The organism is Amycolatopsis sp. NPDC050768, from assembly GCF_040654155.1.
Lineage (GTDB): Bacteria > Actinomycetota > Actinomycetes > Mycobacteriales > Pseudonocardiaceae > Amycolatopsis.
In genome coordinates this window covers 112812-285397 of sequence record NZ_JBFAHL010000014.1, presented here as the reverse complement: position 1 = coordinate 285397, position 172586 = coordinate 112812, and the positions used below count along the sequence as shown (strand labels likewise).

Annotated in this window: 163 protein-coding genes, 2 tRNA genes and 6 pseudogenes (1 of these 171 only partly in view); 75 read left to right on the top strand and 96 right to left on the bottom strand. The window is 69.7% G+C overall.

Going from position 1 to position 172586, the window contains the following annotated elements:
* Window positions 1–246, top strand: a pseudogene (locus AB0H62_RS35310) (MFS transporter); the annotation flags it as partial.
* Window positions 247–296: 50 nt separating this feature from the next.
* Here AB0H62_RS35310 and AB0H62_RS35305 read toward each other — a convergent pair.
* The 3 genes from AB0H62_RS35305 to AB0H62_RS35295 are packed head-to-tail and all read right to left on the bottom strand — an operon-like array spanning window position 297 to window position 3580.
* On the bottom strand, window positions 297–653 hold the full coding sequence (locus AB0H62_RS35305) for an antibiotic biosynthesis monooxygenase family protein (protein WP_360590909.1): 357 nt from the start codon (window positions 651–653) through the stop codon (window positions 297–299).
* A complete protein-coding gene (locus tag AB0H62_RS35300; RefSeq protein WP_220243864.1) occupies window positions 654–1622 on the bottom strand; it encodes an LLM class flavin-dependent oxidoreductase in 969 nt (322 codons plus the stop codon). It abuts the gene before it with no gap.
* Entirely contained in the window at window positions 1619–3580 is a 1962-nt protein-coding gene (locus AB0H62_RS35295) for an acetoacetate--CoA ligase (protein WP_360590906.1), read from the bottom strand. The genes AB0H62_RS35300 and AB0H62_RS35295 overlap by 4 nt, the downstream gene beginning before the upstream one ends.
* Window positions 3581–3756: 176 nt before the next feature.
* On the opposite strand from AB0H62_RS35295, the gene AB0H62_RS35290 reads away from it, so the two are divergent.
* The 3 genes from AB0H62_RS35290 to AB0H62_RS35280 all read left to right on the top strand — a co-directional run bounded on the left by AB0H62_RS35290 (window position 3757) and on the right by AB0H62_RS35280 (window position 6664).
* Window positions 3757–5550 carry an FAD-dependent monooxygenase gene (locus tag AB0H62_RS35290; RefSeq protein WP_360590904.1) on the top strand — a complete coding sequence of 598 codons (1794 nt, stop codon included), beginning with the start codon at window positions 3757–3759 and terminating at the stop codon, window positions 5548–5550.
* Window positions 5547–5951: a nuclear transport factor 2 family protein gene (locus AB0H62_RS35285; RefSeq protein WP_220243868.1), complete on the top strand. Its 405-nt coding sequence runs from the start codon at window positions 5547–5549 to the stop codon at window positions 5949–5951. Before AB0H62_RS35290 ends, AB0H62_RS35285 begins: the two co-directional genes overlap by 4 nt.
* A 131-nt stretch (window positions 5952–6082) precedes the next feature.
* Window positions 6083–6664 (top strand): NAD-dependent epimerase/dehydratase family protein, encoded by a 582-nt coding sequence (locus AB0H62_RS35280; RefSeq protein ID WP_255638416.1) that lies wholly within the window; start codon window positions 6083–6085, stop codon window positions 6662–6664.
* Between the two features lie 49 nt (window positions 6665–6713).
* Here the strand turns inward: AB0H62_RS35280 and AB0H62_RS35275 are convergent, their stop codons facing one another.
* The 5 genes from AB0H62_RS35275 to AB0H62_RS35255 form a co-directional block, all read right to left on the bottom strand.
* Window positions 6714–7400 (bottom strand): GntR family transcriptional regulator, encoded by a 687-nt coding sequence (locus tag AB0H62_RS35275; protein WP_220243870.1) that lies wholly within the window; start codon window positions 7398–7400, stop codon window positions 6714–6716.
* An 82-nt stretch (window positions 7401–7482) separates the two neighbouring features.
* Window positions 7483–8325 (bottom strand): fumarylacetoacetate hydrolase family protein, encoded by an 843-nt coding sequence (locus tag AB0H62_RS35270; protein ID WP_360590901.1) that lies wholly within the window; start codon window positions 8323–8325, stop codon window positions 7483–7485.
* A 25-nt stretch (window positions 8326–8350) separates the two neighbouring features.
* Window positions 8351–9283 carry a VOC family protein gene (locus AB0H62_RS35265; RefSeq protein WP_360590899.1) on the bottom strand — a complete coding sequence of 311 codons (933 nt, stop codon included), beginning with the start codon at window positions 9281–9283 and terminating at the stop codon, window positions 8351–8353.
* Between the two features lie 128 nt (window positions 9284–9411).
* Window positions 9412–11187 (bottom strand): ATP-binding protein, encoded by a 1776-nt coding sequence (locus AB0H62_RS35260; RefSeq protein ID WP_360590897.1) that lies wholly within the window; start codon window positions 11185–11187, stop codon window positions 9412–9414.
* On the bottom strand, window positions 11177–11863 hold the full coding sequence (locus tag AB0H62_RS35255; protein ID WP_360590895.1) for a response regulator transcription factor: 687 nt from the start codon (window positions 11861–11863) through the stop codon (window positions 11177–11179). The genes AB0H62_RS35260 and AB0H62_RS35255 overlap by 11 nt, the downstream gene beginning before the upstream one ends.
* Before the next feature lie 130 nt (window positions 11864–11993).
* Here AB0H62_RS35255 and AB0H62_RS35250 point away from each other — a divergent pair, with 130 nt between their 5' ends.
* The 4 genes from AB0H62_RS35250 to AB0H62_RS35235 are packed head-to-tail and all read left to right on the top strand — an operon-like array spanning window position 11994 to window position 15571.
* Window positions 11994–12530: a hypothetical protein gene (locus AB0H62_RS35250; protein WP_360590893.1), complete on the top strand. Its 537-nt coding sequence runs from the start codon at window positions 11994–11996 to the stop codon at window positions 12528–12530.
* A complete protein-coding gene (locus AB0H62_RS35245) occupies window positions 12520–13692 on the top strand; it encodes a peptidoglycan-binding protein (protein WP_360590891.1) in 1173 nt (390 codons plus the stop codon). Before AB0H62_RS35250 ends, AB0H62_RS35245 begins: the two co-directional genes overlap by 11 nt.
* The gene (locus tag AB0H62_RS35240) at window positions 13689–14375 is read left to right on the top strand and encodes an ABC transporter ATP-binding protein (protein WP_360590889.1); all 687 of its coding nucleotides are present in this window, start codon (window positions 13689–13691) and stop codon (window positions 14373–14375) included. Before AB0H62_RS35245 ends, AB0H62_RS35240 begins: the two co-directional genes overlap by 4 nt.
* Window positions 14372–15571: an ABC transporter permease gene (locus AB0H62_RS35235; protein WP_360590887.1), complete on the top strand. Its 1200-nt coding sequence runs from the start codon at window positions 14372–14374 to the stop codon at window positions 15569–15571. The genes AB0H62_RS35240 and AB0H62_RS35235 overlap by 4 nt, the downstream gene beginning before the upstream one ends.
* A 7-nt stretch (window positions 15572–15578) precedes the next feature.
* Here AB0H62_RS35235 and AB0H62_RS35230 read toward each other — a convergent pair whose 3' ends face one another.
* Genes AB0H62_RS35230 through nthB form a run of 3 tightly spaced genes read right to left on the bottom strand, consistent with a single transcriptional unit; the run spans window position 15579 to window position 17175 of the window.
* Window positions 15579–15920 carry a nitrile hydratase accessory protein gene (locus AB0H62_RS35230; protein WP_220243879.1) on the bottom strand — a complete coding sequence of 114 codons (342 nt, stop codon included), beginning with the start codon at window positions 15918–15920 and terminating at the stop codon, window positions 15579–15581.
* Window positions 15917–16513 carry a nitrile hydratase subunit alpha gene (nthA, locus tag AB0H62_RS35225; RefSeq protein WP_360590885.1) on the bottom strand — a complete coding sequence of 199 codons (597 nt, stop codon included), beginning with the start codon at window positions 16511–16513 and terminating at the stop codon, window positions 15917–15919. Before nthA ends, AB0H62_RS35230 begins: the two co-directional genes overlap by 4 nt.
* Window positions 16510–17175 carry a nitrile hydratase subunit beta gene (gene nthB, locus AB0H62_RS35220; protein WP_360590883.1) on the bottom strand — a complete coding sequence of 222 codons (666 nt, stop codon included), beginning with the start codon at window positions 17173–17175 and terminating at the stop codon, window positions 16510–16512. Before nthB ends, nthA begins: the two co-directional genes overlap by 4 nt.
* A 79-nt stretch (window positions 17176–17254) precedes the next feature.
* Between nthB and AB0H62_RS35215 the strand changes: the two genes are divergently transcribed.
* Window positions 17255–17692, top strand: coding sequence for a helix-turn-helix domain-containing protein (locus AB0H62_RS35215; RefSeq protein ID WP_220243882.1), 438 nt, complete (start codon window positions 17255–17257; stop codon window positions 17690–17692).
* Between the two features lie 20 nt (window positions 17693–17712).
* On the opposite strand, the gene AB0H62_RS35210 is transcribed toward AB0H62_RS35215, so the two are convergent.
* Entirely contained in the window at window positions 17713–18033 is a 321-nt protein-coding gene (locus AB0H62_RS35210) for a transcriptional regulator (RefSeq protein ID WP_255638418.1), read from the bottom strand.
* Between the two features lie 120 nt (window positions 18034–18153).
* Here AB0H62_RS35210 and AB0H62_RS35205 point away from each other — a divergent pair, with 120 nt between their 5' ends.
* Window positions 18154–19341 carry an MFS transporter gene (locus AB0H62_RS35205; protein WP_360590881.1) on the top strand — a complete coding sequence of 396 codons (1188 nt, stop codon included), beginning with the start codon at window positions 18154–18156 and terminating at the stop codon, window positions 19339–19341.
* Window positions 19342–19372: 31 nt separating this feature from the next.
* Here the strand turns inward: AB0H62_RS35205 and AB0H62_RS35200 are convergent, their stop codons facing one another.
* Window positions 19373–19807 (bottom strand): helix-turn-helix domain-containing protein, encoded by a 435-nt coding sequence (locus AB0H62_RS35200; RefSeq protein ID WP_255638419.1) that lies wholly within the window; start codon window positions 19805–19807, stop codon window positions 19373–19375.
* A gap of 110 nt (window positions 19808–19917) precedes the next feature.
* Here AB0H62_RS35200 and AB0H62_RS35195 point away from each other — a divergent pair, with 110 nt between their 5' ends.
* From AB0H62_RS35195 to AB0H62_RS35165, 7 genes and pseudogenes are all read left to right on the top strand, one after another.
* Window positions 19918–20610: a DsbA family protein gene (locus AB0H62_RS35195; protein ID WP_220243884.1), complete on the top strand. Its 693-nt coding sequence runs from the start codon at window positions 19918–19920 to the stop codon at window positions 20608–20610.
* A 21-nt stretch (window positions 20611–20631) separates the two neighbouring features.
* Window positions 20632–21282: an NAD(P)H-dependent oxidoreductase gene (locus AB0H62_RS35190; RefSeq protein ID WP_360590879.1), complete on the top strand. Its 651-nt coding sequence runs from the start codon at window positions 20632–20634 to the stop codon at window positions 21280–21282.
* A gap of 172 nt (window positions 21283–21454) precedes the next feature.
* Window positions 21455–22408, top strand: a complete 954-nt coding sequence (locus AB0H62_RS35185) for a VOC family protein (RefSeq protein WP_220243886.1) — start codon at window positions 21455–21457, stop codon at window positions 22406–22408.
* Between the two features lie 224 nt (window positions 22409–22632).
* Window positions 22633–22818: a hypothetical protein gene (locus AB0H62_RS35180; protein WP_255638420.1), complete on the top strand. Its 186-nt coding sequence runs from the start codon at window positions 22633–22635 to the stop codon at window positions 22816–22818.
* Window positions 22815–22931: pseudogene (locus AB0H62_RS35175) on the top strand (maleylacetate reductase); the annotation flags it as partial. The gene AB0H62_RS35180 and the pseudogene AB0H62_RS35175, both read left to right, overlap by 4 nt.
* A 228-nt stretch (window positions 22932–23159) precedes the next feature.
* Window positions 23160–23231 (top strand) — tRNA-Val (locus AB0H62_RS35170).
* Window positions 23232–23257: 26 nt separating this feature from the next.
* Window positions 23258–23332 (top strand) — tRNA-Val (locus AB0H62_RS35165).
* 16 nt (window positions 23333–23348) lie between these two features.
* On the opposite strand, the gene AB0H62_RS35160 is transcribed toward AB0H62_RS35165, so the two are convergent.
* Complete coding sequence (locus AB0H62_RS35160) at window positions 23349–24779, bottom strand: FAD-binding oxidoreductase (RefSeq protein WP_360590876.1); 1431 nt, start codon at window positions 24777–24779, stop codon at window positions 23349–23351.
* Window positions 24780–24882: 103 nt separating this feature from the next.
* Window positions 24883–25359: a VOC family protein gene (locus AB0H62_RS35155; RefSeq protein WP_360590874.1), complete on the bottom strand. Its 477-nt coding sequence runs from the start codon at window positions 25357–25359 to the stop codon at window positions 24883–24885.
* A 111-nt stretch (window positions 25360–25470) separates the two neighbouring features.
* On the opposite strand from AB0H62_RS35155, the gene AB0H62_RS35150 reads away from it, so the two are divergent.
* A complete protein-coding gene (locus AB0H62_RS35150) occupies window positions 25471–25932 on the top strand; it encodes a MarR family transcriptional regulator (RefSeq protein WP_220243889.1) in 462 nt (153 codons plus the stop codon).
* A 4-nt stretch (window positions 25933–25936) separates the two neighbouring features.
* On the opposite strand, the gene AB0H62_RS35145 is transcribed toward AB0H62_RS35150, so the two are convergent.
* Window positions 25937–26968, bottom strand: coding sequence for a cupin domain-containing protein (locus AB0H62_RS35145; RefSeq protein ID WP_360590872.1), 1032 nt, complete (start codon window positions 26966–26968; stop codon window positions 25937–25939).
* Window positions 26965–28182, bottom strand: a complete 1218-nt coding sequence (locus tag AB0H62_RS35140; protein ID WP_360590870.1) for an FAD-dependent monooxygenase — start codon at window positions 28180–28182, stop codon at window positions 26965–26967. The genes AB0H62_RS35145 and AB0H62_RS35140 overlap by 4 nt, the downstream gene beginning before the upstream one ends.
* Before the next feature lie 135 nt (window positions 28183–28317).
* Here AB0H62_RS35140 and AB0H62_RS35135 point away from each other — a divergent pair, with 135 nt between their 5' ends.
* Window positions 28318–29178 (top strand): fumarylacetoacetate hydrolase family protein, encoded by an 861-nt coding sequence (locus tag AB0H62_RS35135; protein WP_360590868.1) that lies wholly within the window; start codon window positions 28318–28320, stop codon window positions 29176–29178.
* A 1-nt stretch (window position 29179) separates the two neighbouring features.
* Window positions 29180–30259, top strand: coding sequence for a mandelate racemase/muconate lactonizing enzyme family protein (locus AB0H62_RS35130; protein WP_360590866.1), 1080 nt, complete (start codon window positions 29180–29182; stop codon window positions 30257–30259).
* A gap of 7 nt (window positions 30260–30266) precedes the next feature.
* Here the strand turns inward: AB0H62_RS35130 and AB0H62_RS35125 are convergent, their stop codons facing one another.
* The 4 genes from AB0H62_RS35125 to AB0H62_RS35110 all read right to left on the bottom strand — a co-directional run bounded on the left by AB0H62_RS35125 (window position 30267) and on the right by AB0H62_RS35110 (window position 33926).
* Window positions 30267–30896 carry a DUF4232 domain-containing protein gene (locus tag AB0H62_RS35125; RefSeq protein WP_220243893.1) on the bottom strand — a complete coding sequence of 210 codons (630 nt, stop codon included), beginning with the start codon at window positions 30894–30896 and terminating at the stop codon, window positions 30267–30269.
* Window positions 30897–30971: 75 nt separating this feature from the next.
* Window positions 30972–31532: a TetR family transcriptional regulator gene (locus AB0H62_RS35120; protein WP_220243894.1), complete on the bottom strand. Its 561-nt coding sequence runs from the start codon at window positions 31530–31532 to the stop codon at window positions 30972–30974.
* A complete protein-coding gene (locus tag AB0H62_RS35115; protein WP_360590864.1) occupies window positions 31529–32887 on the bottom strand; it encodes an MFS transporter in 1359 nt (452 codons plus the stop codon). Before AB0H62_RS35115 ends, AB0H62_RS35120 begins: the two co-directional genes overlap by 4 nt.
* A gap of 529 nt (window positions 32888–33416) precedes the next feature.
* Window positions 33417–33926, bottom strand: coding sequence for an isochorismatase family protein (locus AB0H62_RS35110; RefSeq protein WP_360590862.1), 510 nt, complete (start codon window positions 33924–33926; stop codon window positions 33417–33419).
* 402 nt (window positions 33927–34328) lie between these two features.
* On the opposite strand from AB0H62_RS35110, the gene AB0H62_RS35105 reads away from it, so the two are divergent.
* Complete coding sequence (locus AB0H62_RS35105; protein WP_360590860.1) at window positions 34329–35786, top strand: alpha/beta fold hydrolase; 1458 nt, start codon at window positions 34329–34331, stop codon at window positions 35784–35786.
* A gap of 409 nt (window positions 35787–36195) precedes the next feature.
* Here the strand turns inward: AB0H62_RS35105 and AB0H62_RS35100 are convergent, their stop codons facing one another.
* Both AB0H62_RS35100 and AB0H62_RS35095 read right to left on the bottom strand, forming a co-directional pair.
* Window positions 36196–36747 (bottom strand): hypothetical protein, encoded by a 552-nt coding sequence (locus tag AB0H62_RS35100; RefSeq protein WP_360590859.1) that lies wholly within the window; start codon window positions 36745–36747, stop codon window positions 36196–36198.
* Window positions 36748–36848: 101 nt separating this feature from the next.
* Window positions 36849–37790 (bottom strand): hypothetical protein, encoded by a 942-nt coding sequence (locus AB0H62_RS35095; protein ID WP_220243899.1) that lies wholly within the window; start codon window positions 37788–37790, stop codon window positions 36849–36851.
* 200 nt (window positions 37791–37990) lie between these two features.
* On the opposite strand from AB0H62_RS35095, the gene AB0H62_RS35090 reads away from it, so the two are divergent.
* The 3 genes and pseudogenes from AB0H62_RS35090 (at window position 37991) to AB0H62_RS35080 (ending at window position 39701) form a co-directional block, all read left to right on the top strand.
* On the top strand, window positions 37991–38485 hold the full coding sequence (locus tag AB0H62_RS35090; RefSeq protein ID WP_220243900.1) for an ArsR family transcriptional regulator: 495 nt from the start codon (window positions 37991–37993) through the stop codon (window positions 38483–38485).
* Window positions 38482–39075, top strand: a pseudogene (locus tag AB0H62_RS35085) (MFS transporter); the annotation flags it as partial. The gene AB0H62_RS35090 and the pseudogene AB0H62_RS35085, both read left to right, overlap by 4 nt.
* 104 nt (window positions 39076–39179) lie before the next feature.
* Window positions 39180–39701 (top strand): MFS transporter, encoded by a 522-nt coding sequence (locus tag AB0H62_RS35080; RefSeq protein ID WP_360590857.1) that lies wholly within the window; start codon window positions 39180–39182, stop codon window positions 39699–39701.
* On the opposite strand, the gene AB0H62_RS35075 is transcribed toward AB0H62_RS35080, so the two are convergent.
* Window positions 39698–40768 (bottom strand): glycoside hydrolase family 3 N-terminal domain-containing protein, encoded by a 1071-nt coding sequence (locus tag AB0H62_RS35075; protein WP_360590855.1) that lies wholly within the window; start codon window positions 40766–40768, stop codon window positions 39698–39700. The two genes, AB0H62_RS35080 and AB0H62_RS35075, sit on opposite strands and share 4 nt — an antisense overlap.
* Before the next feature lie 299 nt (window positions 40769–41067).
* Here AB0H62_RS35075 and AB0H62_RS35070 point away from each other — a divergent pair, with 299 nt between their 5' ends.
* A complete protein-coding gene (locus tag AB0H62_RS35070; RefSeq protein WP_360590853.1) occupies window positions 41068–42420 on the top strand; it encodes a fatty acid--CoA ligase family protein in 1353 nt (450 codons plus the stop codon).
* Between the two features lie 77 nt (window positions 42421–42497).
* On the opposite strand, the gene AB0H62_RS35065 is transcribed toward AB0H62_RS35070, so the two are convergent.
* From AB0H62_RS35065 to AB0H62_RS35035, 7 genes are all read right to left on the bottom strand, one after another.
* On the bottom strand, window positions 42498–43940 hold the full coding sequence (locus tag AB0H62_RS35065) for a hypothetical protein (RefSeq protein ID WP_220243904.1): 1443 nt from the start codon (window positions 43938–43940) through the stop codon (window positions 42498–42500).
* 207 nt (window positions 43941–44147) lie between these two features.
* Complete coding sequence (locus AB0H62_RS35060; protein ID WP_220243905.1) at window positions 44148–44858, bottom strand: zf-HC2 domain-containing protein; 711 nt, start codon at window positions 44856–44858, stop codon at window positions 44148–44150.
* On the bottom strand, window positions 44858–45403 hold the full coding sequence (locus AB0H62_RS35055) for a sigma-70 family RNA polymerase sigma factor (RefSeq protein ID WP_220243906.1): 546 nt from the start codon (window positions 45401–45403) through the stop codon (window positions 44858–44860). The genes AB0H62_RS35060 and AB0H62_RS35055 overlap by 1 nt, the downstream gene beginning before the upstream one ends.
* A gap of 130 nt (window positions 45404–45533) precedes the next feature.
* Window positions 45534–46517 (bottom strand): DUF1996 domain-containing protein, encoded by a 984-nt coding sequence (locus tag AB0H62_RS35050; protein ID WP_220243907.1) that lies wholly within the window; start codon window positions 46515–46517, stop codon window positions 45534–45536.
* Window positions 46518–46562: 45 nt separating this feature from the next.
* On the bottom strand, window positions 46563–48104 hold the full coding sequence (locus AB0H62_RS35045; RefSeq protein WP_220243908.1) for a chloride channel protein: 1542 nt from the start codon (window positions 48102–48104) through the stop codon (window positions 46563–46565).
* A 50-nt stretch (window positions 48105–48154) separates the two neighbouring features.
* Window positions 48155–48613, bottom strand: coding sequence for a MarR family transcriptional regulator (locus tag AB0H62_RS35040; RefSeq protein WP_220243909.1), 459 nt, complete (start codon window positions 48611–48613; stop codon window positions 48155–48157).
* Between the two features lie 59 nt (window positions 48614–48672).
* On the bottom strand, window positions 48673–49182 hold the full coding sequence (locus AB0H62_RS35035; protein ID WP_360590850.1) for a GNAT family N-acetyltransferase: 510 nt from the start codon (window positions 49180–49182) through the stop codon (window positions 48673–48675).
* A gap of 403 nt (window positions 49183–49585) precedes the next feature.
* Between AB0H62_RS35035 and AB0H62_RS35030 the strand changes: the two genes are divergently transcribed.
* Together AB0H62_RS35030 and AB0H62_RS35025 are read left to right on the top strand one after the other, a co-directional pair.
* The gene (locus tag AB0H62_RS35030) at window positions 49586–50695 is read left to right on the top strand and encodes a reverse transcriptase family protein (RefSeq protein ID WP_360590848.1); all 1110 of its coding nucleotides are present in this window, start codon (window positions 49586–49588) and stop codon (window positions 50693–50695) included.
* Window positions 50696–50697: 2 nt separating this feature from the next.
* Complete coding sequence (locus tag AB0H62_RS35025; protein WP_220243912.1) at window positions 50698–51114, top strand: cupin domain-containing protein; 417 nt, start codon at window positions 50698–50700, stop codon at window positions 51112–51114.
* A gap of 7 nt (window positions 51115–51121) precedes the next feature.
* Here AB0H62_RS35025 and AB0H62_RS35020 read toward each other — a convergent pair whose 3' ends face one another.
* Window positions 51122–51595 (bottom strand): hypothetical protein, encoded by a 474-nt coding sequence (locus AB0H62_RS35020; RefSeq protein ID WP_255638422.1) that lies wholly within the window; start codon window positions 51593–51595, stop codon window positions 51122–51124.
* A gap of 381 nt (window positions 51596–51976) precedes the next feature.
* On the opposite strand from AB0H62_RS35020, the gene AB0H62_RS35015 reads away from it, so the two are divergent.
* Together AB0H62_RS35015 and AB0H62_RS35010 are read left to right on the top strand one after the other, a co-directional pair.
* Complete coding sequence (locus AB0H62_RS35015) at window positions 51977–53626, top strand: amidohydrolase (protein WP_360590845.1); 1650 nt, start codon at window positions 51977–51979, stop codon at window positions 53624–53626.
* Between the two features lie 135 nt (window positions 53627–53761).
* A complete protein-coding gene (locus AB0H62_RS35010) occupies window positions 53762–53959 on the top strand; it encodes a hypothetical protein (RefSeq protein ID WP_220243914.1) in 198 nt (65 codons plus the stop codon).
* Window positions 53960–53961: 2 nt separating this feature from the next.
* Here the strand turns inward: AB0H62_RS35010 and AB0H62_RS35005 are convergent, their stop codons facing one another.
* Window positions 53962–54156, bottom strand: coding sequence for a hypothetical protein (locus AB0H62_RS35005; protein ID WP_220243915.1), 195 nt, complete (start codon window positions 54154–54156; stop codon window positions 53962–53964).
* A 71-nt stretch (window positions 54157–54227) separates the two neighbouring features.
* A complete protein-coding gene (locus AB0H62_RS35000; protein ID WP_354878008.1) occupies window positions 54228–55199 on the bottom strand; it encodes a magnesium transporter CorA family protein in 972 nt (323 codons plus the stop codon).
* Window positions 55200–55335: 136 nt separating this feature from the next.
* Here AB0H62_RS35000 and AB0H62_RS34995 point away from each other — a divergent pair, with 136 nt between their 5' ends.
* On the top strand, window positions 55336–56325 hold the full coding sequence (locus AB0H62_RS34995) for an MCE family protein (RefSeq protein ID WP_360590842.1): 990 nt from the start codon (window positions 55336–55338) through the stop codon (window positions 56323–56325).
* A gap of 111 nt (window positions 56326–56436) precedes the next feature.
* On the opposite strand, the gene AB0H62_RS34990 is transcribed toward AB0H62_RS34995, so the two are convergent.
* Entirely contained in the window at window positions 56437–57318 is an 882-nt protein-coding gene (locus AB0H62_RS34990; protein ID WP_360590841.1) for a class I SAM-dependent methyltransferase, read from the bottom strand.
* A gap of 304 nt (window positions 57319–57622) precedes the next feature.
* Window positions 57623–58543: a PAC2 family protein gene (locus tag AB0H62_RS34985; protein ID WP_220243919.1), complete on the bottom strand. Its 921-nt coding sequence runs from the start codon at window positions 58541–58543 to the stop codon at window positions 57623–57625.
* 280 nt (window positions 58544–58823) lie between these two features.
* Here AB0H62_RS34985 and AB0H62_RS34980 point away from each other — a divergent pair, with 280 nt between their 5' ends.
* The 6 genes from AB0H62_RS34980 (at window position 58824) to AB0H62_RS34955 (ending at window position 63003) form a co-directional block, all read left to right on the top strand.
* On the top strand, window positions 58824–59327 hold the full coding sequence (locus tag AB0H62_RS34980; protein ID WP_220243920.1) for a PH domain-containing protein: 504 nt from the start codon (window positions 58824–58826) through the stop codon (window positions 59325–59327).
* A gap of 74 nt (window positions 59328–59401) precedes the next feature.
* Complete coding sequence (locus AB0H62_RS34975) at window positions 59402–60856, top strand: PH domain-containing protein (RefSeq protein ID WP_360590937.1); 1455 nt, start codon at window positions 59402–59404, stop codon at window positions 60854–60856.
* 186 nt (window positions 60857–61042) lie between these two features.
* A complete protein-coding gene (locus AB0H62_RS34970) occupies window positions 61043–61738 on the top strand; it encodes an IclR family transcriptional regulator C-terminal domain-containing protein (protein ID WP_255638423.1) in 696 nt (231 codons plus the stop codon).
* A gap of 16 nt (window positions 61739–61754) precedes the next feature.
* Window positions 61755–62249, top strand: coding sequence for a GNAT family N-acetyltransferase (locus AB0H62_RS34965; RefSeq protein WP_360590838.1), 495 nt, complete (start codon window positions 61755–61757; stop codon window positions 62247–62249).
* A 152-nt stretch (window positions 62250–62401) separates the two neighbouring features.
* Window positions 62402–62599, top strand: coding sequence for a hypothetical protein (locus AB0H62_RS34960; protein ID WP_220243923.1), 198 nt, complete (start codon window positions 62402–62404; stop codon window positions 62597–62599).
* Window positions 62578–63003, top strand: a complete 426-nt coding sequence (locus tag AB0H62_RS34955; RefSeq protein ID WP_360590836.1) for a VOC family protein — start codon at window positions 62578–62580, stop codon at window positions 63001–63003. The genes AB0H62_RS34960 and AB0H62_RS34955 overlap by 22 nt, the downstream gene beginning before the upstream one ends.
* Before the next feature lie 721 nt (window positions 63004–63724).
* Here AB0H62_RS34955 and AB0H62_RS34950 read toward each other — a convergent pair.
* Window positions 63725–64246, bottom strand: coding sequence for a hypothetical protein (locus tag AB0H62_RS34950; RefSeq protein ID WP_360590834.1), 522 nt, complete (start codon window positions 64244–64246; stop codon window positions 63725–63727).
* Window positions 64243–65895, bottom strand: coding sequence for an alpha/beta hydrolase (locus AB0H62_RS34945; RefSeq protein WP_360590832.1), 1653 nt, complete (start codon window positions 65893–65895; stop codon window positions 64243–64245). The genes AB0H62_RS34950 and AB0H62_RS34945 overlap by 4 nt, the downstream gene beginning before the upstream one ends.
* A 1021-nt stretch (window positions 65896–66916) precedes the next feature.
* Between AB0H62_RS34945 and AB0H62_RS34940 the strand changes: the two genes are divergently transcribed.
* A complete protein-coding gene (locus AB0H62_RS34940) occupies window positions 66917–67999 on the top strand; it encodes a DUF2891 domain-containing protein (protein ID WP_220243927.1) in 1083 nt (360 codons plus the stop codon).
* Here the strand turns inward: AB0H62_RS34940 and AB0H62_RS34935 are convergent.
* Together AB0H62_RS34935 and AB0H62_RS34930 are read right to left on the bottom strand one after the other, a co-directional pair.
* A complete protein-coding gene (locus AB0H62_RS34935; protein ID WP_255638424.1) occupies window positions 67996–69252 on the bottom strand; it encodes an aminotransferase class III-fold pyridoxal phosphate-dependent enzyme in 1257 nt (418 codons plus the stop codon). The two genes, AB0H62_RS34940 and AB0H62_RS34935, sit on opposite strands and share 4 nt — an antisense overlap.
* 15 nt (window positions 69253–69267) lie before the next feature.
* Window positions 69268–70449: a CoA transferase gene (locus tag AB0H62_RS34930; RefSeq protein ID WP_220243928.1), complete on the bottom strand. Its 1182-nt coding sequence runs from the start codon at window positions 70447–70449 to the stop codon at window positions 69268–69270.
* Window positions 70450–70614: 165 nt separating this feature from the next.
* Here AB0H62_RS34930 and AB0H62_RS34925 point away from each other — a divergent pair, with 165 nt between their 5' ends.
* Both AB0H62_RS34925 and AB0H62_RS34920 read left to right on the top strand, forming a co-directional pair.
* The gene (locus tag AB0H62_RS34925) at window positions 70615–72588 is read left to right on the top strand and encodes an NPCBM/NEW2 domain-containing protein (protein WP_220243929.1); all 1974 of its coding nucleotides are present in this window, start codon (window positions 70615–70617) and stop codon (window positions 72586–72588) included.
* Window positions 72589–72637: 49 nt separating this feature from the next.
* Window positions 72638–73129: a DUF4231 domain-containing protein gene (locus tag AB0H62_RS34920; protein WP_220243930.1), complete on the top strand. Its 492-nt coding sequence runs from the start codon at window positions 72638–72640 to the stop codon at window positions 73127–73129.
* Window positions 73130–73310: 181 nt separating this feature from the next.
* Here AB0H62_RS34920 and AB0H62_RS34915 read toward each other — a convergent pair whose 3' ends face one another.
* The 5 genes from AB0H62_RS34915 to AB0H62_RS34895 form a co-directional block, all read right to left on the bottom strand.
* A complete protein-coding gene (locus AB0H62_RS34915; RefSeq protein ID WP_220243931.1) occupies window positions 73311–73880 on the bottom strand; it encodes an ATP-binding protein in 570 nt (189 codons plus the stop codon).
* 403 nt (window positions 73881–74283) lie between these two features.
* Entirely contained in the window at window positions 74284–75069 is a 786-nt protein-coding gene (locus AB0H62_RS34910) for an SDR family oxidoreductase (protein WP_360590828.1), read from the bottom strand.
* Between the two features lie 3 nt (window positions 75070–75072).
* The gene (locus AB0H62_RS34905; protein WP_360590935.1) at window positions 75073–76758 is read right to left on the bottom strand and encodes a hydantoinase B/oxoprolinase family protein; all 1686 of its coding nucleotides are present in this window, start codon (window positions 76756–76758) and stop codon (window positions 75073–75075) included.
* Window positions 76752–78809, bottom strand: a complete 2058-nt coding sequence (locus tag AB0H62_RS34900; protein WP_360590933.1) for a hydantoinase/oxoprolinase family protein — start codon at window positions 78807–78809, stop codon at window positions 76752–76754. Before AB0H62_RS34900 ends, AB0H62_RS34905 begins: the two co-directional genes overlap by 7 nt.
* On the bottom strand, window positions 78809–80440 hold the full coding sequence (locus tag AB0H62_RS34895) for a thiamine pyrophosphate-binding protein (protein WP_360590827.1): 1632 nt from the start codon (window positions 80438–80440) through the stop codon (window positions 78809–78811). Before AB0H62_RS34895 ends, AB0H62_RS34900 begins: the two co-directional genes overlap by 1 nt.
* A 162-nt stretch (window positions 80441–80602) precedes the next feature.
* Between AB0H62_RS34895 and AB0H62_RS34890 the strand changes: the two genes are divergently transcribed.
* Window positions 80603–81973 carry a wax ester/triacylglycerol synthase family O-acyltransferase gene (locus AB0H62_RS34890; RefSeq protein ID WP_360590825.1) on the top strand — a complete coding sequence of 457 codons (1371 nt, stop codon included), beginning with the start codon at window positions 80603–80605 and terminating at the stop codon, window positions 81971–81973.
* 3 nt (window positions 81974–81976) lie between these two features.
* On the opposite strand, the gene AB0H62_RS34885 is transcribed toward AB0H62_RS34890, so the two are convergent.
* A complete protein-coding gene (locus AB0H62_RS34885; RefSeq protein WP_360590823.1) occupies window positions 81977–82951 on the bottom strand; it encodes an aldo/keto reductase in 975 nt (324 codons plus the stop codon).
* A 91-nt stretch (window positions 82952–83042) separates the two neighbouring features.
* On the opposite strand from AB0H62_RS34885, the gene AB0H62_RS34880 reads away from it, so the two are divergent.
* Window positions 83043–84296 carry an MFS transporter gene (locus AB0H62_RS34880; protein ID WP_220243936.1) on the top strand — a complete coding sequence of 418 codons (1254 nt, stop codon included), beginning with the start codon at window positions 83043–83045 and terminating at the stop codon, window positions 84294–84296.
* Between the two features lie 16 nt (window positions 84297–84312).
* Here the strand turns inward: AB0H62_RS34880 and AB0H62_RS34875 are convergent, their stop codons facing one another.
* Entirely contained in the window at window positions 84313–84783 is a 471-nt protein-coding gene (locus tag AB0H62_RS34875) for a MaoC family dehydratase (protein ID WP_220243937.1), read from the bottom strand.
* Between the two features lie 65 nt (window positions 84784–84848).
* On the opposite strand from AB0H62_RS34875, the gene AB0H62_RS34870 reads away from it, so the two are divergent.
* The gene (locus AB0H62_RS34870; RefSeq protein WP_220243938.1) at window positions 84849–85523 is read left to right on the top strand and encodes a helix-turn-helix transcriptional regulator; all 675 of its coding nucleotides are present in this window, start codon (window positions 84849–84851) and stop codon (window positions 85521–85523) included.
* 48 nt (window positions 85524–85571) lie between these two features.
* Here AB0H62_RS34870 and AB0H62_RS34865 read toward each other — a convergent pair whose 3' ends face one another.
* From AB0H62_RS34865 to AB0H62_RS34855, 3 genes are all read right to left on the bottom strand, one after another.
* Complete coding sequence (locus AB0H62_RS34865) at window positions 85572–85832, bottom strand: hypothetical protein (protein WP_220243939.1); 261 nt, start codon at window positions 85830–85832, stop codon at window positions 85572–85574.
* A 62-nt stretch (window positions 85833–85894) separates the two neighbouring features.
* The gene (locus tag AB0H62_RS34860) at window positions 85895–87277 is read right to left on the bottom strand and encodes an amidase (protein ID WP_220243940.1); all 1383 of its coding nucleotides are present in this window, start codon (window positions 87275–87277) and stop codon (window positions 85895–85897) included.
* Window positions 87274–88266 carry a D-2-hydroxyacid dehydrogenase gene (locus AB0H62_RS34855; protein WP_360590819.1) on the bottom strand — a complete coding sequence of 331 codons (993 nt, stop codon included), beginning with the start codon at window positions 88264–88266 and terminating at the stop codon, window positions 87274–87276. The genes AB0H62_RS34860 and AB0H62_RS34855 overlap by 4 nt, the downstream gene beginning before the upstream one ends.
* A 102-nt stretch (window positions 88267–88368) precedes the next feature.
* Between AB0H62_RS34855 and AB0H62_RS34850 the strand changes: the two genes are divergently transcribed.
* Genes AB0H62_RS34850 through AB0H62_RS34840 form a run of 3 tightly spaced genes read left to right on the top strand, consistent with a single transcriptional unit; the run spans window position 88369 to window position 90589 of the window.
* Window positions 88369–89109 carry an Asp/Glu/hydantoin racemase gene (locus tag AB0H62_RS34850; protein WP_220243942.1) on the top strand — a complete coding sequence of 247 codons (741 nt, stop codon included), beginning with the start codon at window positions 88369–88371 and terminating at the stop codon, window positions 89107–89109.
* 46 nt (window positions 89110–89155) lie between these two features.
* Entirely contained in the window at window positions 89156–89890 is a 735-nt protein-coding gene (locus tag AB0H62_RS34845) for a maleate cis-trans isomerase (RefSeq protein WP_360590817.1), read from the top strand.
* A gap of 3 nt (window positions 89891–89893) precedes the next feature.
* Window positions 89894–90589: a GntR family transcriptional regulator gene (locus AB0H62_RS34840; RefSeq protein ID WP_220243944.1), complete on the top strand. Its 696-nt coding sequence runs from the start codon at window positions 89894–89896 to the stop codon at window positions 90587–90589.
* 70 nt (window positions 90590–90659) lie between these two features.
* Here AB0H62_RS34840 and AB0H62_RS34835 read toward each other — a convergent pair whose 3' ends face one another.
* The 3 genes from AB0H62_RS34835 to AB0H62_RS34825 all read right to left on the bottom strand — a co-directional run bounded on the left by AB0H62_RS34835 (window position 90660) and on the right by AB0H62_RS34825 (window position 93742).
* On the bottom strand, window positions 90660–91139 hold the full coding sequence (locus tag AB0H62_RS34835; RefSeq protein ID WP_360590815.1) for a DUF4262 domain-containing protein: 480 nt from the start codon (window positions 91137–91139) through the stop codon (window positions 90660–90662).
* Between the two features lie 84 nt (window positions 91140–91223).
* Window positions 91224–92282, bottom strand: coding sequence for a tartrate dehydrogenase (locus AB0H62_RS34830; protein ID WP_220243946.1), 1059 nt, complete (start codon window positions 92280–92282; stop codon window positions 91224–91226).
* Window positions 92279–93742 carry an NAD-dependent succinate-semialdehyde dehydrogenase gene (locus AB0H62_RS34825; protein WP_220243947.1) on the bottom strand — a complete coding sequence of 488 codons (1464 nt, stop codon included), beginning with the start codon at window positions 93740–93742 and terminating at the stop codon, window positions 92279–92281. The genes AB0H62_RS34830 and AB0H62_RS34825 overlap by 4 nt, the downstream gene beginning before the upstream one ends.
* Before the next feature lie 111 nt (window positions 93743–93853).
* Here AB0H62_RS34825 and AB0H62_RS34820 point away from each other — a divergent pair, with 111 nt between their 5' ends.
* Window positions 93854–95113, top strand: a complete 1260-nt coding sequence (locus tag AB0H62_RS34820; RefSeq protein WP_220243948.1) for an aminotransferase class III-fold pyridoxal phosphate-dependent enzyme — start codon at window positions 93854–93856, stop codon at window positions 95111–95113.
* 3 nt (window positions 95114–95116) lie between these two features.
* Window positions 95117–95617, top strand: coding sequence for a DUF3830 family protein (locus tag AB0H62_RS34815; RefSeq protein ID WP_220243949.1), 501 nt, complete (start codon window positions 95117–95119; stop codon window positions 95615–95617).
* Between the two features lie 75 nt (window positions 95618–95692).
* Here AB0H62_RS34815 and AB0H62_RS34810 read toward each other — a convergent pair whose 3' ends face one another.
* Complete coding sequence (locus tag AB0H62_RS34810) at window positions 95693–95998, bottom strand: winged helix-turn-helix transcriptional regulator (protein ID WP_220243950.1); 306 nt, start codon at window positions 95996–95998, stop codon at window positions 95693–95695.
* An 868-nt stretch (window positions 95999–96866) separates the two neighbouring features.
* On the opposite strand from AB0H62_RS34810, the gene AB0H62_RS34805 reads away from it, so the two are divergent.
* Together AB0H62_RS34805 and AB0H62_RS34800 are read left to right on the top strand one after the other, a co-directional pair.
* Window positions 96867–98240 carry an FAD-binding oxidoreductase gene (locus tag AB0H62_RS34805; RefSeq protein WP_360590811.1) on the top strand — a complete coding sequence of 458 codons (1374 nt, stop codon included), beginning with the start codon at window positions 96867–96869 and terminating at the stop codon, window positions 98238–98240.
* A gap of 30 nt (window positions 98241–98270) precedes the next feature.
* Window positions 98271–99824, top strand: a complete 1554-nt coding sequence (locus AB0H62_RS34800; RefSeq protein WP_360590809.1) for an acetolactate synthase large subunit — start codon at window positions 98271–98273, stop codon at window positions 99822–99824.
* A 5-nt stretch (window positions 99825–99829) separates the two neighbouring features.
* Here AB0H62_RS34800 and AB0H62_RS34795 read toward each other — a convergent pair whose 3' ends face one another.
* Complete coding sequence (locus AB0H62_RS34795) at window positions 99830–101239, bottom strand: MFS transporter (RefSeq protein WP_360590807.1); 1410 nt, start codon at window positions 101237–101239, stop codon at window positions 99830–99832.
* A 227-nt stretch (window positions 101240–101466) separates the two neighbouring features.
* Between AB0H62_RS34795 and AB0H62_RS34790 the strand changes: the two genes are divergently transcribed.
* Window positions 101467–102645 (top strand): SPFH domain-containing protein, encoded by a 1179-nt coding sequence (locus AB0H62_RS34790; protein ID WP_360590805.1) that lies wholly within the window; start codon window positions 101467–101469, stop codon window positions 102643–102645.
* Between the two features lie 238 nt (window positions 102646–102883).
* Window positions 102884–104104: a hypothetical protein gene (locus AB0H62_RS34785; RefSeq protein ID WP_255638425.1), complete on the top strand. Its 1221-nt coding sequence runs from the start codon at window positions 102884–102886 to the stop codon at window positions 104102–104104.
* Window positions 104105–104135: 31 nt separating this feature from the next.
* Here AB0H62_RS34785 and AB0H62_RS34780 read toward each other — a convergent pair whose 3' ends face one another.
* The gene (locus AB0H62_RS34780; protein WP_360590803.1) at window positions 104136–104621 is read right to left on the bottom strand and encodes a DUF3761 domain-containing protein; all 486 of its coding nucleotides are present in this window, start codon (window positions 104619–104621) and stop codon (window positions 104136–104138) included.
* Between the two features lie 173 nt (window positions 104622–104794).
* Here AB0H62_RS34780 and AB0H62_RS34775 point away from each other — a divergent pair, with 173 nt between their 5' ends.
* From AB0H62_RS34775 to AB0H62_RS34765, 3 genes and pseudogenes are all read left to right on the top strand, one after another.
* Window positions 104795–105889 (top strand): FAD-dependent monooxygenase, encoded by a 1095-nt coding sequence (locus AB0H62_RS34775; protein ID WP_360590801.1) that lies wholly within the window; start codon window positions 104795–104797, stop codon window positions 105887–105889.
* A gap of 55 nt (window positions 105890–105944) precedes the next feature.
* Complete coding sequence (locus AB0H62_RS34770) at window positions 105945–106490, top strand: dihydrofolate reductase family protein (protein WP_360590799.1); 546 nt, start codon at window positions 105945–105947, stop codon at window positions 106488–106490.
* Window positions 106451–106633: pseudogene (locus AB0H62_RS34765) on the top strand (NADP-dependent oxidoreductase); the annotation flags it as partial. The gene AB0H62_RS34770 and the pseudogene AB0H62_RS34765, both read left to right, overlap by 40 nt.
* Before the next feature lie 128 nt (window positions 106634–106761).
* On the opposite strand, the gene AB0H62_RS34760 reads toward AB0H62_RS34765, so the two are convergent.
* Both AB0H62_RS34760 and AB0H62_RS34755 read right to left on the bottom strand, forming a co-directional pair.
* Window positions 106762–109563: a hypothetical protein gene (locus AB0H62_RS34760; RefSeq protein WP_360590797.1), complete on the bottom strand. Its 2802-nt coding sequence runs from the start codon at window positions 109561–109563 to the stop codon at window positions 106762–106764.
* Window positions 109564–109629: 66 nt separating this feature from the next.
* Window positions 109630–110394 carry a GntR family transcriptional regulator gene (locus tag AB0H62_RS34755; protein ID WP_360590795.1) on the bottom strand — a complete coding sequence of 255 codons (765 nt, stop codon included), beginning with the start codon at window positions 110392–110394 and terminating at the stop codon, window positions 109630–109632.
* 96 nt (window positions 110395–110490) lie between these two features.
* Between AB0H62_RS34755 and AB0H62_RS34750 the strand changes: the two genes are divergently transcribed.
* A complete protein-coding gene (locus AB0H62_RS34750; protein WP_220243959.1) occupies window positions 110491–111090 on the top strand; it encodes a helix-turn-helix transcriptional regulator in 600 nt (199 codons plus the stop codon).
* Between the two features lie 9 nt (window positions 111091–111099).
* On the opposite strand, the gene AB0H62_RS34745 is transcribed toward AB0H62_RS34750, so the two are convergent.
* Entirely contained in the window at window positions 111100–113271 is a 2172-nt protein-coding gene (locus AB0H62_RS34745; RefSeq protein WP_360590793.1) for a 3-hydroxyacyl-CoA dehydrogenase NAD-binding domain-containing protein, read from the bottom strand.
* A gap of 9 nt (window positions 113272–113280) precedes the next feature.
* Window positions 113281–114492 (bottom strand): acetyl-CoA C-acetyltransferase, encoded by a 1212-nt coding sequence (locus tag AB0H62_RS34740; RefSeq protein ID WP_220243961.1) that lies wholly within the window; start codon window positions 114490–114492, stop codon window positions 113281–113283.
* A gap of 159 nt (window positions 114493–114651) precedes the next feature.
* On the opposite strand from AB0H62_RS34740, the gene AB0H62_RS34735 reads away from it, so the two are divergent.
* Window positions 114652–115815, top strand: coding sequence for a TetR/AcrR family transcriptional regulator (locus tag AB0H62_RS34735; protein ID WP_360590791.1), 1164 nt, complete (start codon window positions 114652–114654; stop codon window positions 115813–115815).
* 55 nt (window positions 115816–115870) lie between these two features.
* Complete coding sequence (locus AB0H62_RS34730; protein WP_220243963.1) at window positions 115871–117073, top strand: low temperature requirement protein A; 1203 nt, start codon at window positions 115871–115873, stop codon at window positions 117071–117073.
* Window positions 117074–117083: 10 nt separating this feature from the next.
* On the opposite strand, the gene AB0H62_RS34725 is transcribed toward AB0H62_RS34730, so the two are convergent.
* Entirely contained in the window at window positions 117084–117605 is a 522-nt protein-coding gene (locus tag AB0H62_RS34725) for an EF-hand domain-containing protein (protein WP_220243964.1), read from the bottom strand.
* 254 nt (window positions 117606–117859) lie between these two features.
* On the opposite strand from AB0H62_RS34725, the gene AB0H62_RS34720 reads away from it, so the two are divergent.
* Entirely contained in the window at window positions 117860–119158 is a 1299-nt protein-coding gene (locus AB0H62_RS34720) for an acyl-CoA dehydrogenase family protein (RefSeq protein ID WP_360590931.1), read from the top strand.
* A gap of 11 nt (window positions 119159–119169) precedes the next feature.
* Entirely contained in the window at window positions 119170–120372 is a 1203-nt protein-coding gene (locus AB0H62_RS34715) for an acyl-CoA dehydrogenase family protein (protein WP_360590788.1), read from the top strand.
* Window positions 120373–120464: 92 nt separating this feature from the next.
* Here the strand turns inward: AB0H62_RS34715 and AB0H62_RS34710 are convergent, their stop codons facing one another.
* From AB0H62_RS34710 to AB0H62_RS34670, 9 genes and pseudogenes are all read right to left on the bottom strand, one after another.
* Entirely contained in the window at window positions 120465–121715 is a 1251-nt protein-coding gene (locus AB0H62_RS34710) for a site-specific integrase (protein WP_360590929.1), read from the bottom strand.
* Window positions 121715–121903, bottom strand: a complete 189-nt coding sequence (locus AB0H62_RS34705; RefSeq protein ID WP_360590786.1) for a helix-turn-helix domain-containing protein — start codon at window positions 121901–121903, stop codon at window positions 121715–121717. The genes AB0H62_RS34710 and AB0H62_RS34705 overlap by 1 nt, the downstream gene beginning before the upstream one ends.
* A gap of 15 nt (window positions 121904–121918) precedes the next feature.
* Window positions 121919–123513, bottom strand: a pseudogene (locus AB0H62_RS34700) (replication initiator).
* Window positions 123513–123899 (bottom strand): hypothetical protein, encoded by a 387-nt coding sequence (locus AB0H62_RS34695; protein WP_360590784.1) that lies wholly within the window; start codon window positions 123897–123899, stop codon window positions 123513–123515. The pseudogene AB0H62_RS34700 and the gene AB0H62_RS34695 overlap by 1 nt, the downstream one beginning before the upstream one ends.
* Window positions 123896–125449, bottom strand: coding sequence for an FtsK/SpoIIIE domain-containing protein (locus tag AB0H62_RS34690; RefSeq protein WP_360590782.1), 1554 nt, complete (start codon window positions 125447–125449; stop codon window positions 123896–123898). The genes AB0H62_RS34695 and AB0H62_RS34690 overlap by 4 nt, the downstream gene beginning before the upstream one ends.
* 334 nt (window positions 125450–125783) lie before the next feature.
* Window positions 125784–126035, bottom strand: coding sequence for an AMED_5909 family protein (locus AB0H62_RS34685; protein WP_360590780.1), 252 nt, complete (start codon window positions 126033–126035; stop codon window positions 125784–125786).
* Window positions 126016–126282, bottom strand: a complete 267-nt coding sequence (locus AB0H62_RS34680; RefSeq protein WP_360590778.1) for a hypothetical protein — start codon at window positions 126280–126282, stop codon at window positions 126016–126018. The genes AB0H62_RS34685 and AB0H62_RS34680 overlap by 20 nt, the downstream gene beginning before the upstream one ends.
* Window positions 126283–126528: 246 nt before the next feature.
* Window positions 126529–126981, bottom strand: coding sequence for a hypothetical protein (locus AB0H62_RS34675; protein ID WP_360590776.1), 453 nt, complete (start codon window positions 126979–126981; stop codon window positions 126529–126531).
* 22 nt (window positions 126982–127003) lie between these two features.
* A complete protein-coding gene (locus tag AB0H62_RS34670; protein WP_360590774.1) occupies window positions 127004–127228 on the bottom strand; it encodes a hypothetical protein in 225 nt (74 codons plus the stop codon).
* Between the two features lie 236 nt (window positions 127229–127464).
* On the opposite strand from AB0H62_RS34670, the gene AB0H62_RS34665 reads away from it, so the two are divergent.
* Together AB0H62_RS34665 and AB0H62_RS34660 are read left to right on the top strand one after the other, a co-directional pair.
* Window positions 127465–128208, top strand: a complete 744-nt coding sequence (locus tag AB0H62_RS34665; protein ID WP_360590772.1) for a DUF5919 domain-containing protein — start codon at window positions 127465–127467, stop codon at window positions 128206–128208.
* An 8-nt stretch (window positions 128209–128216) separates the two neighbouring features.
* The gene (locus AB0H62_RS34660) at window positions 128217–128684 is read left to right on the top strand and encodes an NUDIX domain-containing protein (protein WP_360590770.1); all 468 of its coding nucleotides are present in this window, start codon (window positions 128217–128219) and stop codon (window positions 128682–128684) included.
* A gap of 103 nt (window positions 128685–128787) precedes the next feature.
* Here the strand turns inward: AB0H62_RS34660 and AB0H62_RS34655 are convergent, their stop codons facing one another.
* On the bottom strand, window positions 128788–130266 hold the full coding sequence (locus tag AB0H62_RS34655; RefSeq protein WP_360590927.1) for an IS1634 family transposase: 1479 nt from the start codon (window positions 130264–130266) through the stop codon (window positions 128788–128790).
* 173 nt (window positions 130267–130439) lie between these two features.
* On the opposite strand from AB0H62_RS34655, the gene AB0H62_RS34650 reads away from it, so the two are divergent.
* Window positions 130440–130796, top strand: a complete 357-nt coding sequence (locus AB0H62_RS34650; protein ID WP_284742606.1) for a VOC family protein — start codon at window positions 130440–130442, stop codon at window positions 130794–130796.
* 3 nt (window positions 130797–130799) lie between these two features.
* On the opposite strand, the gene AB0H62_RS34645 is transcribed toward AB0H62_RS34650, so the two are convergent.
* Window positions 130800–131603, bottom strand: a complete 804-nt coding sequence (locus AB0H62_RS34645) for an alpha/beta hydrolase (RefSeq protein WP_284742605.1) — start codon at window positions 131601–131603, stop codon at window positions 130800–130802.
* Between the two features lie 140 nt (window positions 131604–131743).
* Window positions 131744–132499: a hypothetical protein gene (locus tag AB0H62_RS34640; protein WP_360590768.1), complete on the bottom strand. Its 756-nt coding sequence runs from the start codon at window positions 132497–132499 to the stop codon at window positions 131744–131746.
* 1115 nt (window positions 132500–133614) lie between these two features.
* Between AB0H62_RS34640 and AB0H62_RS34635 the strand changes: the two genes are divergently transcribed.
* Together AB0H62_RS34635 and AB0H62_RS34630 are read left to right on the top strand one after the other, a co-directional pair.
* Window positions 133615–134445, top strand: coding sequence for an ABC transporter substrate-binding protein (locus AB0H62_RS34635; protein WP_360590766.1), 831 nt, complete (start codon window positions 133615–133617; stop codon window positions 134443–134445).
* Between the two features lie 100 nt (window positions 134446–134545).
* Window positions 134546–134956: a hypothetical protein gene (locus AB0H62_RS34630; protein WP_220243967.1), complete on the top strand. Its 411-nt coding sequence runs from the start codon at window positions 134546–134548 to the stop codon at window positions 134954–134956.
* Window positions 134957–135004: 48 nt separating this feature from the next.
* Here the strand turns inward: AB0H62_RS34630 and AB0H62_RS34625 are convergent, their stop codons facing one another.
* The 4 genes from AB0H62_RS34625 to map (AB0H62_RS34610) form a co-directional block, all read right to left on the bottom strand.
* The gene (locus tag AB0H62_RS34625; protein WP_220243968.1) at window positions 135005–136057 is read right to left on the bottom strand and encodes an alpha/beta fold hydrolase; all 1053 of its coding nucleotides are present in this window, start codon (window positions 136055–136057) and stop codon (window positions 135005–135007) included.
* 127 nt (window positions 136058–136184) lie between these two features.
* On the bottom strand, window positions 136185–137048 hold the full coding sequence (locus AB0H62_RS34620; RefSeq protein ID WP_360590763.1) for an SDR family oxidoreductase: 864 nt from the start codon (window positions 137046–137048) through the stop codon (window positions 136185–136187).
* Between the two features lie 87 nt (window positions 137049–137135).
* Window positions 137136–137645: a GNAT family N-acetyltransferase gene (locus tag AB0H62_RS34615; protein ID WP_360590761.1), complete on the bottom strand. Its 510-nt coding sequence runs from the start codon at window positions 137643–137645 to the stop codon at window positions 137136–137138.
* Between the two features lie 16 nt (window positions 137646–137661).
* Window positions 137662–138429 carry a type I methionyl aminopeptidase gene (map, locus tag AB0H62_RS34610; RefSeq protein WP_360590759.1) on the bottom strand — a complete coding sequence of 256 codons (768 nt, stop codon included), beginning with the start codon at window positions 138427–138429 and terminating at the stop codon, window positions 137662–137664.
* Between the two features lie 47 nt (window positions 138430–138476).
* On the opposite strand from map (AB0H62_RS34610), the gene AB0H62_RS34605 reads away from it, so the two are divergent.
* A complete protein-coding gene (locus tag AB0H62_RS34605; protein ID WP_360590757.1) occupies window positions 138477–138956 on the top strand; it encodes a RidA family protein in 480 nt (159 codons plus the stop codon).
* Here AB0H62_RS34605 and AB0H62_RS34600 read toward each other — a convergent pair.
* Window positions 138953–139741, bottom strand: coding sequence for an FAD-dependent monooxygenase (locus AB0H62_RS34600; RefSeq protein WP_360590925.1), 789 nt, complete (start codon window positions 139739–139741; stop codon window positions 138953–138955). The genes AB0H62_RS34605 and AB0H62_RS34600 overlap by 4 nt on opposite strands.
* Window positions 139742–139782: 41 nt before the next feature.
* Here AB0H62_RS34600 and AB0H62_RS34595 point away from each other — a divergent pair, with 41 nt between their 5' ends.
* Complete coding sequence (locus tag AB0H62_RS34595) at window positions 139783–140043, top strand: hypothetical protein (RefSeq protein ID WP_255638888.1); 261 nt, start codon at window positions 139783–139785, stop codon at window positions 140041–140043.
* On the opposite strand, the gene AB0H62_RS34590 is transcribed toward AB0H62_RS34595, so the two are convergent.
* Window positions 140030–140911 carry an alpha/beta hydrolase gene (locus AB0H62_RS34590; protein WP_220243973.1) on the bottom strand — a complete coding sequence of 294 codons (882 nt, stop codon included), beginning with the start codon at window positions 140909–140911 and terminating at the stop codon, window positions 140030–140032. The genes AB0H62_RS34595 and AB0H62_RS34590 overlap by 14 nt on opposite strands.
* A 128-nt stretch (window positions 140912–141039) precedes the next feature.
* Here AB0H62_RS34590 and AB0H62_RS34585 point away from each other — a divergent pair, with 128 nt between their 5' ends.
* Window positions 141040–141768, top strand: a complete 729-nt coding sequence (locus AB0H62_RS34585) for a class I SAM-dependent methyltransferase (protein WP_220243974.1) — start codon at window positions 141040–141042, stop codon at window positions 141766–141768.
* A gap of 4 nt (window positions 141769–141772) precedes the next feature.
* Here the strand turns inward: AB0H62_RS34585 and AB0H62_RS34580 are convergent, their stop codons facing one another.
* From AB0H62_RS34580 to AB0H62_RS34550, 7 genes are all read right to left on the bottom strand, one after another.
* Window positions 141773–142930, bottom strand: coding sequence for an acyl-CoA dehydrogenase family protein (locus AB0H62_RS34580; RefSeq protein WP_360590754.1), 1158 nt, complete (start codon window positions 142928–142930; stop codon window positions 141773–141775).
* The gene (locus tag AB0H62_RS34575) at window positions 142927–144912 is read right to left on the bottom strand and encodes an acetyl-CoA carboxylase biotin carboxylase subunit (protein WP_360590923.1); all 1986 of its coding nucleotides are present in this window, start codon (window positions 144910–144912) and stop codon (window positions 142927–142929) included. The genes AB0H62_RS34580 and AB0H62_RS34575 overlap by 4 nt, the downstream gene beginning before the upstream one ends.
* A 20-nt stretch (window positions 144913–144932) precedes the next feature.
* Window positions 144933–146546, bottom strand: a complete 1614-nt coding sequence (locus AB0H62_RS34570; protein ID WP_360590752.1) for a carboxyl transferase domain-containing protein — start codon at window positions 146544–146546, stop codon at window positions 144933–144935.
* A gap of 129 nt (window positions 146547–146675) precedes the next feature.
* Window positions 146676–147572 (bottom strand): oxidoreductase, encoded by an 897-nt coding sequence (locus tag AB0H62_RS34565; protein WP_360590750.1) that lies wholly within the window; start codon window positions 147570–147572, stop codon window positions 146676–146678.
* A 32-nt stretch (window positions 147573–147604) separates the two neighbouring features.
* Window positions 147605–147958, bottom strand: coding sequence for a VOC family protein (locus AB0H62_RS34560; RefSeq protein ID WP_360590748.1), 354 nt, complete (start codon window positions 147956–147958; stop codon window positions 147605–147607).
* A gap of 47 nt (window positions 147959–148005) precedes the next feature.
* Entirely contained in the window at window positions 148006–148503 is a 498-nt protein-coding gene (locus AB0H62_RS34555; protein WP_354864654.1) for a hypothetical protein, read from the bottom strand.
* Window positions 148504–148557: 54 nt separating this feature from the next.
* Window positions 148558–149148: a TetR/AcrR family transcriptional regulator gene (locus tag AB0H62_RS34550; protein WP_220243980.1), complete on the bottom strand. Its 591-nt coding sequence runs from the start codon at window positions 149146–149148 to the stop codon at window positions 148558–148560.
* 195 nt (window positions 149149–149343) lie between these two features.
* On the opposite strand from AB0H62_RS34550, the gene AB0H62_RS34545 reads away from it, so the two are divergent.
* Window positions 149344–150111: an SGNH/GDSL hydrolase family protein gene (locus AB0H62_RS34545; RefSeq protein ID WP_220243981.1), complete on the top strand. Its 768-nt coding sequence runs from the start codon at window positions 149344–149346 to the stop codon at window positions 150109–150111.
* 699 nt (window positions 150112–150810) lie between these two features.
* Here the strand turns inward: AB0H62_RS34545 and AB0H62_RS34540 are convergent.
* The 4 genes from AB0H62_RS34540 to AB0H62_RS34525 all read right to left on the bottom strand — a co-directional run bounded on the left by AB0H62_RS34540 (window position 150811) and on the right by AB0H62_RS34525 (window position 154323).
* Window positions 150811–151290, bottom strand: coding sequence for a hypothetical protein (locus tag AB0H62_RS34540; RefSeq protein ID WP_360590745.1), 480 nt, complete (start codon window positions 151288–151290; stop codon window positions 150811–150813).
* Between the two features lie 37 nt (window positions 151291–151327).
* Window positions 151328–152461, bottom strand: a complete 1134-nt coding sequence (locus tag AB0H62_RS34535; RefSeq protein ID WP_360590743.1) for a homoserine O-acetyltransferase — start codon at window positions 152459–152461, stop codon at window positions 151328–151330.
* A complete protein-coding gene (locus tag AB0H62_RS34530) occupies window positions 152458–153765 on the bottom strand; it encodes a bifunctional o-acetylhomoserine/o-acetylserine sulfhydrylase (protein ID WP_220243984.1) in 1308 nt (435 codons plus the stop codon). The genes AB0H62_RS34535 and AB0H62_RS34530 overlap by 4 nt, the downstream gene beginning before the upstream one ends.
* A 171-nt stretch (window positions 153766–153936) precedes the next feature.
* Window positions 153937–154323, bottom strand: coding sequence for a VOC family protein (locus AB0H62_RS34525; protein ID WP_360590741.1), 387 nt, complete (start codon window positions 154321–154323; stop codon window positions 153937–153939).
* Between the two features lie 85 nt (window positions 154324–154408).
* On the opposite strand from AB0H62_RS34525, the gene AB0H62_RS34520 reads away from it, so the two are divergent.
* Complete coding sequence (locus AB0H62_RS34520) at window positions 154409–155968, top strand: helix-turn-helix domain-containing protein (protein WP_360590921.1); 1560 nt, start codon at window positions 154409–154411, stop codon at window positions 155966–155968.
* A gap of 424 nt (window positions 155969–156392) precedes the next feature.
* On the opposite strand, the gene AB0H62_RS34515 is transcribed toward AB0H62_RS34520, so the two are convergent.
* Window positions 156393–156839 (bottom strand): pyridoxamine 5'-phosphate oxidase family protein, encoded by a 447-nt coding sequence (locus AB0H62_RS34515; RefSeq protein WP_360590739.1) that lies wholly within the window; start codon window positions 156837–156839, stop codon window positions 156393–156395.
* Window positions 156836–157777, bottom strand: coding sequence for a zinc-binding dehydrogenase (locus AB0H62_RS34510; protein WP_360590737.1), 942 nt, complete (start codon window positions 157775–157777; stop codon window positions 156836–156838). Before AB0H62_RS34510 ends, AB0H62_RS34515 begins: the two co-directional genes overlap by 4 nt.
* Window positions 157778–157962: 185 nt before the next feature.
* Between AB0H62_RS34510 and ald the strand changes: the two genes are divergently transcribed.
* From ald to AB0H62_RS34495, 3 genes are all read left to right on the top strand, one after another.
* On the top strand, window positions 157963–159078 hold the full coding sequence (gene ald / locus AB0H62_RS34505) for an alanine dehydrogenase (RefSeq protein WP_360590919.1): 1116 nt from the start codon (window positions 157963–157965) through the stop codon (window positions 159076–159078).
* A gap of 593 nt (window positions 159079–159671) precedes the next feature.
* Window positions 159672–163433: an ABC transporter ATP-binding protein gene (locus AB0H62_RS34500; RefSeq protein ID WP_220243989.1), complete on the top strand. Its 3762-nt coding sequence runs from the start codon at window positions 159672–159674 to the stop codon at window positions 163431–163433.
* A 54-nt stretch (window positions 163434–163487) separates the two neighbouring features.
* Window positions 163488–164135, top strand: coding sequence for a DUF4291 domain-containing protein (locus tag AB0H62_RS34495; RefSeq protein ID WP_220243990.1), 648 nt, complete (start codon window positions 163488–163490; stop codon window positions 164133–164135).
* On the opposite strand, the gene AB0H62_RS34490 is transcribed toward AB0H62_RS34495, so the two are convergent.
* The gene (locus AB0H62_RS34490) at window positions 164132–164404 is read right to left on the bottom strand and encodes a hypothetical protein (protein ID WP_220243991.1); all 273 of its coding nucleotides are present in this window, start codon (window positions 164402–164404) and stop codon (window positions 164132–164134) included. The two genes, AB0H62_RS34495 and AB0H62_RS34490, sit on opposite strands and share 4 nt — an antisense overlap.
* 322 nt (window positions 164405–164726) lie before the next feature.
* Between AB0H62_RS34490 and AB0H62_RS34485 the strand changes: the two genes are divergently transcribed.
* Together AB0H62_RS34485 and map (AB0H62_RS34480) are read left to right on the top strand one after the other, a co-directional pair.
* On the top strand, window positions 164727–168458 hold the full coding sequence (locus tag AB0H62_RS34485) for a multifunctional oxoglutarate decarboxylase/oxoglutarate dehydrogenase thiamine pyrophosphate-binding subunit/dihydrolipoyllysine-residue succinyltransferase subunit (RefSeq protein WP_220243992.1): 3732 nt from the start codon (window positions 164727–164729) through the stop codon (window positions 168456–168458).
* 126 nt (window positions 168459–168584) lie between these two features.
* Window positions 168585–169382 carry a type I methionyl aminopeptidase gene (map, locus tag AB0H62_RS34480; protein ID WP_354864627.1) on the top strand — a complete coding sequence of 266 codons (798 nt, stop codon included), beginning with the start codon at window positions 168585–168587 and terminating at the stop codon, window positions 169380–169382.
* Between the two features lie 32 nt (window positions 169383–169414).
* Here the strand turns inward: map (AB0H62_RS34480) and AB0H62_RS34475 are convergent.
* A pseudogene (locus AB0H62_RS34475) lies at window positions 169415–170617 on the bottom strand (S8 family peptidase); the annotation flags it as partial.
* Between the two features lie 176 nt (window positions 170618–170793).
* Between AB0H62_RS34475 and AB0H62_RS34470 the strand changes: the two are divergent.
* Window positions 170794–171312 (top strand): N-acetyltransferase, encoded by a 519-nt coding sequence (locus AB0H62_RS34470; protein ID WP_220243995.1) that lies wholly within the window; start codon window positions 170794–170796, stop codon window positions 171310–171312.
* Window positions 171313–171660: 348 nt separating this feature from the next.
* Here AB0H62_RS34470 and AB0H62_RS34465 read toward each other — a convergent pair whose 3' ends face one another.
* Together AB0H62_RS34465 and AB0H62_RS34460 are read right to left on the bottom strand one after the other, a co-directional pair.
* Window positions 171661–172551: an ABC transporter substrate-binding protein gene (locus tag AB0H62_RS34465; RefSeq protein ID WP_360590733.1), complete on the bottom strand. Its 891-nt coding sequence runs from the start codon at window positions 172549–172551 to the stop codon at window positions 171661–171663.
* Window positions 172548–172586 carry the final stretch of an ABC transporter permease gene (locus AB0H62_RS34460; RefSeq protein WP_360590731.1) on the bottom strand. The gene runs 660 nt beyond the window's last position, so 39 of the gene's 699 nt are visible here — the last part of the coding sequence; its start codon lies beyond the right edge, outside the window; it ends in the stop codon at window positions 172548–172550. Before AB0H62_RS34460 ends, AB0H62_RS34465 begins: the two co-directional genes overlap by 4 nt.

The following is a 172586-nucleotide window of genomic DNA, read 5'->3' as shown; positions in this document are numbered from 1 at the left end:
ACCAACCAGCACCTCATCGTGGGCCTCGACCCGAACGCGAGCAGCCGCCTCATCGGCAGCAACATGGCGTACTACTCCGTAGGCTTCGGCGGCGGCGCCGTCGCGGCCACCACCGCCTACAGCGCGTGGGGCTGGACCGCGGTCTGCGTCCTCGGCGCCGGGTTCAGCCTGGTGGCCCTGCTGGTGTGGGGCGCGGACCGCCTCTCGGTGGCGCGCTCGGCGCGCCTCACTCCGGCGGCCGCCTGAGTGTCCGCTGTGGACGGACGGGCCCGGGGAACACTTCCCCGGGCCCGGTTTCACGCGATCCCTCCGGGCGGCGCCGAGCTGCCGTGCGCGGCGACCTCGTAACGCTGGCCCTGGTGGTCCAGGATCCGCACGCTTCTGCGCACGGCGTCAAGCGCCGCGCGGAACGGCTCGGACGCGTGGAAGCGGTCCACGGCCTCCTGGTCCACCCAGCCTTCCGACAGGTGGATCGTTGCCGGGTCCAGCAGGTCCGCCGCGAAGACGTAGAACAGGCAGCCGGGCGATTCGGCGGCGAAGCTCAGGTGCGGCACGACCGCGTCGACGAACTTCTGGCGGTCGTCCGGGTGCACCCGGTAGTAGGCGTTGAACACGATCTTGGTGGGCGTGTCGCGGCTCGGCGCGGTGGTCATTCAGTCCTCCGGGTTCAGGGTCGACGCCGCGGCTTCCAGCGCCGGGGCGAAGTCGGTGCGCCAGGCGGCGGTGAGGATGACCTCGGTGGCGCCGGCGTCGAGGTGGTGGCGCAGGGACTCCCGCACGGTTTCGGCGTCGCCGAGGGCGCAGAGTTCGTGGATGAAGCCTTCGCCGATGGCGAGTTTCTGAGCTTCGACGTCGGTGGCCTTGTCGTACGCGGCGAGGTCGGCCGCGTAGCCGGCGGCGGCGAACATCGTGCGGTAGAAGGGCAGGCCGAAGTAGCGGTGGAGCTCGCTGCGGACGCCGTCGAGGGCACCGTCGCCGAGGGCCGTGGGGACGGCAGTGGCGATCGTGAAGCCCGTGAGGTCCTTGCCGGCCCGGGCGCGGCCCGCCCGCACCTCGGGCACGACCACGTCACGGACGTAGCTCGCCGGGCACGCCCACAGCACCACGCCGTCGGCGATCTCGCCGGCCAGCCGCAGCATGGCGGGCGACAGGCCCGCGAGCACGAGCTCGATGCCAGGCCTCGGCGTGAACCCCGTGAACGCGAACGTCGAGTTCCAGCGCTCGCCCGGCGGCGGCTGCTCGCCCGCGAGAACGGCGCGGACGACGCCCGCGTACTCCCGCATTTCCGCGACCGGGCGGCCGATCTCCTGGCCGTGCCAGCCACCCATCGTCGAGCGGTGGCCGACGCCGAGCCCCAGACGGAACCGGCCGCCGGACAGGTCGTCGACGGTCGCGGCGGTCTGGGCCATCGACGCGGGCGAGCGGTGGTAGATCGGCGCGACGGCCGTGCCCAGCGTCACCGAGGTGGTCTTCATCGCGAGCGCGGCCAGCAGCGTGAACGAGTCGCGCGCCGCGATGTGCGAGCAGTTGATCGAGCCGAAGCCCAGGTCGTCGGCGAGGCGGGCCAGCCGGACCGCCTCGCCGAACGGCGCGAACGCCGGGATCTGGCAGCTGATCGTCATGCGTTCTGTTCCTTCTCGGTCCGGGTGCGCCGGTAGTGCTCGAAGACCGCGAGCAGGCCGGCGTCGTCCACCGAGCCCGGGTCGGCCACCTCGGCGGCCGGCGCGCCCTGCAGGACGCGTTTCACCGGCACCTCGAGCTTCTTGCCGGTACGGGTGTGCGGGAGCGCGGGGACGGCGACGATGTCGTCGGGAACGTGCCGCGGGGACAGCAACCGCTTGATCTCCGAACGGATCTTCTCGCGCAGCGCGTCGTAGAGCACGCCGTCGGCGGTTTTCACGAACAGCGGCATCCAGTAGCCGCCATCGGGACGTTCGGCGCCGATCACCAGTGCCTCGTCCACTTCGGACAGTCCTTCCACGACCTGGTGGATGTCGGCACTGCCCATGCGGATGCCGTTGCGGTTGAGGGTCGCGTCGGAACGCCCGTGCACCACGACGGAGCCGCGCTCGGTGATGGTGATCCAGTCGCCGTGGCGCCACACACCGGGGTAGGTCGAGAAGTACGCCTCGCGGTAGCGGCTTCCGTCGGCGTCGTCCCAGAACCGCAGCGGCATCGACGGCATCGGCTTCGTGACGACCAGCTCGCCCTGCTCTCCGACCACCGCGTGGCCCTCGGCGTCCCACGCCTCCAGCGCCACGCCGAGGCACGGCCCGGAAAGCTCACCCGGCCACACCGGAAGGTTCGGCGCGCCGCCGGCGAACGCGCTGACGACGTCCGTGCCGCCGCTCGTCGAGACGACCTGCACGTGCGGGCCGACGTGCTCGGCGACCCAGTGGTACGCGTCGGCGGGCAGCAGCGAACCCGACGAGCCGATGGCCCGCAGCGCACTCAGGTCGTGGTCCCGCGCCGGCTCGAGGCCCGCCCGCGCGCCGGCGGCGAGCAGACCGGGGCTGGTGCCCAGGAACGTCACGCCGTGCTCGGCGGCCAGTGCCCACTGCAGATCGGGTCCGGGGTGGGTCGGGCTGCCGTCGTAGCAGACGACCGTCGCGCCGACCAGCAGCACGGAGACGAGGTAGTTCCAGACCATCCAGGACGGGCTGGTGTACCAGAAGAACACGTCGCCGGGACCGAGGTCGCTGTGCAGGCGCAGCACTTTCAGGTGCTCCAGCAGGACGCCGCCGTGGCCGTGCACGATGCCCTTCGGTCGGCCGGTGGTGCCCGACGAGAACAGCACCCACAACGGGTGGTCGAAGTCGACGGGCGCGGGATGGACGTGATGATCGCCCGCGACCGCACCGGCCCAGTCGACGACACCGTCCATAGTGGACTTCTGCGCAAGCCGGTTCACCACCACCGTGTGCTTCACGCTCGGCAACAGCTCGCGCAGCTGGGCGACCTCGGCGGACCGGCTGCGCTCACGGCCACCGAAGCGATAACCGTCGGCGGCGACGAGCACCACCGGTTCGAGCTGACCGAAGCGTTCCGCCGCCGCGTGAGGCGAGTAGTCCTGACCGCACGCGGCCCACACCGCGCCGATGCTCGCAGTGCCGAGGAAGGCGATCACGCTCTCCGCCGTGTTCGGCAGGTACCCGGCCACGCGGTCGCCGGCCTGCACGCCGAAGCCCCGCAGCGTCCCCGCGAACGCGGCCACGTCACGGGCGAGATCGGCCCACGTGAGCTCGCGGCGCAGGCCGCTCTCCGTGACGTCGATCAGGGCCACGCCGTCGCCCGGCCGGTCGCGGAAGACGTGCCACACGTAGTTGACCGTCGTGCCGGGGAACCAGCGCACGCCGGGCATCTCGTCGCCGACCAGCACCGGACCGTCGCCGACCACGCCGAAGTACTCGCCGACAGCGCCCCAGAACTCGGCCAGCTCGTCGACGGACCAGCGCCACAGCGCTTGGTAGTCGCCCGTGATGGCGGCCGGCGCGCCGCGGTTGGTGACGCACCAACGCGCGAAGTCGGCGAGGGTCGTGTCCTCGTCCGTCGGCGTCCAGATCGGCACACGCTCGCTCACGAATTCTCCCTCACGCCTCGGTCAGCCGAGTATCGGCCACTCGCGATCGTCAAGGCAATACTTTATCGAAATTATCGAGTTCTATCGCTCGAACGTTGACCTCACGACTTTTTCTTGCTTCAGTGAGAGGGCCCGGGCACCGCCGCCCGGAACCCTCGGGGACGAAGGAGAAACCCATGCCGACGATGCCGCGAGAGGTCCCCGTGCTCGTGGTCGGCGCCGGTCCGGCCGGGCTGACGACGGCGCTCGCGCTGAGCCGCTACGGCGTCGGCCACCTCGTCGCCGAGCGGCACGCCGGCACCGCGCACACGCCGCGGGCGCACATCGTGAACCAGCGGACCGTCGAGATCCTGCGCCACCTCGGCGTCGAGGACCGCCTCCACGCGGTCGCGACCTCACACGAGCTGATGCGCGACAACCTGTGGGTCACGAGCCTCGCCGGGCGCGAGGTCGCGCGCTCGGAAGCCTGGGGCACCGGCCTCGCGCGCGCCGGCGAGTACGCCGTGGCGAGCCCGGCGCCGATGGCCAACTGCCCGCAGACGGTGTTCGAACCCCTGCTGCTCGACGCCGCTCGCGAGGCGGGCAGCGACATCCGGTTCGAGCTGGAGTTCGAGTCGGCCACCGTCGACGAAGACGGTGTCACCAGCACGCTCGTGGACCGCACCACCGGCGAGCAGCACGTGGTGCGCTCGCGCTACCTGCTCGGCGCCGACGGCGCGCGCAGCAAGGTCCTCGCCACCGCCGGCCTCCGCGTGGAGGGCCCGGCGGGGCTGGCGCACGCGGTGAACGTGTGGTTCAAGGCCGACCTCACCCGCTATCTGGCGCACCGGCCGGGGGTGCTGATCTGGAACGTGATGCCCGGCCCGCTGCCCCCGTTGCGGCTGGGCGGGCTGATCTGCCACAAACCGTTCGAGGAGTTCGTGTTGTGCTTCATGCACGACCCCGCGCAGCGCTCGCTCGAGGAGTGGAGCGAGGACGAGCTCGTGGCGCGGGTGCGGGCAGCCGTCGGCGACCCGGCGCTGGACGTCGAGGTGAAGGGCGTGGCCGGCTGGCAGGTCAACGCGCAGGTCGCCACCGCGTACTCCGCCGGCCGGCTGCTGTGCCTCGGCGACGCGGTGCACCGCCACCCGCCGACCAACGGGCTCGGCCTGAACATGTCCGTGGCCGACGCGTTCAACCTGGCGTGGAAGCTCGCCCTCGTGCTGGCGGGCCACGCGGGACCGGAGTTGCTCGACACCTACTCGCAGGAACGGCAGCCCGTCGGCGACGCGGGCGTCCGGCGCGCCATCACCAGTCTCGGGGAGCTCGCCGCCGTCGACGAGGCGCTCGGCTTCACGCCCGGCCAGTCCACTGAGGACGGCTGGGCCGCGCTGGAGCTGCTCGACGCGCCGGGCCCCGAGGGCGACGCCCGCCGCCTGGCCCTCAAGGAGGCCGTGGCCCTGACCGACCGCCAGTTCAACGCCCACGGCATCGAGCTCGGCTATCGGTACACCACGGGCGCGCTGGTCGCCGACCACCTGCCGCCCGTTCCGGAACCGCCGGACCCCGTGCTCCAGTACGTGCCGACCACCGCACCCGGCGCCCGCGTTCCCCACGCCCGCCTGGAACAAGACGGCCATGCACTGTCCACCTTGGACCTCGTCGAAGGGCTGGGGTTCGCGCTGCTGACGGGCGTCGGCGGCGAGGCGTGGCACACCGTGGCCGACGACCTCACCACCCGCACCGGCGTGCGCGTCGACGTGCACGTGATCGGCGGGCACCGGCCCGGCGACCTCGCGGACCCGCTCGGCGAATGGGCGGACCGGCGCGAGGTCGGCACGAGCGGTGCCGTCCTCGTGCGACCCGACCGGCACGTCGCCTGGCGTGCACCCGAGTGGTCCGCGCCCGCGGCCGCGAACCTGTGCGCCGATTTCGACCGGATCTTGGCCGTGAGTCCACTGCATCCCCATCAGACAGGAGACCGATCGTGACCCCACCGACCCGGACGACCGTCGAGAAGTTCTACGAGCGCGTGGGCGCCGGGGACATCGCCGGCGTCGTCGCCCTGCTCGCCGACGACTTCCACTGGGACATCCCGGGCGACACCGAGACCGTTCCTTGGCTGGGCAAGCGAAACACGCCCGAAGCGGTGCAGGAGTTCTTCGCGCACATGGGGAACCACGTCGACCGCAAGTCGTTCGACATCGACCGCATCGTGGTCGAGGGCGAGGACGCCGTGGCGCTCGGCCGGGCGTCGGTGCTCGTGCGCGCCACCGGCAAGCTGATGGACACGCTCTTCGCCGTGCACGTCGTGGTCGGCGAGGACGGGCGCATCCGCCGGTTCGTGATGTTCGAGGACTCCTGGCACGTCTCGGCCGCCATGCGGCCTTGACCGAGGATGACGGCCGAAGGCGAGTATTGCCCGATTGGCCCACGGTTCTGGGGCAGTAATGGACCACGAACACGTGCCACATGACACGTAGCGTGGTTGCTGTCAGACAGTTCGCAGAACCAGGAGAAGTGATGAAGGTATTCCTCGCCGGCGCCTCCGGAGTGCTCGGGCAGCGGCTGATCCCGCGGCTGGTCGAGGCCGGGCACGAGGTCGGCGCCATGACGCGGTCGGCCGCCAAGATGGAACCGTTGATCGGCCTCGGCGCCGTCGCGATCCTGTGCGACGTCTTCGACCGCGACGCGCTCGTGCAGACCGTCCGCGACTTCAAGCCGGACGTCGTGCTCAACGAGCTCACCGACCTGCCCGACGACGTCACCAAGATCGGCGAGCACGCCGAGCGCAACGCCCGCATCCGCACCGAGGGCAACCACAACCTGATCGAGGCCGCGCGGGCGGCCGGCGCGCCGAAGATCCTCGCGCAGAGCGTGGCGTGGCAGCTGCCCGACGGCCCCGACGCCGTCGCGGTGAAGGACCTCGAGCAGTCGGTGCTGGCCGAAGGCGGCGTGGTGCTGAGCTACGGCCAGTTCTACGGCCCCGGCACCTACAACGAAGGTGCCTTGCCCGCCGAGCCCCGCGTGCACATCGACCGTGCGGCCGAGCTCACGGTCGAAGCGCTCGACGCGCCGACGGGTGTCGTGACGATCGTCGATTGATCCGGGAAGCGCCGGCCGGGTCAGCCCGGCCGGCGTCATCCATGGAAAGTCACGCGAACGACGAGTCCAAGCCGTTTTCCTGCGCGTAGGCGATCAACGCCTGCGGCGCGCGTTCGATGTGCGCCCCGAGGAGTGCCACGGCCTGGTCGGTGTCGCGGTCCAGCGCGAAGTCCTTGAGGCGGCGGTGTTCGCCGGCGATGTCGCGCTGGTGGTCGTCGGTCAGCGCCCAGTACCAGCGCCGGTAGAGCTCGGCGCTGTCACGCAACGACGTGGCGATCGCCTCGAGCCGCGGGCTGCCGCAGCCGGCCAGCAGCGCGCGGTGGAAGTCGCGGTGGGCCAGCGTCCAGCCTTCGTTGTACGAACCGTCTTCGAGGATCACCGGCGTGCGTTCCAGCGCGTGGTGCGTGCCGAGCACCGACGTCTCCCAGCTGATGTCGCCCAGCTCGAACGACTGCCGCAGAGCCAAGGACTCGATCTGCACGCGAACCTTCGTGAGGTCGGCCAGATCGTCGACGGACAGCGGGCGCACGGTGAACCCGCGTTGCGGCGTGGAAACCAGAAGTCCCTGCTCCGCCAGCCGCGTCAGCGCTTCGCGCACCACGGACATGCTCACCCCGAAGCGCGTGCTCAGCTCCTGGGACTTCATGCGCTGCCCCGGCTCGTAGCGCCCGCCGAGGAGGTCGGCCCGGAGCGTCTCGAAGACTTCCTCGGTCCGGCTGGCAGTAGGTTTCGTCACCACCCGAACATTCTACTATAAAATCGATATTTCACGACCATAACGGCGGTCCCGGCCGGGTGAGCCGGGACCGCGGCCGGCCTCAGTCGGCGACCAGGTCGTTGCGCAGCCGTCCGATGCCCTCGATCTCGCTGACCAGCGTGGTGCCGGGAACCAAGTAGCGCTGGGGGTCCCGGCCCATCCCCACGCCCGCCGGCGTGCCGGTGAAGATCACGTCACCCGGCAGCAACGGCAGGATCGACGACAGGTACGAAACCAGCGCCGGCACGGAGAAGATGAGGTCGCGCGTGCGCCCGTCCTGCAACACCTCGTCGCCGACGGAGCAGCTCAGCGCGAGGTCGTCGCGGTCGGCGAGCTCGTCGGGCGTCACGATCGCGGGGCCGATCGGGCTGAAGCCGGGGTAGGACTTGCCGAGCGAGAACTGCGGCACCGGGCCGGCGAGCTGAACGTCGCGTTCGGACAGATCCTGCCCGATCGTCAGGCCCGCGACGTGGTCCCAGCCCTGTTCCTTGGTCACGTCCTCGGCTCGCTTGCCGATCACGACCACGAGCTCCACCTCCCAGTCGACCGACGCGCTGGGCAGCCGCACCGCGTCGTACGGACCGGTGATGCTGGTGACGAACTTCGTGAACACCGCGGGCCGGGTGACCGACGCCTCCAGGCCCGCTTCGGCCGCGTGCGCGTCGTAGTTCAGGCCGATGCCGAAGATCTGAGCGGGGCGCAGCACCGGCGGGCCGACCTCGACGTCGGTGAACGGCACCGCGTCCTCGAAGGACTGCCCGCGCGCCCACGCGGCGAACTCGGCCCAGTTCTCGAAGACGCCGTCGGGGTCCGGGCCGAACAAGCCGTCGCTGGCCTTCTCGACGTCGAGGGCGAGGTCGCCGGAGATCAGGGCGGCCCGGCCGTTGATGTTTCCGTAGCGCATGGTTTTTCCTTGTCTGCGAAGAAGGTCAGCGAGGGCTGTGCGTGCCGGTCATGAGCGCGGCGAGGTCTTCGGGCTTGATGAACGAGGGCGGCAGCGGCGGGCCCCAGTTGTAGATGCCGCGGGTGCCGTCGACGACCGAGGGCTTCCACAGTGCGTCGTCGACGATGCAGTCGAGATCGCTGTAGTACTCGGAGAAGTTGCCGGCGGGATCCTTGAGGTACCAGAAGAAGTTGGACCCGATGTGGTGGCGGCCCAGGCCCCAGACGTGACGCTCGGGGTTGCCTTCGAGCATCTCTGTGGCGCCGCGGCCGACCTCGTCGACGTCGTCCACCTCCCACGCGGTGTGGTGCAGGAAGTCGACGGGCGCCTTCTGGATCAGCAGGTTGTGGTGGTCGGTCGAGCAGCGCAGGAAGCTCGCGAGGCTCGGAACGTGGTCGCTGGCCTTGAACCCGATGCCCTCGGTGAAGAACCTCTGCGACGCGTCCTGGTCCTTCGACCCGATCACGACGTGGCCCAGCTTCTTCGGCCGTACTTTGTTCGTGCGCTCCACGCCGGGCGTGCGGCCGTTGGGCCGCGAGGGCCGGCCGGGCCCGTTGTAGAGCACCTGCTCCACCGGCGCCTGCACGAGATGCGGCGCGATCTCCAGCACCACCAGCGTGTTCGAGTTCGGGTCGAGCACCCGCAGCGACGTTTCGTCGCGCTTCCCGGCCACGTCGAGCTTCGCGAGGCTCGCCTCGATCCGGTCGAGGTCGTCCGGGTCGTCGACCCCCACGCCCAGCTCCACCAGCCGGCGCAGCGGCGAGTGCGTGATCTTCAGCTGCTCGCCCCCTTCGGCGGTGGCGAACCGGTTCTCCGCCTTCTCGCCCACCGGCGTCAAGCCGAAGTCCTCGTAGTACCCAGCGGTCGCGTCCACATTGGGCACACCCAGCGTGATCGACGTCAAACGATGCAGCGGCATCGGCTTGCCTTCCTCTGTCCGGGACGACTCGACGGCTCCATCGCTAGACTAGCAAAATATCGATACTTTGCTAGTCTGTCGCTGAACCCAGTGACCGACGGCACCCTCGTTCGCGAGGCAGGTCCTCGTCAGCCGGCGGGCAGCGAAACCGTGACGGTCGTGCCCGCGCCCGGCGTGCTGGCGACGGTGACGATGCCGCCGTGGGCTTCGGTGAGGTGCTTGACGATCGCGAGCCCGAGGCCGCTGCCGCCGGTGCTGCGCGAGCGTGACTTGTCCGCGCGCCAGAAGCGGTCGAACACGTGGGGCAGGTCCTCGGCGGCGATGCCGGCGCCGCGGTCGACCACGGAGAGCTCGACGCGGGCGCCGGCGCGGGCGCCGCGCAGCACCACGTGCTCCCCCGGCGGCGAGTGGCGCAGGGCGTTGGTGACGAGGTTGCCGATCAGCTGCCGAAGCCGCACGCGATCGGCCCGCACCGGCAGCGCGCCGGACACCTCGGCGACCAGCACGTCGGGGCGCGCGGCCGCGATCTGGCGCAGCACCTCCCCGGCGTCGACGTCTTCGAGGGACATCCGCAGCTCACCCGCGTCGGCGTGGGCGAGGTCCTGCAGGTCGTCGACGAGGTGGCGCAGCACCTCCGTCTCCTCCAGCAGCGACTCGATCAGCGCCGGATCGGGCTTCGCGAGGCCGTCCTGCGTCGCGATCAGCCAGCCGCGCAGGGTGCCGAGCGGGGTGCGCAGCTCGTGCGAGACGTCGCTGACCAGCTCGGTGCGCTGCCGCTCGGTGCGTTCGACGTGTTCGGCCATGTCGTTGAACGCCTGGGCCACGTCGGCGATCTCCCATTTCGCGGCGACGTCGGCGCGGGCCGTGCGATCGCCGCTCCGCATGCGCCGCGCCGCGTCGGCGAGCGTGCCCAACGGCCGCAGCACCCGGTTGGCGAGGAAGAAGCCGACCAGCAAGGTAAGGGCGAGCACGCCGACGGCCGCGGCGACGATCCGGAGCGCGCCCGCGGCGGGCAAGCCGACCACGGTCGGGCCCGGAGTGCCGGGAGCGGAGACGTAGAGCAACGCCGCGGGAGCCACGTAGGGGGCGAGCTGCCGGTGCCGCGCCTGGGTGAGGCAGATAGCGAAGCCGGCCGAATCGGAAATCGTCGCCGCGGGCACGAGCTTGCCCGCCGCGGAAAGCACGGCTTTCACCTGGTCCCGCTGTCCTTCGATGCACGGAATCAGCAGCCGGTTGAGCTCGCCCAGCGCCGCGGTTTCGGTGGGGGTGGGGTCCTGCAGCACGTCGTCTTCGGCCGGGCCGCCGATCACCGCGAGACCCAGCTGGTCGCAGATCCGGCGGGTCTTCGGATCTGCTTCGACGAATACGCGTCCGCCGGACGTCTCGACGATCTTCGCGGCGGCGGGCAGCTTCCCCGCGCACACCACTTCGTCGTCGGCGCGCTTGCGCACCACCTCCCGTTCCGCGGCGGGCAGGGTGAACGGCCCGATCACGCGCGCGTCGATCCGGTCGCCGGGGGCGTCCGGCTGCAAGGCCGGGTCGACGGCGAGCGGGTCGACGACCGTGGCGAGCTTGCGTTCGTCCACCGGCACGCCGTCGCCGCTGGCCGCGATCCGGGCGCCGGACGTCGTGGCCAGCTCGAGGTCGAGGCCGGTCGTGCGGTGCAGACCCTGCAATGTGTCAGCGACACCGGTCCACGTCGCGTGGCCGGCGGCGTAACCGAGCAATGCGTTGTAGCTCAACGCGGTGCTCGCTGCCGTCTCGCCCTGTTCCTGCCGGATCGCGCCGGTGGTGGTGCTCGCCGCGAGCCACGCGGTGGCGGCGATCGCGCACACGGCGACGAGCACCCCGCCGGCGAGGAAACGCAGCCGAATGCTGTGCTGCCAGGAGGATTCAGCGGCCATCGCGGACCTTGTACCCGACGCCGAACACCGTGAGCAGGTACTCGGGGTTGCGCGTATCCACCTCGATCTTCTTGCGCAGGTTCTTGATGTGCACGTCGATCGTGCGCTCGGTGATGAACGCGTCGATCCCGTACACCCGCTCCACGAGCTGCGCCCGGCTGAACACCCGGCCCGGCGCCGAAGCCAGCGCCGTCAGGATGCGGAACTCGGCGGCCGTGCACTCCACCGGACGGTCGCCGACGCGCACCTCGAACCGCGCCGGGTCGAGCACGAGGTCGCCGACGCGCACCGGCGGCTCGCCCTGGTCGTCCGGATCCGCGCGGCGCAACAGAACCCGGGCCCGCGCGACGAGCTCGCGCGGGTCGTACGGCTTCACGAGATAGTCGTCGGCGCCCAGGTCGAACCCGCGGAGCCGATCGTTCACAGTGGACTTCGCCGTGACCATCAGGATCGGCACGGCCGACTCGCGCCGCACCTGCGTGCACACGTCCAGACCGCTCACCGAAGGCAGCATGAGGTCGAGCACGAGCAGATCGGGGCGACGGCGGCGAACCTCGTCGAGCGCGGCCTGCCCGTCGGTCACCAGCTGCACCGAATGGCCATCGTGGCGCAGGTAGAGCCGCACGAGTTCGGCCTGCTTCACATCGTCCTCGGCGACCAGGACGTAGGCGCACACCCGGTTTCTCCTCACCCCCGCGTCCACTTGGGAATCGCAGGCACCCATCGTATCCCGGCCCCGCGTGGTTGTCCCGGCGTCGATCACGGCCACCACATCCTCTTCACATCTGTCGGTCATCCTCGCCGCCATGACCCTTCGACCCCTCCTGGCCGGGACCGCGCTGGCGGCCGCGGCCCTGGTCCTCGCCGGCTGCGGCGGCGCACCGAGCGCCGGCTCCGCGCCGTCGGTGGCCGCGCTCCCGAGCAGCGCCTCGGCGGCCAGTCCGTCCGCGACGACGTCCGTCGACGACGCGCGGCCGCTGATCCGGCCCGACACCGACCCGGCGGAACGCGACCGGCTCACCCGGCTGTGGATCCAGTGCCTGACCGACCACGGCATCCCCGACTACAAACGCGACCACGACAACCCGAACCCGAAGTTCGCGGGCGCCCGCGAGGCCTGCGCTCCGAAGCAGCCGGAGGACCTCAAGGACCGCTTGGCGCGCAAGGACCCCGCGGCCTACCAGGACGGCATGCGCGACCTCGCCAACTGCATGCGCTCCCACGGCATCGAGGTCGAGATCGACGCCACCGGCTACACCTACGACCCGAACGGATCCGTGCCGATCGCGGACGCGATGGTCATCTCCGCCGACTGCGAGAAGGTGGCGTTCGGTGCGCGGTAGTCGTCGGCTGGTGCTCGCGGCGGTGTGCGTCGCCGTGGTCGCCGTCGGCGTGGTGGTGCTCCTGCAATCGCACGGCGACGGTCCCGCTCCGGCGAACGCGACCCCGGCCGCCGCGACCGCCGAGGTGACCAGAACCGACCTCACGTCCACGGTCACCCTGCAGGGAACCCTCGGCTATGCCGACGAAATCCCCGTCAAAGGCCACAGCGGAGGCCACGTGACGTGGTTGCCGACGGTCGGCACCACCGTGTCTCGCGGCGCGACGCTCATGCGCGTGGACGACCGCGCGGTGGCGGTGTTCTACGGCAGCACACCGTTGTTCCGCGCCCTGGACACCCCTGGGCTGGTCGGCCGCGACGTCCGGGTGGTCGCCGACAACCTCGCCGCGCTCGGCTACCGCATCGGCAGCCAGCCCAAGGCGGGCACCGTCGTCGACCTGCCGGCCGGCACTCCCGCACCACCTGCGTCTTCGGCCGCACCACCAACTTCCGACGCCCCGGCCAGTCCCGCGCCTCGCTACACCGTGAGCAAGGACGACGCGGTGCTCACCCCGGCCTTGACCGCCGCGATCCGCCGCTGGCAGCAGGACACCGGTCGCCCGCGCACCGGCGAGCTCGGCGCCGACGACGCCGTGGTGCTCGCCGGTGAAGCCCGCGTCACGGCCACCAGCGCACAGCTCGGCGACGACGCCGGCAACGGCGTGCTGTCGGTCGCGTCGACGACGAAGGTCGTGCACGTGCCGCTGCAACCCGGTGACGCGCAACAGATCCAGAAATCCGGCCAGGTCACCGTGGTCCTGCCCGACGGCGCCACCGCGGACGCGACCATCGGCTCGATCAGCACCACGACACCCGCGCGCAGTGCCGGCAACCCGGCGGACGGCCAGCCGGCGCAGCAGACCGTGACCGTCGTGCCCACCGACGCCGCCGCGGTGCAGCACGTCGACCCGGCGCCGGTGCAGGTGAACTTCACTGGAGAGACGCGCAAAGGCGTGCTGGCCGTGCCGATCGGGGCGCTGCTGGCGCTCAGCGGCGGCGGGTACGGGCTGCAAAAGCCGGACGGCACACTGCTCGCGGTGACCACCGGCCTGTTCACGAAAGGCATGGTCGAGGTCACCGGCACCGGCGTCGCGGCGGGCCTGAATGTGGTGACCACGTCGTGACGCCCGTGCTCGCCGTCCGCCACGCGGTGCTCGCCTATCCCGGTGGCGTGCGGGCGCTCGACGACGTCTCCCTGACTGTCGACGAAGGTGATTTCGTCGGCGTGGTCGGGCCGTCCGGATCGGGGAAATCGAGCCTCCTCAACATCATGGGCACCCTCGACCGCCCCACCGCAGGCACCGTGGAGCTGTCCGGGCACGACGTCACGACACTGTCGGACCGCCGCCTGTCGGCGTTGCGCAGCCGGCAACTGGGGTTCGTCTTCCAGCAGTTCCACCTGTCCGACGGCCTCAGCGCGGCCGAGAACGTGGCCACCGGCTTGCTGTATGTCGGAGTTCCGCGCCGCCGGCGCCGGCCGTTGGCCCTCGAGGCGCTCGCCCAGGTCGGCCTGGCCCACCGCGTCGACCACCGGCCCACCGAGCTTTCCGGTGGCGAACGGCAGCGCGTCGCCATCGCGCGGGCGCTGGTCAACAACCCGGCCGTGGTGCTCGCCGACGAACCGACCGGAGCGCTGGACACCGCGACCGGCCAGGCGATCCTGGAGCTGTTCACCACGCTCCACCGCGCCGGCGCCACCATCGTGATCATCACGCACGACCGCGACATCGCCGCGCGGCTGCCACGCCGGATCGAAATCCTCGACGGGCGCGTCACCGCCGACACCCGGATCGGAGCCCGGCGATGACGCGCGCGCAACCGATCCCCGTCGTCCGGCTCGCTCCCGGTGACCTGCTCCGCCTCGGTCTCGTCGGGCTTCGTACGCGCCCCGGCCGCGCCGTGCTCTCGGCGCTCGGGATCGCGATCGGCATCGCCACGATGATCCTCGTGACGGCGATCCCCGCGTCGAGCGAACAGGCGCTACTGGAACAGCTCACGCGGCTCGGCACCAACATCCTGCAGGTGACGCCCGTCGTGTCGGACCCTCCGGTGAAGCTGCGGCCCGAATCCGTCGCCATGGCGCAGCGGATCGGTCCGGTGACCGTCGCCAGCGCGGTCGCGAACACGAACACGCCGGTCGGGCGCAACGACCTCGACGACGACTACTCCGGCCTCACCGTGCTGGCCGCCAAACCGAACCTGCCGGAGGCGATCAACGCCCACGTCGGCTCGGGCCAGTTCCTCAACGCTGCCAACGAACGCTTCCCCACCGTCGTCCTCGGCTCGGTCGCGGCGAGCCGGCTCGGCTTCACGCGCATCGACGCCGCCCGGCCCCAGCAGGTGTACGTCGGGCGGTCGTGGTTCACCGTCGTCGGGATCCTCGACAAAACTCCGCTGTCGCCGGACATCGACCGCTCCGTGCTCGTCGGCTGGGCAGCGGCGCAGTCCGAACTGCACTTCGACGGCAGCCCGACGGTGATCTACGTGAAGGCCGACGAGGCCCAGGTCGAGGCCGTGCGCAAGGTCCTGCCGGCCACTGTGGACCCGGAGCTGCCGGGCCTGGTCCAGGTGAGCCTGCCGTCTGACGGCCTGCTGGCCAAGCGGGCCACGCAGGCGACACTGTCCACTTTGTTCCTCGGACTCGCCGGTGTCGCGTTGCTCGTCGGCGGCATCGGTGTCGCGAACACGATGGTCATCTCTGTGCTGGAACGCCGCCGTGAGATCGGACTGCGCCGCGCGCTCGGCGCGAACCGCGGTCAGATCCGCGTGCAGTTCCTCACCGAGGCCGTCACGTTGTCGGCGATCGGCGGGCTCGCCGGGGTTGCGGTCGGGGCCTTGGCAACGCTCGCGTACGCGACTTACCAGCACTGGCCGGTCGTGATCCCGCCGGCCGCGGTCGTCGGGGCGTTGGTGGGCGCGGTCGTGATCGGCGTGGTCGCGGGCGTCTACCCGTCGGTCCGCGCCTCGCGGCTCACACCGACCGCGGCGCTGGCGACGACGTGACCACCGGTCACGGGTGTGGGTGCGGGTGGTCGTGCCCGGCCGGGCGCAGGGCGAGTGCCTCGGCGCGCGAGGCGACCTCGCCGCCGGGCACCGCGCCGGTGTCGACGAGCACGTCCTCCAGCGCGGCGAGCCAGTGGTGGTAGTAGCTCCAGTCGCCGACGCGGTCCGCGTCCCACGCACCGATGCGCGCGATCAGCGCGGCCTGGAACCGCGGCCAGTCGAACGCGCCGGCTTCGTAGAGCGACACCGCCAACCCGAACGCGCGGCTCTCCCACGGCGCCGCGAAGAGCAGCTCACCGTTGGCGCGCGGCGGTGCGGCGATCCCGTCAACGCTCAGTGGCGCGCTCACGGGGCCGCCACCTTCGCGACGCCCACCATCGCGTCGCGCGTGACGAGCTCGACGAGTTCGTCTTCGGAAAGGCTTTCCGTGCCGGCCGGGCGCTCCGGCAGCACCAGCCAGCGCACCTCACTGCTGGAATCGCGGACGGTGATGCGCACGTCCGCGTCGAGGTCCAATCCCATCTCCGACAGCACCGTGCGCGGCTCACGGACCACGCGCGCACGGTAAGCCGGGTCCTTGTACCAGCTCGGCGGCAGGCCCAGCAGCGGCCACGGGTAGCAGGAGCACAGCGTGCACACCACCACGTTGTGCTCCTTCGCGGAGTTCTCGACCACCACGATGTGCTCGCCCTGCGGCCCGCCGAAACCGAGTTCCTTCGTGGCCGCCGTGCCGTCGGCCAGGAGGCGTTCGCGGTACGCCGGATCAGTCCACGCCTTCGCGACGACTTTGGCTCCGTTGAGCGGACCGATGTTCGTCTCGTACGTCGTGATAAGCCGGTCGACCACCGCCGGGTCGATCAGGCCGCGTTCGACGAGCAGTTGTTCGAGCGCCTCAGTGCGCAGCGCGGCCGACGGCCGTCCGGCGGTTTCCTCAGCAGTCACGCGATTTTCTCCAGGTACGATTCGAACAGGTCCACGGTGACGTCGAAGGGCTCGCTGTCCGCGCCCCAGAGTTCGCGCGAGGCGAAGCGCACCGTGTAGACGTACTGCGGGTTCTCCGCGACGAAGTGGGCGTTGGTGTCGGGCAGCACCGAGGCCGGCTGCACGGCCTCGACGACGCCGACGTGTCCGCGCACGTACTTGGCCAGCCGCGTGTGCCCGGGCGGCGCCATCGTTTTGGTGCGCACGTGGTCGCCGGCCGCCAACGCGGGCGGAACATCGAGGACCCGCAAGGAACCTTCGGCCGTGGGCGCGTAGCCCGGTTTGTGCGGCTCGGGAATCGGGGGCTCTTCGGCGGCGTCACCGGCGAGGCGGCGAGCGCGCGCGTCGACGGCTCCGGGCGCGAGCAGTGCGCTGTCGAGCAGCACGAGCTCACCGGCGTTGAGCCAGCGGCCCCAGTAACCCTCGCCGAGATACGCGTCCCGGTCCTGGCGTTCGAGGCCGTGGCGGAAAGCGTCGAGGTTGGCGCCGGCCGCGCGCCAGGCCAGCGCGCCCAGCGCGAAAGCCCGGGCGTTCCAGCGTTCGGGGAACACCGGCTCGTCACGCCGCGTCGGATGCACCGGGCCCCAGCCTTCGGTGCCGCCCAGGTCGGCGATCCCTTCCAAGACACCACCTCTCCAACCAGTAGTAAACTGCAACCAGACTAGCCAGAGTGGTTTCAAACAGCAACCGGAGGTGGATGCGGTGAGCGAGCGCACGTGGACGAGCCCGCGGTGCCCCGTGGCGCGGACGGTGGACCTCGTCGGCGACAAGTGGTCGCTGCTGATCATCCGCGACGCGTTCGACGGGATCCGCCGCTTCGGGCAGTTCCAGCGCAACCTCGGGGTGGCCAAGAACATCCTCACCGACCGGCTGCGCAGCCTCGTCGACGCCGGCGTGCTGTCCGTCGAACCGGCCTCGGACGGCAGCGCCTACCGTGAGTACGTGCTGACGAAGCGCGGCGAGGACCTGTTCGACCTGGTGGTGAGCCTGCGGCAGTGGGGCCAGGATCACACCTACGGACCCGGTGAAGACCACGTGCTGCTCGTGGACCGCGAGACGGAAGAGCCGATCCCGCGGCTCACCTACGTCACACCCGACGGCACGCCGATCCACGCCGACGACACGCGCGTCCTCAAGTAGCACCGTCCGCTTCGGACGGATCAGTACACCTCGGCCAACCCGGCGAGCACGGCGTCGAGGAATCCCGGGAACCGCGCGTCGAGATCCTCGCGGCGCAGGCACACGAAGTAGTTGCGGCCTTCGAGCTTCGTCCGCGTCAGCCCGGCCTCGCGCAGCACCTTCTTGTGGTGCGACAACGTCGACTTGTGCAGCGCGGCCAGCAGACCTTCCGGCCCGCACGGGTGGAACTCGCCGTCGGCGAGGGTGACCAGCACACGCATGCGCGCGTCGTCCGCGATCGCGTTGAGCACGTCGTCGAACCGGATGTCGGCGACAGCCGGTTCCTCCAGGTAGCGAGCCACAGCACCTCCTCGGCGACCTCAGTCACAATGGTACCAGATTCATCAAACCGTCCTTGACGCGAGCGGTTTCACCTTCTTATGGTTTGACGTACATCAAACCTTCCTCGAAGGGATTCTCCCGTGTACCGACGCCTGCTCGTTCTCGCTCTGGGGACGTTCGCCGTGGGAACGGACGGCTTCGTGATCGCGGGCATCCTGCCCGAGATCTCGCGCTCGTTGCACACGAACGCGGCCGCGACCGGCCTCCTGGTGACGATGTTCGCCTTCACCTACGCGGTGTCGTCGCCGATCATCGCCGCCACCACCGCGCACTGGCCGCGCAAGCGGCTGCTGATCGCCGGGCTGTTGATCTTGGCGGTCGGCAACGTCCTCACCGCCACCCTCCCGCTCTACGGGCTGGTGCTCGCCAGCCGCGTGATCGCGGGCCTCGGCGCCGGGATGTTCACCCCGACCGCCAGCGCGACGGCGGCGTCCCTCGTCGAGCCCCACCAACGCGGGCGCGCGCTCGCCGTCGTCATGGCCGGCCTCAGCTCCGCGACCGCGCTGGGCGCGCCGATCGGCACCGTGATCGGTTCGCAGACCAACTGGCAGACGACCTTGTGGTTCGTCGCCGCGCTCGCCGCGCTGGGTGCCGTGGGCGTCGCCGTGCTCCTGCCCGCGATCCCCGCCGCTCACGTCGCCGGGCTGCGCGAGCGACTGGCGACCATGAAGGACGCGCGCATCGGCTTCACGCTGCTCACGACGTTGCTGGTGTTCACTGGCCTGTTCACCGACTACACCTTCGTCGGCGAGTCGTTCAACCGGGCCACCGGCGGCAACGGCATCGCGCTCGCCATCCTGCTGTTCCTCTGGGGCGCGGGCGCCACCGTCGGCAGCGTGACGGCCGGGCACCTCACCGACCGCATCTCCGGTCAGCGCATCATCGCCGTGGCGGTCGTGGTCGTCGGCATCGACTTCGCGCTGCTCCCCTTCAGCAGCCGCACCTTCGCGACGGCGGCCGTCGCACTGTTCGTCTGGGGTGTCTGCGGCTGGGCGACGCTGGTGCCGCTGCAGCACCGGCTGATCGAGGTTTCGCCCGAACACGCGCCGGTGAGCATCGGCCTCAACGCCTCCGCCACCTACCTCGCGACGGCCGCTTCGGGCCTCACCGGCGCAGCGGGGATTGCCGCGTTCGGCGCCTACAGCCTCGGCCCGTTCGGTTTGATCTTCCTCGTGCTGGGCCTGGTCGCGTCGATCGTGTCGGCCCGGTTCGTCCACACTCGCCGGCCGGCCCCGGCAGGTCCGGTTCCCGCGGCGGCCGAGCGCTGAGACGTCCGAGTGACCCCGCGACCATCCGGGGTCACTCGGGCTTCTCGGCCTCCTGCGACTCCACCGCGTCGAACGCCGCCTGGTTCCCGCGGATCCGCGCCTGGTGCTCGGTCGACCACGTGCCCAGCGCCAGCACCGCCGACAGCAGCGACGAACCCAGCTCCGTGAGGGTGTACTCCACGCGCGGGGGCACCTCCGGGTGCGAGGTCCGTTCGACGAACCCGGCACGCTGCAGCTGTTTCAACGTCAAGGTCAGCATTCGCTGTGAAATGGCCGGCACGGCCGCGATCAGGTCCGAGTAGCGCAGCGGGCCTCCCGCGAGCGTGCCGAGCAGCAGCACGCTCCACTTGTCACCGACGAGGTCGAGCACCTCGCGCACGAAGTCCGCGTCGCGGTTCGCCCAGTGCACACAGGGCTCGGGCACTTGCGCGACCCTCAGCCGCACGTCGGTTCCCACAGTTCTCACCCCTCCAGAGTAGCTCGCCGTCCGGCCTGGTCACGCACATTGATGTGCCTTTTGTAAGCCCTTCGAATCTGTTGCACCATCGGTGGAAAGCGGATCTCGAAGGGACCACAGTGGACGTCGAATTCTGGTCGGACGTCGTCTGCCCGTATTGCGGGCTGATGGACCACCGGCTGCACACCGCGCTCGAGCGGTTCGAGCACGGCGCCGAGGTGCGCCTGGTGCACCGTTCGTTCCAGCTGCACCCGGACCTGCCCCGCGAAGGCGTGACCCAGCGGCAGCTCCTCGTCGAGCACGGCGTTCCGCAGGTCGAGCACGACGTCCTGCGGCCGCTGGAACTCCTCGCGCAGGCCGAGGGCCTCACGCCGTACCACGTCCTCGACCGCACGCTCGGGCCGACGGACCTGGCGCACGAGCTGCTTGCCTTCGCCACCGAGCAGGGCCGCGGTGCCGAGATCTGGACCGCGATGTTCCGGGCGCACTTCGGCCACGCCCGCAAGCTGTGGACGCGCGCGGAGGTCCTGGACTTCGCCGCCGAGGCCGGTCTGGACGTCGACGCCGCGGCGGACGCGCTGGACAGCCACCGATACCGCGCCCGCGTGCTGGCCGACCAGGAGATGGCCCAGCGGCTCGGCGCGCGCGGCACGCCCTTCCTCGTCCTCGGCGGCACCCACGCGCTCGCCGGCGCCGTCTCCACCGACGACCTCGTGTCGGCCCTGCGAACCGCCTGGGACGCCCGCCGGACCACGCCACTGGGTGTGGGCGACGTGTGCACGCCCGACGGCTGCGCCGCTCCGTCCGCCTGACACCCCACCTCTGGAGAGACCATGTCGTACCTCTTGCGCGTCAACGCCTCCGCCACCCCGGACACGTCGTTTTCCCGGCGCGTGGCCGACACCTTCATCGAGACCTGGACCGGCGACGTCGTGACCCGCGACCTCGCCCACAGCCCGGTCGCCCACCTCGACGCCGCCGGCATCACGGCGCGCGCCACCGCGCCCGCCGACCGCACCACCGAACAGGCCACCGCGGCGGCACTGCAGGACGAGCTCGTCGAGGAGTTCCTCGGCGCGAGCACCTACCTGTTCGCGGTGCCGATGTACAACTACTCGATCCCGTCGGTGTTCAAGGCCTGGCTGGACCACGTCATGGTTCCCGGCCGCACCATCGGGCTCGGCCCGGGCGCCGCACCCACGGCCGGGCGCACCGCGATCGTCGTCTCCGCCCGCGGCGGCGGCTACGGCCCGGGCGCGCCCCAGCACGGCAAGGACTACCTCGTGCCCGCCTTGCGGACCATCCTCAGCGACACCGTCCTCTTCGGACTCGACGTGCACTTCATCACTCCGGAGCTGACCTTCGCCCCCACCGTCGACCAGCTGCGTCCCTTGCTGCACCTGCACAAGGAGTCCCTCGCCGCATCCCACGACCTCGCCCGCCGGCACGCCGAGAAGCTCAACCAACCGGTCCGTCACGGGTAGCCTGTTCGTCGGCTGCACCGAGAATTTCAGCGACAGCACGAACGGATTCTGCGCCTCGTATGGCATCGGCCCACCGGGTGGGTCCTGGTCCGCCCCGAACGGAGTGGTCGCGTGGCGCGCTTCGGGCGACACTCAGGACGCACCCGGCGCCCACCCTCCGGAGAGGAATCCCATGACCCACATCGAAGGCAGCCACCACGTCACGCTGTCCGTCGGCACCGCGCAGGAAGACGTCGACTTCCACGTGAAGACGCTCGGGATGCGCTTCATCAAGCGGACCGTGCTGTTCGACGGCTCGACGCCGATCTACCACCTCTACTACTCCAACGCGGCCGGCGATCCGTCGTCTGTGGTGACGTCGTTCCCATGGGCCCAGGCCGGACTGTTCGGGAAGCGCGGCACCAACCAGGCGCGGGAGGTCCAGCTGTCGGTGCCCTCGACGTCGCTGTCCTACTGGCACCAGCGGCTCACCGAGCACAAGGTCGAGGTGCACGACGCCGAGGTGTTCGGCGACCGCCGCCTGCTCTTCCGCCACCCGTGCGGCATCGAGTACGTGCTGGTCGGCAACGACGGCGACCCGCGCGTGGGCCACCCGGGCAACGGCGTGCCGCCCGAGCACGCGATCCACGGCATCCACGGCGTCGGCGTGCACGTGGCCACGCCGGACCGGATGGTCGAGTTCAGCCAGGAGACGTTCTTCGGCGACAGCGCGCTGACTGAAGAAGGCGACCGCGTGGCGCTGCGCATCGGCGGCGAGAAGATCGGCAACAACGTCGAGCTGATCGTCAACAACACCGACGAGCAGGGCACCTGGCGCTACGGCGCCGGCACGATCCACCACTTCGCGTGGAACCTCGGCACACTGGCCAACCAGGACGAGGTGAAGTTCCAGGTCGAAGGCGCCGGCTACACCGACATCAGCGAGCTCAAGGACCGCAAGTACTTCAAGTCGGTCTACGTCCGCACCCCCGGCGGCGCGCTGTTCGAGCTCGCCGTGACCCACGCCGAAGGCGGCTGGACCTGCGACGAGTCGCCGCAGGAACTGGGCACCGCGTTCCAGCTGCCCGAGCAGTTCGAGTCCCGCCGCGCGGAGATCTTCGAAAAGCTCGAGCACATCGAGGTCTGACGCGCCGACCCTCCGGCGAGACCTCCGCCGGAGGGCCGGCGCGGTCTTCAGAGGTGCACTTCGGGGCGAGAGGAACGAACGGTGTGTTCGACGACAAGCACCTGACCCACGCGCTCGCGGCCGTGCGGGCCACGCTCGCCGCCATCGAGGCCGACGGCTTCGACCGGCGGCGGATCGTGCTGTGAGGCTTCTCGCCGGGCGCCTGCCTGCTCGCGCAGTTCGCCGTGCACGCCCACCCTCGGGTGGGCGGCCTGGTCCTGTTCACCGGCGGCTATCTGAGCCCGGTCGAGGTCGACGGGCCGGTCACGGTCGGCGGCGGCTCGACGACCGGGACAGGCAAAGCCGTCGCCCTCACCACCGGGCTTCCGCTGGTCTGCGTGCCGACGACGTACGAGGGCCGTCGGAGGTGACGCCGGTCTGGGGCACGACGAGCGCGGCCCGGAAACAGACAGGGCGCGACGACCGCGTGCTCCCCCGCGCCGTCGGCTACGACCCGGACCTCACGGCCACGCTGCCGCGCCCGGTCGCGGTGTCCTGGGCGCTCAGCGCACTGGCGCACTGCGTCGAGGCGTTCTGGGCCGCCCGGCCGGCGGTTTTCGCCCCGCGCCGGCCAGCCCGTCCGGGCCCTGGCCGGTGTCGCCACCCGAACCCCTTCGGGCCCCGCACGGGGTCCGCCGGACCGCGGCGCGGCGGGAGGGTGGCCCCCGTGACGGGGCCCGGAAGGGGTTCGCTAAGCTGGTTTCCCGACAGCGCGCGATTAGCTCAGCGGGAGAGCGCTTCCCTGACACGGAAGAGGTCACTGGTTCAATCCCAGTATCGCGCACGTAGTCCGATGTGGACTCACCTGGAGGGCGATTAGCTCAGGGGGAGAGCGCTTCGTTCACACCGAAGAGGTCACTGGTTCGATCCCAGTATCGCCCACCACCACGATGGCCCCGGATCACTCGATCCGGGGCCATCGTGCTGTCCAGGGCCGTGCTGTCCAGGGCACCGGCGGGCTGGCCGCCGGCGCGATGTTGTGGTTGACGCGGAACAGGTTCTGCGGGTCGTGGCGCCGCTTGAGCTGCGCGAGCCGCTCGTAGCGCGCGGAACCGTACGCGGCGCGCACCTCGGCGGGAGTCGTGGCGTCGCCGGCGGCCAGCAGGTTGGCGTTCCGCTCGTCCTGCGACCACGGGGCGAGCGCCTCCACGAGCGAGTCCAGCCGAGTCCCGGCCTCCTGCCCACCGGACGCGACGAGGGCCCACGGCGCACCGCGGCCGGCGACGGCGTTCGGCACGGCGGGCTCGTCGGCCAGCGCCCCGCCCAGCGCCCGCAGCTCCACGAAACCCGGCTCGGTGCCGGAATCCGGGCCGGCCACGGCGAGCAGCGCGTCGGCCGCCTCGGCCGGGAACGACCGCAGCGCTGCCGAGCGCTCCAGCCAACCCACCGGCGCCGACGGGTCCAGGTGCAGGCGGTGGCCGTCGCGGTACGCGGTCTCGGCGACGGTGTCGCGCACGGCCGGGGCGAGCGCCCGCAGCGGCGCGAGCGCGGCTTCCGCCTCGGCGGGCGAACCGAGCGCCGAGAACCGCACGTGGACCGCGAACTCCGCCGGCCGAGAGCGATGCCGGAAGGCGATCGACGACGACATCTCCCGTGGCAGCGCCGTCACCCACTCCCGCCAAGTGTGCAGGACCGTCGAGGCGTGCTCGCCCGCGAAGAACAAGCCGCCGCCGTAGAAGGACTTCACGGCGAACAGTGCGAACTCCATCGACGTGACCACGCCGAAGTTCCCCTTGCCACCCCGCACGCCCCAGAACAGCTCGGGTTCGGCGTCAGCGGTCACCTCGCGCAGTGCACCGTCGGCAGTGACGAGCCGCAACGCGCGCACGTGATCGGCGGCGTATCCGTGCGTCCGCCCGAGAATCGGGCTGTGCCCGCCACCGAGGTGGTAGCCGGCGACCCCCACCGTGGGTGACGCGGCGCTCACGCCCGCGAGCCCGCTTTCGCCGGCCCGTTCGGTGACCTGGCTCCAGCGCGCGCCACCCTGCACACAAGCGATCCCAGCCACCGGGTCGACCTCCACGGCGTCCATTCGCGACAGTGTGATCAGCACCGCGCCGCGCGCTCGGTTCACGACCTGGTGCCCGGTGGTGAGCACGGCGATCGGCAGCGCCCGCTCGGCCGCGAACCCCACCGCCTCCCGCACGTCGGCCACTGTGGTCGCCCCGATGGCCACGGCGGGCCGCACCGGCGTGGCCAGGTTGAAGGTCGCACACTCCGCGTCGAAGCCCGCGTCGCCGGGCAACACGACCGGACCGGTGAGCCGCCTCGCCAGCCCGGCGACCTCGGCCGGGCTCAGCGATTCCGACGCCGCCGTCTCGTAAGGGCTCATCCGCTTCGCCTTTCGCGCTTGACGGACCCAGCCTCACCGGCCCCGTGAAACGCGAATCGGACTTGCGACGCAGGTCACCGTCGCGAAGGGACGATGGGGCACCTCACCGGGCCGGGACATCCCGCGGCGGCGGCGCCGTCCAGGGGCTGCCCAGGTCGGCGCCTTCGGGATCCCACTCGTGCGACGCCCTGCTGTAGAGCCGGATCGGCACGCCGTCGGGGTCGGCGGTCGCGACGAGCCAGCCGGTGATTCCCCGCAGCACTCCGGAGTTCGCCACTTCCAGCGCGTCGAAGTGCCGCGCCCACGCCCGCACCGCGGCCTCGTCCGCGACGGCCAGCGTCAGCGGGTCGAACCCCGCCAGGGCGGCCGCCGAGCCGGGCGCCAGCCGCAGCTCCACCGGGTCGGCCAACCCCGGCACCCGAAGCAGGTACGCGAACAGCACCCCCTCGGGCGTGCGGTGGTCCCATCCGGGCTGCCGCCGCGCGCCGAACACGCGCTCCCACCACGCCAGGCTCCGGGCGAGGTCGGTGACCGGGTACTTGTGGTGGTGCACGCCGTCGAGCGCGGGGAAAGTGCTCATGGCGCGGATCCTGCCAGTGCGCCCCGACCCCGGCTGAGCAGGCGGCTTGTATCCTTCACCCGGAGTTCGTCCGTATCCGGACGACCAGTCCGCGGGCGGGGGTGTTCGGCGATGGCGAAGTCCGATCCGGTCGAGTTCGACCTCTACGGGATGATCGGCCACCTGCTGCGCACCACGCAGCAGCTGCACGTCGCCATCTGGTCCGACGTGTTCCCCGGCGGCCTCACCTCGCCGCAGTTCGCGGTGCTGCACGCGCTGGCCCACGAGGGCCCGCTGACGCAGACGACGCTGCGCTCCCGCGCCCGCCTCGACCGCTCGACGGCCGCGGACGTGATCCGCCGGCTCGTCGCCCGCCGACTGGTCAGCCAGGTGAAGGACCCCGAAGACGCCCGCCGCCGCGTCGTGCGGCTGACGAGCGCCGGCCGGGCCCTGTACGCGGAGGCGGCCGAGCGCGCGGTGGAGGTCAACGAGCGGATGCTCGAAGGCCTCGACACCACCGAGCGCAAGCAGCTCGTCGACAGCCTGAAGTCGTTGCTGGCGCACCACCGCGGGCTGCTCGACTACCAGGACTGAGCGCTCAGAGCAGCTCTTCGCGGTACAGGCCGAGCGCCCGCACCACGGGTTCGTTGGAGTACGAGAACAGCACCGCGTCTTCCGATTTCGACGAGTTCACATGCTCATACGTCGCCCACGACGGCACCACGAAGATGTCTTTCTCGCCCCACGTGATCTCCTGGCCGTCGACGATCGTGGTGCCCTCGCCGCGCACGGCGTGCAGGATCGTGCCGGCCGTGTGCCGGCGGGCCGCACCGCGGAAGCCGGGGACGAGCCGCTGGATGCGGCAGGACACCGTCGGCATCACCGGACCGCCGGTCCACGGGTTCGTGTACTCCAGCACCACGCCGTCGACGTCGCTGCCGTCGGCGTTGTCCGCGATCGCGTCGAACGCGCGCTTGGTCTCGGCCCACGGGTAGTTGCCGATCGGCGAGTTCGCGCTGCGCTCGCCGATCCACGCGGGGTTCAGGCGGCCGTGGATGAACTGCGCCGAGGAAAGCCCGTCGGGCACGGAAACCTTCTGCGCGGTCTCCGAGTGGAGCTCGAAGAACTGGGTGTCGAGCGAGTTGACGAGCGGGAAGTCGAGGCCGTCGAGCCACATCATCGGGCCCGCGCCCTCGTGGTAGTGGTCGTGCCAGTGCCAGCCGGGCGTGAACAGGAGGTCGCCGGGGTGCATGTGGACGCGTTCGCCCGACACGGTCGTGTAAGCACCGGAGCCCTCGATGATGAAGCGGAACGCGTTGGCGGAGTGGCGGTGCGCTTGCGCCTGCTCGCTGGGCAGGATGATCTGGATCCCGGCGTAGAGACCGGTGACCGTCGCGGATTCCTGCTGCAGCCCCGGGTTGATCAGCATCAGCACGCGCCGCTGCGCTTCCTCAATGGACAGTGCGTCGGCGAAGTGCAGCATGTAGGGGCGCAGAGCGCGGTAGGCCCAGTGGAACGGCACTGCGCGCTTGGTGGGTTCGGCCGGGAACAGGTCGCCGAGGTGGCGCCAGAGCGTGCCGACGCTCTGCGCGGCCAGCTGCTCGTAGGCCTCGTCGGTGGTCACGGTCATGAGGCCCTCCCTGGAGCCGCCGCGAGGGCTGGCTGGGTGCTGGTGGGGTCGAAGCCGTAGAGCCAGTCGACGATCTCGAAGTCGTCGGCGGCCCGGGGCTTGAGCGCGTGCGCGCGCAGCAGTGCGCCCACGCCGTCGAGGTGCAGGAGGTCGCCCCAGGTGCGGGCGGTCGTCTGCACGCGAGCGGTGCGCGGGGCGCGGATGTGTTCGTAGGCAAGGAAAGCCGTCTCGACGTCGGCGTGCGCGGCGAGGCTGTCCGCGAGTGCGACGGAGTCCTCGATCGCCTGGCACGCGCCCTGCGCGAGGTACTGCAGCATCGGGTGCGCGGCGTCGCCGACGAGCGTCACGCGGCCCTGGCTCCAGCCTGTCGCGGGCTGCCGGTCGAGCATGGCCCAGCGCCGGGAGCGGTCGATCAGGGCGATGCCGCGTGCGACTTCGGGGCAGGTGCTGCGGAAGGCGTCGTCGAGCTGGCGGCTGAGATCGCCGTGCCGCGCGGGGTAGCGGCGGGTGTCGAAGGTGGCGACCTGATTGCACAGCTTGCCGTTGCGCACGGGGTACTGCACGAGGTGCAGGCCGGGGCCGACCCAGATCACCATGCTGTCGGGCTCGGTCAGGCCCCCGGTGACCTCCTCGACGGGCACGGTGCCGCGGTGGGCGACGTAGCCGCAGTCCTCGGGTTCGCCGTCGCCGATGAGCAACGCGCGGGTCGGTGAGCGCAGGCCGTCGGCGCCGACGAGGGCGTCGGCTTCGAATCGGGTGCCGTCCGCGCACTCCACAGTGGCGTCGTGCCGGACGGTGACGACTTGCTTGTCCGCCAGGAGCTCGACTTTTCCGGTGGCCAGGCAGGCGTCGAGGAGGGCCCGGTGCAGGTCCGCCCGGTGCGTCACGAAGTAGCGGTGGCGGAAGCGGCCTTCGAACGACGCTTCGGTTTCGAGCGACGTGATGCGCCCGCCGGTCATCGCGTCGCGGAGCACGAGGCTGCGGGGGAAGAACGCGTCGCGCGTCACTGCTTCGAGCACGCCCAACCGGTCGAGCACGCGGGACGCGTTGGGGCCGACCTGCAGGCCGGCGCCGATCTCGGCGAACTCGGGTGCCTGCTCCAGCACCCGCACCGCGTGGCCGTCGCGGGCCAGCGCGAGCGCGGCGGCCAGACCCCCGATGCCACCACCCAGCACCAGCGGCCCGCCGCGTCGCGAGGAAGTCTTCGTCAGCATGCTGATGAATGTCGCAGACGTCTTCTGAGCCTGTCAACGGCTTGACTCTTGCCTGGCCAGGTCATACCGTCCGTATACAGATGGAATTCTCATCGGGCGGCTACTCGGTCGCCCCCGGGCACGGAACGGACACGCATGCGACTGGTGACCTACGACGGCGGACGGGTCGGCTACCTCGCCGACGACCGGGTGGTCGATCTCGGCGGTCTGGTGGGCGGCTACGGAGAGCCGGGCTCGATGCGCCGGCTGCTCGGCCGGTGGGCCGAGGTTCGTGACTCGCTTCCCTCGCCGTCCGCGGCCAACAGTGTGCCGCTGGCGGACGTTTCTCTTGAGGCGCCGGTGCCCGACCCGTCGAAAATCGTGGCCGCGCCGGTGAACTACCGCGACCACAAGTCCGAAATGGAGCTGAAGGTCGATATCAGCGACCTGGCGGTGTTCCTCAAGGCGCCGTCGTCGATCATCGCGCACGGCGGCGTCGTACGGCTGCCCTACGCCGACCGCCGCGTGGACCAGGAGGGCGAGCTCGCGGCGGTGATCGGCAAGCAGGCGCGGAACGTGAGCGAAGCCGAGGCGCTCGAGCACGTCGTCGCGTACACCGGCCTGCTCGACATCACCATGCGCGGCGGCGAAGACCGGTCCACGCGCAAGTCGTTCGACACGTTCACCCCGCTCGGCCCGTGGCTCGTCACCACCGACGAGGCGGACGCGGCCGACGCGATCGACCTCGACTGCACGGTCGGCGGCGAGCACCGGCAGTCGTCGAACACCCGCCACCTGATCTGGGGCGTCGCGAAGCTCGTGTCCTACATCTCGACGGTGATGACACTGGAAGTCGGCGACGTGATCGCCACCGGCACGCCGTCGGGCGTCGGGCCGTTGACCGCCGGCGACAAGGTTTCCGTGACGCTGTCGAGCATCGGCACGCTCACTGTGACCGTGGCCGGTTCCGACGGCACGGTTTCGCCCACCGGTACCCGTCCGTCCGGAAAGGACTGAAGTGCCCTCGATCACCGACATCACCACGGCCTGGTCGCGCCTTCCGCTCGGCGCCGGCCGCGGCGGGTCCGGCGCGACCAAGGTAGACCTCCTGCTCGTCACCGTCACCGACGACGAGGGCGCGACCGGCACCGGCTTCACCTACGCGCTCACCGGTGGCGCGGACGGCGTGCACGCGCTGCTCACCGGCACGGTCCGCGACCACGTCGTCGGCGCCGACCTCGACCACTGGCCGCGGGTGTGGCAACGCGTGCGCGACGACACGCACCGGCTCGGCCGCGGGCTCGCACTGCCTGCACTGTCCGCTGTGGACATCGCGGTGTGGGACCTGCGTGCACGCCGCGCCGGCTCGCCGCTGTTCCGCTTCCTCGGCGCACACCACGACGACGTCGAGATCTACGGCAGCGGCCGGGCCACGCACGCGATGCCGGTGGAGCAACTGGTGGACGGCACGCGCGCGTACCTCGACGAGGGTTACCACGCCGTGAAGCTGCGGATCGGCGCTCGGCGGGCCGAGGAAGACGTGGCCCGCGTGCGCGCGGTGCGCGAGGCCGTGGGCGACGACGTGCGGATCATGGTCGACGCCAACGAACGCCTCGACCTCCCGACCGCGCTGTGGACCGGTGCCCGGCTGGCGGACCTGGGCGTTTACTGGCTGGAGGAACCACTCTCGTCGGACGACGTCACCGGACACGCGACGCTCGCCGCGACCGTGCCGATGCCCGTCGCGGTCGGCGAGCACCTGCACGGACGTTTCGAGTTCGCCGCGTACCTGCACGCGCGGGCCGCTTCGGTGCTGCAGCCGGACGTGCCGCTGACGGGTGGCGTCACCGAATGGCTGCGGATCTCGGCCATCGCCGAGGCGTTCGGTGCGACGCTGAGCCCGCACTTCCTGCCGGAGCTGCACGTCCACTTGGCTGCGGCCGTGCCGAACTGTCCGTACGTGGAGCACTTCCCGCTGATCGACGACCTGCTGCAGGAGACGTTAACCGTCCACAACGGACGCGTATCCCCTCCGGACCGGCCGGGCCACGGGATGTTGTGGGACCTGTCCGCTTTGGATGACCTGCGCGTCCGGTGAGGCGTGGTCAGAAGACGAGGACACCCTGGGTACTGGGCTGCAGTGTGCCGACCTTGACCGAGGTGACGTCGAACTCGGGGTAGCCGACCTTCTTGCCGTCCGTGCCGATCACGTCGACGACCGTCGCGCTCGTGCTGTGGGGCGGCGTGAGCTTGAGGGTGGTCGCGACGAACGTGTCGGTGCTGCCCTTGTCGCCTGTCTCCCACTTGACGCCGGCGAACGCGTTGGTGCCCGGGCGCAGCGTGATGGACGGGCCCGCGCCGGGGATGTCGACGTTCTGCGTCGGCACCTCCAGCGGTGAGTTGTCGGCGGCGAGGAACTGCAGCGCCGGCCAGCCCTGGATCGTCACGGGGTCCTTGCCGGTGTTCTCGAGGGCGAGCAGGCCGAGGCCCTGGTCCTGGATGGTGAGCTCGGCGTGGAAGGACTGCTGGACGTCCTTGTCTTGCTGGGTCTCTTGATGGACTGCCGGTTTTTCCGCGTTCACCGCCGACGACACGGGCGCGTTCTGGGCCGGCTGCGGCGCGCCGGCCGACGGTGGTGTGGTGCTCGAACAGGCCGTCAACGCGAACAGCACCGCGATACCCGGGACGATCGTCTTACCCCGCATGTTGCACTCCCCTTCGTGGGCGGCTCCCACGCCGCCTCCTCACTACCCAGGACGGCCGACCCCCGAAACAGGTTCCGGTGCTTCGAGGCATTTTCCGTGCCCTGTTCACTCCATAGAGGACACGAGCCGGGTCACCAAGGCCGTGAGGCTCTCCTCGTCAAGCGCCGCGAGCTCCGGCAGCGCACCCGACGTCCGCCCGATCAGCACCCCGACGAACGCCGCTGTCAGCAACTCCGCACGCGCCTGCGCCTGCTCGACCCCCTCAGAGGTCAGCCGACGCGCAAGCGGCGTCACGATCCGGCGATGCAGCTCTTCCCGCGAAAACTCGTTGGCTTTCACATCGTCGTGCGGCTGGAGCGCAACCTGGTACAGCGGCCCCGGCCCCTGCCTGACCGCCCGCCCGACCAGCCCGCGCAACCGCTCGGCGTCCCCCAGATCCGCGAGCTCCTCGTCCCCCGTCTCCTCCTGCAACACGGCGACGTACAGCTGCGCCTTCCCCCCGAAATACCGCGCGATCATCGCCGGATCGACACCCGCCCGCTCGCCGATGTCGCGAATCGTCGCCTGCGCATACCCGCGCTCCGCGAACAACTCCGCCGCGGCCGCCAGTAAAGCGGCCCGCGTCCGCCCGGCATCCCGACGGCGCGGTGTGGGTCGGTCCGTCATCCGCGCGCTCCTTCGGTCGTTTTTCCGGGCAGCAGCATGCCGAACACGGCGGCCAGCACCCACACCGCCACCCCGGCGAAGGCGGCGACCGTGTAGCCGAGGGCGTTCGGGAAGTGTCGGCCGCCCGGCGTGTGCCCGACGAGGATCGCGGCGCTGAGCGCGCTGCCGGTGGAGTAGCCGACGTAGCGCAGCACCTGGTTGAAGCTCATCGCGCTGCCGGTCTCGTGCGCGGGCGTCCCGCCCGTGATCATGCCGGGCAGCACGGCGAAAACCGTGCCGACGGCGAGCCCCGTGGCCGCCATGACGACGATGAGCACCACGTAGTCGTGGCGCACGAAGCCGAACACGCCGACGCTCACCAGACCGACCAGCGAAGCCCCGGGGATCAGCACGCGCCCCCGCCCCCGCCGGATCACCGGCGGCGCGATGCGGCTGGCGAGCAGGCTCCCGATCGAGAACGGCAGCAACACCAGCCCGGCCACCACCACGGACCCGCCGAGCCCGCCGTCGGCCGGCGGCGTCTGGACGAACTGCACCATCAACGACGTCAGCAGATACATCCCCGCGCCGGACAACAGCGCCGCGACGTCGGCCGCGAGCACCCCCGGCAGCCGCAACAACCGCAGCTCCACCAGCGGGTGGCTGCTGCGTCCCTCGTGCCACACCCACGCCACCAGCGCGCCCACCGCGATGATCACCGATCCGACCGACGCGCCCGAACCCCAGCCCCACTCCTCACCCTTGCTGATCCACAGCAGCAACGCGCCCAGCCCCACCCCCAGCAGAACCGCCCCCGGCACGTCGAGCCGCTTCGCCTCGGCGTTCACGGCATGGGGCACCACTTTGATGGCCGCCACCAGCGCAACCGCCGCCACGACAGCCCCGAACCAGTAAGCGGCCTGCAGCCCACCCAGCTCCGTGATCAGCCCGGTCACCGGATACCCGAGCCCGACCCCGGCGACCGTCGTGATCGACAAGATCGCCATCGTCGGCCGCGCCTTCGCGGGCACCAACGCTTCTCGGGCCGCCACGATCGTCAGCGGCGTCAGCCCCAGCCCCGCGCCCTGCAATCCGCGCCCCACCAGCAACGCCACGAACCCGAACGGCAACGCCGCCAGCACACACCCCAGCACCACCAGCCCCAGCCCGACCAGGATCACGCCCCGCCGCGCCGGCCCGTCGCCGAGCCGCCCCATCACCGGCGTGACCATCGCCCCGACCACCAACGTCACCGTCAACGACCACTGCGCATCCCCCAGCGACACCCCGTGCACCACGGCCACCGCCGGAATCAGCGGCGCCCCCAGGCTGCTGATCACCGCCACGACGAGCCCGAGGAACACCAACGTGGGCACCAACCCACGCGCGGCTCGCTCAGCCGCGCGACTCTCGGCTACTTCCCTTGTGGCGCGCACGGACCTCGCGGCCGGCACGTCAAGAACGGGCCCGCCCAATCCCGACCTCGGACCGCGCACCTGCGAGGCAGCCTCGCCCGCGCCGCTCGCGGAGCACTGCGGTGCGTCGCCAGACCCGGGCGCAGGGCACTCCGGCATCTCGCCCGACGCGCGTACAGAACGCTCGTGCTGCCCGCTCACAAAAGCCCCGCAGCGCGCACACCGAACGCCCGACGGTCCGTCAACTCACCCGCAGGCAAGTCGCCGAGACCGCACCCGGATCGCCCAGGCGACCGCTGCCCACCAGGCAAGAACCCGCGCGACGTCACCTCACACGCCCACCCGGACGGCTCCCATTTCGCGAGCCGCCAGGGTGTTCCACGCAGTTCGCCCATCTCGGACATCGCGGCACACCTCAGTCATCAGTTGATGTCATCACCCGATGACTTACCCTACTCCCGAGCCGGCTGCGTGGCAGCTGTGATCTCCGTCAGCCGAAGTGGACCACCTCGCTCGAGGCCAGCGAGGCGCCCGCGGTGGCCAGTTCGGCAGCAACCGCTGCGGAGGCCTCCGCAGCGGGAACGGAGCCGTCGTAGGTCGCGTGGGCGTCGGTGACCAAGGTGACCGGGTGGCCGCGCCGGAGGGCTTCCAGGGTCGTCTCCCGCACGCAGAAGTCGCTCTGCATGCCGGCGACGACGAGGGGCGCGCCGGCGGGCACGAGGGTCGACAGAGGGGTGTCGGCGAAGGAGTCGGGTGTGGTCTTGTCCACCACGTGTTCGCCCGGAAAGACGTCGTGGATCAAGGTCCAGCCCGGCGTTCCGGGCACGTCGGGATCGTCGCCGGTGCCGTTGTTGCGCACGTGCACCACCGGCGCGCCGGCGGCACGCGCGCGGGAAAGCACCGCGGCGATCGCCGGGGCGACGGTGGCCGCGGAAGGCACCGGTTCGGGCGGGAGGAGCATGTTGTTCTGGACGTCGATCAACAGCAGTACGGGGACCATGCCGGAAGCATCGCACCCACCCCCGACAAAAACGCGTCAGTCACGTCGGCGCACACTCGCGGTCGTTCTGCACGGCGAGGAAGCTGCGTGCCGCCGCAAACCGTGTAGTACAGCGGAAACCCGACCCACCCGGTGAGCGCGTCGAACGCCTCCCCGCGACCGGTCCGTTCGCGCTCGTACAGTGCCGGCGAGCGCGGGCACGCCGGTTTCCCACTGCACCAACAGGTCGTAGGCCCTCTTGTCGCGGTACAGCCCGGTGCCGTAGCCGGAATGCCGCAGACGATCAACCGCCGGCAACCGTCGCGCCAGGGTTACCTCAAGGAAGGCACATCAGCCGATCGGCCGGGTTTGTGACCCGATCGCCCGAGGCAGCCCACCTCCCGCGCCGCGATCATGATCATCATGAAGAAGCTCGTCCCGTTGCTGGCGGTCGCCATCGCACTGCCTGCGGTCGTCGCGGCCACGCCCGCGCACGCGGCCCTCGCCTGGACCCCGTGCCGCACCCTGATCAAGGAGTGGGACCAGACCGACGCGCGCACCGAGTGCGCGAAGGTCTCCGTTCCGCTCGACTACGCCCACCCCGACGGCCGCCGCCTCGACCTGATGGTCAGCCGGCTGAAGGCGACGTCGCCGGAGAAGCGCCAGGGGGTGATCGTCGTGAACCCCGGCGGGCCGGGCAACTCCGGGCTCGACATGCCGCTCACCCTGAGCCACACGACCGTGGCGGGCATGGGCGTGGACCACGACATCGTGGGCTTCGACCCGCGCGGTGTCGGGTTCAGCGGCGGCAAGGAGTGCGACGTCGCTCCGGAGGACGGCCCGAATCCCGACCCGAGCGCGCCGCCCGCCGAGCAGTACCGGCAGGGCTACGAGCAGACGGCCAAGCAGAACGCCCGCTGCACCGCGTACGACCCGGAGTTCATCGCGAGCCTGTCGACCGACGTCGTCGCTCGCGACCTCGACCAGATCCGGATCGCGCTGGGCGAGCAGAAGATCAGCTTCTACGGGGTGTCCTGGGGCACCGCTCTCGGCGCTGTGTATCGCAGCCGCTACGACCAGCACGTCGATCGCATGCTGCTCGACTCCGTGATGCCGCCCGACTTCAGCCTCCGCACGATGAACAACGGCCAGGTCGACGCCGCCGAAGCCAACTTCTCCCGCTTCGCCGCCTGGCTCGCCGCGCGCGACGGCCAGTACCACCTCGGCACCGACGCCGCGAAGATCCGCACCGACGTCACCGCCCTCGCCGCCGACCTCGACGCCCACCCGCGCCAGGTCACCGCCGACGGCAAACCGCTCACGTTCAGCGGCGGCAACCTCCGCACCGTGCTGACCTACCAGCAATCCCACTGGCCCGACATGGCCGACACCCTCACCGCCCTGCGCGACGGCAAGAACCCGCCGCTCGTCGGGAACGAGCCGGAGTTCACCGGGTTCGGCCTCGAGGACAGCCACTTCGCCGGCTTGCTCATGCAGGTTTCCGTGCTGTGCAACGACCAGGGCGCCGACCCGAGCGAACCCGCCATGTGGCGCGAGGAGCAGCAGCGGCAGGCTTCGTCACCGCTGTTCCACGGCATGGCCGGCTACCAGCACTGGTGCGCGGGGTGGCCGTTGCCGAAGCAGCCGTGGCACCTGGTTCGCGGGACGAGCCCGCTGCAACTGGTGGCCCACCGCACGGAGACGACCACCCCGGCGTCTTGGGCGCAGGACATGCGCCGCCACCTCGGCGGTTCGCTCCTGACCGTCGACAACGGCGCGCACGGCTCCCTCGACCTCGTGGCGTGCGGGTCGAAGGCGGTGGAGTTCTTCAGCACCGGGCGGACTGCCACGGGCAGCTGCCCGGGCGAGCCGGCGATTTAGTCCACACAGGACTGTGGCAGGGCCGGGCCCCGCAGTCGGGGCCCGGCCCGCGCCCGCCGCCGCAGAGGTGGGGGGAGGGACCACAGCGGCGGGCTATCCCTTACGTACCCGGCGGTAGCGCCCGTCAATCGTCCGGGTGACTGCGATCTCCGGAGCCTCGGGTCGCGACGGCTCTGATCTCGGCTGACCTCCATCACGACGCCGCCGAACACCGAGCGATTCCGATTCCTACCAAATCACGACGACCCTGATTCCGGCCGCCGTCAACCGCCGGAACTGCTCCGATCTCCGCGGCACCCGGACCAGCGCGGATCACCGGAGTGGCATGCAGCTCCACGGCCCCGCTCCGAAGCCGGGGTCGCCACGATCATCGTTCCGAAGTCAGATCTTCGTGGCTGGGAAACCGTCGTCAATTGTCGGGGCGGTCGCGGTCGCGGCGGGGCGGCCAGGCGCGCGGTTCCCGGTCCCGTCCGGACGGATCGGGAGCCGCCGGGCGGGACCGGGAAACCGGGGGCCCCGGCCAGGCCGGGTCGGTGATGATCTTGCCGGGGCGGGTGCGCCGACGGGTCGGCGGGGTCGGGCGCGGGGGCGCGGCTGCGGGCCAGTTCCGCGAGTCGGTGCCGCGGTTGCGGGGCTGCGGGAGCGCGAACGGTTGCGTCAGCGTCGAGTCCGGGCCGCCGAGGCGCTGGGCGACGGCGTTGGGCACCGGGCGTTGCCGCGCCATGGGGTAGCGCGCCAGAGGGTCGACCTCACCGCGGGAGCGCGCGGCCGGCCCCAGGCGGTGGCGGGCCCCGCCGCGCGGCGCGACCGCAACAGGCGGTTCAGGCGACAGCAGCCGCCGGGCCGAAGGCGCCTCGGCCGGCTGCCTGGGGCCGCGCGGCAGGGCCGAGCGGCGGAGGTGCACCAGGGCGAGCGCCGCGAACACCGCGGCGACCGTCGCGAGGGGCCACCAGGCCTGCATACGAGCTGCTCCCGTCGTGGAGGGTCCGCAGCAAGAGTGCCCGTTCCTCCCGGCGCCGAGCGGATGACCACACGCGTGGGTGTCACCCGGATCGGGGGCGCTTACTCATACACGACGTACGCGGGTTTCGGCGTGAGCGCGAGTACCTCGGACGGGGTCATCAGCGCGGCGCCGTGACGCGTGTCCTCCTCGTAGAACAGCTTGAAGCCGGCCAGCACGTGCGCCGGTTTGGCCGCCATGAGCGTGCGCCAGGTCGCCTTCTTCGCCGCCGCGCTGCCGATGCCGTCGACGACCTTCACGATGGACACGCCCGGGTGCGGCCCCAACCCGGCCTCGTCGCGGACGATCGAAGCCGCGACCTGGTGGTAGGCCATGATCTTGTCGGGCAGCTGACGGTCCTGGGCGCGCTGAGCGAGGTAGGCCGCGACGCCGTCGAGCTCCGCGCCCGTCGTCCGCCCGAACTTCTCACCCGGCACCACCCCCGGCTCGACGGCCCACTCCGGGTCGAGCGCGACACCGACGTCCGGCTCGGCCAGCCACCGCTCGTACGCCCGCACCTCGGGCAGGAAATCCGCGCGGCCGGGCTGGATGTTGAGCAGCAGCACACCCTTGAGCGCCCGCGCTTCGGCGAGGTAGCCGGCGATCGTGGCGTCGGACGCGCGGGTGCGGTACATGCCGTCGGGGCCGGGCGTGCGGTGGGCGGCCGTCGCGATGAGCTCGACGACGGGCGTCACCGCCTGCCGGTACGCCCCCGCCTGCCCGACAAGCCTGCGCCCGGCCGCCGCGAGATCACCGGTCATCTCGCCGAGGGCTTTCGCGTGCGGCGCACCGCAGTAGCCGACGAGCAGGCTCGTGGCCAGCGCGTTCGGCGGTGGAGGGGGTGGCGGCGGTGGCGACAGTGGTGGCAGTGGCGGCTGCGAAGAGGACGGCGGTGGCGCCCCCGCCGGCACCCGTCGCGACACCGCCCCGCACGCGCTCACGACCATCCCCGCGAACGCCGTCGTGAATACCGCTCGACGGGTGAACCTCGGCTCATGACGCATGCATCCTCCAAGCCGGCAGCGGTGGGGAATCCTTTGCCAGCGCCGGAAAAGTACCCGCGTGATCGACTTCCGAACCGGCGTTGAAACACGAGATTTCCCTTGAACCACAACGAATCGGCCAATTTCCCAGCCAGCGGAACACCTTCACCCGAACAGCCTCATTACAACAGCACTTATATAAGTCCTGTTACACTCCCCCCATGCCCGAGTTCACCGATCCCACCGAGCAGAGCCTCTGGCGCCCCATGCGCCTGCTCCAGCACGCGATGGACGACGACATCGGCCGCCTCTACACCGAGCGCGGCATCGAAGGTCTCAAACCGAGTTTCGTCATGGAGCTCCTGCGCCTGCACGCGCGCGGGCCGATGACGATCACCGAGCTGGCGGCGTCGGTCGAGCGGACGCACTCGGCGTTGAGCCAGAAGGTGGCCGCCATGCGCAAAGCGGGCCTGGTCATCACCACCACGGGCGACGACGCGCGCAGCAAGAAGGTGGTGCTCACGCCCAAGGCCGAGGAGATCGTCGGCCGGCTCGCGGCGGAGTGGCGCGCGACGGAGGCGGTGCTGGCCGACCTCGAGGCCGAGATCCCGTACCCGTTGAGCAAGGTGGTCGTGGACGTCGAGAAAGCGTTGGCGCGCAAGAGCTTCCACGACCGCATCGCCGAGAAGCTCGAAAACGACGAGGCCTGGCGATGAGAGCGCAGCTGCTCGACGTGACGCCGTTGCGCACGTCGCCGCAGTTCCGGCGGCTGTGGATCGGGCGCACGTGCTCGGTGCTCGGCGCGCAGCTGACGCTCGTGGCCGTGCTGTTCCAGGTGTGGGAACGCACGGGCAGCACCGTCTGGACGGGCGCCGTCGGTCTGGCGCAGGCGTTGCCGATCGTCGTGTTCGGGCTGTTCGCGGGCACCGTCGTGGATCGCGTCGACCGGCGGCGGTTCTATCTGGTGATGACCGTGGCGCAGGCCGCGTGCTCGGTGCTGCTGGTCGCGCAGAGTGCGGTGCCGGGGTTCCCCGTCGGCGGGGTGCTGGCGATCCTCGCGGTGCAGTCGTGTTTCGTCGCGGGCAGCGGGCCGGCGTCGCGCACGTTCATCCCCCGGCTGCTGCCGCGCGAACAGCTCGCCGCCGGGCTCGCGCTCAACCGGATTTCCTTCCAGGGCTGCATGTTGGTCGGCCCCGCGATCGGCGGCGTGCTCATCGGCTGGGTCGGCGTGACGGACTGCTACGCCGTCGACGCCGTGACGTTCGGCTGCGCGTTCTACGGCGCCTTCGGCCTGCCAGCCATGCAGCCCGACGACTCCGCGCGCCCCGGCCTGCGCGGCATCGCCGACGGCCTCGCGTTCCTCGTCCGCACCCCGCCGTCCGCGGCGCGCTCCTCACGGACCTCGCCGCGATGGTCCTGTCCATGCCGACGAGCCTCTTCCCGCTCGTCAACGCCGAACGCTTCGGCGGCAACCCGCGCACCCTCGGCCTGTTCCTCACCGCGATCGCCGTCGGCGGCGTGGCGGCGTCCGTGTTCTCCGGCGTCTTCACCCGCCTGCCACGGCCGGGGCTGGTGATGCTGGTGGGGTCGGCCGCTTGGGGTCTTGCGCTGACGCTGTTCGGGCTCACCACGGATCCGTTGCTGGGCCTGGGTTTCCTGGCACTGGCCGGCGCGGCGGACACGGTGTCGGTGGTTTCGCGGAGCACGGTCGTGCAGCTGCACACGCCCGACGAGCTGCTCGGGCGGGTTGCCGCGGCGGAGCAGATCGTCGGACAGGCGGGGCCGGACCTCGGCAACCTGCGCGCGGGCTTGGTGGCGGCGCCGACGTCTGCGCTGGCGTCGCTCGTCAGCGGCGGGCTGTTGTGCGTGGCCGCGGTCGCCGCCGTCGCCGTGACGACGCCGAGCTTGCGGCGGTTCGCCGTTCGAGGCTAGGACAACCCCTTGCGCAGAGCCGAAATGCGGTCCACCGACGCCGTGAAGTCCGGGATCGAGCCGAGGTTCTTGGCGAGCGCGTCGGCAGCCGCGTCGCCCTGGTTGACGTCGCGGCCGGAGGCGAGGATGAGGTCGACGCCCGCCTTCGCGGCGAGCACGGCGCGGTTGCCGGTGTCGCCGTAGTCCTGGAGGGCGCCGGCCTCGAGGGCGTCGGTGATGGTGACGCCGCGGAAGCCGTCGCGGCGGCGCAGTTCTTCCTGCACGACCGTCGGCGAGAGGCCCGCCGGGTGGCTCGCGTCGAGCGCCGGGTACACGGCCCACGACAGCATCACGAGCTTCGCGGCCGTCCCCGCGTACGGCGCTTCGTCCTTCGTACGCAGCTCCGGAAGCGGCACGTTCAACGTCACCGGCGCGACGTCCGTGTTGCTCCCCGCCGGCGCCGCCCCCAGCCCGGGGAAGTGCTTCGCCGTCGACGCGACGCCCGCGGCCTGCTCCGCGGCGACGAAGTCCCGGCCCAGCGTGCCCGCCTTGGTGGCGTCGCTCGAGTACGAGCGGCCGTATTCGTCGATGAAGTTCCCGGCCTGCCGGTAGACGTCGAGCACGGGCGAGAGGTTGACGTTCATCCCCACGCCCGCGAGATTCTTCCCGGCGCCCGTGCCGGCCGCTTTCGCCGCCGCCTCCGGGTTCGCCGACTGCCCCACCTGTTTCTCCGACAGCGTCGGCTCGCCCGGCAGCCGCCGGACCTGCCCGCCTTCCTGGTCGGTCATCAACAGCAACGGCCCGCGCACGGGACTCTGCGCCGCCGCGTCGCGAAGCTGCTTCACCACGCCCGCGATCTGGCTGCTCGACGAGATGTTCTCGCCGAAGAAGATCACCCCACCCGCTTCACCTGCGCGAATCCGCTGCAGCAGCTGCACCGGCGGCGTCAACCCGGCGTACGAGTAAATGACCCGCTGCCCCGCCAGCTGCCTCGGCGTCAGCTCCCGGGCGCCGGCCGCCCCAGGCACCGCCCCCACCGTCACCACGGCCACCGCGACGGCGGCCACCACCTGCACGACACGCTTCATGGCACTCCCTCCAGTGGCCCCACGGTAACGCCTGCGCGTGACGGGCGAAAACTCTCCGACCGAAGGGTGCGCGATGTCCGAAATCTGCCAGTGCGGCGCCCTGGCCGAGTTGCCCCGATAAGCGCCCACCACCGACAATCGCGCCTGCACCGATCCGGCAACCCTGAATCGGCCGAATGGACTCACCGAAACCCCCGCCCTCCCGTCTTCGCCGCAAGGGTCGCCGGATCCGTCGCCGCAGGGGTTGCTGCCGCACCGCATGGGCCGGAACATCAGCAGATAGGGCTACCGTGCCGCACGTGAGCTACTTCCTGACCCGCGTCCTCACCATGCTCGACCAGGGTGGCGACACCGTCCTCTTCCACCACGAAGGGCGCGCCACGACCTACAGCGCGGCAGCCGACACGCTCCGCCGGATCCACACCGGCCTCAGCGGCACAACCGGCATCGTGGCGATCGACTCGCCCAACCGGCCCGAAGTGATCCTCGCGCAGGTCGCCGCCCAGTTGCGGGGGCTCGAAGTGCTGCTGGTGGCAACGTCAGCCAGCAAGCCGGCCAGGGAAGCGGCCCTCGAGCAGACCGGTGCCACCCTCCTCGACCTCGACGAGCTCACCACCGGCAAACCGTCCACTCCGGACACCACCCCCGACCGGGTCACCGCGATCTTCCCCACCGGCGGCACCACCGGCACCCCCAAGCTCATCCGCCACACCGGCATCTACGACGGCATGGCCCACATCTTCACCCCCGACGGCACCCAAACCGTCCTCATCACCGCCCCGCTCACGCACATGACCGGCAACGCCGCCGCGCTCGGAGCACTCCTGAGCGGCAACAAAGTCGTGCTCCGCACAAGCTTCGACGCCGAAGAGCTCCTCCGCGACATCGAAAACCACCGCGTCACCAGCCTCTCCCTCACCCCACCACGCCTGGCAAAAGTCCTCGACAGCCCGGCGCTGGCCGGCACCGACGTCTCCAGCCTGAAATCCCTGTCCCTCGGCGCTGCCCCGCTTCCACCGAAAAGGCTCAGACAGGCGCTCGACACGTTCGGCGCAAAAGTCGGCCAGGGATACGGCCTCACCGAAGCACCGATGATCGCCAGCATCTCCGCCGAAGAGCTCACCCGGGACCACCGGCTCGGCTCCGTGGGCCGCATCGTCCCCGGCATGGAGGCCCGCACGGAGAACGGCGAGATCCTCGTCCGCGGACTGTCCATGATGGACGGATACCACGGCGAACCCCCGATCGCCGACAGCTGGCTCCCCACCGGCGACCTGGGCCACTTCGACGACGACGGCTACCTCTACCTCCACGACCGCATCGCCGACGTGATCATCACCGGCGAGCACGGCACCAAGGTCGCCTCCACCGCCATCGAGCACACCCTGCTCACCCACCCCGCCGTCAAAGCCGCGGCCGTCTTCGCCGTCCCGGGAAAGAACGGCGAGGGGGAACTGGTTCACGCCGTCGTCGTAGCACGAACCACAGAAGCCGAACTCCGCCACCACGTTCGCGAAGAACTCGGCGGAGACCACTTCGTACCGTCCACCGTGGACTTCACCGACGAGCTGCCCCTCACCCCAGTGGGCAAAGTGGACAAACGAAAGCTGGCCGAACCCTTCTGGTCCGGCCACTCCCGCCATATAGCTTAAACAGCGCCCATAAAAAGAAGAGCCGGTGTGTGCACCCCCCGTCGGTGCACACGCCGGCTCTTCGGCTACGGGTTACTTCACTTGTCGCCGAAGCGGATCGAGGCGACCTGCTTGTCGAAACCGATCTTGCTCAGGTCGGGCACGCTGGCCGTGATGACCATCGACTGACCGGTGCAGTTCGGGCCCTTCCAGAGCTTCACCGGGCCACCGCTGAGCTGGATCGAGGAAATCTGCGTCGGCTGCGGGTTGGCGACACAGCCCGGGCCCGCCACACCGAAGGAACCGTTGGGCTCGGAGAAGTTGATGCCGCTGTCGAGGATCGCGCTGCCGTTGCCGAGGGTCACGCCACCGGGAGGAGTCGTGGTGCTCGAGGACGGCGGCGTCGCGGTCGACGAAGAGGACGCGGGCGGGGCGGCCTGGCCGCTGGAGGCGGGGGCGCCACCCTTCGGCAGGACCTTGCCACCGGTCGGCGAGATGGCGAACCAGGTGCCGCCGACGCCTTCACCGTTGATGTCGCCGGCCTTCTTGTCGCCGGAGAAGCGGTAGAGCGCCCAGCCGCCGATGGTGACCTGGCGGGTGCCGTCGGCGCGGGTCAGGATGCCGATCTTGGCGGCGGGAACACCGTTGACGAAGATGCGCGAGCCCGGCTTCACCAGCACCGGCGGCCACTTCACAGCGCAGTCACCGTTGCAGTTGGACGTCGGCGGCTTCGGGCTGTCCTTGTCGAAGCGGTAGAGCGTCATGCCGGCACCGTCGTGGACGATCGGGTTCAGGCCACCGGCCGAACCGCGGGTCAGCTGCACCCACTTCATCGCGGCGTCGTCGGTGCGCGGGCCCTTGTAGTCGTCGCCCTGGCTCAGGTCCGCGCCGTTTTCCTTGGCGGTACCGGTCTTGTAGTCGACGCCGGTCGTCGGGTCGGTGCCTTCCTGCGAGGCCTGGGCCTTGCCGCCCTCCGGCGTGACGCCGAACCACGTGCCGCCCACGCCCTGGCCCTTGGCCTGGCCCGGCTGCGAGTCGCCGCTGAACTTGTACACCGGCCAGTTGCCGATCGTGACCTGCAGCGTGCCGTCCTGGCGCTTGACGAAGCCGACGTCGTTCTTGTCGATACCGTTGAGGAACACCTTGCCGCCCGCCTTCACCGTCACCGCCGGCCAGGTCTTGGCGCAGTCACCGTTGCAGTTGGACGTCGGCGGCTTCGGGCTGTCCTTGTCGAAGCGGTAGAGCAGGAAGCCCTTTCCGTTCAGCACCACCGGGTTCAGGCCGGACGCGGACCCGGCGTCGAGCTCCACCCACTGCTCCGCGGCGTCGGTGTCGGACGGGTCGGCGAAGTCGCCGGTGTTCTGCGGCGCGCCGTTCTCCTGGGCCGTCCCGGTCAGGAAGTTGACCGACGACGCCGTGTCGGTGCCCCCGGCACCGGCTGGAGCGGCACTCGGCGTGCCGGCGGTGGAACCGCACGCCGTCAGCGCCGCCACACCCGTCGCCACCAGGGCGGCGAGCATCGCAACTCGAGTACGCAACATTTCGGGTTTCTCCCTGTCAGAGCCGACTGCCGGAGATGGCGAGCCTTTGATGACCGGTACACGGGTGTGGTCCCCGTGAGGGTTCACCGAAGTTTCGTGACGGCGGTCACACGCAGCCAAAACGCGAACTCCGTGCCAGGACAGCAAAAAAGCGCTGCCCGTTCATCCAGTCCACACTGGACGAACGGGCAGCGCCCTTCGAAGAACCTACAGCGAGGCCGACACGAACTGGTGCCCGTCGGTGTTCTCCACGAGCACCGACGCGACGTTCGCCGGGTCGACGAGCGCCGAACCGTCGAGGTTCACGCCGTCGCTCGCGGCCTTGTCCGACACCAGCCAGTTGCCGGCGATCTCACGGCTGCCGTCCTTGCCGACCACCACGAGCCGGCACTTCTGCCCCTCCGGGATGCCGGTGACGGACGCGTTGAGCCGCACCCAGCCGACCGCCGGCGTGACGGCGACGTTCAGCCGCGCCCCGGAGGCGGACTCGCCCGCCGCGTTGCGGGTTCCTGGTGCCACAGTGGCCGGCGCGGACACCGTTGGCGCGGCGACGGCCGAACCTGGCCCACTGTCGCCCGACTTACCCACGAGCACGCCCGCGCCCAGCGCCGCCGCGGCGACGACGACCGCCGCCGACGCGGCCAGGATCCGGCCCCGGCCGCGGGCACCCGCCGACTCCGACCTGATCTGCCGCAACGTGCGTTGCAGCAGCAGGTCCGCGTCGTCCGGCGGCCCGTCGAGCAGCGCCTCGGGCGGCAACGCGCCCAGGAACTCCTGCATCTCACGCAATGACTCCACCTCCTCCCGGCACTCCGCGCAGGTCGTCAGGTGCTGCTCGACGTCCTGCTGGTCGGTTGTGCCCGCCTCGCCGGCCACGTAGGCCTCGAGGTCGAACCGGTCGCTGTGCGAAGTGTTCATCAGGCGGCCCCCACTCCCAGTCGCTGCGACCGGAACTGCTCACGCAAAGCGCGCAACCCGTAGTAGGAGCGCGATTTCACCGTGCCCGGTGGTATGCCCAGTTTCTCGGCGGTCTCGCCGACCGTCCGCCCGTGCAGGTACACGTGTTCCAGGACTTCGCGGTGCTCGGCGCTCAGGTCGTCCAGCGCCGCGAGCACCACCATCGAGTCCACGACCTGGTCGGAGTGGTCGCGCGCCACCGGCACGGTGGTCGGCGACTCCGCCACCTCTGTGGGCCGCGCGGCCCGCGCCCGGATCTTGTCCGTGACCAGGTTCCGCACCACGGTCAGCAGCCAGCCCCGCACCGAGCCCTTGCCGTTGACCAGGCTGTCGGGGTGTCGCCAAGCGCGCACCAATGCCTCCTGCACGACGTCTTCCGCCGCCGCTCGATCACCGAGCAGCCTCGTGGCGTACGCCAGCATCGCCTTGCCGTGCTCCTCGAACAGCGAGCGCACGAGAGCCTCGTCGGCGACCTGCTGGCGATGACGGGTCCTCAACCCGGCCATCCGCTACCACCCTCCCGAGTCCCGCAAGGTGCGGGATCTCCTCACCTCCACGAGGGGCACACGGATGGCGAGCGGGGGTCAGTTCAGCGGATACCGAATCGTGACCAACGCCACTGTCCGGCCTCGGGCGTCAGGCAGAGCAGTGCTTGCCGGAGTTCACGCAGTCGACGACCGTCGCCATCAGGGCGTCCGGCATCACGTCGATGAAGTCGGCGTGGTCGGAGACGGGGTTGTTCAGCTCCTCCGGGAACGAGTCGATCGCGTACTCCGCGCCGGCCGGCACGGTGTAGGAGATCTCCAGGTGCAGGCGCGGAACGGCGAACGTGCCGGCCTGGCACGCGCCGTTCGGGGCCGGGAAGACCAGGTGCGACTTGTGGTTGGCGCTGTCGGTGGTGCGGCCGTTCCAGCAGCTCGGGAAGTCGAAGAGCCGCACGACCTGCTGGCCGGCCGGGCAGCGCGGGTACTGGCGCCCGACGTGGTCGCGGCTGCCGGAGCACGTCCACTGCACGTGGTCGGTGCCGACGCCGCCCTGGGTGTACCCGTGCGGGTTGCCGGTGTTGGCGCGCAGGAAGCGGGGCATCTGCACGACGTTGGTGACCGGGCTGCCCTGGTACTCGATCAGCACCGAGTCCGGCACGAGGATCCGCCCGAACACGGTCTGGCGCGCGTCGCCGTGGGGCAGGCGCAGCACGGGCCAGTAGTAGGTCGACTTGTCGCCGGCCTGGCAGGTGGTGCCGGCGGCGGCGAGGGAAGCGTCGGTGGAGAACGCCGTGGTGGAGTCGTTGCCGACGTAGTCGTGCAGGTGGTGCGCCCCGCCGGCGACGCCGGGGCTGATCACGACGTTGTCGGAGTTGTGGCGCCCCTCCTCGTCACGGCCGCAGCCGATGCGCCAGGTGCCGCTCGACCCGCCCGGCTGCACGGCGGGCGCCGGCGGCGCGACGGGCAGCGCCGAGACGTCGGCGAAGTAAGCGGGGGAGACGGTGTGCTCCTCCTCGTGCGCGCCGGCCGTGAGCGTGTTGTAGCCGAACACGCTCGCCGGCACGGCGATCAGCACCAGGACGATGGTGAACACGATCCACCCGGGCGACCAGCGCCGCCGCGATTGCGAACCCACGTGGATCATTTTCACACTGTCAAGATCGCGACGTGCGCGGGGCTGTCAGTCCGGGACCACGACCCGCATCGGCAGCACGCGCTCGCGATGGTGCTCCTCGTGCAGGTCACGTCTGCGCGCGTGCAGCAGCTGCGCGAGCGTGACGACGCCGAGCACCTTTTCCGGGTCTTCGCGGTCCACCACCCTGGCGCGGGTGACGTGGCCGAGCGCGAGCTTGTTGGCAACCTCGCGCAGCGTCTCGTCGGGGAACGCGGTGACGCGCGCGGGCGCGGCCGGCCCCGGCGTCATCACCTCGTGCACGAAGAACGTCTCCAACGGGTCGGTCGTGTACTCGCGCGTGAGGTGCAGGCGCCGCCGCGCGATCTTCTCCGTGAGCACGGAACGCTTGAGCAGCAACACGGACAACGCGTACGCCGACACCGAGGCGACCACGAGCGGCAGCAGGTAGCTCCACGCGTGGGTGAGCTCGAGCGTGAAGACGATGCCGGTCAGCGGCGAGCGCATCACGCCACCGACCACGGCGGCCAGACCGCACGTCGCCCAGAACCCGGCTGCGACGTGCGGCAGCAGCGCCCCCTCGGCCGCACCCAGCGCGGCGCCGATCATGAACACCGGCGCCAGCACGCCGCCGGACGTGCCGGAGCCCAGTGACAGGGCCCAGATCAGCGTCTTGACCACGAGGATGCCCACGATCAGCTGCGTGGTGGCCTGGCCGGTGAGCAGCTGGTCGATCACGTCGTACCCCACGCCCAGCGCGTGCGGCTCGACCAGCCCACCCGCGCCGATGATCAGGCCACCGATCGCGGGCCACCACATCCAGTGCACGGGCACGCGCGCGAACAGGTCCTCGGCGAAGTAGACGAGCGCCGTCGCCCCGATGGCCAGCAGGCCGCCGGTGATGCCGGGGATCAGCGCCAGCCCGTCGGCCAGCGGCCCGGTGCTCTGCGGCGCCTGCACCCCGAACACCGGCCCGGTGCCGAGGAGGTAGCCCCTCAGTACGGTGCTCACCGCGACGGCCCCCGCGACCGGCACGAGGCTGCGCGGGCGCCACTCGAACAGCAGCAGCTCCACCGCCAGCAGGATCGAGGCGAGCGGCGCGTTGAACGTCGCCGCCATGCCACCCGCTGACCCGGCAACGAGCAACGTTTTGCGCTCGTCCGCACTGAGTTTCAGCAGCTGCGCGAGGATCGATCCGACGGCGCCGCCGGTCATGATGATCGGCCCCTCGGCCCCGAACGGTCCCCCCGTCCCGATGCTCACCGCCGCCGATACGGGCTTGAGCAACGCCACCCGCGGCGCCACGCGGCTCTCGCCCGTGAGGATGGCCTCGATCGCCTCGGGCATGCCGTGGCCACGGATTTTTTCCGAGCCGTACCGCGCCATCACGCCGATCACGAGCCCGCCGACGACCGGCGCGGCCAACACGAGCCACCACGGGTGGTGCACCGCACCCGGCGCCACCAGGTCCGTGGCGACGCGCTGGTAGAAGACGAGATTGGTGATCAACCCGATCAGCTTCAGCAACGCGAACGCCGCCACCGCGCTCGCCGCCCCCACGAACAGCGCGAACGCCGTGATCAGCAACATCCGCGGCCGCACACTGAAGTCCCCCAGGTGCGCCGCCCGCCCCGGCGCGCTCACAGCCGCCCCGGCCCGGCCGACGGCACCAGCGGCGCCTTCTCCGCTGCCGCCAGCAAGTCCTCGACGCTTGCCGCTGCTTGCTGACGTTGCTTCGGATCGAGCTGCCCCAACAACTCCCCGAGCGCCTCGTGCCTGCGCGCGAGCACGTCATCCACCACAGCCTGCCCCGCCTTCGTGACCTCAACCGTGACGACGGTGCGCCGGTGCTCGTCCTCCCCGCGCCGCACATAGCCGTGCGCCTCGAGCTTGTCCGCCAACCGCGTCACCGACGACGCGTTCACGCCCATCGCCGCCGCCAACCGCGAACACGGCACCCGCCCCACACTTGCCAACACGACCAGCAACCTCACCTGCGGAAACGTCACCCCCCGCGGCGCGGCGTGCGCACTGTCCCACGCCACCGCCACGAGCACCCGCGTCAGCCGCTCCAGGCGATCGAGATCGGAATCTTGCATAGGGCAAAACTTGCTATAGGCAAGGTCTTGAGGTCAAGAGAGTCCGCGCGTGGCCCGTGTCACCCACCGGAACACACCAGGTGAACGACCTGCCCGACCCCGAAGATCTCGTGCCGCCGCCCGCTGGCCCTGAACCCCACACGCCGATACAACGCGAGCGCCCGCTCATTGGCGACACCGGTCCACAACTGCAGCCGGCTCTGCCCCCTACCCGCAGCGCACGCTTTCAGCACACCCAGCAACGCCGCGCCCACTCCCGCACCCCAGCGCTCCGGCCGCACGAACACCATCGAGACGTGACACAACCCCGGCTCCACCGGCCCCCGCCCGTCCTCCGCCCGCCCCGCCTCGGCCAACACCATCCCGACGACGCACCCGCCCTCCACCGCCACGAGCACCAGCGCTTCAGGATCCGCCAACTTCTCCCGCACCCGCTCCACCCGCTCCGCCCCAGGCACCTTGCCGCGCGCAACATTGGCCGCACGCCAACACTCCCGCGCCTCTTCAAGCTCAGCGACAGTCACTGCGACCCGAACTTCGACCATGGCCTCATCGACTCCACGTCCCATCAGCACCTCCCACCGCAACCCGACCACACCCCACCGCTGCCCATCACACAACGCCGGCCGGCGCCGCCCTTGCCACCCCTCAACCCCCACCCGGCAACACAACTCACCCCCCCACCCACCCCTCACCGCACCCTTCCCCCGGCCGGCCCCCGATGTCTTTCCAAAACGCGGTCTGACAATCAAAAATCGGGGTGCCCACCACCCACCAATCGGGCGCAATGGTGTGCGCAGCACGCCGAGCCGCCACCCGCTTCCCCCAAAGCCCCTAAACTCGACCACCGGCGACGCGGGAGGTGAGCCCGGTGGAGAACCACCCCTTCCGGGGCAACCCCGGAACGCACCACATCACCCGATCACAGCGCCCCACGCGAGGGCGGCACGCTGCGCGTACAAGACCGCGCGGATGAACGGAGAAAGAGTCACCCCCGCGTCGCCGACCAACCCAGCCAACCCAGCCGAGCACACAAAGCCGTTCGGCCCCCAAGAACCATCCCTCCTAGACCCCCTCCCCCCAATCTGGCGCTGGCAAGTCCCCCACTGGCCCACCTTCGAATCCTGCGCCGCAGCCCTGGACCTCACCCCAGGCGAACTCTCCTGGTTCTCCGACCCCCGCCTCTGGAACGACCGCGCCAACCGCACCCTCCGCCACTACCACCACCACTGGATCCCCACCTCCACCGGCGGCCTCCGCCTCATCGAACGCCCCAAACCGCGCCTGGCGGAACTCCAACGGCGCATCCGCCGGCACGTCCTCACCGCCCTCCCGGTCCACGACGCCGCCCACGGCTTCCACCCCGGCCGCTCCATCCTCACGTGCGCGCAACCCCACGCGGGCCAGGACAAAGTCATCCGCATGGACCTCGAGCACTTCTTCCCCACCGTCTCCGCCCGCCGGATCCGCTCACTGCTCGAACTGGCCGGCTACCCACCCGCCGTCGCCCAGGCTCTGGCCGGAATCCTCACCACGACCACGCCACCGGACGTCCTCAAAAACGCACCCAGAAAAGTCCGCGACCAACTCAAAAAACCGCACCTCCCGCAAGGTGCACCCTCATCCCCCGCCGTCGCGAACGCCGTCACCAACCGCCTCGACCGAAGGCTCTCGGGCCTGGCACAAAAACTCGGCGCGAACTACACCCGCTACGCCGACGACCTCGCCTTCTCCGGCGAAGCCACCCTCCCCCTCCACCGCCTGCTCCCCGGCGTCCGCCGAATCGTCGAAGACGAAGGCTTCCGCCTGCGCGACGACAAAACCTCCGTCGCAGCCAAGCACCAGCGCCAGCGCGTGGCCGGCCTCGTCGTCAACACCAAACCCGCGGCCCAGCGCACCTACTACGACGACCTCCGCGCCACTCTCCACAACTGCGCGACAACCGGCCCCCAGGCGCAGAACCACGCCGGCCACCCCGATTTCCGGGCCCACCTGCGAGGCCGCATCGCCTGGATCTCCGCGACGAGCGCGCCCCGAGGTGCCAAGCTGAAAGAGCTCTTCGACCGAATCGATTGGAGCTGACTGTGGAAAACGACAACGTGTTCGACGTCCTCGCCGCCCTGGACCGGCTACCCGACACGGCCGACACGATGCTGGTCGACGAGTACTTCGTGGACAAACCCACGGCCAGCGCGCGGATCTTCCGCATCTACCGCGAGCTGCCGCTGCACTACCACACGGAATGCGACGAGCACCTCTACGTGCTCAGCGGCCGCGGCACGTTCCACCTCGACGGCGAAGAGTTCGAAGCCCGCCCGGGCCTGCTGCTGCACTTCGAGAAGACCAAGGTCCACGGCTTCCCGCGGATCGGCGAGCACCCACTCGTGGTGCTGTCGGTGGACGTGCCGAGGCGGCGCCCGGACGACGTGGTCTTCGTGGACCCGTCGCAGGGCGACGCCGGCACGTTCATGGCGCGCAACGCGCCGGAACCACCGCGCTAGGCAGGCGTCACGCCAGCAGCGGGCAGAGGGTCCGCTCAAGCTCGGCCCACGAACCGACCGGCGCCGCGCCGGGGTCGACGTCGCGCGCCTGGATGTCGCCGGCGCGCTGCGCCAGGTCGAAGCGGTTCTCGCGCCACGCGTAGGCCAGCAGGTCGTCGTACTGCGTGCGGGGCAGCCAGCCCTGCTCGCGCCCGACCTCGAGCCGCATCAGGTGGAACACGAGCTCGACGCTGCCCGGGTCCAGACCACGCAACCGTCGCGCGAACCCCTGTGCCGCGTCGAGGTTGCCCTCCTGGAAGGCCGTGTAGGCCAGGAAAAGCGCCGTCGCGGCCATCACGTCGGAACGGTGCAGGCCACCTTCGGCCGCGAGGTGCTCGGCGATCCGGAAGCTGCGGCCTCCCTCACCGAAACCCCCGTCGGACTCCACCGCCTCGGCCAGCGCACGCTGCTGGCGCGTGAGGTAGTCGTCCGCTAAATCCACCCTGCTTGCATTCATCATCGAAACCCCTCCCCTCAGCCGAGCTTTCACCCGACTGCTCCTCTGCACAAGATGTTACGGCGGAGTGGCAGATACATCGAATGCCCCAACGCCTTCCTCCGTTAGAAGGTTGGGGAGTCACGAAGTGTGCTCAGAGGCCCGTGATTTGGCCCCTCCGGCCGACCGGATGGGGTAACTTCGGGCAAGATCAAAGCGAGCGAGGGCACCATCCCGGACGAAACGTTCACTTCCGCCGAAGTGGTCATCTCGCTGGTCGGTTGCAAGATCGGTCCTCTTCGGAACGCACAGATGGTTCGCAGGGGCAACGAAAATTCCCCATCCGACCCGGAGTCCTCCGTGGACTCGCCCGGCTACCGTGCAGTAATGACGACCACGGTGTTCCGCAGCGGCCGCGTCTTCACCGCCGACGCCGCGGGCACGATCTGCTCGGCCGTCGCCGTGTCCGGCGGCCGGATCGTCGCCGTCGGCGGCGACCGCACGGTGGAGCCGTTCCTGCGCGAAGCCGACGACGTCGTCGACCTCGCCGGCGGACTCCTGCTGCCGGGTTTCGGCGACGCCCATGTGCACCCCGTGCTGGGCGGGCTCGAACGGATCCGCTGCGACCTTTCGGGCGCCGCGACCGCCGACGCGTACGCACGCATCATCGGCGAATACGCCCGCGCCCACCCCGACCGGGAATGGGTCCTCGGCGGCGGCTGGGCCATGGAAGCGTTCCCCGGCGGCCGCCCGCACCGCGCCGCGCTCGACGCCGTCGTCGGCGATCGCCCGGTGCTGCTCCCCAACCGCGACCACCACTCCAGCTGGGTCAGCACGGCCGCCCTCACCCGAGCCGGGATCGACCGCGACACCCCCGACCCGGTCGACGGCCGCATCGAACGCGACGCCGACGGCGAACCCACCGGGCTCCTCCACGAAGGCGCCGCCGACCTCGTCGCCCGCGTCGCACCGGCCGACACGCAGGAAGACCTCGACGCCGCCCTCGCCGAAGCCCAGCGCTACCTGCACTCCTGCGGTGTCACGAACTGGCAGGACGCCTGGGTGGCCGTGCCGGGCGAAGGGCCGAACGTCCACGAGTCCTACGTGCGCGCCGACGCCGCCGGCACGCTGACCGCGAAGGTCACCGGCGCGCTGTGGTGGGACCGCTCGTGCCCGCCGGAAGCCGTCGCGGACCAGGTCGCACGCCTCGCCGAGATCCGCGCTGCCACGGCGGCGCGGTGCCGCAACTACCGCACGCCGTCGGTGAAGGTGATGCAGGACGGCGTGGTCGAGACGTTCACCGCCGCCATGCTCGAGCCCTACCTCGACGCCCACGGCCACCCGACCGGCGACCGCGGCCTCGGTTTCCTCGACCCCGCCCTGCTCCGCGCCGTCACCACCGCCCTCGACGCCGCCGGCTTCCAGGTCCACTTCCACGCGATCGGCGACCGCGCGGTCCGCGACGTCCTCGACGCGCTCGAAGCGGCCATCGCCGACAACGGCACGTCCGACCGCCGCCACCACCTCGCCCACCTGCAGGTGGTGCACCCGTCCGACGTCGCGCGCTTCCACCGCCTCGGCGCCACGGCCAACCTGCAGGCGCTGTGGGCCGCGCACGAACCGCAGATGGACGAGCTCACGCTGCCCTTCCTCGGCTATCCCCGCGCCGCCTGGCAGTACCCGTTCGGCGATCTCTTGCGCACCGGCGCCGCGCTCGCGATGGGCAGCGACTGGCCGGTCAGCAGCCCCGACCCGCTGGCCGCGATCCACGTCGCCGTGAACCGCGTCCTGCCGGGCGCGACCACTCCGCCCTTGGGTCCGGAACAAGCGTTACCGCTCGCGACCGCGTTGCGCGCCTACACCGCGGGCAGCGCCGCGGTGAACCACCTCGACGACATCGCGGGCGCGCTCACCGTCGGAAAGGCCGCCGACCTGGTGGTTCTCGACCGCGACCCGTTCGACGGACCGCGCCAGGGAATCGGCGCGACGCGGGTGGTCCGGACGTACGTGGCCGGAACCGAGGTCTATCGGGCCTAGACTGCGCAGCCGGAGCTGTCGTTCTACCCAGGGTGAACCTGTTGCACCGAACGGGTGACAACCGCCGCTGCCGCGTCTGAGCTGCGGCCAAACGGGTTAGCCCGACGCCACCCGACTCCGCCAGAGGAGAGCCCGATGCCGATCCGCGTGCTGATCAGCCACGAGAGCACCGCGATTCCCTGCGAGAAGTGTGGTTACCCCACGTTGCACGTCGCCCACCTCGTGACCCCCGAAGGCCAGTGCATCGGCCAAAAGCTCGTGTGCACGCTGTGCCGAGACCGGGAAAGCCAGGAGCGGGAGACGCCCGAGAAGCAGCAGCTCTCCGCCGGCTGAGGTCAGGCCACTTCTCCGCGCCGGCTGTCCGCCGTGTGCAGCCCCAGCATGTCCAGCAGCAGCGCGCAGTCGTCGCCGTTGCGCGAGTTCGACGCCACGGCGAGAGTCGCCTTGCGGCGCACTTTTTCCTGGTGCGCCAGGTTTTCCTCGGTCATGAGGTCCGCGGCCGGGTGCAGCCCGGCGCTGATGTCACGCATGCCTGTTCTCCCCGAAGTGCAAAATCCCTTCCGTTGCAGATCTACCCGGGTGCGCGCGGGGTGAAACGCGATCAGAGCCAGTCGCGGCGCTTGAACGACGCGTAGAGGCCTACCGAGAGCAGCACAATGGCCACTGTGGACACCCAGAACCCGGACGTGGCCTGGAATCCCGGGTACGGCACGTTCTGCCCGTAGAAGCCGGTGACCGCCGTGGGCACCGCGATGATCGCCGCCCAGCTCGTGACCTTCTTCATGATGGTGTTGAGCCGGTTGCCCTGCAGGTTCAGCTGCGTCTCGCGCACGGTCGCCACCAGGTCGCGCAACGACTCCGTCCACTCCGACGCGCGCAGCACGTGGTCGTAGACGTCCTGGAAGTACGGCATCATCACGCTGTCGACCAGGTGCTGGTCGCGGCGCATCACCGTGTTCACGACCTCGCGCATCGGCAGCACCACACGGCGCAGCGCCGTGAGGCTCTTGCGCAGCCGGAACGAGCGCCGTTGCAGCTCACGCTGGTCGGGCCGCTCGTCGAAGACCAGGTCCTCCAGCGCTTCGATCTGGTCGTCGAGCGCCTGGACGCTGTCGAAGTGCCCGTCGACGATGTAGTCGAGCAGGCCATGCAGCAGGAACGCGACGCCGGACTTCGCGAGATCGGCCGAGGAGTCCCACCGCTGCGCCACGGCTTCGATGTCGAACCCGTCGTCCTTGCGCACGGTCACGAGCGCCTGCTTCGTGACGAACGCGGCGAGCTCCGATTTCGCGACCATGCCGGTGTCGACATCGAAGTGCGCCGAGTACGCGATGAGGAAGGAATGCGTGTCGTAGCGGTCGAACTTGGGCCGCTGGTGTTCCTCGGCCGCGTCCTCGACGGCCAGCGCGTGCAGGCCGAGCTCTTCGGAGATCGAGGCGAGGTCGTCTTCGGTCGGCTCGCAGAAGTCGAGCCAGACGGTGGTGGCCGGGTCCTGCAGGTAGTCGGAGACCTGCTCGACCGGGAAGTTCTCTTCGACCAGCACGCCGTCGCGGTAGACCCGCGTGTGCGCCACGCCGTGCCACCTTCCGCCGGGGGTTGAACGTTTCGCCGAAAAGTACCCGCCGGCGACCTCCGCCGAACCCGCCCGGCTTCCACCGAAGGTGTTGTGTGGCTGGCGTCACCACGCCGGCTGCGGCACTGTTCACGCCGTGCGATCAGCCCGAGATCCCCGCCACCCCGCCCGCACCGCGCTGGTGGGGCTCACGGTGCTGGTGCTCGGCATCGTCACCGCGCTCAACGCCCGGAACCTGCCCGTGCTCGGCGACGGCACCACGTACGTCGCCGAGTTCACCGAAGCCGCCGGGCTGCAGAACGGCAACGACGTGCGCATCGCCGGCGTGGCGGTCGGGCGCGTGTCCGCCGTGACGCTCGACGGCGCTCGCGTGCGGGTGTCGTTCAAGGTCAAGGACGCGTGGCTCGGCAACAGCACCACTGCCGCCATCAAGCTGAAAACGGTGCTGGGCCAGAAATATCTCGCGCTCGACCCGGTGGGTGCCGGCTCGCTCGACCCGGACGTGCCGATCTCGAGCTCACGCACCACCGTGCCCTACGACGCGCTCGACGCGTTCCGCGATCTCTCGGCCACCGTCGACCACATCGACACGACGCGGCTCGCGCACAGCTTCGACACGCTCGCCACGACGTTCGCCGACACTCCCGCCGACGTCCGGACCGCGCTCGGCGGACTCTCCCGCCTGTCGGACACCATCGCCTCCCGCGACGCGCAGCTGACCGCGCTGCTGGCCAACACCCGCACCGTGTCCTCGACGCTCGTCGACCGCGACGCGCAAGTGCGGCGCCTGCTCGCCGACGGCAACCTCCTGCTCGACGAGGTGGCCCGCCGCGAGTCCGCCATCTCCACCCTGCTCGACGGCTCGCGGCGCCTCGCCACCCAGCTGTCCGGCCTCGTCGCCGACAACGACCACACCCTCGCGCCGACACTCGCCGGCCTCGACCAGCTCACGTCCTTGTTGCAGCGCAACCAGGATTCCCTCGCCCACGGTGTGAAAGCGCTTGCCCCGCTCCTGCGCCTCGGCACCAACCTCGCGGGCAACGGCCACTGGATCGACGGGTACCTGTGCGGTCTGGTCCTGCCGTCGATCGGGCCGCTGAACGAGCAGGGCTGCCACCCGCGTTAGGGCGTGATCTTCCGCAAGCCTTTCGATCCTGTCCGAAAAGGTCGACGGGAAAGGGAAAACGCCGGACCCGCCCTCGAGAACAGGCGAATCCGGCGTTTCTCGCGGCAAGCGTCAGGCTTGGTCCGCGGACACCTCGTCCTGTGAGGGAGCCTCGTACCCCGGCACGTGCGTGATCCGCACCGTCACCTGGTTGTCGTTGTACGTATAGGCCTCGTACGTGAACTCGACGCCCGTCTTCTCGATGTGTTCCATCCACGCGCGGTACTCGTGGCGCTTCCAGCCGGGAAAGTTGAAGAACTCGTCGAAGTGCACGATGCTGCCCGGGCGCAGGCGCGGGCCGACGTTGTCGAGCACGGTTTTCGCGGAGCTGTAGAGGTCGCCGTCCACGTGGAGGAAATCGACGTGACCCGGGTGCTTCTCCAGGAATCCGGGGAGGCTGTCGTTGAAGAGGCCGACGACGAGTTCCGCACCGGGGACGTCCGGCAGGTCCTCGCGGGCGAAGGCGCCGGCGGGCATGCCGTTGAGCCACGCCTCGGGCAGGCCTTCGAAGGAGTCGAAGCCGTAGACCTCGACGCCGCCGCGCGCAGCGGCGATGGTGCGCAGTGTGTTGCCTGACGCGACGCCGAACTCGAGCGCCATCCCACCCTTCGGGGCCAGGGACAACGCGAACTTCAGCGTCTCGGGCGGGCTGCCGAAGTGGCGGGCGCCGATGAGGTTCTCGCGGGCGAAGACGTTGCTCTCGAGCGCCGCGTCCTGGTCGCCGGCGTACACGATGTCGCGGCGGCTGCGGATTTCGAACTCCACCACCCGGTCGAGCAACCGGTCACCCTGGCGGACGATCTCCTCGCGGAGCTCGTCGCGGATCTGGTTCAACTGTTCGGTGTACGGGTCATGCAGGCGGGTGGCTACCCGGCGCAGCACCAGGCCGGCTTTCCGCCGCAGCGCCCCGCCCAAAGTCTTTGCGGTGAAACGATCTTGGTGCGGCTGGTTCATCCCGGGACGATATACAACAACCGGGCACTCTATCGAGGCGGCCGGTTTACCAGCCGGTAACGGCAAGCGTCCACTGTGTACCGATCAGCGGACGAGGTGGCTGCCCGTGGCCCGAACGTCACCCGCCGCACCCCTACGGGCAGCTTGCCCGAAACCCCCAGGGCCGATCATGGGATGGTGGCGACCATGACGACACGAATGTGGTGGGCCTGGCAGACGGTCCGCTCGGCCGCGATCGCGTATCGCACCGGGCGCAGACGGGCCCGCGACTGAGACCGACGCCAGCGGGGCACCCGCCGGCGCTTCAGCGTTCCGGTGAGTCCCCGCCCTGCTCGGCCAGGAAGCGTTCGAACTGCGAACCGAGCTCCTCGGCCGTCGGCATGTGCTCCTGCGACTCGGCCAGCAGGCTGTCGCGGCCCGAGGCTTCGACGAACGTGTCGTACTGGCGCTCCAGCGCGCGCACGACGTCGGCGACCTCGTCGGACTCGGCGACCTGGCGGTCGATCTCGGCGGTGGCAACCTGCGCGGCCACGCGCAGCTCACCGTCGGGCAGGTGCAGGCCGGTTGCGCGCTCGACGGACTCCAGCACCAGCAGCGCTGCCGACGGGTAGGCCGACTGCGCGAGGTAGTGGGGCACGTGGGCGGCGAAGCCCATCGCGTCGTGACCCCACTCGCCGAGGCGGTACTCCAGCAGCGCGGAAACGCTCCCGGGCACCTGCATGCGGTTGGGCAGCGGCTGGTGGTCGCCGCCGATGAGGCTCTCGCGCGTGGCGTGGGCCGTGACGCCGAGCGGACGGGTGTGCGGGGCGCCCATCGGGATGCCGTGGAAACCGACGGTCAGGCGCACGCCCCAGCGCTCCACCAGGCTTTTCACGGCGGTGGCGAAGCGCTCCCACTCGTGGTCGGGCTCGGGGCCGGACAGCAGCAGGAACGGCACGCCGTCGGTGTCGTGCAGGAGGCGAACGGCCAGCTCAGGGGCCTCGTAGTCCTCCCAGTGGTCCACCGCGTAGGTCATCGGCGGGCGCCGGGAGCGGTAGTCGATGAGGCGGTCGACGTCGAAGCGCGCGATCACGCGGTTCTCGACCTCGTTCGTCAGGTGGTCGGTGACGAGCCTGCCGGTGGAGCCCGCGTCCATGAAACCGTCGAAGAAGTGCAGGAGCACGGCTCCGTCCAGGTCGGGGACGTCCGAGTCCACCTCGTACAGTTCCTCGGGATCGAATCCCACCGGAATCCTCCTGCTGCTCGCTGTCGTGCACAGACGTACTGTGTTGTTCGTTGGCGATCCGACCACAGTCACGGCCGAAACCGCCCGCACGCCCGGTGACGTCACCTTGGGCATCCGCCTACTTTTGGTCGGATCGCCAACGGGTTTCAACGCGACATCACCGCGAATCCATCCCGCCCGCGGCGGAAATAGTAACGCCACGCACTCACCGGGGCCCCGGATCGGGGCACAGTGACACTTGTCGTGGCCACGGTCACCGCGGTTCAGGCACGCTGAGCAGGTGACCGCACAAGAACTGAGCCTCAGCCTTCGGCCACCCGAGCATCGGGTGAGCCGCAAGGCGATCGGCCACTGGACGGCGTCGGCCGCGATCGCCTGGCTCGTCGTGATCGGCGTGCAGGCGGTGGTGGTGGCCACGAGCGACGACCCGCCGTCGTGGCTCTCGGTGACGCTCGTGCTCTGCTGCGTGCTCGGGCCGCTGCACCTGCTCGTGATGCCGCAGTGGCGCTACCGCGTGCACCGGTGGGAGGTCACCTCCGACGCCGTGTACACGCAGTCGGGCTGGCTCAAGCAGGAGTGGCGGATCGCGCCGATTTCGAGGATCCAGACCGTGGACATCGAGCGCGGCCCGCTGGAACAGCTGTTCGGGCTGGCCCGGATCACGGTGACCACGGCGTCGGCCGCGGGGCCGCTGCGGATCTCCGGCCTCGACCACGACCGCGCCGTGGCGCTGGCCGACGAACTGACGCGCACCACGCAGGCCGTGCGCGGGGACGCCACGTGAGCGCGGCGTTGCCGGCGACCACGCAGGCGTACGAAGGCACAGCGGAAGCACCTTGGCACCGGCTCGACCTGCGAATGCTGCTGATCCGGCCGGTGCTCGACCTCGTGCGGTCGCTGCCGGTGCTCGTCGGGGCGCTCGTGCTGGGCTCCGGCAACAGCTGGCAGTGGATCGGGCTCGCGTTCACGGCGTTGACGATCGCCACCGGCATCTCGCACTGCCTCACCTCGCGCTACCGCGTCACCGCGACGCAGGTGGAATGGCGCACCGGGCTGCTGCTGCGCAAGCAGCGGGCGGTGCCGCGCGACCGGATCCGCACCGTCGACGTGGTGTCGGAGCCGAAGCACCGCCTGTTCTCCCTGGCCGCGGTGCGGATCGGCACCGGGCGGCATTCGCACGGGAAGGGCCCGGGCAAGGACGAACTGGTGCTCGACGCCGTCACGCGCGAGGAGGCGCAACGGCTGCGGACCCTGCTACTGCACCGGAAAACGGTGCCGGCCGACGTCGTGGCGCCGCCGGAGCAGCTGGTGGCGGCCGTCGACCGGAAGTGGCTGCGGTACGCGCCGTTCACGCTGTCCGGGATCGCCGTGGTGGGGGCGATGCTCGGCACCGTCTACCACTTCGCGCACGAGCTGAACCTCGACCCGGTGCGCTACGGGCCACTGCGCGAGCTGGCCGATCGCGTGACGCAGGAACCCCTGTGGCTCACCGTGGTCACGGCGGCGATCGGCCTGCTGCTGCTCGTGTCGGTGCTTTCGGTGGGCGGCTACGTGCTGTCGTTCTGGAATTTCCGCCTCACGCGCGAGCCTGGCGGCACGCTGCACATCCGGCGGGGGCTCATCACCACGCGGTCGGTGTCGATCGAGGAGGACCGGCTGCGCGGCGTCGAGCTGAAGGAACCGTTGCCGCTGCGGATCGCGGGCGGCGCGAAGTGCGTAGCGGTGGCCGCGGGCCTGCGCGAAGGCAAGGGCGCCGACAAGGGCGGCGGGCTGCTGCTGCCGCCCGCGCCGCTGGGACGCGCGCAGGAGGTGGCGGGCGAGGTGCTGGGCGAGGACGTGGCTCGCGCGGCGCTCGTGCGGCACCCGCGGCAGGCGTTGAACCGGCGGATCACGCGGGCGTTGACGAGCGTGCTGGTGCCGGCGGCGGCGCTGTTCGGGCTGGCGTGGGCCGGCGCGTTGCCGGACTGGCCGTGGCAGCTCGCGCTGGTGCTGGTGCCGTTCGCGGTGCTGGTGGGCTGGGACCGTTACCGCACGCTGGGCCACGCGCTGGCCGGCCGCTACCTCGTCACGCGCTCGGGTTCGCTGGCTCGCACGACGGTCGCGGTGCGGCGCGACGGGCTGACCGGGATCGTCGTCGAACGCTCGTGGTTCCAGCGGCGCGCCGGGCTCGTCACGGTGGTCGCGCCGATCGCGGCGGGACGCGGCCGCTACCACGTGGTGGACGTCGGAGAAAGCGCCGGACTGGCACTGGCCGACGCGACGGTGCCGGGGTTGCTCACGCCGTTCCTGGTCACCGGGAAACGGGCCGAATAGCCGACCGTGATCATTCCGGTGAATTCGCCGCGCGCGATTGTTCCGGCCATGTGGTAATTTACTGACCTGTCGTGTTCGCGAGTCGGGTCGCAGACCACGAAGAGGATTCGAATGCCGCCTTCCGAAGAAAGCTCCGCGGGCCCGCGCCGAACGGCAGGCACAAGCAGTTCGCGCAAGGTTCTGCAGGTGCTGCTCGCGTTCTCCGAGCACCGGTGGGAAGCGAGCGTCGCGGAGCTGGCCGAGGTGATCGGCAGCCCGGTCGCCACGACTTATCGCTACGTGCAGTTACTGAAGGAACTTCAGCTGCTCGAAGAGGCCCGCTCGGGCCGCTACCACGTGACCAGCCAGGTGATGCCGCTCGCGCGCGCCGCGCGGCTGGCCAACGACGTCGCCCGGATCGCCCGCCCGACCATGGAGGAAGCGTCGCGCGAGCTCGGCGAGACGATCTTGCTGTTCCAGCACTTCGGTGACCTGGCCGTATGCACCGATCGGGTCGAATGCGACCGCGCCATGCGGTTCACGTTCCAGCCCGGGCACTCGATCCCGCTCGGCGCGGGCGCGACCGGCAAAATGCTGCTCGCGCTGCTGCCCGACGGCGAACGCGAGCAGCGCGTCGCGGAGATCGCGCGCGAACACGGGATCGAGGTGCGCGAGGAGCTGAAGCTCGCCCTGGCGAACCGCTACGCGCAGAGCTGGGGCGAGATCGAAGACGGTGTGTGGGCGTGTTCGGTGCCGGTGGAAACGGGGCGGACGCGGCCGAGCGTGCTCTCGCTCGTCGGGCCCGCCGCGCGCATCAGCGACGCCGCCCGGGCCGAGGCGATCAGCGCGTTGCAGGTGTATGCAGAGCGCATCAAGAAAGCAGTTTCGTCGTATTCGGTGTAGCGGGTAGGAATGGGGGATGATCCGGCTCGCCACTGCTGTTGACCTGCCGCTGCTGGGTGAGCTCGAACGCGCGGCCGGGGAGCCGTTCCGCGACCTGGGGATGGCGGCCGTCGCGGATGACGAACCGTTTTCGGTGGCGGAGCTGCAGCCGTACCAGGTCGACGGGCGGTGCTGGGTGGTGGATGTCTCGGGTGTCGTGGCGGGGTATCTGGTGGCGGACGTCGTGGACGGCAATGGTCACGTCGAGCAGGTGTCGGTGCTGCCGTCTTTCGCGCGCCGGGGGCTGGGACGGCAGCTGATCGAGACGGCCGCCGCTTGGGCTGGTGCCCGTGGTCTGCCGGCACTGACTTTGACGACTTTTCGTTACGTGCCGTGGAACGCTCCGTACTACGCGCGGCTGGGCTTCCGGGAGCTTCTCGAGTCATCGTGGGGACCCTCGCTGCGCACCATCCGCGAGCACGAGGCGGCGCTCGGGCTGGACCACTGGCCGCGTCTCGCGATGATTCGCTGACCAGCGGTGTTACCCCTCCGGGGGACATACGTCGCCCACGAGGGGGACCCGATTTGCGGGCGCCTTCGAACACGTGTTCTACTGGTCGGGCCGGCCCCGGAGGGGGAAGCTCCGCGGGCCGGCACTCTCGGTTTTCAGCGTTTGGAGGCAGCGTGGCAGTCAAGATCACCCACCTCACCAACGGCCAGCAGGTGCGCTTCGCCAACGCCGACGGCGCCCGCCGCTACGCCGAAATCATGGGCGGCGGCGTGGACAAGTGGGCGTTCACCGACGTGCCGGGCGAGTCCGAGCTGCCGAAAATGTCGGGGTCGGTCGTTAATGTCCCGGTATGGCGTATGACTTCCAGGTGACCGTGGACTCCGCGGAACCACACACCCAGGCCGACTGGTGGGCCGAGACGCTCGGCTGGGCTGTCGAACCCAGCGACGAGGCCTTCATCCGCGAGATGATCGCCAAGGGCTACGCGTCGGAGGACGAGACCACGGTGCACCGCGGCGCCCTGGTCTGGCGCTCGGGCGCCGCGATCTCACACCCGGAGACGTCGCGGCGGGTCTTGTTCCAGGAGGTGCCGGAGGGCAAGACGGTGAAAAACCGCCTCCACTTCGACGTCCGCGTCGGCGACTCGGAGAACATGGAGGAGGAGTTCGCCAAACTGCAGGCCAGGGGTGCGACGTTCCTGCACCGGGGGTCCCAGGGGCCGAACCGCTGGATCACACTGGCGGACCCGGAAGGCAACGAATTCTGCATCGGCTGACGGTCTGGCTGGCTTCTTTCGGGAACATCCCGGCCACCTTGGCCCTACCCACCTCTGGCCTCGGCTCGGCTCGGCTGGCGCGGGGCAGCCGAGCCTTCGCGGTAACCGCGCCCTTGCCACGCGGACCGCCCTTGCCACTCCGCGCGGAACTTGCCACTCCACACCGGTCCACGCCACCCCGCGCGGCGCCATGCCTTCTGGCGCGCGCCATGCCATCTCGCGCAGCGCCTCGCCAACCTGCACAGCACCTCGCCACTCGGACCGCCCAAGCCATCCCGCGCGGGCACATGCCGCTCCACGCCGGCCCATGCCACTCCGCACTGCACCTCGCCACCTCACGCCGCACATCGCCACAGCGACGGCACATGCCAAGCGCACTGCACTTGCCACCGCCTCGGCACCACACCCAGGCCGACTGGTGGGCCAAAACGCTCGACTGGGCCGTGGAACCCAGCGACGAGGCCTTCATCCGCGATGATGATCGCGAAGGCTACGCATCAGACTCCGACACTGGTGCACCGCGGCACCCTGGTCTGGCGCGAAGGCGCGGCGATCTCCCACCCGGAGACGTCACGCCGCGTCCTGTTCGAGCTCGTACCTGAAGGCAGAGAAGACGTCACCACCGCCTCCCTGCCGACCACCCGATCGGGACGTTTGAGGACGCACGCTGCGGCCATCCAGCATGCGATCAACAATTTTCGAATAGACGCTATTTCGGAAATCAGGACTTAGCTTCAGGTGTCCCGTGAGGCCACACGCAGGGAGAACTGACTCCAATACTCAGGCGACCGAGGACGTTTCCAGTCGTCGTGGCGGTAAGGCTCATAAGGTAGCCTTCTTTACTGCTCGCGTTGACGAAATGCTTATTTAGCCAGGTATCGGCGCGGACCGACCAACCATTGTCGGACCACCATTTCACAAGCTTCCCATAGTAGTCGTTGTTGTGCGCACGATCCGGCCCGTCAACCCAGTAGGTTATTCCGACGCTGAACTGACCGGTCTCATGATCGAAATTGTCCGTGCATGGCATCGGCTGGAGTGGCAGCTCAGTTAGCTTATATCCCGCAGGGAAGGAAGCCGCCGCTGCAGCATGCACGAAATTCAGCACGCTTTGCTGAGCTTGCTCGGCCGACTGGGTGGTTTGCATGGGCGCGCCTCCACAGGAAATCGAGGTGAACAGCAACACTCCAAAGACGGCGAGCAAGAGCAGTCGTGGAGATTTTCGTACGGTCTTGTTCATCATGGCTTGTTCCCGGCGATGATCTTGCCCATGGCGGCGAGTGAGTCTGAATCCCTGTTCCAGTAGTCACTGTGAGAGGTGAGAGGGTTGCCGGGGTTGGAATCGAATCGTTGCCCGCCGAACCATCCGGTGGTGGGGTCGGGGCCGAGGGGGTCGATTCCGTCGGCCATGGGGTTGTCGAAGTTGGTGGCGATGGGGATGGGGTCGGTGGGCGCTTTGGTGGAGTAGATGTGCTGGCCGACTTGGTCTTGTGGCATGCCGTCGAGGTGGAGTTGGCTGGCGTGTTCAACGCCGACGCCGGGGCTGGCGACCATGACGACGTTGTTGGCGGGCAGGCCGAGGTCACGGGCGGTTTGCCCGACGACGGTCGTGCCGTAGCTGTGGCCGATGACGGTGGTGTTCATCGGCCCCTGGTGCGCAGCTCCGAGCCCGTCTTGGAAGTGCCGGAGCGAGGGTTCGGCCTTGTCTGCGAAACTGGTGCTGGCCGCGTCCGGGATGATGCTCTGCGGCGCGTCATACCCCACCCAGGTGATCACGGATGTAGACGGCGACCCCATTTGGGTCGCCGTGTGCATCATCGAATCCGATCGGTAAATATCCGTAGACATGCCGTCGTTGAGTCCGGCGGTGGTGCCGGGGACGTAAGTAGCGACGTTGACCGCATGGTCGGGGTTGCCGATGGCGACGATGGCCTGCCCGGAATTGGCAGGGTTGATGCCGAGCAAATAGGCGGGCGGCTGCCCGGGCAGGGAGTGGTCCAGGCGGCTTGTGATCTGGTCCATGCCGGTGAGTTTGCCGTTCAGCGTGTCGAGCTGTTTTTCCAGATCTTCGTACTCTTCCTGCTGCTGCGGGTCGCTGCGTTTCATTCCGTCCAACCGATGGCGGATGTCGTCCCGCTGATGTTGCAGGTCCGCATAGTCCCGGTCGAGCACGACCCGGTTCGCCCGGTCGCGATCGGTGGCGGGCAGTCCGTCCATCGCGCCGATCGCGCCGGGGCGGTCCCGGATCAGAATGTCCCGGCCGGCGTTGGAGAGGGTGGCCCACCAGGCGGCGTTCTGTGCGGGGGTCGCGTTCGGTGGCGGCTCGGGCAAGGTCAGACCGGGGTCTTTCACCCCGTCGGCGGCGGCGACGGTGGATTCATCGCCGGTGCCGAACTGGCCCGCCGCTGCCCGGTCCAGCACCGACGCCAAATCGGCGTCGATATCGTTCGCGGTGCGCAGGACCTGCGCCAGGTCGATCGTCAGTTGCGAATGGACACGGTCCCGGTCTGCCGGGTGCAGGTCGGGTGGCACCTGCTTGCCTGCGAAGGTGTCGACGACGCCACCGGCGTCGGTGATCTGATACCCGTACTTGCCGGCCAGTTCCTCGGCGTCCGCCAACGCGTGCTGAACACCCGTAATCGCATCGGATGCCTGCCCGAGCGTCTTTCCCAGGATGGACACGCCACCGGCGATCGTGTCCAGGCCACGCATCAGCGCGCGATGCTGAGCCGCCGCATTATCGGCAGCCGGTCCGCTCCACCCCTCAACCGGCAGTGTCTTCCCATGGTCGTCCCCGGAATGGACCAGCATTTGGGCCCGGACCTGCAGAACCGAGAAAATCTCCCCCAACGCGCCGGGGTTCCATCGCCTGATATCGGCCAGCGACACCATCAGCGAGGCCCCCGCATCGGCGGCGCTGCGGCCGGGAACACCCCGGCCGCAGCATGGTCACCCTGTTGGTACCGATCAGCAGCGGTGATCAGACCGTCGGCGAATCGCTGAGCCTCGGTGCACCACTCGGTGAACGTCACGGCCCAGGCCTCGCGGAACCGACCCGCAGCAGCCGCCGCTTGCCCTCCCGGCACAGCCCCGGCCACCTGCCCCACCGGTTCTGCGCAGTCCGCGCCCCGCAGGCCGACCACCTTCTCACCAGCGGATCTGCCCGCCGTCCTCAGCGTGTCCGCCACCGCCGTGAAGCTCACTTGCGACCCCTCCCCGTGATCATTCCGTCACAGGCTACGGGACCAAGGCCAGCGGATTCCACCAAAAGCATCCCCACCGCGCACGTGCCACTCAACGTTGGTCCATGCCATTCAGCACGGAAACATGCCACTCCGCGCTGGCCCATTCCATTCCGCGAGGCGCCTCGCCAATCAGCACGGCACCTCGCCACCGCAAGCCGCACATCGCCACAGCAACGGCACATGCCAAGCGAACAACACTTGCCATCCACCTCAGCGCCACGCCACCGGCGCGACCTCTTGCCACTTGACGCGGCACCCTGCCAATCCGCGCGGAACCTCGCCGCTGCCCGCCGCGTCTTGCCACGACAAAGGCAGTGGCGGTGGCTGTGGCTGTGGCACACCTCGATGTCATGCCACATCCATGGCGCCTTGCCAATCGGTGCGGAACCTTGCCACCGGATGTCGCACGTTGCCGAGGCAATGGCAGGGCAAGAGGCGCGAGGCTTGCCATTTCGCCTCCAGGTTTGCCACGAGTGCCTCACCTTGCCATCAGGTACGGCAACTCGCCCATCGGACCCACAACTTGCCGCCCACCGTGGCAAGTTGTGGGCGGTGTGGCTGAGGATCTTGCGGTCAGACCCGCTTGTGTGGGGTGATGCGTGTCGTCCGTAGGCCGGAGACAATGACGACCGGCCCGAAGCGTCCAGTGGCAGGAGGCCCGCACACCCATGACGTCCCGGCGAGAGACCCAGCTGCTTTCCCGAGCCGCCGCGTACAGCGCGGCCGCCCTGCGCAACATCAGGAAAGAGTTCCCCAACGACATCCGCAGCACGATGCGGTTCCCAGGGGACTTCCCGAACCGTCCGCGCGACCTGTACCCAGCCTTCTACGGTTGCTACGACTGGCATTCCTGCGTCGAGATGCACTGGCTCCTGGTTCGGCTGCTCCGCACAACCCCAGACGCAGTACCCACCGACGACATCCGGACCGCACTCAACGAGCACCTCACCGCCGACGCCCTCGAAGGCGAAGCCGAGACGTTCCGGACCAAGGGATCACGGGCCCGCCCCTACGGCTGGGGCTGGGCCCTCATGCTCCACCACGAAATCGCCACCTGCGACGACCCCGACGCCCAAACCTGGTCGGCCAACCTCGCACCCCTGTCGGCCGCAGTCACCGACGCCTTCCTGCAATGGCTCCCCAAACAGACCTACCCCATCCGCACCGGCGCGCACAACAACAGCGCCTTCGGTCTTTCCCGTGCCCTCCCCTACGCCAGAAGCCAAGCCGCAGCCGGCGACGGAGCCCTCCTCACCGCCATCCAAGACGCCGCCACCCACTGGTTCAGCACCGACGCCGACTACCCCGCCAACTGGGAACCCTCCGGCGCCGATTTCCTGTCGCCCGCCCTCACCGAAGCGGAGCTGCAGGCCGGCCTCCTGCCACCAAAAGACTTCGCAGCCTGGTTCGACCGGTTCCTCCCCCAGCTCCCGGCCGCGCTCCTCACCCCGGCCACGGTGTCCGACGACAGCGACGGCCAGATCGCCCACCTCCGCGGCCTCAACCTCAGCCGCGCCTGGTGCTGGCTCCGCCTGGCCGACAGCCTCCCCGCCGCCGACCCGCGCCAACCCCTCCTGGCCTCCGCCGCCGAAGCCCACGCGGACCCGGAGCTCGACCACGTCAGCGGCAGCGACTACATGGTCGAACACTGGCTGGCCTGTTACGCCGTCCTCTACCTGACCGCCGGCGAACGCGACCACGCAGGAAAGGGCGCCCCAACGCGGAACGCCCCGCAACGAGCGGAAACCTAAGCCTGCAGCCGAGAAAGTGCCGCAGGAATGGCCGCCGCCAGTAAATCCAGCTCCTCGTCCCCCGCCACCAGCGGCGGCGACATCGCAATCCCCTTCCCCAACGGCCGCACCAAAACCCCCTCGTCCCGCACCAGCCGCTGCAACTTCCCCGGCGCCCCGGGGTCCGCCGCCAGTACCTCCGCCGACAGCTCCACCGCGGCCAAGAACCCCAGCCCAGCCCGAACCTCCGCGACCAACGGATGCTCAGCCGCCCCGGCCAGCGCGTCCGCCAACGGCTTCTCCAGATCCCTCCCCCGCGGAATCAACCCGTCCTTCTCATAAATGTCCAACGTCGCCAACGCAGCAGCACAACCCACCGGGTGCCCCGCATAAGTAGCCCCATGGCGCAAAACAGGAGCCCCGGCAGAACCCGTGAAGAACGGCGCCGCCACCTCCGGCGAAACCAGCAACGCGGCCAACGGAATGGTCCCACCGGTGAGACCCTTGGCAGTCGTCACCATATCCGGCCGAACCGCCCACCGATCAATCCCGAACCACGTCCCCAACCGCCCGAACGCGGCAATCACGCAATCCGCCACGAAAAGCACGCCGTAACGGTGACAAACCTCCACCGCGGCCTCGAGATACCCCTCCGGCGGCAACAACACGCCCCCGGCACCGATCACCGGCTCACAGAAGAACGCGGCAACCCGATCCGCCCCCACCCGCAGGATCTCGGCCTCCAACGCCGGAACACTGTCATACGCCACATGCGAAAACCCCGAAGGCATCGGCCCGAACCCCTCGGCATTCACCGGGATCCCGCCCACGGCCGTGCCGAACCCGTGCGTCCCGTGGTACCCCTGCGTCCGCCCGATGATGTGGGTCTTCTCCGGCCGTCCAGTGTGGACGAAGTGCGCCCGAGCGATCTTCACCGCCGTGTCGACGACATCACCACCGCCGGAGCCGAGGAACACCTTCGAACCCGGCACCGGAGCAAGCGAAGAGAGCCGCGAAGCCAACTCCAACGCCGGCTCGTTCGCGTAATACCCGAACAGGTTGTACGAATCCAGCTTCTCCAGCTGCGCCGTCACGGCCTGGGTGATCTCAGGCCGCCCGTGGCCGAAGTTCGCGTACCAGAGCGAAGCCGTGGCGTCGAAGTAGCGGCGGCCGGCGTCGTCCCACACGTACGAGCCCGAGCCGCGCGTGATCACGAAGCGGTCGCCGTCCACGGCGCCCATGTCCGCGAACGGGTGCCACAGCGGGTTCTCCATGTAATCCTCCTTGTGTCACAACGAAAGGAACTCGGCGATCTCCGACTCCGAGTACCCGATTTCCGCGAGCACCTCCGCCGTGTGCTGGCCCAGCACCGGTGGCGCCGACGTCGGCCGCGGCTGCGTGTCCGAGGCCTTCACCGGGAAACCCGTGCCGAGGTAGGTGCCGACGGTTGGGTGTGGCAGCCGCACGACCTGGTCGCGCGCGGCGGTCCACGGGTCGGCGTACACGTCGTCGATGTCGTTGATCGGCGCGGCCGGGATGCTCGCCGCGTCGAGGGCCTTCGTCCAGTCGTCGACGGTGCGCGTGACCAGCACTTCTTCCAGCAACGCGTTGAGCTCGTCGCGGTGCGCGGCCCGCGCCGCGTTGGTCGAGAACTGCGGGTCCTCCGCGATGTCCAGGCCGAGAACCCCGCAGAACGCGCGCCACAGCTTTTCGCTGCCGACGGCGATGACGAGCCAGCCGTCGGACACGTGGTACGCCTGGTACGGGACGATGCTCGGGTGCGCCGAGCCCATCCGACGCGGCCGCGGGGTGTCGTAGAAGTGCGCACCGGCGGCGTAGATGTGCCAGGCGAGCTGCGCGTCGAGCAGGGAGACGTCGAGGTACTGGCCGCGCCCGGTGGTGTGGCGAGCCTGCAGCGCCATCAGCACGCCGATGATCGCCCACGTGCCCGCGTTGAGGTCGGCCACGGGCAGGCCCACCTTGGCGGGCGCGCCGTCAGGCTCGCCGGTCAGCCCCATCACGCCGCCGAGCGCCTGCGCGACGAGGTCGTAGCCCGGCCGGTCGCGGTACGGCCCCGTCTGGCCGAAGCCCGTGATCGACACGTGGATCAGCCGCGGGTTCAGCTCGGACAGCGAGGCGTACGACAGGCCCCACCGCTCCAGCGTGCCCGGGCGGAAGTTCTCGACGAGCACGTCCGCGTCGGCCACGAGCCGGCGCACGGCTTCGCGGCCGCGTTCGGACTTGAGGTCGAGCACGATCCCGCGCTTGTTGCGGTTGGCGGCAAGGAAGTACACGGCTTCGTCGCCGACGAACGGCGGGCCCCACAGGCGCGTGTCGTCGCCGTGGCCGGGCGGCTCGACCTTGACGACGTCGGCACCCATCTCGCCGAGGTACTGCGTGCAGTACGGCCCAGCCAGGATCCGGGAGAGGTCGACGACCTTGAGACCGTCGAGCGGGCGGACCTCGGGCATGGGGCGGCTCCTCGGGGCGTCGTCGCGGACCTACGCCTCCTTTCTACCTCCCGGCCAACGGATTACCTACCAACGGCCCATTGACGTGAACCGTTCACTCCTGTTGATTCTTGAGGAAGTATGTGCCGCTTTGAGTAGTTGAGTTGTGCACTCCGGGAGGAATTCATGCGTCGTCTTGTGGGCCTGCTGGCGGTCGCCTGCCTGACCACCGGCCTGGCCACCACCCTCACCCCGGCGAGCGCGGAAGCGGCCCCCGCCGCCCCGCACGCCGTCCAGCAGGAAACCGGCGCGCTGCCGCCGATGGGCTGGAACAGCTGGAACAAGTTCGGCTGCAACATCAACGAGACCCTCATCCGCGAGACCGCCGACGCGATCGTCAGCAGCGGCCTGCGCGACGCCGGCTACCAGTACGTGAACATCGACGACTGCTGGGCCGAGCAGAACCGCAACGCCGAGGGCAAGTTCGAGCCCAACCACGAACGCTTCCCGAGCGGTATCAAGGCGCTGGCCGACTACGTGCACGCCAAGGGCCTCAAGCTCGGCATCTACACCAGCGCCGGCACGCAGACCTGCGCGAAGACCATGCCCGGCGCCCTCGACCACGAGGACGTCGACGCGCAGACCTTCGCCGACTGGGGCGTCGACTACCTCAAGTACGACAACTGCAACAACGAGGGCCGCCCGGCCATCGAGCGCTACACGAAGATGGGCGACGCGATCAAGAAGACCGGCCGCTCGATGATCTACGCGCTGTGCGAGTGGGGCGAGAACCAGCCGTGGCTGTGGGGCAAGACCTCCGGCGCGCAGCTGTGGCGCACCACCGGTGACATCAGCGACAACTGGACCAGCATGACCGGCATCCTCGACCAGCAGGTGGGGCTCGAGAAGTACTCCGGCCCCGGCGGCTGGAACGACCCCGACATGCTCGAGGTCGGCAACGGCGGCATGACCGACGCCGAGTACCGCTCGCACTTCGCACTCTGGTCGCTGATGAACGCGCCGCTGCTCGCGGGCAACGACGTCCGCTCCATGCCGGCCGCGACGAAGGCGATCCTGGCGAACAAGGACGTCGTCGCCCTCGACCAGGACTGGGCGGGCGTGCAGGGCCACAAGGTCCGCGACGACGGCGACACCGAGGTGTGGACCAAGCCGATGTCCGACGGTTCGGCCGCGGTGGTGCTGTTCAACCGCGGGATTTCCGCCGCGACGATGTCGAGCAACGCGTCGGAGATCGGTCTGTCCGGGCGCGATTTCCGGGTGCGTGACCTGTGGACGGGTGCGGAGACGGAGAGCGCCGGGACGCTGCGGGCGACCGTGCCGAGCCACGGGGCGGCGGTGTTCCGGGTGTGGCCGGCCAAGTTCCCGGCTGCCGCACCGGCGGCGACGTTGTCTCTTGACGCGGGATCGTACTTCCCTGCTGGGAAGCCGTTCACGGCTCACGTCCGACTGACCAACGACGGCAGCACGCCGCTCGCCGCGGCTCGGGTGACGGTGTCGGCGCCGTCCGGCTGGCAGCTCGACGGGCGTGGTGACGTGCTCGTGCCCGCAGTTGCGCCGGGTAAGTCGTGGGAACGGTCGGTGACGGTGAAGCCCGTGAAGCCGGGCGCACAGGTCGCGATGTCGGCGAAAGCCACCTACTTCACGGGCTGGGGGCGGCGTTCGTTGTCGGCTGACGCGAGTGGACCGGTCGTGACACCGTTCGCTGCCGGAGTGACGCCGATGTCGAAGGCGCCGTTCTTGCTGACTGAGAACGGCTGGGGCCCGGTCGAGCGGGGCACCAGCAACGGCGAGAACCAGGCCGGCGACGGGAACCCGATCACGATCAACGGCCAGGTGTATTCGGATGGCCTTGGGGCGCACGCGCCTTCGCTGGTCCGGGTGTATCTGGGTGGGGGTTGTCAGACGTTCCATTCGGTCGTCGGACTCGATGACGAGTTCGCCACGGGGAGCGTGACGTTCGAGGTCCGCGGGGATGGGAAGACGCTGGCTTCGACGGACGTGTTCCGCCATGGCTCGGCGGCGCAGGCGCTCGACGTGCCGTTGGGTGGGGTGCAGGTGCTGGACCTGGTCGTGACGGATGGCGGGGACGGGAACAACACCGATCACGCAGACTGGGCTGACGCGGCGGTGAGCTGCTGAATCGGTCCGAACCATTCACACACGCCAGGCGGCGGCGGGAGAATGCGGCATGGCGTCGACGGAGGCCCTGCCGGCTGAGCACTGGATGATCACTGGAACCCGCAACGGGAAACCGCTGCCGGAAGTGGTCGTGCGGCGGTGGGCGTGGTTCTGCGACCACGCCCGCCGCAGCCGCATCCACTACGTGACCACGGAGTTCGTCGGCGTCGCCTGCGCGGCGGCGGTGCCGGTGTTCGCGGCGTTGCGGTGGGACGTGGCGTTCAGCGCGATCGCCGGAGCGCTGGTGTTGATCGCGACGACGATCCGGACGGTGCTGGGGTTCCATGACGACTGGATCGAGTACGTGCGGCTGCGGTTTTCTTTGGAAAGGGATGCGACGGCGTATTTGTACGGGATCGCGCCGTATGACGTTTCCGATGAGGAGGCGGTGAGGGTGCTGGTCACCCGGCATGAGGAGCTCGGTGCCGAGTTGAGGGATGGGTGGTTTGCGAGGAGGAAGAAGTTGGGGAATGGGGGGCACGCGATCAAACCGCCGGCGTAGGGGTGTTGGGGTTGGGTGTGCACCCCGAAGCTGGATTGCGTTGACGGTCGGCCACGTACATCGACCGATTCGGACCAGAGCTGATCACGCTTCACGACAAATGCGAGCCGACCGCAGAACTCGCTCGCCTGAGGTGAGCGCTATCGCCGAAGGTTGGTGACCGATTGGCGCGCCGGGCGGCTTAGCTGTCTGTGCACGAGGGCCATGTGTCTACCGCCCACTCCGGCCAGCTCGGCCAGCCCGCCGGTGGGGCGGGAATCTTGCGCCCGTCGAGTTCGGCGGCGTCAGGCACCTGGAACTGCTCCCGCCACGCATCCAGATCGGCCTCGCTCATCGGGAACGTCTGATGCGGTGTTGTTTCCTGGCGGCGCGCGATGCGGGCGAGCTGGACGTCCTTGTCCACGGGCAGGTAGACCACCTGGCATGCTGCCCCGACCGACCGGGCAAGCCAGCGCAGTGCCGACCGTTCGTCGCGGCTCCAGAGCCCGAAGTCGAGTACGACGCTGGTCCCCAGCCGCAGCGCCTGTAGGGCGACCGAGATGAGCCGCCCTTCGAGCACCCAGCGCTTTCCGTCGGCCATCGAATCGCCGAACAGCGGGATCATCCAGTGATCCGGGGTCAGCCGCAGTGCCCGGTGGGTTGCGGCAAGCTCTTGGGCGCGGGTGGTTTTCCCGGCCCCCGGGAGCCCGACCATCAGGAGCAGGGTGGCGGCACGCGGGTGTTGTGAATCGAAACGCTGCGACTGAGACATGACTTCCCTGATCAGGCGGGACGACCCGGCGTCACAGGAATATGAGTGACTGCCGGCAGGACACTGATCCGGCGGTACGTCCTGGCACTGCCCCACGTGGGGCAGGCAATGACCGCGGTTACGGGAACCGCGATACCGCCGCTAAGCGGCGGTTGTAGTCATGGAAGCGCAGCAGCACATGCCTTGATCGTAGCGGACCGTCGATACCTGTGGGGACGGATATCTGTCCTGCGCTTGAACGTCAGCACTGGAGCCAGCGCTGTCCTGTTCAGCGGCCACTACGGCGCCCCGCAACGCGGCGATGGTTTGCGAGACGTCTTCACGGCGACCTCGGAGCACGACGGGGGAACAGCAACGCGCGCGCCGAGGACGGGCACAACCAACGCCGCGTTGGGGCCGGCGGTCAGCGGACGCCGAGGTCGAAGTCCAGGCTGTAGCGGTTCGAGGGCATCGCGCCGGCGGACTTCGCGCCGTCGATGGGGAGGACGGCGCCGTTGATGAAGCGGGATTCGTCGGTGGCCAGGAAGAGGATGGCCTTGGCGACTTCTGTGGCCTCGCCGACGCGGGCTGCGGGTGTGCTGGCCACGAGCTGGTGCTGCTTGGTCTCGAAGTCGTCGGGGGAGGCCAACGTCGAGCGGAGCATGTCGGTGTCGATGGCGCCCGGGTTGACGGTGTTGGCGCGGATGCCCTGGTGAGCGTGGGCGACGGCGAGGGACTTCGTGAGGCCGACCAAAGCGTGCTTCGTGGCGTTGTAGACCGGGTCGCTCGGACGGCCCATCACGCCGCCGTTGGACGACGTCGTGATGATGCTGCCGGAGCGTTGCGCGAGCATGTGGGGCAGCACGGCGCGCGTGCCGAGGAAGGCGGTGCGGACGTTGAGCGCGAAGATGGTGTCGAAGTCCTCGAGCGTGGTCTCCGTGAGGGGTTTGGCGAGGTGGACGCCGACGTTGTTCACCAGCACGTCGACGCGGCCCGCGTCCTCGATGACGCCCGCGACGAAGTCGTTGACCGCGGTCTCGTCGGTGGCGTCCACGAGTGAGTGGCGGTAGCCGTCCAGCTGAGCAGCCGGCTCGCGGATGTCGCTCGCGAAAACCACGGCGCCCTCGGCCAGGAACTCCTTCACGGTGGCGAGGCCGATGCCCCGCGCGCCCCCGAAGATCACCGCGACCTTGCCGGCCAACCGAGCCATCGTTCAGTCCCTCCCTCGAAGTTCGGCCACCTCGTAGTCCTCCGGCAGCCTGACCAGCGCGTCCGGCGCGCCGGTGTACCGCACCACCACGCCGTAGACGGACTCCGCCGCCTCCGCGGAAACGTACCCCGCCACCACGTCGGCCAGCACGTCTGCCACGGCGCGCCGCCGCGGGTCGCCGTAGCCGCCGCCACCGGGCAGGACGACGTCGACCTCGGCGTCCGGAGCCAAGGCGATGCGGCTCTTGACGGGCAGATCAGCTCCGGAAACCAGCCCGAACCGGCCGAGGGCGCCCGGAGAACCACCGTCCACACCGGACGCAGCGGCCCGCACCCGGTCGACGTTCCCGTTGACACTCCAGGGAAAATCGCCCCGCAGACCCATCGTCGTCCGCTGCCCCAGCCCACCGCGGAACTGCCCGGCGCCACCCGAGTCCACCAGCAGCTCCCGCACGCCCTGCACCAGCGGCGCGCTCGTCTCGATCACCTCGGTGGGCGTCGAGCGCAGACCGCTGGGAAAACCCGTGGTCGAGAGGCCGTCGCGGGACACGCGCGCGCCCATGCCGCCGGTCTGGAACACCGTGGACATGAACCCCTCGCCGCGCCAGATCGTCATCCACAGGGCGTCGGCGCTCGGCGCGACCGGGCAGCCCGGCAGCGCCCCGATCAGCAACGACGGCAGGAAGTGCCCGATCAGGTGCCGCGACGCGACGGGCGCCGGGGCCACGCAGTTGAGTACCGAACCCTCCGGCGCGGTCACGTGGACGGGGCGGAACGAGCCCGCGTTGTGCGGCACCTCCGGCGAGATCGCGGCTTTCACCGCGAACGACGCGTACGCCCGCGTGTAGTTCAGCACCACGTTGATCCCGCGCCGGCTCTGCGGCGACGAACCCGCGAAGTCCACGTGGATCTCGTCGCCCGCCACGGTCACCGCGACGCGCAGCACGACCGGTTCGTCGTCGAAGCCGTCGGTCACCAGCTCGTTGCGGTACACGCCGTCCGGCAACGCGGTGATCGCCTCGCGCAGCGCGCGTTCGGAGCGGTTCATGATCTCGGCGGCGACGTCGTCGAGCGACGCCAGCCCGAACTCCTCCAGCAGCCGTACGAGGCTCGCCGCGCCGACGTCGTTGCCCGCGACCTGCGCATACAGGTCGCCAATGGTCTCCTCGGGTGTGCGGACGTTGGCGCGGATCAGCCGTTCCAGATCGGCGTTCACCTCGCCGGCGCGCAGGAACTTCAGGATCGGCAGCCGCAGGCCCTCCTCGAAGACCTCCGTCGCGTCCGCGGACACGAGCCGGCCGCCGATGTCCGGCGCGTGGCAGCACGAGGCGAACCACGCGACCAGCCGGCCGCCCGCGAACACGGGCGTGGCGACGGTGATGTCGTTGATCTGCCCTGCCGTCTGCCACGGGTCGTTGGTGAGCAGCACGTCACCGGGCTCCAGCGTCTCCGGCGGGTACTCGGCGACGAAGTGGCGCAGGCCGGTGGCCATCGCGTTGATGTGGCCGGGCGTGCCGCCGGTCGACTGGCCGATCATCTCGCCGCGCGAATCGAACACGGCGCACGCGAGGTCGAGCGATTCGCGCACGACCGCGGAGAACGCGGTGTTGACCAGCGCGTTCTGCTGCTCGGCCAGGATCGAGTGCAGCCGGTTGCCGATCAGGCCCACGAGGATCGGGTCGGTCACCAGCTCACCTCCAGACTCGCGTCGCCGCGCACCACGCAGCGCGCGCCCGGCGGGACGACCACCGTCGACTCGCGTTCCTGCACGATCGCGGGGCCACGCCCCCAATCGCCGGGCCGCAGCCGGTAGCGGTCGACCACCGCCGTGTCGACAAATCCACCCGTGAAGTAGGCCGGACGGCTGCCAGCCGATGCTCGTCCAGGCTCGATTTCCTTCAATCGCAACGAAACCTCGGGCGCCGGCGCCGACGAGACCACCCGCCAGTTCAGCACCTCGACCGCCACCGGCGGTCCGCTGCGCCGGTACAACGACCGATAGACGTCCGTGAAATCCGCGACCAGCGCGTCCGGCCAAGACTCCGCTGTGGCCCGCACCGGCACCCGGATCTCGTACCCCTGGCCGGCATACCGCATCTCGGCGACGCGCGCGTGCGTCACGTCCACACCGTCCACACCGGACTCCCGCAGCAGCGCCGCGCCCTCGGCCTCCATCTCGGCGAACCGCGCGTCGACGTCCTCCCACGACAGATCCAGCACGGCCGCCCGCGCCGAACGCACGAAGTCGAACGCCAGTGGCGCCGTCAGAAACCCCAGCGCACTCAGCACGCCTGCGGCCGGCGGCGCCACCACTGTCGGCGCCCCGAGTGCCCGGGCGACACCGGCGCCGTGCACCGGACCCGCGCCGCCGAACGTGTACATCGGCAGCTTCGCCGGATCCTTGCCGCGCTCCACGGCGTGCACGCGCGCGGCGTTGGCCATGTCCTCGTTCACGCTCGTGTGGATGCCCCAGGCCGCTTCCTCGACGCTCACGCCCAGCGGCTCAGCGATCTTCGCACGAACAGCCTCGCGGGCGGCCTCGACGTCGAGCGCCATCCCGCCGCCCAAGAAATACGCGGGGTCGAGGTAACCCAGCAACAGGTCGGCGTCGGTGACCGTCGGCTCGGTGCCGCCGCGGCCGTAACACACCGGCCCCGGCTCCGACCCCGCCGAATCCGGGCCGACGGTCAGCAAACCCAGCGCGTTCACGCGCGCGATCGAGCCGCCGCCGACGCCGATCTCGATCATGTCGGTCACCGGCACCTTCACCGGCAGCCCCGAGCCGGGCAGCAGCCGGTATTCGCGGCCGACCTCGAACTCGTGCGTCACCAGAGGCGCGCCGTCGGCGACCAGGCAGAGTTTCGCCGTCGTGCCGCCCATGTCGAACGCCAGCAGCTCGCGTTCCCCGGCCCCGACGCCGAACGCGGACGCGGCGAGCGCTCCGCCCGCCGGACCGGATTCGAGGATGCGGATCGGGTACCGGCCCGCGGTCTCGACGGTCGCGATCCCGCCGTGGGACAACATGATGTGCGGCGCGGGCCGCACCCCCAGCTCGTGCAGCCGGCGCGCCAGATCCGCCAGGTACCGCTCGGCGAGGTCCTGCACATAGACGTTGGCGACCGTGGTCGACGTCCGCTCGAACTCGCGGATCTCGGGCACCACTTCGGACGAAAGCGCCACCCGCAGCCGCGGCGCAACGCGTGCGAGCACCTCGGCCGCGCGCCGCTCGTGCGCGGGATTGGTGAAGGAATGCAGGAAACACACGGCGACTGCGTCGATGCCCCGCGCGTCGAGCTCGCGGCCCAGCCGCGCGACGTACTCCTCGTCCAGTCCCGTGTGGACGGTCCCGTCGGCCAGGATCCGCTCCGGCACGTCGAAGCGCAGGTACCGGGGCACCAGCGGTTCGGGCAGTTCGAGGCTCAGGTCGTAGAGCTCGTAACGGTGCTCGCGGCGCATCTCGAGCACGTCGCGGAACCCCGCCGTGGCGAGCAACGCCGTGCGCGCGCCCTTGCGTTCGATCAGCGCGTTCGTGACCAGCGTGGTGCCGTGCACGAGCTGCTCTACGTCGCCGAAGTCCAGCCCGGTGCGCGCGAACACCCCGGCCAGGCCTTCGGCGACCGCGAGAGCCGGCTCACGGTGGGTGGTGAGCACCTTCCCGACCGCGACGACCCCGGATTCGCCGAGCACACACAGGTCCGTGAACGTGCCGCCGATGTCGACGCCGACCCGCAGGCCCGCCATCAGCGCGGCTTCCGCGGCCACCGTGGGGACGTGTTCACCGGAGGCTTCAGCTTCGCCCGCACCACCAGCACGTTGGGCTCGTCCGACTCGATGAACTCGCTCAGCAGCCGCCGGAACGCCCGTCCGAACCCGGACACGCGGTCGGCGTGCACTCCGAACGACCGCGCCAGGCCGACGAAATCCGGGCTGTCCCAGTCGACGCCGCGGTGCGGCAGGCCTTCCTGGTCCTGGTCGTAGCGCAGCATGCCGTAGCCGCCGTCGTCGACGACCACGACCGTCACCGGCAGCTGCTCCTCCGCGAGCGTCGCGAGGTCGCCCACCGCGTAGAGGAAACCGCCGTCGCCGGTCACACACACGACGCGCCCGGTTCCGGTGGCGGCGGCGCCGAGCGACGCGGGGAAGCCGTAGCCGAGCGTGCCCCAGCCCATCGGGTAGGCCAGCCGGCGCGGCGCGCGCACGCGGTGGAAACCCCCGATCCAGTACCCGGCCACGCACATGTCGGTGACCAGCATGGCAGGTTCCGGGAGCACTTCCTCCAAAGTGGACAGGAAGTCGGCCGCCTGCGGCTCGTCGGTGCGGATGCGCTGGCGCACGCGGCGGCCGATGGACGCCAGCCGCACGGTCAGCTCGTCGAGGCCCGGCCGGCTGGCCGGGCGCAACGACTCGACGACGCGGCGGGCGTCACCTACCAACGTGATGTCCGGTTTGTAGTTTTTCCCCGCGTCGAACGCGTCCACGTTCACCGCGATGAGCTTGGGCGGCGCGGGCATCAGCCAGTTCTGCGTCATCAGGCCGTCGAAGTCGGTGCCGATCGCGAGCACCACATCGGCCTCGTCCCACAGCTCGCCGACCTCCGGGGCGTGCACCGGATTCGGGGCCAGGCAAGGGTGATCGAGCGGCAGCAGCCCGCGCGCGGCGAACGTGGTGATCACCGGAGCGGCCAGGCGTTCGGCGAGTTTGCCGATGGCCTCGCCCGCCTCCGAACGCAAGGCGCCGCCGCCGGCCCAGATCAACGGACGCCGGGCGCCGGAGAGGAGCTCGGCGGCGCGGGCCAGATCCGGCAGGTCGAGCACCCGCTCAGCCAGCGGCTTCGGCGGTCCGCTCGGCTCCGAGATCTCACGCAGGTAGTCCGTCGGGATGCCGAGGTACACCGGGCCGGTCTGCGGCATCAGCGCCAGCCGCGACGCGCGGTGCACGGTGGTGCCGATCTGGTCGGCGCGGTGGACGGTGAACCCGGCCTTGGTCACCGGCGCGAACATCGCCTGCTGGTCGGACGTTTCGTGGAGCACGCCGCGCACCACGCCGGGGCGCTTGAGTGTGGACGGGATGTCGGTCGCGACCACGAGCACCGGCGCGGCCGAGGCCATCGCCTCGCCCACGGCGCCGAGCGTGTTGGCCGCGCCGGGCCCGGTCGTCACGAGCGCGACACCGAGTTTTCCCGTGGCGCGGGCATAACCGTCGGCCGCGAACCCGGCGGTCTGTTCGTGCCGGACACCGACGATCCGGATTCCCGCTTCCGCCAACGCCTCCCACAGCGGCAGGTTGTGCACTCCCGGGAGCCCGAACACGACTTCGGTCCCGAGTGCCTTCAGCGCGTCGCCCAGATGCTGAGCACCAGTCCGTCCTGCCACAGCTGCCACTGTATCCACCGTGCGGAAAGCACCGCACGGTCGTCACCGGACACCGTTTGCCACCAGCAATTATGTGGTACTGGCCAGACAACGCCGCATCGTGCGTAGACTCGGGCTCCGGGGAGCGCCGATGCCCCCTGCGTGGCGGAAGGTGGTCGGAAAATGCCGTTGATGCCCGTGACCGACTCGATGTTCCTGATGGTCGAGACCCGCGAACACCCCATGCACGTCGGCGGCCTGCAGCTGTTCCGCAAACCGGAGAACGCGGGCGAGAACTACCTCAGTGATCTCCGCCAGAAGATGCTCGCCACCGACAACATGCGCAGCGTCTTCCGGCGCCGCCCCAGCCGGCCCGTGAACACCGCCGGGTACGTGCGCTGGGCCGCCGACGCGGAGCTCGAGCTCGACTACCACTTCCGCCACTCCGCGTTGCCGCAGCCGGGCCGCATCCGCGAACTGCTGGAGGTCACCTCCCGCTGGCACAGCACGCTGCTCGACCGGCACCGGCCATTGTGGGAGATCCACCTCATCGAGGGCCTGCAGGACGGCCGGTTCGCGATGTACTCCAAGATCCACCACTCGCTGATGGACGGCGTCTCCGCGCTGCGCCACCTGCAGGGCACGCTGTCCGACGACCCGAACGATCTCGACTGCCCGCCGCCGTGGGGCAGCCGGCAGAACGGGACCAACGGCAACGGCCACGCGCAACCGTCGCTGTTCAGCCTCGCGGGCAAGACGTTCGACCAGGTCGCGGGCATCGCGCCGGCCGCGGCGAAGGTGGCGCGTGAGGCGTTCCGCGAGCACACGCTCACGCTGCCGATGCAGGCGCCGAAGACGATGCTGAACGTGCCGATCGGCGGCGCGCGCCGGTTCGCCGCGCAGTCGTGGTCGCTCGACCGCGTGCGCGCGGTGGCGACCGCCGCCGGCGTCTCCCGCAACGACGTGGTGCTCGCCATGTGCTCCGGCGCGCTGCGCGACTATCTCATCGAGCAGAGCGCCCTGCCGGACGCGCCGCTGATCGCGATGGTGCCGGTGTCGCTGCGCCGCAAGGCCGACGCCGGCGAGGCCAGCGGCAACAACATCGGCGCGCTGCTGTGCAACCTCGGCACCGACCTGTCCGACCCGGCGCTGCGGCTTTCGGCGATCCACACCTCGATGACCAACGGCAAGAAGCTCTTCTCGGAGCTCACGCCGTTGCAGACGCTGCTGCTCTCGGGCGTCAACGTGGCGCAGCTGGGCGCGTCGCCGATCCCGGGCGTCGTGAACAACACGCGGCCGCCGTTCAACCTGGTGATCTCCAACGTCCCGGGCCCGCGCAAGCAGATGTACTGGAACGGGGCCGCGCTCGACGGCATCTACCCCGCGTCGGTGCTGCTCGACGGTCAGGCGCTGAACATCACGCTGACCAGCAACGGCGACAACCTCGACTTCGGCATCACAGGTTGCCGGCGCAGCGTGCCGCACCTGCAGCGGATCCTCACGCACCTGGACACGGCGCTGGCGGAGCTGGAAGGGGCGACGGGCGTCAAGTAGGGCTTACGCGATGCCTTCCGGGCTGGCGCCGCCGACCTGGATGGCGCCGGCGGTGATGCGCTCGATCTCGGCGAGGTCTTCGGGCGTCAGGTCGAGGTCGGCGGCGGCCGTGCTGGCCTCGATGTTGCGCGGCTTGCGGGCTCCGACGATGGCGACGTGGACGCCGGGCTGGGCGAGCGTCCAGGCGATCGCGAACCGGCTGACCGACGCGCCCCGCTCGGCGGCGAACTTGGCGAGCTCGTCGACGATCTCCAGGTTGTGCCTCAGGTTTTCACCTTGGAACGCCGAGGATTTCGAGCGCCAGTCGGACTCGTCGAAGAACGAATCGGCTGTGAAGGTGCCGGTGAGCAGGCCGCTGCCGAGCGGGCTGTAGGCGAGCACACCGATGTCGTGCTCACGAGCGTAGGGCAGCGGATCGGTCTCGATGCCGCGGCGGAACAGGTGGTACGGCGGCTGCAGCGTCTCCACCGGGCGCGTCTCGTCGAAGGCGGCGAGCTCGGCAGCGGTGTAGTTCGAGACCCCGATGTGGCGCACCTTGCCCGCGTCGACGAACTCCTGCAGCGTCGCCGCGACCTCCGCCGCCGGCGTCTCGGGGTCGGGCCAGTGGATCTGGTAGAGGTCGAGGTGGTCGACGCCGAGCAGGCGCAGACTGTTGTCCACACCCTGGGTGAGCCACTCGCGGCGGGAGTCGCGGGCCCGTTCGGCGCGCGGTTTCGTGCCGCCCTTGGTCGCGATGACGACGCTGTCGCGGTCGTGCTCGAGTTCGCTGCGCAGCGCCTTGCCGAGGAGCTGCTCGGCCGCGCCGGCACCGTAGGCCTGCGCGGTGTCGAAGAGGGTCACGCCGAGCTCACGCGCGTGCCGGATCGCCGCGATCGCCGTGTCCTCGTCGAAGGAACCCCACTGCCCGCCGAGCTGCCACGTGCCGAAGGCAATCCTCGATACTTCGAGGCCGCTCCTGCCCAGAATCGTCGTACGCATGATCCTTAGGAGAGCACACGGGCCACGGCCCCGCACCACACCTGTGGCGTGCGTCCCGGCCAGCGGATATCGAGTTGTGCCGGATGTGCCGATGATCGGATACTCGCTCGCCGTGAGCCTCCTCGAGCCCCTGCGCGGCCGCAGTTTCCGCGCGCTCGCCACCGGACGGACACTCGCCACCTTCGCCAACGCCGTCGCCCCCGTGGCGCTCGCGTTCGCCGTGCTCGACCTCACCGGTTCGGCCGTCGACCTCGGGCTCGTGGTGGGCGTGCGCTCGGTCGCGAACGTCGCGCTGGTGCTGTTCGGCGGCGTGCTGGCCGACCGCCTGCCCCGCTCGGTGATCATGCAGGGCACCGAGGCGGCCGCGGCGATCACGCAGGGCGCGCTCGCCGTGAGCGTCCTTTGTGGATTCGCGTCGATCCCGTTCCTCGTCGGGCTCAGCGCGGTGAACGGCGCGGTCGCGGCGATCTCCCTGCCTGCCGCGGCGGCCATCACGCCCCAGACCGTTTCGCGGGGCCGGCTGAGCCAGGCCAACGCCCTGCTCCGCCTGCTCACCAACACCGGCCGCGTCGCGGGCGCCGGCGTCGCCGGGATCGTGGTCGCCGTGGCCGGCTCGGGCTGGGCGGTCGCGGTGAACGCGCTGCTGTTCCTCGCCGCCGCCGTCGCCTACCGCGGCATCCGCCTCCCGCGCGGCGCCCGCGTCGAGGCGAGCCACCCGATCGCCGACCTCATCGCGGGCTGGCACGAGTTCCGCTCGCGCGCGTGGGTGTGGATCGTGGTGGTCCAGTTCGCCTTCGTCAACGCCGCCGGCCTCGGCACGCTCGTCGTGATCGGCCCGGTCGTCGCCGACGAGACGTTCGGCCGCACGGGCTGGGGCCTCGCCCTCGCGATCGAGACGGTCGGCTCCATCTTCGGCGGCCTCATCGCCGCGCGCTGGCAACCCCGGCGCGCGATGTTCGTCGGCGTGCTGCTGGTGATGACGGAGGCCCTGCCGATGTTCAGCCTGGGCCTGTGGCCCGCGCTGGTGCCGCTCCTGCTGACGATGGCCCTGGCCGGCTTGACGATGGAGCAGTTCAGCGTCATCTGGGACGTGTCCCTGCAGGAGAACATCCCCGAGGACCGCCTCGCCCGCGTGTACTCCTACGACGTGCTGGGTTCCCTCGCGGCCATGCCCATCGGCCAGATCGCGGCGGGACCGCTGGTCGAGCACCTGGGCCGCGAGCCCGTGCTGCTGGGCTGCGGTGTGCTGATCGTGATGGCGACTTTGCTCGCGCTGTCGAGCCGGCAGGTACGCGGGTTGGTGCGCCGGCGCCCGGTCGCCGCGGACACGGCGCCGGCCACCTGAAGCCGCCGCGAAACGGCTATTTCGGGCGTACTGCCATGAAGTTGATGGCGTGGGCGGTCATCACGACCTCGTCGTCGGCGTTGAAGAGCTCGATGTGCGTGCGGAGCAGGCCGCGGTCCGGCTTGGACTTCGAGAGGCGCGCCTCCTCGATGGTGGCGCGCACGTGGAGCTTGTCCCCGGGGCGGACGGGGCGGGGCCAGCGCAGGTCGTCCATGCCGGGGCTGCCGAGGCTGGACACCGAGGACAGGAAGTGGTCCACGAACATCCGCATCATCACGCCGGCCGTGTGCCAGCCGCTGGCGACGAGGCCGCCGAAGGGGCCGTGCTCGGCTGCGGCCGCGTCGGTGTGGAAGCTCTGCGGGTCGAAGCGCCGCGCGTACTCGACGATCTCTTCCGCGGTCACCACGGCTTCGCCGAACTCGTACACCGCGCCTTGCGGGTAGTCCTCGAACCAGCGGTCGTCGATCGGCGTCGTGAACTCGGTCATGGCTCGCAGCTAACCACAACAACAATTCGCTCCGCAGCGAACTGTCAGCGGGCTAGTCTCGGCCGATGACGGCCGGACCGGACATCGCGACCGTCGCGCAAGCGATCGGCGAACCGGCGCGTGCGGCAATGCTGCTGCAGCTTATGGATGGTGACGCCCACACCGCGCGCGTCCTCGCGACGGTCGCGGGTATCGCCCCGTCCACGGCGAGCGCGCACCTGCGCAGGCTGTGTGACGCGGGCCTGGTACGAGTGACGGAGTCCGGCCGGCGGCGGCTGCACCAGCTCGCCGGGCCGGAGGTCGCCCAGCTCGTGGAGGCCCTCGCCGCGCTCGCGCCTCCCCGGCTGCCGGCGAACCTGCAGCCGGACCCGCCGACGGACGAACTGATCGAGGCCCGCGCTTGTTACGGCCATCTCGGCGGCCGGCTCGGCGTCACGATCGCGGCACGGCTTCAGGAAGACGGTGTCGTCGGCGCGCTCCGCCCGGGCGACACCGACGCCGTACGCACCTTCGACCACCCGTTGCTCACCGCACTCGGGATCACCGGAGTCACCGCGGCTCCACCTGTCCGCGCCTGCCTCGACTGGTCACAGGGCAGGGTCCATCTCGCCGGCGCGCTCGGTGCCGCACTGCTGAGCGGCCTCCTCGACGCGGGCTGGGTGCGCCGCCGCCCGGCCGGGCGAGCCCTGCGGATCACGCCGATCGGCCGGGACCACTTGGCGCGGCTCGGTTTCCGGTAGTCAGGGTTCCCGGTAGCGAGTGTTTCCGGTAGTCAGGGTCTCCGGTAGTCAGCGCCCGGGAGAACGCGGCTCCGGCGCGACGTCACGGTGCCCGTCGAGCTTCCACCAGCTCTCGAGGGTCTGGCGCAGCGCCTTGAGCAGCTCGCCGCCCGTTTCGAGCGGCACCAGCGCCGTCGGGCCGTCTTCGATGCGGAGGGCGGCCGAGAGACGGTCGTCGTGTTCGATGAGGCCCACGATCACGCGGGTGGGTTGACCGGTCATGTCGACAGTGGCGATCGCCTGCTCGTACCGCCAGCCCGTGGAATGCACGCGCCAGACCCTGACACAGTTTCCGGCGCTCGCGGCCGGTTTTCACCCCAACGTGCGTCGGGTCAGCGCACCACCCAGGGCCGCACCTCTTCGAGCAGCTTCGCGACGGCCAGCACGAGGTCGTCGGAGTGCCGCGGGCCCACGATCTGCAGCCCCACCGGCAATCCGGCCGACGTCCGCCCGGCCGGGACGCTGATCGCCGGCTGCTGCGTCATGTTGAACGGGTAGGTGAACGGCGTCCACTCCGGCCACTCGCTCAGCCCGCTGCCCGGCGGCACGTCGTGCCCGGCCTCGAACGGCGGGATCGGGATGGTCGGGGTGATCAACACGTCGTAGCGCGTGTGGAACTCGCCCATCAGGATGCCGAGCGCCGCGCGCGCCGCGGTGGCGTCGAGGTAGTCGCTCGCACTGTAGGTCTTGCCCTGCTCCCACACACGACGCAGGCCCGGGTCGACGCGGTCCTCGCTGCCCGGCGGGAACGAGTCCAGCAGCTTCGCCGCGCCGGTGGACCACAGAATGTCGAACGACGGCTTCGGGTCCTCGAATCCCGGGTCCGCCTCCTCGATCTGCAGCCCCGCGTCGTCGAGCGCCTTCACGGCCGCCGCGACGATCGCCGCCACTTCCGGGTCGACGTCCACGTAGCCGAGCGTCGGCGAGAACGCCGCGATCAGCCCGCGCACGTCGCGCCGCACGGCCTCGCGGAAGGTGGAAACGGGCGGCGCCAGCGCGGCCGGGTCACGCGGGTCGGGGGTGGCGATCACGTCGAGCAGCAGCGCCGTGTCGTCGACGCTGCGCGCCATCGGGCCGGCGTGCGAAAGCGGGCCGAACGGGCTCGCCGGGAACAGCGGGATCCGGCCGTGGGTCGGCTTCATCCCGACGATCCCGCAGAACGACGCCGGGATCCGCACCGAACCACCGCCGTCGGTGCCCACGGAGATCGCGCCCATGTCCGCCGCGACGGCTGCCGCGCTGCCGCCGCTCGACCCGCCCGCGGTCATCGCCGGGTTCACCGGGTTGCGGGTGATCCCGGCGAGCGCGCTGTCGGTCACGCCCTTCCACGCGATCTCGGGCGTGGTCGTCTTGCCCAGCACCACCAGGCCGGCCTCGCGCATCCGCGCCATCACCGGGCTGTCGACGTCCCACGACCCCTCGGCCGGGATGCTCGTCGAGCCGCGCCGCGTGGGCCAGCCGGCGGTGAGGAACATGTCCTTGATCGACGAGGGCACGCCGTCGAGCCAGCCGATCGGATTGCCGTCGCGCCAGCGGATCTCGGCGCCCTTCGCCTGCTCCAGCGCGCGGTCGGCGTCGACGAGGCAGTAGGCGTTGAGTTCGCCGTCGCGTTCCTCGATGGCCTGCAGCGCGTCCTCGGTCGCTTCCACCGGCGAAAGCTCCCCGGTGGCGTAGGCGGCGACCAGTTCGCTGGCGGTCAGTTCCCGGTGGCTCATCCGGCTGCTCCCTGCGATTCCGACGGCACGTATCCGAGCCGTTTGTCCACGACGTTGTGCAACGGCTCCCCGGCCACCCAGCGGCGGAAGTTCGCCGCGAACACCTCTACCAGGGTGGTTCGCCAGCCGAGGAAGTCCCCCGACATGTGCGGCGACAGCAGCACGTCCGGCATGGTCCAGAGTGGACTGTCGCCCGGCAGCGGCTCGGTGTCGAACACGTCGAGGGCCGCGCCCGCGATCTGCCCGCCGCGCAACGCCGCCACCAGGTCGGACGTGACCACCAGCTCACCGCGCCCGACGTTCACGAACCGCGCCGACGGCTTCATCGCCCCGAACGCCGCCGCGTCGAACATGCCCTTCGTCTGCTCGGTCAGCGGCGCGACGGCCACGACGTAGTCGAAGGCGGGCAAGTGTTCCGTGAGCTGCGCGGAGTCGTGCACCGTGCCGAAGTCGGGGTCGCCCGTGCGCGGGCGCCGCCCGGCCCCGGACACGCGCAGCCCGGCCGCGCGCAGCAGCCGCGCGATCGAGCGGCCGATGGGCCCGGTGCCGACCACGAGCACCTCGCGCCCGGCGACGCGTTCGGTCTCGCGGTGCTGCCACGTGCCGGCACGCTGCAGGTCGAGCGAACGCGCGAAGTCCTTGGCGAAGGCCAGAACCACGCCCAGCACGTACTCGGCGATGGCGTCGTCGAAGACGCCCCGCGAGTTCGTGAGCACGACGTCGCTCTCAACCAGGCCGGGGAACAGCACCGGGTCGACGCCCGCGCTCGCGATGTGCAGCCAGCGCAGGTCGCCGGCCGCGTGCCATGCTCCGGGCACGGCCGTGGAGAGGAAATCGTAGACGAACAGCCCCTGGGCTCCGGTAAGCGCTTCGGTCAGTCCTCCCGCGTCGGTGTAACGAACTACCGCCACGTTTTCGATAGCGGCCATGTCCGGTGGTGGAGCCGACCCGCACAGCACCGCCAGCACGGGAAATTCCGAGGCGATCACATTGACACCGTAAAAGTGGCTCGTATGATTGTCAACAATCCGAGGACGACCCCCGGAGCACCGGACGTGTCATCTGCACAGGCGTATTCCGGAGGCTGAGCCTTGGATCTGGACATCCTCGCGTTCGAGGGCCCGCTAGCCCAGCGCGGCATCGGCGTGATCGCACCGTTCGACCTCGCCCTCGAACGCGAACTCTGGCGATGGGTACCGATGGAGGTCTCCCTCCACCTCGCCCGCACGCCGTACGAGCCCGTGCCCGTGAGCATGGAGATGGCGCAGCTCGTGAGCGACAGCCGGCACCTCGCGGCCGCGACCCGCGACGTACTACACGTCGAGCCCGAGGTAGTCGCCTACCTCTGCACGTCGGGCAGCTTCGTGAACGGCATCGACTACGAACGCTCCCTCACCAAGGCGATCTGCGACGCGGGCGCACCCGACGCCGTGACGACCTCGGGGGCGCTGGCCGAGGTGCTGCAGCAGCTCGACCTGCACCGGATCTCGGTGCTCACCCCCTACGACGCCGACCTCACCGGCAAGCTCCACGACTTCCTCGCCGAGCTCGGCGTGACCACGGTGTCCAGCGACCACCTTGGTCTGGGCGGCGGCATCTGGAAGGTCAGCTACCGCACCATCGCCGAGCGCATCCTCGCCGCCGATCACAGCGACGCCGAAGCGATCTTCGTCAGCTGCACCAACCTCCCCACGTTCGACTTGATCGAGCCCCTCGAGAAAGCGCTGGGCAAGCCCGTGCTGACGGCCAACCAGCTGACCATGTGGGCCTGCCTGCGCCGCATGTACCTGCCGATCGTCGGCCCCGGCAAGTGGCTGCGGGAGGTCTCTTGACCCACCTGTCTAAGATTGTCGACAATCTGCGTATCCCGGAGGTTTTGTGACCACGATCGGCTTCATCTACCCCGACCACGCGGCCGAGGACGACTACCCGCTCGCCGAGCAGCTGCTCGGCGGGTCGGACGCCGACGAAGGCGACATCCGGCTGCCGGTCGAGCACATCTACGGCACCGACCTGCACGCCGTGCCGGAGCTGCTCGACCTCGGCAGCGAGGCCCGCCTCGCCGACGGCGCCGCCCAGCTCGCCAAGCACGAGCCCGACGCCGTGATCTGGGCCTGCACCTCCGGCAGCTTCGTGTACGGCTGGGACGGCGCGCGCGACCAGGCCGACCGCCTCTCCGCGGTGGCAGGGGTCCCGGCATCGAGCACGTCGTTCGCCTTTGTGCACGCGGCGCAGGCCCTCGGCGTGAAGCGCGTCGCGGTGGCCGCGAGCTACCCCGACGACGTCGCGCGCCTGTTCGTGGACTTCCTCGCCGCCGGCGGCGTCGAGGTGCTCACGATGGCGAGCGCGGGCATCGACACCGCCGCCGAGGTCGGCCGGCTCGAGCCCCAGGCCGTGGTGCGCCTGGCCGTGGCGAACAACCACCCCGAGGCCGACGCCGTGCTCGTGCCGGACACCGCGATGCGCACGCTCGGCGAGATCAACACCATCGAGACCGCGCTGGGCAAGCCCGTGCTCACGGCGAACCAGGTGACGATCTGGGAAGGCCTGCGGCTCACCGGCACCACGCGCCTGGTGCGTTCGCTGGGCGCGTTGTTCCGGGTGAGGAGCTGAACCGTGGTCGTCCTGCCCGACATCGAACCGGTCAGCCGGGAGTCGACCGCCGCCGTGATCGCGCGCCAGCTGCGCGACGCGATCATGACCGGCGCGCTGCCTCCCGGCACCCAGCTCGGCGAGACCGACCTCGCCTCCCGGTTCCAGGTCTCGCGCGGCCCGCTGCGCGAGGCGATGCAGCACCTCGTCTCCGAAGGACTGCTCCGCAGCGAGCGCCACCGCGGCCTGTTCGTGATCGACCTCGAGCCGAGCGACGTGTTCGACATCTACCTCGCCCGCTCGGCCGTCGAGCGCGCCGCCCTGCTGTGCGCCCTGCGCGGCGACCGCGAGCTCATCGCGGCCTCGCTGGAGCAGTCCGTGGCCGACATGGCCGCCGCCGCGAACGACGACGACCCCACCGCGCTCTCCGCCGCCGACCTCGCCTTCCACGAGGCCCTCATCAACGCCTCCGGCAGCAAACGCCTCGTACGCATGGCCCGCACCCTCCTCATCGAGACGCGCATGTGCCTGACGCTGCTGCAGAGCACCGAGCAGGGCGTGGAAGACCGCGTGGACGAACACACGCGGATCATCGACGCCCTGCGCACCGGCGACGCGGACGCGGCCCTGCACCTGCTCGACGCGCACATGGAGGACGCGATCGGCCGACTCGTGCCGGGGACGAGCCTGAAGGAAGGCGGAGCGCCGGCTCCCGCGTGACCGTGACCACGAGCCGCGACCGCAACCGCGCAGGCGTGACAACTCCGGCCGAAGACCGCGCCACACCCGTTCAGTCATCGGACCGCGTCCCCAGCACCGGCTGGCCGCCGAGGCCGTCGCGGTAGGACGGGGACCACGGGAAGCGGCCGGCTTCGTCGGCGTGGACGAGTTGCAGGGCGCGGATGTCGTGGCCGTACAGGGAAACCGCGACCGACAGGTGCGCCGACGGTGACGTGAGGGCGACGACCTCGACGGAAGGCAAGCCCCGCAAGGAAAAGATCTCGCCGGGCTGCGGTGGACCGGAGTCGAAGGAGCGTTCGGCGGCGGCGCCCAGCAGCAGGATGGACGGGTGCGGCGGCAGACCGGTGACCACGAGCTCCGGCAGGCCGTGGGCCGTCAGGCCGACGGTGTAGGCCCAGGGCGGCCGGGGACCTGTGCCCAGCACGCCCTGGACGCACCAGCCGTACTCCTGGATCCGCTCGAGGACCTCCGCCAGGTAACGCTCCCCGGGTCTGGCCGTGTTTTCGCGGTCCTCACACTGCTCGCACATCGGTGCTCCCCCTCGTTCGACGAAACCGGTCCGGCGGGAGCCGGTCGGTCGAGGAGAAGTGAAGCGGGGAGCACCGACGAAAAATCAGCGGAGCGCTTCGGCCACCGCCGTGCCGAGGCGAGTTGTGGTAGCGGTGCCGCCGAGGTCGGGGGTGAGCTCGGCGCCGGCCGTGAGCACCTCGTCGACGGACGTGCGGATCGCTTGCGCGGCAACGGTTTCGCCCAGGTGTTCGAGCAGCATCGCACCCGCCAGGATCTGGGCCACCGGGTTGGCGATGCCCTGGCCGGCGATGTCCGGAGCGCTCCCGTGGACCGCTTCGAACATCGACGGAAACTCACCCGATGGGTTGATGTTTCCGGACGGCGCCATGCCCAGTCCGCCCGTGACGGCGGCGGCCAGGTCACTCAGGATGTCGCCGAAGAGGTTCGACCCGACGACCACGTCGAGCCGGTCCGGCGCCTGAACCATGCGCGCGGCCAACGCATCCACGTGCATCTGTCCACTTTCGACGTCCGGGTACTTCGCCGCGACCTCGGCGAAGATCTCGTCCCAGAACGGCATCGAGTGGATCAGCCCGTTGGACTTCGTCGCCGACGTCACGCGAGAAGAACGCGTACGCGCCAGCTCGAACGCGTACCGGATGATCCGTTCCACCCCGACCCGCGTGAACACGGATTCCTGCAGCACGAACTCGTCCGGCCGCCCGGAGTTGTGCCGTCCGCCGATCGCCGAGTACTCGCCCTCGGAGTTTTCGCGGACGATCACCATCTCCAGCTCGTCGGCCGTCCGCCCCGAAAGCACCGACGTGGTGCCCGGCAGCAGCCGTACCGGCCGCAGGTTCACGTATTGCTGGAACGCGCGCCGCAGCGGGATCAGCAAGCCCCACAACGAAATGTGGTCCGGCACGCCGGGGAACCCGACGGCACCCAGCAGGATGCCGTCGAACGCCGCCAGCTGCGCCACGCCGTCGTCCGGCATCATCGAGCCGGTCTGGGTGTAGCGCTCGCAGCTCCAGTCGAACTCGGTCCACTGCAAGGAAAAGCCATGCCGAGCAGCGGCCGCGTCCAGGACCTTGCGCGCCTCGACCGTGACGTCGACGCCGATCCCGTCACCCGGGATGCTCGCGATGCGGTACTCGCTCACAGGCTCACCGCGATGTACTTGGTCTCGAGGAACTCCTCGATGCCGACCGTGCCACCCTCACGCCCGAGCCCCGACTGCTTGATGCCGCCGAACGGCGCCGCCGGGTTCGACACGATGCCCTGGTTCAGCCCGATCATCCCGGCCTCGAGCCGCTCCGACACGCGCAGCGCCCGCTTCACGTCGCTGGTGAACAGGTACGAAACCAGGCCGTACTCCGTGTCGTTGGCCTTCGCGATCGCCTCGTCCTCGGTGTCGAACTGGGTGATCGGCGCGACCGGCCCGAAGATCTCCTCCGACGCCATCCGCGCGTCGACCGGCACGTCCGTGAGCACCGTGGCCTGGTAGAAGTGGCCGGGCCCGTCCACGGTCGCGCCGCCGGTGAGCACCCGCGCGCCGCGGTCGGTGGCGTCCTTGACCAGCGCGGTCACCTTCTTCACGGCGGCTTCGTCGATCAGCGGACCGACGACCACGCCCTCCTCCGTGCCCCGCCCCATCGCCAGCGCCTGCATGCGCTCGGTCAGCCGCCGCGAGAACTCGTCGGCAACGCCACGCTGCACGTAGAAGCGGTTCGCCGCGGTGCACGCCTCGCCGATATTGCGCATCTTCGCCTGCATCGCGCCTTCGACGGCGGCGTCGAGGTCCGCGTCGTCGAAGACCAGGAACGGCGCGTTGCCACCCAGCTCCATCGACGTGCGCAGCACCTTCTCCGCGCACTGCTCCAGCAGCTTGCGCCCCACCGCGGTCGACCCCGTGAACGACAGCTTGCGCGCGCGTCCGTCGCGGATCAGCGGCTCCATCACGCCACCCGCGTCGGTGGTCGTGACGACGTTCAGCACACCCTCGGGCAGCCCCGCCTCGGCCAGGATCGACGCCAACGCGAGCATCGACAACGGCGTCTGCGCGGCCGGCTTGATCACCATCGTGCAGCCGGCGGCAACGGCCGGGCCGATCTTGCGCGTGCCCATCGCCATCGGGAAGTTCCACGGCGTGATCAGCAGCGTCGGGCCCACCGGCTGCTTGGTGATGAGGAAGCGGCCGACGCCGTTGGGCGCTGTCGCGTACCCGCCGTCGATGCGCACGGCCTCCTCGGCGAACCAGCGGAAGAACTCGGCGGCGTAGGTGATCTCGCCGGCGGCCTCGGCCAGCGGCTTGCCCATCTCGAGGGTCATCAGCAGCGCCAGCTCGTCACGGCGCTCGATCAGCTTGTCGTAGGCCCGGCGAAGGATCTCGCCTCGTTCACGGGGTGCGACGGCGGCCCAGCCGGCCTGCGCCGCGACGGCCGCGTCGAGGGCCGCCATGCCGTCCTCGGCGCCGGCGTCGGCCACCTCACACAGGGCGGTGCCGGTGGACGGGTCCTGCACCTCGAAGGTCTTCCCGCTCTTCGCGGGCACCCACTTGCCGCCGACGAAGAGTTCCTTGTCGACCGCGCCGACGACGCCGGCTTCAGTGATCGCGCTCATCCAGCTTGCTCCTCCGTGTTGTCCCGAGGCCATGCTATGGATATTGTCAACAATCGACAACCGCCACAGTGCTTTCCCCAGCAACCTCACACCAAGAACCAGGAGCGCCGCATGGCCGAGCTTTCCCCGCTGCTCAAGCAGGCAACTCCCGTCGTGGTCGACCACGGTGAAGGGGTGTACCTCTACGACGTCGACGGGAAACGTCACCTCGACTTCACCGCGGGGATCGGCGTGACCAGTACCGGCCACTGCCACCCGCGCGTCGTCGAGGCCGCGCGCGACCAGATCGGCAAGCTCATCCACGGCCAGTACACGACCGTGATGCACAAGCCGTTGCTGGAGCTCACCCGCCGCCTCGGCGAGGTGCTGCCGACGGGTCTCGACTCGCTCTTCTACGCCAACTCCGGCAGTGAAGCCGTCGAAGCCGGGCTGCGCCTCGCCCGCCAGGCGACCAAGCGCCCCAACGTGATCGTCTTCCAGGGCGGCTTCCACGGCCGCACGGTCGCGGCGGCCACCATGACCACGTCCGGCACGCGGTTCAGCACCGGCATCGGCCCGCTGATGGGCGGCGTGCACGTGGCCCCGTTCCCCTACGCCTTCCACTACGGCTGGGACGAGCAGACCGCCACGAAGTTCGCGCTGCGCGAGCTCGACTACCTGTTCCAGACCGTCTCCGCGCCGAGCGAGACGGCCGCGTTCTTCGTCGAGCCCGTGCTCGGCGAGGGCGGCTACGTGCCGGCCAACACCGAGTTCATGGCCGGCCTGCGCGAGCGCGCCGACCGCCACGGCATCGTGCTCGTGGTCGACGAGGTGCAGGCCGGGTTCGGCCGCACCGGCAAGTTCTGGGGCCACGACCACTTCGGCATCACGCCCGACGTCGTGCTCATCGCGAAGGGCCTCGCGAGCGGTTTCCCGCTGTCGGGCATCGCCGCTTCGCACGAGCTGATGACGAAGGCGTACCCGGGTTCGCAGGGCGGCACGTACGGCGGCAACGCGGTTTCGTGCGCCGCGGCGATCGCGACGCTCGACGTGATCCGCGACGAGAAGCTGGTGGAGAACGCCGCCGAGCGCGGCCGTCAGCTGCTCGAAGGCGCGCGGCTGATCGCGGACAAGACGCCGGCGATCGGCGACGTCCGCGGCCTCGGCCTGCTCGTGGGCACCGAGTTCACGACCGCCGACGGCGAGCCGGACGGCGCGACGGCCGCGGCGGCCCAGCAGCTGGCGTCGAAGAGCGGCCTGCTGCTGCTCACCTGCGGCGCCTACTCGAACGTGGTCCGCATGGTCCCGCCGCTCGTCGTGAACGCCGAGCAGGTCGACGACGCACTGAAGATCTGGGGCGACGTGGTCGCCTCCGTCACCGTGGGGGGCTGAGGAATGGCGCGCTACATCACGATCAAGCTCGACAAGCGCGGCGTCTCCTGCCGCGCGCGGCTGCTCGACGCCGAGGCGCCGCGCACCTGCCAGGCCGTGTGGGACGCGCTGCCGCAGAGCGGTTCGGCTTACCACGCGAAGTACGCGCGCAACGAGGTCTACACGCTCGTGCCGCCCTTCGCGAACCCCAAGCCGGGCCGCGAAAACCCGACGATCACGCCGATCCCGGGCGACGTCGTGTACTTCGGGTTCGAGGCGTGGGAGATCGGCAACCCCGCGTACGGCTACGACGACGGCAGCGAGGCCCACGGCGACCAGGGCGCCACGGACCTCGCGATCTTCTACGGGCGCAACAACCTCCTGATCAACGGCGACGCCGGCTGGGTGCCGGGCAACGTCTTCGCCACGATCGAAGAGGGCCTCGCCGACATGGCGGCGGCCGCGCAGGACCTGTGGCTGCGCGGCGTCGAAGGCGAGACGCTCACGTACGCCCGCTCGGAGTAAGACCCCCAGCGAAGGCCTCCGCGTCCGGTGTCCGGACGGGCGCGGAGGCCTTCGTCGTCCCCCAGCACCCCCGGCTCAGCCGGGGCCGTTGACGTAGTTCTCGTACAGCGCCGTCCACACGTCGAGGTCGGCGAGCTCGTCGGCCAGGCACCGGCCTTCTTCGGTGAGCGCGAACCGCGTGTCGGGCGCCGGGCGCTCGTCCCACGAACCGGTCCCCCGGACGAGCCCTTCCGCGGCGAGCACCCGCAGCACCCGGGCGAGCCAGTGACGCGACAGTCGGGTGCGCCTGCGCAGTTCGGTGAAGCCCGTCTCACCCTCGGTGAGCACGTCGATCACCTCGACGGCCTTGCGGTAGCCGGTCACGTGCAGCGGTCCGGGCACGGCACACCTCCTTCGCACGCGACGCTAAAGCGGTCGGGCACAAGGAACTCGGGCCGTTGACGAAGCTTTGACGCGGCCGCCGCGGGCGTTGACACCACGGCTCCGTCACCCGGGCGTGTGAACCTCCGAGACTCACCATTCGTGGCAGCCCCATCACCGGTTCGGGTAACGACGACGCCCGGTTGTCGCAACGGCAGTCTGCTACCCAGAGTGATCAACTGATCTCGCGGCTACCTACGGTGGCCGTCCGTCCACAATGGCACCCCGCCGAAGAACACGAAAGCCTTACGCGTTTACGGTGGAAGATTCGTGACGCCCACCCCAGCCGGGGAATGGCTTTTTGACACCACGCCAGGGCGGTGAAAATCTTCGTTCGCTCCTCGCGAGAGCACAACTGAACACAAATCAGAACAAGGAGCCCCTCAATGCACACGTTCATCCAGCACGCGCACCACGGCCACGACCTGATCACGGGTCTGCTCGCCCACCTGGCGCACGTGCTCGGCTGGCTTGTCTGATCTGGCGGCAAGGTTTCACCGGGGGCCGGCCTGTTGGCGCGGGCCGGTCCCCTCGGTCACCTCTTTTTCCGAAACACCAGTGCCGAATCACCCGCCACGCCGTGCGCAACAGCGTGGCACAGTGTTCTTTCCCGCCATTTTTCGGCGGCTCGCGGGGCGTCGCCGAAATGGTCGTTTTTTCATTTCCAGGTGAAGGGGACGCGGCACCGAGGCCACCGGTCGCCGCAGGGGCGCGAACGGTCCCTTCGCGACACCCCTCCCGTCAATGTGAAGAAGTTTCATAGCGAGCCCTCCACGCGACGTACTACGCTTCGGTAACCAGGCACCGGCGCGTGAGGGAGTGGCAGCTGATGGGTACCGTCGCGGCACGGCTGGCGGACATCGTCGGGGCGGCGAACCTGCTGGTCGGCGACGCGATCTCCGACGACTACGCCCACGACGAAGCGCTGAGCGTGCAGCAGCAGAAGCCCGCGTACGTGGCGAAGCCGCACAGCGCCGAGGAAGTCGCGGAGCTGCTGAAGGCCGCGACTGAAGCCGCGCTGCCCGTGACCGCGCGGGGCTCCGGCACCGGGCTCTCCGCGGCCGCGCGACCCGTCGAAGGCGGCCTGCTCGTGTCGTTCGAGCGGATGAACGCCGTCCTCGAAATCGACACCGTGAACCACGTCGCCGTGGTGCAGCCGGGCGTCACGCTGGCGGAGCTGGACCAGCGCACGGCCGAGGCGAACCTGACCTACCCCGTGTACCCCGGGGAGCTCAGCGCGAGCATCGGCGGCAACGTCGGCACCAACGCTGGCGGCATGCGCGCGATCAAGTACGGCGTGACCCGCAGCAACGTCCTGGGCCTGCAGGCCGTGCTGCCCACCGGCGAGATCATCCGCACGGGCGGGCGCACGTCGAAGATCTCCACGGGCTACGACCTCACGCAGCTGATCGTCGGCTCGGAGGGCACGCTCGCGCTCGCCACCGAGGTCACGGTGAAGCTGCACCCGCGGCTGCCCCACGGCGCCACCGTGCTCGCGCCGTTCGACGACTTCGACCAGGTGATGGCCGCGGTGCCGAAGATCGTGACGAGCGGGCTCGCGCCCCACATCCTCGAGTACATCGACAACCTCACGATGGCCGCGATCGTGTACAACGAGAAACTCGAGCTCGGTGTCCCCGACGCGATCCGCGACAAGGTGCAGGCGTATCTGGTGGTGGCGCTGGAAAACCGCGACACCGGCCGGCTGGGCGAGGACGTCGAGACGCTCGGCGAGCTGCTGGGCGAACTCGGCGCGATCGACGTGTACGTGCTCGAAGGCGGCTCCGCGCGCAAGCTCATCGAAGCGCGGGAAAAAGCGTTCTGGTCGGCCAAATCCGCGGGCGCCGACGACGTGATCGACGTGGTCGTGCCGCGCTCGTCGATGTCGCCGTTCCTCACCAAGGCGCGCGAGCTGGCGCTGGCCGCGGGCGCCGGCGCGATCGGCTGCGGGCACGCCGGCGACGGCAACGTCCACCTCGCGATCTTCTGCAAGGACCCGCAAACGCGCTCGAAGCTCCTCACCGACATCTTCACGTGCGCCATGGACCTCGGCGGCGCGATCTCCGGAGAGCACGGCCTCGGCCGCACGAAAACCAAGTACCACAAGGAACTCGAAGACCCGGCGAAGCTCGAGCTGCTGCGGCGGATCAAGCAGGGGTTCGACCCCGCCGGCATCCTCAATCCCGGTGTCCTCTTCTCCTGAGCCCTGAGCCTGACCCAGAAAGTGAGCAGCATGAACGGCGCCCAGTCCCTGATCCGCACCCTCGTCGACGCCGGGGTGGAGGTCTGCTTCTCGAACCCCGGCACGTCGGAGATGCACTTCGTCGCCGCGCTCGACTCCGTGCCGGAGATGCGCGGGGTGCTCGGGCTGTTCGAGGGCGTGGTGACCGGCGCGGCCGACGGCTACGCGCGCATCGCCGAGAAGCCCGCCGCGACCCTGCTGCACCTCGGCCCGGGCCTCGGCAACGGGCTCGCGAACCTGCACAACGCGCGCCGCGCGCACACGCCGGTAGTCAACGTCGTCGGCGACCACGCGACCTACCACAAGCAGTACGACGCGCCGCTCGAATCGGACATCGACGCGCTCGCGGGCTCGCTCGAAGGCTGGGTACGCCGCTCTTCGCACACGAAGGACGTCGGTGCCGACGCAGCGGCGGCCGTCGCGGCTTCGCAGGACGCGCCGGGCCGGGTGGCCACGCTGATCCTGCCCGCCGATTCGTCGTGGGGCGAAGGCGGCGAGACGTGCGCGCCGATCCCGCCGCGCGCGCCGCAGGCCGTGGACGCGACCACGGTGAAGAACATCGCCGAGGTGCTGCGCAGCGGTGAATCGGTGGCGCTGCTCATCGGTGGTCCCGCCTGCCGCGAGGCCGGGCTGCTGGCCACCAGCCGCATCGCCGCCGCGACGGGCGCGAAGGCGCTGATCGAAACCTTCCCGGCGCGCCTCGAACGCGGCGCGGGCCTGCCGAACATCGAGCGCCTCGGGTACCTGTCCGAGCAGGCGATGTACCAGCTCGACGGCGTGAAGCACCTGATCGTGGCCGGCACGCGAGCGCCGGTGTCTTTCTTCGCCTACCCCGACAAGCCGAGCGTGCTCGTGCCCGAGGGCGCCAAGGTCCACGTGCTGGCGGAGGTCGGGCAGGACGTGGCCGCCGCGCTGAGCGACGTCGCCGCGATCGTCGCCGCCGACGTCGAGCCGGTGCTGCAGGAGGCTTCGCGTCCGGCGTTGCCGAGCGGTCCACTGACGGCGCAGAACTGGGTCGAGGTGATCGGCGCGCTGCTGCCGGAGCAGGCGATCATCGCCGACGAGGCCAACACGTCCGGCCTGCTGCTGCCCGGGGCCACGGCGGGAGCCCCGCGCCACGACGTGCTGACGCTGACCGGCGGCGCGATCGGCTACGGCATGCCGGTGGCCACGGGCGCCGCGATCGCCGCGCCGTCGCGTCCGGTGATCAACCTCCAGTCCGACGGCAGCGCGATGTACACGATCTCCGCGCTGTGGACCCAGGCGCGCGAAAACCTCGACGTCACCACGGTCATCCTCAACAACCACGCCTACGCGATCCTGCGCATGGAGCTGCAGCGCGTGGGCGCGGCGTCGGACGGCCCGAAGGCCAAGGAACTGCTCGACCTCAGCCGACCCGACATGGACTTCGCGAAGATGGCCGAGGGCATGGGCGTGCCTGCCACGCGCGCGACCACGGCAGAGGAGCTGGCCGAGCAGTTCAGCCGGGCGCTGGCGGAGCCGGGGCCGCACCTGATCGATGCCGCGGTGGCGCCGCTGCTCTAGTTTCGCTAGACCGCAGCGGGTTCCCGTGCGGCCGTCTTCGCGCGGACCCGGGGCACGAGGGCCGTGAGGCCCAGCCCGATCACCGCGGCGACGGCCGCCACGGCGAACGTCGTGCGGAAGCCCGTGAGCGAAGGGACCGTCAGCGCGCCGACGGTGATGGTCAGGTTGGCGAGCAGCGTGGCCATCACGGCGCTCGACGTCGAAGTGCCGACGGAACGCATGAGGGCGTTGAGGCCGTTGGCGGAAGCCGTTTCCGTCACCGGCACCGAACCCATGATGAGCGCGGGCATCGCGGCGTACGCGATGCCGACGCCCGCGCCGATGATCACGGACGCGGTAATGAGCTCGACGACGTTGTCCATCAGCAGGATCGCGAAGACGTAACCGAGGGCGATCACGACGGACCCGGTCATGAGGGTGACGCGCGCGCCGTGGCGGTTGGTCAGGCGCGCGGAGACGGGTGAGAGCGCCATCATGACCAGGCCGTTGGGCGCGAGGCAGAGGCCGGCCTGGACCATCGTCTGGCCGAGTCCGTAGCCGGTGGCCGACGGTGCCTGCAGCAGCTGCGGGAACGACAAAGCCATGGCGTACATGGAAAACCCGACGAGGATCGACGCCAGGTTCGTGAACAGCACCGGCCGCCGCGCCGACACGCGCAGGTCGACGAGCGGGTCACGGCGGCGCAGCTGGTACCAGCCCCACGCCAGCAGCACGACGATCGCCGCCGCGGCGGTGGCCAGCGTGCCCGCGCTGCCCCAGCCCCATTCGGCGCCCTTGACGATCGGCAACAGCAAGCACGTGAGGCCCACGACCAGGCCCAGCGCGCCCACGTAGTCGAACGGCGCGGGCGTGTGCACGGGCGATTCGCCGACGTAGCGCAGGATCAGGGCCGCGCAGATCACGCCGAGGCCCGCGGAACTCCAGAAAAGCACGTGCCAGTCGGCGTTCTGCGCCACGACGGCCGCCAGCGGCAGCCCGATCGCACCGCCGACGCCGAGCGTCGCACTCATCAACGCGACGGCCCCGCTCACCTTCTCCGGCGCCAGCTCGTCACGCATGATGCTGATCCCCAGTGGGATCACACCCATCGCGCACCCCTGCAATCCCCGGCCGACCACCATCAGCGCGAGCTCGCTGGTGAGTGCCGAGACGACCGAGCCGACGACCAGCACTGCCAGGCTCGCGAGCAGCACGCGTCGCTTGCCGTAGAGGTCACCGAGCCGCCCCGCGACGGGCGTGATGATCGCGCCCGCAAGCAACGTCACCGTGACCACCCACGACGCGTCGGTCGGGGATGCGTTGAGCAGCTTCGGAAACGCCGGGATCAGCGGCACCACCAACGTCTGCATGAAAGAAGCGACGAGGCCGCACGAAGCGAGCACCGGGACGATCGCTCGTCCGCTTGTCTGACCCACGTTGCGCCCCCGGTTTAGTCGTACGCAGTACCGGAAGGGACGCTACCGCTTAGACCGTCCTTGTCGGGAGGTACGTGATTGATCCGACTTAGCGGACTGGGCTGAATGGAGCAGTCAAATCGGGCGCGAGCCTGGCGACGCCCGTCCGATTTCGGGCGGGAGCGCGCGGTACTGTGTCGACGGGCCGGGGGAGCGCCCGGAACGACGGAGGCGACGGGGGCCAGTAGGTGGGGATTTTCGACAAGATCCGCGGCGAGTTCATCGACATCATCGAGTGGACCGACGACAGTCGTGACACGATCGTGTGGCGCTTCCCGCGCTACGAGAACGAGATCAAGATGGGCGCCAAGCTCACCGTCCGCGAATCGCAGGCCGCGGTCTTCGTCAACGAGGGCCAGGTCGCCGACGCCTACGCGCCAGGCATGCACACGCTGCAGACGCAGAACATGCCCATCATGTCCACGCTCAAGGGCTGGAAGTACGGGTTCAACTCGCCGTTCAAGGCCGAGGTCTACTTCGTCAACACCCGGCAGTTCACCGACCTCAAGTGGGGCACGCAGAACCCGATCATCCTGCGCGACCCGGAGTTCGGCATGGTCCGGCTCCGCGCGTTCGGCGGGTACGCCGTGCGCGTTATCGAGCCGGTCGCGCTGCTCAAGGAGCTCGCGGGCACCGACCCGCAGTTCCGCACCGAGGAGGTCTCCGAGTACCTCCGGCAGATGATCATCGGCAAGCTCGGCCCCGCCATCGCCGCGGCCAAGGTGCCGATGCTCGACCTGGTCACCCAGCAGGACCGGATCGGCGGCGCGATCGCCAACGCGCTGAACCTCGAACTGCACGCCAACGGCATCGAGATCTCGAAGTTCATCATCGAGAACATCTCGGTCCCGCCCGAGGTCGAGGCCGCGATGGACAAGCGGACCCAGATGGGCGTGGTCGGTGATCTCGACCAGTACACGAAGTTCCAGTCCGCCAACGCGATCGAAGCGGCCGCGAACAACCAGGGCGGCGCGGGTGAAGGCCTGGGCATCGGCCTCGGCATGGCGCTCGGCCAGCGAGCCGCGGGGCCGCAGGGCGCGCCGCAGCAGTACCAGCAGCCGCAGCAGTACCAACAGCCCCAGTACCAGCAGCAGCCGCAGCAATATCAGCAGCAGCCGCCGTCCGCGCCGACGCCGCAGATGCCGCCGCCGCTGCCCCAGTCCGAGCAGTGGTTCCTCGGGGCGAACGGTCAGCAGCTCGGCCCGTTCGACCGGAGCCAGCTCGGGCAGCAGATCTCGGCAGGCACGCTGACCCGGGAGACCCTCGTGTGGAAGTCCGGAATGCCGCAATGGACGCCGGCCTCGCAGGTGCCGGAGGTCTCGCCGCTGTTCGGCGCGACCCCGCCGCCGCTGCCGCCGCAGTCCTGAGCCGTCCAGACTCGTCCTGCGGAGGGGAGCCGCCATGACCAACCCGAACTACCCGCACCACGGCCCGATGCCGAGCGGACCCATGCCCGGAAGCCCGGGCCCGATGCCGGGCGCTGCCATGCCCGGCGGACCCACGTCTGGTGGCCCGATGCCGAGCGGACCCATGCCCGGAAGCCCAATGCCCAGCGGCCCGATGCCGGGCGGTGCCATGCCCGGCGGACCCATGCCTGGTGGCCCGATGCCGAGCGGACCGATGCCGGGCGCACCCATGCCCGGCGGTCCCCTGCAGTCCGGTCCGCCACCCGCGTTCGCTCCGGCGCACACGGCCGCGACCACCTACCCGTGCGGCGGCTGCGGAGCTCGCCTGGAGTTCGCGCCGGGGTCGACCTCGATGCAGTGCCCGTATTGCGGGTACCGCCAGGAGATCACGGCGGGCGACCGGCAGATCCGCGAGATCGCGTTCGCCGACCTGACCGACCTGGCGCGCAAACCGGTCGCCACGATCGGCCAGTACGTCTTCAAGTGCCAGCGCTGCGGCGCCACCACCGAGACGAACGAAACAGCCAGTCTGTGCCAGTTCTGCGGTGCCCCCTTGGTGATCGACGCGCACGCGTCCGGGCAGCTCGTGCCCGAAGGCGTGCTGCCGTTCCAGTTCGACAAGGGCGCGGTGAGCACACACCTGAAGAAGTGGACGAATTCGCGCTGGTTCGCGCCCAACGCGCTGAAGAAGGTCGGCACCGCCGAGTCCACCAAGAGCACCTACATCCCGCACTGGACCTACGATTCGCAGACGGACACCGTCTACTCCGGACAGCGCGGCGAGCACTACTGGGTCACCGAGACCTACTACGACAACGGACAGCAGAAGACCCGCCGGGTACGGCACACGCGCTGGTATCCGGCGGGCGGCCGGGTGGGCCGGTTCTTCGACGACGTGCTGGTGCCGGGCAGCACCCAGCTGCCGTCGAAGGAACTCGACAAGCTCGCGCCGTGGCCGTTGGAGCAGGCCGAGCCGTATCAGCCGCAGTTCCTCGCCGGGCATTTCGCGCTGCGCTACGACATCGAGGCCGAATCCGGCTTCGAGGAAGCGAAGCGCCGCATGACGCCGGTCATCGAGGACGACTGCCGCCACGACATCGGCGGCGACGAGCAGCGCGTGCAGTCGATGAACACGCAGCACCGCGACGTCACCTTCAAGCTGATGCTGCTCCCGGTCTGGGTCGCCACCTACGTCTACGCCGGCAAGAACTGGCGGATCCTCGTCAACGGCCGCACCGGGGAAGTCCAGGGCGAACGGCCCTACAGCAAGGCGAAGATCGCCATCGCGGCCCTCATCGCGCTGATCGTCATCGCCGCGATCGTCTACTTCGTCGCGATCCGCGGCCACAGCAGCGGATCAACGCATTCGTCGACCACCAACTCGACCAGTCACCACACCACGGTCACGCACCACCATTGACGCGGGCCCGCGCGACGGTCGCGGTGTGAAATCAGGTCGCGGGGCGTGCGATCCAGGTGAGGACGCCGCCGTGGCCGGAGCAGGTGCCGGAGCGGTGCTGGCTATAGCTGTAGCTGCCGTCTTTGCACTTGGCGGTTGCACCGGCGGGGTTGGAGGACGGGCGGTGTACGCAGACGCCGGAGGAGTTGCGGTAGTAGTCGCCGCTGCAGGCGGCCGTGTTGGTTTTCGGCGGGGCCGCAGTGGTTTTCGGAGTGGTTTTGGCTCTCGCCGTGGTTTTCGGAGCCGCCGCCTTTGAGGCAGTGGTTTCCGGCGCGACGTAAGGCGACACCGAAGTGGGTGAAACGGGCGATTCGGTCGTCGGCGTTGCGGAAGTCGTTGCCGGCGAAGAGGAAGTGCTCGGCAGCAAAGCCGTGGTGACCGGCGGCACGACACCACCGCTTCCGGTCGGCGCCGGTGTCGCCCCGCAGCCCGCGACCAGCAGTCCGGCAGCCAGCACCATTCCCAGTTTTCGCAACACCCTGTGCCTCCTCGGAAAAAAGACCGTGCGCCGCCTTGTCGAGGAATAGCCGCACCGCGTTACATTCGTGAACAAATACGTAGAAGGGTGCGAAATCCGTTGCCGGGCAACGAAATTCGGCCGGCACCTTTCCCGGGTTGTCACGCCACCGTTTCCCCGAGGAAGATGTGCGCGTGCGAAAACGAGCGGTGGTGGCCGGGGGCGGCGTTGTCGGGCTGACGACGGGGCTCGCGCTCCGGCGGGCGGGGTTCGAAACCCTGGTGTGCGAACAGGAATCCGAGATCCGCGGCGTCGGCGCCGCGCTGGGGCTGTGGGCCAACGCGCTCGCGGTGTTCGACCGGCTGGGTGTGGGCGGTGACATCCGCGCGGCCGGCGTGCCGAGCGCGATCCGCTACCAGGACCCGGCCGGGCAGGTCATGGACGAGTACTACGGCGACCTCGCCGACGTCGATTACCTCATGGTCACGCGCCAGCGCCTCAACGAGCTGCTCGCCGCCGCGCTGACCGCCGACGAGCTGCGCACCGGCGCCCGCGTCACCGGCTACCGGGACCACGACGGCGGCGTGACCGTGGAGTTCGCCGACGGTTCCACCGAGGAAGCCGACCTCCTCGTCGGCGCCGACGGCGTGTATTCGCGCGTCCGCGCGCAGCTCTCCCCCGGTTCGGCCGCGCAGGAGTACCCGGGCCACCTGGCGTGGCGCGGGATCGTCGCCGAGAGCGCGATCCCCGAAATCACCGTGGAACGCTTCGTCGTCGGCCGCGAACGCACCCGCGGCGGTGTGGTCCGCAGTGGCGGCGGCACGGCGTTCTGGGTCCTCGCGCAGCTGGGCGCGCCGCCCACCACGCGTTCCGCGAAGGAGGAAGCCCTCGCCCGCGTCGACCACCTCTACGACGGCGGCTGGCCGTTCCCCCTGCGCGAAGCCATCGAGGCGACGCCGGAGGACCGCGTGGTCAGCAACCGCGTGATGGCGCTGCCCCTGCAGTCCCGCTGGGTCTCCGCCCACGTCGCCCTCGCAGGCGACTCCGCGCACGCCGTCTCCCCGCACATCACTTCCGGCGCCTCCCTGGGCATCGAGGACGCGCTGGTTCTCGCCGATCACCTGACGGACGCGGACGTCCCTGCGGCATTGCAGGCTTACGAAGCCGACCGGCTCCCGCGGTACGCCGAGGTGTACCGCTGGGTCGACGAAGTCGCCGCCGCGGCCGACGAACCGCACCTCTACGCCAAGGAGTTCTTCGACTTCGTGAGGTGGATGCTCGGCCGATGAGTTTTCAGGCGCCCGCCGGTCAGTACGGGCACACCGAAAACGAACGGAGACCCCCATGGGCAACGTGCGCTGGCACCTCATGATGTCGCTCGACGGCTTCGCCGCCGGCCCCGGCCACTCGATGGACTGGATGTCCGGCACCAAAGTCAGCCCCGCCACCCACCACGACGCCATCGCCACCCTCGGCGCCGTCCTGGGCGGCCGCCGCGGCTACGACGCCCTCGCGCAGCGCTTCCCCGGCCAGGCCAGCCGTCAGCCCTACGGCGGCGAGTGGACCGGCCCGGTGTTCGTGCTGACCCACCACCCCGACGACGCGATCCCGGACGCCGGCATCACCTTCCTCGACTGCGACCTGGCCGAGGCCGTCGAGATCGGCCTGGCCGCCGCGAAGGGCAAGGACCTGGAGATCCACAGCCAGGACATCGCCCGCCAATGCCTGGAGCTCGGCCTGATCGACGAGTTCCACGTCCACCTGGCCCCCGTGATGCTCGGCTCGGGCGTGCGCCTGTTCGACAGCCCGGGCACGGCGCCCGTCCGCTGGGCCCGCATCCACGACGTACCATCGCCGGCCGCACGGCCTCCGCCGCCCTCGCCGCGGTGACCCCCGGCCCGGACGACACGGTGCTGATCGGCGGCGCGGGGGGCGGGGTCGGGGTCTTCGCCGTCCAGCTGGCCCGGATCGCCGGAGCGCGCGTGATCGGCACGGGATCAGCGGCATCGGCCGAGTTCCTGCGCGAGCTCGGGTTTCTCGCGGGTGTGGCGGTCCTCGCGCGCCGACGTTCAGTACGGACCGTGCCTTCCGCGAGCGGCTCAGTGCCGGCGGCGCGTGGCCCGAAACCTACGTCCGCTACTGGCCGTCGAGATAAGAACCCTCACGAATCCGCCGGACACCACCCATCCGACGTCCGCCCCGCCGCCATTCCGCAGAAGCCCTGCAACCCCCGCACCACCTCGCCGCCCTCGACGCGCAGGACCGAGACGGGCTTGGCTTCCGGGACGTGGCGGCCGATGTCGCCGCCGTAGTCGATGGTGCCGGTGACGCCTTCGATGTACTTGTTGGTCTGGCGGTCGTCGGGGCGGGAGGTGTGGATGGCGGTGATCTCGCGCCACACCGCGCCCGGCGTCACGGGGATGTCGGCGGACGTCTCGCGCAAATACGCCGTCGCCGTGATCATCACCAGCGCGGCGTCGTAGGACAGGGCGGCGTGGCCGTCGAAGGAGCGGCCGCGTTCTGTTTGCTCGAACGGGAACAGCGTGCGGTCCAGCGTGGTGTAGAAGTCGCGCGCCAGGCCTTGCGGGTCGGTTGCCGGTTCGCTGGCGAAGGACAGGTAGTAGTACGGCAGCGCGCGGTTCTGCTCGCGCGCCACTTGGTCGGCGACGTACCGGGACACGTCGTCGTCGCCGAGGATCGTGGCGGTGCTGCCGCATTGGGCGGCGCCGGTGGCGAAGTCGCCGAAGTCCGGGACGCCGCGGCCGGCGAAGAGGACAAAACCGTTGTAGGAGCACGTGTCCCGGCCGGCCGCGGCGGCGTTGCCGACGAGGCGTTCACCGTAGCGGTCATGCGATGACGGCGCCTGCTGCCCGCCGTCCGGGGAGAAAGCCCGGGCCTCGACCGAAAATCCCTTGTCCTTGAACGACTTCATTACGTCGTCGCGCAGGTTGGTGCTGTAGGTGTCGGAGTCGTCGTCCGAGTAGTACACGCGCAACACTCGCGGGCCTGGACGGGTGGCAGCGAACGCCGCGGCCACCGCCGCCTCGCGACGGTTCTGCGGCGCCACCTGGAAGTACACCGGGTTCTGGTCGGCGAGCCCGTCGGCCGACAGCGTCGACGCCACCACGGGCAGCCCCGCGTCGCCGAGTGCGCGGATGGTCTGTTGCGTCGGCAGGCTGCTCATGTCCAGCCCCACCACGCCGACGATGCTGCGGTCCTGCTCGGCCATCCGGCTCAGCTGCCGCGCGACGGCCACGCCCTGCCGCATCCCGAGCCCGCCGTTGGCCACGAGCACGCGCACGATCGGCTCGGCCGTCGCCGTGGCGGTGAGCTGCCGAAGCTGCGCGACCGCGACGCCTTCCAGCGACTCGCGTTCCGCCGTGAGACCTTCGGGTGTGCCGTTGGGCGACGTCAGCGCTTCGAGGTCGACGAGCGTGATGTACGGCCGTTCCGGGTGCGCGGCGTGCAGCTCGGCCGCGCGCCGGTTCTGGTCCGTGATCACGGAAAGCACCTGCCGGATCGTGTCGTCGGCGGGCTGGTACACCGAGAACGAGCCGTCGGAGATCCCCACGCACTCGGTGCCCGTCCACGTGAGCCACTCGCTCGACGTGCCGCAGTGGCTGGTCCGGTAGTCCTGGTACCGCACGCCGACGAAACTCGCCACCAGCGCGACGATCACCAGTGGCACCCCCAGCCGCATCCACCGCGTCGCCCACCACGGCGGCCTCGACTGACGGCGCCGCAACACATACGTGTCCCCCAGCGACTGCAAGTGCTTGCGCGCCCTGCTCCGCTGCTCGGGCGTGCCCGGGTCGAGGCCGATCGGCATGTACCACGCGGCGGCGTCGCGGGCGCGGCGGTCCCGCAACAGTTCGTGCTGCCACGAGCGGTACGCGTCGCCCGCGTCCGCAGCGGTCCACCGTGGACGGTCCTGGCTCGGCCGGTCCTCCGGCGGCGGCGCGTCGCTCGTGCTGACCACCAGCAACGGGTCGAACAGGCCCGTCTGGTTGCGCACGTCGTTGATGAGCTCCAGCAGCCGGTAGCCGCCGTTGGTGGTGGTGACGTGGTCGAGCAGCAGCACCGGGTACGTCATGCGCCGGCGCCGGAAGAACTGCAGCCGGTAGCCGCGGCGCAGGTCTTCGAGGAACGCGTTGACCAGCAGCCGCGCGACGAACTCCGGCGACTCCTGCTGCCACTCGCCGTCGGTGAGGCGCACCGCGAAGCGCACAAAGCTGCCCGACATCTCCGGCGCGAGGTGCGGCTGGCGCAGGAACCAGCGGTACCGCCCGGAAAGCAGCGGCACGCGGCCCGTGACGGCGAGCCGGAACGTCGCCATCGTCAGCAACCGCAGCACCAGCAACGGGTACTTCCACGCGTCGTTGGACGGCACCAGCTCCTTGCCGACGTTCTCGATCGCCGAGCGGAACCGCACCAGCAAGCCGTTGTCCTGCAGCTTCCGCAGCAACGTCCGCTCCGGCGGATCCGACGCGGGCAGCTTCTCGGCCATCAGCTGCACGACGAGCGTGAACAGCCCGAACCGCAACCCCGACCCCCGCGAACGCGGGCTGCGCAGCAACTCGGTGCGCGCTTCCCACAGGATGTCGCGGATCGCGTGCACGCTCGCCGCGGTCGCGGCGCCTTCGGTGTCGTTACGCCGGTCAAGCGGGAGGTACGCGTACCGCACGCCGCCGCTGGGCCGCGCCGTGCTCAACCGCCGCTTGAACTCTTCGAGCACACCCTCGGCCGGACCCACCAGGCAGACCATCGGCAAACCCTTGCGGCCCGCGCGTTCCTGCTGGTAGCCAGGCTCCCACTCGACGTTCACCGAGTGCAACGACCGCGGCAGATCGCCCATCCGCGGCCGTTGGTACAGCGCGCCGACGAGCTTCACCAGCTTGTCGGACCCCGCGAACGCGAGCGGGTCTTCACGCTCCTCGATGGGCGTCGTCGCGGTCTGGTCCATGAACCAGTTTCACATGCGACGAGCGGGAGGGCTCCCGGCATTTCTGCCGACACAGCAGCGAATGGCCTAGTCGGCGGGCCATTCGTAGGACAGCTCGTAGCGGTCCGCGGCCAGGACCATGTCGTTCATTTCGAGAGGCGTGCCGTCGGTGCCGTAGGCCACCCGGGTGACGGTGATGACGGGGACACCGTCGGCGAGCTGCAACAACGAGGTTTCGTCCGGCGAAGGCATCCGGGCTCCGACCTGTTCGGTGAACGAGCGGAGAAGATGACCAGATTCCTCCAAACGCGCATACGTACCACCGGGCCCGGTCTCGGGTTTCTCGATCACGGTGCCACGGGTGAGCTCGCGAGGCAGCCTTGACACCGCAAGCTGGACCGCCAGATCATCCGCGCGCATCACGCGGTCCCGCACAGTCACTTCGGCGCCCTCGGAGATCGCAAGCCTCGCCGCGACCCGAGCATCGGCGCGCTCGAACCTGATCTCGACCGACGCGGAAGGAGTGAGACCGCGAGCCGTGGCATCGGCTCGAAAAGCCGCACGATCGCCTTCCCGAGCGGCGCGGGAAAGCCGAGTGGTCGCCACGCGCTCCTGCACCAGCGCCGGCGGCCGGACGAACACTCCGCGCCCGTGTTCCGAGGTCACCAGACCTTCCGAGCGCAGCATGTTCACCGCTTCCCGAACGGTCGGCCGCGACACACCGTAGGTGTCGACCAACTCCCGCTCGCTGGGCAACTGCTCACCCGGCGCGTATTCACCTGCTGCGATCTTGTCGCGAAGATCCCCGGCAACCTGCCGAAACGCAGGTATGCCGCTTCTGCGATCCACCATGCGCGCATTCTGCCACTCATCAACTTGTCTTGACCAGTTGGCCCACCGTGTGTCACCGTACGGCAACTCGTTAGGACAAGTCACTGGACGGTAGCCATGGATTCGTTGACGGAACAGATCGAGGTTGCGAGGGCGCGGCTCGAGGAAGTCCGCTACTCCCGCGGCTGGACACTCTCGAACATCCAAGAGATGACCGGCCTCCCCAACCGCGTCACCGCCGCCCGCTGGTGGTTCCGCGCCCCGCACTCGAAAAGCGCCCAACGGTTCGCCGAGTACGCCCACGAACTTGGCTGCGCCATCCGCCTGCTCGTCATCGAGGACGACCCCGCCGAACGCCCCCTTCCCTGGCGCGAACGCATGCCGCACACCGACTTCACGACCCCAGACCCCGATGCCGACGCGATGGCCGAACCCCAACGCCTGCAAGAGAAACTCCGCCGCGCCCGGATGGCCGCCGGTCGATCGCGCACCGACCTCGCCGAGGCCCTCGGCACCAGCCCCATCCACATCTGGTGCCTCGAGTACAGCCCGACCGTGCACGACTTGGCGCTGTGCGAGTTCCTGATGTACGCCCGTTTCCTCGGCTACACCATCCGGCTGGACCTGGTGCCCGAGCACGACTCCGTACCCGAAAGCGAGAGGGGCTCTTCCCCGGAAGAATCCGGGAAAGAGCCCCTCTCGGTCAGTGCGTACTAGCAGCCGGGTTTATTCGTAGATCTCGCCCTTGGCCGCCTTCGCCACCAGCGACTCCGGCGGCAGGAAGTGGTCGCCGTACCGGGCCGCCAGTTCGCGGGACCGGTCGACAAAGCCCTGCAACCCACCGGCGTACTGGTTGATGTACTGGATCACGCCACCGGTCCACGCGGGGAAGCCGATGCCGAAGATCGAGCCGATGTTGGCGTCGGCCACGGTGGTCAGCACGCCCTCGTCGAAGCACTTCACCGTTTCGAGAGCCTCGGCGAAGAGCATGCGCTCCTTGAGGTCTTCGAAGGGGACGTCGCCGGTGCCCGACTTGAACGCGTCGCGCAGGCCGGGCCAGAGGCCGGTGCGCTTGCCGTTCTCGTCGTACTCGTAGAAGCCGGCGCCGGTGCTGCGGCCCTTGCGGTCGTACTCGTCGAGCATGCGGTCGATCACGGCTTCCGACGCGTGCGGCGTCCAGGTGCCGCCCGCGGCCTCGACCGCGGCCTTCGTCTCGACGCGGATCTTGCGCGGCAGCGTGAGCGTGAGCTCGTCCATCAGCTGCAGCGGCGGCGCCGGGTAGCCGGCCTGCGAACCCGCCTGCTCGATCGACGCCGGCTCGACACCCTCGCCCAGCGCGGCGACGGCCTCGTTGATGAACGTGCCGATCACGCGCGAGGTGAAGAAGCCGCGGCTGTCGTTGACGACGATCGGGGTCTTCTTGATCTGCAGGGTGTAGTCGAAGACCTTCGCGAGCGTCGCGGGCGAAGTCTTCTCACCGCAGATGATCTCGACCAGCGGCATCTTGTCCACCGGCGAGAAGAAGTGGATCCCGATGAAGTCCTCGGTCCGCTTCACGCCCTCGGCGAGGGTGGTGATCGGCAGGGTCGAGGTGTTGGAACCCAGCACGGCATCGGAGTTGACGATGCTCTCGATCTCGCCGAACACCTTGTGCTTGAGCTCGACACTCTCGAACACGGCCTCGATCACGAAGTCGACGCCCTCGAAGTCGGCCGCGTCGCCGGTCGCCTTGATGCGGCCCAGCAGCTCGTCGGACTTCTCCTTCGTGGTCTTGCCACGGGAAAGAGCCTTCTCCTCGAGCTTGGCCGCGTAGCCCTTGCCCATGTCGGCGGCTTCCTGCGAGACGTCCTTGAGCACGACGTCGATGCCGGCCTTCGCGGAGACGTACGCGATTGCCGCGCCCATCATCCCGGCGCCGAGGACACCGACCTTGCGGGCGGTGTACTTCTCGAAACCGTCGGGACGCGAGCCGCCCGAGTTGATCGACTGCAGGTCGAAGAAGAACGCCTTCGTCATGTTCTTCGAGACCTGCCCGGTGGCCAGGCTGACGAAGTAGCGCGTCTCGACCTTGATCGCGGTGTCGAAGTCGACCTGCGCGCCCTCGATGGCCGCGGCCAGGATCGCGCGCGGCGCCGGCATCGGCGCGCCCTTGAGCTGCTTGCGCAGGTTCGCCGGGAACGCGGGCAGGTTCGCCGCGAAGCTCGGGTTCGACGGGGTGCCGCCCGGGATCTTGTAACCCTTGACGTCCCACGGCTGCACGCCGCCTTCGGGGTTGGCCTTGATCCACGCCTTGGCGGCGGGCACCAGCTCCTCGACGGTGTCCACGACCTCGTGGACCAGGCCCAGCTCCAGCGCCTTGCGCGGCTTGTGGCGCGTGCCCTGCAGCAGCACGTTCAGCAGCGCGCTCTGGATGCCGAGCAGCCGCACGGTGCGCACGACGCCGCCACCGCCGGGCAGCAGGCCCAGTGTGACCTCGGGCAGGCCGATCTGGCTGCCCTTCGCGTCGGCCGCGATGCGGTGGTGCGTGGCGAGCGCGATCTCGAGGCCACCGCCCAAAGCGGCACCGTTGATGGCCGCGACGACCGGCTTGCCGAGCTGCTCGATGCGGCGCATCTGCGTCTTCATCAGCGTGCTGGACTCGGTGAACGCGGCCGCGTGCTCCGGCTTGGCCTGGATCAGGTCGCGCAGGTCGCCACCGGCGAAGAACGTCTTCTTGGCCGACGTGATCACGACACCGGTGATGTCGTCCTTCTCCGCCTCCACCCGGTCGACAGTTACGCCGAGCGACTCGCGGAACGCGGAGTTCATGGTGTTGGCCGACTGGTTGGGGTCGTCCAGCGTCAGCGTGACGATGCCGTCCGCGTCCTTCTCCCAGCGGATGGTCTTGCTTTCAGCCATTGGAGGTCCTCACACCCGCTCGATGATGGTCGCGACGCCCATGCCGCCGCCGATGCACAGGGTCACCAGGGCGCGGCGCGCCTGGCGGCGTTCCAGCTCGTCGACCACGGTGCCGACCAGCATCGCGCCGGTGGCGCCGAGCGGGTGGCCCATGGCGATCGCGCCGCCGTTGACGTTGACCTTCTCCTCGGGCAGGTGCAGGTCCTTCATCCACTTGAGCACGACGGAGGCGAAGGCCTCGTTGAGCTCCCACAGGTCGATGTCGTCCGGGGTCAGGCCCGCGGTCTTGAGCACCTTCTGCGTGGCCGGCGTGGGGCCGGTGAGCATGATCGTCGGCTCCGAGCCGATGGCGGCGGTGGCGACGATGCGCGCCTTCGGCGTGAGGCCGAAGGTCTTGCCGACCTCTTCGCTGCCGACGAGCACGATGGCCGCGCCGTCGACGATGCCGGAGGAGTTGCCGCCCGTGTGGACGTGGTCGATCTTCTCGACCTGGTGGTACTTCTGCAGCGCGACGGCGTCGAAGCCGCCCATGTCGCCGATCGCGGTGAACGCGGCCTTGAGCTTGCCCAGGCCCTCGACGGTCGAGCCGGGGCGACGGTGCTCGTCGTGGTCGAGGATCGTGACGCCGTTGATGTCCTTCACCGGCACCACGGACTTCGCGAAGTACCCGCCTGACCAGGCCGCCTCGGCCTTCTCCTGCGAGCGCACCGCGAACCGGTCGACGTCCTCGCGGCTGAAGCCCTCCATCGTCGCGATGAGGTCGGCACCGATGCCCTGCGGCACGATGTACTCGTCGTACGCCGTGGTCGGGTCCATGAACAGCGCGCCGCCGTCGGAACCCATCGGCACGCGCGACATGGACTCCACGCCGCCGGCGATGATCAGCTGGTCCCAGCCCGAGCGCACCTTCTGGGCCGCGATGTTGGTGGCCTCCAGGCCCGACGCGCAGAAGCGGTTGAGCTGCACGCCCGCGACCGTCTCCGGCAGGCCGGACACGAGGGCGGCGGTGCGCGCGATGTCGGCGCCCTGCTCACCCACCGGCGAGACCACGCCGAGCACGATGTCGTCGATCGCCTTCGGGTCGAGGTTCGGGTGGCGGACCTTGAGCTCTTCGATCAGCCCGACCACCAGGTCGAGCGGCTTGGTGCCGTGGAGGGCACCGCCCTTGTTCTTACCTCGAGGCGTGCGCATCGCCTCGTAGATGTAGGCCTCGCTACTCACTGAACACTCCTCCGCGCAGCGGCGTGGTTGGACACTTCGGTGTATCTCACGGCCGAGCATACCGAGCCATGGGTGCTAATGCCCATTAACATAAGCCTGGCGAACCCGATGGTGTCAATGGGTTGCCGGTGTTCCGATTAGCGCTATCGTCGGTTCACCATGAGTACTCCAGCCCGCGGGTCGCGCCCCCGCGACCGCAAGGCCCAGCTCGCCGCGGTCGCGGCCGGGCTGTTCCGCGCGCGCGGCTTCCACGGCGTCGGCATCAACGACATCGCGGCCGCGGCGGGCGTCACGGGGCCGGCGCTGTACCGGCACTTCGCGGACAAGCAGGCGATCCTGGCGTACGTCGTGCTGGCCGGGATCGACGACATGGAGGCGGTGACCGCTTCGGCGTTGTCGGGTGGGCCTGACCAGCTGGAAGTGCTGCTGACGGGGCTGGCCACGCAGGCTGTCGAACGGCGCGAGATCGCTGCTTTGTGGCGCTGGGAAGGCCCTCATCTGCCACGCGACGAGCGGCGGGAGATCCGGCGGCGGTCTGGTGCGGTACTCGACGCGTGGACGAAGGCGCTGCTGGAAGTCCGCCCTTCGCTGACAACCGACGACGCCGAATTTCTCTGTTGGGGCGCGCTGTCGGTGTTCGGCAGCGTGGCTGTACACCACACGACGGTGGCCCGTCGCCGGTTCGTTCCGCTGCTCGTCGAGCTCGCGTTGGCTGTGCTCAACACCACACTGCCGTCGGCCGGTCTGGTGGAGCCCGTCCGCAACGGCCTCGGCACCCCGTCCCGCCGCGAACAGGTCCTGGCCGCCGCGACCACACTGTTCGCCGAACGCGGCTTCCACGCGGTGAGCATGGAGGACATCGGCGCAGCGGCCGGGATCGCCGGACCCAGCGTCTACCGGCATTTCCCCAGCAAAGCGGCCCTGATGGTCGCCATCGGACACCGGGCGGCGGACCGGCTCGCCCTGGCCGCCGAGCAGGCGATGCGCGCCCCCGACGAACGCACGGCACTGCGCCGGCTGGCAGCTTCGTACGTCCACACGCTCCTGCACACGCCTGAGCTACTGGTCTCCTTCACGGCCGACCGCGTCACCATGCCGGACCGCGACAAGGCCGATTTGCTGCGCGTGCAGCGGGACTACGTGGACTCCTGGGTGGCACTGCTGTCGACGATCTCGTCCACCCTGCCGGCCCGCGAGGCGAAAATCCGGGTGCACGCGGCGCTGACGATCGCCAACGACCTCACGCGAACCCGGCGAGTGAGCGGGCGGCCGCGGTTCGAGGCGGAGTTGACGGCGTTGCTGCACGCGGTGCTGGAGTACTGAAGAAGCTCTAGGCGAAATCGCTCCCCCTCACCGCATCGGCGTGCGAGCATGCCGGGTGCCCACCGGACGAAGGCTGCACCTGGTCACGGCGGACGAAGGACATCGGGTGTCGACGCTCGAACTGTTCTTCGACCTCGTGTTCGTGTACGCGATCACGCAGACGACCCAGCTGATGGCCGACCACCTGAGCCCCCTCGGCGTTGTCGAGGGGCTGTTGGTGCTGGCGGTGCTGTGGTGGTGCTGGTGCTGCTACGCCTGGCTCGGCACGACGATCCACGTGGACCACGGCATCGCGCGGCTCGCGATGTTCGGGGCGATGGGCGTGATGTTCCTGCTTTCACTCACGGTGCCGGAGGCGTTCACGGACCGGCCAGGTGGGCTGGACGGGCCGTTGCTGTTCGTCGGGTGTTACGCGATCGTGCGGGTGCTGCACGAGGTCGCGTACCTGGGCGCGGCGCGGCACGACCCGGAGTTGCAGGGCGTGCTGCTGCGGATGTTGCGCGGGCTGGTGCCGAGCATCGGGTTGCTGGTGCTGGCGGCGTTCCTCGCCGGGCCGTGGCAGCTGGTGCTGTGGGTGGTCGCGCTGACCGTGGACTACGTGAACGTCTACTTCTCCGGCCCCGCCGGCTGGCGGCTCAACTCGCCGGCGCATTTCGCGGAGCGGTTCGGGCTGATCGTGATCATCGCGCTCGGCGAATCGATCGTGGCGATCGGGATCGGCATCGGGCCGGTGCCCATGACGTGGCTGATCGCCGGCTGCGCGCTGTGCGGCGTCGCACTCGCCGCGGGCATGTGGTGGACCTATTTCGACGTGGTCGCGCGCGTCGCCGAGCGCCGGCTCGCGGGCGCGAAGGGCGTGGAGCGCACGAAGCTCGCGACGGATTCGTACACGTTCCTGCACCTGCCGCTGATCGCGGGGATCGTGCTCGTGGCGCTGGGCCTGAAGAAGGCGTTCCTCTACCTGTCCGACACTGCGCACCACCTACCCGGCGAGGCGCTGCACGGCGTGCCCATCTGGGCGCTCACCGGCGGGCTCGCGTTGTATCTCGTGGCGCTGAGTGCGTTGCGGCGGCGGAACGTCGGCAGCTGGAACGTCCAACGGCTCGTACTCGCCGCCGTGCTGCTCGGGGTCACGCCGCTGCTGGAGCACACCCCCGCGGCGGTGGCTGTGGTCACCGTCGCCGTGGCGGTGCTGGGGCTGGTCGCGTTCGAGCGGATGGCCTGGGTGCGGCGGCAGGTCCCCCTGCCGCCGCGTTGACCAGCGAGCCTCAGCTCACCAGGTAGTTGCCGGCGACGTCGGGTTTGGTCGGGTGGTAGTAGTCCACGATGCCGTCCGACCAGACGGACACCGCAATTCGATCTTCGGCGTCCGGGCCGAATACGTCGAACAAGGCGTCGATGTTGGCCGGACTGAAACCGATGGCGAGCATCAAAGCGGTGAAAAGCGGACGTTCGATAAGGCCGTCGCCGTCGGGGTCGCCGAGGGCGGACAACGCGTGAGCGAAGTCGGTGACGGTGTCGTCGAACTTTTCGGGAGACAGGACGCACGCGGTGAACTCGTCGTAGCTCACCTTGCCGTCGCGGTTGGCGTCGAGCTCGCGCTCGACGGTGGTCCACCACTTGGCAAAGGAGGCTCTCAGCGCCGCCTTCGCTTCGGGACCCGAGCCGTCGGCCACCTGCTCGACGCGGTCGGACATAGCCGTGAAGTCGCTCCCCTCCAAGAATCCGCTGTGATCGACATCGAACAATTCGAAAACGACCTTTACCCGATCTTCGGCAGTGACGGTCATGACTCCCCATATGATTCCGGCGGAAATTCCACACCGAAGTGTGCCGAGACCCAGGTAACCATGAAACCGTTTCCACACTAAAGAGTGCAATTGCCGTCACCCGGCGAATTCACCGGAGAAGCGCAGCAGTTCGGCCGTTCGAACCGGCACCGGTGACGCACTGCCACGCGAGGCCCGCCGGCCCGTGCTAACCTACTCGCGAGTAGGTAACCCGAGGGGGAGGCCACATGGCTGCGGCGAGGAAACGAGACGCGATGGGCTTCGGCCTGGCCGCGCTCACCCGGCTGGCCGGGAGCAGCGTGATCGACAGGGCCGGGCTGCGCGGGCCGGTGCAGAACCTGGTCAAAGCGGGCACCCGCAACGGTTTCCGCGCGGCGGGGGCGGCCACGCGGTCGTTCAAGTCGGTGCGGCGGCTCGGCAAACCCGCGCGGCTGGCCCCCGCGCAGGAAGTCACCGGGCTGTTCGACCTCACGCCGAGCGAAGACCAGCAGCTCATCGTGGAGACGGTGACCGAGTTCGCCGCCGAGCAGCTGCGGCCCGCCGCCGCGGACGCCGACGCCAAGCTCGCGGCGCCCGAAGGCCTGCTCACGCGTGCGGCCGAGCTCGGCATCAGCCTCGTCGGCATCCCCGAGGAGCTGGGCGGGGCGGGCACCGAGCGGTCCGTCGTCACCAACGCGCTCGTCGCCGAGGCCCTCGCGCACGGCGACATGGGGCTGGCCGTGGCCGTGCTCGCGCCGTCCGCGGTGAGCACGGCGCTCGTGGCCTGGGGCGACGAGCAGCAGCAGGCCGACTACGTGCCCGCGTTCGCCGGCGACCAGGTGCCCGCGGCGGCACTGGCGCTGCTGGAGCGCACGCCGCTGTTCGACCCGTTCAAGCCCGCCACGAAGGCCAAGCGCACGCCGAAGGGTTACCAGCTCGACGGCGTGAAGTCGCTGATCCCGCGCGCGGCGGAAGCAGAGTTGTTCCTCGTCTCGGCCGACCTCGAAGGCCGCGGCCCGGCACTGTTCCTCGTGGAATCGTCGTCGGCGGGCGTCACGGTGGAGGCCGAGCCGGCGATGGGCCTGCGTGGCGCCGCGACCGGCAAGCTGCACCTGGAGAAGGTCGCGCTGCCGGCGGGCGCGTTGCTGGGCGGCGGAAAGGCCGACGTGTTCACCGAGGTCGTGCGCCTCTCGCGGCTGGGCTGGGCGGCGCTCGCGGCGGGGACGGCGAAGGCCGTGCTCGACTACGTGGTGCCGTACGTGAACGAGCGCACCGCGTTCGGCGAGCCGATCAGCCACCGGCAGGCGGTGGCGTTCTCCGTCGCCGACATCGCCATCGAGCTCGAGGGCCTGCGCCTGGTCACGCTGCGCGCGGCGGCGCGGGCGGAGCAGGGCAAGGACTACGCGCGGGAGGCCGCGCTGGCGCGCAAGCTGGCCATGGACAAGGGCATGCGCATCGGCAACGCGGGCGTGCAGCTGCTGGGCGGGCACGGCTTCGTGAAGGAGCACCCCGTGGAGCGCTGGTACCGGGACTTGCGAGCGATCGGCGTGATGGAAGGCGCCGTCCTCCTCTAGAAAGGCATTCGATGATCAACCTCGAAGTTCCGAAGAAGGCCGGCACGCTGATCAACCAGGCGTACCAGGCCGCGGCCCAAGTGTTCCGGCCGATCTCGCGCAAGTACGACCGCGCCGAACACACCTACCCCGCCGAGCTCGACATGTTCGCGGCCCTGCTCGACGGCCTCAACTCCTCCGGCGAGGGCGGCGCCGGCGCGGCGGGCGTGCGCCGTTCTCGTGACTCGGCGGGCGACGGAAACCGCAACGGCGCCAACCTCAACGTCGTTCTCGGCACGATCGAGATGTGCTGGGGTGACGTCGGTTTGCTGCTGTCCATGCCACGCCAGGGCCTGGGCAACGCGGCCATCAGCTCCGTCGCGACGGACGAGCAGCTCTCCCGTTTTTCCGGCTTGTGGGCCGCCATGGCCATCACCGAGCCCGACTGCGGCTCCGACTCCGCCGCCATCACCACCACCGCCGTCCTCGACGGCGACGACTACGTGCTCAACGGCGAGAAGATCTTCGTGACATCGGGCCAGCGCGCGGACGCCGTGGTGGTTTGGGCCACTTTGGACCGTACGAAGGGCCGCGCGGCGATCAAGTCCTTTGTGGTCGAGAGGGGCACGCCGGGCTTCGAAGTCGTTCGCGTGGAACACAAGCTGGGCATCCGCGCGTCCGACACGGCCGTGCTGCGCTTCGAAAACTGCCGCGTCCCCCGCGAGAACCTGTTGGGCACGCCGGACATCGACACCGCCAAGGGCTTCGCGGGCGTCATGCAGACGTTCGACAACACGCGGCCGCTGGTCGCGGCCATGGCGGTGGGCGTCGCCCGCGCCGCACTGGAGGAGACCCGCCGGATCCTGTCGTCCGCAGGCGTCACGATCGACTACGACCGCCCCCCACAGCACCCGGCCGCCGCCACCTGGCTCGAACTGGAGGCCGACTTCGAGTCCGCGTACCTCCTGACGCTGGAATCGGCGTGGATGGCGGACAACCGCAAGCCCAACTCCCTGCAGGCCTCCATGGCGAAGGCCAAAGCCGGCCGGACGGTCGTCGACGTGACCCTGAAGTGCGTCGAGCTGGCCGGCGTGTACGGATACACGGAGGAATCGCTGCTGGAGAAGTGGGCTCGGGACGCGAAAATCCTGGACATCTTCGAGGGCACTCAGCAGATTCAGCAGCTCATCGTGGCTCGCCGAATCCTCGGGAAGTCCTCGGCCGAGCTGAAGTAGTTGTGACGTAACGGAAAGCCGCCCGGCCGCTTCCCCTTCTCGGGGCTGTGCGACCGGGCGACTTTCGCGTCGGCGAGGGCGGGGTTTCATGATCAGGCCGCCTCCAGGCCGTCATCGAGGGCAGGCCGTCCGAACACCGCGTCCACGGCCTCACGCGCCCGCTGGTGGCTCGACGGAACCAGGTGTGTGTACGTCCGGAGCGTGAAGCCGGGGTCCGAGTGGCCGAGGTAGTCCGCCAGCTCCTTGATTGAAACCGCGCGAGCGAGCAGCGTGGAGGCGTAGAAGTGACGGAGCGCGTGCATCCCGTCCGCGCGACGCCGATACTCGATCCCGGCTTTCCGGAACGCTCCGTACCAGACGACCTTCGTGAACAGGTCCCCCGAGTACAGCCGACCATCTTCACCGGTCATCAGCAGCCGTGCCGTCACCGGCTCACCGTCAGCGCTCTGCCAGGGGAGCGTGACGGCCACCGACGGTAACCGGTCCTCGTGGTCGTCGATCTCGGCCAGCATTGCAGCCGACAGCGGGATAGTCCGTTCCTTACCGCCTTTCGGACGCGCGAACATCATCACGCCCCTGACCGTCTTGATCTGTCGTCGAATCCGCACGGTCATCGCTGTCCGGTCGACGTCGTCCGGTGAGAAGCCCAGAATCTCACCCTGCCGCAGACCGAAGCCGGCACCGAGCGGAACCGCGATCTTGAACCGCTCCACCAGGCCCGACCGCACAGCCTGAACACGCTCCTCCGGCCATACGACGATCGGTGGGCTACTCGCGACCGGTCGCCGCACGGTCTTCGCGTGGCACGGGTTCTCACGAATCCGACGGTCGTCCACGGCCGAATCCATCACACCGGAGACGGTGTTGAACAAGACCGCCTGGTAGTTGTCCGAGAGCTTCCGCTCTTCCATCGAGCCGACCCAGTCACGAATGGTCGACGGCTGGATCTGCCCGACCTTCTTGGTCTCGAAGACCGGGTAGATCTGGCTTTCGAGCCGACTGAGGATGGTCGACCGCGTGCCCGGGTCCGGAGACTGGCTCTTCACCCAGCTCTCCGCCTGCTGGCGGAACGTCGTCATCGAGGCCCGCGGATCGATGTACTTGTCTTCGCGCTTGTCGGACTCGACGCCGATGAGGAAGTCCTCAGCGCGCTTCTTCTGCTTGTCCGCGAACGACTTCGAGCGTTCGTTGTTGTCCGGGTCGAGGTACCGAACCTTGTAGCGCAGCCCGATGCCGTACAGCTCGGACCGTTCCATGACGGGCTTGCCCCGCGCGTTGAGGATGACCTTCCCGGTCACCGCATCCCGCGCGGGGCGAAACCAGCGGTCTTGAATGTGCCCCATCAGGCCGCCTCCGCGTCGACCCAGGCGCGCAGCTTGGCCGGGTCGTAACGCAGGTGCCGGCCGATCTTCTTGACCGGCGGCCCCTCGCCGCGCCATTTCCACTGGTAGAGCGTCTTCACCGGGACGCCGAGGTAGTCGGAGACATCATCGACGGTCCAGAGCCGGTTCATGTTGCTGACGTTGTTCATGTGCTCCCCCTTAGATCAGGCCGCGAGTCCAGTTGCCGAAGTTTCTGGAGGTCTCTCCGCAGCCAGTAGCGCCCGGTCGTACTCGGCCTTCCACGTGATCCGCTCCGCGATTGCACGCATCACCAGGTGCGGCCGGGGCGGGACCTGCGGGTCTCCGGGCTCGACCTTCCGCCAGACCTGCTGCGACCGATCGGCGTCTGGCTTCTCGATCCCCACTGCTGCGAGCGCCTGGAGCACAAAGGTCCGCCGGTCGGCCTTGTGGTCCACGAGCGTCTTACCCGACCACTTCCGCGACACCAGGACCCGGCGGCCCGGCAGCCCGAGCGTCGTCCGGCGGTGAGCCCTGCCCTTGCAGTGCCCCGGGGTGGTCTTGCCCGTGACGCCCTTGGGCTGGACGCCGTAGATCAGCCAGACCGCGCAGCGCGGCGAACACGGCGTGACCGACAACTCGGCATGCAACCGGTCGTGGTGATCAGCCTGGGCCGCACTGTCGGCCTCGACCACTTCGCCGGTGGACTTCGTGAGGTACTTGGTCAGGTAGCCGATATGGCGGCCGGCCTCTTCGGTGCCGCCGAGGATGCCCTTCGAGTGCACCTGGCGCCCGAAGCGGACGACGTGCGCCGGGTGCTCGATGGCCTCCACCGCGTCGTCCCACCTGGTCAGCGGCTGACGGGTCTCCGGGTCGACGAAGCCAGCGTCCGGACCGTCCCAAACCGGGAGGCGATCGATGTAGACGACCTCGTCGTGAGCCGGCCACCAGACCTGGTGGTAGGTGGCTTCGGTGACTTGGCGAATCACGTCGTGCGGCACCGAGCCCCGGATAGCCGCGTGTAAGTGCGGAGTGGCCCGACGTTGCGGCTCGACGGTGGCGAAGTACTGCGCGTCCCAGCCGACGACCCGGCGCAGGTTCTGCCACCACCGGTCCACCAGCGCCGAGAAGTGCACCGCATCCCGGGCCGCCCGCCGGTAGTCATATCGGCTCGGGTTGACCGGGGAGCCGTCGCCACGGACCGGGCCGTAAGTGTCGCAGGTCAGGGTCACGAACATCGACGGCCTGAACTTCCCCGCGTACTCCCGCCCGACCGTGGTCTTGGCGACCTTCCGCCGGGGCAGGTTCGGCGCATCCTGCCGCCGCTTGGTCGACCGCTTCACCGCCCGCTTGGTCGGGACGTCGAGGGCGGGCAGCCGGCCCCGCATCCCGAGTTGCCGAAGTTCGGCGTCAACCCCGGTGACCTCCTCGCGCAGCTCCTCCGCCTCCGCCTGGTCGTGCTCGACCACCTCCCGATAGGCCGCGACCAGGTCGGCCCGGTAGGTCAGCAACTCCTTGTGATCCTCCGAAGGCGGCTCGGCGGCGAGGACGGGCTCTTCGGTCATATGCCAGCCCTCGCGGCACTGCGCCTGCCGAAGCGCCTTCGCCTTCCGAGCACACGGCAAGCACACCGACTCCACTGTGGAGCCACAGGGAACCGGGACGTAGCGAAGTTCGCCCGTCTCCGTGTCGCCCACCCCATCGTGAACGGCCGCACGCAGACACCGTGCTTCTCCGCCGTCGCCCGGATCACGTCAGCCGCGAGCGGGGTTCGCATTCGTTCGGCGCGTGTCTCGCTCATCAGGCCGCCACCTCCCCCGGCGAGGACCAGCCACGCAGCAGGAACACCGGCATGTCCTGCTTTGCCCCTACCGGGAGGTCGGAGAACGTGCTCGGCTCGAACCGGACCACCCCGAACACCACGACGGGGATGCCGCACGGCGTCCGGCCACTGATCGACAGATGCACCCACCTCCCGTCGACCAGCCGCCACAGCCGAGCCGAGACGTCCTCGAGCGTCTGTGCCCACACCAACAACGCCCGCGACACCTCCGGCAGGCCGTCCACGTCGAGCTGAACCGTGATCGGGCTCGACCAAGCGTTGACGTCGACCGACGCGGCCGGCGGCAGCTGGTGCGAGTCCAGGTGATCGCGGATCGCGTCGAGGAAGATCATCAGCCGGTTCACGCGGCCACCCCCTCACCGCCGTGCCGCAGATCCGCGACACCCCCATTGGTCACGTACTCCTCCAGCGCCTTCACGGTGCCGTCGGAGACCCACCCGGCCCGGATGCGCAGTGGCTCGCGGATGCCTTCGCCCCACACGTAGCCGACGCCGGCTTCCGAGTCGCCGATGCGGTTGGCCCAGGCCCCGCGTTCGTACGCGCCGTCGCCGAGGACCATGCCGACGTGCGTCTTGGAGGTGACCCGCAGGCACACGCGCCGGGTGAACAACTCGCGGACCGGGACGGTGTCCTTGGTGGGCTCCTGAACGTAGCCACGGACCGAGATCCCCAGCGCCCGACCCTGGGTGGTCAGTAGCGCGACGCGTTCCACAATGGCCTCACGGGTCTTGCGGTCGGTGTACTTCGTCAACGCGCCGATCTCGTCGAACTCCAACAGCTCCAACGGATACTCCGTCGACACCGGGATTGTCCGCAGCCGCCCGGCGAAGGCCCGCTTGCGCGATTCCATCTCCTCCACCAGGCCGTCGAGCAGCTCGACCGCGTCCTTCCCACCGACCGCGTAGCGAGAGAAGATCCCCCGCCCGTAGGCCAGTTCCATGCCCTTCGGGTCGATGCCGGACATGCGCACCGCCCCGGCCCGAATTGCCGGGGCAGCCGCTACGAGCGGGCACCACATCACCGAGTTCTTGCCCGCCCCGGAGGCACCGGCAGTCAGGCAGTGGGCACCCGAGCCGAGCAGTGGAACGCGCCAGTCACGCCCGTACTCGGTCCGGCCCGCCCAGACGTTCCGCAAGTCCACACCGGTCGAGTCGACGCCGTCGGGGACCTGAGGGCCGGCTACGCCGCCGCTGAGCAGGTCACGACGCTGGAAGTCGATCGACACCACATTGGGGTCCAGCTCACGGACCTGGCAGCGAGCGACCTTCCGCGCGACTGCCAGGGCACGGGCGGCGTCGTCGAAGTCCTCCGGCTTCTGCCCGGCCACCAGCTCCACCCGCACCTCATCCCACGAGGCACCGGAGCGGACGCCGAGCACCTTGGGGATCCGCGCGTTCGGCCGGTTCGAGGTCGAGCGGGAGAGCGCGCGTCGACGGCCGACGAGGTTCACGTTCACCACCACCGGCAGCGCCTCGTCCCGCACCGACAGGCCGCAGGCGTGCAGCCACTCCGGCAACTTCCGCCCATAGAGCGCCCACCGTGCCCACCACGAGCGCAGGAACCGCCAGCACCACTGATCGAACGAGACAGCGTCGATCAGCCACCACGCCAGCAGGACCGCCGCGACGCTGCCAGTGATGATCACCAGCGAGAGCCAGCCCAGCAGTTCGCACCAGGCGTACACCGCGACCACGGCGAGGCTGGTCCGCCACCGCGTCACGACCTGCGCGAGCATCCAGACCACGGCCTTGCACAGCCACCACAGCGCCACGAACACCACGGCCGCCGCAGCCAAGGCTTCCACCACCGAAGCCAAGGCACGACCCAACTTGTGCAATACCCACACGCAGAGCCCCAGCCCAGCCAGGGCGACCACCGCGAAGCCTGGAGACATCACCGACCACCCCGCATCGGCTGGAGATCCAGCGGCAGCATTCCCGAGCAGGGAGCGCACTTGGTCTCGCCGGGCAGCAGTTTGGCGAATCGTTTGCAGGAGACGCAGCGCGTTCGGGTGACCCCCGTTGACGCTCGTCCGTTGTCATCGTTTAGCGTTGTCATTGTTCACTTCCGCTGGTTGTGGACAGCGCAGGAGCGGCAAGGTTGGTAGCCAGGTTCCGCTTCTGCGCCTTACGGATCAGACGCCCCAACATCAGGACGCGCTTCATCGCCGCACGTCATAGCGTGCGTTTTTCGCTTCTACTGTTGACTTTCCGATCGTCTACATGCGACTAATCGGTAGGCGTGCCCCTCGCCTGGAGTTCCGCCGAGATATCACCCGCCTGCCGTTCCTCGTATCCGGCCCAGTACAGCGCCTCGTGGTGATGCCCCCGGTCGATGTCCGCGACGGCCTTGTAGAGCCGCGCATTGCCGAGCCGGAACGCCAGCCACGCCGACGGGTTCGCGTCGTTCGGCGGGCGGCGATCCATCACGACCTCGTGGGCTTCCCGCAGCGTCTTCGGCTCAGCCTTCCGCACGATCACGCCTCCCCGCGCGGGCTTCCAGCAGCGCCGCCAGTTCGTCCGCGTGGTCGCGGAGCCGGCGCAGGAACACCGCGCATCCCGTCCAGGCGGTCTGGTCCTCCGGCGGCACCAGCGTCACCACGCACAGCCCACCGGCCAGCACCAGGACCGGCGGATGTGATGCGCCCGTCCCGGTCTCCTCCACCGTCACCTCGGTCCCCGGGCCTACCGTCCACCGCAGCCCCAGGCCGTCCCACGTTGCCATCATGCTGTTCCCAATCCCGGGCCAGGTCGGCGAACCCCTCGGCCGCCGACTCCAACGCCGCCACACACCACCACGGCAACCCACGCGCCTGCGCCAGCTCGTGCCACGCCCGCGACACCCGCCTCGCAGCATTGGCCGTGTTCGTGGCACTCATCGGCGACAGCACCGCACGGCCGAGCTCCCACGCGGCCATGTAGTCCCGATACGCCTGCTCCCACGCCTCGACCCGCTCGCGGAAGCCCACCTCGCTCACGCGGCCTTCGGCGTCTCACCGGTGCCGCCGGACCGAGACGTCTTCGCGTTGCTGTTGGCCTGCTTGAACCCCGTCGCGCGGAACACATAGGACTGGTACTTGAACTCGCCCTGACCAGCCACACGCGGCTCCGCCGTCAGACCGTCCAGCTCGATCGGCCGCATACCCGGCAGCGCCTCCGAAGTGGTCGGCACCGGCTGAACGTCGGCGAGAAGCGTGATCTCGAACGACGCCCGCTTCGCGCGGGTTTCGGCGGGGTCGGTGACCATCACCTTCCACTGCCGCTTACCGGTCACCTCGTCGACTCGCTGCCGCACCGGACGATTGGCGGCCCGGTCCTCACGCGACTGATATTCGTTGTCGGGCGACACTTCGCCCACCATGACGAGGCCCTGCGTGAACGCGTCGTCGAAGTCGATGCCGAACCGGTGTCCCTTGTCGATAGCCATGCTGATTCCCTTATGTCGTCTGTTAGTTGGTAGCTTCTGGCGGCTCTCCGCCTCGTGCCGCTGCGGCGTCCAATGCCGCGCTCACCTTCTCCAGTTCCCTCCGCAGTACGGCGATGGCTTCCGAGTCCACGAGCAGAACCACCGGGAACGCCTTGCCGAACCGGACTTCCGCGCGGTTTGCGTACGTCAGCGCCCGGGCACGAATCGGCAGATCAGCCGTGACGTGGATCTGAACCGTGTCGCGCATGCCACGCCGCGCCTACGCCGCACGTCGGCGAGGTACCGCCCGCTTGTCCGAGCCAGTCGGCCGGCCAGTCGTTTCAGTCGTCACGCGTCCTCCTCGGTGTCCTGGCACCGGGCCTGCCCCGGCAACCTGACACCCAATCTCCGCCGAAACGCGGGACGTGATCACCACGTGGCGGGACATCTCGGGACGTCCCTGGTACCTTCGAAGACGTCCCTACACGTCCCAAGGGGGTGCCGATGCCGAACGAACGCCTGCGCGACGCGCTTCTGCGCAACGGCCTGGGACTGGACCAGGTCGCCAAGGCGGTCGGCGTCGATCAGAAGACGGTCGAGCGCTGGATCACCAAGAACCGGACGCCGTACCCCAAGCACCGGCACAAGATCGCCGCCATGGCGCGCGAGTCAGAGACCTACCTGTGGCCGGACTCGGTGGCCCCCGAGCGCAAGGCCGAGACGGCCGCCGCCGAGCTTGTGCAGGTCTTCCCGCACCGCAACGCCGTCCCCGTCGAGCTGTGGGATCGGCTGATCAAGGAAGCATCGGAGACCGTCGAGATCCTGGTCCACGCGGCGTTGTTCCTGGTGGAACGCCCGCGGTTCATCAAGGACCTGACAGCCAAGGCAGAGGCCGGCGCTCGAATCCGGCTCGTGTTCGGAGACCCCGAAGGGGAGAGCGTCGCCCTGCGCGGCGAGGAGGAGCAACTCGGCGACGGGACGCTCGCGGCACGCATCCGCAACGCCCTGGCGTCCTACCGGCCACTGATCGGCGTCGACGGCGTGGAGATGCGCTTCCACAACACGACGCTCTACAACTCGATCTTCCGGTTCGACGACGAGATGATCATCAACACGCACGTGTACGGGTTCCAGGGAGCCCACGCTCCGTCCCTCCACCTGCGGAGACTGTCCGCCGGGGACCTCTTCGAGACGTACTCGGAGAGCTTCGAGTCAGTCTGGAATCTCGCCAAGCCGGCCACCTTCTAGGAGGCAGCATGACCCGAGTCGACTACTACAACGACCCGAACGCGCCGAAGGCGAACAGCATCGCGGTAGCGGTCTCGGCGTTCATTCAGGACGACGACGGCCGAATTCTAATGATCAGGCGCACAGACAACGACCTCTATTCGATCCCAGGCGGCCAACTCGAACTCGGCGAGACGCTTGCCGAAGCAGCAGTCCGGGAAGTGCGCGAAGAAACCGGCGTTGACTGCGAGGTTACCGGAGTAATCGGCCTGTACTCAGACCCTAAGCACGTCATCGCCTACGACGACGGCGAAGTACGACAAGAGTTCTCCATTTGCTTCCGCGCGCGTCAAGTTGGCGGCAACCTCAAGACCAGCATTGAAAGTACGGAGGTATTATGGGCCACTGCAGACAAGGTCTTCAGTCTGAATATTCATGATTCCATTAAGTTCCGCATTCGGCACGCGCTCTCAGCAAGCAGCGTTTTCTTCAGCTAACCCCGGGAAATGAAGCCGTTGAGCGTTCGACGCCTCGACCCATCGCACAGATCGCCCAAACTTAAATTTGCCGACCGTTTCAACATTCCTGACTTGGCTCAAATTAGTGCGCACCGCGGTCGTGGATGCGGGTGAGGGCATCGCGGAGGTCGTCGGGTAGCGGGTCGACGGCGGTGAGGGTGTGCTCGCCGGCCTGGATGTTGATGGTGCGGTAGCGGCGGGTGGTGCGCACGAACTTCTTGATCGACCAGCCGGTGGTCTGCTCGATCCACCTGCTGACGGCCAGGGCGGCGAACACGACCGTCAGGTGCGCGTCGATCGACTCGCGCTTGTGGTGGTAGATCGGCCGCGCACGTAGGTCGTGTTTAGACATTCGGAACGACTTCTCGATGTGGAACAGTCGGTGGTAGGCGTCGATCACGAACTCGGCGGTGACGTCCGGGAGGTTGGTGACGTAGCCTTTGAGGCCGGCAAGGGCGCGTGCCTTGGCTTCCAGGGTCCGGTTGACACTCTTGGTGGCGCCGGTGAGCTGGATGAACCGGTTGCGTTTGACCGCGGTCTTGCCGGCGACGGCCTGCTCGGCCTTGGCGACCTGTTCGTCGATGCCGTGCAGGGTGCGCCGAGCCCGGTCCGCCCGGTACTGGTAGTAGATGATCTGGTCGCGGCGCTGGTCCTTGGGGCCGGCAGGCCAGGGCTGGGTGAAGATGTGCCCGTCGGGGATCTGCTCATCCGGGTGCTCGTGGCGCCACGCCTGGACCACGTACGGCACGTCGGGTATCCGCGCGCCGAGGATGAACGACAACCCCGCGGCCTCGATGGCCTGCTGGTTGGCCGCAGAGATCATGCCAGCGTCGGCCACGACCGTGACATCAGCCAGCTGGTGGGCATCCATGAACGCACGGATGGTCGGCAGCATCGTAGTGGTCTCGCCCCGGTTGCCCTCGAACGCGTTAACCATCAACGGAAACCCGCTTGCGTCGGTGAGCAGCCCGATCGTGATCTGCGGCTCCAGGCGGCGTTCTTTGGAGAACCCGGGCTCACGGAACCTGTCCCCGGCATCGGTCTCGAAGTACAAGGTGGACACATCGTAGAGAACCAGTGACGCCGGCCCCAGATCAGCGGTGCGGGCGCACGCCGCGGCCAACTTCTGCCGCCAGGACTCTTTCGCGAACGTGGGCAGACGCCGCTTGAGGGTCGCGTACGCCGGCGGGTCGAAACCTGCCTCCTCGACCACCCGCAGACTGTCCAGCTTGCTGGTCGGCTCGACGATCCGTGCCAGCACCAGTAATCGGAACACCTCGTCACCACCAGCGGCCTCCTCGAACCCCAACAGCTGGTAGGCGTGGCCGAGCGCGTCCCACAGGTACCCCATCCGCGACGACGTGATCGCAAGCGGCCCACCACCAGCACCACTGCCGGCCTGCAACGCCGCGAAGTCCGGGCCAAAGTCGAGCTCGGGCTGCCCCACAGCCAGACGCTGCCTCGCCACCGCCTTGAGCGCCTCCAACGCCGCATCGTCATGCGCCGAGCCGATGTGCTCGATGTCCCGCGACCCGCGACGCGAGGAGTGCACGATCTGCACCGCCCTGGCCCCCGACGCCGTCTTCACCGTGCGCACATACGCCACGAGAGACAGCCTAGAACCGGCCGCTTAGTGCGCAGATTTTCGCCGTTCACACGACGAAACCGCAGCTCAACAGCCAGCACCCTACCCAAGATCAGCGATCTTGAGCCAAAGTCAGGTAAGGTGACGGAATGGTCATGCGGGTGGCGGTTCCCGTGCTGCCGTGCCGAGATGTGCAGGCAGCGCGGTCGTACTTCACGGACGCCCTCGGATTCGACACCATATTCACCTGGGAGACCCCACCTAGCTACGCGGCCGTGATCCGCGACACCGCCGAGTTCCACCTGTACGCCGAAAGCAGCGTCGGCCCGGCCAGGGTGACGGTTGTCGTCGACGACGTCGATTCCTGCCACGACGAGCTGCGCGCCCGCGGCGCCGACATCGTCGAGCCACCGGCTGACCGGCCCTACGGGATGCGCGACTTCAACGTACGGACACCCGATGGGCACTTGTTGATCTTTAGCCAGCCGCTTACCGAGTACGGGTGACCATCAGCGGACCAGCCGGAAGAATGACCGGACCTCGTCGACGAACAACGCCGGCTGCTCGAACGCCGCGAAGTGGCCGCCCTTGCCGGGCTCGTTCCAGTACCGGATGTTCGGGAACCGGCGCTCCGCCCACCGCCGAGACGGGCGCTGCAGCTCCTTGGGGAAGACCGAACAGCCGGTGGGTACGGTCACCGGCGCGCCGGCCGACCCGGAGATCCATTCGTTGACCTGCCGGAGGCTTTCCCAGTACAGCCGGGCGGATGAGGCACCGGTGCCGGGCAGCCAGTAGAGCATCAGGTTGTCGAGCAGCTCATCCCGGGTAATAACCCGATGCAGGTCGCCACCGGAGTCGGTCCACGACCAGAACTTCTCGACGATCCAGGCGCAGAGGGCGGCCGGCGAGTCGACCAGCCCGTAGCCGACCGTCTGCGGCCGGGTCGACTGCTGCGCCGAGTATCCGGAGCCCCATTCGTCCGCCTCCCGCAGTGTCGCGAGCGCCGCCCGCTCGGCACCGGTGAGGTCGTCCAACGTGGCCGGATCGGGCGGTGCGAGCGGCGGCATGAGATGGATGCCGGCGACCCGATCGGGTTGCCGTTGACCGATGCTCGTGGCGATGCTAGTGCCCCAGTCGCTGCCCTGGGCGCCGAACCGCCGGTAGCCGAGCCGGGCCATCAGCTCGCACCACGCATCGGATATCCGCTCGATCCCCCACCCCGGCGCGGCCGGCTTGTCGCTGAAGCCGTAACCGGGAAGCGATGGGCAGACCCCTAGAACCGGCCGCTTAGTGCGCAGATTTTCGCCGTTCACACGACGAAACCGCAGCTCAACAGCCAGCACCCTACCCAAGATCAGCGATCTTGAGCCAAGTCAGGTTTCAACATTGGGACAAACCTCACCGCCAAGACGACCCAATACGGTTCCTAGTCGCTCGATACGAGGTTCGCTCTTTATAGAGACTCGTTAGCAACCGAGGAATTCTGTGCAGAACTTATTTTCTTGACACCGCCAGCAGAGATTTCAGCACGCCAGGAATCAGCTAACTCTGGACAATTTACCTCAAGGTATTGTTTGACTTTTTCTTGCGCCTGAGCAGGTAAGCCTTCGCGGTGCATGTCACCCAGACATGTCGACGCTTCATCAAAGAATCCGCGATTAAACAAGATGCTAACCATTGCCGCCATCCAAGTGGCTTCAGATTTAGGCTTCGGATCCAGGAGCGCGATAGACTCTTGCAGAGCTTCAACTATCGGGAAGTCGACATACTTCTGATAATAGCAGTTTGCAAGGATACCATGAGACAGTCGATACTTTTGGGCCGCTTGAATAAGTATTACGATTCCTATCATTGCTGCCAAGCTGACTATCAGCGGGCGACTACCGAAGGGGAGTACCGTAGCCAGACAGACCAACCCTGGCGCGATGGCGACCCGTAATTCTACTTCGGATCTCAGTCGATCATATTCTTGATAGAGGAGCGGAGCAGACTGAGGCAGGCGAGCTGATCCGTACTGCAGCGCCCCCAGGGCGACGTCGATCGGAAAAATCATCGCGGCACCGCCGGGCATTCCAGTCTTTGTAAGATTGGACGAGATAGCGTCCACAAGCAAGCTTCTGGAACTTATTGTTAACGGCCATACATGCAGTTCCATACTTTCAAGCGGTCTGAAAATCTTACTAAAGCGTCGAATCTTCGCCCTTTCCATGTCTACTATTTTATATTTCAATCTTATTAGCTTGAGGATCATCACCCTCATCAAGGACCCAATCCGAAATATCACTGGATTGAGGATTGTCTCCGCAAGACTTCCGAGAAGGTATGCGACACTTAGGGCCAACGCTGGCGCGAGGTATGCCAGCGAGGTTTCTGGCAATACGCCCAACGTGAAACTTTTGAGAGTGGCCGCAGCCGATTTCAGCGCATCGTGAGCGACCAAAAATATTACACTGAGCCAGATCGCGCCGGACGCGAGTGGGGCACGAAGCTCTCGAATTCCAGGTAAGAGTGACGCCAGAAAACCCATACTTCTCCGATTCGCTGCCGAACTTGGCTCTATGGAATCAAGGGCGCGCCGCCGGTGGCTGCGCGCCTGTCGCCTAAGTAGCCCCTCGCCTGGGCGGCCGCATCCGCTTCCGACACGGCGGGCTGCCGCTCCGCTTCGCCCGCCGGCCGGGCGGTGCGGCCGCCAGCGGGTCACCTGGCGCAGCGCCGCGCCGCGGCGACACACGGGTCCCCAGAGCCAACGTCGGCCTCCTCTGCGAGCGACTGTGCCATACGGGTCGTTAGTGACGCGATCTCTGTTACGCACCGTCGTGAGGGACCTCCATCCCGACGCCGGATCGTGACAACGGCCGGTAGCACCACGTCAAGACGGTGAAGCGTGTCTTGACCCGGCACCACCGGCCGCGTGCTGGCTTCGTATCGGGATGCAGGGGTAGGTGTGGCTGAGCGCCAGGCCGTCTCCAGGCCGTCAGAGGCCAGGGAGCAGCGACAGACGACGAGAACTAGCGAGACACATCAGCGCAGGTCAAAGGCCGTTTGCCGTCAAAACCGAGAGGTCGGCGAAAACCAGCTGAGAAATCCTGGACATCTTCGAGGGGACGCAGCAGATCCAGCAGCTGATCGTGGCTCGGCGAGTGTTGGGGAAGACTTCGGCGCAGCTCAAGTAGGCCCACATCCGCTCAGCCCTGCTCCGGCTTCAGCGTCACATAGTCTACCAACAAAGGGAAGCCTAAGCTAACATCCGCGGCATGACGACGATGCTCCTGGAGCGCCCGAGATCCGCCGCGACCGCGATCGAAGACGCGCCGGGTGTCCACTGTGAACGGTCCCGTGGACGTTCCCGAGCAGGCGCAGCGGGTGGTGACGCTCGACAGCTTCACGATGGGCGCCGCGTTCGATCTCGGGCGGACGCCGGTCGGGGTGTACAGCGCGGGTGAGCAGTACGTGGAGCCGCAGTTCGTGGAGAAGTGGCGGCCGATCACGAAAATCTCCAAGGGCACCGTCGGTGGTTCGATCAACCTCGAGAAGGTCGCGACGCTCAAGCCCGACCTCATCCTCGGCATCGACGGCGCCAAGCCGCCCTACGAGCAGCTCAAGCAGATCGCCCCGACGGTGATCCTGCCGTTCAACAACTCGAAGGTCCCGTGGCGCGACATGAGCGACGCGAGCGCCGAAGCGCTCGGCCTCGGCAACGCGCTGCAGGGCCTGCAGCAGCGCTACACCGACCGCACCGCCGCGATCAAGCGCGACCACGCCGACGTGCTCGCCCGCGTCCACTGGGGCATCATCCAGGGCGGCTTCGACCAGGGCCAGTTCTGGGTCTACGGCCCGAAATCCCCCATCGGCGGCATCCTCGCCGACGCCGGCGTGCAGTTCGCCACGGCGTCGACCAAGGCGGTGCAGCAGCAGACCGTTTCCTACGAGCTCATCGAAGACCTGCGCGACGCCGACGCGATCTTCTACTACTCCACCACCGCCGACAAGCCCGCCAACCTCGGCCCGGAACTGTTCGACCAGACGGCTTTCACCACGCTGCCCGCCACGAAGGCCAACCACCTCTACGGCTCGGTCTACTTCCTGCCCAACTGCTACAGCGACGCACTCGGCGCCCTCGACGCATTCGAAAAGGCACTCACCGCGCTTATGTGAGTTTTTCCCCAACCCAACCCAAAATTCGCGGCTTACGAGCAGAATATCGGATTGATCTCCTGCCGATCGATTTCGACCCGTTTGCCTTAACCTTCCCGGCATGACGAATCCTGGGGAGTACGGCCCACCCAAGGGCCTGGGACAGGCGCGGATCTTCATGTGGATCCAGGTCGCCTTCAGCGTGCTCGGCTCGATCCTGATCGGGGCCGTCGCGGGCGCCTCCGCCGGGGGTTTCGCCGGGGTGCTGCTGGTGATCGTGGTGATCAACATCGTGATGGCGATCGCTCTTGCCGCCTGCGCGATCGTGCTCCCGCAAGGCAAGCAGTGGGCGTTCGTGACCGCCATCGTGGTCGAGGCCGTGATCATCATCAACGGCATCGTCACGCTGATCAGCAGCGGCTTTTCCGGCGTTTTGCCGCTGGTGTTCGCAGCCCTCGCCCTGCGTGGTCTGCTGCAGCGTGAAGTGCGTGATTGGATCACCGCTCGCAACGGTCAGGCGCCGGCGGTCTGAGCCGACGAAAAAGGGGCACCGGTTCCAGCCGGTGCCCCTTTTTTGCCGTCAGATGCGATCGTCGAGGAATTCGTCCAGATAAGTCCACGTGGTGCCCCGCGCTTTTCGCCCGGTCAGCACGCCGAGGTGGCCGCCGGGCGCGGTGCGGAAGCGCACTTCCGGCGCGTTTTCCAGCAGCCGCACCACGCGTTCCACCGAAGCCTGCGGGGCGATCGTGTCGTTCTCACCCGCGACGACGAGTACCGGAGCCTTCACGTCCGACAGGCTGATCTTGCGCCCGTTGAGGTCGACGGTGCCCTCGGCGAGGTCGTTGGTGCGGAAGAGCCGGTGGTAGAGCTGCCCGAACGTGCGGCCCGGGTAGGCGTACATGTTGTCCATGAAGTGGTCCACGGCCTCGATCTGCGCGAGGTAGTCGCGGTCGTCGAGGTGCGAGAGGATCGCGATGGGCTTCGTGATCTCCTTGCTGATGCCCGTCGCGCGGAACACGCGGGTGACCAAATAGGACGGTGCGCCGCCGAACGCGCGGTAGATCGGCGTGAGCAGGTGGCCGCCGGTGAGGTCGACGAGCGGGCGGAACGGCGCCACGATCGGGATCGCCGCGAAGTCGACCGGCGACGCGATGGCGGTGACGGACTCGATCGGCAGCTCGGGCTGGTCGGCGTTCACCAGCAGCGAGAAGATCCCGCCCAGCGACCACGACACCAGGTGCACGCCCTCGCCGCCCGCGTCCTCACTGACCTTGCGGATCGCGCGCGGCAGCACCTCGTCGATCCAGTGCTCGATGCCGAGGCGCCGGTCGGAGAACGCGACGTTGCCGTAGTCGACGAGGTAGACGTTGCGCCCGGCCTCCACCAGGTGCTCGATCAGGCTGCAGCCGCGGCGCAGGTCGAAGCACAGCGCGGGCGCGGCCAGCGGCGGCACGAGCAGGATCGGCGGCCCCGACACCGGCGCGCCGCTGTGGGTCATCCGGTACAGCGAGCGGTTCGGGCCCTGGTCGATGAGCACCCGGGGCATCGGGCGCAGGTCGGCGACGCCGCCGTGCAGCACCTTCCCCACGACGTTCGACGCCGCTGCGGCCAGCCGTGCCGTGGGTGAAACCATGTGTGCCTCCTGAGCTCGACCTCTCGGAGGCAATCTTGCCCGTGGCCGGGGGTGGCATCAACACCGCCACACTTGCAAGCACCCGGCAAGCACGTCCATTTCGGACAGTGTTCGGTGACCGGGAACCCTAGTTCCCCGCGTCGGCCGCCGGAGCGCTCTGAGCAGCGCGGGACTCGTATTCCGCCCGCGCCCGAGAATGCGCGGCCGACGCCAGCAGCTGATCACCGCCGAGCGCGCGCACGAACCATTCGCCGAACGCGCGCGGGAACAGCCGCGTGATCCGGCCCGTGAAATCCAGGGATTTCGGCACGAAAACATCGAACTTCGGGTATTTCAGGGCATCCGCGATCGCCGCCGCGACGTCTTCGGGCCCCACGGACTTGATGAACTTCGCCTCGCCGAGCCCGGACGCCAGCTCCGTGCGCACCACCGCCGGCATCACGCACGACACCGACACGCCCGTACCGCGCAGCTCGAGGTGCACCGCCTCCGACAGCCCGACCACGGCGTGCTTGGTCGCGCAGTACGTGGCCGCGCCCGGGAACCCGGACTTCCCGGCCATCGAAGCGATGTTCACGATGTGCCCGGTCCGCCGCGGCTTCATCCGCTTCACGGCTTCGCGCGTGCCGTGGATGACCGCGTGCAGATTGATCTCCAGCATCCGCCGCGTCGCCGCGTCGTCCTCCTCGTCGAGCGGCGCCAGCGGCATGATGCCGGCGTTGTTGATCAGCACGTCGATGGGCCCGACCTGGCGCTCGACCTCGTCGAGGAACTCGGTGAACGCTTTCGTGTCGGTCACGTCCAGCGCCAGCGCGACGGCCTCCGGCCCCAGCTCACCGGCCGTCTTCTCCGCGCGGACGTGGTCGAGGTCGCCCAGCACCACCCGCGCGCCGAGCCGCTTGAGCGCGGTGGCCGTTGCGGCCCCGATGCCCTGCGCGCTACCGGTGATGACGATGACCTTTCCGGACAGCGTTCGCGGCTGCTTGGCCATGGCTGGCTCCTCTTGCTTCGGGGCACTGTTGGCGTCGTGTCAATATCGTGCCCCGGCGCGTCGCCGAGCGCCAGCCGACTGCCCCGATCAGAGGCGTCGCTCGAAGACCTGACCGATCCAGCCGTCGACGTCGAAGCGGACCGTCGGCGTGAAGCCCTGGCCCTCGTAGTAGCGCTGCAGCTCACCGTCGCCGCCGGCCCAGCAGTCGACGCGCACGAGGCCGATGCCGCGTTTCCGGGCTTCCTCCAGCGAGTGCTCCAGCAGCCGCGCGCCCACCCGGTGACCCGCGAACCGGCGCGACGTGATGAGCAGCCCGATGTACAGCTCCCGCTCCCCGGCCGGCGGCACGTACTTCGGGCATTCCTCGCGGACGATCAACGCCCCCGCGGGCTCACCGTCGACCTCGGCGATGCCGAGACCCGGCTCCGTCGCCATGTCGGCCACGCGCGAGGCCCGGTGCGGAATGCCGCTCCACGGCTGATCACCCCACTGACCGGCGCTGCCGCGCGCGACCAGCCACTCGACCGCCTCGTCGAAGAAGCGCAGCAACGTGTCGGCGTCGCCGGGTTCGCCTGGGCGGATCGTGAAAGTCCCCATCCTCGACGTTGTACCCCTAGGGCAGTGTCAGGACCAGCGGCCCGGCCTCGGTGATCGCGACGGTGTGCTCCGAGTGCGACGCGCGGGTGCCGTCGGTGGTGTGGACGGTCCAGCCGTCGTCGGCGTGCCGGTAGTCGTCGAGGCCGCCGCGGGTGAACATGGGCTCGAGGGCGAGGACCAGGCCGGGCCGCAGGCGCGGGCCGCGACCGGGGCGGCCGTCGTTGGGCACCGGCGGGTCCTCGTGCATCGCGCGGCCGATGCCGTGGCCGCCGTGGTCTTCGGTGACGCCGTAACCCGACGCGCGGCCGATCGAGGCGATGGCGGCCGAAATGTCGCCCATCTTCGCGCCGGGCCGCGCGGCCGCGATGCCTGCCGCGAGCGCCTTTTCCGTCGCGGCGATCAAGGCGAGGTCGGCCGAGTCCGCTGCGCCGACGACGAAGCTCACCGCGGCGTCGCCGTGCCAGCCGTCGATGGACGCGCCGCAGTCGATGCTCAGCAGGTCGCCGTCGCGTAGCCGGTACCGGCCGGGGATGCCGTGGACGACGGCGTCGTTGACGCTGGCGCAGATCACGCCCGGGTACGGCGTCGGCGCCCAGTTCGGGTGGTAGCCGAGGAACGACGGCTTCGCGCCGGCGTCGGCCATCACCTTAGCGGCGACGGCGTCCAGCTCGGCCAGCGAAACGCCGATGTCCGCGGCCTCCCGCACCGCAACCAGCGTCTGGGCCACCACGCGGCCCGCCTCCCGCATCACCGCGAGCTCGGTCGCGGTCTTCAGCTCCACCATGCGGATAACTATACCGGTATTACTATCCCAGCCCGTACGCTCCCGTCGTGCACATCGAAAACCGCCTGGCCGAGCTCGGCCTGCAGCTGCCGGAGCCGATGAACCCGCCGCCCGGCGTCACGCTCTCGTTTCCGTGGGTCCGCGTCTTCCGCGACCGCGCTTTCGTTTCAGGCCACGGCCCGTTGCTACCCGACGGGTCCCTCGCCGGCCCGTTCGGCAAGGTCGGCGCCGAGGTCACCGAGGAACAGGCGTATGCGGCCGCCCGCCTGACCGCGCTCGCGGTGCTCACCTCACTGAAGCGCGCGCTCGGCGACCTCGACCGTGTCACGGCGTGGCTGCACGTGTTCGGCATGGTCAACACCGCGCCCGGGTTCGCCCGCACTCCAGCCGTGGTCAACGGTTTTTCCGACCTCATCGTGCAGCTGTGGGGCGCGGACGCGGGTGACCACGCGCGCTCGGCGGTCGGCCTCGCCGAGCTGCCGTTCGGCATTCCGGTGGAGATCGAGGCGGAAGTGGCGATCGACTAACCGCCGGCGTACCCGAATCGCACCGGGGTCCCGTTCGTACCGCGGGCGGCGATGTAGCCGTCAGGACGCACGAGCAGCCAGCCGTCGCCGAGTTGCAGGTCCTCGGCCACCGGATCGGCCACGGGGCATCCGGTCAGCCCGGGCGCCGCGGGACTCGCCGTGGCGCGGTGCCCGAGCAGCCAGCGCGGATCACGCAGCCGGTCGAGAAAATCGCGCCAGCCGGGCGTCTTCGCAGCCGAAGGGCCGACGCGGGTGACGCGCTCGCCGGGCGCCGGAGTTCCGGGACCGGGCGAGGTGAGCGGGCTGTCGGCATAGCGCGACGCGAGCGCCTGAGTACGGCCGATGATCTCGCGGCCCGCACTGTCCACTCCGGACTGATCGGAGAGGTCGCCGTGCATCACGTAGTCGGTGATCATCGCGGTGGCGTCGAGCAGTGCGGAGCCGACCGGGACGCGTTCGAGCGAGTACGTGTCCAGCAGGGCCGCGCCGGCGTCTCCCGCACAGGCGGCCGCCAGTTTCCAGCCCAGGTTGAACGCGTCCTGCAGCCCGGTGTTCATGCCCTGACCGCCGGCCGGGCTGTGGACGTGGGCGGCGTCGCCCGCGACGAAGCAGCGGCCGGACTGCATGGTGGGGACCGCGCGTTGCTGGATGGTGAACGGTTTGATCCAGTCGCGGATCCGCACTCGCGGCCGGGCGCCCGTCGCCGCGGCGAGGCGGCCGCGGAAGCGTTCGGCGACGGCGGCCGGAGTCTCGTCGCCGCTGGCGGTCCATGCGGTGTCGGTCAGGCGCCAGCGCCCCGGCTCCGGATGCCGACGTGGTCGCGTCGATGCGGGAAACCCCGCAGTGGCAAGAAGATCTCGCGCTCGCGCACACCACTGCGTACGACGCGGCGATCGTCGAGGCGGGGTTACCCGAGGTCTCCGTGCCGGCGCGGTTCGTGCTGGGTGGCGCCAGCCCGACCCGCATGGTTGACGGGGTGCGCCGCTACGCCGCCCGGCTGGGTGCGGAGGTGCGCGTGCTCGACGACCAGCAGCACTTCGCCCAGCGCACCGCACCCGCCGCGCTGGCCGCGGTCATCGTGTCTTGACCAGCGCCGCGATCCGCGTCGCGAAGTCCGCCCACAACTCGCGCGGCAGGCTGTGCCCCATGCCGGGCACCACCACGAGCTCCGCCCCGGGAATCGCGTCCGCCGTTGCGCGGCCGCCGCTGAGGTCGCACATGCGGTCGGCGTCGCCGTGGATGACCAGGGTGGGCACGTCCAGCCCTCGCAGCCGGTCCGTGCGGTCGCCCGACGCCACCACGGCGACGGCTTGCCGCGGCATGCCCAGTGCGGGGTAGCCCCGGTCGAACGTCCGCCCCGCTCGCTCGGCGACGGCAGCTTCGTCGAACTCGAACCCCGGCGACCCGGTGATCCGCGACGCTCGCACCTGCCACGCCACGAACGCCTCCCGCTCGCTCGGCGGCTGTCCCATCTCGGCCAAGATCGACGGGTCGGGCGCACCCACACCCGGGGCGCCGGTCGTGGACATGATGGACGTCAGCGTCCGCACCCGATCGGGGTGCTCGATGGCGACCATCTGCGCGATCATCCCGCCGAGCGACGCTCCGACGAGGTGTGCGCTCTCCAGCCCGAGCAGATCAAGCAGCCCTACCGTGTCACCCGCGAGGTCCGACAGCGTGTAGGACGCCGTCGCGAAATCCCCCGCGAGAACGGCCGGGAAATCCGGCACGGGCGCGTCGTCGAAATGCGTGGACCGGCCGGAGTCGCGGTTGTCGAAGCGGATCACGTGCAGGCCGCGGTCCACCAGTTCCCGGCAGAACTCCTCAGGCCAGTTGATCATCTGCGCGCCACCGCCCATGATCAGCACGACCGGCGGCATTCCGGGGTCACCGAAGCGTTCGTACGCCAGCTCGATTCCGGACGGGCCGACGTTCAGTGCTTGTTCCTCAGGCATGCCGACCACAGTAATCATTCGGCGGTGCCGAAACATCGCCCCGCGGGCCGATGTTTCCGGCTTGCCACCCGGGTTATGGTGAAAGGGGATCGACCGGCAGTCCGGCGTTTTCTGCCATGATCGATCGCATGACTCCGGACAATCAGACACTGCCGGCCAACGACTACAACAGCTTCGCCGAGGCGTACGCGGCTCAGAACGAGAGCGGCATCCAGAACGCCTACTACGAGCAGCCCGCGATGCTGGAGCTCGCCGGCGACGTCACCGGAAGACGGATTCTCGACGCCGGCTGCGGCGCCGGCCCGCTGTCCGAGGCGCTGCGCGATCGCGGCGCGATCATGTCCGGGTTCGACCTCAGCGCCGGCATGCTGGAGCTGGCCCGCCGCCGGCTCGGGCCCGAAGCCGACCTGCGCGTCGCCGATCTGGCCGAACCGTTGCCCTACACCGACAACGCGTTCGACGACATAATCGCGTCCCTCGTGCTGCATTACCTGGAGGACTGGGGCCCTTCGCTCACCGAGCTGCGGCGCATCCTCAAGCCGGGCGGCCGCCTGCTGATCTCGGTCGACCACCCCTTCGCGATCCACGCCCTGCAGCGCATGGAAGGCATCAAGACCAACTACTTCGAGACGTACAACTGGACCGAAGAGTGGACGTTCGGCAGCCAGACCATCCCGATGTCGTTCTGGATGCGGCCGCTGCACGCAATGACCGCCGCCTTCACCGCGGCGGGCTTCGAGATCTCCGTGATCAGCGAACCCATGCCCGCGCCAGAGGCTCGCGAGCTGTGGCCCGAGGACTACCGCCTGCTCACGATCAGCCCGAGCTTCCTGTTCTTCGTGCTGACCGCGAGCTGACGTACTAGCCCGCGACGCCGAGGTGGCGAGCGATGAGCATCCGCTGCACCTCGCTCGTCCCCTCGCCGATCTCCAGGATCTTCGCGTCACGGTAGAAGCGGCTGACCGGGTATTCGTTCATGAAGCCGTAGCCGCCGTAGATCTGGGTGGCGTCGCGGGCGTTGTCCATGGCGGCGTCGGAGGCGACGAGCTTCGCGATGGACGCTTCCTTCTTGAAGGGTTCGCCGCGCAGCATCTTCGACGCCGCCTGGTAATACGCGAGGCGCGCGGTGTGGGTGCGCACCTCCATGTCGGCGATCTTGAACTGGATCGCCTGGTACTCGCCGATCCGGTGGCCGAAGGCGACGCGATCCTTCGCGTACTTGAGGCACTCGTCGACGCAGCCCTGGGCCAGACCCACACTCAAGGCGGCGATCGCGACCCGGCCTTCGTCCAGAATGGACAGGAACTGCGCGTAGCCGCGGCCGCGGATGCCGACGAGGTTCTCCGCCGGCACGCGAACGTCCGCAAAGGACAGCTCGTGCGTGTCCGAGCAGTTCCAGCCGACCTTGGAGTACTTGGGCGCCACGGCGAAGCCCGGCGTGCCCGAGGGCACGAGGATCGCGGAGATCTCCTTGCGGCCGTTCTCCATCACGTCGGTGACCGCCGTGACGGTGACCAGCCGCGTGATGTCGGTGCCGGAGTTGGTGATGAACGCCTTGCTGCCGTTGATCACCCACTGGTCGCCGTCGAGCTTGGCCCGGGTGCGCGTGGCGCCGGCGTCCGAACCGCCGCCCGGTTCCGTGAGGCCGAAGCCGCCGAGGGCCTCGCCGGAGCACAGGGCGGGCAGCCAGGTTTTCTTCTGCTCCTGCGTGCCGAAGCGGTAGATCGGCATCGCGCCGAGGGAAACGCCGGCCTCCAGCGTGATCGCGACCGACGAGTCGACCCGCGCCAGCTCCTCCAACGCCAGGCACAGCGCGAAGTAGTCGCCGCCCATGCCGCCGAACTCCTCGGCGAACGGCAGGCCGAACAGGCCCATCTCCCCCATCTTGGCGACGAGCTCGTACGGGAACTGTTCCTTCTCGTACATCGGCCCGATCACCGGCGCGACCTCGTTGTGCGCGAAGTCCTCGACCGTCTTGCGCAGCGCCTCGTACTCTTCGTCCAGCCGGAAGTCGATCATCGTTGCTCCTCGCTCGGGCTCACCACGGCCAGGCTTTCGTCCAACGCCACCTGCTGGCCCGCGCGCGCCGAAAGCTCGCTCACCACGCCGTCGATCGGCGCGGTCACGGTGTGTTCCATCTTCATCGCTTCCACGACCAGCAACGGTGTGCCGGCCGCGACCACGTCGCCCTGGGCGACCTTGACCACCAGGACCGTGCCCGGCATCGGGCTCTTCACCGGCCCGGCGCCCGCGGCTTCACCACGCGCCGCCAGCCGCACTTCCTGGTCCGCGAACGCGAAACCGAAGCCGTCGCGCGCGAGCCAGACCGTCCGTTGTGGACCGTCGGCGCGGCGGTAGCGCTCGATCCCGCTGTCGCGTCGAACTTCCAGCACGTCGCCGACGCGGGCTGCGGTGGCCTCGACCGGTTCGTTGTCGTCGACCTGCACGGTGGCCTTGAAAACGGGCCCCGTCACCCGCACCACGGCCTGGACCTCGCCGACGCGCAGGCGGAACGTGACCCCGCCTCCGCCGCCGATGCGCCACCCGGTGGGCACGTCCCACGGGTCCACCACGGAACCCTGGGGTTGCAACGAAAGCAACCGGTCGAGCGCCGCCGCCACGAAGAACCCTTCGGGCACCTCCGACGACACCAGCGACGACAGCCGCCGGTCCACCAGCTCCGTGTCGAGCCGGCCCGCGCGCACGTCCTCGTCGGCGAGCAGGGCGCGCAGGAACGCGATGTTCGTGCCCAGACCCAGCAACGCCGTGTCCGCCAACGCGCGGTCGAGCTTGCGCAACGCCGCCGTGCGGTTGGGGCCGTAAGCGATCACCTTGGCCAGCATCGGGTCGTAGTTCGACCCGACCACCGCGCCCTCGGTCATCCACGAGTCCACGCGCACGCCGTCGCCCGACGGCTCGTGCACGGCGAGCACCGTGCCGCCGGTCGGAATGAAGCCGCGCGCGGGATCCTCCGCGTACACGCGGGCTTCGACGGCGTGGCCTTCGAGACGCACGTCCTCCTGCTTCACCGTCAGCGGCTCACCTGCGGCCACGCGGACCTGCCACGCCACGAGGTCGAGCCCGGTCACCATCTCCGTGACGGGGTGCTCCACCTGCAGCCGCGTGTTCATCTCCATGAAGAAGAACTCGTCCGCGTCGTGCGCCGACATGATGAACTCGACGGTGCCCGCGCCGACGTAGCCCACGGACCGCGCGGCCTCGGCCGCGGCGGCGCCCATCTTCTGGCGCGTGGCCTCGTCGAGCAGCACCGACGGGGCCTCTTCGATGATCTTCTGGTGCCGCCGCTGCAGGCTGCACTCGCGTTCGCCGAGGTGCAGGACGTTGCCGTGCTTGTCGGCCAGCACCTGGATCTCGATGTGGCGCGGCGTGGTGACGAACCGCTCCACTAGCAGTGTGTCGTCGCCGAACGAACCCCGGGCCTCGCGGCGAGCGGACTCGATCGCGGCGGCGAGCTCCGACTCCTCGTGCACGAGCCGCATGCCCTTGCCGCCACCGCCCGCGGACGGCTTCAGCAGCACCGGGTAACCCACCCCTGCCACCGCCTCGGCGAACCCGCCCTCGGGAATGTCCATATCGGACACTCCGCGGACGACGGGCACGCCGGCCGCGGACACCGTGGCCTTGGCGCGGATCTTGTCGCCCATCTGCTCGATCGCGGCGACGGGCGGGCCGATGAACACCAGACCGGCCTCTTCACAGGCACGCGCGAACGCGGCGTTCTCGGCGAGGAAGCCGTAACCCGGGTGCACGGCCTGCGCGCCCGTCACCTGGGCCGCAGCGACGATGGCCGGTATCGACAAATAGCTTTTCGCCGCCTCGGCCGGGCCGAGGCGCACCGCGGTGTCGGCCTCGCGCACGTGCTTGGCGTCGGCGTCCGCGTCGCTGTAGACCGCGACCGAGCGGATGCCCAGCTCCCGCAGCGAGCGGATCACGCGGACCGCGATCTCGCCTCGGTTGGCGACCAGGACCGTGGTGAACAAAGAACCGTCAGACACGCTCATCACATCCGGAAAACGCCGTAGTTGACCTCGGGCAGGGGCGCGTTGGCCGCGGCCGACAGCGCGAGCCCGAGCACCGTGCGGGTGTCCGCCGGGTCGATCACGCCGTCGTCCCACAGCCGCGCGGTGGAGTAGTACGGGCTGCCCTGGTGCTCGTACTGGTCGCGGATCGGCGCCTTGAACGCGTCCTCGTCCTCGGCCGACCACTCGCCGCCGCGGGCTTCGATCGCGTCGCGGCGGACCGTGGACAGCACCGAAGCCGCCTGCTCGCCGCCCATCACGGAGATCCGCGCGTTGGGCCACATCCACAGGAACCGCGGCGAGTACGCCCGGCCGCACATCGAGTAGTTGCCGGCGCCGAACGAGCCGCCGATGATCACGGTGAACTTCGGTACCCGCGCACACGCGACGGCCGTGACCATTTTCGCGCCGTGCTTCGCGATGCCGCCGGCCTCATACGCCTTGCCGACCATGAAGCCGGTGATGTTCTGCAGGAACACCAAGGGAATCGAGCGGCGGTCGCACAGTTCGATGAAGTGCGCGCCCTTCATGGCCGACTCGGCGAACAGCACGCCGTTGTTGGCGATGATGCCCACCGGGTGGCCGTGGATGTGCGCGAAGCCGGTGACGAGCGTGGCGCCGTATTCCTTCTTGAACTCGGAGAACCGGCTGCCGTCGACCACGCGCGCGATCACCTCGCGCACGTCGTACGGGGTGCGCGAATCGGTGGGCACCACACCGTAGAGCTCGCGCGGGTCTGCCGCCGGCTCCTCGACGGGCCGCACGTCCCACGGCCGCGGCGTGCGCGGGCCGAGTGTGGAGACGATGTCGCGGACGATGCGCAGCGCGTGGGCGTCGTCGTCGGCGAGGTGGTCGGTGACGCCGGACTGGCGCGAGTGCACGTCGCCGCCGCCCAGCTCTTCGGCCGTGACGACCTCACCGGTCGCCGCCTTCACCAGCGGCGGGCCGCCGAGGAAGATCGTGCCCTGGTTGCGGACGATCACCGCTTCGTCGCTCATGGCCGGCACGTACGCGCCGCCCGCCGTGCACGAGCCGAGCACGGCCGCGATCTGCGGGATGCCGCGCGCGGACATGGTGGCCTGGTTGTAGAAGATGCGCCCGAAGTGCTCGCGGTCGGGGAACACGTCGTCCTGGCGCGGCAGGAACGCGCCGCCGGAGTCGACGAGGTAGATGCACGGGAGGTTGTTGTGCAGCGCCACTTCCTGGGCGCGCAGGTGCTTCTTGACCGTCAGCGGGTAGTACGTGCCACCTTTGACGGTGGCGTCGTTGGCCACGATCACGCACTCACGCCCGGAGACTCGCCCGACGCCGGTGATGATCCCGGCGCTCGGTGCCTCGTCGTCGTAGAGGCCGTTGGCCGCGAGCGGCGAGAGCTCAAGGAACGGCGAACCCGGGTCCAGCAACGTGTCGACGCGGTCGCGCGGCAGCAGCTTGCCGCGTTCGACATGCCGGACACGGGACTTCTCGGGACCGCCGAGGCGGGCGGCGTCCAGGCGCTTGCGCAGGTCCTCGACGAGCTCGCCGTGCGAGGTGACGCTGCGGGCGAACGCGTCGCTGCGCGGATCCGCGGAACTGCTCAGTACCGGCGTGTCCATGACTCCCCGTCGAGACGTTGGTGATCCAAGACGTCCGTGATCCAGACGTTAGCGGTCGTTAACTCACCTTCGGATGTTAGCGACCGCTAACCGGAGTGTCCAGCCAGGGTCCGGGGGCTCACACCCGCGTCATCCCGGCCCGTCGCCGGTGGCTGCGAGCAGTGGAACCACGACGTCGCTGACGGGTGTCGGGATGCCGTGGTGGCGCCCGCGGCGCAGCACAACCCCGTTGCGGACGTCCCATTCCAGCGGCCGGCCGGCTTCCCGATCAGCCAGAATCGACGTGCCCATGTCCGCCGGATAGGCCCGGAACGTATCGATGATTTCCCGGGGCACCTCGTCATCGAGGTTGGCACCCTCGGCCCGGGCCACGGCGAGACACTCCCGCAGGTAGGCGAGCCCGAGCTCGGCGATATCGGCCCGTGTGAACATGCCGGCCCGCCGGCCGGTGAGGGCCATGAGCCCCGCGAGCGCGTTCTGCATGAGCTTGCGCCAGGCCAACGAGCGGAAATCGGCCGCTGCCTCGACGGTGCACAAGCTCCCGGCCAGCGCCTCGGACACCGCACGGCCCGGCTCGGTGTCCGGCACCGTCAAGCGGGCCTGGGCGCGCAGCCACACCGACCCGTCGGCCCGGGTCTGCGCCGGGAACCACACGACACTGGGCAGCACCCGGCCGAGGCGGGTGTGTTCCGCGACGACAGTTTCCTGCTCGACCCCGTTCTGGAGAACGCAGACGATCGTGTCCGCTCGGCACAGCGCGGCCAGCCAGGGCGCTGCCGCCTCGACCTGCGTCGCCTTGACTGCCAGGAAAACGAGGTCGACCGGGGTCACGTCCTGGGTGACGTCGACCTGGACCGGGCCGGGCACCACGAGGTGACCGGCCGGTGCGTGCAGCTCGAGCCGGTCTCGAGCGGTGCGGCCGCACAGCCGGGGCGTGCGTCCGACCTGGTGGAGTGCGGCCGCGATGGTCGTCCCGATCGCTCCCGGGCCGACCACAGCGACGGTCGAGGTTCCGGACGTCGTCATCCTTGGCTGTCTCCCGCTGACCGTGGCCGGCGTCAGGCCGACTGCCACAGCTCGATGCGGTTGCCCTCAGGGTCGGTGACCCAGCCGAAGCGGCCGACGCCGTCCATCTGCTGCGTCTCCTCGGCCACTTCGGCGCCTTTGTCGCGCAGCTGGGCGAGCATGGCGTCGAGATCGAGGACGCGGAAGTTGAGCATGGTCTGCTGCGACTTCGAGCCGAAGTAGTCGGTGCCGGCCTCGAACGGCGCGAAGACGGTGGGGCCGGGTTGTTGCTGCCACACCCCGTTCTCGTCGGCGTCGAGGCCGAGGCAGTCGCGGTACCAGGCGCCCAGGGCCGCCGGGTCCGCAGCGCGGATGAAGTAGCCGCCGATGCCGAGCACGCGTTCCATGGCCGTGATCCTGCCAGCGCGGCGGGCGTTTGTCCGGGACCCGCGACTCAGTCGGTGACGGCGTCGGAGATCCAGTCGGCGACGGGGAGATCGCGGTCGAGGCATTCGACCGACAGCCGGATCGTCCAGCGCAGCGCTTGGAGCACGAGGCTGTCGACCTCGTTGGGCGCGGCGTTGGCCAACGCGATCTCCACCTGCTCGCGCGCGGCGGCGGTGTTGCCGTGCACTTCGGCGAGCAGCGTGCGCACGGCGGTGCGCACGGGTGGGTCGGCCTGGTCGATGGAGACCTCTTCGCCGTCCTCGTCGAAGACCTGGACCTTCACAGGGGCCGTGCCGCCGTCACCGAGCGTGGACACCATGGCGCTGCACTCGCCGAACAGCAGCAGCATGAGCTCCTTCGTCTCGTCCGAGCGCGCCTGCGGCTCGTCGGACGACGGGGTGACCTCTTCGAGCGCCTCGGCGTCCTCGCCGAGGCTGATGGCGACGAGCGCGCGCTGCGCCTTCTCCACGAGCCGCTGCTCGTCCTCGCTCCGGTCCGGGGTCACGTGCCTATCAAACACCAGCACCGGCTTCCGTGGGGATACCCCGAATCCGGGTGATCAGCCCGCTGCGGAAAGTGCGCCCAGAGCGAGCCGGCACAGCAGCTCGGACAGCTCTGCGTCACCGAGATGGCGGTTGTACGGCGTCGAGTTGATCAAGCCGAACACGGCGTGTGCCGCCGAGCGGGCTTCGCGCTCTTCGAGGCCAGGGATCGCGTCGCGGATCGCGCGCACCCACACCTCGACGTACTGCCGCTGAAGCGCGCGCACCTGCTTGCGGTCACTGTCGGTGAGATTCGCGAGGTTACGTTCCTGCACGGTGATCAGCGCCGGGTGATCGAGCGCGAAGCCGACGTGGAAGCGCACCAGCGCTTCGAGGAGCTCGAGCGGCGTGCCGCCCGTCTCGGCGCGGTCGGTGCCGCCTTCGAGCAGGTAGTGGCTGATCGAGTTCAGCATCTCGCCGAGGATGGCGTCCTTGCTGCGGAAGTGGCGGTAGAGCGCCGGGCCCGAGATGCCGACGGCCGCGCCGATGTCGTCGATCCCGACACCGTGGAAGCCGTGGTGGGCGAACAGTTCGGCGGCCGCGGCCATGATCTGTTCACGCCTGTTCGCCTTCTCGCCGTTCACGAGTGGGGTGAGGTTCGCCGGCATCCGCTCATAGTAGGGCGGCGGGTTAGCGACCGCTAACTTCCGGCCCTACTTAGTGCGTGAGCCAAGTGGGGTCACCTGGGATTTCTGGGGTGCCGGGTGGGGATTCCACCTGGTATTTGTTCTTCTCGTCGAACCGTCACGACTGGAGTGACCATGGCTGAAGCCGCTCGTCCCACCTCACGTACGTTCCTCCGGATGTGTGCGGCCCTGGGGGTCGCTGTTCTCGCTTCACTCGGCCTGGTGAGCACCGCCAACGCCGCCACCAGCTACGTCGCGCTCGGCGACTCCTACTCCTCCGGGGTGGGCGCCGGGAGCTACGGCAGCTCGGGCAGCTGCAAACGCAGCGCCAACGCCTACGGCCAACTGTGGGCCAACGCCCACGCCGGCACGTCGTTCACCTTCCTCGCGTGCTCGGGCGCGAAGACCGGCGACGTGCTCAACCAGATCAACTCGATGCCCTCGGGCGCCTCCCTGGTCACCCTGACCGTGGGCGGCAACGACGCGGGCTTCACCGACGTGATCACCACCTGCACCCTCAACAGCGACTCGACCTGCACCGCCCGGGTCAACACCGCCAAGACCTACGTGCAGAACACCCTCCCGGGCCTGCTCGACAACGTCTACCGCGCCGTGAAGTCCAAGGCGCCCAACGCGAAGCTCGTGGTGCTGTCGTACCCGCGCTTCTACACCGTGCCGGGCTCTTGCAGCGTCGGCCTGAGCGACACGAAGCGCTCCGCGATCAACTCCGGCGCGGACACACTGGCCTCGGTGCTGGCTTCCCGCGCCGCGGCCGCGGGTGCCCAGTTCGTGGACGTGCGCTCGGCTTTCGTGGGGCACAACATCTGCTCGTCGGCCAGCGACTACCTCCACAGCCTCACCTGGCCGGTGGACGAGTCCTACCACCCGACGGCGGCTGGGCAGCGTGGCGGGTACTACAACCCGTTGACGTCGGCGATCGGCTGATCTGCGGTTTTTGGTGATACGGAAGGGGCGTCCCTTGGTGGGGCGCCCCTTTCTTGTTGTGGTTGCTGTGATCGGCTGCGGTCGGAGTCGGGGTGTCCGGTTCACCGGGTTGTGCGTTTTTGCTGTCGGTCTGATCAACTGCGTTTCGCGGCTCGCTGAGGATGGCCCGACTCACCGGCGCGCGGCTTGTTCGCCGCGGCGGCATCGACCTCGGCTCATCGAGGTGGTGCGTCGCGGTCCACTAAAGAGTGCTGTGAACAACTTGGGCTGGGCACGGCGCACTGTGGACAACTCCGGCTGAGCACAGGGTTTTGTCGCCGGGCGCCGATAGAATGGATCATGGGCGGCCCCCTTGGGGAGGGTGGGCTCTGCCGTCGCGCGGGGGTTGTACCGGAGCGATGGGTGGATAGGTGTCTCGCAACGCGAGGATTTCGCCCGGGCGCGAGCGAACCAGCCGACAGCCCCGCCGCGGCCCGAACCTTGCCACCTGCATCGCGGCAGCCGTGCCGAGGCCTGAACCTTGCCGGCTCGGGCAGACGGCCCCACCCGAGCGCAGGTGTCCTGGCGAGCGAGCGTTCTGAACCTTGCCGGCTCGGCCAGACGGCCCCACCCGAGCGCCGGTGTCCTGGCGAGTGAGCATCTGCCGTGGCGCGAGAGGTCCGTACGGCTGGTGCATCGCGGCACGGGTGCGCCGATGTGTCACAGGTAGGAGCCGATCAGGCAGGACCAGGGCGTGCGGTCGTCGGCCCACAGTGCCTCGCCGTCGTGGAGGAGGGCGTGGGCCGGGCGGGCGGTGCCGGGGACCGGCGGCAGGCCGATGCGGAGGTGCTCGACCACGAAGTCCTGCAGGCGGTCCGCGGCGGCGGCCAGGCGGGAGGCTGCGGGTCCGTCCGGGATCCCGAAGCCGACGGAACTGCCGTCCGGGACGGAGCCGGTGACGGTGACGGTGACCATCGAGTCGCGAAGGTGGGCGGTCCAGGTGAGGCCGGTCAGCCAAGCCTGGTGTGAAGCGGAGTCGGTGGAGTGGGCGAAGTCGCGCAGAATCGGGTGCAGGTCCAGGGAGACCGGCGGGCCAGGCTCGGCCCCGAGCCCACCGGCGAAGCCAACCGACCCAACCGGGTCGACTAGTTCAGCCGGACCGTAGGTGATCTCCAAGCGTGAGGTGAAGGCGTCGTCCACCACCCCAGCGTGCCTCGGATCGCCGCCCCACACCCGGTCAACCCAGCAAGGACTTCACCAAAGCCGCGATCTGCCCGGTCTCGATCAAAAACGAATCATGCCCATACGGCGACGAAACCACCGCCGCCTCACCACCGACGCCCTCCGCGATCTCCACCGACTGGTACAGCGGATAAAGCCGGTCGCTGTCCACGCCGGCGACCACGGTCCGCGCCCGGACCCGGGACAGAGCCGAACCCACCCCACCACGGTCACGGCCCACGTCGTGGGTGTTCATGGACTCCGTGAGGACCACGTAAGAGCCCGCGTCGAAGCGGCGCACCAGCTTGTCGGCGTGGTGGTCCAAATAGGACTCCACGGCGAAGCGGCCGCGGCGAAGCGGGTCCTCCGAACCCTGCGGCCGGCGGTCGAAGCGTTGCGCCAGTTCGGGTTCGCTGCGGTAGGTCACGTGGGCGATCCGGCGGGCAACGCCGAGACCGGCGTGCGGGCCCTCGCCCGGCGCCAGCGAGTAGTAGTCACCGCCGTGCCAGCCCGGGTCGGAGCGGATGGCGTGCAGCTGCGGCGCGGCCCAGGCGATCTGCTCGGCCGACGCGCGGGCCGTCGAAGCGAGAACCAGGACGGACGCCACCCGATCGGGCAAAGTTACCGCCCATTCGAGGGCCCGCATGCCGCCCATCGAGCCGCCGACGACGCCTGCCCAGCGGTCGATGCCGAGCGCGTCGGCGAGCGCCGCCTCGGTCGCCACCTGGTCCCGCACGGTGACGGCCGGGAAGCGGCTGCCGTAAACCCGACCGTCGGGATCGGGGGACGACGGGCCCGTGGAGCCCTGGCAGCCGCCGAGCACGTTGGGCGCCACCACGAACAGCGAGTCCGTGTCCAGTGCCTTGCCGGGCCCGACGAGGCCGTCCCACCAGCCCGCGCTGGGGTGGCCGGGCTCGGCGGGGCCGGCGAGGTGACTGTCGCCGGTCAGGGCGTGCTCGACGAGGACCGCGTTGGAACCGTCGGAATTGAGCGTGCCCCACGTCTCGTACGCGAGGGTGTAGGACGGCAGCGACCCACCTGCCTCCAGCGACAGCGCGCCGGGACCGGTGAACCACTGCCGCCTGCCGGGTGGGTCCCCTGCCCGCCACGCACCGGTGACGGGCAGGGGATGCGCACCGGAATCCGTCACAGTTCCGCCTTGGCGGCGCGGAAGCCCGCCTCGAGGTCGGCCTTGAGGTCCTCGATGCCCTCGAGCCCCACGGCGAGCCGCACCAGGCCCGGCGTGACGCCGCTCGTGAGCTGCTCCTCGGGGTTGAGCTGGCTGTGCGTGGTCGACGCCGGGTGCACGATCAGGCTGCGCACGTCGCCGATGTTCACCAGTTGGCTGTGCAGCTCCGTGCCGTCCACGAACTTGCGGCCGGCCTCGACGCCGCCGCGCAGGTCGAACGACAGCACCGCGCCCGCGCCGCGCGGCAGGTACTTCTGCGCGGCCGCGTAGAACTTGCTCGACGGGAGACCGGCGTAGTACACGGTCTCGACCTCGTCGCGCTGCTCCAGCCACTCCGCAAGCGCTTGCGCGTTCGCGACGTGGCGCTCGAGCCGCAGCGACAGCGTCTCGATGCCCTGCAGGATCAGGAAGCTGTTGAGCGGCGAGATGGCCGCGCCGGTGTCACGCAGGATCTGCACGCGCGCCTTCGCCGCGTACGCGCCGGGGCCGAGAGCTTCCCAGTACTTGAGACCGTGGTAGCTCGGATCGGGCTCGGAGAAGCCCGGGAAGCGCGACGGGTCCTTGCCGAAGTCGAACGTGCCGCCATCCACGAGCACGCCCGCCACCGTGGTGCCGTGGCCGCCGAGGTACTTCGTGGCCGAGTGCACGACGACGTCGGCGCCGTGCTCGATCGGGCGCAGCAGAAACGGCGTGGGCACGGTGTTGTCGACGATCAGCGGTACGCCGGACTCGTGGGCGACGTCGGCGACAGTGCGGATGTCGAGCACGTTGCTGCCCGGGTTGGCCAACGTCTCGGCGAAGAACGCCTTCGTGTTGGGCCGCACGGCCGCGCGCCACTGCTCGGGGTCGTCCTGGTCGTCGACGAACGTGACCTCGATGCCGAGCTTCGGCAGCGTGTAGTGGAACAGGTTGTAGGTGCCGCCATACAGCGACGGGCTGGACACGAAGTGGTCGCCCGCGCCGGCCAGCGTGAGGATCGCCGCGGTGGTGGCCGCCGAGCCGGAGGCGAACGCGAGCGCCGCGACGCCGCCTTCGAGAGCGGCCAGGCGCTGCTCCAGCACGTCCTGCGTCGGGTTCATGATGCGCGTGTAGATGTTGCCGGGCTCGGCCAGGCTGAACAGGTCTGCACCGTGCTGCGTGTCGCGGAAGACGTACGACGTGGTCTGGTAGATCGGCGTCGCGCGGGCGCCGGTCGCTGGGTCCGGTGCCGCGCCGGCGTGGATCTGCTTGGTCTCGAAGGACCAGGCCGAGGTGTCTTCCGGCATCAGTTTCTCCTTGCGGCTCAAAGGGATCGGCTCCTCGGACGAAGCTAGCTCCCCTGAACGGCCCACCCAAGGGCTCCCACGGGCTGGGAGTACTCCGTCAACCTACCGTGCAAGTCGATCACCCGAGCGGGTGCCCGCGCGCGCCCGTTCGGGTGACCGTCCATAACGGACTCAGTCACGCTGTTGCAGCGCGAACCGGTTGCCCTCGGAGTCGGTGAACATCGCCCACCAGCCCCACGGCTGCCGCTGGGGCTTCGCGGGGAAATCCACGCCTCGCTCCGACAGCTCTTGGCAGGTATTCACGATGTCGTCGGCGTGGAAGAAGACGTTCGACGTCGGCAGCTCGTCGCGGCCCTCGAAGTGCCGCCGGTCCTCCGGCGCCGCGCTCAGCACCAGGATCGTGCCGTCGGGCGCGGTGACCTCGATCCAGCGGTTGCCCTGGTCGTCGTAGGGCACGTCGGTGGTCACGGTGAACCCGACGGTGTCCGCCCAGAACGCCTTCGCCCGCGCCTGGTCCTCGACGCCGACGACGACCTTGCCCACACCCACGATGGCCATCGTCATCCTCTCCGGCGGCTGCCCGGTTCCGTCGAAGGCTACCCGCGCCGAGCGCCGCGAACGCGTCTCGGCGAGGATGTATCACGTGGTCTCGGTGCGCAGCGTGGTCGACCGGGTGGGGCCGACGTTGCTCCACGCGCTCCAGCTGCCCGACGACTGCCCGGCGGCGGGCGACGTGGTGATCGCCGAGCCCGGCGTGCCCACGGGCATCGCGGCGGGCGACCTCGTGCTGGGCGTCGCCACGGTGGATCCGGCCGACGCGGCCGAACTGCTGCGCGTGAGCGCCGCGCAGGGCGCCGCCGCGGTCCTGCTGAAACCACCGCTGGCGGCCAAACCCACCGTGCGCCGCGCGGCGAAATCCGCCGGAATCGCGCTCATCCAGGTCCACTCTGCGACGTCGTGGGCCCAGCTCGTGTGGCTGCTGCGCACGGTCCTCGACGCGCTCGGCGACGAATCGGAGTCCCTCGAGGACGGCGGCGACCCCGGTTCAGGCGATCTGTTCCGGCTCGCCGACGCGGTGGCGTCCGTGGTCGACGCGCCCGTGACCATCGAGGACACGAACTCGCGCGTGCTCGCCTACTCCGCGCGCCAGGACCTCACCGACCCCGCGCGCGTCGCCACGATCATGGGCCGCCGGATCCCCGACGACGTGCTCGCGCGGTTCCGTTCGCGCGGCGTGTTCCGCGAGCTCTCGCGCGGGCGGCAGACGATCTTCGTGCCCGCCCAGCGCGACGGCACGCTGCCACGGCTGATCGTGCCCATCCGGATGGGCGGCGAGCTGCTGGGGTCGATGTGGGCCGTCGTCGCGGGGCCGGTTTCCGAAGAACGCGCGGCCGCCTTCGCCGACGCGGCACCGGTGGTCGCGCTGCACCTGCTTCGGCGCCGCGCGCACACGGACGCGCAGCGCCGCGCGTCGGCCGAACTGCTGCGGGCCGTCCTCGAAGGCCACCCCGGCCAGCGGCGCGTGGTGGCCGAGCTGGACCTGTCCGACGAGCCCCACCGCGTCGTCGCGATCGAGGTCACCGGCGGCGACGGCCGCGACGCCGAGGGCCTGCGCCTGGCGCTACTCGAACGCATCTCCCAGGGCATCGGCCGCCGCCCCGTCGCCACTGAACTCGGCGGCCTGCTCTACGCGGTGGTCCCCGACGGCGGCGCCTGGGCCGAACTGCGCGACGCACTGGCCGCGCAACCCGCCTCCCGCCGCGGCGGTATCCCCCGCGCCGCCGCCGGCGCCCCCGTGGCCGTCTCCGCGCTGGCTACTTCTCGCACGCAGGCCGACGAAGCACTGGGCCTGCTGCGCGCCGGCTTGGTCGAGGGACGCGTCGTCGCGTACGAGGACGCCTGGACTTCGCTGGTGCTGCACCGCGCCGCCACGGGCTCGGCCACCGCGCGCGTCGCGGACCTCGGCCCGCTCGGCCTGCTGCGCGCCCACGACGAAACCACAAAAGCCGGCTACGTCGACACGCTCTACGAATGGCTCCGCCACCCCGGCGACCCCCGCGCGGCCGCCGCGGAGCTGCGCATCCACCCGAACACGTTGCGGTACCGCATGAAACGCCTGCTGGACCTCGTGCCGCTCGATCTGGATGATCCTGATGTGCGGCTGGCTTTGCTTACGCAGCTGGTGGCTCTGCGGTGGAGTTGACTTTCGAGAGGTCTTTCCTGCGAAGGGTTTCCGGCGTCAGTCGGATTCAGACGGTGCCGCGTTTGGTCTCGTTCAGGTAGGAATCGCGGGGCCGACCGCTGCTCGTCAGGCCCTGGGTACCGCACCAGTTTCCGCTGCCCGCGCGGCACGTCGAACGCCAAGACCTCCGCGGGACCGTTCGGGACAGCCAATTGGCGGGTTTGGTTGTCTGGTTGTCCACCGGGAGGTCGTCTTCGGCGGAGTTGTCCACAGATTGCGCTGCAGCCGTTTTTCGAGGCCTGGTGGCGATAGGATGGAACAGGGACGTCTCCCCGGTGGAGGGTGGGGGCCTGTCTGGTGGGGCCGGGGTCTGGCGCAATGCGCTGAACCAGGCCCGACGCGTCTCGCATCGAACGCTACGACCCCGATGTGCGGCTGGCTTTGCTTATACAGCTGGCGGCTCTGCAGCGGCGTTGACTTCGTAGGAAAGGTCTTTCGCACGAAGGGTTTCCGGCGTCAGATGAACCCAGACCGTGCCGCGCTCGGCCTCGTTCAGGTAGGCCCGGAATCGCGGATCCCACCGCTGCTCGTCAGGCCCTAGGTACCGCACCAGCTTCCGCCGCCCGCGAGGCACGTCGAAAGCCACGACCGCCGCGGGACCGCTCGCGACGACCTGGCGCACCAGGCCGGTCGCGAGGTCGCAAACGTCGACCGTCAGGGCGAGCCGTGGCGAAGCGCGGACGTGGGCGGGCAGGTGGGACCACGGGCCGCTGAGGATCCAGAACGTGTGGTCCTCCCAGAGGTACCAGGTCGGGCGCACGGTGGGACCGTCAGTGGCGACGCGTGCGGTGAGCGGCTGCGCGAGGAACTCGTCGACGTCGAAGGGTGTCACGCGACCAGCAGCGTCTTGCCAAAAGTGCCGCGCGCTTCCATCGCCGCGTGCGCGTCGGCGGCCGCTGCGAGCGGAAACCGTTGCCCGATCACAGGAGTGAGGTGGCCGGACGAAGCCGCGTGGAGGGCGGACACCGTGAAGGCACGCAGCGCGGCCGCGTCGCCGAGGGAGCGGATCACCGTGACGCCGCGAACGCGAGCGTCCTCTTCGGACACTTCTGCCCACGCGCCGCTCGCGAGTCCGTACACCGCCATGCGGCCGCCGGGACGCAGCAGGGAAAACGCCGTCGTGCCGATGGAACCGCCCACCCCGTCGAAGACCACGTCGAGCGGTCCGACCACCGAAGCCCAGTCGGCAGCCGTGTAGTCCACCGCCACGTCCGCGCCGAGTTCCCTGGCGCGCGCGAGTTTTTCAGCGCTGCCGGCCGCCGCGACGACGATGGCGCCGGCCGCCTTCGCGAGCTGCACCAGCAGGCTGCCGACGCCACCGGCGGCAGCCTCGACGAGCACGCGGTCGCCCGGCGCCACTGCCGCGGTGTGGACGAGCCCGGTGGCCGTCCGGCCGTCGGCGAGCAACGCGACCGCGGCGTCGAGCGAAAGTGCGTCGGGCACCGGGAAGACCAGGGCCGCGTCGACCACCGCGCGCTGGGCGTAGCCGCCGCTGCCGCCGGTCGACGTCACCACCCGCCGGCCCACGAGCGCCAGGTCAACGCCGTCGCCGACCTTGCTGATCACGCCGCCGACGCCGTTGCCGGGGATCATCGGCAGCTCCGCCGCGGAAGGGCCGAAGCCTGACGCCCGGAACTGCGTCTCCACGAACGTCACGTTCACGAACGCCACCTCGACCAGCACCTGGCCCGGCCCCGGGACCGGGTCGGGCGCCTCCCCCGCCACCAGCACCTCGGGTCCGCCGAACTCCCTCAACCACACCGCACGCATGCACGCCCTCCTCCATGACCAGGTGCGACAGCCAACAACCTCGAGCGCGGTCGAGGTCAAGCTATTTGTGCCCGTGGCACCATGAAATGGCGAAAGAACTGTTCTGCGCGCATGATGACACCGCCGTCCGGGTGCATCACCGTGAGTGGCAGCACCTCGAACCAATCCGCCGCCTGGAGGCCGCCGTGCGTATCGCCGTTCCCCGTGAGATCAAGAAGCACGAGTACCGGGTCGCCCTGACCCCGGCCGGCGTGCACGAGCTGGTGGGGCGTGGTCACGACGTGTTCGTCGAGACCGGCGCCGGGGTGGGTTCGTCGATCAGCGACGAGGAGTACGTGGCCGCCGGCGCGAAGGTGCTCGCCACCGCCGACGAGACGTGGGCCGAGGGCGAAGTGGTGCTCAAGGTGAAGGAGCCCATCGCCGCGGAATACCCGCGGCTGCGCAAGGACCTGGTGCTGTTCACCTACCTCCACATCGCGGCCGACCGGCCCCTGACCGACGCCCTGCTGGCGGCGGGCACCACTGCGATCGCGTACGAGACGGTGCAGACGGCCACTGGCGCCCTGCCCCTGCTCGCACCGATGTCCGAGGTCGCCGGCCGGCTGGCGCCGCAGGTGGGCGCGTACTCCCTGATGAAGCCGAGCGGCGGCCGCGGCGTGCTGCCCGGCGGCATCCCCGGCGTGCACCCGGCGCGGGTCGTGGTGATCGGCGGCGGAGTCGCGGGCATCAACGCCGCCCGCGTGGCACTGGGCCTGGGCTCGGACGTCGAGATCCTGGACACGAACGTCGACCGCCTGCGCCAGATCGACAACGACTTCGGCGGCCGCATCCGCACGGTCACCTCCAACCGCCTGTCGGTCGAGGAGTCCGTGCTGGAGGCCGACCTCGTGATCGGCGCCGTGCTCGTGCCGGGTGCGAAGGCCCCGAAGCTGGTCTCCAACGACCTCGTCTCGCGCATGAAGCCGGGCTCGGTGCTGGTCGACATCGCCATCGACCAGGGCGGCTGCTTCGCCGACTCGCGCCCGACCACGCACGACGACCCGACCTACCGCGTCCACGAGTCGGTGTTCTACTGCGTCGCCAACATGCCGGGCGCGGTCCCGCGGACCTCGACCTACGGTCTCACCAACGTGACGCTGCCCTACGCCGTGCAGCTCGCCGAGCGCGGCTGGCACGCGGCCCTGAACGCCGACGCGTCGCTCGCCAGGGGCCTCAACACCCACGACGGCGCCCTCACCAACGAGCCCGTCGCCACCGCGCACGGCCTGCCGCACACGCCCCTGGCGACCGCCCTGGCGTGACCTTTCCGAACCACCTGGCGCCTCGATGGGCCTCCGCGAACCAGCGGGGGCCCCTCGTGTTTCTTTCGGGCACCGCGCGGCGACCGAAGAGGAGCCCCTGGCCGGAGCGACGTTCGTCACGCTGCGCGTCCCGTTCAGCGGTACCCATTCGGCGATCGAAGTGCCCGTGACGAGGGGTTTCATGATCCTGAACGTGCTTCTTCACCGGTTGCGGGCTCACTCTGTGAAGAAGTAATCGATGTTCGTTGAAGACCCCGAGGAGCGAACTCGCCACTTATTACCTAAGCTGGTACTCGGCGGCCCGCTCCCAGTGACCCCCAGGCTGGTTGAGCGGGTCGCCCCTTCTTCCCCTTCCTGTTCGCACTTCGTGCTCCCCTGGACGGCGCGATGTATTGCCCGGGGGCCGAGCCCCCGGAGCCCCGCGGTGCGATCGGTGACCGACCCAGTGTGGTTGAGGTGGGCCGCGATGTGTTGCGGCACAAGCGCTTTTCTTTGCCGACCCGCGGTCGTGCGGCGGCGGCTGAAGGGGTGAAGGGACCCGTCACCCCTTCAAAGCGGAATAAAAAGTCGGTCCCCGTGCCTAGATTGAGAACGTGACCACCACTGCGACGCGTGCGCGTCAAGACCGCCCGGCTGCTGAGACGCCGGCTCCTCCCGTTGGCTGGGTCCGACGGCTCTCGGCCGCGTGCTGGGAGCACCGGGGCGTCGTCGTGCTCGCGATGGCCGCGGCGATCCTGTCCGTGGGCGTGCAGGCGGCGAGCCCGCTGCTCGTGCGCGCAGCTGTCGACGACGCGGTGGCCGGGCACACCGCGGGCCTCGGCGGCATCGCGGCCGCGCTGGTCACGCTGCAGGTGGTGGCGTTCGGCTCAGCGTTCCTGCGCCGCTACGTCGGCGGCCGGCTCGCGCTCGACGTGCAACACGACCTGCGCAACCGCGTGTTCGGCTCCGTCTCGCGGCTCGACGGCGGCAAGCAGGACGCGCTGCGCACCGGCCAGGTGGTCTCGCGGGCGATCTCCGACCTGCAGCTCGTGACCGGGCTGCTGATGCAGGTGCCGCTGTCGGCGGGGTCGGTGATCTTCGCCCTGCTCGCGCTGGGGGCGATGCTGTGGATGTCGCCGCTGCTCACGCTGATCGCGCTGGTGGTGGCGCCGGCCGTCGGCATCATCGTCACGTTGAGCCGCAAACGGCTCTTCCCGGCCACGTGGTCGGCGCAGCAGCGCGCGGCCGACGTGGCGCAGCAGGTGGAGGAGACCGTCACCGGCGTGCGCGTGGTGAAGGGCTTCGGCCAGGAGTCGCGTGAGGTCTCGCGGCTGGAACGCACGGCGCGGCGGTTGTTCGCCGAGCGGCTGCGCGCGGCCAGGCTGTCCGCGGTGCCCACGGCCACGACCACCGCGCTGCCGGCCGCGGGTCAGGTCGCGGTGCTCGCGATCGGCGGCGTCCTGGCGTTGAACGGCCAGATCAGCCTCGGCACTTTCCTCGCGTTCGCCACCTACCTCGCCACGCTGATCGGGCCCGCACGGATGCTGTCCGGCCTGGTGGTGCAGGCGCAGCTCACGCGCGCGGGCGCCGAGCGCGTGTACGAGCTCATCGACGCACAGCCCGACGTGGTGGACCGCCCCGACGCGCGGCCGCTGCCCGAGGGCCCGCTCGGCGTCGAGCTGGAAGACGTGAAGTTCGGCTACACCCGCAGCGAGCCGGTGCTCGACGGCCTCACGCTCACTGCTCGGCCCGGCGAGACGCTCGCGCTCGTCGGCACGGCGGGATCGGGCAAGTCGACGATCTCGCTCCTGCTGCCGCGGTTCTACGACGCGCACGCCGGCGTGGTCCGCATCGGCGGCCTCGACGTGCGCGATGTTCCGCTCAAACAGCTGCGGCAGGCGATCGGCGTGGTGTTCGAGGAGGCGTTCCTGTTCTCCTCGTCGGTGCGCGACAACATCGCCTACGGGCGGCCCGACGCGAGCGATGAAGAGGTGTACGCGGCGGCGCGCGCGGCCGAGGCCGACGAGTTCATCCGCGCCCTGCCCCACGGCTACGACACGGAGGTCGGCGAGCGCGGCCTCACGCTCTCGGGCGGGCAGCGCCAGCGCCTGGGCCTCGCGCGGGCGCTGATGACCGACCCGCGCGTGCTGATCCTGGACGACGCGACGTCGGCGATCGACACCGTCACCGAGGCCGCGATCCACGACACGCTGCGCTCGGTCACGGCCTCGCGCACCACCTTGCTCATCGCGCACCGCCGTTCCACGCTGCAGCTCGCCGACCGGATCGCCGTGCTCGACCAGGGCAAGGTCGTCGACGTCGGCACGGAGGAGGAGCTGCAGGCGCGCTGCCCGCTGTTCCGCGAACTCGTGGCGGGCCCAGGCGACGACGTCGAGAAGCCGCACCGCTGCGAGGGCCTCGAGCCCGACGCCAGCGGCGTCACGCCGGTGTTGTGGCCACGCGACGACCGCGACGAGGTCGACGCGCTCGCCGAAGCCGCCGCCGCACGCGGGGGCACACCGGGCGGTGGAACCGGTTTCGTCGGGGGCGGCGGTGCGGGAGCCGACGTACCGCCGACGCCGGAGCTGCTGGAGGGCGTGCGCAAGCTGCCGCCCGCCGACGACCGGCCACGACTGTCCGATGTGGACATCACAGCCGCCGACCCGGGGTTCCGGCTTTCGCGGCTGCTGCGGCCCGTGCGGTGGCCGCTGGTCGCGGTGATCGCGCTGGTGGCGGCCGACGCGCTGGCGTCGCTGGCGCTGCCCGCGCTGTACCAGCGAGGGGTGGACCACGGCGTGCAGCCGGGTGTCGTCAGCGTGATCTGGCTGATGGCGGGCATCGGCGCGCTCGTGGTCGCGGCCGACTGGTTCGTGGTGCGCGGCCAGACGCGGCTCACCGCGCGCGTCGGCGAGACGGTGCTGTACTCGCTGCGCGTGCGCAGCTACGCGCACCTGCAGCGGCTCGGGCTCGACTACTACGAGCGTGAGCTGTCCGGGAAGATCATGACCCGGATGACCACGGACGTCGACGCGTTGTCCACGTTCCTGCAGACCGGCCTCGCCACCGCCGTGGTGAGCGTGCTGACGCTGGTGGGCATCACCGTCGCGCTGCTGGTCACCGACGCGTCACTGGCGTTGTACGCGCTTGCCCTGCTGCCCATTCTGCTGGTGTCGACGGTGATCTTCCGAAGGGTCGCTTCGCGCGCGTATTCCGAAGCGCGCGAGAAGGTCAGCGTGGTCAACGCCGACCTGCAGGAGAACGTGAGCGGTCTGCGGGTCGCCCAGGCGTACACGCGCGAAGAGCGTTCGGCGGAGGCGTTCGCTTCGCGCAGCGACGCGTACCGGCGCTCGCGGCTGCGGGCGCAGCGCTACGTCGCCACGTACTTCCCGCTGGTGGCGCTGATGTCGGACCTGGCGACCACCACGGTGCTCGTGGTCGGCGCCAACCGCGTGGCCGCGGGCACGCTGGAGGCGGGCGTGCTGCTCGGGTTCCTGCTGTACCTGCAACAGTTCTTCTCGCCGATCCAGCAGCTGTCGGCGGTGTTCGACGGCTACCAGCAGGCGGCCGTCGGCCTGGCCCGCATCGGCGACCTGCTGCGCACGCCGACGTCGGTGCCGCCCGCCGCGCACCCGATCGCGCTGCCGGAGCACCTGAGCGGCGAGGTGACGTTCAAGGACGTCGACTTCTCCTACACGGGCGCCGAGCAGCCGGCGCTGGAGAAGCTGTCGCTGGACGTGGCGCCAGGCGAGACCGTGGCGCTGGTCGGCGCGACGGGCGCGGGCAAGTCCACGGCGGTGAAGCTGGTGGCGCGCTACTACGACGCCACGGGCGGCGCGGTGCTGATCGACGGCGTCGACGTCCGCGAGTACGACCTGGCCGGCCTGCGCGCCCGCATGGGCGTCGTGCCGCAGGAGGCGCACCTGTTCTCCGGCACCGTCGCCGACAACGTCCGCTACGGCCGCCCCGGCGCGACCGACGCGGAGGTCGAGGCGGCCGTCCGCTCGGTCGGCGCGCTCGACGGCGTCGCCGCCCTGCCCGCCGGCTTCCTCCAGCCCGTCGGCGAACGCGGCCGGTCGCTGTCCGCCGGCCAGCGCCAGCTCGTCGCGCTCGCCCGCGCCGAGCTCGTGAACCCCGACGTCCTGCTGCTCGACGAGGCCACCGCCGCCCTCGACCCCTCCACCGAGGCGGCCGTCCTGCGCGCCACCGAACACCTCGCGCGCCGCCGCACCACCTTCGTCGTCGCGCACCGCCTGGCCACCGCCGCGAAGGCCGACCGCATCGTCGTCCTCGCCCACGGCCGCATCATCGAACAGGGCACCCACGCCGAACTCCTGGCGGCCGGCGGCCACTACGCCCGCTTGTGGTCCCTCGGCTGACGTCGGCGGAAAAGCCTTCGCCAGGCACCGGCGCACGACACGAGAATCAGGAGGGTGTTCGAAGAGACGGTATTCGAAGAGGCCAGGGTCCCGGCCCATCAGATCCGCGCGCGCCACGACGACCGGACGATCCGCGTCTACCAGGCGTACTCACCGGAGATCGCCGACGCGGCGCTGGCGGCGGGCACGTTCGTGGCGCCGTTCAAGCGGGAGCGGATGACGTGGATCAAGCCGTCGTTCACGTGGATGGGCTACCGCTGCGGATGGGCGACCAAGCCCGGCCAGGAGCGCGCGCTGGCGTTGGACCTGACGCGCGAGGGCTTCGCCTGGGTGCTCGCCCACGCGGCGCTGAGCCACTTCGACCCGCGGGTGCACCGCGACGAGGCAGCGTGGAAGGCCGCGATGCGGACCAGCCCGGTCCGCGTGCAGTGGGACCCCGAGCGCGACGTGCACCACCGGCCGCTGCCGCACCGCTCGATCCAGCTCGGGCTGAGCGGCGAGGCCGTGGACCGGTACGTGGGCGAGTGGATCACCGCGGTCACCGACGTCACGCCGGTCATGCGCGCCATCCGTGAGCACCTCGCGAACGGACGCGTCACCGAAGCGCGGGCGCTGCTGCCGGCCGAGCCGCCGTACCCGTTGTCCGCCGAGTTGGCCGAGGCCGTGGATGCGACCAAGGAGAACGCGACCGAAGAGAATTAGGGCAGCTCACGCCAGGCCAGCTCGCCCCACCCGGCCGACGTGACCTCCGCCTCGGAGGCCCAGCGGACCGTGCCCGGGCGGACGTGGCTGTCCTGGTCGATGGACCAGTCGGGTTCGCAGGGTGCGACGTGCTCGAAGTCGTCGATGCCGGCGGGGGTGTGCCAGACCACACCGCAGGAGTCGCACATGAGGACGACCTTGCCGTTCTCGACGACCAGGGGGCGGATGAGCCCCTGGTCCCAGAACGAGGGACATTCGACGAGCCACATCGTGCTGCACCACCTCGGAGCGCCAGGGCGGCCGCACAGCCGACGTGGGCCGCATCCTTCCGACAGTGCACCGGGTGGGCGTGAACGCGTGCGGGCGCCTCGGCGAAGGAGGCACCAACGTTGCCCGAAATGGTCGTGACCGGCGAATCTCCTCTACCTCAAACGTCCGCTCCTCGGGACACTTGATCGAGTCAGTGATCGATCCCCTAGTGCGCCAGGCCTCACAGAGGGCGGTTCCATCACACGGCCGTCACAGAGGGGGTTAGCCTGGTAGACGCATTAGCACAGACAAGATCGAGACGGATAGAGGCGAGCCCAAGCCGTGTCCAGCAGCAGCCCTGCGTCACAGTTCGGCCCTAACGAGTGGCTGGTCGAGGAAATGTACGACCAGTTCCTCGCGGACCCTTCCTCAGTCGATGCCGCCTGGCACGACTTCTTCGCAGACTTCAAGCCGACGCAGACGGCACAGGCGAAGGCCGACAGTGCGCGCCAGAGCGCGGCCACCACTGCGGCCAGCGGAAACGGCCACGCGACCGAACCGTCCGCCAAGGCGGTCCAGAACGCCGAGTCGGCCGCCCGGCAGACGGCGCCGACCAAGCCGGCCGCGGCCCCCGCGCCGGCCCCGGCCCCGAAGAGCGCGCCCGCGAAGCCGGCTCCGAAGGCCGCCGAGAAGGCGCCCGCCGCCACGCCGGCGGCGAAGGAAGAGCCGGAGACCAAGCAGCTGCGCGGCGCTGCCGCGGCGATCGCGAAGAACATGGACGCGTCGCTGACGGTGCCCACCGCGACCAGCGTGCGCGCCGTCCCGGCGAAGCTGATGGCGGACAACCGCATCGTCATCAACAACCACCTCAACCGCACCCGCGGCGGCAAGATCTCCTTCACGCACCTCATCGGCTACGCCATGGTGCGGGCGCTGAAGGACTTCCCGAACATGAACCGGCACTACCAGCTGATCGACGGGAAGCCGTTCTCGGTCACGCCGGAACACGTGAACTTCGGCCTCGCCATCGACATGAAGGGCAAGGAGGGTGCGCGCACCCTCGTCGTGGCCTCGGTCAAGGGTGTCGAGGACATGTCGTTCCTGCAGTTCTGGCAGGCCTACGAGGACGTGATCAAGAAGGCCCGCAACAACAAGCTCACCGCCGACGACTTCGCCGGCACCACCATCTCGCTGACCAACCCGGGCGGCATCGGCACCAACCACTCGGTGCCGCGCCTGTCGGCCGGCCAGGGCGCGATCATCGGCGTCGGCGCCATGCAGTACCCGGCGGCGTTCGAGGGCACGAGCGAGAAGACGCTGGTCGACCTGGCCGTCAGCAAGATCATGACGCTGACGTCCACCTACGACCACCGCATCATCCAGGGCGCCGAGTCGGGCGAGTACCTCAAGCGCATCCACGAGCTGCTGCTCGGCGGCGACGGCTTCTACGACGACGTCTTCACCAGCCTGCGCCTGCCGTACGAGCCGATCCGCTGGGTCGCCGACATCCCCGAGGGCCCGGTCGACAAGACCGCCCGCGTGATCGAGCTGATCGACGCGTTCCGCACGCGCGGCCACCTGATGGCCGACACGGACCCGCTTAACTACCGCCAGCGCAGCCACGTCGACCTCGACGTCATCTCCCACGGCCTCACCCTCTGGGACCTCGACCGCGAGTTCCCGGTCGGCGGCTTCTCCGGCCAGGAGCGCATGACCCTGCGCGACATCCTGGGCGTGCTGCGCAACTCGTACTGCCGCACCGTCGGCATCGAGTACACGCACATCCTCGACCCCGAGGAGCGGCGCTGGATCCAGGACCGCGTGGAGATCCCGCACGAGAAGCCGGACTCCACCGTCCAGAAGTACGTGCTGTCGAAGCTCAACGCCGCCGAGGCGTTCGAGACCTTCCTGCAGACGAAGTACGTCGGCCAGAAGCGCTTCTCGCTGGAAGGCGGCGAGACGGCGATCCCGCTGCTCGACACGCTGCTGGACAAGGCCGCCGAGCACGAGCTCGACGAGGTCGTGATCGGCATGCCGCACCGCGGCCGCCTCAACGTGCTGGCCAATATCGTCGGCAAGCCGATCAGCCAGATCTTCCAGGAGTTCGAGGGCAACCTCGACCCGGGCCAGGCCCACGGCTCCGGCGACGTGAAGTACCACCTCGGCGCCGAGGGCAAGTACTTCCGGATGTTCGGCGACGGCGAGACGAAGGTGTCGCTGGCCTCGAACCCGTCGCACCTCGAGACGGTCGACCCGGTGCTCGAGGGCATCGTCCGCGCCAAGCAGGACATCCTCGACAAGGGCGACAGTGCTACCGGCGGCTACTCGGTACTGCCCGTCCTGATGCACGGCGACGCGGCCTTCGCGGGCCAGGGTGTCGTGGCCGAGACCCTGAACCTCGCGCTGCTGCGCGGCTACCGCACCGGCGGCACCGTGCACGTGATCGTGAACAACCAGGTCGGCTTCACCACCGCGCCGGAGCACTCGCGCTCGTCGCAGTACGCCACCGACGTCGCGAAGATGATCGGCTCGCCGATCTTCCACGTGAACGGCGACGACCCGGAAGCCGCCCACTGGGTGGCCAAGCTGGCCGTGGAGTACCGCCAGGCGTTCCACAAGGACGTGGTCATCGACCTGATCTGCTACCGCCGCCGCGGCCACAACGAGGGCGACGACCCCTCGATGACGCAGCCGGCGATGTACGACATCATCGACACCAAGCGCTCGGTCCGGAAGACCTACACCGAGTCGCTGATCGGCCGCGGGGACATCTCCGTCGAAGAGGCCGAAGCCGCGCTGCGCGACTTCTCCAGCCAGCTGGAGCACGTCTTCAACGAGGTGCGCGAGCTCGAGAAGCACCCGGCGAAGGCGAGCCCCTCGGTCGAGGAAGAGCAGCAGGTGCCGGCGAAGGTCACCACTGCCGTCTCGCAGGAGGTCGTGGAGCGGATCGGCGACGCGTTCGTCAACGTCCCCGAGGGCTTCACCCCGCACCCGCGCGTGAAGCCGGTCATGGAGCGCCGCCACAAGATGTCGCGCGAAGGCGACGTCGACTGGGCGTTCGGCGAGCTGCTCGCGTTCGGCTCCCTGGCGATGGAGGGCCGCCTGGTGCGACTGTCCGGCCAGGACTCGCGCCGCGGCACGTTCACGCAGCGGCACTCGGTGTTCATCGACCGCAAGACCGGCCAGGAGTACTCGCCGCTGCAGAACCTGGCCGAGGGCCAGGGCCGCGTGATGATCTACGACTCGGCGCTGTCGGAGTACGCGGCCGTCGGCTTCGAGTACGGCTACGCCGTGGCGAACCCCGAGTCGCTGGTCATGTGGGAAGCGCAGTTCGGTGACTTCGTCAACGGCGCGCAGACCGTGATCGACGAGTACATCTCCTCGGGCGAGGCCAAGTGGGGCCAGCGCTCCGACGTCGTGCTGCTGCTGCCGCACGGCCACGAGGGCCAGGGCCCGGACCACACGTCCGGGCGCATCGAGCGCTTCCTCTCGCTGTGCGCCGAGGGCTCGATGACCGTCGCCGTGCCGTCGACCCCGGCGAACTACTTCCACCTGCTGCGCCGCCACGCCCTCGACGGCATCCAGCGTCCGCTGGTGGTCTTCACGCCGAAGTCGATGCTGCGCAACAAGGCCGCGACGTCGGCGGTCGACGACTTCACCGGCCAGAGCCGGTTCATGTCCGTCATCGACGACACCACCCAGAACCCCGACGGCGTCCGCAAGGTGCTGCTGACCTCGGGCAAGCTCTACTGGGAGCTGGTGGCCGAGCGCAACAAGCGCGAGGCGAACGACGTCGCGATCGTGCGCATCGAGCAGTACTACCCGCTGCCGAGGCGCAAGTTGCTCGCCGCCATCGAGCGCTACAGCAACGCGACGCAGATCGCGTGGGTCCAGGAGGAGCCGGAGAACCAGGGCGCGTGGCCGTTCTTCGGTCTCAACCTGCCGCGGAAGTTCCCGGAGGTCTTCGCCGGCCTGCAGGTCGTCTCGCGCCGCCCGATGGCCGCGCCGTCGGCGGGTTCGTCGAAGGTGCACGAGGTGGAGCAGAAGGCGCTGATCGCGAAGGCGTTCGACTGATCGCTGGTTTTCTCCGGAGGCCACCACGGTTCGCCCGTGGTGGCCTCCGGCCGTTTGGTGGTATTTCTATACCGGCCAGTGTTAAGGTGGCGGTATAACTATACCTTTTGTGCTGCGAGGTTTTTCGTGATCGAACTGAAGACGCCTGCGGAGATCGACCGCATGCACGTGACCGGCCGCTTCGTCGCGGAGGTCCTCACCGAGGTCGGCCGGCTCGCCGACGTGGGCGTCAACCTGCTGGACCTCGAGCACCACGCGCGCGGCATGATCAAGCGGCGCGGGGCGGAGTCGTGCTACTGGGACTACGCGCCTTCGTTCGGCGAGGGGCCGTTCCGCAACGTCATCTGCCTTTCGGTCAACGACGCGGTCCTGCACGGCCTGCCTCACGACTACGTACTACGCGACGGCGACGTGCTCACCGCGGACCTCGCGGTCAGCATCGACGGCTGGGTCGCCGACTCGGCGCGCACGGTCATCGTCGGGGCTCCGGCCGAGGAGGACCTGCGGATCATCCGGGCCACGGAGGAAGCGCTGGAGGCGGCGATTTCGGCGGCTCTGCCAGGCAACCGCCTTGGCGACATCTCCGCGGCGATCTACGCGGTGGCCGGCTCTCATGGCTACCCGGTCAACACGGAGTTCGGCGGCCACGGCATCGGCCGCACCATGCACGAGGACCTGCACGTCTCGAACAAGGGCACGGCGGGGCGCGGCTTGAAACTGCGCCCGGGTCTGACGCTCGCGCTGGAGCCTTGGTTCGCGCGCACGACGGACCGCATCGTGTACGACCCCGACGGCTGGACGATCCGCTCGGCCGACGGCTCCCGGACGGCGCATTCCGAGCACACGGTGGCCGTCACGGAGGATGGGCCGTTGGTGCTTACGCGACGTGAGTCAGAGGTTTCTGCTGCCACGTCGAAGGGTTGACCCCGGCAGGCAACACGTCAATCAGGGTCGCCGGTGCCGTCGGTACCGGAGTACACCAGAACGTTCGGCGACTCCGTGCCCGCGTCGGTGATCTCGTCCTTCGTCCCCGCGTCGACCAGCGCGTCGCGGACCTCTTCGGGTGTGGCCGACGGGTGGTCCGCCAGGTACAGCGCGGCGGCGCCGACCACGTGTGGAGTCGCCATCGACGTGCCGCTGATGGTGTTGGTCGCGGTGTCGCTGCCGATCCAGGCGGACGTGATGTCGGACCCCGGCGCGAAGAGGTCGAGGCACGAGCCGGTGTTGGAGAAGGCGGACCTGGCGTCGGTGTCCGTGGTGGCGCCGACGGTGATCGCCTCGGGTACGCGGGCGGGCGAGGCGTCACACGCACTGCCGCCGTAGGAGTTGCCGCCCGCGATGCCATACGTGACACCCGCGGCGATCGAGCGCTGCACGGCCTCGTCCACCACAGTGGACACGGGGCCGCCGAGGCTCATGTTCGCCACGGCCGGCAGCTCGGCGTTCTCGGTGACCCAGTCGATGCCGGCGACGACCTGGTCGAGCGTGCCGCTGCCGGTGCAGTCGAGCACGCGGACCGCCGTCAGGCTGACTTCCTTCGCCACGCCGTAGGTCGTGCCGCCGATCGTGCCGGCCACGTGGGTGCCGTGGCCGTAGCAGTCGGTGGCGTCGGAATCGTTGTCCACAAAGTCGTACCCGGAGACGGCGCGACCGTCGAACTCGGAGTGGGTGAGGTTGATCCCGGTGTCGATCACGTACGCGTGCACGTCGGCCGCCGTCGTGCTGTAGCTGTAGTCCGCGTCCAGCGGCAGTTCACGCTGGTCCACCCGGTCGAGGCCCCACGACGGCGGGTCCGGCTGGTCCGTCATGACGTGGACCACGCGGTTCTGCTCCACAAAGGACACAGCGGGGTCGGCGGCGGTGCGCTTGGCCTGCGTCTCGGACATCGTGCCGGCAAAGCCGCGCAGCGCCTTCGAGAACGTGCGCTCGACCGAGCCGCCGTGGCGGCCGGTGACGTTCTTCGCCGTCGACTCCACCGAGGCGCCGTCCTTGAGCACCACGAGGTAGCTGTCCTTCACCGCACCGGCACCACCCGCACCGACGATCGCGCCCTCCTGCGCGGCCGCCACGCCGCTCCCGAACACGGTGACGGTCGCGATCGAGGCGACACTCCCCAGGATCGTCAGGCTTCTGGTCACTGTTCCCCGAGATTTGCGCACAGTTCGTCCCTCCTCGACCAGCGCGAGCACCAGTTGGCCTGAGGCTAGGTGCGCGGCCCTGCTCGCAGGAAGAAGAGTCGCCTCGGAGGTTTTCACCGCGTTGCGCTGTTCGGACCATTCGCGTGAGCGGAAAAGAGTTTTACCCGTGCACGCGCGGCCAGGAAGAATTCACCCCCATGCTGATCCGCCAAGCCGTTCGCGGCGACGAGACCGCGATCCGCGCCGTGCACACGGCCGCGTTCGCGCAGCCCGGGCTCACCACGGTGCCCGAGGCCGTGCTCGTCGACGGACTGCGGGCGGACGGGGACCTCATCCCCGCGTTGTCGCTGGTCGCCGAGCACAACGGCGAGGTCGCAGGCCACGCGTGCTCGAGCCCGGCTTTGCTCGGGGACGATCCGAAATCCGCGCTGGGCTTCGGGCCGCTCGGGGTGCTGCCGGAGGTTCAGCGCCGCGGGGCGGGGTCGGCGCTCGTGCACGCGACGCTCGCGGCCGCCGATGCGCTCGGGTTCGCACTCGTGGTCCTGCTGGGCGATCCGGGGTACTACCGCAGGTTCGAGTTCGTGCCGGCCGAGCGGCTGGGCATCACACCGCCGGTGCCCGAGTGGGCTCAGCACTTCCAGGCCCGCACGCTGACCGCGTACAAACCGGAAAACCGGGGCGCCTTCCGGTACGCGCCCGCGTTCGAACGACTGTGAAGGGAAGCCGATGACCATCCTCTGGCGACCCACCGGACCGGTGGAGCTGGAGCTCGTGCGGGAGCTCCGGTGGCGCGCGTGGCCGCCGCGGTTGCCGGAGCAGCCGATCTTCTACCCGGTGCTCAACGAGGACTACGCGGTGCGCATCGCGAGGGACTGGAACGTCCGCCACGACGGCGCCGGGTTCGTCACGCGGTTCGAGGTGGAGACGGCGTTCGTGGAGCGCTACCCGGTGCAGCAGGTGGGCGGCGAGACGATCCTCGAGCTGTGGGTGCCGGCCGAGGAGCTGGAGGAGTTCAACCGGCACCTCATCGGTGATCGAGGTCGTGCACGAGTTCCGCTGACGGCTCAAGCCTTCAGGTGGTTGCGCGCCAGGAAGTCGTCGGCGACGTCCAGCGGGTTGCGCTTCTCGTCGGTGAACTGGACGTTCAGCTCGGTCAGCTGGTCGGTCGTCAGGGCGGCCGAGACGCGGTTCAGGGCGGCGACCTCGGCCGGTGACAGAGTCCCGCGGGCGACGAGCGGCACGATGTTCTGCGCCGGGAACATGTTCTTGTCGTCGTCCAGCGGGACGAAGCCGTTGGACTTGATCGTCGACGACGTGCTGAACAGGTCGGCCACCTGGACCTCGCCGGACTTCAGCGCGGCCACGGTGACGGGGCCGCCGGTGTCGGTGGTGCGGATCTCCTTGAAGGAGCAGCCGTACAGCTGTTCGATGCGGTCCTTCCACCGGCTGCTCCACTGGCCCGGCCCGCCCATCACCAGCTCGCCGCAGCGCCGGCCCAGGTCCGAGAACGTGCGGACGCCGGAGGCCGCCAGTTCGGGGCGCACCACGAGCAAGTCCTTGTCCTGAGCCGGAGCCTGTTCGAGGACCTCGAACCCGGCCGGCAGCTTCTGCTTGAGCTGCGCGTACACATCGTCCGAAGTGGTCGCCTGTGTGTCCTTGTCGAAGTAGCGCAGGAGGTTGCCGCTGTAGTCGGGCACCACTGAAAGGGACTTGTCCTGCAGGGCCTTCACCACGACCTCGCGGCTGCCGACCGGCGGGCGCACCGTCACGTTCTGGGCGCCGGCGTCGCGTAGCGCGCCGGCGTAGATCTGGGCCAGCAGGAGGCTTTCGCCGACGTCGGACGCGCCGATGATGATGTCGCCCGTCGTGCCGCCCTCGCCGCCGCCGGCGAGCGGGTTGCCGCAGCCGGCCAAAACCAAGACGGCAGAAGCGAAAACCAGACCCCAGCGCCTCACGCCACACCTCCCGCCGCCGCGGCCGAGCCGGTGGT

Bases quoted from the DNA above. Each gene is read 5' to 3' on its own strand.
- AB0H62_RS35305 (WP_360590909.1), bottom strand. From the start codon at position 653: ATGACCACCGCGCCGAGCCGCGACACGCCCACCAAGATCGTGTTCAAC.
- AB0H62_RS35300 (WP_220243864.1), bottom strand. From the start codon at position 1,622: ATGACGATCAGCTGCCAGATCCCGGCGTTCGCGCCGTTCGGCGAGGCG.
- AB0H62_RS35290 (WP_360590904.1), top strand. From the start codon at position 3,757: ATGCCGACGATGCCGCGAGAGGTCCCCGTGCTCGTGGTCGGCGCCGGT.
- AB0H62_RS35280 (WP_255638416.1), top strand. From the start codon at position 6,083: ATGAAGGTATTCCTCGCCGGCGCCTCCGGAGTGCTCGGGCAGCGGCTG.
- AB0H62_RS35270 (WP_360590901.1), bottom strand. From the start codon at position 8,325: ATGCGCTACGGAAACATCAACGGCCGGGCCGCCCTGATCTCCGGCGAC.
- AB0H62_RS35265 (WP_360590899.1), bottom strand. From the start codon at position 9,283: ATGCCGCTGCATCGTTTGACGTCGATCACGCTGGGTGTGCCCAATGTG.
- AB0H62_RS35260 (WP_360590897.1), bottom strand. From the start codon at position 11,187: ATGGCCGCTGAATCCTCCTGGCAGCACAGCATTCGGCTGCGTTTCCTC.
- AB0H62_RS35250 (WP_360590893.1), top strand. From the start codon at position 11,994: ATGACCCTTCGACCCCTCCTGGCCGGGACCGCGCTGGCGGCCGCGGCC.
- AB0H62_RS35235 (WP_360590887.1), top strand. From the start codon at position 14,372: ATGACGCGCGCGCAACCGATCCCCGTCGTCCGGCTCGCTCCCGGTGAC.
- AB0H62_RS35190 (WP_360590879.1), top strand. From the start codon at position 20,632: ATGTCGTACCTCTTGCGCGTCAACGCCTCCGCCACCCCGGACACGTCG.
- AB0H62_RS35185 (WP_220243886.1), top strand. From the start codon at position 21,455: ATGACCCACATCGAAGGCAGCCACCACGTCACGCTGTCCGTCGGCACC.
- AB0H62_RS35160 (WP_360590876.1), bottom strand. From the start codon at position 24,779: ATGAGCCCTTACGAGACGGCGGCGTCGGAATCGCTGAGCCCGGCCGAG.
- AB0H62_RS35155 (WP_360590874.1), bottom strand. From the start codon at position 25,359: ATGAGCACTTTCCCCGCGCTCGACGGCGTGCACCACCACAAGTACCCG.
- AB0H62_RS35150 (WP_220243889.1), top strand. From the start codon at position 25,471: ATGGCGAAGTCCGATCCGGTCGAGTTCGACCTCTACGGGATGATCGGC.
- AB0H62_RS35145 (WP_360590872.1), bottom strand. From the start codon at position 26,968: ATGACCGTGACCACCGACGAGGCCTACGAGCAGCTGGCCGCGCAGAGC.
- AB0H62_RS35140 (WP_360590870.1), bottom strand. From the start codon at position 28,182: ATGCTGACGAAGACTTCCTCGCGACGCGGCGGGCCGCTGGTGCTGGGT.
- AB0H62_RS35135 (WP_360590868.1), top strand. From the start codon at position 28,318: ATGCGACTGGTGACCTACGACGGCGGACGGGTCGGCTACCTCGCCGAC.
- AB0H62_RS35120 (WP_220243894.1), bottom strand. From the start codon at position 31,532: ATGACGGACCGACCCACACCGCGCCGTCGGGATGCCGGGCGGACGCGG.
- AB0H62_RS35110 (WP_360590862.1), bottom strand. From the start codon at position 33,926: ATGGTCCCCGTACTGCTGTTGATCGACGTCCAGAACAACATGCTCCTC.
- AB0H62_RS35105 (WP_360590860.1), top strand. From the start codon at position 34,329: ATGAAGAAGCTCGTCCCGTTGCTGGCGGTCGCCATCGCACTGCCTGCG.
- AB0H62_RS35100 (WP_360590859.1), bottom strand. From the start codon at position 36,747: ATGCAGGCCTGGTGGCCCCTCGCGACGGTCGCCGCGGTGTTCGCGGCG.
- AB0H62_RS35095 (WP_220243899.1), bottom strand. From the start codon at position 37,790: ATGCGTCATGAGCCGAGGTTCACCCGTCGAGCGGTATTCACGACGGCG.
- AB0H62_RS35090 (WP_220243900.1), top strand. From the start codon at position 37,991: ATGCCCGAGTTCACCGATCCCACCGAGCAGAGCCTCTGGCGCCCCATG.
- AB0H62_RS35080 (WP_360590857.1), top strand. From the start codon at position 39,180: ATGGTCCTGTCCATGCCGACGAGCCTCTTCCCGCTCGTCAACGCCGAA.
- AB0H62_RS35075 (WP_360590855.1), bottom strand. From the start codon at position 40,768: ATGAAGCGTGTCGTGCAGGTGGTGGCCGCCGTCGCGGTGGCCGTGGTG.
- AB0H62_RS35065 (WP_220243904.1), bottom strand. From the start codon at position 43,940: ATGTTGCGTACTCGAGTTGCGATGCTCGCCGCCCTGGTGGCGACGGGT.
- AB0H62_RS35060 (WP_220243905.1), bottom strand. From the start codon at position 44,858: ATGAACACTTCGCACAGCGACCGGTTCGACCTCGAGGCCTACGTGGCC.
- AB0H62_RS35055 (WP_220243906.1), bottom strand. From the start codon at position 45,403: ATGGCCGGGTTGAGGACCCGTCATCGCCAGCAGGTCGCCGACGAGGCT.
- AB0H62_RS35045 (WP_220243908.1), bottom strand. From the start codon at position 48,104: ATGTTGCTGATCACGGCGTTCGCGCTGTTCGTGGGGGCGGCGAGCGCG.
- AB0H62_RS35040 (WP_220243909.1), bottom strand. From the start codon at position 48,613: ATGCAAGATTCCGATCTCGATCGCCTGGAGCGGCTGACGCGGGTGCTC.
- AB0H62_RS35035 (WP_360590850.1), bottom strand. From the start codon at position 49,182: ATGGGACGTGGAGTCGATGAGGCCATGGTCGAAGTTCGGGTCGCAGTG.
- AB0H62_RS35030 (WP_360590848.1), top strand. From the start codon at position 49,586: ATGAACGGAGAAAGAGTCACCCCCGCGTCGCCGACCAACCCAGCCAAC.
- AB0H62_RS35015 (WP_360590845.1), top strand. From the start codon at position 51,977: ATGACGACCACGGTGTTCCGCAGCGGCCGCGTCTTCACCGCCGACGCC.
- AB0H62_RS35010 (WP_220243914.1), top strand. From the start codon at position 53,762: ATGCCGATCCGCGTGCTGATCAGCCACGAGAGCACCGCGATTCCCTGC.
- AB0H62_RS35005 (WP_220243915.1), bottom strand. From the start codon at position 54,156: ATGCGTGACATCAGCGCCGGGCTGCACCCGGCCGCGGACCTCATGACC.
- AB0H62_RS34990 (WP_360590841.1), bottom strand. From the start codon at position 57,318: ATGAACCAGCCGCACCAAGATCGTTTCACCGCAAAGACTTTGGGCGGG.
- AB0H62_RS34975 (WP_360590937.1), top strand. From the start codon at position 59,402: ATGCTGCTGATCCGGCCGGTGCTCGACCTCGTGCGGTCGCTGCCGGTG.
- AB0H62_RS34965 (WP_360590838.1), top strand. From the start codon at position 61,755: ATGATCCGGCTCGCCACTGCTGTTGACCTGCCGCTGCTGGGTGAGCTC.
- AB0H62_RS34955 (WP_360590836.1), top strand. From the start codon at position 62,578: ATGGCGTATGACTTCCAGGTGACCGTGGACTCCGCGGAACCACACACC.
- AB0H62_RS34950 (WP_360590834.1), bottom strand. From the start codon at position 64,246: ATGATGAACAAGACCGTACGAAAATCTCCACGACTGCTCTTGCTCGCC.
- AB0H62_RS34945 (WP_360590832.1), bottom strand. From the start codon at position 65,895: ATGGTGTCGCTGGCCGATATCAGGCGATGGAACCCCGGCGCGTTGGGG.
- AB0H62_RS34940 (WP_220243927.1), top strand. From the start codon at position 66,917: ATGACGTCCCGGCGAGAGACCCAGCTGCTTTCCCGAGCCGCCGCGTAC.
- AB0H62_RS34935 (WP_255638424.1), bottom strand. From the start codon at position 69,252: ATGGAGAACCCGCTGTGGCACCCGTTCGCGGACATGGGCGCCGTGGAC.
- AB0H62_RS34930 (WP_220243928.1), bottom strand. From the start codon at position 70,449: ATGCCCGAGGTCCGCCCGCTCGACGGTCTCAAGGTCGTCGACCTCTCC.
- AB0H62_RS34925 (WP_220243929.1), top strand. From the start codon at position 70,615: ATGCGTCGTCTTGTGGGCCTGCTGGCGGTCGCCTGCCTGACCACCGGC.
- AB0H62_RS34920 (WP_220243930.1), top strand. From the start codon at position 72,638: ATGGCGTCGACGGAGGCCCTGCCGGCTGAGCACTGGATGATCACTGGA.
- AB0H62_RS34915 (WP_220243931.1), bottom strand. From the start codon at position 73,880: ATGTCTCAGTCGCAGCGTTTCGATTCACAACACCCGCGTGCCGCCACC.
- AB0H62_RS34910 (WP_360590828.1), bottom strand. From the start codon at position 75,069: ATGGCTCGGTTGGCCGGCAAGGTCGCGGTGATCTTCGGGGGCGCGCGG.
- AB0H62_RS34900 (WP_360590933.1), bottom strand. From the start codon at position 78,809: ATGGCGGGCCTGCGGGTCGGCGTCGACATCGGCGGCACGTTCACGGAC.
- AB0H62_RS34890 (WP_360590825.1), top strand. From the start codon at position 80,603: ATGCCGTTGATGCCCGTGACCGACTCGATGTTCCTGATGGTCGAGACC.
- AB0H62_RS34885 (WP_360590823.1), bottom strand. From the start codon at position 82,951: ATGCGTACGACGATTCTGGGCAGGAGCGGCCTCGAAGTATCGAGGATT.
- AB0H62_RS34880 (WP_220243936.1), top strand. From the start codon at position 83,043: ATGATCGGATACTCGCTCGCCGTGAGCCTCCTCGAGCCCCTGCGCGGC.
- AB0H62_RS34875 (WP_220243937.1), bottom strand. From the start codon at position 84,783: ATGACCGAGTTCACGACGCCGATCGACGACCGCTGGTTCGAGGACTAC.
- AB0H62_RS34870 (WP_220243938.1), top strand. From the start codon at position 84,849: ATGACGGCCGGACCGGACATCGCGACCGTCGCGCAAGCGATCGGCGAA.
- AB0H62_RS34860 (WP_220243940.1), bottom strand. From the start codon at position 87,277: ATGAGCCACCGGGAACTGACCGCCAGCGAACTGGTCGCCGCCTACGCC.
- AB0H62_RS34835 (WP_360590815.1), bottom strand. From the start codon at position 91,139: ATGTGCGAGCAGTGTGAGGACCGCGAAAACACGGCCAGACCCGGGGAG.
- AB0H62_RS34825 (WP_220243947.1), bottom strand. From the start codon at position 93,742: ATGAGCGCGATCACTGAAGCCGGCGTCGTCGGCGCGGTCGACAAGGAA.
- AB0H62_RS34820 (WP_220243948.1), top strand. From the start codon at position 93,854: ATGGCCGAGCTTTCCCCGCTGCTCAAGCAGGCAACTCCCGTCGTGGTC.
- AB0H62_RS34815 (WP_220243949.1), top strand. From the start codon at position 95,117: ATGGCGCGCTACATCACGATCAAGCTCGACAAGCGCGGCGTCTCCTGC.
- AB0H62_RS34805 (WP_360590811.1), top strand. From the start codon at position 96,867: ATGGGTACCGTCGCGGCACGGCTGGCGGACATCGTCGGGGCGGCGAAC.
- AB0H62_RS34800 (WP_360590809.1), top strand. From the start codon at position 98,271: ATGAACGGCGCCCAGTCCCTGATCCGCACCCTCGTCGACGCCGGGGTG.
- AB0H62_RS34785 (WP_255638425.1), top strand. From the start codon at position 102,884: ATGCCGAGCGGACCGATGCCGGGCGCACCCATGCCCGGCGGTCCCCTG.
- AB0H62_RS34770 (WP_360590799.1), top strand. From the start codon at position 105,945: ATGGGCAACGTGCGCTGGCACCTCATGATGTCGCTCGACGGCTTCGCC.
- AB0H62_RS34760 (WP_360590797.1), bottom strand. From the start codon at position 109,563: ATGGACCAGACCGCGACGACGCCCATCGAGGAGCGTGAAGACCCGCTC.
- AB0H62_RS34755 (WP_360590795.1), bottom strand. From the start codon at position 110,394: ATGGTGGATCGCAGAAGCGGCATACCTGCGTTTCGGCAGGTTGCCGGG.
- AB0H62_RS34750 (WP_220243959.1), top strand. From the start codon at position 110,491: ATGGATTCGTTGACGGAACAGATCGAGGTTGCGAGGGCGCGGCTCGAG.
- AB0H62_RS34745 (WP_360590793.1), bottom strand. From the start codon at position 113,271: ATGGCTGAAAGCAAGACCATCCGCTGGGAGAAGGACGCGGACGGCATC.
- AB0H62_RS34735 (WP_360590791.1), top strand. From the start codon at position 114,652: ATGAGTACTCCAGCCCGCGGGTCGCGCCCCCGCGACCGCAAGGCCCAG.
- AB0H62_RS34725 (WP_220243964.1), bottom strand. From the start codon at position 117,605: ATGACCGTCACTGCCGAAGATCGGGTAAAGGTCGTTTTCGAATTGTTC.
- AB0H62_RS34720 (WP_360590931.1), top strand. From the start codon at position 117,860: ATGGGCTTCGGCCTGGCCGCGCTCACCCGGCTGGCCGGGAGCAGCGTG.
- AB0H62_RS34715 (WP_360590788.1), top strand. From the start codon at position 119,170: ATGATCAACCTCGAAGTTCCGAAGAAGGCCGGCACGCTGATCAACCAG.
- AB0H62_RS34710 (WP_360590929.1), bottom strand. From the start codon at position 121,715: ATGGGGCACATTCAAGACCGCTGGTTTCGCCCCGCGCGGGATGCGGTG.
- AB0H62_RS34705 (WP_360590786.1), bottom strand. From the start codon at position 121,903: ATGAACAACGTCAGCAACATGAACCGGCTCTGGACCGTCGATGATGTC.
- AB0H62_RS34690 (WP_360590782.1), bottom strand. From the start codon at position 125,449: ATGTCTCCAGGCTTCGCGGTGGTCGCCCTGGCTGGGCTGGGGCTCTGC.
- AB0H62_RS34680 (WP_360590778.1), bottom strand. From the start codon at position 126,282: ATGATGGCAACGTGGGACGGCCTGGGGCTGCGGTGGACGGTAGGCCCG.
- AB0H62_RS34675 (WP_360590776.1), bottom strand. From the start codon at position 126,981: ATGGCTATCGACAAGGGACACCGGTTCGGCATCGACTTCGACGACGCG.
- AB0H62_RS34670 (WP_360590774.1), bottom strand. From the start codon at position 127,228: ATGCGCGACACGGTTCAGATCCACGTCACGGCTGATCTGCCGATTCGT.
- AB0H62_RS34665 (WP_360590772.1), top strand. From the start codon at position 127,465: ATGCCGAACGAACGCCTGCGCGACGCGCTTCTGCGCAACGGCCTGGGA.
- AB0H62_RS34660 (WP_360590770.1), top strand. From the start codon at position 128,217: ATGACCCGAGTCGACTACTACAACGACCCGAACGCGCCGAAGGCGAAC.
- AB0H62_RS34650 (WP_284742606.1), top strand. From the start codon at position 130,440: ATGGTCATGCGGGTGGCGGTTCCCGTGCTGCCGTGCCGAGATGTGCAG.
- AB0H62_RS34640 (WP_360590768.1), bottom strand. From the start codon at position 132,499: ATGGAAAGGGCGAAGATTCGACGCTTTAGTAAGATTTTCAGACCGCTT.
- AB0H62_RS34630 (WP_220243967.1), top strand. From the start codon at position 134,546: ATGACGAATCCTGGGGAGTACGGCCCACCCAAGGGCCTGGGACAGGCG.
- AB0H62_RS34625 (WP_220243968.1), bottom strand. From the start codon at position 136,057: ATGGTTTCACCCACGGCACGGCTGGCCGCAGCGGCGTCGAACGTCGTG.
- AB0H62_RS34620 (WP_360590763.1), bottom strand. From the start codon at position 137,048: ATGGCCAAGCAGCCGCGAACGCTGTCCGGAAAGGTCATCGTCATCACC.
- AB0H62_RS34615 (WP_360590761.1), bottom strand. From the start codon at position 137,645: ATGGGGACTTTCACGATCCGCCCAGGCGAACCCGGCGACGCCGACACG.
- map (WP_360590759.1), bottom strand. From the start codon at position 138,429: ATGGTGGAGCTGAAGACCGCGACCGAGCTCGCGGTGATGCGGGAGGCG.
- AB0H62_RS34595 (WP_255638888.1), top strand. From the start codon at position 139,783: ATGCGGGAAACCCCGCAGTGGCAAGAAGATCTCGCGCTCGCGCACACC.
- AB0H62_RS34590 (WP_220243973.1), bottom strand. From the start codon at position 140,911: ATGCCTGAGGAACAAGCACTGAACGTCGGCCCGTCCGGAATCGAGCTG.
- AB0H62_RS34585 (WP_220243974.1), top strand. From the start codon at position 141,040: ATGACTCCGGACAATCAGACACTGCCGGCCAACGACTACAACAGCTTC.
- AB0H62_RS34580 (WP_360590754.1), bottom strand. From the start codon at position 142,930: ATGATCGACTTCCGGCTGGACGAAGAGTACGAGGCGCTGCGCAAGACG.
- AB0H62_RS34570 (WP_360590752.1), bottom strand. From the start codon at position 146,546: ATGGACACGCCGGTACTGAGCAGTTCCGCGGATCCGCGCAGCGACGCG.
- AB0H62_RS34565 (WP_360590750.1), bottom strand. From the start codon at position 147,572: ATGACGACGTCCGGAACCTCGACCGTCGCTGTGGTCGGCCCGGGAGCG.
- AB0H62_RS34560 (WP_360590748.1), bottom strand. From the start codon at position 147,958: ATGGAACGCGTGCTCGGCATCGGCGGCTACTTCATCCGCGCTGCGGAC.
- AB0H62_RS34550 (WP_220243980.1), bottom strand. From the start codon at position 149,148: ATGCCGGCGAACCTCACCCCACTCGTGAACGGCGAGAAGGCGAACAGG.
- AB0H62_RS34545 (WP_220243981.1), top strand. From the start codon at position 149,344: ATGTGTGCGGCCCTGGGGGTCGCTGTTCTCGCTTCACTCGGCCTGGTG.
- AB0H62_RS34530 (WP_220243984.1), bottom strand. From the start codon at position 153,765: ATGCCGGAAGACACCTCGGCCTGGTCCTTCGAGACCAAGCAGATCCAC.
- AB0H62_RS34525 (WP_360590741.1), bottom strand. From the start codon at position 154,323: ATGGCCATCGTGGGTGTGGGCAAGGTCGTCGTCGGCGTCGAGGACCAG.
- AB0H62_RS34510 (WP_360590737.1), bottom strand. From the start codon at position 157,777: ATGCGTGCGGTGTGGTTGAGGGAGTTCGGCGGACCCGAGGTGCTGGTG.
- AB0H62_RS34490 (WP_220243991.1), bottom strand. From the start codon at position 164,404: ATGTGGCTCGTCGAATGTCCCTCGTTCTGGGACCAGGGGCTCATCCGC.
- AB0H62_RS34470 (WP_220243995.1), top strand. From the start codon at position 170,794: ATGCTGATCCGCCAAGCCGTTCGCGGCGACGAGACCGCGATCCGCGCC.